At 65.4% G+C, this 224,830-nt stretch carries 197 protein-coding genes, 5 tRNA genes, 3 pseudogenes and 1 riboswitch (2 of these 206 only partly in view); of the genes and pseudogenes, 96 read left to right on the top strand and 109 right to left on the bottom strand.

The annotated features are described in order from the left end of the window. Window positions 1–107 carry the 5' end (the start) of a VOC family protein gene (locus ACQR0Z_RS18520; RefSeq protein ID WP_434919594.1) on the bottom strand. Its footprint begins 346 nt before the window's first position, so only the first 107 of its 453 coding nucleotides appear in the window; it begins with the start codon at window positions 105–107; its stop codon lies beyond the left edge, outside the window. Window positions 108–712: 605 nt separating this feature from the next. Between ACQR0Z_RS18520 and ACQR0Z_RS18515 the strand changes: the two genes are divergently transcribed. Continuing rightward, window positions 713–1,015: an HU family DNA-binding protein gene (locus tag ACQR0Z_RS18515; protein WP_006614754.1), complete on the top strand. Its 303-nt coding sequence runs from the start codon at window positions 713–715 to the stop codon at window positions 1,013–1,015. 464 nt (window positions 1,016–1,479) lie between these two features. Here ACQR0Z_RS18515 and ACQR0Z_RS18510 read toward each other — a convergent pair whose 3' ends face one another. After that, window positions 1,480–1,626, bottom strand: coding sequence for a hypothetical protein (locus ACQR0Z_RS18510; protein WP_434919593.1), 147 nt, complete (start codon window positions 1,624–1,626; stop codon window positions 1,480–1,482). A 126-nt stretch (window positions 1,627–1,752) separates the two neighbouring features. Between ACQR0Z_RS18510 and ACQR0Z_RS18505 the strand changes: the two genes are divergently transcribed. Continuing rightward, a complete protein-coding gene (locus ACQR0Z_RS18505) occupies window positions 1,753–2,037 on the top strand; it encodes a hypothetical protein (RefSeq protein WP_434919592.1) in 285 nt (94 codons plus the stop codon). Between the two features lie 77 nt (window positions 2,038–2,114). On the opposite strand, the gene ACQR0Z_RS18500 is transcribed toward ACQR0Z_RS18505, so the two are convergent. Further along, window positions 2,115–2,279 carry a hypothetical protein gene (locus tag ACQR0Z_RS18500; RefSeq protein WP_434860834.1) on the bottom strand — a complete coding sequence of 55 codons (165 nt, stop codon included), beginning with the start codon at window positions 2,277–2,279 and terminating at the stop codon, window positions 2,115–2,117. Window positions 2,280–2,611: 332 nt separating this feature from the next. Here ACQR0Z_RS18500 and ACQR0Z_RS18495 point away from each other — a divergent pair, with 332 nt between their 5' ends. From ACQR0Z_RS18495 to ACQR0Z_RS18485, 3 genes are all read left to right on the top strand, one after another. Next, window positions 2,612–3,373: an SIR2 family NAD-dependent protein deacylase gene (locus tag ACQR0Z_RS18495; RefSeq protein WP_434919591.1), complete on the top strand. Its 762-nt coding sequence runs from the start codon at window positions 2,612–2,614 to the stop codon at window positions 3,371–3,373. Between the two features lie 199 nt (window positions 3,374–3,572). Continuing rightward, the gene (locus tag ACQR0Z_RS18490; protein ID WP_434876031.1) at window positions 3,573–4,271 is read left to right on the top strand and encodes a cold-shock protein; all 699 of its coding nucleotides are present in this window, start codon (window positions 3,573–3,575) and stop codon (window positions 4,269–4,271) included. Window positions 4,272–4,412: 141 nt separating this feature from the next. Beyond that, window positions 4,413–4,489 (top strand) — tRNA-Pro (locus ACQR0Z_RS18485). 319 nt (window positions 4,490–4,808) lie between these two features. On the opposite strand, the gene ACQR0Z_RS18480 is transcribed toward ACQR0Z_RS18485, so the two are convergent. From ACQR0Z_RS18480 to ACQR0Z_RS18460, 5 genes are all read right to left on the bottom strand, one after another. Then, window positions 4,809–5,501: an ABC transporter ATP-binding protein gene (locus tag ACQR0Z_RS18480; protein ID WP_434860832.1), complete on the bottom strand. Its 693-nt coding sequence runs from the start codon at window positions 5,499–5,501 to the stop codon at window positions 4,809–4,811. Then, on the bottom strand, window positions 5,498–6,733 hold the full coding sequence (locus tag ACQR0Z_RS18475; RefSeq protein ID WP_434919590.1) for an ABC transporter permease: 1,236 nt from the start codon (window positions 6,731–6,733) through the stop codon (window positions 5,498–5,500). The genes ACQR0Z_RS18480 and ACQR0Z_RS18475 overlap by 4 nt, the downstream gene beginning before the upstream one ends. Next, on the bottom strand, window positions 6,730–7,845 hold the full coding sequence (locus tag ACQR0Z_RS18470; protein WP_434919589.1) for an efflux RND transporter periplasmic adaptor subunit: 1,116 nt from the start codon (window positions 7,843–7,845) through the stop codon (window positions 6,730–6,732). The genes ACQR0Z_RS18475 and ACQR0Z_RS18470 overlap by 4 nt, the downstream gene beginning before the upstream one ends. Before the next feature lie 33 nt (window positions 7,846–7,878). Continuing rightward, window positions 7,879–8,283 (bottom strand): translational machinery protein, encoded by a 405-nt coding sequence (locus tag ACQR0Z_RS18465; protein ID WP_434860829.1) that lies wholly within the window; start codon window positions 8,281–8,283, stop codon window positions 7,879–7,881. Window positions 8,284–8,422: 139 nt separating this feature from the next. Further along, window positions 8,423–9,592 carry an OpgC domain-containing protein gene (locus tag ACQR0Z_RS18460; protein ID WP_434860828.1) on the bottom strand — a complete coding sequence of 390 codons (1,170 nt, stop codon included), beginning with the start codon at window positions 9,590–9,592 and terminating at the stop codon, window positions 8,423–8,425. 224 nt (window positions 9,593–9,816) lie between these two features. On the opposite strand from ACQR0Z_RS18460, the gene ACQR0Z_RS18455 reads away from it, so the two are divergent. Beyond that, the gene (locus tag ACQR0Z_RS18455) at window positions 9,817–10,122 is read left to right on the top strand and encodes an ETC complex I subunit (protein WP_434860827.1); all 306 of its coding nucleotides are present in this window, start codon (window positions 9,817–9,819) and stop codon (window positions 10,120–10,122) included. A 30-nt stretch (window positions 10,123–10,152) separates the two neighbouring features. On the opposite strand, the gene ACQR0Z_RS18450 is transcribed toward ACQR0Z_RS18455, so the two are convergent. Further along, a complete protein-coding gene (locus ACQR0Z_RS18450) occupies window positions 10,153–10,641 on the bottom strand; it encodes an Lrp/AsnC family transcriptional regulator (protein WP_434919588.1) in 489 nt (162 codons plus the stop codon). Window positions 10,642–10,645: 4 nt separating this feature from the next. Then, window positions 10,646–11,290: a TetR/AcrR family transcriptional regulator gene (locus ACQR0Z_RS18445; protein WP_434919587.1), complete on the bottom strand. Its 645-nt coding sequence runs from the start codon at window positions 11,288–11,290 to the stop codon at window positions 10,646–10,648. 327 nt (window positions 11,291–11,617) lie between these two features. Between ACQR0Z_RS18445 and ACQR0Z_RS18440 the strand changes: the two genes are divergently transcribed. Genes ACQR0Z_RS18440 through ACQR0Z_RS18430 form a run of 3 tightly spaced genes read left to right on the top strand, consistent with a single transcriptional unit; the run spans window position 11,618 to window position 16,166 of the window. Further along, entirely contained in the window at window positions 11,618–13,225 is a 1,608-nt protein-coding gene (locus ACQR0Z_RS18440) for a carboxyl transferase domain-containing protein (RefSeq protein ID WP_434919586.1), read from the top strand. A 2-nt stretch (window positions 13,226–13,227) separates the two neighbouring features. Further along, the gene (locus ACQR0Z_RS18435; RefSeq protein ID WP_434919585.1) at window positions 13,228–15,231 is read left to right on the top strand and encodes an acetyl/propionyl/methylcrotonyl-CoA carboxylase subunit alpha; all 2,004 of its coding nucleotides are present in this window, start codon (window positions 13,228–13,230) and stop codon (window positions 15,229–15,231) included. Between the two features lie 23 nt (window positions 15,232–15,254). Further along, complete coding sequence (locus ACQR0Z_RS18430; protein WP_434860822.1) at window positions 15,255–16,166, top strand: hydroxymethylglutaryl-CoA lyase; 912 nt, start codon at window positions 15,255–15,257, stop codon at window positions 16,164–16,166. A gap of 44 nt (window positions 16,167–16,210) precedes the next feature. Here ACQR0Z_RS18430 and ACQR0Z_RS18425 read toward each other — a convergent pair whose 3' ends face one another. The 3 genes from ACQR0Z_RS18425 to ACQR0Z_RS18415 are packed head-to-tail and all read right to left on the bottom strand — an operon-like array spanning window position 16,211 to window position 19,137. After that, complete coding sequence (locus tag ACQR0Z_RS18425; protein ID WP_434919584.1) at window positions 16,211–17,569, bottom strand: TRAP transporter large permease; 1,359 nt, start codon at window positions 17,567–17,569, stop codon at window positions 16,211–16,213. Then, complete coding sequence (locus ACQR0Z_RS18420) at window positions 17,566–18,111, bottom strand: TRAP transporter small permease (protein ID WP_434860820.1); 546 nt, start codon at window positions 18,109–18,111, stop codon at window positions 17,566–17,568. The genes ACQR0Z_RS18425 and ACQR0Z_RS18420 overlap by 4 nt, the downstream gene beginning before the upstream one ends. Before the next feature lie 3 nt (window positions 18,112–18,114). Then, window positions 18,115–19,137: a TRAP transporter substrate-binding protein gene (locus ACQR0Z_RS18415; protein WP_434860819.1), complete on the bottom strand. Its 1,023-nt coding sequence runs from the start codon at window positions 19,135–19,137 to the stop codon at window positions 18,115–18,117. A 377-nt stretch (window positions 19,138–19,514) separates the two neighbouring features. Here ACQR0Z_RS18415 and ACQR0Z_RS18410 point away from each other — a divergent pair, with 377 nt between their 5' ends. Next, a complete protein-coding gene (locus tag ACQR0Z_RS18410; protein ID WP_434860818.1) occupies window positions 19,515–19,754 on the top strand; it encodes a pentapeptide MXKDX repeat protein in 240 nt (79 codons plus the stop codon). Window positions 19,755–19,874: 120 nt separating this feature from the next. On the opposite strand, the gene ACQR0Z_RS18405 is transcribed toward ACQR0Z_RS18410, so the two are convergent. Beyond that, window positions 19,875–20,228, bottom strand: coding sequence for a DUF6481 family protein (locus tag ACQR0Z_RS18405; protein WP_434860817.1), 354 nt, complete (start codon window positions 20,226–20,228; stop codon window positions 19,875–19,877). A 311-nt stretch (window positions 20,229–20,539) separates the two neighbouring features. Here ACQR0Z_RS18405 and ACQR0Z_RS18400 point away from each other — a divergent pair, with 311 nt between their 5' ends. From ACQR0Z_RS18400 to ACQR0Z_RS18380, 5 genes are all read left to right on the top strand, one after another. Next, window positions 20,540–20,788 (top strand): hypothetical protein, encoded by a 249-nt coding sequence (locus ACQR0Z_RS18400; RefSeq protein ID WP_434860816.1) that lies wholly within the window; start codon window positions 20,540–20,542, stop codon window positions 20,786–20,788. A 7-nt stretch (window positions 20,789–20,795) separates the two neighbouring features. After that, on the top strand, window positions 20,796–20,972 hold the full coding sequence (locus ACQR0Z_RS18395) for a hypothetical protein (protein WP_434860815.1): 177 nt from the start codon (window positions 20,796–20,798) through the stop codon (window positions 20,970–20,972). A gap of 492 nt (window positions 20,973–21,464) precedes the next feature. Next, a complete protein-coding gene (locus tag ACQR0Z_RS18390; RefSeq protein ID WP_434919805.1) occupies window positions 21,465–22,190 on the top strand; it encodes a hypothetical protein in 726 nt (241 codons plus the stop codon). 107 nt (window positions 22,191–22,297) lie between these two features. Continuing rightward, window positions 22,298–22,684, top strand: coding sequence for an NUDIX hydrolase (locus ACQR0Z_RS18385; RefSeq protein ID WP_434875971.1), 387 nt, complete (start codon window positions 22,298–22,300; stop codon window positions 22,682–22,684). Between the two features lie 48 nt (window positions 22,685–22,732). Further along, a complete protein-coding gene (locus ACQR0Z_RS18380; RefSeq protein ID WP_434860812.1) occupies window positions 22,733–22,927 on the top strand; it encodes a hypothetical protein in 195 nt (64 codons plus the stop codon). Window positions 22,928–22,944: 17 nt separating this feature from the next. On the opposite strand, the gene ACQR0Z_RS18375 is transcribed toward ACQR0Z_RS18380, so the two are convergent. Next, window positions 22,945–23,367: a group II truncated hemoglobin gene (locus ACQR0Z_RS18375; protein WP_434919583.1), complete on the bottom strand. Its 423-nt coding sequence runs from the start codon at window positions 23,365–23,367 to the stop codon at window positions 22,945–22,947. 155 nt (window positions 23,368–23,522) lie between these two features. Next, entirely contained in the window at window positions 23,523–23,936 is a 414-nt protein-coding gene (locus ACQR0Z_RS18370) for a response regulator (protein ID WP_434860810.1), read from the bottom strand. A 244-nt stretch (window positions 23,937–24,180) separates the two neighbouring features. Next, a riboswitch (cobalamin riboswitch) is annotated at window positions 24,181–24,371 on the top strand. Window positions 24,372–24,475: 104 nt separating this feature from the next. Here ACQR0Z_RS18370 and ACQR0Z_RS18365 point away from each other — a divergent pair. Beyond that, window positions 24,476–26,746, top strand: a complete 2,271-nt coding sequence (locus tag ACQR0Z_RS18365; RefSeq protein ID WP_434919582.1) for a TonB-dependent receptor — start codon at window positions 24,476–24,478, stop codon at window positions 26,744–26,746. A gap of 40 nt (window positions 26,747–26,786) precedes the next feature. Here ACQR0Z_RS18365 and ACQR0Z_RS18360 read toward each other — a convergent pair whose 3' ends face one another. Next, window positions 26,787–27,167, bottom strand: a complete 381-nt coding sequence (locus ACQR0Z_RS18360) for a hypothetical protein (RefSeq protein ID WP_434860911.1) — start codon at window positions 27,165–27,167, stop codon at window positions 26,787–26,789. A 360-nt stretch (window positions 27,168–27,527) separates the two neighbouring features. Between ACQR0Z_RS18360 and ACQR0Z_RS18355 the strand changes: the two are divergent. Then, window positions 27,528–28,517, top strand: a pseudogene (locus ACQR0Z_RS18355) (acyltransferase family protein); the annotation flags it as partial. A gap of 168 nt (window positions 28,518–28,685) precedes the next feature. Next, the gene (locus ACQR0Z_RS18350; protein ID WP_434919804.1) at window positions 28,686–29,534 is read left to right on the top strand and encodes an SGNH hydrolase domain-containing protein; all 849 of its coding nucleotides are present in this window, start codon (window positions 28,686–28,688) and stop codon (window positions 29,532–29,534) included. A 13-nt stretch (window positions 29,535–29,547) separates the two neighbouring features. Here ACQR0Z_RS18350 and ACQR0Z_RS18345 read toward each other — a convergent pair whose 3' ends face one another. Next, window positions 29,548–31,014: a helix-turn-helix domain-containing protein gene (locus ACQR0Z_RS18345; protein WP_434919581.1), complete on the bottom strand. Its 1,467-nt coding sequence runs from the start codon at window positions 31,012–31,014 to the stop codon at window positions 29,548–29,550. 146 nt (window positions 31,015–31,160) lie between these two features. On the opposite strand from ACQR0Z_RS18345, the gene ACQR0Z_RS18340 reads away from it, so the two are divergent. Further along, window positions 31,161–32,798 (top strand): isocitrate lyase, encoded by a 1,638-nt coding sequence (locus ACQR0Z_RS18340; protein ID WP_434919580.1) that lies wholly within the window; start codon window positions 31,161–31,163, stop codon window positions 32,796–32,798. 310 nt (window positions 32,799–33,108) lie between these two features. Here ACQR0Z_RS18340 and ACQR0Z_RS18335 read toward each other — a convergent pair whose 3' ends face one another. Next, on the bottom strand, window positions 33,109–33,738 hold the full coding sequence (locus ACQR0Z_RS18335) for a LysE family translocator (protein ID WP_434919579.1): 630 nt from the start codon (window positions 33,736–33,738) through the stop codon (window positions 33,109–33,111). A gap of 1,128 nt (window positions 33,739–34,866) precedes the next feature. On the opposite strand from ACQR0Z_RS18335, the gene ACQR0Z_RS18330 reads away from it, so the two are divergent. Further along, on the top strand, window positions 34,867–35,427 hold the full coding sequence (locus ACQR0Z_RS18330) for a hypothetical protein (RefSeq protein WP_434919578.1): 561 nt from the start codon (window positions 34,867–34,869) through the stop codon (window positions 35,425–35,427). A 176-nt stretch (window positions 35,428–35,603) separates the two neighbouring features. Here the strand turns inward: ACQR0Z_RS18330 and ACQR0Z_RS18325 are convergent, their stop codons facing one another. The 7 genes and pseudogenes from ACQR0Z_RS18325 to ACQR0Z_RS18295 form a co-directional block, all read right to left on the bottom strand. Continuing rightward, a complete protein-coding gene (locus tag ACQR0Z_RS18325; protein WP_434919577.1) occupies window positions 35,604–36,338 on the bottom strand; it encodes a DUF4145 domain-containing protein in 735 nt (244 codons plus the stop codon). 54 nt (window positions 36,339–36,392) lie between these two features. Further along, window positions 36,393–36,953 (bottom strand): SOS response-associated peptidase family protein, encoded by a 561-nt coding sequence (locus tag ACQR0Z_RS18320; RefSeq protein ID WP_434919576.1) that lies wholly within the window; start codon window positions 36,951–36,953, stop codon window positions 36,393–36,395. A 16-nt stretch (window positions 36,954–36,969) separates the two neighbouring features. After that, entirely contained in the window at window positions 36,970–37,554 is a 585-nt protein-coding gene (locus ACQR0Z_RS18315) for a hypothetical protein (protein ID WP_434919575.1), read from the bottom strand. A gap of 67 nt (window positions 37,555–37,621) precedes the next feature. Then, on the bottom strand, window positions 37,622–38,167 hold the full coding sequence (locus ACQR0Z_RS18310) for a hypothetical protein (RefSeq protein WP_434919574.1): 546 nt from the start codon (window positions 38,165–38,167) through the stop codon (window positions 37,622–37,624). Window positions 38,168–38,242: 75 nt separating this feature from the next. Continuing rightward, window positions 38,243–38,637, bottom strand: a pseudogene (locus ACQR0Z_RS18305) (hypothetical protein). Window positions 38,638–39,276: 639 nt separating this feature from the next. Next, window positions 39,277–39,825: a metallophosphoesterase gene (locus tag ACQR0Z_RS18300; protein WP_434919573.1), complete on the bottom strand. Its 549-nt coding sequence runs from the start codon at window positions 39,823–39,825 to the stop codon at window positions 39,277–39,279. A gap of 44 nt (window positions 39,826–39,869) precedes the next feature. Further along, window positions 39,870–39,945, bottom strand: a tRNA-Lys gene (locus ACQR0Z_RS18295). A 414-nt stretch (window positions 39,946–40,359) separates the two neighbouring features. Here ACQR0Z_RS18295 and ACQR0Z_RS18290 point away from each other — a divergent pair. Continuing rightward, window positions 40,360–41,463, top strand: a complete 1,104-nt coding sequence (locus ACQR0Z_RS18290; protein WP_434919572.1) for an acyltransferase family protein — start codon at window positions 40,360–40,362, stop codon at window positions 41,461–41,463. A 30-nt stretch (window positions 41,464–41,493) separates the two neighbouring features. Here ACQR0Z_RS18290 and ACQR0Z_RS18285 read toward each other — a convergent pair whose 3' ends face one another. Both ACQR0Z_RS18285 and ACQR0Z_RS18280 read right to left on the bottom strand, forming a co-directional pair. Then, window positions 41,494–44,196, bottom strand: a complete 2,703-nt coding sequence (locus ACQR0Z_RS18285; RefSeq protein WP_434919571.1) for a glycosyltransferase — start codon at window positions 44,194–44,196, stop codon at window positions 41,494–41,496. Window positions 44,197–44,535: 339 nt separating this feature from the next. Then, window positions 44,536–45,105, bottom strand: a complete 570-nt coding sequence (locus tag ACQR0Z_RS18280) for a beta-1-3, beta-1-6-glucan biosynthesis protein (RefSeq protein WP_434860798.1) — start codon at window positions 45,103–45,105, stop codon at window positions 44,536–44,538. A gap of 421 nt (window positions 45,106–45,526) precedes the next feature. On the opposite strand from ACQR0Z_RS18280, the gene ACQR0Z_RS18275 reads away from it, so the two are divergent. After that, window positions 45,527–47,101, top strand: a complete 1,575-nt coding sequence (locus tag ACQR0Z_RS18275; RefSeq protein WP_434860797.1) for a beta-(1-6) glucans synthase — start codon at window positions 45,527–45,529, stop codon at window positions 47,099–47,101. Here ACQR0Z_RS18275 and ACQR0Z_RS18270 read toward each other — a convergent pair. Together ACQR0Z_RS18270 and ACQR0Z_RS18265 are read right to left on the bottom strand one after the other, a co-directional pair. After that, the gene (locus ACQR0Z_RS18270; RefSeq protein ID WP_434860796.1) at window positions 47,061–47,441 is read right to left on the bottom strand and encodes a hypothetical protein; all 381 of its coding nucleotides are present in this window, start codon (window positions 47,439–47,441) and stop codon (window positions 47,061–47,063) included. The genes ACQR0Z_RS18275 and ACQR0Z_RS18270 overlap by 41 nt on opposite strands. A 109-nt stretch (window positions 47,442–47,550) precedes the next feature. Beyond that, window positions 47,551–48,846 carry a hypothetical protein gene (locus tag ACQR0Z_RS18265; protein WP_434919570.1) on the bottom strand — a complete coding sequence of 432 codons (1,296 nt, stop codon included), beginning with the start codon at window positions 48,844–48,846 and terminating at the stop codon, window positions 47,551–47,553. 164 nt (window positions 48,847–49,010) lie between these two features. Here ACQR0Z_RS18265 and glmU point away from each other — a divergent pair, with 164 nt between their 5' ends. Next, window positions 49,011–50,357: a bifunctional UDP-N-acetylglucosamine diphosphorylase/glucosamine-1-phosphate N-acetyltransferase GlmU gene (gene glmU, locus ACQR0Z_RS18260; protein ID WP_434919569.1), complete on the top strand. Its 1,347-nt coding sequence runs from the start codon at window positions 49,011–49,013 to the stop codon at window positions 50,355–50,357. 9 nt (window positions 50,358–50,366) lie between these two features. Here the strand turns inward: glmU and ACQR0Z_RS18255 are convergent, their stop codons facing one another. Then, window positions 50,367–50,591: a hypothetical protein gene (locus ACQR0Z_RS18255; protein WP_434860793.1), complete on the bottom strand. Its 225-nt coding sequence runs from the start codon at window positions 50,589–50,591 to the stop codon at window positions 50,367–50,369. A 231-nt stretch (window positions 50,592–50,822) separates the two neighbouring features. Between ACQR0Z_RS18255 and glmS the strand changes: the two genes are divergently transcribed. The 3 genes from glmS to ACQR0Z_RS18240 all read left to right on the top strand — a co-directional run bounded on the left by glmS (window position 50,823) and on the right by ACQR0Z_RS18240 (window position 54,674). Further along, entirely contained in the window at window positions 50,823–52,649 is a 1,827-nt protein-coding gene (gene glmS / locus ACQR0Z_RS18250; RefSeq protein ID WP_434860792.1) for a glutamine--fructose-6-phosphate transaminase (isomerizing), read from the top strand. Between the two features lie 418 nt (window positions 52,650–53,067). After that, window positions 53,068–53,682, top strand: a complete 615-nt coding sequence (locus ACQR0Z_RS18245) for a LysE family translocator (protein WP_434860791.1) — start codon at window positions 53,068–53,070, stop codon at window positions 53,680–53,682. 194 nt (window positions 53,683–53,876) lie between these two features. After that, entirely contained in the window at window positions 53,877–54,674 is a 798-nt protein-coding gene (locus tag ACQR0Z_RS18240; protein WP_434919568.1) for a DUF502 domain-containing protein, read from the top strand. A 213-nt stretch (window positions 54,675–54,887) separates the two neighbouring features. Here ACQR0Z_RS18240 and ACQR0Z_RS18235 read toward each other — a convergent pair whose 3' ends face one another. Further along, a complete protein-coding gene (locus tag ACQR0Z_RS18235; RefSeq protein WP_434860789.1) occupies window positions 54,888–55,262 on the bottom strand; it encodes a VOC family protein in 375 nt (124 codons plus the stop codon). A gap of 261 nt (window positions 55,263–55,523) precedes the next feature. Here ACQR0Z_RS18235 and ACQR0Z_RS18230 point away from each other — a divergent pair, with 261 nt between their 5' ends. Further along, window positions 55,524–57,404, top strand: coding sequence for an autotransporter domain-containing protein (locus ACQR0Z_RS18230; RefSeq protein ID WP_434919567.1), 1,881 nt, complete (start codon window positions 55,524–55,526; stop codon window positions 57,402–57,404). A gap of 157 nt (window positions 57,405–57,561) precedes the next feature. After that, window positions 57,562–58,413 carry a DUF1932 domain-containing protein gene (locus ACQR0Z_RS18225; RefSeq protein ID WP_434919566.1) on the top strand — a complete coding sequence of 284 codons (852 nt, stop codon included), beginning with the start codon at window positions 57,562–57,564 and terminating at the stop codon, window positions 58,411–58,413. Window positions 58,414–58,613: 200 nt separating this feature from the next. Here ACQR0Z_RS18225 and recG read toward each other — a convergent pair whose 3' ends face one another. Further along, complete coding sequence (gene recG / locus ACQR0Z_RS18220; protein WP_434919565.1) at window positions 58,614–60,716, bottom strand: ATP-dependent DNA helicase RecG; 2,103 nt, start codon at window positions 60,714–60,716, stop codon at window positions 58,614–58,616. A 196-nt stretch (window positions 60,717–60,912) separates the two neighbouring features. Between recG and ACQR0Z_RS18215 the strand changes: the two genes are divergently transcribed. From ACQR0Z_RS18215 to ACQR0Z_RS18205, 3 genes are all read left to right on the top strand, one after another. Then, window positions 60,913–61,200, top strand: coding sequence for a succinate dehydrogenase assembly factor 2 (locus ACQR0Z_RS18215; RefSeq protein ID WP_434919564.1), 288 nt, complete (start codon window positions 60,913–60,915; stop codon window positions 61,198–61,200). Then, a complete protein-coding gene (gene mfd / locus ACQR0Z_RS18210) occupies window positions 61,200–64,715 on the top strand; it encodes a transcription-repair coupling factor (protein ID WP_434919563.1) in 3,516 nt (1,171 codons plus the stop codon). Before ACQR0Z_RS18215 ends, mfd begins: the two co-directional genes overlap by 1 nt. Window positions 64,716–65,279: 564 nt before the next feature. Next, window positions 65,280–65,963, top strand: coding sequence for a hypothetical protein (locus tag ACQR0Z_RS18205; protein WP_434919562.1), 684 nt, complete (start codon window positions 65,280–65,282; stop codon window positions 65,961–65,963). Between the two features lie 310 nt (window positions 65,964–66,273). Here ACQR0Z_RS18205 and ACQR0Z_RS18200 read toward each other — a convergent pair whose 3' ends face one another. The 3 genes from ACQR0Z_RS18200 to ACQR0Z_RS18190 form a co-directional block, all read right to left on the bottom strand. Beyond that, complete coding sequence (locus ACQR0Z_RS18200) at window positions 66,274–67,506, bottom strand: GGDEF domain-containing protein (RefSeq protein WP_434919803.1); 1,233 nt, start codon at window positions 67,504–67,506, stop codon at window positions 66,274–66,276. Between the two features lie 113 nt (window positions 67,507–67,619). Next, window positions 67,620–69,128 (bottom strand): AMP-binding protein, encoded by a 1,509-nt coding sequence (locus ACQR0Z_RS18195; RefSeq protein WP_434919561.1) that lies wholly within the window; start codon window positions 69,126–69,128, stop codon window positions 67,620–67,622. Between the two features lie 49 nt (window positions 69,129–69,177). Then, window positions 69,178–71,004: an extracellular solute-binding protein gene (locus ACQR0Z_RS18190; protein WP_434919802.1), complete on the bottom strand. Its 1,827-nt coding sequence runs from the start codon at window positions 71,002–71,004 to the stop codon at window positions 69,178–69,180. 260 nt (window positions 71,005–71,264) lie between these two features. On the opposite strand from ACQR0Z_RS18190, the gene ACQR0Z_RS18185 reads away from it, so the two are divergent. Continuing rightward, window positions 71,265–72,056, top strand: a complete 792-nt coding sequence (locus tag ACQR0Z_RS18185) for an invasion associated locus B family protein (protein WP_434875995.1) — start codon at window positions 71,265–71,267, stop codon at window positions 72,054–72,056. Between the two features lie 120 nt (window positions 72,057–72,176). On the opposite strand, the gene hspQ is transcribed toward ACQR0Z_RS18185, so the two are convergent. Further along, entirely contained in the window at window positions 72,177–72,509 is a 333-nt protein-coding gene (gene hspQ, locus ACQR0Z_RS18180) for a heat shock protein HspQ (protein ID WP_434860780.1), read from the bottom strand. A gap of 131 nt (window positions 72,510–72,640) precedes the next feature. On the opposite strand from hspQ, the gene ACQR0Z_RS18175 reads away from it, so the two are divergent. Beyond that, entirely contained in the window at window positions 72,641–73,594 is a 954-nt protein-coding gene (locus ACQR0Z_RS18175) for an AEC family transporter (RefSeq protein WP_434875996.1), read from the top strand. A 6-nt stretch (window positions 73,595–73,600) separates the two neighbouring features. On the opposite strand, the gene ACQR0Z_RS18170 is transcribed toward ACQR0Z_RS18175, so the two are convergent. Further along, window positions 73,601–74,800, bottom strand: a complete 1,200-nt coding sequence (locus ACQR0Z_RS18170; RefSeq protein WP_434919560.1) for a UbiH/UbiF family hydroxylase — start codon at window positions 74,798–74,800, stop codon at window positions 73,601–73,603. A gap of 119 nt (window positions 74,801–74,919) precedes the next feature. On the opposite strand from ACQR0Z_RS18170, the gene pcsA reads away from it, so the two are divergent. The 3 genes from pcsA (at window position 74,920) to ACQR0Z_RS18155 (ending at window position 77,523) form a co-directional block, all read left to right on the top strand. Beyond that, window positions 74,920–75,654 carry a phosphatidylcholine synthase gene (gene pcsA, locus ACQR0Z_RS18165; RefSeq protein WP_434919559.1) on the top strand — a complete coding sequence of 245 codons (735 nt, stop codon included), beginning with the start codon at window positions 74,920–74,922 and terminating at the stop codon, window positions 75,652–75,654. After that, window positions 75,651–76,379 (top strand): TerC family protein, encoded by a 729-nt coding sequence (locus ACQR0Z_RS18160; protein ID WP_434860776.1) that lies wholly within the window; start codon window positions 75,651–75,653, stop codon window positions 76,377–76,379. The genes pcsA and ACQR0Z_RS18160 overlap by 4 nt, the downstream gene beginning before the upstream one ends. Before the next feature lie 169 nt (window positions 76,380–76,548). Next, entirely contained in the window at window positions 76,549–77,523 is a 975-nt protein-coding gene (locus ACQR0Z_RS18155; protein ID WP_434919558.1) for a quinone oxidoreductase family protein, read from the top strand. Window positions 77,524–77,544: 21 nt separating this feature from the next. Here the strand turns inward: ACQR0Z_RS18155 and ACQR0Z_RS18150 are convergent, their stop codons facing one another. Both ACQR0Z_RS18150 and ACQR0Z_RS18145 read right to left on the bottom strand, forming a co-directional pair. Continuing rightward, entirely contained in the window at window positions 77,545–78,297 is a 753-nt protein-coding gene (locus ACQR0Z_RS18150; RefSeq protein WP_434919557.1) for a YkgJ family cysteine cluster protein, read from the bottom strand. 124 nt (window positions 78,298–78,421) lie between these two features. Beyond that, window positions 78,422–78,703 (bottom strand): hypothetical protein, encoded by a 282-nt coding sequence (locus tag ACQR0Z_RS18145; protein WP_434860773.1) that lies wholly within the window; start codon window positions 78,701–78,703, stop codon window positions 78,422–78,424. A 251-nt stretch (window positions 78,704–78,954) separates the two neighbouring features. Here ACQR0Z_RS18145 and ACQR0Z_RS18140 point away from each other — a divergent pair, with 251 nt between their 5' ends. After that, window positions 78,955–79,941, top strand: coding sequence for an LLM class flavin-dependent oxidoreductase (locus tag ACQR0Z_RS18140; RefSeq protein WP_434919556.1), 987 nt, complete (start codon window positions 78,955–78,957; stop codon window positions 79,939–79,941). Between the two features lie 29 nt (window positions 79,942–79,970). Here ACQR0Z_RS18140 and ACQR0Z_RS18135 read toward each other — a convergent pair whose 3' ends face one another. After that, on the bottom strand, window positions 79,971–81,167 hold the full coding sequence (locus ACQR0Z_RS18135; protein WP_434919555.1) for an acetylornithine transaminase: 1,197 nt from the start codon (window positions 81,165–81,167) through the stop codon (window positions 79,971–79,973). Window positions 81,168–81,515: 348 nt separating this feature from the next. Next, the gene (locus ACQR0Z_RS18130) at window positions 81,516–81,929 is read right to left on the bottom strand and encodes a hypothetical protein (RefSeq protein ID WP_434860770.1); all 414 of its coding nucleotides are present in this window, start codon (window positions 81,927–81,929) and stop codon (window positions 81,516–81,518) included. 154 nt (window positions 81,930–82,083) lie between these two features. On the opposite strand from ACQR0Z_RS18130, the gene ACQR0Z_RS18125 reads away from it, so the two are divergent. The 9 genes and pseudogenes from ACQR0Z_RS18125 (at window position 82,084) to ACQR0Z_RS18085 (ending at window position 91,652) form a co-directional block, all read left to right on the top strand. Further along, a complete protein-coding gene (locus ACQR0Z_RS18125) occupies window positions 82,084–82,962 on the top strand; it encodes a helix-turn-helix domain-containing protein (protein WP_434919554.1) in 879 nt (292 codons plus the stop codon). Between the two features lie 170 nt (window positions 82,963–83,132). Then, the gene (locus ACQR0Z_RS18120) at window positions 83,133–84,254 is read left to right on the top strand and encodes a DUF2336 domain-containing protein (protein WP_434919553.1); all 1,122 of its coding nucleotides are present in this window, start codon (window positions 83,133–83,135) and stop codon (window positions 84,252–84,254) included. A gap of 187 nt (window positions 84,255–84,441) precedes the next feature. After that, window positions 84,442–85,611, top strand: coding sequence for a radical SAM protein (locus ACQR0Z_RS18115; RefSeq protein WP_434919552.1), 1,170 nt, complete (start codon window positions 84,442–84,444; stop codon window positions 85,609–85,611). Between the two features lie 40 nt (window positions 85,612–85,651). After that, a complete protein-coding gene (locus ACQR0Z_RS18110) occupies window positions 85,652–86,575 on the top strand; it encodes a hypothetical protein (protein ID WP_434919551.1) in 924 nt (307 codons plus the stop codon). A gap of 137 nt (window positions 86,576–86,712) precedes the next feature. Then, window positions 86,713–86,949 (top strand): hypothetical protein, encoded by a 237-nt coding sequence (locus ACQR0Z_RS18105; protein WP_434860765.1) that lies wholly within the window; start codon window positions 86,713–86,715, stop codon window positions 86,947–86,949. A 128-nt stretch (window positions 86,950–87,077) separates the two neighbouring features. Continuing rightward, a pseudogene (locus tag ACQR0Z_RS18100) lies at window positions 87,078–87,551 on the top strand (radical SAM protein); the annotation flags it as partial. Window positions 87,552–87,906: 355 nt separating this feature from the next. Then, window positions 87,907–90,087: a RiPP maturation radical SAM C-methyltransferase gene (locus tag ACQR0Z_RS18095; protein WP_434919550.1), complete on the top strand. Its 2,181-nt coding sequence runs from the start codon at window positions 87,907–87,909 to the stop codon at window positions 90,085–90,087. A 34-nt stretch (window positions 90,088–90,121) separates the two neighbouring features. Beyond that, window positions 90,122–90,970 (top strand): aKG-HExxH-type peptide beta-hydroxylase, encoded by an 849-nt coding sequence (locus ACQR0Z_RS18090; RefSeq protein ID WP_434919549.1) that lies wholly within the window; start codon window positions 90,122–90,124, stop codon window positions 90,968–90,970. Between the two features lie 64 nt (window positions 90,971–91,034). Continuing rightward, window positions 91,035–91,652 (top strand): hypothetical protein, encoded by a 618-nt coding sequence (locus ACQR0Z_RS18085; protein WP_434919548.1) that lies wholly within the window; start codon window positions 91,035–91,037, stop codon window positions 91,650–91,652. Between the two features lie 9 nt (window positions 91,653–91,661). On the opposite strand, the gene rimO is transcribed toward ACQR0Z_RS18085, so the two are convergent. After that, window positions 91,662–92,987 (bottom strand): 30S ribosomal protein S12 methylthiotransferase RimO, encoded by a 1,326-nt coding sequence (gene rimO, locus ACQR0Z_RS18080; protein ID WP_434876009.1) that lies wholly within the window; start codon window positions 92,985–92,987, stop codon window positions 91,662–91,664. A 112-nt stretch (window positions 92,988–93,099) separates the two neighbouring features. Between rimO and ACQR0Z_RS18075 the strand changes: the two genes are divergently transcribed. From ACQR0Z_RS18075 to ACQR0Z_RS18055, 5 genes are all read left to right on the top strand, one after another. Next, window positions 93,100–93,690 (top strand): ANTAR domain-containing response regulator, encoded by a 591-nt coding sequence (locus tag ACQR0Z_RS18075; protein ID WP_008965342.1) that lies wholly within the window; start codon window positions 93,100–93,102, stop codon window positions 93,688–93,690. Continuing rightward, on the top strand, window positions 93,687–94,841 hold the full coding sequence (locus ACQR0Z_RS18070) for a CmpA/NrtA family ABC transporter substrate-binding protein (protein WP_434919547.1): 1,155 nt from the start codon (window positions 93,687–93,689) through the stop codon (window positions 94,839–94,841). Before ACQR0Z_RS18075 ends, ACQR0Z_RS18070 begins: the two co-directional genes overlap by 4 nt. 343 nt (window positions 94,842–95,184) lie before the next feature. Continuing rightward, a complete protein-coding gene (locus tag ACQR0Z_RS18065) occupies window positions 95,185–96,978 on the top strand; it encodes a NirA family protein (protein ID WP_434919546.1) in 1,794 nt (597 codons plus the stop codon). Then, complete coding sequence (locus ACQR0Z_RS18060; protein ID WP_434919545.1) at window positions 96,975–98,576, top strand: sulfite reductase subunit alpha; 1,602 nt, start codon at window positions 96,975–96,977, stop codon at window positions 98,574–98,576. Before ACQR0Z_RS18065 ends, ACQR0Z_RS18060 begins: the two co-directional genes overlap by 4 nt. Before the next feature lie 173 nt (window positions 98,577–98,749). Further along, window positions 98,750–98,899 carry a hypothetical protein gene (locus ACQR0Z_RS18055; protein ID WP_434860757.1) on the top strand — a complete coding sequence of 50 codons (150 nt, stop codon included), beginning with the start codon at window positions 98,750–98,752 and terminating at the stop codon, window positions 98,897–98,899. 14 nt (window positions 98,900–98,913) lie between these two features. On the opposite strand, the gene ACQR0Z_RS18050 is transcribed toward ACQR0Z_RS18055, so the two are convergent. From ACQR0Z_RS18050 to pxpB, 3 genes are read right to left on the bottom strand one after another with little or no spacing between them, the layout of a single operon-like run. Continuing rightward, the gene (locus ACQR0Z_RS18050) at window positions 98,914–99,687 is read right to left on the bottom strand and encodes a LamB/YcsF family protein (RefSeq protein ID WP_434919544.1); all 774 of its coding nucleotides are present in this window, start codon (window positions 99,685–99,687) and stop codon (window positions 98,914–98,916) included. Window positions 99,688–99,724: 37 nt separating this feature from the next. Further along, window positions 99,725–100,759: a biotin-dependent carboxyltransferase family protein gene (locus ACQR0Z_RS18045; protein ID WP_434919543.1), complete on the bottom strand. Its 1,035-nt coding sequence runs from the start codon at window positions 100,757–100,759 to the stop codon at window positions 99,725–99,727. Then, window positions 100,756–101,487, bottom strand: coding sequence for a 5-oxoprolinase subunit PxpB (gene pxpB / locus ACQR0Z_RS18040; RefSeq protein WP_434919542.1), 732 nt, complete (start codon window positions 101,485–101,487; stop codon window positions 100,756–100,758). The genes ACQR0Z_RS18045 and pxpB overlap by 4 nt, the downstream gene beginning before the upstream one ends. 248 nt (window positions 101,488–101,735) lie before the next feature. Between pxpB and ACQR0Z_RS18035 the strand changes: the two genes are divergently transcribed. After that, complete coding sequence (locus ACQR0Z_RS18035; protein ID WP_006613956.1) at window positions 101,736–102,434, top strand: ribonuclease activity regulator RraA; 699 nt, start codon at window positions 101,736–101,738, stop codon at window positions 102,432–102,434. A 27-nt stretch (window positions 102,435–102,461) separates the two neighbouring features. Continuing rightward, window positions 102,462–102,866 carry a (R)-mandelonitrile lyase gene (locus tag ACQR0Z_RS18030; protein ID WP_006613955.1) on the top strand — a complete coding sequence of 135 codons (405 nt, stop codon included), beginning with the start codon at window positions 102,462–102,464 and terminating at the stop codon, window positions 102,864–102,866. 68 nt (window positions 102,867–102,934) lie between these two features. Here ACQR0Z_RS18030 and ACQR0Z_RS18025 read toward each other — a convergent pair whose 3' ends face one another. Further along, on the bottom strand, window positions 102,935–103,807 hold the full coding sequence (locus ACQR0Z_RS18025) for a DUF2147 domain-containing protein (RefSeq protein WP_434919541.1): 873 nt from the start codon (window positions 103,805–103,807) through the stop codon (window positions 102,935–102,937). A 91-nt stretch (window positions 103,808–103,898) separates the two neighbouring features. Further along, window positions 103,899–104,375 carry an Lrp/AsnC family transcriptional regulator gene (locus ACQR0Z_RS18020; protein ID WP_434860752.1) on the bottom strand — a complete coding sequence of 159 codons (477 nt, stop codon included), beginning with the start codon at window positions 104,373–104,375 and terminating at the stop codon, window positions 103,899–103,901. Between the two features lie 147 nt (window positions 104,376–104,522). On the opposite strand from ACQR0Z_RS18020, the gene ACQR0Z_RS18015 reads away from it, so the two are divergent. Next, window positions 104,523–105,542 carry a 1-aminocyclopropane-1-carboxylate deaminase gene (locus tag ACQR0Z_RS18015; RefSeq protein ID WP_434860751.1) on the top strand — a complete coding sequence of 340 codons (1,020 nt, stop codon included), beginning with the start codon at window positions 104,523–104,525 and terminating at the stop codon, window positions 105,540–105,542. 1,309 nt (window positions 105,543–106,851) lie between these two features. On the opposite strand, the gene ACQR0Z_RS18010 is transcribed toward ACQR0Z_RS18015, so the two are convergent. The 9 genes from ACQR0Z_RS18010 to ACQR0Z_RS17970 form a co-directional block, all read right to left on the bottom strand. After that, on the bottom strand, window positions 106,852–107,643 hold the full coding sequence (locus tag ACQR0Z_RS18010; RefSeq protein WP_434919540.1) for an autotransporter outer membrane beta-barrel domain-containing protein: 792 nt from the start codon (window positions 107,641–107,643) through the stop codon (window positions 106,852–106,854). Further along, on the bottom strand, window positions 107,604–109,241 hold the full coding sequence (locus ACQR0Z_RS18005; RefSeq protein ID WP_434919539.1) for a beta strand repeat-containing protein: 1,638 nt from the start codon (window positions 109,239–109,241) through the stop codon (window positions 107,604–107,606). Before ACQR0Z_RS18005 ends, ACQR0Z_RS18010 begins: the two co-directional genes overlap by 40 nt. Window positions 109,242–109,468: 227 nt before the next feature. Then, complete coding sequence (locus ACQR0Z_RS18000; protein WP_434919538.1) at window positions 109,469–110,260, bottom strand: transporter substrate-binding domain-containing protein; 792 nt, start codon at window positions 110,258–110,260, stop codon at window positions 109,469–109,471. Window positions 110,261–110,410: 150 nt separating this feature from the next. Then, window positions 110,411–110,803: a hypothetical protein gene (locus tag ACQR0Z_RS17995; RefSeq protein WP_434880100.1), complete on the bottom strand. Its 393-nt coding sequence runs from the start codon at window positions 110,801–110,803 to the stop codon at window positions 110,411–110,413. A 203-nt stretch (window positions 110,804–111,006) separates the two neighbouring features. Beyond that, window positions 111,007–112,005 carry a hydroxyacid dehydrogenase gene (locus ACQR0Z_RS17990; RefSeq protein WP_434919537.1) on the bottom strand — a complete coding sequence of 333 codons (999 nt, stop codon included), beginning with the start codon at window positions 112,003–112,005 and terminating at the stop codon, window positions 111,007–111,009. Between the two features lie 28 nt (window positions 112,006–112,033). After that, window positions 112,034–113,134, bottom strand: coding sequence for an ABC transporter ATP-binding protein (locus tag ACQR0Z_RS17985; protein ID WP_434858797.1), 1,101 nt, complete (start codon window positions 113,132–113,134; stop codon window positions 112,034–112,036). Between the two features lie 19 nt (window positions 113,135–113,153). After that, complete coding sequence (locus ACQR0Z_RS17980) at window positions 113,154–114,065, bottom strand: carbohydrate ABC transporter permease (protein ID WP_434880102.1); 912 nt, start codon at window positions 114,063–114,065, stop codon at window positions 113,154–113,156. Beyond that, on the bottom strand, window positions 114,065–115,003 hold the full coding sequence (locus tag ACQR0Z_RS17975; RefSeq protein ID WP_434919536.1) for a carbohydrate ABC transporter permease: 939 nt from the start codon (window positions 115,001–115,003) through the stop codon (window positions 114,065–114,067). Before ACQR0Z_RS17975 ends, ACQR0Z_RS17980 begins: the two co-directional genes overlap by 1 nt. A 116-nt stretch (window positions 115,004–115,119) precedes the next feature. Next, window positions 115,120–116,460, bottom strand: coding sequence for an ABC transporter substrate-binding protein (locus tag ACQR0Z_RS17970; RefSeq protein ID WP_434880103.1), 1,341 nt, complete (start codon window positions 116,458–116,460; stop codon window positions 115,120–115,122). A 451-nt stretch (window positions 116,461–116,911) separates the two neighbouring features. On the opposite strand from ACQR0Z_RS17970, the gene ACQR0Z_RS17965 reads away from it, so the two are divergent. Continuing rightward, on the top strand, window positions 116,912–117,583 hold the full coding sequence (locus tag ACQR0Z_RS17965) for a Spy/CpxP family protein refolding chaperone (RefSeq protein ID WP_434919801.1): 672 nt from the start codon (window positions 116,912–116,914) through the stop codon (window positions 117,581–117,583). Between the two features lie 18 nt (window positions 117,584–117,601). Here ACQR0Z_RS17965 and ACQR0Z_RS17960 read toward each other — a convergent pair whose 3' ends face one another. Then, the gene (locus tag ACQR0Z_RS17960) at window positions 117,602–118,228 is read right to left on the bottom strand and encodes a TetR/AcrR family transcriptional regulator (protein WP_434919535.1); all 627 of its coding nucleotides are present in this window, start codon (window positions 118,226–118,228) and stop codon (window positions 117,602–117,604) included. An 82-nt stretch (window positions 118,229–118,310) separates the two neighbouring features. Here ACQR0Z_RS17960 and ACQR0Z_RS17955 point away from each other — a divergent pair, with 82 nt between their 5' ends. Further along, window positions 118,311–119,039: an NIPSNAP family protein gene (locus tag ACQR0Z_RS17955; RefSeq protein WP_434919534.1), complete on the top strand. Its 729-nt coding sequence runs from the start codon at window positions 118,311–118,313 to the stop codon at window positions 119,037–119,039. Window positions 119,040–119,188: 149 nt separating this feature from the next. On the opposite strand, the gene ACQR0Z_RS17950 is transcribed toward ACQR0Z_RS17955, so the two are convergent. Continuing rightward, window positions 119,189–119,278, bottom strand: a tRNA-Ser gene (locus ACQR0Z_RS17950). 982 nt (window positions 119,279–120,260) lie between these two features. Here ACQR0Z_RS17950 and ACQR0Z_RS17945 point away from each other — a divergent pair. Further along, a complete protein-coding gene (locus tag ACQR0Z_RS17945) occupies window positions 120,261–121,181 on the top strand; it encodes a septal ring lytic transglycosylase RlpA family protein (RefSeq protein ID WP_434919533.1) in 921 nt (306 codons plus the stop codon). A gap of 75 nt (window positions 121,182–121,256) precedes the next feature. Here ACQR0Z_RS17945 and ACQR0Z_RS17940 read toward each other — a convergent pair whose 3' ends face one another. Beyond that, complete coding sequence (locus tag ACQR0Z_RS17940; RefSeq protein ID WP_434919532.1) at window positions 121,257–125,666, bottom strand: putative Ig domain-containing protein; 4,410 nt, start codon at window positions 125,664–125,666, stop codon at window positions 121,257–121,259. Window positions 125,667–126,174: 508 nt separating this feature from the next. Here ACQR0Z_RS17940 and ACQR0Z_RS17935 point away from each other — a divergent pair. The 4 genes from ACQR0Z_RS17935 to ACQR0Z_RS17920 all read left to right on the top strand — a co-directional run bounded on the left by ACQR0Z_RS17935 (window position 126,175) and on the right by ACQR0Z_RS17920 (window position 128,506). Further along, window positions 126,175–126,717 (top strand): phage tail protein, encoded by a 543-nt coding sequence (locus ACQR0Z_RS17935; RefSeq protein ID WP_434919531.1) that lies wholly within the window; start codon window positions 126,175–126,177, stop codon window positions 126,715–126,717. Between the two features lie 136 nt (window positions 126,718–126,853). After that, window positions 126,854–127,384, top strand: a complete 531-nt coding sequence (locus ACQR0Z_RS17930) for a phage tail protein (protein WP_434919530.1) — start codon at window positions 126,854–126,856, stop codon at window positions 127,382–127,384. A gap of 48 nt (window positions 127,385–127,432) precedes the next feature. Then, window positions 127,433–127,981, top strand: a complete 549-nt coding sequence (locus ACQR0Z_RS17925) for a phage tail protein (RefSeq protein WP_434919529.1) — start codon at window positions 127,433–127,435, stop codon at window positions 127,979–127,981. A gap of 6 nt (window positions 127,982–127,987) precedes the next feature. Beyond that, a complete protein-coding gene (locus tag ACQR0Z_RS17920) occupies window positions 127,988–128,506 on the top strand; it encodes a GNAT family N-acetyltransferase (protein WP_434919528.1) in 519 nt (172 codons plus the stop codon). On the opposite strand, the gene ACQR0Z_RS17915 is transcribed toward ACQR0Z_RS17920, so the two are convergent. Further along, on the bottom strand, window positions 128,503–129,456 hold the full coding sequence (locus ACQR0Z_RS17915; protein WP_434919527.1) for an alpha/beta fold hydrolase: 954 nt from the start codon (window positions 129,454–129,456) through the stop codon (window positions 128,503–128,505). The two genes, ACQR0Z_RS17920 and ACQR0Z_RS17915, sit on opposite strands and share 4 nt — an antisense overlap. Window positions 129,457–129,717: 261 nt before the next feature. Between ACQR0Z_RS17915 and ACQR0Z_RS17910 the strand changes: the two genes are divergently transcribed. The 7 genes from ACQR0Z_RS17910 to ACQR0Z_RS17880 all read left to right on the top strand — a co-directional run bounded on the left by ACQR0Z_RS17910 (window position 129,718) and on the right by ACQR0Z_RS17880 (window position 137,217). Further along, complete coding sequence (locus ACQR0Z_RS17910; RefSeq protein WP_434919800.1) at window positions 129,718–130,872, top strand: D-alanyl-D-alanine carboxypeptidase family protein; 1,155 nt, start codon at window positions 129,718–129,720, stop codon at window positions 130,870–130,872. 4 nt (window positions 130,873–130,876) lie between these two features. After that, entirely contained in the window at window positions 130,877–131,557 is a 681-nt protein-coding gene (gene tmk / locus ACQR0Z_RS17905; protein WP_434919526.1) for a dTMP kinase, read from the top strand. Then, window positions 131,554–132,594, top strand: a complete 1,041-nt coding sequence (locus ACQR0Z_RS17900) for a DNA polymerase III subunit delta' (RefSeq protein WP_434919525.1) — start codon at window positions 131,554–131,556, stop codon at window positions 132,592–132,594. The genes tmk and ACQR0Z_RS17900 overlap by 4 nt, the downstream gene beginning before the upstream one ends. 69 nt (window positions 132,595–132,663) lie before the next feature. After that, a complete protein-coding gene (gene metG, locus ACQR0Z_RS17895) occupies window positions 132,664–134,838 on the top strand; it encodes a methionine--tRNA ligase (protein ID WP_434919524.1) in 2,175 nt (724 codons plus the stop codon). Beyond that, on the top strand, window positions 134,838–135,629 hold the full coding sequence (locus ACQR0Z_RS17890; protein WP_434919523.1) for a TatD family hydrolase: 792 nt from the start codon (window positions 134,838–134,840) through the stop codon (window positions 135,627–135,629). The genes metG and ACQR0Z_RS17890 overlap by 1 nt, the downstream gene beginning before the upstream one ends. Beyond that, window positions 135,626–136,426, top strand: coding sequence for an MBL fold metallo-hydrolase (locus ACQR0Z_RS17885; RefSeq protein WP_434919522.1), 801 nt, complete (start codon window positions 135,626–135,628; stop codon window positions 136,424–136,426). The genes ACQR0Z_RS17890 and ACQR0Z_RS17885 overlap by 4 nt, the downstream gene beginning before the upstream one ends. 161 nt (window positions 136,427–136,587) lie before the next feature. Beyond that, window positions 136,588–137,217, top strand: a complete 630-nt coding sequence (locus tag ACQR0Z_RS17880; RefSeq protein ID WP_434919521.1) for an antibiotic biosynthesis monooxygenase family protein — start codon at window positions 136,588–136,590, stop codon at window positions 137,215–137,217. 205 nt (window positions 137,218–137,422) lie between these two features. Here the strand turns inward: ACQR0Z_RS17880 and ACQR0Z_RS17875 are convergent, their stop codons facing one another. Genes ACQR0Z_RS17875 through ACQR0Z_RS17865 form a run of 3 tightly spaced genes read right to left on the bottom strand, consistent with a single transcriptional unit; the run spans window position 137,423 to window position 142,048 of the window. After that, the gene (locus ACQR0Z_RS17875; protein WP_434919520.1) at window positions 137,423–139,066 is read right to left on the bottom strand and encodes an acyl-CoA synthetase; all 1,644 of its coding nucleotides are present in this window, start codon (window positions 139,064–139,066) and stop codon (window positions 137,423–137,425) included. A gap of 28 nt (window positions 139,067–139,094) precedes the next feature. Continuing rightward, the gene (locus ACQR0Z_RS17870; protein WP_434877465.1) at window positions 139,095–140,993 is read right to left on the bottom strand and encodes a TRAP transporter large permease; all 1,899 of its coding nucleotides are present in this window, start codon (window positions 140,991–140,993) and stop codon (window positions 139,095–139,097) included. Window positions 140,994–141,028: 35 nt separating this feature from the next. Continuing rightward, window positions 141,029–142,048 (bottom strand): TRAP transporter substrate-binding protein, encoded by a 1,020-nt coding sequence (locus ACQR0Z_RS17865; protein WP_434877464.1) that lies wholly within the window; start codon window positions 142,046–142,048, stop codon window positions 141,029–141,031. A gap of 485 nt (window positions 142,049–142,533) precedes the next feature. Between ACQR0Z_RS17865 and ACQR0Z_RS17860 the strand changes: the two genes are divergently transcribed. Then, on the top strand, window positions 142,534–143,355 hold the full coding sequence (locus tag ACQR0Z_RS17860) for a hypothetical protein (RefSeq protein WP_434919519.1): 822 nt from the start codon (window positions 142,534–142,536) through the stop codon (window positions 143,353–143,355). A 42-nt stretch (window positions 143,356–143,397) separates the two neighbouring features. Here the strand turns inward: ACQR0Z_RS17860 and ACQR0Z_RS17855 are convergent, their stop codons facing one another. From ACQR0Z_RS17855 to ACQR0Z_RS17840, 4 genes are all read right to left on the bottom strand, one after another. Next, window positions 143,398–144,867, bottom strand: a complete 1,470-nt coding sequence (locus tag ACQR0Z_RS17855) for an ATP-binding cassette domain-containing protein (protein ID WP_434919518.1) — start codon at window positions 144,865–144,867, stop codon at window positions 143,398–143,400. Then, entirely contained in the window at window positions 144,864–145,793 is a 930-nt protein-coding gene (locus tag ACQR0Z_RS17850) for a branched-chain amino acid ABC transporter permease (RefSeq protein ID WP_434919517.1), read from the bottom strand. The genes ACQR0Z_RS17855 and ACQR0Z_RS17850 overlap by 4 nt, the downstream gene beginning before the upstream one ends. A 2-nt stretch (window positions 145,794–145,795) precedes the next feature. Further along, window positions 145,796–146,671 (bottom strand): branched-chain amino acid ABC transporter permease, encoded by an 876-nt coding sequence (locus ACQR0Z_RS17845; RefSeq protein WP_434877460.1) that lies wholly within the window; start codon window positions 146,669–146,671, stop codon window positions 145,796–145,798. 74 nt (window positions 146,672–146,745) lie between these two features. Then, window positions 146,746–147,978, bottom strand: coding sequence for an ABC transporter substrate-binding protein (locus tag ACQR0Z_RS17840; protein WP_434919516.1), 1,233 nt, complete (start codon window positions 147,976–147,978; stop codon window positions 146,746–146,748). Between the two features lie 618 nt (window positions 147,979–148,596). Here ACQR0Z_RS17840 and ACQR0Z_RS17835 point away from each other — a divergent pair. Further along, entirely contained in the window at window positions 148,597–149,418 is an 822-nt protein-coding gene (locus tag ACQR0Z_RS17835) for a hypothetical protein (protein ID WP_434919799.1), read from the top strand. Between the two features lie 53 nt (window positions 149,419–149,471). Here ACQR0Z_RS17835 and ACQR0Z_RS17830 read toward each other — a convergent pair whose 3' ends face one another. The 8 genes from ACQR0Z_RS17830 to ACQR0Z_RS17795 form a co-directional block, all read right to left on the bottom strand. After that, entirely contained in the window at window positions 149,472–150,413 is a 942-nt protein-coding gene (locus tag ACQR0Z_RS17830) for a hypothetical protein (RefSeq protein WP_434919515.1), read from the bottom strand. Window positions 150,414–150,610: 197 nt separating this feature from the next. After that, complete coding sequence (locus tag ACQR0Z_RS17825) at window positions 150,611–151,594, bottom strand: ABC transporter substrate-binding protein (protein ID WP_434919514.1); 984 nt, start codon at window positions 151,592–151,594, stop codon at window positions 150,611–150,613. Between the two features lie 58 nt (window positions 151,595–151,652). Further along, entirely contained in the window at window positions 151,653–152,609 is a 957-nt protein-coding gene (locus ACQR0Z_RS17820; protein WP_434919513.1) for an ABC transporter substrate-binding protein, read from the bottom strand. A gap of 17 nt (window positions 152,610–152,626) precedes the next feature. Next, on the bottom strand, window positions 152,627–153,883 hold the full coding sequence (locus ACQR0Z_RS17815; protein ID WP_434877455.1) for an adenylate/guanylate cyclase domain-containing protein: 1,257 nt from the start codon (window positions 153,881–153,883) through the stop codon (window positions 152,627–152,629). After that, window positions 153,880–154,269, bottom strand: a complete 390-nt coding sequence (locus ACQR0Z_RS17810) for a response regulator (RefSeq protein WP_434919512.1) — start codon at window positions 154,267–154,269, stop codon at window positions 153,880–153,882. Before ACQR0Z_RS17810 ends, ACQR0Z_RS17815 begins: the two co-directional genes overlap by 4 nt. After that, complete coding sequence (locus ACQR0Z_RS17805) at window positions 154,266–156,305, bottom strand: sensor histidine kinase (protein ID WP_434919511.1); 2,040 nt, start codon at window positions 156,303–156,305, stop codon at window positions 154,266–154,268. Before ACQR0Z_RS17805 ends, ACQR0Z_RS17810 begins: the two co-directional genes overlap by 4 nt. 245 nt (window positions 156,306–156,550) lie before the next feature. Beyond that, on the bottom strand, window positions 156,551–158,011 hold the full coding sequence (locus ACQR0Z_RS17800; RefSeq protein WP_434919510.1) for a GH1 family beta-glucosidase: 1,461 nt from the start codon (window positions 158,009–158,011) through the stop codon (window positions 156,551–156,553). A gap of 9 nt (window positions 158,012–158,020) precedes the next feature. Then, window positions 158,021–158,233, bottom strand: a complete 213-nt coding sequence (locus ACQR0Z_RS17795; protein WP_434859256.1) for a hypothetical protein — start codon at window positions 158,231–158,233, stop codon at window positions 158,021–158,023. Here ACQR0Z_RS17795 and nthA point away from each other — a divergent pair. From nthA to ACQR0Z_RS17775, 4 genes are all read left to right on the top strand, one after another. Then, complete coding sequence (gene nthA, locus ACQR0Z_RS17790; RefSeq protein WP_434919509.1) at window positions 158,204–158,839, top strand: nitrile hydratase subunit alpha; 636 nt, start codon at window positions 158,204–158,206, stop codon at window positions 158,837–158,839. The two genes, ACQR0Z_RS17795 and nthA, sit on opposite strands and share 30 nt — an antisense overlap. Next, a complete protein-coding gene (gene nthB / locus ACQR0Z_RS17785; RefSeq protein WP_434919508.1) occupies window positions 158,839–159,498 on the top strand; it encodes a nitrile hydratase subunit beta in 660 nt (219 codons plus the stop codon). The genes nthA and nthB overlap by 1 nt, the downstream gene beginning before the upstream one ends. Further along, window positions 159,495–159,884, top strand: coding sequence for a nitrile hydratase accessory protein (locus tag ACQR0Z_RS17780; RefSeq protein ID WP_434858837.1), 390 nt, complete (start codon window positions 159,495–159,497; stop codon window positions 159,882–159,884). The genes nthB and ACQR0Z_RS17780 overlap by 4 nt, the downstream gene beginning before the upstream one ends. A 180-nt stretch (window positions 159,885–160,064) precedes the next feature. Further along, on the top strand, window positions 160,065–160,853 hold the full coding sequence (locus ACQR0Z_RS17775) for a hypothetical protein (RefSeq protein WP_434919507.1): 789 nt from the start codon (window positions 160,065–160,067) through the stop codon (window positions 160,851–160,853). A 48-nt stretch (window positions 160,854–160,901) separates the two neighbouring features. Here the strand turns inward: ACQR0Z_RS17775 and queC are convergent, their stop codons facing one another. Further along, window positions 160,902–161,633, bottom strand: coding sequence for a 7-cyano-7-deazaguanine synthase QueC (queC, locus tag ACQR0Z_RS17770; protein ID WP_434919506.1), 732 nt, complete (start codon window positions 161,631–161,633; stop codon window positions 160,902–160,904). A gap of 148 nt (window positions 161,634–161,781) precedes the next feature. Between queC and mazG the strand changes: the two genes are divergently transcribed. Then, a complete protein-coding gene (gene mazG, locus ACQR0Z_RS17765) occupies window positions 161,782–162,600 on the top strand; it encodes a nucleoside triphosphate pyrophosphohydrolase (RefSeq protein ID WP_434877448.1) in 819 nt (272 codons plus the stop codon). 24 nt (window positions 162,601–162,624) lie between these two features. On the opposite strand, the gene ACQR0Z_RS17760 is transcribed toward mazG, so the two are convergent. Beyond that, a complete protein-coding gene (locus tag ACQR0Z_RS17760) occupies window positions 162,625–163,527 on the bottom strand; it encodes a LysR family transcriptional regulator (protein WP_434919505.1) in 903 nt (300 codons plus the stop codon). 126 nt (window positions 163,528–163,653) lie between these two features. Here ACQR0Z_RS17760 and ACQR0Z_RS17755 point away from each other — a divergent pair, with 126 nt between their 5' ends. The 3 genes from ACQR0Z_RS17755 to ACQR0Z_RS17745 are packed head-to-tail and all read left to right on the top strand — an operon-like array spanning window position 163,654 to window position 168,486. Then, window positions 163,654–165,027: an MFS transporter gene (locus ACQR0Z_RS17755; protein ID WP_434858842.1), complete on the top strand. Its 1,374-nt coding sequence runs from the start codon at window positions 163,654–163,656 to the stop codon at window positions 165,025–165,027. Between the two features lie 23 nt (window positions 165,028–165,050). After that, the gene (locus tag ACQR0Z_RS17750) at window positions 165,051–166,736 is read left to right on the top strand and encodes an FAD-dependent oxidoreductase (RefSeq protein ID WP_434919504.1); all 1,686 of its coding nucleotides are present in this window, start codon (window positions 165,051–165,053) and stop codon (window positions 166,734–166,736) included. Beyond that, window positions 166,714–168,486 carry a thiamine pyrophosphate-requiring protein gene (locus ACQR0Z_RS17745; RefSeq protein ID WP_434919503.1) on the top strand — a complete coding sequence of 591 codons (1,773 nt, stop codon included), beginning with the start codon at window positions 166,714–166,716 and terminating at the stop codon, window positions 168,484–168,486. Before ACQR0Z_RS17750 ends, ACQR0Z_RS17745 begins: the two co-directional genes overlap by 23 nt. Before the next feature lie 7 nt (window positions 168,487–168,493). Here ACQR0Z_RS17745 and hflX read toward each other — a convergent pair whose 3' ends face one another. The 7 genes from hflX to dusB all read right to left on the bottom strand — a co-directional run bounded on the left by hflX (window position 168,494) and on the right by dusB (window position 177,916). Next, window positions 168,494–169,870: a GTPase HflX gene (gene hflX, locus ACQR0Z_RS17740; protein WP_434877443.1), complete on the bottom strand. Its 1,377-nt coding sequence runs from the start codon at window positions 169,868–169,870 to the stop codon at window positions 168,494–168,496. A 27-nt stretch (window positions 169,871–169,897) separates the two neighbouring features. Next, window positions 169,898–170,146: an RNA chaperone Hfq gene (gene hfq, locus ACQR0Z_RS17735; RefSeq protein ID WP_006613906.1), complete on the bottom strand. Its 249-nt coding sequence runs from the start codon at window positions 170,144–170,146 to the stop codon at window positions 169,898–169,900. Window positions 170,147–170,416: 270 nt separating this feature from the next. After that, window positions 170,417–171,787 (bottom strand): sigma-54-dependent transcriptional regulator, encoded by a 1,371-nt coding sequence (locus ACQR0Z_RS17730; RefSeq protein WP_434858846.1) that lies wholly within the window; start codon window positions 171,785–171,787, stop codon window positions 170,417–170,419. Window positions 171,788–171,804: 17 nt separating this feature from the next. Continuing rightward, window positions 171,805–174,147 carry an ATP-binding protein gene (locus tag ACQR0Z_RS17725; protein WP_434919502.1) on the bottom strand — a complete coding sequence of 781 codons (2,343 nt, stop codon included), beginning with the start codon at window positions 174,145–174,147 and terminating at the stop codon, window positions 171,805–171,807. A gap of 179 nt (window positions 174,148–174,326) precedes the next feature. Further along, on the bottom strand, window positions 174,327–175,769 hold the full coding sequence (ntrC, locus tag ACQR0Z_RS17720; protein ID WP_434858848.1) for a nitrogen regulation protein NR(I): 1,443 nt from the start codon (window positions 175,767–175,769) through the stop codon (window positions 174,327–174,329). A gap of 9 nt (window positions 175,770–175,778) precedes the next feature. After that, complete coding sequence (locus tag ACQR0Z_RS17715; protein ID WP_434858849.1) at window positions 175,779–176,966, bottom strand: two-component system sensor histidine kinase NtrB; 1,188 nt, start codon at window positions 176,964–176,966, stop codon at window positions 175,779–175,781. Then, window positions 176,963–177,916: a tRNA dihydrouridine synthase DusB gene (dusB, locus tag ACQR0Z_RS17710; RefSeq protein ID WP_434919798.1), complete on the bottom strand. Its 954-nt coding sequence runs from the start codon at window positions 177,914–177,916 to the stop codon at window positions 176,963–176,965. Before dusB ends, ACQR0Z_RS17715 begins: the two co-directional genes overlap by 4 nt. Window positions 177,917–178,383: 467 nt before the next feature. Here dusB and ACQR0Z_RS17705 point away from each other — a divergent pair, with 467 nt between their 5' ends. Both ACQR0Z_RS17705 and ACQR0Z_RS17700 read left to right on the top strand, forming a co-directional pair. Then, a complete protein-coding gene (locus tag ACQR0Z_RS17705; protein ID WP_434919501.1) occupies window positions 178,384–179,565 on the top strand; it encodes a bifunctional 2-C-methyl-D-erythritol 4-phosphate cytidylyltransferase/2-C-methyl-D-erythritol 2,4-cyclodiphosphate synthase in 1,182 nt (393 codons plus the stop codon). A 367-nt stretch (window positions 179,566–179,932) separates the two neighbouring features. After that, the gene (locus tag ACQR0Z_RS17700) at window positions 179,933–180,547 is read left to right on the top strand and encodes a CinA family protein (protein ID WP_315799941.1); all 615 of its coding nucleotides are present in this window, start codon (window positions 179,933–179,935) and stop codon (window positions 180,545–180,547) included. Window positions 180,548–180,577: 30 nt separating this feature from the next. On the opposite strand, the gene ACQR0Z_RS17695 is transcribed toward ACQR0Z_RS17700, so the two are convergent. Then, the gene (locus ACQR0Z_RS17695; protein WP_434919500.1) at window positions 180,578–180,805 is read right to left on the bottom strand and encodes a hypothetical protein; all 228 of its coding nucleotides are present in this window, start codon (window positions 180,803–180,805) and stop codon (window positions 180,578–180,580) included. Window positions 180,806–181,154: 349 nt separating this feature from the next. Further along, window positions 181,155–181,502 (bottom strand): DUF1127 domain-containing protein, encoded by a 348-nt coding sequence (locus tag ACQR0Z_RS17690; protein WP_434858853.1) that lies wholly within the window; start codon window positions 181,500–181,502, stop codon window positions 181,155–181,157. A gap of 219 nt (window positions 181,503–181,721) precedes the next feature. On the opposite strand from ACQR0Z_RS17690, the gene ACQR0Z_RS17685 reads away from it, so the two are divergent. Further along, window positions 181,722–182,042: a hypothetical protein gene (locus tag ACQR0Z_RS17685; RefSeq protein ID WP_434858854.1), complete on the top strand. Its 321-nt coding sequence runs from the start codon at window positions 181,722–181,724 to the stop codon at window positions 182,040–182,042. Window positions 182,043–182,082: 40 nt separating this feature from the next. Here ACQR0Z_RS17685 and ACQR0Z_RS17680 read toward each other — a convergent pair whose 3' ends face one another. Then, window positions 182,083–182,640, bottom strand: coding sequence for an HD domain-containing protein (locus ACQR0Z_RS17680; protein ID WP_434919499.1), 558 nt, complete (start codon window positions 182,638–182,640; stop codon window positions 182,083–182,085). Window positions 182,641–183,470: 830 nt separating this feature from the next. Between ACQR0Z_RS17680 and ACQR0Z_RS17675 the strand changes: the two genes are divergently transcribed. Then, complete coding sequence (locus ACQR0Z_RS17675; RefSeq protein ID WP_434919498.1) at window positions 183,471–184,733, top strand: methyl-accepting chemotaxis protein; 1,263 nt, start codon at window positions 183,471–183,473, stop codon at window positions 184,731–184,733. Window positions 184,734–185,104: 371 nt separating this feature from the next. On the opposite strand, the gene ACQR0Z_RS17670 is transcribed toward ACQR0Z_RS17675, so the two are convergent. Continuing rightward, window positions 185,105–185,578, bottom strand: coding sequence for a type II toxin-antitoxin system RatA family toxin (locus ACQR0Z_RS17670; protein ID WP_434919497.1), 474 nt, complete (start codon window positions 185,576–185,578; stop codon window positions 185,105–185,107). 10 nt (window positions 185,579–185,588) lie between these two features. Beyond that, entirely contained in the window at window positions 185,589–186,548 is a 960-nt protein-coding gene (gene lipA / locus ACQR0Z_RS17665; protein ID WP_434919496.1) for a lipoyl synthase, read from the bottom strand. A gap of 135 nt (window positions 186,549–186,683) precedes the next feature. Here lipA and ACQR0Z_RS17660 point away from each other — a divergent pair, with 135 nt between their 5' ends. Beyond that, on the top strand, window positions 186,684–187,322 hold the full coding sequence (locus tag ACQR0Z_RS17660) for a DNA-3-methyladenine glycosylase (RefSeq protein ID WP_434919495.1): 639 nt from the start codon (window positions 186,684–186,686) through the stop codon (window positions 187,320–187,322). 80 nt (window positions 187,323–187,402) lie between these two features. Here the strand turns inward: ACQR0Z_RS17660 and ACQR0Z_RS17655 are convergent, their stop codons facing one another. The 5 genes from ACQR0Z_RS17655 to ACQR0Z_RS17635 form a co-directional block, all read right to left on the bottom strand. Next, window positions 187,403–190,267 carry a valine--tRNA ligase gene (locus ACQR0Z_RS17655; protein WP_434919494.1) on the bottom strand — a complete coding sequence of 955 codons (2,865 nt, stop codon included), beginning with the start codon at window positions 190,265–190,267 and terminating at the stop codon, window positions 187,403–187,405. Between the two features lie 309 nt (window positions 190,268–190,576). Next, on the bottom strand, window positions 190,577–191,320 hold the full coding sequence (locus ACQR0Z_RS17650; protein ID WP_434859243.1) for a PopZ family protein: 744 nt from the start codon (window positions 191,318–191,320) through the stop codon (window positions 190,577–190,579). A 378-nt stretch (window positions 191,321–191,698) separates the two neighbouring features. Continuing rightward, complete coding sequence (locus tag ACQR0Z_RS17645; protein ID WP_434858861.1) at window positions 191,699–193,084, bottom strand: TolC family outer membrane protein; 1,386 nt, start codon at window positions 193,082–193,084, stop codon at window positions 191,699–191,701. 282 nt (window positions 193,085–193,366) lie between these two features. Beyond that, complete coding sequence (locus tag ACQR0Z_RS17640) at window positions 193,367–194,032, bottom strand: protein-L-isoaspartate O-methyltransferase family protein (protein ID WP_434919493.1); 666 nt, start codon at window positions 194,030–194,032, stop codon at window positions 193,367–193,369. 147 nt (window positions 194,033–194,179) lie between these two features. Then, window positions 194,180–194,365, bottom strand: coding sequence for a hypothetical protein (locus ACQR0Z_RS17635; protein WP_434858863.1), 186 nt, complete (start codon window positions 194,363–194,365; stop codon window positions 194,180–194,182). Window positions 194,366–194,623: 258 nt separating this feature from the next. Between ACQR0Z_RS17635 and ACQR0Z_RS17630 the strand changes: the two genes are divergently transcribed. The 6 genes from ACQR0Z_RS17630 to ACQR0Z_RS17605 all read left to right on the top strand — a co-directional run bounded on the left by ACQR0Z_RS17630 (window position 194,624) and on the right by ACQR0Z_RS17605 (window position 197,877). Continuing rightward, window positions 194,624–194,698, top strand: a tRNA-Asn gene (locus ACQR0Z_RS17630). A 186-nt stretch (window positions 194,699–194,884) separates the two neighbouring features. Continuing rightward, on the top strand, window positions 194,885–195,388 hold the full coding sequence (locus ACQR0Z_RS17625) for an NUDIX domain-containing protein (protein WP_434858864.1): 504 nt from the start codon (window positions 194,885–194,887) through the stop codon (window positions 195,386–195,388). Between the two features lie 16 nt (window positions 195,389–195,404). Next, on the top strand, window positions 195,405–196,250 hold the full coding sequence (locus tag ACQR0Z_RS17620) for a GRP family sugar transporter (RefSeq protein ID WP_434858865.1): 846 nt from the start codon (window positions 195,405–195,407) through the stop codon (window positions 196,248–196,250). A gap of 219 nt (window positions 196,251–196,469) precedes the next feature. Continuing rightward, on the top strand, window positions 196,470–196,916 hold the full coding sequence (locus tag ACQR0Z_RS17615) for a response regulator (RefSeq protein WP_434919492.1): 447 nt from the start codon (window positions 196,470–196,472) through the stop codon (window positions 196,914–196,916). After that, window positions 196,913–197,338: a response regulator gene (locus ACQR0Z_RS17610; RefSeq protein WP_434858867.1), complete on the top strand. Its 426-nt coding sequence runs from the start codon at window positions 196,913–196,915 to the stop codon at window positions 197,336–197,338. The genes ACQR0Z_RS17615 and ACQR0Z_RS17610 overlap by 4 nt, the downstream gene beginning before the upstream one ends. A gap of 359 nt (window positions 197,339–197,697) precedes the next feature. Then, entirely contained in the window at window positions 197,698–197,877 is a 180-nt protein-coding gene (locus tag ACQR0Z_RS17605; RefSeq protein WP_434877429.1) for a hypothetical protein, read from the top strand. Between the two features lie 113 nt (window positions 197,878–197,990). On the opposite strand, the gene ACQR0Z_RS17600 is transcribed toward ACQR0Z_RS17605, so the two are convergent. Beyond that, entirely contained in the window at window positions 197,991–199,733 is a 1,743-nt protein-coding gene (locus ACQR0Z_RS17600; RefSeq protein ID WP_434919491.1) for a methanol/ethanol family PQQ-dependent dehydrogenase, read from the bottom strand. A 105-nt stretch (window positions 199,734–199,838) separates the two neighbouring features. Then, a complete protein-coding gene (locus tag ACQR0Z_RS17595) occupies window positions 199,839–200,414 on the bottom strand; it encodes a ubiquinol-cytochrome c reductase iron-sulfur subunit (protein WP_434877427.1) in 576 nt (191 codons plus the stop codon). Between the two features lie 524 nt (window positions 200,415–200,938). Here ACQR0Z_RS17595 and ACQR0Z_RS17590 point away from each other — a divergent pair. Further along, window positions 200,939–201,012: transfer RNA gene (locus tag ACQR0Z_RS17590), tRNA-Cys, on the top strand. Between the two features lie 49 nt (window positions 201,013–201,061). Here ACQR0Z_RS17590 and ACQR0Z_RS17585 read toward each other — a convergent pair. The 6 genes from ACQR0Z_RS17585 to ACQR0Z_RS17560 are packed head-to-tail and all read right to left on the bottom strand — an operon-like array spanning window position 201,062 to window position 211,247. After that, window positions 201,062–201,235 (bottom strand): hypothetical protein, encoded by a 174-nt coding sequence (locus tag ACQR0Z_RS17585; protein ID WP_434877336.1) that lies wholly within the window; start codon window positions 201,233–201,235, stop codon window positions 201,062–201,064. 49 nt (window positions 201,236–201,284) lie between these two features. Next, a complete protein-coding gene (locus tag ACQR0Z_RS17580; protein ID WP_434919490.1) occupies window positions 201,285–202,028 on the bottom strand; it encodes a tRNA-uridine aminocarboxypropyltransferase in 744 nt (247 codons plus the stop codon). 39 nt (window positions 202,029–202,067) lie between these two features. Beyond that, window positions 202,068–205,172: an efflux RND transporter permease subunit gene (locus tag ACQR0Z_RS17575; protein ID WP_434919489.1), complete on the bottom strand. Its 3,105-nt coding sequence runs from the start codon at window positions 205,170–205,172 to the stop codon at window positions 202,068–202,070. Beyond that, a complete protein-coding gene (locus ACQR0Z_RS17570) occupies window positions 205,172–208,300 on the bottom strand; it encodes an efflux RND transporter permease subunit (RefSeq protein ID WP_434919488.1) in 3,129 nt (1,042 codons plus the stop codon). Before ACQR0Z_RS17570 ends, ACQR0Z_RS17575 begins: the two co-directional genes overlap by 1 nt. A gap of 30 nt (window positions 208,301–208,330) precedes the next feature. Then, window positions 208,331–209,734 (bottom strand): efflux RND transporter periplasmic adaptor subunit, encoded by a 1,404-nt coding sequence (locus ACQR0Z_RS17565; RefSeq protein ID WP_434919487.1) that lies wholly within the window; start codon window positions 209,732–209,734, stop codon window positions 208,331–208,333. Beyond that, on the bottom strand, window positions 209,724–211,247 hold the full coding sequence (locus tag ACQR0Z_RS17560; protein ID WP_434919486.1) for an efflux transporter outer membrane subunit: 1,524 nt from the start codon (window positions 211,245–211,247) through the stop codon (window positions 209,724–209,726). Before ACQR0Z_RS17560 ends, ACQR0Z_RS17565 begins: the two co-directional genes overlap by 11 nt. A gap of 301 nt (window positions 211,248–211,548) precedes the next feature. Between ACQR0Z_RS17560 and ACQR0Z_RS17555 the strand changes: the two genes are divergently transcribed. The 4 genes from ACQR0Z_RS17555 (at window position 211,549) to ACQR0Z_RS17540 (ending at window position 216,179) form a co-directional block, all read left to right on the top strand. Then, the gene (locus tag ACQR0Z_RS17555) at window positions 211,549–212,862 is read left to right on the top strand and encodes an NAD(P)/FAD-dependent oxidoreductase (protein ID WP_434919485.1); all 1,314 of its coding nucleotides are present in this window, start codon (window positions 211,549–211,551) and stop codon (window positions 212,860–212,862) included. A gap of 7 nt (window positions 212,863–212,869) precedes the next feature. Then, window positions 212,870–213,715: a DUF1365 domain-containing protein gene (locus ACQR0Z_RS17550; RefSeq protein ID WP_434919484.1), complete on the top strand. Its 846-nt coding sequence runs from the start codon at window positions 212,870–212,872 to the stop codon at window positions 213,713–213,715. Between the two features lie 104 nt (window positions 213,716–213,819). Continuing rightward, a complete protein-coding gene (locus ACQR0Z_RS17545) occupies window positions 213,820–215,049 on the top strand; it encodes a class I SAM-dependent methyltransferase (protein WP_434858879.1) in 1,230 nt (409 codons plus the stop codon). Between the two features lie 95 nt (window positions 215,050–215,144). Further along, entirely contained in the window at window positions 215,145–216,179 is a 1,035-nt protein-coding gene (locus tag ACQR0Z_RS17540) for a cysteine synthase A (RefSeq protein ID WP_434919483.1), read from the top strand. A gap of 72 nt (window positions 216,180–216,251) precedes the next feature. On the opposite strand, the gene ACQR0Z_RS17535 is transcribed toward ACQR0Z_RS17540, so the two are convergent. The 4 genes from ACQR0Z_RS17535 to ACQR0Z_RS17520 are packed head-to-tail and all read right to left on the bottom strand — an operon-like array spanning window position 216,252 to window position 220,849. Next, window positions 216,252–216,995: an amino acid ABC transporter ATP-binding protein gene (locus ACQR0Z_RS17535; protein WP_434858881.1), complete on the bottom strand. Its 744-nt coding sequence runs from the start codon at window positions 216,993–216,995 to the stop codon at window positions 216,252–216,254. 25 nt (window positions 216,996–217,020) lie between these two features. Then, window positions 217,021–218,541, bottom strand: coding sequence for an amino acid ABC transporter permease (locus ACQR0Z_RS17530; protein ID WP_434919482.1), 1,521 nt, complete (start codon window positions 218,539–218,541; stop codon window positions 217,021–217,023). Between the two features lie 49 nt (window positions 218,542–218,590). Continuing rightward, window positions 218,591–219,796: an amino acid ABC transporter permease gene (locus ACQR0Z_RS17525; RefSeq protein ID WP_434858883.1), complete on the bottom strand. Its 1,206-nt coding sequence runs from the start codon at window positions 219,794–219,796 to the stop codon at window positions 218,591–218,593. A gap of 36 nt (window positions 219,797–219,832) precedes the next feature. Continuing rightward, on the bottom strand, window positions 219,833–220,849 hold the full coding sequence (locus ACQR0Z_RS17520) for an amino acid ABC transporter substrate-binding protein (protein ID WP_434858884.1): 1,017 nt from the start codon (window positions 220,847–220,849) through the stop codon (window positions 219,833–219,835). Between the two features lie 315 nt (window positions 220,850–221,164). Between ACQR0Z_RS17520 and metC the strand changes: the two genes are divergently transcribed. Beyond that, complete coding sequence (metC, locus tag ACQR0Z_RS17515) at window positions 221,165–222,358, top strand: cystathionine beta-lyase (RefSeq protein ID WP_434858885.1); 1,194 nt, start codon at window positions 221,165–221,167, stop codon at window positions 222,356–222,358. A 123-nt stretch (window positions 222,359–222,481) separates the two neighbouring features. Next, on the top strand, window positions 222,482–224,179 hold the full coding sequence (locus tag ACQR0Z_RS17510; protein ID WP_434919481.1) for a Na/Pi cotransporter family protein: 1,698 nt from the start codon (window positions 222,482–222,484) through the stop codon (window positions 224,177–224,179). A gap of 266 nt (window positions 224,180–224,445) precedes the next feature. On the opposite strand, the gene ACQR0Z_RS17505 is transcribed toward ACQR0Z_RS17510, so the two are convergent. Both ACQR0Z_RS17505 and ACQR0Z_RS17500 read right to left on the bottom strand, forming a co-directional pair. Beyond that, entirely contained in the window at window positions 224,446–224,784 is a 339-nt protein-coding gene (locus tag ACQR0Z_RS17505) for a lipid-A-disaccharide synthase N-terminal domain-containing protein (protein WP_035645206.1), read from the bottom strand. Beyond that, a protein-coding gene (locus tag ACQR0Z_RS17500; protein ID WP_434919480.1) for a glycosyltransferase family 2 protein crosses the window boundary here: on the bottom strand, window positions 224,784–224,830 show its final stretch. 691 nt of this gene lie beyond the right edge of the window; only the last 47 of its 738 coding nucleotides appear in the window; its start codon lies off the right edge, out of view; the stop codon is at window positions 224,784–224,786. Before ACQR0Z_RS17500 ends, ACQR0Z_RS17505 begins: the two co-directional genes overlap by 1 nt.

The following is a 224,830-nucleotide window of genomic DNA, read 5'->3' as shown; positions in this document are numbered from 1 at the left end:
TTCTCGTTGTCGATCCGCCGCACCTCCTTGAGGCCGAGTGCGTCGGAATAGAATTTGAGCGCGGCGTCGAGATTACGCACGCGCAGCATGGTGTGGAGATAACGCATCGTTCTTGTCTCCCTGAACTCGAGGCGGATGTTCGACGGCCGCCATTCGACGCCGATCCATAGCAGCATTCGGCTCTCGCGCGCATCCCGGCCCGTGCTGCGACCGCGCGATCTCGCGCGGAATTGTGGTTCGCACGGGGAGCGTGTCCTGTCGTTCTCGACAGCGCGCCGCAGGCCTTCCGGGGGCGCGCGAATCGCTATTTTGGCAGTGATTCGCGACCTGCGTGAACGGACGCGATGCGGTCTTGCGCGGGATTTTCAGCGCTTTTCGGCTGTGATGTGCGGCCAAAATCACGCAGCCATGTCGAAAATGCCTAGAAATATAGGGGAAAATGAATCGCATGCTCCATTCGATCGGCATCGCAGCTTGACTTCTCCGCGCTCCGTTGGAATTTTGGCGCCACTGTAGGTGCTTCGGGGCCCCTTGAAATGCAGGAGAATCCCGAAAAATCGCGGGGTGTCACACCACCAGACGACTGAAGTCCCGGCTGTGCAATGCAGCCAGAAAGCCCCGACCAGTCTGCGCAGCAATGCGCTGATAGCCGCGCAGTCGTCACGTCATTCATCCGTACCAATCACATCGGTACCAATCACAAGGAGATACGATGGCTACCCAACTGTCCAAGTCGCAGCTCATCGAGAAGATCGCGACGACCACCGAGCTGTCCAAGCGTGACGTCAAGAACGTCATGGAGACGCTGACCGATGTCGGCCACAAGGAGCTGAAGAAGAACGGCGTGTTCCTGGTGCCGGGCTTCGCCAAGTTCGTCGTCGTCAAGAAGCCGGCCGTGAAGGCGCGCAAGGGCACCAACCCCTTCACCGGCGAAGAGATGATGTTCAAGGCCAAGCCGGCTCGCAAGATCGTGCGCGCCCGCCCGGTCAAGGCGGCCAAGGACGCCGTCGCCTGATCAGACCATCACGGTCGATCGATCAAAGGCCCCCTGGAAAGGGGGCCTTTTTGTTGGGGCTGTCTTGTTTGGATCTGTCGTGTTGCGGGAGATGACGGCCCGTCGCGGCTGCGGTGGGTGACGTTGCCATCTGAACGCTGCCGTTTGAACGACAGCAGCGCCAGCACGACGGAATATGCTCGTCGCGTGGCGCCACCCTCGAAGACTGGGCCCTGAAATCCCCAGTACTCATCTGTCTCGATGGACCGGCCGAAGGTTCAAGGGTTTTTACGGGGGAGAATGAAGGGCCGCAGGCGCATCCGTTCGAGGGCATCACGAACCGCGCGAGCGATCCACAGGGCTTGAGGAAAAATCCCGCAATATGGCGCAGCAAGCCGTTGATTCCGCAGCCTCGCGGACTGCATCCGGGACTGTGGATATGCTGCGGATGGGCTGTGGACGATATTGTGTGAGATCTCGTGCGTTCAACGGCAACCGCCGAGCCGAGGAGGCTCGCCGGCACGGAGACCCGGCGCTCCTTGCGCGTCGTCTGACCCATGGTGCAGCGAGGCGATCGCAACGAAGCCGCCATAGCCGAGAATGTTGAAGAAGAGTTCCAGCCAGGAAGCCATCACGCGTCACCTCAGCAGACTCAACGTATGGCGGCCGCCGTGGTTCCGTCGAACGCGGCGCCGGCTCAGCCTGCAACCAATTCCTCCTCGTCTGCGTTGTTTGGACGCATGGAATTGGAGGACAACATGAGAAGAACATTGGCTGTACTGGCTGCCGCAGGCGCAGTCGCCGCCACCACGCTGGCTGCACCCGCGCCGGCGCAGGCGCGCGGTATCGGGCCAGGCCTCGCATTCGGCCTCGCGGCCGGCGCGCTGACGGCTGGCGCCATCGCCTCGTCGCATCCTTACTACTACAGTCCGGGATACGGCTATTACGACTATGGCCCGCGCTACGTCTACGGCCCCGGTCCCTACGCCTATTATGGCGGGCCGTATTATCGTCGCCACCACCACTGGCGCCATCACTGGTAAGCGCAAGCGCCAGCGGTAAGACCAAGAGCCCGGAAGGCATTGCCTCCGGGCTCTGCTGTGCGTGCACGGAGGATGCGCTACTCGGCAGCTTCGCCGCGTTGCGCCTTCTTCCAGGTCTGGCTCGCATAGGCTTCGCGCTCGCGTGCGAACTTCTCTTGTGTCGACTTGAACCGCGCAACGCGCGCGGCGATGTCGGCGCGCTCCTGGGAGCGCCGGTCGTCCTGTTTCTCGTTGTGTCTCACGGCTTCTCTCTGTTCCGGGTGCCATCCGGCGAGCCTCGCCCTGAGACGCGTGACAAACTTCCTGGCGAATCGCTGCCACGATGTGGGTGCCTGATTGAGGCGTGATTGCGGTGAAGGCCCCGCGGCTCGCGCGATGGGTTGGGGAGAGTGGCGCCGTCCGGCCCGCTTTGCCTCTCCCGGTAGAACGCTGGCTGCCGACTCGCATCGCGTGTTGGCGGGCAACAAAACTCAAGTGGGGGAGGCGCATCGGACGCATGCCAAGACCCTGCGGCGCCTGCCGTGCTATGACACGGCCACGATGATGCGAGGTCGGATGGTTCGAGACGGGCGCAATGATGGCATCTGATCTGCACGATGGCGTGAATCGCCTGGGGGACCTGATCGCCGCGGCGCGGGTGATCGTGCCGTTCACCGGCGCGGGCATCTCGACCGAATGCGGTATTCCGGACTTTCGTTCTCCGGGCGGCCTATGGACCCGCAACCGGCCGATCGATTTCAGCGAGTTCGTCGCCAGCCAGGATGCGCGGGACGAAGCCTGGCGCCGGCGCTTTGCCATGCAGGACACCTTCGCCGCTGCGCGACCCGGCCGCGGTCACCTGGCGCTGGCGTCGCTCTACCGGGCGGGAAAAATTCCCGCCGTGATCACGCAGAACATCGACAACCTGCATCAGGACTCCGGCTTCGCCGCCGACCATGTCGTCGAGTTGCACGGCAACACCACTTATGCGCGCTGCATCGGATGTGGGCAGCGCTACGAGCTCGGCTGGGTTCGCGAGCGCTTCGATGCCGATGGTGCGGCGCCGGATTGTCCGGCCTGCGCTCAGCCGGTGAAGACAGCGACGGTGTCGTTCGGTCAGTCCATGCCCGAAGCCGAGATGCAGCGGGCCAGCGAACTCGCGCAGCACTGCGATCTGTTCATCGCGATCGGGTCGTCGCTGGTTGTATGGCCCGCAGCGGGCTTTCCATTGATGGCAAAACAGGCGGGTGCACGCCTCGTGATCATCAACCGGGAACCGACCGATCAGGACGACGTTGCCGACCTCGTCATTCGCCAAGACATCGGTGAAGTACTCGGGCCCTTTGTCCGTAATTGAACGGAAATTGATGCATTTTTGTCGGCAAGTCTGTTCATATGCCTCACTGTAACCGATTTTTATCTATGCGCGGCACGAGGGAATGTTATCTTCGATTCGAGAGATTCGCGTGACTCGTCGAGGGTATAGGTGATGAGCGCGCGCATAAGACGCCGTTGCAGGGGTGGCGGCTCACAATTCATCTGTGAGGTCCGGGGTTATGGGGTCGGACGGATTTGAGTCCAAGAAGCTTGGAGTACCGGTTGTTGGTGTATCGACACCAAGCCGGCTCGGGGCAGACTATCAAGGCGGCGTCGCGCGAGACTCGGCGCTTCGAGACGCAGGGCTTCGAGACTCGGGGCTTCGAGATTCGGCGATCGACGCGCTGACCGGTCTCGGCGAGAACCTCGTCGAGATCAGCGGCGTCATCAAATGGTTCGACGCCTCGAAGGGATACGGCTTCATCGTTCCCGACAATGGTTGGCCGGACGTGCTGCTGCACGTCACGGTGCTCAGGCGCGACGGCTATCAGACTGCCTATGAGGGCGCTCGCCTGGTGGTGGAATGTGTCCAGCGCGCCAAGGGCTACCAGGCCTTCCGCATCGTCTCGATGGACGAGTCGACGGCGATCCATCCGGCGCAGATGCTGCCGCCGCGCACGCATGTCACGGTGACGCCGACCAGCGGGCTGGAGCGGGCCCAGGTCAAGTGGTTCAACCGCCTGCGTGGTTTTGGCTTCGTCACCTGCGGCGAGGGCACGCCGGATATCTTCGTGCACATGGAGACGCTGCGCCGCTTCGGCATGACCGAGCTGCGTCCGGGGCAGTGGGTGCTGGTCCGCTATGGGCCGGGCTCCAAGGGCATGATGGCCGCGGAGATCCATCCGGAAACGGGCTCCCCGGCACTGTCGTCGCACTGACCGGCGCGAAATAGACCCATTCGGCGGCCTCGGAGGATCCCTCTGGGGCCGTTTTCGTAGGGCCTGCCTTCAGGTCGGAGCGTTCCGGCGGTCTTGCTGCGGACGCCGCGACCGTGTAGTGACGTGGCCTTCCCAGGAGATCGGGGTATAGCGCAGCCTGGTAGCGCGGCAGTTTTGGGTACTGCAGGTCGTTGGTTCGAATCCAGCTGCCCCGACCATTTCCACGGCGGCGACCGCCGTATCCGCGCTCGGACGCGCGCAAGACTTGCGACACTCGAACAACCGGCACCCGGACACATGACGCGCGATGGCTTCGGCGCGGCGCCGACCTGCGTGGGCTCGGCCATGCCCGTGGTCCGCCACATAAAAATTCGGATGCTCCCGCAGCGGCAAGACCCGGGAGCATCCGAAGTGTGCGGCTGAATCCGGGGAAGGAACATCCGCTGGCCGTCACATCATCCGAATCCGGATCGCCGGTCTTTGCGCTAAATCAAATCGCGGGCAGGGGCGCGCCGCCGCTGCGGACACGGCTGCGGATCACCGCGCCAACTCGTCTTGCGCCAGCCGTCCGTCAATGATGTGGACGCGCCTTTGCATCTGCGCGGCCAGATGCAGGTCGTGCGTGACCGCGACCACGGTCTTGCCTCTGACCGTCACGAGGTCGCGCAGAATGCCGAACACTTGCGCGGTCGAGGCGGTGTCGAGACTGCCGGTCGGTTCGTCGGCGAGGATCACCGGCGGATCGTTGGCAAGCGCGCGCGCCACCGCCACGCGCTGGCGCTGACCGCCCGACAATTTGTCCGGCGTCTTGCGCAGATGATCGGCGAGACCGAGCGACGCCAGCAGCTCCTCGGCCCGCGTCGTGATGGCGCGCGGCGACAGCCGCCCGAGCGCGCGCATCGGCAGCGCGACGTTCTCGGTGATCGAGAACTCCGGCAACAGGAAATGAAACTGGAAGACGAAGCCGAGACGCGACAGCCGGACCTCGGCGCGCTCGTCCTCGCTCATGGCCGTCGTCGAGCGGCCGTCGATCAGCACGTCGCCACGGCTCGGCAGGTCGAGCAGCCCAAGCAGATAGAGCAGGGAGGATTTGCCCGAGCCCGACGGGCCGGTGATGGCGATGAACTCGCGCGCGTGGATCGCGAGATCGATGTCGGCGACCAGCGTGACCGGGACCTCGCCGGGCAGCACCTTCGTGACATCGCGCGCCTCGATCAGCGGCGCGCTCATGTCGCGCCCCGGATGATGTCGACCGGATGCAGCCGCGCCGCCGCACGCGCCGGGAAGTAGCCCGCGACGGCGCTCGAGACCAGCGCGACCGCGCCCGCGAGCAGATAGTGCTTGAACGAATACAGCACCGGCAGATGGTTGTAGTCGGAAAACGGCGTCTTGAACTCGAGCGAGGCAAGTCCGCGCGTCAGCAGATAGCCGAGAACCCAGCCGAGCGCGGCGCCGGTCACGCCGATGAACAAGGCCTCGATGATGAAGATGCCGCGCACCGTGCGATCGCGGAAGCCGAGCGACTTGAGGATGGCGATGTCGCGCGTCTTCTCATGGGTGATCGTCGAGATGATGTTGTAGGTGCCGAAGCTCGCGACCAGCAGGATGGCGCCGACGATGGTGTACATCAGCACGTTGCGCAGCGTGATCGCCGCCAGCAGGTCCTCCTGGGCCTCCTGCCAGGAGATCGCCTTGTAGCCGGTCTGGTCGCCGATCCGTTCGCTGATTAGACGCGCCTGCATCGGATCGTTGGTGCGGACGCGGATCTCGTTGATCACGCCGGTCTGGCGTTCCAGGATCTGCGCGGTCCGCAACAGCACGTAGCCCGTGGTCTCGTCGGTGACGCGAAAGCCGGAATGGAAGGTGCCGACGACCGTGGCGTTCATGCTCGTGCCCTGGGCCGAGGCGAGCGTGATGTTGGAATTCACGCGGGCGCCGATCTTGGCGGCGAGACGGTCTCCGAGCAGGATGGCATGCGAGGAGCGATATAGCGAATTCAGGGTGCCCTGCCGCATATGGCTTGGCAGCGTCGACACGTCGCCCTCGGTGCGCGGGTCGATGCCGATGATCGAGGCGGTCAGGTTGCGTCCGGCGAAGCGCAGCACCGCCTTGGACTGAACCGAGGGCGTCAGTGCGCCCGGCACCCAGTTCCGCAGCGACGCCATGGTCGCCATTGGGTTCTTGATGCCGGGGCGGCGGATGTTGGGCGTCAGCCCATGGAATTCCGCGGCAGCATAGACTTGGTCCGCAGGCTGTCGGCTCGGCTGGCGCAGTTCGTCGGTGATGGAGATGTGGGGCAGCGCGTCGACCAGAGTCCGGATGAAGTCGTCCTGCGAGCCCTCCATCATCGCGGCCATCATGACCGAGAAGGCCACGCCGGTCATGACGCCGGCGATCGCGACCAGCGTCTGGCGGGCGCGATGGCGGACGTGAGTCCAGGCAATGGTCAGAACGAGAGTCACGGTCCGGAGGTCTCAGGCTCGATCGCGCGAACCCGTTCGCCATCCCTGATATCGGCGGTCGCAGGCGAGGCGACGAGTTCGCCTTCTTGCGCGCCGTCGAGCACCTCGACCGCGGCGGAGCCTCGGATGCCGAGGCGGACCTTGCGCCGATGCACGCGCCCGCCCTCGATCACGAGCAGGGTGTTGTTGACGACGGCATTGGCCGGCGCCAGCACCGCATCGGCCTTTTCGCGGCTGACGATGTTGGCCTCGACGCTCATGCCGACGCGCAGCGGCGTGTCGTCCGGAAGGCCGATGCGCACGCGAAAGGTCTTCGCGATCGGGTCACCGGCCGGCGTGATCTGCTTCACCGTGCCCGGCAGCGCCTGGTTGCCGAACGCGTCCGTCCGAAGCAGCGCCGTCTGTCCGACCTTGACGCGGGGAATGTCCTCCTCGTTGACGTCGGCGACCACCCAGAGCGGCCTTTCCAGCCCGACGCGGTAGAGGATGGTGCCGGGGTCGACCATGTCGCCGACCTCGCCGTCTTCCTTGAGCACGACGCCGTCCATCGGCGCGACCAGCTTGTAGTAGTCGAGCCGCTGGGTCTGGGCCGCGATCTGGGCGCGGACGCGGGCCAGGTCGCTTTCGGAGCGCTGATAGGCCTGCGAGGTGGCGGCGCCGCGGGCCAGCAACTGCGTCTGCCGCTCGAATTCGTGGCGCTGGAAATCTTCCTGCGCCCGCAGATCGTTCAGCGTCGCCTGGGCTTCCTTGTCGTCGAGCCGCGCCAGCAGGTCGCCGGCCTTGACCGGCTTGCCCTCGCAGCGGCAGCGCTCGACGATGCGGCCGCGGACCAGCGGCGTGGTGCGCGACCACGTCTCCGGCTCGACCGCTCCGGTCGCATAGACGATCTCGGCTGCCGTGCCGCGGGCGATCCTGGCGGTCATGACGGCGGGGCCACGCAGCCACCACGCCGTGATGCCTGCGCCGGCGCCGAGAAGGACGACCAGCAAGAGCAGGGTCGACCAGGAAAAACGACGCCGGCCGCGATCGGCGGCCGGCGTCGCAGGATTGCGATCAGCAGGAGTGCGATCAGGCGTCGTGGGCTTCAAATCGTCCGGTGTGAGCATGTCCATGATCGACCGGACCTTGCGGCCAGACTGCCGCTGTCAGCCCGCGGTGCCCGTCGCCACCCGAGGCGGCGCCATCTTGAAGTGCTGCTTGGCGTAGGCGACGATCTGCCGGTCCGTCGGATGGTCGGCGGCCTCGACGGCCACGATGCGCTTGCCGACGGCAGGATGCTTCTCGTGCAGGTATTTGGCAAGCTCGGTCTTGGCGCTGGCCGGGCCGATGATCAGGATCTCGCCGGCGTCATTGAGCGCGTGAGCGATCTCCTCGAGAAAATGCTTGTCCGGCGCGGCGTGGCCGCTGCCGATCGCATTCGCCTTGTGGTGCAGATGCTTGGTCTGCAGATGCGGATGCAGCGTCACCTCGTCGGAGCCGGTGAGGCCGATATGAAACAGCTTGGCCTCGCTGTGATCGAGCCACACGACGGCGTGGAAATGGGTCGACATGATCTGGTCCTTGTCAGCAAACGTGCCAGCGGGATCGCCGCCTGGCGGCCTGCGCGCTTGCGACAAGCGCGCGCCGCGGTGGCGGCATCTCGTATGCTGCGGACCTTAGCGGGCCCGAGACGGGGACCCTTGATGCAGGTCAACGGGGCGGAGGCCCGTCGGCCGCGGCCGGTTTTGGCGGCGCCGGTTTCAGCGGCTTGTCCTGCCGCTTCGACCAGGAGATGTAATAGGCCACCGTGGTCATGATCGCGATGCCGGCGACGCTGACCAGGATCTGCGCCAGCAGCGAGCCCGAGCTCAGCATCAGCATGAAATGGCCGATGAAGGACAGGAAGACGCCGACGCAGAACACGGCAAGCGATTGCTGGCCGCAGACCACGAGCGGATCGAACGCCTTCCACTCAAGTCCCTTCCACTCCTTCGGCACGAAGCGGATGACCATGATCACGATCACCACGAAGTGCAGGAAGCGGTAGGGCGCCAGATTGGTCTTGTCGTTCGGATTGAACGCCGCATACAGCCAGTGCGGAAACATCGCACCGAAGTCCGGGAAACGGCCGGCCATGGTCATGATCAGGGCGAGCAGCAGGTAGCCGAGGCAGAAATAGAGAGTGGCCGGGGCCATGATGATGCCCATCGAGCGGCGGGCGCCGCCGAGCGCGCACCAGGAGCCGAACACGAACAGGACCTGCCAGCAATACGGATTGAAGTACCAGCTGCCGGCCGGATAGGCGGCGAAATTCCAGCCCATGTAGCGCGCCACGAGCCAGAGCACGATCGAGGCGATCATCGTCAGGTCGGGCTGGCGCAGCATCAGCCACAGCACCGGTGGGAAGAAGCCCATCAGCACGATGTAGAGCGGCAGCACGTCGAGATTGACCGGCTTGAACTTCAGGATGAGACCCTGCGCCAACGTGTCGCTGGCATGGTCGACGAGACCGGCGACGTTGAACTCGTCGATGATCTCGGACACCCCGAACCGTGTCGCCAGATAGCTGATGGCAACGATATAAATGACGAACAGGACGATGTGGGCGACGTAGAGCTGCCACACCCGCTTGAACAGCCGGGTGGCACCGACGATGAAGCCGCGGTCGATCATCATCCGGGCATAGACGAACGAGGCGGTATAGCCGGAGATGAAGACGAACAGGTCGGCGGCGTCGCTGAAGCCGTAATTGCGGGTGGTGATCCAGTTCACCACATTGTCGGGGATATGGTCGAGGAAGATCGCCCAGTTGGCGATTCCGCGAAACAGGTCGAGCCGAAGGTCGCGCCCTCTCTCGGGCAGCGTGGCATTGATTTTCATGGCCGCTTCAACGCACTGTTTTGAAAGGAAAACGTCCGGGGAGCAGGGAGGCGCCGTGACAGCCGAGCGAGATTGTCACGGGACGGCAGAATGACTATACGGAGCACGATAAACGGTCACGTCCTGGATGGGAATCACCGTTCCGTGCTGAACATTGCCTGTACCCCATCCCGGCCGTCTCCGCCAAACGCATGACGACCGCCGCTCGAGAGGCTCTGCCAGCCATGACCGCACGTATTTTCAAGCCCGCCAAGAACGCGATGCAATCGGGCAAGGCCAAGACCCGGGACTGGCAGCTGGATTACGAGCCGGAGCAGCCCCGTTCGGTGGAGCCGCTGATGGGCTGGACGTCCTCGTCCGACATGAAGCAGCAGGTCACCCTGCGCTTCGACAGCAAGGACGAGGCGATCGCCTATTGCGAGCGCAAGGGCATCCCGTACCAGGTGATCGAGCCGAAGGAGCCGGTGAAGCGCCAGATCGCCTATGCCGACAACTTCTCGTTCCGCCGCGGCGAGCCTTGGACGCATTGATCCGGCGCGATCGGCGACAGCGTTCTTGCCCTATTCGGGTGCGCCATCGGCGCCGGGAATCGGCAGCGGTCCGTCCTTGAACTGACCGAGCGATGGCAGGCTTCTGATCGTGCGGACGCCGGGCAGAGCGGCAAACTGCCGGAGTTGCCGGCTCATGCCCTCGACGCCGGTCGAGACGCATTTCAGCAGGAAGTCCGCATCCCCCGATAGCCGCCAGCATTGCTGGACCCAGGGCAGCGGCACGATCGCCGCCTCGAACGCCCCCAGCGCCGCCTGGTTCTGGCTGTCGAGCTGGATGGTGACGAACGACACCACTTCATAGCCCAGCGCCCGTTCGTCGATCGTGGCGCGGATCGCCGTGATGACGCCGCTGCCGCGCAGCGCGCGGACGCGACGCAGGCAGTTCGGATGCGAGATGCCGACGCGGTCCGCGAGCTCGTTGATGCGGATGCGACCGTCGAGCTGGAGCTCGGCAAGGATCCTGCGGTCGATCGCGTCGAGGTCAGGGCGCTCTGCCATCGCCTTATGCCTGTTCGACCCTTCTACCGTCGTCGCGGCTCGGCCCGGATGCCGCGCTCGATGGCATCACGCCCGAGAGCACAAGCTTCTCGTGAGCCGCGATGATCGCGTCCCTGGTCAGCCGGCCGCCCGGACGATACCAGCTGCACAGCCCGGTCAGCAGCGCGATGATGGCAAAGGTGGCGACCTGGATGTCCACGACGTCGAACACGCCTTCCGAAACGCCATCACTGAGGATGTCGGCGAGCCGCCGCTCGTAGGCGCCGCGCAACGCCACCACCGCTTCATAGTTGCGCGGTTCGAGGCTGCGCAGCTCCGAATTGGCGATGAAGACCTCGCGCTTGCGGGTCATGTGATAGCTGACATGGAAGGCGACGAACGCCCTGAGGCGTTCGACGGCGCCCTGCTTGTCCCTGAGCGCCAGCTCCAGCTCGCTTAGGAGGTCGTTGATGTGGTCCTGGATCAGCTGCGACAGCAGCTCCTGCTTGGTGCTGATGTGATTGTAGAGCGAGCCGGGCTGGATGCCGACCTCGGCCGCGAGCTGGCGCAGGCTCATCGCCTCGTAGCCGTGCTCGAAGATCAGCCGCAGGCCGGCCTTGCGGATCGCCTCCATGGTCGTCGGACCGTGTGACCCGATCGTGCGCGCCATCTCATCCTCGCGAGACCCGCTCAGCGCCGCGCCCCAAGGATCGAAGCCGCGCGGCAACAGTGGTCAGTGTGAAAACACGTGTCGTCTCAAAGAGCTGCTGCTCAGATCGAACGCTACAACAATCCGCTTGAGAACTCGATATAAAAACGTATGATCGTTTAATTCGAGAACGACGGACGGCCTGAAACGGCCGCGAGAGGGCGAGGGAGGACAGCATGTGGGCAGAGGTGATAAACCGTTGGTTGTGGCGAATCTCCTGATCACACGCAATCTGACGCGTGCTCCCGCGCGGCTTTCCCTCCAAGCTGAGACACGAAGACGCCGATCATGACGCTTCATTCCACGATCGATCCCTCGTCAGCGGATTTTGCGCGCAATGCCGAGGCCATGCGCGCGCTCGTTGCGGATCTGCGCGGCAAGCTCGCGCAGGTCGCCGATGGCGGCGGCGAGGCCTCGCGCAAGCGGCACCTCGCGCGCGGAAAGATGCTGGCGCGCCAGCGCGTCGACCTGCTGCTCGATCCCGGCACGGCGTTCCTGGAGCTGTCGCCGCTCGCGGCCCACGGGCTCTATGGCGGTGACGTTCACTCCGCGAGCATCGTGACCGGCATCGGCCGCATCGCGGGCCGCGAATGCGTCGTCGTCGCGAATGACGCGACGATCAAGGGCGGCACCTACTATCCGATGACGGTGAAGAAGCATCTGCGTGCGCAGGACATCGCGCGGCAGAACAATCTACCCTGCGTCTACATGGTCGATTCCGGCGGCGCCTTCCTGCCGCTGCAGGACGAGATCTTTCCGGATGAGCGGCATTTCGGCCGCATCTTCTTCAACCAGGCGCAGATGTCGGCGCAAGGTATTCCGCAACTCGCGATCGTGATGGGCTCGTGCACGGCCGGCGGCGCCTATGTGCCGGCGATGTCGGACGAGAGCATCATCGTGCGCAATCAGGGCACGATCTTCCTCGGCGGCCCGCCGCTGGTGAAGGCTGCGACCGGCGAGGTCGTCAGCGCCGAGGAGCTCGGCGGCGCCGATGTGCATTCGCGGCAGTCGGGCGTCACCGATCACTATGCGCAGAACGATGCGCATGCGATCGGCATCGCACGCCGCATCGTCGGCACGTTGAAGCCGCCGGGCGCGCGCACCGTTCTGAACATGCGGGAGGTGTGTGAGCCGCGCTATCAGGCGGAGGAGATCTACGGCGTGGTGCCCGCCGACGGCCGCAAGCCGTTCGACGTCCGCGACATCATCGCCCGCGTGGTGGACGGCTCGGAATTCGACGAATTCAAGAAGCTCTACGGCCAGACCTTGGTGTGCGGCTTCGCCCACATCTTCGGCTATCCCGTCGGCATCATCGCCAACAACGGCATTCTGTTCAGCGAGAGCTCGCTGAAGGGCGCGCACTTCATCGAGCTGTGCTGCCAGCGCAACATCCCGCTGGTGTTCCTGCAGAACATCACCGGCTTCATGGTCGGCAAGAAGTACGAGGCCGGCGGCATCGCCCGCGATGGCGCGAAGCTGGTGACGGCGGTCGCGACCGCCTCGGTGCCGAAGTTCACGGTCGTGATCGGCGGCTCCTATGGCGCCGGCAATTATGGCATGTGCGGCCGCGCGTACTCCCCACGCTTCCTCTGGATGTGGCCGAACGCGCGCATCTCGGTGATGGGCGGCGAGCAGGCGGCCATGGTGCTGAGCCAGGTCCGCCGCGACGGCATCGAAGCCAAGGGCGAGAGCTGGCCCGTGGAAGAGGAAGAGAAATTCCGCGCGCCCATCCGTGCGCAATACGAGGCGCAGGGCAATCCGTATTACGCGACCGCGCGGCTGTGGGACGATGGCGTGATCGACCCCGCCGATACCCGGCTCGTGCTCGGGCTCGGATTGTCAGCTGCCGCCAATGCCCCGGTCGAGCCGACCAAGTTCGGCCTGTTCAGGATGTGATCATGGCTCGTCCCGGATTGTATCGTCGTTTCCGCAAGCTCCTGATCGCCAATCGCGGCGAGATCGCCGTGCGCGTCATCCGCACGGCGCGCGCGATGGGATTGAAGACCGTCGCGGTCTATTCCGAAGCCGATCGCAACGCACTGCATGTCGCGCTCGCCGACGAGGCCGTGCTGCTCGGGCCGGCCCGCGCCCGCGACTCCTATCTCAACATCGAGCGGCTGATCGAGGCCGCCAAGGCGACCGGCGCCGAAGCGGTCCATCCCGGCTATGGCTTCCTGTCGGAGAGCGCCGAGTTCGCGCAGGCCTGTCTCGACGCGGGGCTCGTTTTCGTCGGCCCGACCGCGGCGATGATCACCGCGATGGGCTCGAAGTCCGGCTCGAAATTCCTGATGGAGCAGGCCGGCGTGCCGCTGGTGCCCGGCTATCACGGCGAGGCGCAGGACGAGGGCACGCTCGCCCATGAGGCCGCGCGGATCGGCTATCCCGTGCTGATCAAGGCCTCCGCAGGTGGCGGTGGCCGCGGCATGCGCGTGGTGAATGCAGCCGGCGATCTCGCTGACGCCGTCACGAGCGCCAAACGCGAGGCCAAGGCGGCCTTCAGCGACGATCGTGTCTTGATCGAGAAGTTCGTCCAGAATCCGCGGCATATCGAGGTGCAGATCGTCGGCGACAGCCACGGCAACCTGGTCTCGCTGTTCGAACGCGAATGCACGCTGCAGCGCCGCCATCAGAAGGTGATCGAGGAGGCGCCGTCGCCGACGCTGTCACCTGCGCAGCGCGAGACGGTCTGTGCGGCGGCGCGCCGCGCAGCGGGCGCGGTGAACTATGTCGGCGCCGGCACCATCGAGTTCGTCTCCGACGGCCGCGATGTGTTTTTCATCGAGATGAACACGCGGCTTCAGGTCGAGCATCCCGTCACCGAGCTGATCACCGGCGTCGATCTCGTCGAATGGCAGCTCCGCGTCGCCTTCGGCGAAGCGCTGCCGCTGACGCAGGACCAGATCAAGCTCAACGGCCACGCCATCGAGGCGCGCGTCTACGCGGAAAATCCCGCCAAGAATTTCATGCCCTCGGTCGGGGCCATCAAGACCTGGCGGGTGCCAGCAGAGACCGGCGGCCTGCGCATCGATGCCGGCTATCGCGAGGGCGATGCCGTGTCGCCGTATTACGACGCAATGCTCGCCAAGATGATCGCCTGGGCACCGACGCGTGAGGTCGCGATCGAGCGGCTCAACCGCGGCCTCGAAGACACGGATGTCCGCGGCATCGTCAGCAACATCCCGTTCCTGTCGGCACTGCTGACCCATCCAGATGTCCAGGCGAATGCGATCGACACCGGCTTCATCGAGCGCCATCTGGCGCAATTGACAGAGTCAGGGGCCAATGCCGGTGATGTCGAACTCTGTGCAGCGGTCGCGGCCATTCTGATCGACGAGCAGGCCGCGGCAGCGAAGGAGCAGGGCTCGCCGTGGCGGTCCTCCGGCTGGATGCCGGTCGGCCTGCGCCAGCGCGTGTTCTCGTTCCGCCAGGCAGGCAATGATCCGCAGACGGTGACTTTGGCCTATGGTCCGGGCGTGCAGACCCTGTCGATTGACGGCCGGGTGACATCGTTCTCAGCCGTTCCGACCGAAGATGGTGGCTTCGACCTTGTGCGCGACGGGGTCAAATCCCATGTCGTGGCCGTGATCGAGGGGCATGAACTCTATCTGCGTACCCGCAACGGTCGCTTTGAACTGCACTGGGTCGATCCGTTCGGCGGCGACGACGAGGAGCAGGGCGGCGAGGACAAGATCGTCGCGCCCTTGCCCGGCACCGTGGTGGCGTTGCTGGCGCAGGAGGGGGCGGTCCTCGAGAAGGGCGCGGCGATCCTGACGCTCGAAGTGATGAAGATGGAGCAGACCCTGCGCGCGCCGTTCGCGGGCGTGCTCAATGCGATCAAGTGCAAGGTCGGCGACATCGTGCAGGAAGGCGTCGAACTGGCGGAAGTGGAGCCTTCCGCCTGATCCTCCAACTCGAAGAGGTCAGCATGAGCGAGAGCGTGCGCATCATCGAAATGGGCCCGCGCGACGGCCTGCAGAACGAGAAGACCTCCGTCAGCGTCGCCGACCGCATCGCCTTCGTCCGTGCGCTAGTCGATGCCGGCCTGACCACGGTCGAGGTGGGCGCCTTCGTCTCACCCAAGGCGATCCCGCAGATGGTCGGCTCCGATGAGGTCATGCGCAGCGTCGCCGCGCTGCCCGGCGAATTCCACGTGCTCGTGCCCAACGTGAAGGGCTACGAGGCCGCGCATGCGGCGGGAGCGAAGGTGATCTCGGTGTTCACGGCCGCGTCCGAGAGCTTCTCGCGCGCCAACATCAATTGCTCGATCGGTGAGTCGCTTGAGCGCTTCAAGCCTGTCATCGCGCACGCCAAGACCGACGGCATCAAGGTGCGCGGCTATGTCTCCTGCGTGCTCGGCTGTCCCTATGAGGGCGAGATCAAGCCGCAGGCGGTGGCCGACGTCGCCAAGGCGCTGTGGGATCTCGGCTGCTACGAGGTCTCGCTCGGTGACACCATTGGCGTCGGCACGCCGCTTAAGGCCAAGCAGATGCTGCGCGCGGTCTGTGACGACGTGCCCGTCTCGCATCTGGCGATGCACTTCCATGACACCTATGGCCAGGCACTGGCCAATCTCTATGCCGGCATGGAGGAGGGCGTGCGCGTGATCGATGCCGCCGCAGGCGGCCTCGGCGGCTGCCCATTCGCGCCGGGCGCGACCGGCAATGTCGCGACCGAGGACGTCGTCTACATGCTCGAAGGCATGGGCATCCGCACCGGTGTGGATATGGCGAAGCTGCTGGCGGCCACCAACGAGATGAGCCGGCTGCTCGGCCGTCCGCCGGTCAGCCGCGTGGCCGCCGCACTGAATGCGAAAGCGAGGCGGGCGGGTAGCGAATAGGGCAAGCCCGGATCGCTACTCCTCAGTTGCCATTCTCAGCCGCGTCAGCGGCTGAGATCCGGGCCCATCACAAGGTCCGGCAGCGCCGTCGAGATCTGCGGCACGAAGCAGAGCAGCACGACCGCGGCCATCATCAGCAGCACGAAGGGCAGGGTGCCCCAGATCACCTCGCGCAGCGGAATGTCCGGCGCGACGTTCCTGATGACGAAGATGTTCAATCCCACCGGCGGGTGGATCAGGCCCATCTCCATCACGATCGTCATGACCACGCCGAACCAGATGATATCGAAATTCGCCGCGCGCAGCGGCGGCAGGATGATCGGCGCGGTCATCAGGATGATCGAGACCGGCGGCAGGAAGAAGCCGAGCACGATCACCATCAGCAGGATCGCGAACAAGAGCTCCCAGCGCGGCAGGTGCAGCGAGACGATGTACTCCGCCACCGACTGTGAGATGTGCAAATAGCTCATTACGTAGGAGTACAGCAGCGACATGCCGATGATCAGCATCAGCATGGTCGATTCCCGCAAGGTCGCCTTCATGATCGGCGCGAGATCGCTCGGGGTCCAGACCCGGTAGATGATCGCGATCAGCACCAGCGCCAGGATGCCGCCGAGACCCGCCGTTTCCGACGGCGTGGCCAGCCCGCCATAGAGCGCGACCATGACGCCGGTCAGCAGCAGCACGAACGGGATCACGCGCGGCAGCACCGAGAAGCGCTGCGCCATCGTGTACTCGTCCTTGACCAGAATATCCGACCAGGCGCCCGACTTCTCATAGACGACTTTCGCGCGCGCATATTCCTGCCGGAAGCGCACGACGGCATAGAGGCCGAACAGCGTGACCAGCAGCAGTCCCGGACCGATGCCGGCCAGGAACAGCCGCCCCAGCGATTTCTCCGCGGCGATCGCGAACAGGATCATCGTGATCGAGGGCGGCAGCAGGATTCCAAGCGTGCCGCCGGCCGCGATGATGCCGGCCGCGAAGCCGCCGGAATAGCCGCGCTTGCGCATCTCGGGGATGCCGGCCGAGCCGATCGCCGAGCAGGTCGCCGGCGACGATCCGGCCATCGCCGCGAATAGCGCGCAGGCGAAGACGTTGGCGACGCCGAGGCCGCCGGGCACGCGATGCAGCCAGGCATGCAGCGCCGAGTAGAGATCCTGGCCGGCGCGGGACCGGCCGATCGCGGCACCCTTGAGGATGAACAGCGGGATCGACAGCAACGTGATCGACGCCATTTCCTCATAGACGTTCTGCGTCACCGTATCGAGTGACGCCGTCGGCATGTAGATCGCCATGAACACGACGGCCACGGCACCAAGCGCGAACGCGATGGGCATGCCTGCGAACATCGCAAACAAAGTGGAGAGGCCGTAGGCGACCCCGATTCCAAACACGCTCATCGACGGGCTCCGGTCAGCGGGGCCACGATCTGCAGCAGCATCTGTACGCAGAGCAACGACATTCCGGCGGCCATCAAGGCGTAGGGAATGGCCAGCGGCGGCGACCACATTGAATTGGAGACCTGGCCATCCACCCATGCTTCATGCGTCAGGGTCCAGGACTTCCAAGTGAAGAAGGCACAAAACAGGAAGCTCGCGACATCGACCAGCCAGAGCCGGATCTTGTTGGCGAGCGGCGACATCAGGCCGACGAAGGCCTCGATGCTGACATGGCCACGATGCTCCTGCACATAGGCCGCGGTCATGAAGGTGGCGCCGACCAGCAGGAAGACGGCTGCCTCGTCCTGCCAGTAGTTGGCGGCCTTGAACAGCGCGCGGCCGGCGACGCTGTAGCTGAGGATCACGCAGGCCGCGACGAGGGCGAACGCGGCCAGCACGACGATGATGCGGTTGAGCAGCGAGACGAGACGTTGAATTGGCGCCAGCGGACCGCTGGCGCCAATGACTGTCGTGGTCTCGGTATCGGAGACGGGCGCGTGCATCACTCAGGCCGCGACGTCGGAGGCGAGCTTGAGGAGCTTGGCGCAGTTGGCGGACTTGTTGCCGTAGTCCTTCCAGGCGGTATCGCGCGCGATGTCACGCCACTTGGTGACGATCTCCGCGTCGAGCTCGGCGACCTTGGCGCCAGCCTTTTCGTAGACCTTCGCCACCTCGATGTCGTCCTCCTGCGCGCCCTTGCGCCCGAACGCTTCCATCTCGGCGCCGACGGTCAGCAGAATGTCCTGCTGGTTCTTCGGCAGCTTGTCGAACGAGGCCTTGGACATCATCAGCGGTTCGAGCATGAACCAATACGAGGCCTTGGCGCCTGAGGTGAGCGCCTTGGAGACCTCTTCCAGGCGGAACGAGATCAGGCTGGTCGAGGAGGTAATACCGGCATCGCAGGCGCCGGTCTGCATCGCCGTGTAGATTTCGTTGGAGGGAACCGAGAGCACCGAGGCACCGGCGCTCTGCAGCACCATGTCCATCTCGCGCGAGCCGCCGCGCACCTTCATGCCCTTCGCATCTTCGGGCGTGAGCAGCGGACGCGAGCGGCTGGCAACGCCGCCGGCCTGCCAGACCCAGGTCAGCAGGATGATGCCCTTGTCGGCGAGGAAGTCGCTCAGCGCCTTGCCGACCGGCTCGTTCTTCCAGCGCATGCCCTGGTCGTAAGTGGTCACCAGACCCGGCATCAGCGCGATGTTGGTCTCGGGGACCTCGCCGCCGGCGTAGGGCATCGGATACAGGCTGATGTCGAGCGCGCCCTTCCGCATGGCCGAGAACTGCGCGACCGTCTTGATCAACGAGGAGTTCGGATAGATCTCGGTCGCGATCTCGCCGCCCGAACGCTTGGCGACTTCCTCGGAAAACACGCGGCAGAGCCGGTCGCGGAAGTCACCCTTGTCGATGGTACCGCCGGGAAACTGGTGGGAGATCTTCAGCGTCGTTGCTGCATGAGCCGTACCGGTTCCGAAACGCAGAATCGCGGGCGCAGCAAGCGCAGATGCAAGGACGTGACGGCGTGAGAGCATGAGATTTCCCCTGGACAACTGGTGGTTGGGTTCCCGACCCGATACGTCAGCGTGCATAAGCCGCCGACGCTGCCGGATTCTCCTCTAGCCGAACAATCGCGTTCGTTCGAGGCCAAATGCATGGGAGGCGACATATTGCTGCGGCGCAATGCCCACCTGTGAATCCCCGTGCGCGAGATCTACTAACATTCGCTCGACGGGCGAAATTGTGTCGGTCGGTTCCGAACGCGGCAAGTTCGAGTCAAAATTGATCGAACAAAAATTCTTCGCGCCCCGCGTAACAAGCGCTGTGACCACAACGTCGATGTCAGGGAGCGGCGCATCCGCCGCCGTCGACCCGCATCTCAAGTCGACCCCGACCTCAAGGAGAGATCATCATGACCAATCGCAGCCGCTTCATCCTGGGCGTTTCCGCCGCCGCTCTCGCCTTCAACATGGCTCTCGCGCCGGTTGCCTTTGCCGAGGACAAGATGAGCAAGGATGACGCGATGAAGAAGGGAGCGATGTCCCACGACAGCATGAAGAAGGATTCGATGTCCAAGGACTCGATGAAGAAGGACGATGCGATGTCGAAGGACAGCATGAAGAAGGACGACGGCATGATGAAGAAGAACTAAGCCGCCGATCGCGTGCGATGGGATGGCGCGCGCCTCCCATCGCCGAACCTGTCGGGCAGCGCCTGGCGATGCCGCGCGCATGACGCGCCAAGCCTGGCGCGTCGCACTAGTCGTACAGTCTTACTTTTTCTTGCCGCGAGCCTTGCGCGCGGCATAGCGCGCATCGCGCTTCGCCTTCTGCTCGGCTTCGAGCTCCGCTGCGCGGGCGGCAGCTTCTTCTGCCTCGCGCGCGAGGCGTTCAGCCTCGGCCGCCTTGGCCTCTTCTTCCAGGCGCTTCTGCTCGGCCTTCGCGGCCTCGCGCTCAAGGCGCAACTGCTCGCGACGTGCCGCTGCGGCCTCTCGCTCCTGCCGGCGCTTCACGACTTCGGGATCGTCGGGTCCCGGCTGTGATTTGAACTTCTGTAAAATGCTCTGGCGTGCCTGCTGCGCGGCCTTCTGCCGATCGGCAAATCCAGGTTCCTTGAATCCTCTCATGGAGACGTCGTCACTTCGCTACTGGTGTGGTTCGGTGAGGGGCTGCCTGCGCCGCCAAGCAGTTCTTCCACGGTGACGTGAACATGAGCGAAGGCTGACGCGAGGGTGTGTGTATAGGATCGCATATGTCGATGACAAATGCTTTATCACCATCCTCCCCCAACCGCGGGGCTGAGCGCTTGCATGGCGCGCACCGATCGCTATGTAAGCCTCCCCCGTGACGCTGACGAGGTCAGCCGGATGTGAATTGCTTCACGCCTCGCGGGCCCTGCCGTACCGCCAGGGTGCGACATCCGATGGAGTTTACCGGCATGACCTCTGTGTTTTGGGGGCGCAGGCGCCTTGCGCTCGCCCTGGCGCTGGCGGCCCTCGTGACCAGCGCTTGCGTGATGAGCGCTGTGCTCGCCAGGACGACGCCGGTTTCGGCCGGCGTGCTCGGCTCCGAATGGCAATGTGGGCAGTTTCTCGGCGTGACCAGCTGCACGCGGAGCGAGCCGATCTCGCCCGCGTCGCGCCACCAGCAGCCTCATGAGGAGGCGGCCGGCCTCCGCTCGGCCTAGGCGCAAGATGGGAACGCCGGATCAGGGGCACGGGCGCGGAGCGGCGATTGCGGCGCTCGTGTTCGCGGCGATCATGGTCGGTTTCGGCCTGTGGCTGGCCCGCCAACTGACCTCGGCCAGCCGGATGCAGGACTGCCTGATGTCCGGACGCACCAACTGCGCCGTCATCGCTCCGGAGCGCTGAGCTGAGATCGGCGGGGCCGCTGTCCGTGCCCGCAGATGGAGTGCGCCGCTTTTCATCATTTGGCGACGAATCAGCGCGCTTTTCCGCTATTGGGGAGCTGTCTGACGCTTGGTCGCAAAAATGTCGCGATTCTTCCGGTTTCTCGCAAGGAGTGTGGCGCGGCAGGATGAGATCCGATCCGCGCGTCCGGCGTGTCCGAGGCGTCCGAAGCCGGAGCGCAATGCCCGTGCGATCGAGGGGTGATTGAAGATGTCATTGTTCAACCAGACCACGCCTCGGCTGCCGGCATTGGCGGCCCTCGCGGTGATCGCATTGCCCGCGCAGGTGTGGGCCCAGACCCAGGACCAGGGCGGTCCGGGGGCCGGACCCTCGCCGCAGGGGCGTCCGCCCGCGGTCCTTCGTCAGGGACCCGCTCAGGGCGGGCCGCCGGGAGGCCAGCCACATGTCCAAGGCCCGCGGCAGGGCGGAGGAGGGCCGGCGCAGGGAGCTCCGATCGCTGCGGCGCCTCCGGTCAGCCAGCCGGGCGGGCCTCAGCCGCGAACTGCCGGCACACCCCAGGTCCGTCCGCCCGCGCCCGTAGCGCAGCAGGGCCGTCCGCCGGGCGTTGGTCCGGGGGCCGGTCCGGCTTATGCCGGGCAAGGATACGGCCCGGCGCACAATCCTGGGCCTCGTCCCGCGGCTGCCGGACGAACGCCCGACGCGCGCTATGCCCGCGGCGCGGTCGCGGTGCGCGACTATGGCGGACAACCTTATCGCGGGCGGGTCGGCTGGGAAGGCGGCCGCTGGCGCCACGAAGTGCACAACGGCCGACCCGGCTGGTGGTGGGACGTGGGTGGCGTCTGGTATTACTATCCTGAGCCGATGGAAGGGCCTCCCACCTATGTGTCGGAGGACTATGCCGATGACGTGGTCTACGCCCCGGCGGCGGCCTACCAGGCCCCGCCGCCCGCGGTCGTCTATGAAGCCGCGCCGCCGCCCTCCGATCCGGACCCCGGCGCGAGTGCGCTCGGCGGTGCGATCATCGGCGGCGTGCTCGGCGGCCTGCTGACCGGGAAGGCGGGCGGCGCGGCTGCCGGTGCCGTGCTCGGCGGCGCCACCGGCGCGATCGCCGGCGCGACCGCAGCGGCACGGCCGGGCTACTATCTGTCCCAGGGCAATTGCTACTATCGCTATCCGTCGGGCGAGTACGTGGCGGTCGATCCGCGCTCTTGCTACTGATTTGAACGGACGCTGCAGCCCCCTTCCGCAAAGGTCCGGTGGAGGGCCTCGCAACGAATCCTGTAGGATCTGCCTGAAAGCGGACGCGAGGTGAAAGTTTCCGGGCCATGGCGAAAGCGTCCAAGCTCGTTGCCGCCAAGGGCGGAAAGGTTCTGCTGGTCCGGCGTCGCATTGATGGACGCTGGATGTTTCCGGGCGGCCGCAAGCGGGCGCGGGAGACGGCGAAGGATTGCCTCAAGCGGGAGATCAAGGAGGAGCTTCCGAAGCTCAAGCTGGGACGGCTGCGGCTTTGGAAGGAAGTCACGGTCAAGAACAAGCGCTCAGGGCGCAAGATGAGCGATGCGATCTTCATCGCCAAGTACGCCAAGGGCCGGCTCGAGATTGGCGACAAGAAGGAAATCGACCGCGCCGTCTGGCAGAAGCCTTATGGCCTGAGCCTCACGCCGACATCGCGCTACATCCGGGACCGGCTGTTTCCGCGAAAATCCGACTGAGCCGCCGGTACGAGGGGAACGGCTTCGCTCTTCGGGCGTTGACTGTCCATGACTTACGACAGCACAGACAGAACACCTCGCGTGCTCACGCCGGAAGAGCGTCGGGCGCGTGATGCCTCGCGCCGGGCGGATGCTGAGCAAGCCATGCGCGAACACGAGGCCGCTCAGCGGGCCTTTTATGCCAATCGCGAGCGGCTACGGGCCGAACGCTTGGCCCGCGAGGCTGCCAGCAAGCCGGGCTGATCCAAATCGTAGCCGACTCAGTTCGGCTTGCGGCTCTTGAAGGCGTTAGCCATCCGCAGGAATGCCTGATCCAGCAACGCGTACATGTCGCCCGTGATGTCGCAATCGAACATCGCGCGGCGCATGCACGTCATCCACTCGTCACGTTCAGCGTCGCCAATCGGATAAGGGCGGTGGGCTGACATGATGCAGCGATGCTCTGGCCGCTCGAAATAAAGCGCAGGGCCTCCGAGCCAGCCGCTCAAGAACTCGAACAGCAACTGCTTGATGGGCGCGAGATCCCTGTCGTGCATGGCACGGATCCGGCTCGCTCCAGGCTCTTCATCCATGATCGTGTAGAAGCGTTCGGCCAGACGCCGCACGCCGGCTTCGCCGCCGACCAGTTCATAGGGCGTCGCTTCGGCCACGACTGCTTCGCTGCTGGGATTTGCTGCCGTCATTTTCCCTCGTTCCGCTTCCCAGTGCAGCCAACAAGCGGCGAGGGTATGGCGCCTTGATCTGCGTCAAGCGAAAATGCGGGGAGCACACGGCTCTTGCAGATGCGGTGGAGCGAGCGGGGATGGGCGGCGCGGGACTTGGCGCGCCGATCTCGACGTCAGCGGATGTTGGCTTTGACCAGCCGTTGCCGGTCGGTGTCCGCCGCAATCTGGCGCAAGGTCTGCCGCAACAAGGCCAGGTCGACCGGCTTGGAGAAGGGCGGATAGACGTTGAGCCCAAGAATCTTGCCAGCGCGCACGGTGACGTCGCGGGTCTTGTCGTCGGAGCCGCTGATGATCAGGACCGGCGTGCGCGATTTCATGTCCGACAGCAGTTGCAGGACTTCCGTGCCCGAGCGTTCGCCAAGGTTCAGATCGAGGGTAATGCACTCGAAGTTGCGCCGGCGCAGCACGTTGATGGCGCCGTCCACCGAATTCACGCCGGTCGTCGCAAAGCCCGCCTGGACAGCGATCTTGCGCAGGATCGACAGGTGAACGTCGGCATCTTCGATCACGAGAAGTTCGTTCAGCATGGTCCCCGCACGGTTCTGTGTCGGCTCTTGATGGGCATCTGGAGTTTAAAAGTCGGTTTCTGAGTTCCACGTAAATTTTCGTTTCCGTAGAATCACGGAAATATTTCGCGGCAATATCGGCTACCGGCTGGACTTTTCCACACCGGCGCGCCGCAGGCACGCTGCCTGCCCCAGACCTCGTCCGGATCGCCAAGACAAGACGGTGTTCTCAGAACTCGTGGCATTGACAGTCGGGTTTGCTCGCACCTACGGTCGTGCCGACGGTTCCTTTCGAGGATTAAACGGGAACGCGGTGAGGGGAGACCCGAGGCCGCGGCTGCCCCCGCAACTGTAAGCGGCGAGCCTTCGCCATCAGCCACTGGATCTCGGTCCGGGAAGGCGGCGATCAGGCGCTGACCCGCGAGCCAGGAGACCTGCCGTCAGTCGTGGTCACACGTGAGCACATCGGGCGGGGTGTCCTGATGGAAGCCGTTCTGCCGCCTTCCGGCGGGGGAATTCTTTTGCTCGCGGTGACGTGCCACGTTGTCGCGAGTCCATTGATGACCTCCGCTCTGTCCGTTGCGTCGAAGCGACGCTTTCTCCTTCTGTCGTCCGTTGCCATCCTCTCCCTGTCGTGGCCGTCCGCCGGCTGGTCACAGGCTGCCAAACCGGAGCGCATGCTCGATCCTGTCGTGGTCGACCCGCCCACGGCGTCGCGCGTCGGCCGACCCCTTTCGGCCGAGGTGAAGCGCACCGCGGTCCGGCGCGCTCGAGGTCCTGCGCGCCCGCCGACGGAGGTCGCGGCAGCGCCACCCGCCAATCCCGGCTTCGCGGCTCCGACATTGAACCTGACAGAGGCGACATCCACCGGAAGCCGCCTCGGCCTGACGCGTCTGCAGACGCCGGCGAGCGTCGACGTGATCTCGGCCGAGACGATCGCCGAGCGCGGCCAGCAGAATGTGATCGATGCGGTGACGCAGAACGCCGTGGGCTTCACTGCGAGCCCGGCGCCGGGCAATGGCGGGCTGTCCTTCAACACCCGCGGCTTCACCGGCAACGGCTCGGTGATGACGCTCTATGACGGCACGCGCCTCTATGTCGGCTCGGGCACGCTGACCTTCCCCTTCGACAGTTGGTCGGCCGAGCGTATCGAGGTGCTGCGCGGCCCAGCCTCGGTGATGTACGGCGAAGGCGCGATCGGCGGCGCGGTCAACGTCGTCTCGAAGCTGCCGCTGTGGGTTCAGCGCAACCAGGCGGAGGTTTCGCTCGACAGCAACATGACGCGCCGGATCGCCGTCGACAGCGGCGGACCGGTGAGCAGGGACGTGGCCTATCGCATCACCGCGACCGGCAACCTGTCGGACGGCTGGGTCGACCGTGACCGGACGTCGAACGTCGCGCTGCATGCGGCGGTTCAGGTCAGGCAGAACGAGGACGTCACCTGGACGATCTCGACCGACTATGGCGATCGCAGCCCGTCGCGCTATTTCGGCACGCCGCTGGTCAACGGGCGCATCCTGGAGACGCTGCGCTTCAAGAACTACAATGTGGGCGACAGCGGCATTCGCTATCAGGACAGCTGGAATCAGGTGAAGACGGAGTGGCAGGTCGCCGACGGTATTTCCGTTCGCAACACGCTATATTATCTGAACAGCCAGCGGCACTGGAAGGACGTGGAGAGCTACGCCTACAACGCCGCCACCGGACGCATCGACCGCAGCAGCTACATCGAGATCTTCCACGACCAGCAGCAGGTCGGCGATCGCTTCGATGCGACGTTCCGCGGCCATGTGTTCGGCATGGCCAACGAATTCGTGGCCGGGTTCGATGTCAACAACATCAGCTTTACCCACACCAACAACTCGCCCTATGGCGGCACGTCCTCGGTCGCGCTCTACGAGTTCGATCCAGGCGTGTTCGCGAGCCCCAATCGCACCGTGCCGGGATTCGGCAGCACGACCAACCAATATGGCCTGTTTGCCGAGAACCGCCTGTCGGTGACCGACCAGCTATCGCTGATCGGCGGCATCCGTCAGGACGAGCCGACGATCGCGCGCACCGACTACGTCGCGCCGGGCAACAGCTACGAGAAATCCTATCACGCCACGAGCTGGCGCGTCGGCGCCGTCTACACGCCGATCAAGGATCTGGCCTTCTATGGCCAGTACGCCGTGGCGGTCGATCCGGTCGGCAATCTGATCACGATGTCGGCGGCCAACCGCAGTTTCGCGCTGTCGAGCGGCAAGCAGGTCGAGGTCGGCGTCAAGCAGTCGTTCTGGGGCGGGCGGGGGGAGTGGACCTTGGCGGCCTATGAGATCGTGAAGAACAATCTGTTGGCGCGCGATCCCGCCAATCCCGCCGTCACGGTCCAGGTCGGCCAGCAATCGTCGCGCGGCGTGGAGGCTGCGGTCGGCCTCGCGCTCGACCATGGCTGGCGGGTCGATGCCAGCACCGCGCTGTTGCGCGCCAGATATGACGACTTCGTCCAGTCGGTCGGCGGCGTCGCCGTCAACTATGCCGGCAACGTCCCGGTCAATGTGCCGCAGACGGTCTCCAACATCTGGGCGACCTGGGCGTTTGCGCCGAACTGGTCGGCCAATGCCGGCGTCCAGGTCGTGGGCAGGACCTTCGCCGACAATGCCAACACGCTGGCGCGGCCGGCCTACGGCGTCGTCAATGCCGGCGTGCAATGGAAGCCGGATGCGAACACCACGGTGTCGTTCCGCGTCTTCAATCTGTTCGACGCGATCTATGCGACGTCGGGCGGCACGACGCAGTGGCTGCTCGGCCCGCCGCGCACGGCGCAGCTCGCGGTCAACGTCAAGTTCTGACCATGCGCCGCCGGATCGACATCGTCTCGGTCCCGCGGCGTCAGAGCCGATGGCGGCTCGCCATCGATCCGGAGGGGCTCTGCAGGCCGTTGAGGGCGACCGGCTGCATCCCCGACGGGCGCGACTGGCGCCAGTGATAGACGTGCCGCACGATCCCGGCGACCAGCAGCGGCAGGATGGCGGCGACCGCCATCAGCGGCGACAGCGGCTTCGGTGAAATCATTTCCAGCGCCATCTCCGACACCATCCACAGCGTGGCGATCACCAGGGCGCAATCGAGCGGAGGGATGCGCAGCCAGTACAGAAACCCGACGATGACCACCGCGGGCGCGATCGCCGGGCCGATCATGTAGAAGGTCAGCTCCGGCGGCGTCAGCGCGTCAAGAAGCATCGATGCCAGCAGCCAGAGGCTGAAGAACATCACCGCGCCGTCGACGTATCTCATGGAACACCTCCGCCGCGACATTTTGGCGCAATCTTTGTCCGGTTTGTGGCCCCTGCGCAAGGGTGGGCTGCCCTGACGGCGAATTTGTTCCCTTGGCACTGTCGCCGAGCCGACGAGGACGGGGCGCTCGCCCGCCGACACGGAGAGCGCCCGCGCAGCTGCATCACGGCCGCGGTCCGGCCCTTGTCCTGTCTCCCATGGGCCACATTGCACATTACAATACATTGCTAACGATATCTGACCGTTGCTGTCTGCGTCTGAGCGTGTCACATCCCGTAAATCTACGGGAATTGCGGAGCTGGCGACCCGGCCGGCGAACAAGGAACGGCCGGGGGCATGGACCTGCGATTCCGAGCGGACATCGATTACCTCCGGGCCGTCGCCGTTCTCCTGGTGATCGGATTCCACTACGGCATCCCCGGCTTCCAGGGCGGTTTCGTCGGCGTCGACATCTTCTTCGTCATCTCCGGCTACCTGATCACCCGGCTGATCTGGGCGGGGATCCATCGCGGCGATTTCTCGTTTTGGACGTTCTACGACCGCCGCGCCCGCCGCCTGCTGCCCGCGCTCTACGTGATGGTGCTGGGCACCGGGATCGGGGCCTAGTTCCTGGCCCCGCCGGACGAGTACCGCATGTTCTTCGGCAGCGCGGTCTCGACCTTGCTGTTCTCCTCGAACATCTTCTTCTGGTTCCAGGCGAACTATTTCGATCTGCCATCGGTCGGCAAGGTGCTGATCCACACCTGGTCGCTGTCGGTCGAAGAGCAGTTCTACTTCCTGTTCCCGCTGCTCACGGTCGTCTGGAGCAGACGCTTTCGCGATCCGTCCGCGCGCGTCTCGCTCGGCCTGCTGCTCGCCGGCACGGTGGGGCTGTGCATCGCCAACGAACTCCTGATCAAGAATTCCGCCTCGGCGGCGTTCTACCTGTCGGCGCTGCGCGGCTGGGAATTCCTGATCGGGGGGCTGGCCCATCTGCTCGATCGCTTTGCGCCGGCCGACATCCGCGCGCGTTGGACGATGGCGTTGAGCGGGGTGCTGCTGATGCTGGTGCCAGCCGTGACGTTCACGGAAGCCACCAGATTCCCCGGGCTGCATGCCCTGCCGCCGTGTCTCGGGGCAGCGCTCTTCATGATGGCCTTCAGCCGCGATGAGGGGCAGCCGATCTGGCTGCCATTCCGGCGCACCGGACTCTTCCTCGGCAAGATCTCCTATTCGCTCTACCTCTGGCATTGGCCGGTGTTCGTGCTGGGCACGGCGGCAATGCCGATCACCTGGGCGGGTCCGGTCGCGACCGCGGCGCTGCTCGCAGGCTCGTTCCTTCTTGCCTATGCCTCCTATCGCCTCGTCGAGCAGCCGGTGCGCACCCGGCCGGTGTGGCACGGAGCAAGGACGTCGGGCCTGATCGCGACAGCCGCGACGCTGCTGCTGGCGATCGGGATCGTCGGTGTGCTGCAGAACGGCTTTCCCGCGCGCTTTCCGCAGGCGGCGCAGCGCATGCTGCGTTTCAACGTCGGCGTCATGGCGCCGTTCTACGGCGAATCCACCTGCTTCCTGCAGCCGCATCATCCGTTCGCGAGCTATCGCCGCGACGTGTGCCTGACGCCTGTCGGCGATCGGCCGAACGTCCTGCTGTTCGGCGACAGCACCGCCGCGCACTATGCCTGGGCCCTGCGCAAGCATCTCGGGTCGAAGGTCAACCTTCTGCAACTGACGTCCGGAGCCTGCGCGCCATTCGTCGATCTGCACCAGCGCCAATCCAAGAATTGCGACGAGGTCAACGCGACATTGCGCGACGTGCTGCGCGAAGGCCGCATCGCCGCGGTCATCCTGTCCGGCAGCTGGCGCTCGTATCTCGAACTCTACGCGGTTCAGCCCGAGCGGGATGGCGCGGGGCGAAGCCGCAAATTCGACGGATATCTGTCCGCGACCTTGTCGGCCGCCGAAGCCGCGCGCGTCCCGGTGCTGCTGCTGGGGCAATCGCTCGAGTTTGCCCTGCCGCTGGCCGCCAATCTGGTGCGCTATGAGATGACCCATCTTCCCACGAAGGGAACGCTGGAGGTCAGGCCCGATAGTTTCACCGCCGATGCACATCTGAAGCGGCTTGCCGCCCAGCAACGCAATGTCAGCTTCATCTCGGTTCTCGACTCCGTGTGCGGCGACCGGCCGTGCCCGCTGAAGGTCGATGACGAAACGACCATCGTGTGGGACACGCTGCATCTGACGCCGGAGGGCTCGCTCTACGTGATGCAGCGGCTGGCGCCGGTACTGGATGCCTTCATCGATGGGCTTCAGCCGACGCCCCAGCGCGTCAGCGGCAACCCGCCGGCGTCGCTGGATCGCTGAGGCCCCGGTCATCTCAATCCGCCGAGAAGCCGAACGGCACCGACGACGTCCTGAAATCGTCCGGCAGGATCTCGCGGCCGATCGGCGGCGCCGAGCGGGCCGCGCATTTCGGCCGGTGACAGACCCGGCAGGCGGTGCCGATCGGGGTCGGCGCGCTGGCATCGGGGCCATGGCCGCCGCGGGTGTAGATCAGTTGCCCCGCATGCTCGGCGGCGCAGCCGACCGCGATGGCGCGCTCGACGCGGACCGCGCCATAGGAGCCGCCGCCGGCGGTCACGGTGCGGGCGATCGAGAAGAAGCGGCGGCCATCGGGCAGCTCCAGCCATTGCGTCACGATCTGGCGCGGCGTCTTGAAGATGCCGTGCACCGACCACAGCGGGCAGGCGCCGCCGTGGCGCGCGAACGGAAAGCCGGCGCCGTCGAGCAGCTTCGAGACATTGCCGGCGGGATCGATGCGGATCAGGAAGAACGGAATCTTCTCGGCGCCCGGTTTCTGCAAGGTCGTGACGCGATGCGCTGTCTGTTCGAAGCTGGTGCCGAACTGCCGCGCCAGGGCTTCGAAATCGTAGGCCCTGGTATCGACCGCTTTGGCGAAGATCGAGTAGGGCATGATGATCGCCGCCGCGGCATAGGCCGCGAGCGCGCGGCGCGCCAAGAGCTCGGCGGTCTTGCTGGCGAACTTGCCGTCCTCCAGTGCTGCACCAATCTCGTTGTCCAGCTCGAGATAAGCGAGTTGCCGCGCCAGTTCGAACTTCAGGCTCGCGCTGTCGAGCGAATCCTCGATCAGCAACTGCCGCCGGTGCAGGTCGAGCCGCCGGAGCGAGCCGAGCATCACGTTCGGCGGCATGTAGCGGACTTGCAGTTTGTGCTTCTCGCGAAAGCGCTCGATGAAGCCCGCGGGGCTCGCCGAGACCTGCGGGGATCCGGTGGCCGAGCCCTGAAAGACCGCCTGCGCCAGCCGCTCGGCGGCGTCGTCGAGCCCCGCGAAATAATTGCGGCGGGCGGCGAGGAAGCGCCGGACATCGGCGACGGGATCGTTGGCGTCAAAGCCTTCCGGCAGCGGCCCGCCGCCGGAGATCGAAGGCGCGCGCTCAGCCAGCGCCAGTTGCTCCTCGCGATAGGCGGTGTAGAGCCGCAGGAAGGCTTCGGCCATGCCGGGATAGCTGACGGCGAGGTCGGAGATTTCCAGCGCGGGGATGTCGATGTCCGAGAACATCGGGTCCTTCAGCACCGATTGCATCCGCGCCGTATGGTCTGCGCCGCCGTCGCCGGCCAAATCGGCCAGGTCGATCTTGTAGGTCCGGGCCAGCCGCAGCAGCATGTCGGCCGTGACCGGCCTCTGATTGCGCTCCAGGAGTGCCACGTAAGGCGCTGATATTTCGAGGTCCGCGGCCATGTCGGCCTGGGTCAGGCCGAGCTCGCGCCGGAGCCGGCGCAGGCGCGGGCCCATGAAGATCGAGCGCGCCGTGGCGGTACTCATGGCCGGTCATCTCCCCTCTGTAAGCTCCTTACAGCTATACACGAGAGATTTGTAAAGTGTGACAAGTTTTCCGCGCAATGTCTGGTCCGCTGTCGCAGCGCGCTTACAACAGGTCCCAGGTTGTCCTTAACCAAGGGATCACGGACATGAACTTCCAACCGCGTGGACTGAACGACCAGGCTCTCCAAGGCTCCTCGTCCTACCAGGCCGAGGTCGAGGCGGCGCGTGCGCTGCTTGAGGCCAACCCGACCTGGAATGGTGTCACCGCCGAGGCCGTGGCGCGCATGCGCCTGCAGAACCGCTTCAGGACCGGTCTCGACGTCGCCCGCTACACCGCGTCCGTGATGCGCGCCGACATGGCCGCCTACGACAATGATAGCACCAAGTACACGCAGTCGCTGGGCTGCTGGCACGGCTTCATCGCGCAGCAGAAGCTGATCTCGATCAAGAAGCATTTCGGCCGCACCGACCGCCGCTACCTCTATCTCTCCGGCTGGATGATCGCGGCGCTGCGCTCCGAGTTCGGCCCGCTGCCGGACCAGTCGATGCACGAGAAGACCTCGGTCCCCGCGCTGATCGAGGAGCTCTACACCTTCCTGCGCCAGGCCGACTCGCGCGAGCTCAACGATCTCTTCCGCACGCTGGACGCGGCCCGCAAGGCCGGCGACAAGGCGAAGGAGACCGAGATCATCGCCAAGATCGACGGCTTCCAGACCCACGTTGTCCCGGTCATCGCCGACATCGACGCCGGCTTCGGCAATGCCGAGGCGACCTATCTGCTCGCCAAGAAGATGATCGAGGCGGGCGCCTGCGCGCTGCAGATCGAGAACCAAGTCTCGGACGAGAAGCAGTGCGGCCACCAGGACGGCAAGGTCACCGTGCCGCATGACGTCTTCCTGGCCAAGATCCGCGCCTGCCGCCACGCCTTCCTGGAACTCGGCGTCGAGGACGGCATCGTCGTCACCCGAACCGACTCGCTCGGCGCCGGCCTGACACAGCAGATCGCGTTCTCCAGCCAGCCGGGCGATCTCGGCGACCAGTACAACAGCTTCCTCGACTGCGAGGAGGTGACGCCGGAGACCGCGCGCAGCGGCGACGTCATCATCAACCAGAACGGCAAGATGATGCGCCCGAAGCGGCTGCCCTCGAACCTCTACCAGTTCCGTCCCGGCACCGGCGAGGACCGTTGCGTGCTCGACTGCATCACCTCGCTGCAGAACGGCGCCGACCTCTTGTGGATCGAGACCGAGAAGCCGCATATCGAGCAGATCGCCAAGATGGTCGACCGCATCCGCAAGGTGATCCCGAACGCCAAGCTCGCCTACAACAACTCGCCGTCGTTCAACTGGACCCTCAACTTCCGTTGGCAGGTCTATGACGCGATGAAGGAGGCGGGCCAGGACGTCAGCAAGTACAACCGCGCCGAGCTGATGAAGGCGGAGTACGACGACACCCCGCTGGCGAAGGAAGCCGACGAGCGCATCCGCACCTTCCAGGCGGATTCGGCCAAGCGCGCCGGCATCTTCCACCACCTGATCACCTTGCCGACCTACCACACGGCCGCGCTGTCGACCGACAACCTCGCGAAGGAATACTTCGGCGAGCAGGGCATGCTGGGCTACGTCAAGAACGTCCAGCGCGCCGAGATCCGCCAGGGCATCGCCTGCGTCAAGCACCAGAACATGGCCGGCTCCGACATCGGCGACGACCACAAGGAGTACTTCGCCGGCGAGAAGGCCCTGAAGGCCGGCGGCGCGCACAACACGATGAATCAGTTCGGCTGAGCTCTGCCGGGTGAACCGCTGAACTGATGAGACCCGTCTGGAGCGGCAACGCTCCAGGCGGGTTTTGCTGTTGCGCGGAATTTCCAGGGCGCGCTTCGAATCCCTATCGACGAACACACTGCTCATCACCAAGGTGCTCCGGCTTCCGATCTCAACCCTCATGGTGAGGAGCGCCGCCCTTGCGGCGCGTCTCGAACCATGAGGCCACAGTCGGGCCTCGCCCTTCGAGACGCCCGCCTGCGGCGGGCTCCTCAGGGTGAGGAGAGAAGGCCGTGTCCGGGTCGCCATCTTCCTCCTCGGCTGGACCTTCTCACCGCTCACTCAGCGCCAGCCGAGCCCCGAGCAACGCAAAGCCACCGGCGAACGCCCGGCGCAGCCATGTCATCACCCGGGGCCGGGAGACGACGCGATCGCGCACCGCGGCCGCGAACAGGCCGTAGACCACGAACACCGCAAAGGTCATCGCCATGAACGTGGCCGACAGCTCCAGCATGGCGGCGAGCGGATGCGCCTCGTCGGCGGCTATGAACTGCGGCAGGAAGGCGAGGAAGAAGATCGACAGTTTGGGATTGAGGATGTTGATCAGGAAGCCGGTCAGCACCACCCGCACGGCCGAGCGCGCATCCGCATCCTGCTTGTCATCATCCTTGGCCTCCACCGACAGCGCGCCGCGCTCGCCGAGCGTCTGCCAGGCCATGTACAGGAGATACGCCACGCCGCAGTATTTCAGCGCTGCAAAGGCCAGCGCGCTGGTGTGCAGCACCGCTGCGAGGCCGACGGTCGCAGCCAGCATCGCCGGGATGATGCCGAGTGTGCAGCCGAACGCGGCCGCGATGCTCAGCCGCGAGCCCCGCGTCAGCGCCACCGCGAGCGTATAGAGCACGCCGGTGCCGGGCGAGGCGACGACGATCAGCGACGTCAGTAGGAAGGCAGTGGACATCGGCGGCTCCCGGGTTCGCGGCCGCGAGCGCGGCCGGCGTGTTTCAAAAAACAATCCCCAACATTCCACGCCGCACCGTCGGACGATAGCGGGCCGCGCTTCACGTGACGGCGAGCCACCAAGGCGTGGCGCAAGCGCCGACGTCGCGGCGCGGGAGGGACATCAGGGCAGGGGACGTGTTCGACCGTCATCGCGGCGCGGTCGCGCCCGATTTTGTCCGGTCGTCTCGCCCTCGAAATACAGAGGGCGCGGGGAATGCCGGGCTGCTGGCCGCAACCCATGGCCCGCCTGCAGAAAAAAGCAGGCGGCAGTCACCACAGGTTCAGCCGACATCCGGCATTCCCCGCGCGGTGGTCTTAACATTTATACGCGATCTCCCCGGTGTCCGGCTTGATAGCCACGGTCGCCCCGAGGGGTCATCATCCCCCGGAGCTTAGCGCCAGCTTCGGGGCGCCAGGACCACGCGATTTCATGTCCGCGACCGGCTGTTCGTCCGCACGCATAAGCGCGCTGCAGCCAGCTCGCGGCCACCGCTCCCCGCACCCAACGTCCGTGACGATCGCGATCCGCCCCTCTCGAGGAGCACGGGATGCGCACAGTCAATCATGGAATTCGGAAAAATGGAAGAAGAATATTTTTGAGCTAGCGACTGGACAGGGGTGATCGTGTTGAGCGCATTGCCGAAATAAATTTCTCGGCGCATGCGTTCCGGTGCTGCCGCGGAGACCTTTGCCGGGCTCGCTCAGGGCCGCCACGTCGGAGGCTGCAGCTGGCTTGGCCGCAAGCACTCGGCCTCGGGTCGTCCGCGCGATCGGCAATCCTCATATTTGGCTGACAGGAGCAGGACCATCAGGGCGGCGATCAGCGCCATGCATGCGAGTGCAAGACGAGTGTCCGCCTTCATCGATGATCCTCTGAGCAGTTCGGCCCGCGCACTCAACTATCACAAGGGTCCGAAGCGCCGCCAGAACAGCTTCGACGCTGAGGCGGGACGGTTGCGACTGTGTCCTGCCCGCAACGTCATCGGTTTTTGATAGTCGCTCCATTCCCCCGGAGGTTGCGGCTATTGTTCCCCCAATCGGCCCCTGCTACCGCTGCAAAGACAGGTGGGGTACTGTGGGGGCTGAAATGAACGGTTTGCGTCGGATGGCCAGCGGGCTGGCCATCATGGGAGCGGCGTGTCTTGGCGGCTGTGCTGCGCCGCTCGCGGTCAACAACGTGACCGACATCAGGTCGACCACGGGCAGCCGAGGGATCGACGTCTACGAACAGAAGCGTCGGACCGACCCGAGCGCGCCCGACTTCGCCGGTGACCAGCTCGTGGAAGTGCGGACGTTCCACAATCCCCAACAGAGCGGCGAGGTCGAGATGGCCGGGGCCTCCTGCTCACTGGAAGCCTCCGGCTTCACCGCCACCATGACGAGCCCCGCCAAGGTGCGCGTGCCGCTCTATCGCGGCCAGTCGAGCACGCTCGCCGTGACCTGCCAGAAGCCCGGCTATCAGAAGCGAATGATCACCGTCGCGCCCTACGACGCGACACGCCAGGCGCGCCTGGCCAGCGGCGCCAACGGCGGCATCCTCGGCGCGGTCATCGTCGCCGGCATCGACGCCGCCGCCGACAACACGAAGAACGACTGGCGTTATCCGGTGGCGAAGGTGGTGCTGGAGGCCGATGCCGCCGGGAGGTGAGGGGCGGATAGCGGACGTTCAATTAGTGCACTGTCACCGCAATCCCTGCAATCGCGTCGCTCGGTTGCTCAAGTCGTCGCTGCTAGCTTGCGGTTCGGCAGTTTCGAGTAGAACAGCCTAACCGCGGCAGCTCTCAAGGTATACCCAAGTAAGGCGGTTCTTGACTGCTTCTCGGTCTATTTGGCCGGAGGCTTTCCGCTGGATGCCAGCTTCGCATTCAAGGCCGCTTTCTTGGCTTGGGCGACCGCTGGTCCCACATAAAAATGCTGAAACAACTCCTCGATAGTCTCTAAGCACCATTCAGCCTCTTCGGGCTCAACCGCAATGACTTCGAGCGTGGCTCGATCTTCGCTTGGGTGAGCGGCGAAATTTCCAAAATGCCGGATCGTGTCGATGGTAGTACGGAGCCTGATCGGAAGGGCGCGCCGAGGATCGCTCTCGGCGAGTAACAAGTCGATCTCATGCGCCAAATCTCTGGCTTTGTAGCCATGGTCGCGCAGCATATGCTGCAAGCAACGCCGCGACAGTGCCGCAGAAGCCTTTGGGCTGATGGCGAGTACGTTGCAGGCTTCTATGTAATCTTGAGCGATTTTTTGGGGGACTTCATTTGGAACAGGTCCGCGGTTCGCCCCAGCGGGAAAAACTTGCCAAAAGGCGCCTGCCACCAACAGTTGATAGGGAGCGGTGCCCAGCTCAATCGTAAGTCGACCGCAGTCCTGTCCAGGGCATATTGCCGTCCGATAGAGCCATCTGTTGCTTCCCAACACCAGCTCTTGACCACCTCGCACGACTGCGCGGGTGTCCCAATTGTCATGGAAATGTATGCCGCAATGTGGACAGATCATTTTTTCGCCCCCTCGTAAGAATTGCGGTAGCTCGCTCCAATGACCGATTGCTTTGGCGGTCGGCAAGCAGTTTGCGGTTGGCAGTTTCCAACTACATCTGTCCTGTGCCTAGCGCAGGGATCATTGAGCCGGGTCTTCTTTATCGATACCGTGCGTGGTGATCTTCAGGGCGTCATCGGACAATCGATGCTGCAGGGCCTTGGCTTCGTCCCATGGTGCCCGCAGCCAGACGTCGCGCTCCTCGACCGTTGTCAGGATAGTGCCCCGATCACCCTTAAACTCGGTCCATATGCCCGCAAAGCAGGTCAGGGGCCGATCGTCGGACGGGGCGAACCAGACCACGTCCTTCTTTTTGGTCTCTGGGTTTGGCTCCGGGGCGTATTCGGCGAAGCTGTTGAAGGGGACTAAGCAGCGGTTCTCTGGCTTTAGCCAGCCTCGCCAGTGCGGCGAGGCCGTGTTGCGGATGTTTGTCACGGGCGGGCCGCCGGTTCGTGGCGGCGGCGGCATGCCCCAGCGCATCAACGCCATCTCGCGCTCGTCGTCGTTGCCGCGAATAACTGGAGCTGGATAGTCCGGGAACACGCCGGGCATCGGAGGCAGGTTACCTTCGTATTGACGAACGACGCGGAACAATTCGGCAATGGCGGCTTGGTTGGTGGTTATCGAATAGAGGTTGCACATGGGGTCCATTTGGCAGCTAGAGCATCATGTTCAAATGCTCCATGGGCAGAGCGCCCCGAATGAGTGTCTCTACTGGACATTTGAGATTGAGAATTTCTCGTGCTTCGTGCGCTCCCCACACGATGACATATATCCCAGGCACTTTTGTGAGGTCGAGATCGCCCGGAACGCGCCATTCTCGCTCGTGTGTCCAATCAACGTGAGGCGGCTCAAACTTGACCTGCCTCCACTTCTGTTCTGAAGGTATCCAGCTCGCCTCATTATCTGGCAAGTAGATCACTGGTCGGCCGCCCGCACCGAAAACTGCCTGCTTGCTCAAAGCCACCCCATAAAAGCGATAACGTTCTTTGCCTCCGGCCGTTTGCGAAGCAAATTTGTCCATCGATGCTAAAGGAATTTCGGACAAACAGACAACAGGCTTCGAGCCTTTCACAAATCCAAGACCACCTCGGACTGTTCCGGAGATTAGTATTTCCTTCAGGACATCGAAGGCGGTAGCAACTATGTTCTGGCAAAATGTCGCCTTGTTAAGCTCTTTCCGCTCTCGGGTAAGATGTACTAATGAATTGGCGAAGTCGGTGCGCCGGACTAAATCAGCCATTTCGCCCCCCCCCCTCGAATGCCGCAATATCCGCGGTAAGAATCGCTGCCCTTCCAGTCGCCGTTTCTCAAAAGAAACCGATCTTCCGAGGATTATCGAAGTCCGACGCCACCATTGGGCTCTTGTTCAAATCTGCCTTGAGTCGTTCAAAGAGATTTTCGGACAATGGGTCAAGGATCAGCGGATCGAACCCTATGTCAAACTCTTTCTTGGAACTCTGCTCCGTTACGAAGAAGCGTGAACCGTCAAACCGGCTTCGATATAGCAACCAGAATGCCTCCTTTGGATATGTCCTAGGAGCATGTTCCAAGAATACGCGCAGGCCGAAATAGAAGAAGCCGTCTTCGTGAAATTCAACGTCAGCATACACGTCGTCATGAGCTTCAAGATTGAAAAAGAGCTTCTCGTTGTTCCATGTCGCATGGGTAGGTGACACGTACCTGTGTCGTTGGCCTGAATTGGGAGTGGGATCACCGAAGTATTCCGGACAGCCCAGAAAGTGCTGAATGTGCTTTGCTATACGAAACGGCAGGGTTTGATGTGCACGGTATTGCTCAACCCAAGTTTTACGCCATGGGTTGAACAGTTTTGTGAGTTCGTCAAAACGGCTCATATTGAAATACCTCGAAAAAACGTGTGCTTGTTGTTCATGGGTATGCTTGCTAAATAATCATCGTCACCCCGGCCGCTAGATAGAAGCAGGGTGCGTCGCGGAAATCTTTGTCTCACGCACCGCCACCAGCGCGCTCCGCTTGTAAGGGGAGCCCCGCAGCCGCGAGCAGTCTTTGCAGTGCATGTAGCGCTCCAGCTCGTGAACAGGCATTGTCTTGGGGACGGACAACATCGAGCGCCACGGTCTGGCTGGTGTCGCAGCCGAGGCACCGGACCTCAAGATGGCCGAACCCCGCGTTTAAGGCATCGCCGAGCGTCGGCGATGGCTGCGCTGGTCCCTTGAAGCCAAGCATGCGCTTGTTCCAGGCGTCGCAGGCGAGGCGGTCGGCTTCCCTGCGGGCACGCGCGGCGCGTTTTCGCTGCAATGCGGACGTCGGTGCCGTACAGCCGGTCCCGCGACTTTGTGCTCATGGTGCATGATTCCGCGAAATGCGGGCTGCGGAAAGCCGCTAGGTCTTGCGGTGGAAAACCGCCGAGCCACAACGGCGCCAATCTAGCTTGATCTCGCGTTGAAGTTGCGATTTAATTCCTTCACGAGGTAGGGTAGTTTGACCCCCGCCGGCGAGGATACCTAGGGACTGGCAAGGCTTAGGGAGGTCCGTTGGCGCGATGCGTATAAGCTGTCCAAAATGCTCGGTTACCGTTTCCGACAAAGCCGGAGGGGGATGGACTCTCATCGGCGGGCCATGCGTCACCCTCGCCGGTACCCGGTGGGCAGTCGATCATGACGTACGCTTCTGCCCGACCTTGTCCGACGCCATGCCACAAGACGTGATGTGGTTGGCTCCCGGCGACCGCGAAGCCGTTGAGCTCGAAATCGAGCGGGTTAGGAAGGATCGGTCGAGCGAGTCCGGAACGCCCTGAGGACCGCGATCGGTGAGGCAATCTTAGACAGCAGCTGCGCGGTGGGGCTCTCTGCCCAAGCTGTGCGCAGACCATAATGTTTGACGGTCGGAGCGCTGATGACGAAACCGTCGCTTGATCCAGATGTCGTATGACAGTGCAAAAAAACTGGTTGCACTAGAACGCACGAGACGCTGCCGGTCTCTATCAAGCTTGATGATCCGGCTCCCGTCGCCTCGCCAAGGTCGCCAGCCGTGCCCTGATCTCCTCGGTCGACACTGGCGTGAAATCCCAGCAATCGACGCCGACGTCGCAGCATTGGCTGTCGCCGGGGAGGCGGCCGTGGCTGTGGCCGTAGAGGTGGAGGGCGCCGTGGTGGGATTTTGACCACACCCGCAGGCCGTAGTGGCAGAGCGTCAGGTGAGTGCCGTCGGGCAGCGTGATGTTGCGCAGGCTCTCGATGCTGGCCCAGAGATGCCGGGCGGCCTTGACGCGTTTGGGATTGTCGTGATTGCCGAGCGTCAGGTGCATCTGGCCGTTGAGCCGGCGGAGGTAAGGCTCGTGGTCGGCGAAGGCGAAGTCGCCGAGATCGTGGACGATGTCGCCCGGCCTCACCACCTTGTTGTGGCGCTCGATCATGATCTCGTCCATCTCGGCGACGGAGGAGAACGGGCGCTTGGCCAGCTCGATGATACGGGCGTGACCGAAATGGCGGTCAGCCGTGAAGAAGATGTTGATGGTCGGTCGTCTCCGCATTCCTCCGCGTCGGGCGGGGGATCGTGGTGGGGATAAGGAAAGGGTGGTGAGCGCGCCGGGACTCGAACCCGGGACCCCATGATTAAAAGTCACGTGCTCTACCGGCTGAGCTACGCGCTCGCTTCCCGTGGAAGCGGTGTGACGGCTTGAACCGTCACTGTCCGGATCGTCGGCAGGTGTCCATCAGAACGCTGGAGGCGTCGCCGTGGTTCACTGCGGGTTTCGGGAACGGAGTGGTCAAACCCCGGCCGTGGGCCGCGTCCTGTCGTGGGCGCTGTGTAGGGGGTGGGTGCGGTCGGGTCAATAGGCGCGCGCGGCGACCCACAGACCGGGGGCGGGATCGATCGGGGCTGTGCAGGCGGGGTGCCGGGCGGCGGCGGTGTGGCCGCAGGGTGACAGGCGGACCCAAACAGGGGCTGGCGGCCGCGAAACGCTTCGATTGGCGGCCGTTCTCCCGTTAGCGTTTGTTTCCGATTGTGACTGTGCATGGCCCGTCCTGGCGCCCGCCGCCCGGCCATCGCTCGAGGAAACGACATGATCCAGCCCCATCGCGAATTTTGGCCTGTGCTCGGGGGCTTGCGATTCCTGCTGGCGATGTGGGTGCTGTTCGACCACACCTACAATTTCGGGCCCGCCGAGCGCGCCATTCCGGTCCTGACCCGGAGCGGCCTGATGGCGGTGATGTGCTTCTTCGTCATCTCCGGCTTCAGCATCCACCATTCGATCGCGATGCGGCCCGAGGGCTATCTCCGCCGGCGGCTGTTGCGGATCCTGCCGCTGAACGCGCTCGCGGTCGGCATCGGCTGGTTCGGCTGGTCGGTGCTCGGCCTGTCCGGCGGCTACGGCACGCCGCCGGTGCCGCCGAGCGTCTGGCAATTCATCGGCTGCCTGTTGCTGCTGGAGGCGTTCCTGCCGATCATGATCGGGTTTCTCTATCCGGCATGGTCGCTGTCGATCGAGGCGGTGTACTACCTGCTGGCGCCGCTGTTCCGGAAGCTGGAGGGGCGGCCGCACGTGCCGGCGCTGATGATCGCATCCAGCGTGCTGTTCGTGGCTTGGCCGCTGTTCCGCAACGAATATGTCGCCGGCGGCAGCTCCTATTGGCTGACCGGCATCGTGATGCTCTGGGCGTGGCTGGCGGGCTGGATCGCCTATGCGCATCCCGGCCATCGGCGCTATCTGGTCTGGCTCGGCCTCGCCGGGCTCGCCTCGATCGCGACGCAGGCCCGGTTCTTCGACGTCACCAATGTCAGCTCGGCGGCCGTCAATGCCGTCGCCTGGATCGGCACCTTGATGCTGGTGTTTTATCGTATCGGCAAGGTCGGCGGCCGGGTCGCGGCAATGTTCGACTATCTCGGCGAGATCAGCTTCCCGCTGTACATCCTGCATTACCCCGTGCTGTTCGTGGTCAGCAGTTCGCTGTTCAAGGCGTATCCGGACCTGAACTCCGGCGTGGTCCACGTCGTGATCTCCCTCACGGCGGCCGTGCTGGCCTATCACCTCGTGGACAAGCCGCTGCGCAAGCCCGGCGCGGGCATGGGCCAGGCGATCCGCGCCTGGGCCGGCCGGCGTAGGACGACGGACAGCGGGCGCGGCGAGCTGGCCGAGGCCGCGCCACGGCTCGGCGCGAGCTCCTGATCGCGCCTTTCGGCGGACGCCTCGCGCGCCTCAGACCTTCTCCGGCACCTTGGTGGCCGCCGCGCTCAGCGGAGCCGGCTGCATCGGCTGCAGCATCCCCGGGCCCGCCAGCTCCGGCACCCAGACCGGGCGCAGGCCGATCAGCTCGGCGGTGCGGACCCTGGTGTAGCGCCAGAACTCGAAGGAGTTGATGCGCGACATCTCCAGCACGGCGATGGCGACCGCCGAGAGGAACGGCAGGCTTTCCAGGATCAGGACGGCGGCGAAGATGTAGAGCTCGGTGATCGCCAGGTAATTGGTGGTGATCAGGATCGCGGCGCCGATCAGGAGCAGGGCGCCGATCACGGCCTCCCAGAACGCCTGGAATTCGATCGACATCCTGGAGAGACCGCCCTTGGACGTGCGGGCGAAGGCCAGGTGCTCGGTGATCAGGCCCTGCGCCACGGCGCGGCTGACCGTCCATTGCACCGACATCGCGGCGATCATCGCGCCCAGCATCTGCCACGGCCGCACCGCGACGCGCAGCCGGTACAGGATCAGGAAGTGCGCGAGCGAGACCACGAAGGCGGCGATGATCGGGATGGTCAGGATCCTGTCGGGAATGGCGATGCCGGCGAAGGCCACGATCGGCACCCAGATCAGGTTGAGGATCGCCACGACCACGCCGAGGCTCTCGGCACCGAGCCAGTTGAGCCAGCCGAGCGAGAACTCGCGCTTCTGGTCCGCGGTCAGCCGGCTCTTGCCGGGCAGGAAGCGGCGCCAGTGCTTCTTGACGATCTGGAAGCCGCCATAGGCCCAGCGATGGCGCTGTTTCTTGAAGGCTTCGTAGGTGTCGGGCAGCAGGCCCGAGCCGTAGCGGGTGGCGGTGTAGTGCGTCTTCCAGCCGAGCTCCTGGATGGCCAGCCCGAGATCGGTGTCCTCGCAGATCGTGTCGCTCGACCAGCCGCCGGCCATGTCCATCGCGGCACGGCGGATCAGACACATCGTGCCGTGCACGATGATCGCGTTCTCCTCGTTGCGCTGGACCATGCCGATGTCGAAGAACCCCGCATATTCGCCGTTCATGATGTAGTGCATCAGCGACAGGTCCTCGTCGCGATGCTCCTGCGGCGCCTGCACCAGGCCAACGGCGGGATCGGCGAAGGCCGGCACGAGGTCGGACAGCCAGTCCGGCGTCACCACGTAATCGGCGTCGATGATGCCGATGATCTCGGCATCGGCCGCGGTGCGCTCCATCGCGATGCGCAAGGCGCCTGCCTTGAAGCCCTTGACCTTCTCGGCGTTGATGAACTTGAAGCGCTCGCCGAGCATGCGGCAGTGATCCTGGATCGGCTGCCAGAACGCAGGGTCAGGCGTGTTGTTGATGATGCAGACCACCTCGTAGTTCGGGTAGTCGAGGCGCGCGAGCGCATCCAGCGTCTGCTTCATCATGTCGACCGGCTCGAAATAGGCCGGGACGTGGATCGAGACCTTCGGGCAATAGCCCTCCGGCATCGCGGCGCGCTCGCGCGCGACCTTGTCGCGGGTGAGCAGCCGGCGCGGCGCGCGGCCGAAGGCGATCGCAGCGATCTCCTCGATGCGGGCCATCGCGATCAGGATCAACGGCACCAGCAGGATCAGGCCGAGAGTCAGCGCGAAGGTCGAGCCCCAGACAAAATAATGCGTGTTCCAATAGGCGAAGACGTTGGAGACCCAGGCGCCGACGCCATGCGCCGTGATCGCCAGCACCATCGCCTGCATCATTGTCGGCTGGCGCAGCCGCACGATCGGCAGCGACAGCAGCACGCCGACGAGCAGCGCGATGGCCGCGAGCTTCCAATAGTCCGGGTTCACGATCGGGCCGGTCCAGGAGAACTTGGCCTCGCGCGAGGCGGTGAGCAGGCCCCAATAGGGACCGACGCCGCCCTCGAAATATTTCCAGGGCACGTCGATGCTCTCGACGATGTTGTAGTCCATGCCGATGGCTTCGGCGCGGGCGACGAAGTTCCGCAGCACCCAGGCCTGCTGGAACGGGCCGGGATCGGAGATGCCGCGATTGTAGCCCTGGCTGGGCCAGCCGAACTCGGCGATCACGACGCGCTTGCCGGGGAACTTGTCGCGCAGAACCTGGTAGCGGTCGACCGCCTGGTCGACGGCCTGGGTGCTGTTGAAGAATTCCCAATAGGGCAGCACGTGCGCGGCGATGTAGTCGACGTTGGAGGCGAGCTGCGGGTAATCGCGCCACAGGTTCCAGATCTCGCCGGTGGTGACCGGAACGGTGACCGACTTCTTGACCCGCTTGATGTAGTCGATCAGCTCGTCCGGCTTGAGCTCGCCGCGGTACAGCGTCTCGTTGCCGACGACGATGCCGATGACGTTGCTGTTGCGGCGGGCGAGCTTGATCGCGGTCGCGACCTCGTTCTCGTTGCGGATCGTGTCCTTGTCGAGCCAGACGCCGAGCGTGACTTTCAGTCCGGCCTCGGCCGCCAGCGGCGGCACCTGCTCGAGGCCGCCGGTGGACGAATAGAGCCGGATCGCGCGCGTCATCGTCGCGAGCTTCTTCATATCGGCCCGGATGCGCTCCGGCGAGGCGACGGTGTCGACGTCGGGATGCGCAGTGCCTTCGTGCGGATCGTAGGAGACGCTCGGCAGCATGCCGGTGAAATCCGGCGCGCTCTGCTTGGTTTGCAGGACGCCCCACAGCGCGGCATGGGCTGCGGTGACGAACAGGATGACGGCTGCGATCAAGCGCATCTGGCGGGACACCGTGGCGGGCGGGAGAGAGAGGAGCGGCTGTTCCGGCGCGGGAAACGCGCGGCGAACACCGGCAGTGCGCCCGTCCTGCGTGCTGCCCAGGCACGTCAGGCGAAGCGCGGCTTCGATCAGACACCGGCAGGTCCGTCATTGGCCTTGCCGGTGGTCACATTAAGGCGGGTTCATCACTGAACGAGCGCTGAACCGCCTGACAGATCGACGCCGAACCGCCTGCGACACGATAACGCTGCAGCGCGAATAGACAACTGCGGCGGGGCCGCGATTCGTCCGCAACGCCCCCTGCCGGCGCAAGGCCGGGCAGGGGCGCCTGAGGCAGGCTTACTGCTTGGCCGGCTGCGGCGAGGGCGCGGCTTGCGGCGCGGCCGGCTGGGCCGCCTGCGGCGAGCCGGCGGGCGCCGGGGTCGCGGCGGGCGCGGGCGCGGCTGCGACCTGCGGCTTGGCTTCCGGGTTCACCCAGCAGGTGTGCACATGGTTGTTCAGCGAGTTCGGTACCTTGTCGTCGATCTGGCCGACGAAGCGCGTCAGGCAGCGGAACGACGCCTGGATGTGGCCGCCGGGGCAGCCGAAGCGGTCATAGAGGTCGAGGTGGCGGAAGGCGGTATCGAGGTCGTCGCGGTACATCAGCTGCACCACGCGCCGGCCGAGCCAGACGCATTCCGGATTGCCGGCCGGTCCGCCGCTCAGCGCCTGCGCGGCCTCGTTGAATTCATCGGCCTTGCGCTGGTTTTCCTTGAGATCGGCCGGGCTAGATGCCTGCGGCTTTTGGTCCTGGGGGTGATCGTTGCCGCTCTGGGCGAAGGCGCCGGGGACGCCGACCAGGACCGCGAGGCCCACGGCCGCAACCAGGCGCGAAACCGAAAACTTGGACTGGAGCACGCGTCGACCCATAAATTCCCCGATTGTTGCCTTCATGCCGTCCCCTGGGGGACGCAGTATTGATGCCGATCAAATCGGCCCCGATTGCGGCGGGAGGTTGATTCCGTCCGTCGCATGCCGTTCCTAAAATGACGTTCCTAACGGGCGCATGAACGGCACCTCAGAACTTCGAGCGCGACGGGCAGATCAACCGGGGATTCCCAATGACCGGAATCTCGGATTTTGTCCAGCAACGCGCCAACTTTCTCGCCGCATCGTAAAGGCCTGATTGGAGACGGGGAGGGCGCCACGTCAGCCTCCGCGGATCGCCTAGCCCATCGCCTGTTCGATCGCCTACTTGGCAGATCGCCGCCGACCGGGTAATCGACACCACCTGCCTGGAGACACGGAACTGAAATCCCTTCCTACGCCGCTGGCGCTTCTGCTCGTATCCTTGGGTGTCATCGCCGCGGCCTGGTGGTGGCTGGCCAAGCCCATCACGCTCGCCCGCGCGCCGATCGAGCTCGATTCGAAGGTGCAGTGCGTCTCCTACGCGCCGTTCCGCGGCCAGCAGAGCCCGCTCGATCCGACCACGCATATCGATGCCGAGCAGATCGAGCAGGATCTGGTGCAACTCGCCAAGATATCGGAATGCGTGCGCACCTATTCGATCGAGAACGGCCTCGACCAGGTGCCGGCGATCGCCTCCCGCGTCGGCATCAAGGTCATCCAGGGCATCTGGCTCGGCTCGAACAAGCTGAAGAACCAGCAGCAGATCGGCATCGCCGTCGACCTGATCAAGCGCTATCCGAAGGTCATCACCGGCGTGGTCGTCGGCAACGAAGTGCTGTTGCGCGGCGAGATGACGACCGCCGACCTCGCCGCGACCATCCGCAGCGTCAAGGCGCAGGTCCAGGTTCCCGTGACCTATGCCGACGTCTGGGAGTTCTGGCTGCGCAACCGCGAGCTCTACGACATCGTCGACTTCGTCACCGTGCACATCCTGCCCTATTGGGAGGACATCCCGGTGCGCGCCAAATTCGCCGCCTCCCATGTCGACACCATCCGCCAGCAGGTCGGCGTGGCGTTTCCCGGCAAGGAGATCCTGATTGGCGAGACCGGCTGGCCGAGCGAGGGCCGCATGCGCGAGGGCGCGCTGCCGTCGCGCGCGAACCAGGCGCGGGTGGTGTCGGAGATCCTGTCGCTGGCCAAGCGCGAGAATTTCCGCGTCAACCTGATCGAGGCCTATGACCAGCCGTGGAAGCGCAAGCTCGAGGGCACGGTGGGCGGCTATTGGGGCCTGATCAGCGACGATACGCGCGCGCTGAAATATCCGCCGGGCGAGCCCGTCAGCAACTATCCGCTGTGGAAGATGCAGATGGGCGCCGGCATGATCCTGTCCTTCATCGTCTTCCTCGCCGGCTGGCTGACGGTGCGCCGCCGGCCCTGGCCGCCGCACATCTCGGCCTGGATCGGGGTCGGAATTTCCGCGACCACCGGCGGCGTGCTGCTCGGCATGGCGGCCGACAAGATGTTCTATGAGAGCCTCGGGATCGGCGGCTGGCTGCAATGGGGCGCGCTGCTCGCGGCCGGCGTGCTGGCGCCGATCCTGGCGGCCAACGCCATCATGGCCGGCCGGCCGCTGCCAACCTTCCTCGACCTGCTCGGGCCGAATGACGGCCGCAAGCAGCTCAAGCTGACCTATGCGTTGGGGCTGGTGCTGGTGGTGACCGTGCTGATCGCGGCCGAGACCGCGCTCGGCTTCGTCTTCGATCCGCGCTACCGCGACTTCCCGTTCGCCAGCCTCACCATGGCCGTGGTGCCGTTCGCGATGCTGCTCGGCAACCGGCCGGCGGACGGCCCGCGGCCGATCGCGGAAGCGAGCTTCGCCGGCCTGCTGGCGATCTCCTCGGTCTATGTGATCTACAACGAGGGCCGCGACAATTGGCAGGCGCTGTGGACCTGCGCGATGTACCTGACCTTGGCGTTTACGCTGTGGCGGGCGCGGGCCGTGCAAAGCCGAGGATGAGCAGGCCGATCGCCAGGCCCGACAGCACGATGTTGTAGAGCACGATGCCAAGGCCGGCGGCGATGAGCCCGCCGGTCAGCAGCACGATCGACGGCCGCATCACGTGCAGCACCGCGATCACGAGAGCGGTGGCGCCGAACACCGAATTCTTGAACAGCGTGGTCGCGACCGCCCGGCTCTTGCAGGCGAGCGTCTGCATCCCTGCGTCGCAGGCAAGCGCAACGCTCGACAGCTCGATCGCGAGATAGCGCAAATAGAGGGCATAGCCGACGGTGACGAAGCCGACGATCAGGAGCCATTGCACCTGATAGGGCGAGAGGCGGAACGGGGTCTTTTTCATGCGCGGGACTATGCTGCGGAACGAAGCTATCGACAAGCCGCAAAGCCGGTTCGCGGACTGCTTTCACAGTCCGCTGCAACCGTCTTCGGAACCTCGATGATTTGAGCTTTCAGGAGCGGCGGAAGAACGACGACAGCGTCGAGGGCTGCTCGGGCTTCGGGGCTTCAGCCGGCGGCGGCGGAGGGGCCGCGGCAGGCGCCGGCGGCTCCTCGCGCTTGCCATGGCGCTGCTGGGCCTGCGGCGAGGGCGGGCGCCGGCGCTGCTGGTATGACTTCTGGGAGGCGGCCGCGGGGGTCGCCGGCTTGGCCGGCTCGGCCGCTTCGGGCTCGTCCCGGATGGCCAGGCGCTGGCCGTCATAGACGGTAGTCTCGCAAGGGCGCTGGCTCTCGGCAAGAGCGGCGCAGATCTTGGCTGCGCCCGCCGCATCGCCCAGGGGACCAGCCCCGAGCCGCAGCTGCATGCCCGGACCACTGCGGCCTTCCTTCAGGATGACGATGGGCCGGAGCGCGGCGAGATCGGCGTTGGTCTTGACGAGGTCCCGCCACAGCGCGCGCAGGCCCGCAAGCGAGTTGGCGCCGCCGAGATCGACCGCGAACTCGGTCTTTTCGACGGCGGTCACGGGGGTCTCGGCCGCATCGCTGCTTTTCGCGCTGGCAGTGTCCGCCGGCTCCGCCTTCGCGAGCTTGTCCGGTTCGGCCGGCTTGCCGGGCGCAGGTGCGACCGTCGCTGCCGAAGGCACGGGCGAAGCGGGAGCGGGCGTGGCGGCGGACGTCGGCTTTGCCGGTTCCCGGCTGGTCCGGTCGGCGCTCGCCATCGCCGATGGCGTGGCCGGCTGGCTCAGCCCGGCGGCTCCGCCTGGGATGGGCATGAACGGCGAGGCATTGGCAAAGGCCGGCAATGGAGCCGGTGCATTGGAACCGGGCGCCGGAGCGGGCGCCGGCTGCGTCTCCACGGTCGCGATCTGGGGGGCAGGCGCAGGCTTGCTCGCGGCAGGCGGCGGTGCGCTCGCCTGGGCGCTCTGCTTGGCGAGCGCTCCGGTGACGGAGTCCAGTCCCTGCTCGAGCACGGTGACACGCGCGTAAAGGCGGTCGCGGTCGCTGTTCAGCGTCTCGATGGCCGCGCCGAGCTGGCGGGCCTCGCCCTGCGTCTCGCGGGCCAAGGACTGCAGCAGTTGCGCCTGGCGCGACAGCTCGGCCGCGGAAATACGGTCGTGCCGCCATCCCTGTGCGGCCTGGCTGGCGAACACGGCCAAGCCGACGGCACCGACCGCGCCCGCACCCCACCAGCCGAGCCGCCACATCGCGCGGCGGTCGAAGTCGTTTTCATCCGCAAACAGTCCGGACAGCGATCCGCCCGTCTTCTCAGCTCCATGCGCGACGACTGATTTGTGGGAGTCCTTAGCCATGAACCTGCCTTAATCGAATCACGAAGCGGACATTAACAGGAAAACCCGCATAGGTTTCAGCCGGTGCGGTTTGCCGCTGGCGGAAAACGCTTTATGACAGCGGCCGAAGACACCGGCCCAGGACTTCGACCCATGTGCCGCTCAGCTATCTCCCGGGGTGTTTGATGACCGCTCGTTCCAGTCTGACCATCGTGCTCGCGGCGGGAGAGGGCACGCGGATGCGCACGAGCGTTCCAAAGGTGCTGCATCCCGTCGCCGGCGAATCATTGCTCGCCCATGTCCTGGCGGCCACACCGTCAGGAGAGGGCGCCCGCGTCGCCGTCGTCGTGGGGCCTGATCACGCTGCGGTCGAAAAGGAAGCACGGCGGCTGCGCTTTGATGCCGACATCTTCGTCCAGCGTGAGCGGCTCGGCACGGCGCATGCGGTGCTGGCTGCCCGGGACGCGATCGCACGGGGCGCCGACGATCTGCTGGTCGCGTTCGGCGACACGCCGCTGATCACGGCCGGGACGTTCGCCCGGCTGCGGGCGCCGCTCGCGCACGGCGCGGCGCTCGCCGTGCTCGGCTTCCGCGCGGCCGATCCGACCGGCTATGGACGGCTGCTGATGGATGGGGCGAAGCTGGTCGCGATTCGCGAGCAGGCTGACGCAAGCGAGGCCGAGCGCGCGATCACGCTATGCAATGCCGGCGTGATGGCGATGGACGGCCGTCGGGCGCTGGCCATTCTCGACAAGATCGGCAACGCCAACAGCAAGGGCGAATATTATCTCGTCGACGCCGTCGCGATTGCGCGCGAGCAGGGCCTCGACGCTGTCGTGATCGAGACCTCGGAGGATGAGGTGCGCGGCATCAACACCAAGGCGCAGCTCGCGCAGGCCGAGGCCGTGATGCAGACCCGGCTGCGCCGCGCGGCGATGGACGCCGGCGTGACCTTGATCGCGCCCGAGACCGTTTATCTGTCCGCCGACACGACGTTCGGCCGGGACGTGACGATCGAACCGTTCGTCGTGATCGGGCCGGGCGTGTCGATCGGCGACGGCGCCGTCGTGCATTCCTTTTCCCACATCGTGCAGTCGACGCTCGGCCGCAACACGCTGCTCGGCCCGTTCGCGCGGCTGCGGCCGGGCACCTCGCTCGGCGACGGCGCGAAGATCGGCAATTTCGTCGAGGCCAAGGCCGCGGTGCTCGAGCCCGGCGTAAAGGTGAACCACCTGTCCTATATCGGCGACGCGCATGTCGGCGCCAACTCCAACATCGGCGCGGGCACCATCACCTGCAATTATGATGGCTTCAACAAGCACAAGACCCGGATCGGCGAGGGCGCCTTCATCGGCACCAACACATCGCTGGTGGCGCCGATCAGCATTGGCGCGCGCGCCTATATCGGTTCGGGCTCGGTGATCACGCGCGACGTGCCGGATGATGCGCTGGCGCTGGAGCGCAGCCCGCAGACCACGAAGGAAGGCGCGGCCGCGCGTTTCCGGAGCGCGAAGTCGCGCTCCAAGAAATGAGATTCGCCGTCAGTCCTTTTCGTCGAGGAACTCGGCGAACATCTCGCGCGTCAGCCGCCAGCCACGGCGGGTGGCGTGCTTGATCGGCTCATTGGTGTGATGCCTGATCGGCATCGGCTTGAGCTCATGCCCCATGGTCGGCGGCGGCCAGTGAGCCAGATGGCTTCCGGACGGGTGCGACAGGCTGAGCGAGGTGGTCCCCTTGGGATCAGTTGGGCGGCGGTTGTAGGTCATGGCGTCCTCTCCGACACGACAGTGTCGCCGTGGAAGCGTTGATCGGGCGTTAAGCCAGCGTTCAGCTACGCCTCCGCATCGAACCGGAGTTGCGCATTGGCCGGCGCGGTTAAGGCTTCCACTTAACCCTGTCGCAATCCGCAATAATTATTGAATCCTGAAAGCGCGCGGTTTTCGTTAAGACAATGCCACGCATTTGAATCTCTCTCGACGATTTGGGGACTAACGCGGATGTGCGGAATCATCGGGATCCTGGGACGCGGGCCGGTCGCCGAGCATCTCGTCGATTCCCTCAAGCGCCTCGAATATCGCGGTTATGATTCAGCCGGTGTCGCGACGCTCGAAGGCGATCATCTGGAGCGGCGGCGCGCCGAGGGCAAGCTCAAGAATCTCGAGAAGCGGCTGGAGCGAGAGCCGCTGAAAGGCCATGCCGGAATCGGTCATACGCGCTGGGCGACGCACGGCAAGCCGACCGAGAGCAACGCGCATCCGCACGCGACCGCCAGTGTCGCAGTCGTGCACAATGGCATCATCGAGAACTTCCGCGAACTGCGCGCCGAGTTGGAAAAGCAGGGCGCCGCGTTCGAGTCCGAGACCGACACCGAGACGGTCGTCCACCTCGTGAACTCCTATCTCTCGAAGGGGCAATCGCCGCAGCAGGCGGTGGCTGCGTCACTGCCGCAGTTGAAGGGCGCGTTCGCGCTGGCCTTCCTGTTCAAGGGCCATGGCAATCTGCTGATCGGCGCCCGCAAGGGCTCGCCGCTGGCGCTCGGCTATGGCGACGGCGAGATGTTTCTTGGCTCGGACGCGATCGCGCTGGCGCCGTTCACCGACACGATCAGCTATCTCGACGATGGCGACTGGGTCGAGATCACCCGCGAGTCCGGCATCATTCATGATGCCTCGGGCGCGGTGGTGAAGCGCGACGTGCTGAAGTCGGGCGCGTCGTCGTTCCTGGTCGACAAGGCGAACTACCGCCACTTCATGGCCAAGGAGATCCACGAGCAGCCGGAGGTCGTCGGCCACACGCTTGCGCGCTACGTCGACATGGGCACCGAGCGCGTGATGTTGCCGGCGCGGCTGCCGTTCGACTTCAAGGACATTCAGCGCATCTCGATCACGGCCTGCGGCACCGCGAGCTATGCCGGCTTCGTCGCCAAATACTGGTTCGAGCGCTTCGCGCGCGTGCCGGTCGAGCTCGATGTCGCCTCTGAGTTCCGCTATCGCGAGGCGCCGCTGCGCAAGGGCGATCTCGCGATCTTCATCTCGCAGTCGGGCGAGACCGCCGATACGCTGGCTGCGCTGCGCTACGCGAAGTCGCAGGGAGTGCATACGCTGTCGGTCGTCAACGTGCCGACCTCGACGATCGCGCGCGAGAGCGAGATCGTGATGCCGACGCTCGCAGGTCCCGAGATCGGCGTCGCCTCGACCAAGGCTTTCACCTGCCAGTTGATGGTGCTCGCGGCGCTTGCGATTGCCGCCGGCCGCGGCCGTGGCGAGTTGTCGGAGGCCGACGAGACCAAGCTGGTGCATGGCCTCGTCGAGGTGCCGCGCCTGATCGCGGCGGCGCTGACGACCGAGCACCAGATCGAGAAGCTGGCGCGCGAGATCGCCAAGTCGAAGGACGTGCTCTATCTCGGCCGCGGCACGTCGTATCCTCTCGCGCTCGAAGGTGCGCTGAAGCTCAAGGAGATCTCCTACATCCATGCCGAGGGCTATGCCGCCGGCGAGCTCAAGCACGGCCCGATCGCGCTGATCGACGAGACCATGCCGGTCGTCGTCATCGCGCCGTACGACAAGGTGTTCGAGAAGACCGTGTCGAACATGCAGGAGGTCGCCGCCCGCGGCGGCAACATCATCCTGATGACCGACGCCAAGGGCGCGGAAGAGGCGACCGTGGAGTCGCTGGTGACGATCACCATGCCCGACATGGCCGCGACCTTCACACCGATCGTCTACGCCATTCCGGTGCAGCTTCTGGCCTACCATACGGCCGTGGTGATGGGCACCGACGTCGACCAGCCGCGCAATCTGGCGAAGTCGGTGACGGTGGAGTAGGGCACCGCTTGCGGCTGGTTTCAGGACGATGCTCTCGCATCGCCTTGAAGCCGGAGGCGTTAGTTGCGACGCGGCCTCCGCACATTCAGTGTCATCCCGGCGAACGCCGGGATCCATAACCACCGCGCTTCATGGTTGGCTGCGCTGTCAGCTGCAGCCTGCCCCAAACCGCATCCTGGGAGTATGGGTCCCGGATCGGCGCCCGCCAACGCTGTTGCGTTGTCGGGCTTGTCCGGGACGAGACCAGTTTTTATTCGAGCTCACCGGTTATCGAGGCGCGAGCGCGCGATCGTTTTTTGGATTGCGCAGCAGTCGCAGCAAACTCCGTCGCTTGCCATCTGATTGACAATCCGACATCAGCGTGTGCCGGATGACTCCGGCGGCGGGTCGCTCGGCCCAGTCCATCACGGGAAACACGATGGCTCTCGACACCTGGCTCTTGTTCCTGCTCACGAGCATCGGCATTTCGCTGACACCCGGGCCGAACGGCCTGCTCGCGCTGACGCACGGTGCGCTGCACGGCGGGCGCCGGACGCTGTTCACGATCACCGGCGGCCTGATCGGTTTCGTCCTCATCATGGCGCTGTGCATGTTCGGCATCGGCGCGCTCGTGCAATCCTCGATCACCTGGCTGGTCATCCTCAAATGGGTCGGCGGGCTCTATCTCGCCTGGCTCGGCATCAGACTGTGGCGCTCGCCGCCGGTGGCAGTCGACCTCGGCCGCGAGAAGGTGACCGCCACCGGGCCTTCGCTGTTTCGCGCGGGCTTCCTCACCGCCGCGACGAACCCGAAATGCCTGCTGTTCTTCAGCGCGCTGCTGCCGCAATTCATCGATCCCGCCCGCAGCCTCGGCCTGCAATTCGCGATCGTGGCCGTGACCTATACGATCACCGAGTTCATCACCGAGGTCGCCATCGCCAGCGCGGCCGCCCGCGTCAGGCCGTGGCTCGCGCGGGTCGGCCGGCGGTTCAATCAGGTCTGCGGCGGTATCTTCGTCGCCGTCGGTCTCGCCCTGCCGCTGCGCAGCGCCTGAGTGCGGATGCTGGAGGGATTTGAGGGGGCTGTCGAGAACATGCTGCAAGCACGCGGGCCACTGGCGGCCTTGGGGCAGGGGTGGGCGGGTCACACGCCGGCGCCAAAGCGTGCGGTGTGTCGGAAAGAGGGCCTTGGTCCTTCAAAAATCTGCTAAGACACCCACCTGAGATCTGATCCGACCCGGAAGTCCGCATGAGTTCCCGCGACGACCTGCCGCCAAAGCCTGATTCCCTGACCGAAGTCCCCCCGGAAAGCCACCACGGGTTGATGTTTCGGTTCCGAAACTATTTCCTGACCGGCCTCGTCGTCGCCGGGCCCGTCGCCATCACCCTCTACATCACCTGGTGGTTCGTGACCTGGGTGGACGGGCTGGTGCGCCCGTTCGTTCCGCTCGCCTACCGGCCGGAGACCTACCTGCCGTTCGGCGTGCCCGGGTCCGGGCTGATCGTCGCCGTGATCGGCCTGACGCTGCTGGGCTTCCTCACCGCGAACCTGATCGGCCGCACGCTGGTCGATCTCGGCGAGCGGCTGCTGGGACGGATTCCTGCGGTGCGCGCCGTCTATCGCGGCCTCAAGCAGGTGTTCGAGACGCTGTTCTCGGGCAAGGGCTCAAGCCTGCGCCGCGTCGGTCTCGTCGAGTTCCCGTCGCCCGGCATGTGGTCGATCGTGCTGATCTCGCAGCCGCCGAGCGAGGAGGTCGCGAACCGGCTACCTGGCGACGAGGAGCAGATCTCCGTGTTCCTGCCCTGCGCGCCGAACCCGACCACCGGTTTCTTCTTCTATCTGCCGAAGAGCAAGATCATCGAAGTCGACATGAGCGCCGAGGATGCGGCGACCTTGATCATGTCCTGCGGCGTGGTGCAGCCGGGATCTGATCAGCAGAAGAAGGTCGCCGCGCTCGCGAGCACGGCGAACGCCGCGCGCCTCGCTAACACGGCGGCCCAACAGCCATCGCCGAAGCTGGAGCCGGAGCCGGCCAAGGTCGACTAAACGAGCGTTTTTCGAAGCCCTTGCACGGTGATCACGTTACCCCGGCCGTCATCGTCCGCGAAAGCGGACGATCCAGTACGCCGTGACACCTCAGCGAATCTCTTCCGCCACGGTACTGGATGCCCCGCTTTCGCGGAGCATGACAGCGGTGGTGATGGCGCGAACTCTAAACAACCTGTTTCAAGGAAGCGTTCGTCTGGACCGTCGCATGCTTCAGCCCGCATCCTGCGGAACGAACACGCGCAGGCGATGCCCGTCCGGATCGAGCGCGACGAAGGTCGTGCCGAAATCCATCCGCGTCGGCTCTTGAATGATCGGCAGGCCGCGAGCCTTCCAGTCCCGGTGCAGGCCTTCGACCTCGGCGACATCGCCGACAGCGAACGCGACCTCGCCACATCCCGGTCCGCCAGCGGCCGCCGGCTCGACCGTGTGCCGTGACCACAAGCCCAGCATCACACCCTCGCGCAGCGGCAGCATCGCAAAGGTCGGCGACTGCTCCAGCACGGGCCGGTCGAGCAGGCCCGAATAGAACGCCGCGCTGTTCGGCGGGTTGTCGACATAGAGGATCAGGAAGTTGAAGTCGGGCATGGGTTAGTCTCCGCTGTCGGCGCCGAGGTCGGCGTCCCGGCCCCGGACATAGCGCGGCCTCCTGCCCAATTTTGTCAGCAGTGTTTTGTGACGTGCGGCCAGCTAGCAGTCGTGCGGAGAGCGGTATTTTGCGCCGCATGATGATGCCGCGAAGGCACAGCCTTTCGCCGTCCGCGGCCCTACAACCTAGGGTCGGTGGTGTCCTAATCCGCCGCCATGGAAACATCAAACAAACAAAAGTAAGGCGTAGGGAGTCGCGTGATGAGGCGTATGAGTCAGGCGTCGTTGGTGGGGGCGATCGTGCTGTCGGGGGCGTGGCTGCAACAGACGGAACCGGCATCGGCCCAAACAACCTACACGCGCATTCAAGCTTTCGGTGACAGCTACGCCGACACGGGCAATCTCTGGACCTTCACCGGCGGTCTCGGCAAGCTGCCGCTGTATCCGACGGGCCGCTTCAGCGGCGGCACCAATTTCGTCGATACCACCTCGGCGCTGCTCGGCATTCCGCAGCTCAACTACGCGATCGGCGGCGCGACCAGCGGCACCACCAATGTCGCCGGTCCCGGCATTCCCGGCTTTGTCCAGGAGTGGAGCGGGTTGACCGGCTTCTCCGGCAGGATCTCGTCGACCGACCTCGTCGAGATCTCGATCGGCGGCAATGATGCGCGGGCCTATTATCGCGCGGGCGGCTCGTTCGCCGGCGCGCCGGTCGCGGCTGCCGTGACCGCGCAGCAGGCGATGACCGGCATCAACGCACTGGTCGGCGCCGGCGCGCGCAGCATCGTGTTCACGGCCGGCGATGTCAGCACGCTGCCGGAAGCCGTCGGCAACGCCAATGCCCCGACCGGCAAGCTCTACAGCACGACCTACAATGCACTGATGCAGGCCTCGCTCGCGGGCGTCGCGCGCTCCGGCGTGCGCGTCGAATATGTCGACACTAGCCTGATCGGCTCGCTGATCCAGGCCAATCCGTCTCGCTACGGCTTCAGCAATGTCGGCGCCTGTCCGGTCGCCTGCATCGGCAATCCTGCGCTGCAGAACCAGTATCTGTTCTATGTCGACGGCGTGCACCTGACCTCGCACGGCTTCGAGGTGCTGGGCCAGTACATCGTCAACCGCCTCAACGCGCCGCTGACCTTCGCCCCGCAAGGGGACGTGGCGTCGATCACCGCGATGGGCTTTGCCTCGACCCTGTTCGGCAAGCTCGATCAGTTCCGCGAGACCGCGGGCTTTTCGCCGTCGACGATGAATTCCTATGCGGCTGTCACCAAGGCGCCCTCTGTGAAAGCGCCGCCGCTCGCGGCGGTCAATCCGTGGTCGTTCTACATGCAGGGAAATGGCGGGATCAGCGACAGGCAGGGCAACGTCGCCGCGAACGGCTTCAATCTCGACAGCGTCGGCGGCACCATCGGAGTCGAATATCGCCTGTCGGCGAACGCGATGCTCGGCACCGCGTTCGACTATTCCAACCCGAAGGCGCGGCTGTTCGGCAATGCCGGCACGACGGATGCGAACTCCTATCAGTTCGGATTCTACGGCGCCTGGGCCAGCAGCAACCTGTTTGCCCAGGGCCTCGCCACGATCGGCCATCAGGATTATCGCAACACGCGGCCGGGTGTCGTCGACACCATCACCTCGAATCCCGGCGGCACGACCTTCGTCGTCGCCGGCAAGGCTGGTTATCTGTTTGACGCCGGCACCGCGAAGCTCGGTCCGATCGGCGGCCTGACCTATGCGCGGGCCAAGGTCGACGGCTTCACCGAGGCCGGCGATCCCGCGCTGACGCTGAGCGTCGGTTCGCAGACGGCGGAGACCCTGGTCGGCAGCGTCGGCGTGCAGTTGCGGACGCCGTTCCAACTGCAGGGCGCGACGATCAATCCGTATCTCAACCTGACGCTCGATGACGACATCATCGGCAATGGCCGCCTGATCCAGTACAGCGCGACCTCGGCGCCGGTCATCGTCAACAACTGGAATGTGCCGAGCGCGACCTCGCATAACGTCTATGGCCGAGTGAGCGCCGGAATCGTGGCGCCGTTCTGGAGCAACGTGGCGCTGACGGCGAACGTGTCACGGACCATCGGCCGCACCGGCGGCGACGATTTCTTCGGCAGCGGCGGCTTGAAGATCTCGTTCTGAGCTCGGTCGGAGCAGCAGGCGCTGGGGGGGCGCGACTGCCGCTACGGCCAGGGTGAGGGGCAGTCCGGAAGGGCTGCCCCTCCGTTTTCGCGTGTTCCGTTTCGTCATCGAAGCCGGATAGTGTTTCGGGAGCATCGTCGGAATCGGAGTTGTTCTCATGCCCCCCAGCATTGCCGTGATCGCGCCCGGCGCCATGGGCAGCGCCATCGCCGCTCGCCTCGCCGAGCATGGCTGCAAGATCCTGACCTCGCTGGAGGGCCGTAGCGCCGCGACGCAGGCGCGGGCGGCGGCTTCCGGAATGAGCGGCGCCAGCGAGGCCGAGATCGCTGCGGCCGACATCATCCTGTCGATCGTGCCGCCGGGCGAAGCCGTGGCGCTCGCCGAGCAGCTTGCCACCGCCATCAATCGGAGTGCAAAGAAGCCCGTCATCGTCGACTGCAACGCCGTCAACGTCGAGACCATCCGAAGGATCGAGGACATCGTACTGTCCGCGGGCGCCCGCCTGGTCGACGCCGCCATCATCGGACTGCCGCCGAAGCCGGGCACGAAGGGCCCTGCGTTCTATGTTAGCGGTGAGACGGCGGCCGATGTCGCCGTGCTCGGGCAGCTCGGGCTGGACTTGCGCATGATCGAGGGGCCGATCGGTGCGGCGTCGGCGCTGAAGATGTCCTATGCGGGCATCAACAAGGGCCTGACGGGATTGGGGGCCGCCATGGTGCTGGCCGCCACGCGCGCCGGCGCTGCGGATGCGCTGCGCGACGAGCTCGCGCTCAGCCTGCCGCACGTCCAGGCGCGGCTCGGCAGCGCGCTGCCGGACATGTTGCCGAAGGCCTATCGCTGGGTCGCCGAGATGCGCGAGATCGCAGGCTTTCTCGGCGATGATCATCCGGCCGCGCTGATCTACGAGGGCTTTGCCCGGCTGTTCGAGCACATCGCGGCGGACGTGCAGGGCGAGGGGACGGAGGCGGCGCGGCTCGTGGCGTTTGCGGAGAGCTGCAAGGGGAAGTGAGCCTTCATCTCACTTCGTCGTACCGGGCAAGCTGCGATGCGCAAAGCGCGTCGCGGCGCCGACCCGGTACCCATACTCCGCGGCGGCTGTGAGGCGCGAAAAAGCCAATGGCCCGCCTGCCTCAAACTGCTGCCTGGGGGTATGGGTCCCGGCTCGGAGGCCGGGACGACAGCGGAGTTCGTTGAGGCCCTTTCGGCCAATCACCCCGCCGTCAGCAGCGGGATCGCTTCGTCGCGTTCGTAGAGATAGAGCAGACAGCGCAGCGCCTCGCTGCGCGGGCCCTTCAGCTTGGGATCCTCTTTGAGGATCCGCAGCGCCTCGTCGCGGGCCTGGGTGATCAGCTGCGCGTGCACCTCGGGCCGCGCGATGCGATAGCCGGGCAGGCCGCTCTGGCGGATGCCGAGCACGTCGCCTTCGCCGCGCAGCTTCAAATCTTCCTCGGCGATGCGGAAGCCGTCGGTGGTCTCGCGGATGACCGCGAGCCGGGCCTTCGACATCTGGCCGAGCGGCTCGTGATACAGCAGGATGCAGGTCGAGGCCTCCGAGCCGCGGCCGATGCGGCCGCGCAGCTGGTGCAATTGGGCGAGGCCGAAGCGCTCGGCATTCTCGATCACCATGATGGTCGCGGCGGGCACGTCGACGCCGACCTCGACGACCGTCGTGGCTACGAGCAGCCGCAGCTCATGGCCTGCGAAGCGGCCCATGACGTCGTCCTTCTCGCTGCCCTTCATCTTGCCGTGGACCAGGCCGACGCGCTCGCCGAAGCGCTCGCGCAGGCTCTCGTAGCGGTCGGTGGCGTTGGTCAGATGATCGATGCCCTCGGCCTCGGATTCCTCGACCAGCGGGCAGATCCAGTACACCAGCTTGCCAGCGTCGAGCGCGCGGCCGACGGCGTCAATCACCTCGGTACGGCGAGTGTCGGCCACGGCGCGGGTGTCGATCGGCTGCCGGCCGGCCGGCTTCTCGCGCAGCTCCGAGATGTCCATGTCACCGAAGTAGGTGAGCACAAGCGTGCGCGGGATCGGCGTCGCCGACAGCACGAGCACGTCGACCGCCTCGCCTTTGGAGGTCAGCGCCAAGCGCTCGCGGACGCCGAAGCGGTGCTGCTCGTCGACGATGGCAAGCGCGAGCGATCTGAAGACGACGTCATCCTGGATCAGCGCGTGGGTGCCGACGAGCAGGTCGATCTCGCCGGCCTCGAGCCGGGCGAGAATGTCGCGGCGCTCCTTGCCTTTCTCGCGGCCCGTGAGAATGGCGACGTTCATGCCGGCGCGCTCGGCGAGCGGCGCGATGGTCTTGGCGTGCTGCCGCGCCAGGATCTCGGTCGGCGCCATCAGCGCGGCCTGCTTGCCGGCCTCGGCCACCGCGGCCGCGGCGAGCAGCGCGACCACGGTCTTGCCGGAGCCGACATCGCCCTGCAGCAGGCGGAGCATGCGCACCGGCTTTTCGAGATCGGCCGCGATCGCCTCGATCGCCTGGGCCTGCGAATTGGTCAGCGCATAGGGCAGGGCGTCGATGATCCTGCGGCGCAGCCGGCCGTCGCCGGCATGACGGTTGCCGGCAGGGCGGCGCAGCTGCGCCCGCACCAGCGCCAGCGCCAATTGCCCGGCGAGCAATTCGTCAAAGGCAAGCCGTGACCAGAACGGATTTTCGGGGAGGATATCCGTCAGCTCCTGCGGCACATGCACCCGCGTCAGCGCCTCCCGCAACGGCGGGAAGTTGCAGCGGCTCAGCACCTCCGGGCTGATCCATTCCGGCAGCTCCGGCAGCTTGGTCAGAGCCGCCGCGATCGCCCGCCGCAGCGAGCCGAGCGCGAGGCCTTCGGTCAGCGGATAGACCGGGTCGATTCCTGACAGTTTGGCAAACGCAGCTTCATCCAGAATGGGGTGGGGATGCACGATCTGCGGCACGCCGTCATACATCTGCACGGTGCCGGAGACGTAGCGCTTGGCGCCGACGGGCAGGATCTTCTCGATGTAGTCGCCCTTGGGCCGAAAAAAGGTCAGCACGACATCGCCGGTCTCGTCGCTGGCGTACACCAGATAGGGCGCGCGGGCGTTACGCGACGGACGATGGCGATCGACCGTCAGCTCCAGGGTCACGACCGTGCCGACCTCGACGTCGCGGACCTTGGGCCGGTTGCGGCGGTCGATCACGCTGGCCGGCAGATGCAGCAGCAGGTCGACCAGCCGCGGCGTCTCGCTGCAGCTCAGCAGATAGCGCAGCAGCTTGTCCTGCTTCGGCCCGACTCCCGACAGGGTCGTGACCGGCGCAAACAGCGGGTTGAGGATGGCAGGGCGCATGGACCGAACACTTAATTCGCTTTGCAGGCCGGAATAGCCGTGATCGCCACAACATCCACCTCTTTTTTCCCGGTTTCAGGCGGCCAGGCATGCCGGTTCTGCACCCCGGGAGGGCTGACAGGGGCGCCCCGCGCCGCTATATGAACCGCGCCCGGCACCGTCCGGGCTTTTGGCGTTGTCCTGCAGGAAGATCGCGATGACCGGAACGACCCGTTCGAGCCAAGGCCTAGACGACCGCCGCAAGCGGCTGCTGTTCCGCTGCTGGCATCGCGGCACCCGTGAGATGGACCTGATTCTCGGCCGCTTCGCCGACGCCGAGATCGGGACGCTTTCCGAGAGCGAGCTCGACCAGCTCGAGCAGCTCCTGGAGGTCTCCGACCCCGATTTCTACGCCGCGATCACCGGCGCCCGGCCGTTGCCGCCCGAGCAGACGCCGGCGCTGTTCGAACGTATCAAGGCGTTCCGCGCGGTGGACGCCGATTGATGAAGAGTCCGGTCAAGTCGCCCGCCGAGCATCTCGCCCCGGGGCGCGCGCTCACGCTCGCCAATGTCGCCGAGGGCGCCGAGGGGCTCGTCGTCTCTGACCTCGCGCGTGCGATCGCCGCCAGGCCGAAGCCGCCGGCGGTCAGCCTCGCCGTGGTCTGCCGCGACGGCAACCGGATGCAGCAGCTGGCGCGGGCGCTCGACTTCTTCGCGCCTGATCTGCCCGTCATGCAGTTCCCGGCGTGGGACTGCCAGCCCTATGACCGGGTCTCGCCGCATGGCGGCATCCTGGCCCAGCGCGTCACGACCCTGGCGCGGCTGTCGCGCCTCGCCGGCAGCGACAAGCCGCTGATCGTGCTGACCACGGTCAACGCCATCGTCCAGCGCGTGCCGTCGCGCGACACCATGGCGGGGCAGGCGCTGTCGGTGGCGCCAGGCCACGTCGTGCCGATGGATTCGGTGGTCGCGTGGCTGGAGCACAACGGCTACGTCCGGGCCTCGACTGTCCGCGAGAGCGGCGAATATGCTGTGCGCGGCGGCATCCTCGACCTCTTCCCCGCCGGCCTCGACCAGCCGGTGCGCTTCGACTATTTCGGCGACAGCCTGGAGTCGATCCGCACGTTCGATGCGGAGACGCAGCGCACGCTTCTCGACATGCGCTCGCTCGATCTCGTGCCGGTCTCCGAATTCCAGCTCGTCACCGACACCATCCGCCGCTTCCGCATGGGCTATGTCGCCGAGTTCGGCGCGCCCGACCGCGACGATGCGCTGTATGAGGCCGTCAGCGAAGGCCGCCGCTATCCCGGCATGGAGCACTGGCTGCCGCTGTTCCACGACAAGATGGAGACCCTGTTCGACTATCTGCCGAACACGCCGATCGTGATCGAGCCGCAGGGCGAGGACGCGGCGCGGGAGCGCTTCAAGCAGATCATCGACTATTACGACGCTCGCCGCGAGGCGATGGAGCATCCCGGCGGCGGTGCGATCTACAAGCCGCTGACGGTCGACCGGCTGTATCTGACGTCCACGGAGTGGGTCGAGCGGCTCGCCGCTGTTCCGCTCGCGAAGGTGACGCCGTTCGCCGTGCCCGAGGGCGCCGGCGTCGTCGACATCGGCGCGCGGGCCGGCCGCAACTTCGCGCCGGAGCGCAACGACGCCGCCGTCAACGTGTTCGAGGCCGTGGTGGCGCATGTCCAGGCGCTGCAGTCGGTGCGCAAGAAGGTCGTGATCGCGCTGTGGAGCGAAGGCTCGCGCGACCGCATGGCCTCGATGTTGAAGGACCACAAGCTGATCCACGTCACCAGCGTCAACACCTGGCGCATGGTGCAGGCGACGCCGCGCAACGAGACCATGCTTGCGGTGCTGGGCCTGGAGACCGGGTTCGAGACCGATCAGATCGCGGTCATCTCCGAGCAGGACATCCTCGGTGACCGCCTGGTGCGGCCGCGCCGCGCCAGCCGCAAGCTCGACAATTTCATCTCGGAGGTCACGAGCCTCGCCATCGGCGACATCGTCGTGCACGTCGACCACGGCATCGGCCGTTTCGTCGGCCTGCAGACGCTCGAAGTCGCAGGCGCGCCGCATGATTGTCTCGAGCTGCGCTATGCCGGCGAGACCAAGCTGTATCTGCCGGTCGAGAACATCGAGCTGCTGTCGCGCTACGGCTCCGACCAGACCAATGTCGAGCTCGACAAGCTCGGCGGCTCGGGCTGGCAGACGCGCAAGGCCAAGCTGAAGAACCGCATCCGCGAGATGGCCGGCGAGCTGATCAAGATCGCCGCCGAACGCATGCTGCACGAGGCGCCGAAGATGCCGGTGCAGGCCGGCCTCTATGACGAGTTCTGCGCCCGCTTTCCCTATGACGAGACCGAGGATCAGCTCGCCGCGATCCAGGCGACGCTCGGCGATCTCGAAGCGGGACGGCCGATGGATCGCCTCGTCTGCGGCGACGTCGGCTTCGGCAAGACCGAGGTGGCGCTGCGCGCGGCCTTCGCCGTCGCGCTCGACGGCAAGCAGGTCGCCGTGGTCGTGCCGACCACGCTGCTCGCGCGCCAGCACGCGAAGACGTTCACCGAGCGCTTCAAGGGCTTTCCGGTCAACGTCGCCCAGGCCTCGCGGCTCGTCTCAACCAAGGAGCTCAACCAGGTCAAGAAGGGCCTCACCGACGGCTCGGTCGACATCGTCGTCGGCACCCATGCGCTGCTCGGCAAGACCGTCAAGTTCCGCGACCTCGGCCTCGTCATCGTCGACGAGGAGCAGCATTTTGGCGTCAGCCACAAGGAGCGGTTGAAGCAACTGCGCGCCGAGGTCCACGTGCTGACCCTGTCGGCGACTCCGATCCCGCGCACCTTGCAATTGGCGCTGACCGGCGTGCGCGAGCTGTCGATCATCGCCTCGCCGCCGGTCGATCGTCTCGCCGTGCGCACCTTCGTCGCCCCGCATGATCCCGTGATGATCCGCGAGGCGCTGCTGCGCGAGCGTTATCGCGGCGGCCAGGCGTTCTACGTCGTGCCGCGCATCGACGATCTCGCCGAGGTCAAGGAATTCCTCGACAAGACCGTGCCGGAGATGAAGGTCGCGGTCGCGCACGGCCAGATGGCGCCGACCGTGATCGAGGACATCATCTCGGCATTCTACGACGGCAAGTTCGATATCCTGCTGTCGACCACGATCGTCGAATCCGGCCTCGACATTCCCCGTGCCAACACGCTGATCGTGCACCGCGCCGACATGTTCGGCCTCGCCCAGCTCTATCAGCTACGCGGCCGCGTCGGCCGCTCCAAGCTGCGCGCCTATGCGCTGTTCACCTTGCCGTCGACCCACAAGGTCAGCGCGCAGGCCGAGAAGCGGCTCGGCGTGCTGCAGTCGCTGGAGACGCTCGGCGCCGGCTTCCAGCTCGCCAGCCACGATCTCGACATCCGCGGCGCCGGTAACCTTTTGGGCGACGAGCAGTCCGGCCACATCAAGGAGGTCGGCTTCGAGCTCTATCAGTCGATGCTGGAGGAGGCGATCGAGAACCTCAAGGCCGGCATCACCGAGCCGACCGTCGACCGCTGGTCGCCGCAGATCACGATCGGCATGCCCGTGCTGATCCCCGAGGACTACGTCTCCGATCTCTCGGTGCGGCTGTCGCTCTACCGCCGCCTCGCCGATCTCGAGACCGACGAGGAGATCGAGAATTTCGCCGCCGAGCTGCGCGACCGCTTCGGCAAGCTGCCGGACGAGACGCGCTATCTGTTCAAGGTCGCCGCGATCAAGAACTACTGCCGCAGGGCCAATGTCGAGAAGGTCGACGCCGGCCCGAAGGGCGCCGTCATCGCCTTCCGCGACAACAGCTTTGCCTATCCCGACCGCCTCGTCGCCTTCATCAAGCGCCACGGCCAGGCCGCCAAGGTGCGCCCCGACATGAAGGTGGTGTTCCTGCAGGTGTGGGAGACGCCGGAGGAGCGGCTGGCCGGAACGACGGACATTCTCAAGGAGCTGGCGGAACTCGCGGAGAAGAAGAAGGCGGCGTGAATCGCCACCGGCTTTGTGTCACCGAAGTTGCCAGCCGAAATGCAAGGCGAGGCTGGCGATCAGAAACACGGACACGATCGCCACGACGCTGACCCAATCAGTCTCCTCGCAGGATTGCCGGTTCTGCATGACGCATGCTCCGCTTCGTTGGATGCCTCGAGCGATCGTCGATTGCAGCAGACGAGTTGGGCAAATGCGCGATCTCAACATGCACGTATTGGGCTGAGATCGTGATCAGGGAAAACGGTCCGTAGGATGGGCAAAGCGGCCGCCGTAAGGCGGCAGCGTGCCCACCGTTGTGCGGCGTGCGGTGCCGGAAGATGGTGGGCACGGCGCCATCTCATAGCTCGCAAGTGGCGAGACCGTGCATGCGCCTTTGCCCACCCGGACCGCCCTCGGGACGAAGAGCGCGCACGTGAATGCGCGAGAACTCATGACGGCCACTTTACGCCGTCCGAGAGACGCGAGCTGATAGCATGGGCTGCAATTCGGTCCCGTCGCTCGACAGTTCCACAGGACTTCGCCTATCTTTCGCGCAAGGACTCCTCATATCCGGGCAATGCGATGCTGTCTCTCGTCAAAGAACTCATGGCTTTCCTTGCGGCCACGGTTGAGCAGCGTGGACTCGCAGTCACGGGAACGGTCGTAGAAGGCAGAACGACGCGCCGCCTCATCGTGGAGCTTTGCCGTGGCTCCGAGATCAGTCTCGAGGCGGAGTTCGGCTTTCACATCCAGCGAAGCGGCGAGCTGGTCGTGACATGGACAACGCGCTTTCGCTGGCCAAAGGCCGAGGAGATGCTACGCGACCTCCGGCCGCCATCGCCCTATGGTCCCGACGTGCCCGAGATCCGCAAGGCGCAGACCCAGCTTTATCCCATCGCTTCACTCTGCGGCGTCAATGATCACAAATCAGACCATGTCAGGTTTTACCCCCCGGAGCCCGACGCCGTCCGTCGTCATGTCGCAAGCGTCGTCAACACCCTGCTGCAAAAGGTCGTTCCGGACTTTCACCCATATTGCGACGTCGATGTCTTCAGCAAAGCTGCGATGAAGCCCATGGCGGAGTCGCGGCTCGAGATGGCCGAGACGGCTGTCGCGGCCAGTCTGGTTGCGGCCGGGAAGCGCAGGGAGTTCGAATCCTGGCGAGAGGCGTGCAGAAATGGTTTCGTCGGTGGAGGTCGGCTTCGGCTCGCCGTCGATTATCGGGAGCGATACATGCTGGCTGTGGAGAGCCGGTTGCCTGATTGAGGAAGATGGTTTGGCTTTGTTGTGAGTCCGTAGGATGGGCAAAGCGGCCGCCGTCAGGCGGCAGCGTGCCCACTGTCGTGCGGCATGGCGCGTCGTGAGATGGTGGGCACGGCGCTATCTGATAGCTCGTCTGTGGCGAGACCGTGCATGCGCCTTTGCCCACCCTACGGTCCAGCATCATTGGGTAGACGCGAGCTGATAACTCCAAGCGTCATTGCGAGCGCAGCGAAGCAATCCAGAGTCCCGTTGACGCCCCTGGATTGCTTCGCTGCGCTCGCAATGACGTGGGGCTAGGAGCGGCGCCTCAAACCTACGACGCCGCGCGTTGGGCCTCGCCGTAGACGCGGGCCAGCAGCGTCCGCGCGGTGTCGTTCGGCTGCAGCGCTGCGACGGTGATCGATGGCTCCGAGCGCGTGTCGCGCTTGCCGTGCGAAGTGTGGCGCATCACGCTGGAGAGGCGGCGGGCGATGGCATGGGCGGAGCGCAGGTCGGTCTCGGCGAACACGACGACGACGGAGCCGTTGTCCTCGTGGGTGCCGAAATCCATCCGGCGCATCAGTCGGCTGATGATGCGGGCGCCGTCATATTGCGCGCGCGGGTTGACCGGGTCGAAGGCGAAGCGGGCGACGGCCAGGCTGCCGCCGCTCTTCTGGGTCTGGCTGACGGCGGTGGCGAAATCGCGCGCGAAGGCGTTGCGGGTGAGAAGGCCCGTTTGCGGATCGAGCATGCCGCCGGCTTCGATCGCGCGCAGGGTGCGATTGAGGCGGCTCTCGAAGGCATGCTGGCGGATCAGCGGCAGCGCATGCGCCGCGATGCGCTGTGGATCGCCGGCGATGATCTCGAGATTGGCGAGCTCCTGGAACGGCGCCGGCTGGTTGGCGGTGACGACGACGCCGAGATTGCGGAAGCGGGTGTCCTCGGCGAGCACCGCGAGGAAGGCATCGACCACCCGCGGCGAAAACCCTTCGCCGAGCACGATGCCGTCGATGTCGCGGCTCGACAGATGCTTGGCGGCGGCCTCGATGCTGAGCGCGCCGACCACGGCCATGCGCTCGCCGAGCGCGACGGACAATCCGGGCATCGAGGCGCCGCGGCCGAGCAGCAGCACGGTCGCGTCATTGAGCGGATCGGTGTCGGGCAGCACAGCGTCCGGCGACTTCTTCTCGTCGAGCCGGCGCAGCACCATCGTGTGCAGCGTGCGGATGCGCAGCGCCGCGCGCAGCCGCGCCAGCAGCCGCTCGTGATTGTCGCTGCCGTGCAGAGGAATCGCGTTGTCGGGCAGCACGGTATCGCCAGGATCGATCGCGATCATCGGAATATAGGGTCCTCGCGCACTGACATGGCGCGACAGCGCTGCGATGTCGGCCTCGTCGGCACCGTCGATGACAGCAAGCACGGCCGCGGGTTGCATCCGGGCGATCGCGCCGGACGCATCGCCCCAGCGGGCTTCGGCGGTGGGGAGAATTTGCGCTGCCGCGAGTGCCGCCGTCAGCGAAGGCCGCGTGGACTGGGAGACGATGAGAAGCAGGCCTTGTTGGGACATCAAGGAGAACTCAGGATACGCGGACGATACGTCGCGATCCTAGGTATCTCCCGTTAACGCGGCGTCAATCCTGTTCCAGAGACGCCGGTTCCGCATTTGCCCGGACGGCAGTTTCAGCCGCCCGAGCTGGCTCGGTCGCGGAAGGCCTCGACCATCAGCGGGTTGAGTCCGAGCTCGGCCAGGGCTTCGCGGGCGCGGGCATTGTCCATCGCACGCCCTGCGAGGCGGTGGCCGCTGAGCCGGTCGGGCAGGGCGGTCAGCAGCGCGCCCTGGCCAAGGCGGCGCGACCATTCGTGCAGGTCCTGCGCGAGGAAGCGGTAGCCGCCGACAGCCATCACGCCGGCCGGCGGCGCGGTGATCGAGATCGTGTCATGGGCGCGATCGAGCCGGACGGCATATTCGGTGTCGACGAAATCGCGCGGCGGCGCCGGCATCAGCGAGTCGCTCGGCGGGGGCGGCGGCGCATAGGCGGCAACCACGACCATCGGTCCGCGCAGGCCCAGCGTGCCCTTGGGCGTGACCAGGATCTCGCCGGCGATCGACGATCCCGCCTGTTCGCGCGGAGCCCCTTGGCGTCCCGGCTTCACCGGCCCCGGGCTGCCATCGGCCGACGTGCGCCGAATTGCGAACAGGCCGGCTTCGCCGAACAGATAGACATCGGTCATTTCGATGTCGCGCGTCTTCCACGACGGGCTCGACGCCACCTGCTCCGGCGCGCGCCACATGCCGAGCACGTAGCGCAGATTGGGCAGCCGGACGGCAAGTTCGCCCTCGTCGAGCCGCAGGGCGAGCTGGGCGGGAACGATCAGCGTGTCGCAGCCGAGCTGCTGGAGCTGCTGCTCCATCGCCTCGGAATCGAACGGGTGATGCAGCGCGAGGCTGCCGCCGGACAGCAACCACGTGACGACGGAGGCGGCGAGGCCGGCAAAGGATGACGGCAGGAACGCCGACATCATGTTCACGCCCTGCGGCAGATCGCTCTCGAGCGAAACCGCGAGACCGCCGGCGATGAGGCTGAGATGGGTCCGTGGCACGGCGCGGAAGCCGTCCGGGGTGACATCGAAGGAGACGATCGCGGCCTTGCGGCCATCCGGCATCAGTCCGCGCGTCGACCGCGACGGTTTGGCGATCGACTGGTCGAGCGAGTACATGCCCTCCGGCAGGTCGTTGCCGAAACCGCAGACATGGCGGATAGAGAAGGCTTCGGCCGCAGCGTTCATCGCCAGGTCGGCATGGACGACGCCGTCGATCTTGGCCATCGTCACGATCGCCCGGGCACTGGTGCGGTTCAGCGCCGCCACCAGCTCCGACTGCCGCCACAACAGCGGAAACACGGCCACCACCAGACCGGCGCGATGCGCGGCCAGAACCGTGAGCACGAACTCGATGGTGTTGGGCAGTTGAACCGCGATGACCGAATGCGCGGGCAGGCCGGCGTCGATGAAATGCGCCGCGAGCGCCGAGATGACGCGATCGGCTTCCGCATAGCTCAGGCGCATCGGAGGCCGGCCGGTGACGCGCTGCTTGTTGATCGGATCGATCAACGCCACCGCATCCGGCTTGCGCGCCAGGATGCGTTGAAACAACGCGTCGAGCGTCGGCGACGTATTGGCCTGATTCACCTGTTGCCCCGTACTTTCACGGACCCGGCCGACCAACTGCCCCGGTTGGTCATTTGGTTGCCGGCTCCGGCCGCTGCCACCAGCTCTCCGGGAGCGCTCCCGTCAAGGCTGTCCTCTTGGGCCGTTCTATACGATTCCACCGAGCGATCCATTCCTCGGCGGCATTGAGCACTGGAATAGCGTAGAACCCCGCCATCAGGGTACGGTCCAACGCGCGAACCGTCGAGATAAATTCGGGCCTGTCGCGGGCCCGCAACAGCGCCGCGATCATCGCGTCGATCGCCGGGTCCTTGGCGCCCATGTAGTTCCGTGTTCCGGTCCGGTCGGCGGCCTCGCTGCCCCAGTAGAACGCCTGCTCATTGCCGGGCGACAGCGACTGGTCCCAGCGGTTCTGGATCATGTCGAACTCGAAGCTCAGGCGGCGCTGGTCGAATTGCACGGGATCGACGACCCGGATCGAAGCCGCGATGCCGGCGCGCTTGAGGCTGCCGGCATAGGCGAGCGCGATGCGTTCCTGGTCGCGGGTCGTCACCAGGATCTCGAAGGCGAGCGGCGCGCGCGTCGTCCGGTGCCGCAACACCGTGCCGTCGAGGCCGTAGCCGGCCTCAGCCAGCAGATCGAGCGCCGCCTTCAGCGTCGCGCGGTCGCGCCCCGAGCCGTCGGTGACCGGCAGGCGATAGCTGCCGTCCATGATGTCGGCCGGGATTTGCGCGGCGAAGGGCTTGAGAAGCTCGCGCTCGGCGGCTTCGGCGGGGCGGCCATAGGCCGATAGCTCGGAGCCTGCGAAATAGCCGCCGCTGCGGCGGTACAGGCCGAAGAAGTAGTTGCGATTGATCCACTCGAAGTCGAACAGCAAGGTCAAGGCCCGGCGGACCCTGACATCGGCGAACACCGGCCGGCGCGTGTTGAACACCAGGAACTGCGAGGGCTGCGGCGTGCCGGAGGTGATGCTGTCGCGGATGACCTCGCCGTTGCGCGCCGCCGGGAAATCGTAGCCGTCGTGCCAGCGCAACGGCTCGGTCTCGATGCGAAAGTCGTAGAGCCCGCGCTTGAAGGCTTCGAATTGGCCGTTCGATTCGCGGTAATAATCGAGCCGGACCTCGTCGAAGTTCCACAAGCCGCGATTGACCGGCAGATCGCGACCCCAATAGTCCGGATCGCGGGTCAGGGTGACGCTCGATCCCGGCTGCACTGCCGTGACGCGATAGGGGCCGGACCCGATCGGCGGCGCCATCGTCGTCTCCTCGAAGCTCGCGACGTCGGTGGCGTGCTTCGGCAGGATCGGCATCAGCCCCAGGATCAGCGGCAGTTCGCGATCTTCGCTGCCGCCGAAGTCGAACCGGATCGTCAGCGGATCGAGCACATCCGCCCGCGCCACCTTGGAATAGAACTGCCGGTGGTTGGGACGGCCGTGATCGCGCAGCAGCGCGAAGGAGAACGCGACATCCTCGGCGGTCACCGGCCGGCCATCGGAGAAGCGGGCGCGGGGGTCGATGCGGAAGGTGATGAACGTCCTGCGCTCGTCGGTTTCGACGCTCCTGGCCAGCAGGCCATAGAGCGTGAACGCCTCGTCATTGCCGCGCGTCAGCAGGCTCTCGACCACATGGGACCGAATTTGCTGCACTGCAATGCCGCGCACGATGAACGGGTTCAGGCTATCGAACGTGCCGAGCAGCCCCCACACCAGGCGGCCGCCCTTCGGCGCATCCGGGTTCGCATAGGGCATGTGATCGAAGCCGGCCGGCAGGGCCGGGTCGCCGTGCATGGCGATCGCCGCAGTTTCGGCCGCGTTTGCCTTGGAAGTGTAGATCGGCGGCAACAGCGCCAGGATCAGCGCGCTTGTGCACGCAGCCACGCTCAACCTGCGCTGCAGCATCAGGACGAAGGCGCAAGCATTTGATTCGGAACAGCTCACGAGGGGCTTTTACCACAGCCTCGCCAGCGCTAGACCGCAGCCGCGACACGGTCTCGCGGCATTGATTCTTCCGCATACCGCGTTAAGAAGGCGGGCGATTGAGTTACGGCGGCAACGCCTGTCACTTAACCGCCTCATTTCCTGAGGAGACAGCCGCTTCGACGGCTTGGTTGGCGCCTTTGGCGGTCTCGGGCGCTGCCGTTCAGAAAGGGTTTTCCGCAATGAATTTCCGTGACTTGGCCTCGTCGGTTGGGCCGCGTGGGCGGCTCGTCGCCCTGCTGGCGGTCACCGCGCTGGCCGTTTCGTTCGCCTCCGAGGCGCAGTCGCAGGCCCAGCCGCCCGCCGCGCCCAAGGCGAAAGCTCCGGCTGCCGCTCCCAAGGCTCCCGCTCCGGCCGCGCAGGCTCCTGCCGGCGCGCCTCCGGCGGCGGGCCAGCAGCAGGCCCAGCAGCAGCAGGAGATGCCGCAGCTGATCTACGCGCCCTGGACCAAGTTCTGCCTGAAGGGCCAGGACGCCAACGCCAAGCAGGTCTGCTTCATCGGCAAGGACGGCCGCATCGAGTCCGGTCAGCCGGTGGTTGCTGCCGTGATCATCGAGCCGGAAGGTGAGCCGAAGAAGATCCTGCGCGTGACCCTGCCGCTCGGCATGCAGCTGCAGCCCGGCACCCGCATCGTGATCGACAACAATCAGTTCATGGAAGGCAAGTACGTCATCTGCTTCCAGAACGGCTGCATGTCGGACTACGAAGCGACGCCTGATTTCGTGAACAGCCTGAAGAAGGGCCAGACCCTGTACGTGCAGGCGATCAACTCGAACGGCACCGCGCTGACGTTGCCGCTGCCGCTGCAGGAAGGCAACAGCAGCTTCGCCAAGGCCTATGACGGCCCGCCGACCGATCCGAAGCAGTTCGAAGAGACGCAGAAGAAGCTGCAGGAAGAGCTGCAGAAGCGCGCCGAGGAGCAGCGCAAGAAGCTCGAGCAGACGCAAGGCTCTCAGCCGCAGGCGAAGCAGTAAGCGCTGCCGCGACACTCCATCAAATCAAAAGGCGCTCCGGTCGGAGCGCCTTTTTTGTTGATGCCAGCGAATGTGCGTCGAGGGCAGGGCAGGCAGGTCAAGCTCGACCGCGGACCGTCCTCAGTTCAGCAGGGGATTGCGAGGACGATAGCCGCCCGCTTTGTCCTTGACGAAGATCTCGGCCACCTGGGAATGCCGGATCGGTTCGCCGGACTCGTCGGGGACGAGGTTCTGCTCGGACACGTAGGCGACGTATTCGGATTCGGCGTTCTCGGCGAGCAGATGGTAGAACGGCTGGTCCTTATGCGGCCGGACCTCTTCGGGGATCGACAGCCACCACTCCTCGGTGTTGTTGAACTCGGGGTCGATGTCGAAGATCACGCCCCGGAACGAGAACACTCGGTGCCGGACGATCTGGCCGATCTGAAACTTGGCAGTTCGCGCTTTGATCATTCTAGTCGAATAGACCAGGACGGGGAGCGATGCTAGTGCCCGATACGCGGATTTAATCTAGAGATTGCCGATTCGCGTCGTGAGCTGACGCCCCCGCATTCCAGGCCCTGGCGGGCCGCCCCCCGAGCGCCATGTTCGACATTCTCAATCTGGCCCTGCCGTATTTCGGCGTCGTTTTCATAGGCTTCGCCTGCGGTAAATGGCGGAGGCTGCCGGAATCCGGGCTCGCCTGGATGAACTTCTTCCTGCTCTACGTGTCGCTGCCGGCGCTGATGTTCAACCTCATCGCGCGGACCCCGTTTGCCGAGCTGAGCAACCCGCCATTCCTGGTTGCAACCACGCTCGCGACGATGCTGACCTTTGCGCTGGCGCTGCTGCTCGGGAAGGTCATCGGCCGGCTGTCGCTCCGCGAAGCGACCATGGCCGGTCTCGCCGGCGGCTATGGCAATATCGGCTATATGGGCCCGGGTCTGGCGCTGTCCGTGCTCGGGGCCAAGGCGGCGGCGCCGACCGCTCTGATCTTCTGTTGCGACAGCATCTTCCTGTTCACGATCGTGCCGCTGCTGGTGGAACTGACCGAACGGGACCATGCCTCGGTCGGGCATGCCCTGCGCACCGTGCTGCTGCAGATCCTGCAGAACCCGCTGATCATGGCGACCGCCGCGGGCATCGTTGCGGCGGCGCTTCAAATCCATCCGCCGACCGTGCTCGATCGCACGCTGCAGTTCCTGCAGAATGCCGCGGCGCCGACCGCGCTGTTCGCGCTGGGTGTCACCGTGGCGCTGCGGCCGTTCGAGCGGCTGCCCTGGGAAGTGCCGGTCCTCACGGTGGTGAAGCTCGTGATCCACCCGCTGATCTCGTTCGGCCTGATGCTGCTGTTCGGGCCGTTCGCGCAGCCATGGGCCGCGACCGCGGTGCTGATGGCCGCGCTGCCGCCGGCGCTCAATGTATTCGTCATCGCGCGCCAGAACGACAGCTGGATCGAGCCGGCCTCGTCGGCGGTGCTGATCGGCACCTTCGCCTCGGTGGTGACGCTGACCAGCGTGATGTGGCTGATCCAGAGCGGCCGGCTGGTGTTTCCCTGATCGGGCTCAGCCGGCGCGGCGCGAGCTGCGCCAGGAGGGCGCGAGCCCTTCGCGCATCGCCAGCCGCCGCAGCGGGCCGATGCCCCCCATCAGGTGCATGCCGACCGCGCGCAGCGACTGCATCGGCAGGAGATCGCTGAGCAAAGAGCGGTTGGCCATGTCGATCGCGAAGGTGCGGCTCAGGATGTCGGCGCGTCGGGCCGAGCCATAGCGTGAGATCACCTGGGGCGCGCCGAGATCCTCGCCGGCCGCCTTGGCCTTGCTGACGACGTCGGCGATGTCGATGCCGTCGCGCAGCCCGAGATTGAGGCCCTGCGCGCCGATCGGCGGCACCACATGGGCGGCCTCGCCGATCAGGGCAATGCGGTTCTGCGCGTAGCGCTGTGGCCGCTCGATCGCGAGCGGAAACAGGTGTCGGCCGGGCTCGACATGCACGCGGCCGAAGATCGAGTGCGACTGACGCTCCGCAGCCGCCGAGAGCGCGTCATCGTCGAGGGCATGGAGCCGCTCGGCCTCCTTGGGCACGGCGACCCAGACCACGCTGCAGCGGTCGCCGGGCAGGGGGACGAACACGCAAGGTCCCTGCGGCGTATGGAATTCGGTCGAGACGTTGTGGTGCGGTCGCGCATGGGTGATGTTGAAGGTCAGCGCCGACTGTTGCAGCGTGCGGCGGCTCACGCCGATGCCGGCCGCCTCGCGGCACAGCGAATGGCGGCCATCGGCGCCGACCACGAGCTGCGCAGTCAGCGCATGGCCCGACGCCGTCGTGACGGTCACGGCTTCGGCGTCGCTGCGGACGCTGTCGGCATCTTCGGCGATCCGCACGAGGCCTTCGATCTCGCCGGCGCGCTGCTCGAGCGCCTCGACCAGGACGGCATTGGCGATGTTGTAGCCGAACAATTCGAGCCCGATCTCATCGGCGACGAAGCGCACTTCCGGCGCGCGGATCAACCGGCCGGTATCATCCACCAGCCGCATCGTCCTCAAGCCGGCGGCGCGGTCCCGGCACGCGTTCCAGACACCAATATCGTCCAGAAAATCGACGGAGCCGCCGAGCAAGGCCGTGGTGCGATTGTCGGCATAGGGCGCCTTGCGGGCCACCAGCGCCGTGCGCGCGCCGGCCTGCGCGAGGGCGATGGCCGCCGCAAGCCCGGCCGGGCCGCCGCCGACCACGATGACATCGAAGCTTCCGTCTGTGCTGCTCATGATGGAACATTTGACGTTCCCACCGCGCTTTTTCAAGAGTGATGCGGCCGGCCTGCGCGGCGCATCGCCGCAAGCGACGATATGCAATTCGCTCCGATTCCTGGTAGCACTGACGCAGCATGGATCAGTTGAAGCCCCACAGCGCTGCGAGCGCCACGCCGTTGCATCGGGCCGCCGCGTTATCGGTGCACGTCTTCACGGCGCTCGGCGCCGGCGTGGCGCTGCTCGCGATGTTGGAGGCTGTGCGCGAGCATTGGACCGCGATGTTCTGGTGGCTCGGCGTGGCGCTGATCATCGACGGCGTCGACGGTCCGCTGGCCCGCTGGCTCGATGTGGTGAATGTCCAGCCGGACTGGTCGGGCGACGTGCTCGATCTCGTGGTGGACTTCACCACCTATGTCTTCGTGCCGGCCTATGCGATCACGGCGAGCGGCATGCTGTTGCCGCTGGCGGCCCCGGTCATCGGGGTCGGCGTCGCCGTCAGCGGCGCGCTGTATTTCGCCGACCGCCGCATGAAGAGCGCCGACAATCATTTCCGCGGCTTTCCGGGTCTGTGGAACATCGCCGCGTTCTATTTGTTCCTGCTGCATCCGACGCCGCTGCTCGCCACGCTCGGTCTCGCGCTCCTCATCGCGCTGACCTTCGCGCCGTTCCACGTCATCCATCCCGTCCGCGTGCGCCGGCTGCGCTGGCTGACGCTGCCGCTGGTGGTGCTGTGGGGCGTGCTGGTGATCGATGCGTTGAGCAAGAATTTCGCCGCGGGTCCGATCGTCACGACGCTGTTGTGCGCGATCGGCCTCTATATCGTCGCGAGTGACTCCGCGATCCGTCTGTTGAGATCCTTGAAAGCATGATCGACCTTCTGACCAGTCCCGAAGCCTGGGCCGCGTTGCTCACGCTGACCGCGCTCGAAATCGTTCTCGGCATCGACAACGTCATCTTCCTGTCGGTGATCACCGCGCGCATCCCCGAGCCGCAGTCGACGCGCGCCCGCCAGATCGGGCTCGCGCTGGCGCTGATCTTCCGCATCATGCTGCTCAGCGTGCTGGTCTGGCTGATCGGGCTGACGCAGCCGGTGTTCACGATCGGCGGCCTCGGCTTTTCCTGGCGCGACATCATCCTGATCGCGGGCGGTCTGTTCCTGATCGCCAAGGCGACGCATGAGATCCACGCCGAGGTGGAGGCCCGCGAGGGCGATGGGCCGCATGCAGGCGACGGCCGCAGCAGCTTCTTCTGGGTGATCGTGCAGATCATCGTCATTGACCTCGTGTTCTCGCTGGACTCGATCATCACCGCGATCGGCATGGCCCAGGACTTGGAAATCATGATCGCCGCGGTCATCATCGCGGTCATCATCATGTACGTGTCCTCTGGACCCGTCTCACGCTTCGTGGCCAACCACCCGACCACCAAGATGCTGGCGCTTGCCTTCCTGGTGCTGATCGGCGTCGCGCTGGTCGCCGACGGCTTCGAGTTCCATATCCCGCGCGGCTACATCTACTTCGCCATCGCCTTCGCGCTCGCGGTGGAGGCCTTCAACGTGATGGCCTCGCGCAACCGCAGGAAGCGCGAGGCCTGACGACGGCCGAGTTGACAAGCCCGTCCTGATCGCCTTCGCTTTTCCGGCGGCCGCGAGCCGGCGCGTTCGACGCCGCCGGATGTTCGATGAGAATCAGGTAATTGTCCGAGGTTGCTGGACCGGATTGTCAGATCCGGCCATGCGAGGTTCTGCAAAGGAGGGTAGCCCGATGGCCAAGGCGGTGCGCGTGCACAAGGTGGGGGGCCCCGAGGCGCTCGTCTATGAGCCGGTCGAACTGGCCGCGCCCGGTCCCGGCGAGGTCCGCATCCGCCAGCATGCGATCGGCCTGAACTTCATCGACGTCTACTATCGCACCGGCCTGTACAAGGCGCCGGGCCTGCCGTTCGTCGCTGGCAACGAGGCGGCCGGCGAGGTAATCGCGGTCGGACCGGGCGTGACGCACTTCCATCCCGGCGACCGCGTCGCCTATTACGAGAACCTCGGCGGCTACGCCACCGAGCGCAACATCGGATGGCAACGCCTGGTCAAGCTGCCCGACCACATCACCTATGAGCAGGGCGCGGTGCTGATGCTCAAGGGACTGACGGTGTGGTACCTGCTGCACAAGACCTTCAAGGTCGAACCGCATCACCGCGTGCTGATTCACGCCGCCGCCGGCGGCATCGGCCTGCTGGCCTGCCAATGGGCCCGCGCGCTCGGCGCCCATGTCATCGGCACCGTCGGCTCCAAGGCCAAGGCGGATCTCGCGCTCGCCAATGGCTGCGATCACGTCATCCTCTACAACGAGGAGGACTTCGTCGCGCGGGTGAAGCAGATCAGCCGCGGCGAAGGCTGCGACGTCGTCTATGACGGCGTCGGCAAGTCGACCTTTCCGGGCTCGCTGTCCTGCCTCAAGCCGCGCGGCCTGTTCGTCAGCTTCGGCAATGCCTCCGGACCGGTGCCGCCGTTCTCGATCGCCGAGCTGAACAGCCATGGCTCGCTGTTCGCGACCCGGCCGAAGCTGAACGATTACATCGGCAAGCGCTCGGAGCTGCTGGAGGGCGCCGACACGCTGTTCTCGGCTGTGATCAGCGGCAAGCTGCACGTGCCGATCAATCACGCCTATGCGCTGAAGGATGCCGCGCGAGCCCACACTGACCTCGAGAGCCGCGCCACCACCGGCGCGTCGATCCTGAAGCCGTGACGGGCTGAACGCGATGTCGTCCTAAACGTCGTCGCGGACTGCAGCGTCCTGAGCGGAGGCCCGGCTCCACAGCACCGCGTTGCTAGGCGCGGCATATGGCGGGCCGATCCGCGCCGGCGCCAGGCTGTCCTGCCCGTTTCGCCACGCGGTCTCCCGATCGGGATCCGCGAGCGCCAAGGCGAGTCCCTGGTTCAGCTCGTAAAGGTCGGAGGCAAGTCCGGTACCGTCGAGCGCGGCCCTCAGCGCATCCTGCACCAGGCTGCGCAGCGCGACATGCGGGCCAGAGACCGGGACGTCGACATCGCGCCCGGCCATGGCTTGGGCGCAGGCGCGCCGGTCGAACGAGGCGTGGCCGCGGCAGGCCAGCGGGCGTACGGCATGGATGATGCAGCCGCCGCGCACGACGAACGGGCAGGGCTGGCGCAGCCGCATGCGCTCGGCTTCGTCCAATCCGCGTGTTGCGCGGTTGGCGAGCTTGACGCGGCGCGACAGCGAGCCGAGCGCCGTCCCCGGCATCCGCGCATCGATCTGGCGGATATAGCGCGCCAGCAGGAAGATCTCGGGCGCCGTCGCCGTCACGCGCAGCGCACAGCACGACGGGCAGCCCTTGGCACAGGCGAGCGCCGGCAGATGCGCCGTCTGGGCATCGATGTTGGCTTCGAACAGATCGAATGCGCGGTCGGCGAGCGCATCCGCCAGATGGGGCGATGCGTAGGTCGCGGCGACAATGCCGCTGAACACCTGCTGGATGTCCCTGAAGATCTCCTCGCTCATGCGCGTGCTCCGTCAGACATGACCATGGAACGCCAGCGACCGCGGCGCACCCGGCGCACCGCGGTCGACAGGACTGACGCAGAAGAGGACGCCAACTGCCTCAGCCGAACAGCATCGGCCGGACTCAGGCCGCGACATCCTTGAGGATCGCCTCGAAGCAGGGGCGGGGAATGCGGAAGAAGCCGCGGCCGCCGGCAAACGTTTGATAGTGCGGACGGGCCACGTCGAGCAGCCGCTCGTACCATTGGTTGGCGGTGAGGCCGGCGGGTTTCTCGCCGATCATGTTGATGTCGGAGTTCGGGAAGAAGCGGACGTGGATCAGGACTTCTTCGGTCGCGGCAGCGGGGGCGATGTGGCTGCGGATGTCCTCGACGGGCTGCACCCGCGCCAGATTGTCTCTCGCCATTCTTGCATCTCCTTCTGTTCCGACATCGTTGTCGGTGGAATGATCATCAGCTTGGTTCCGGCAAGCCTCGTTCCTGACGAGCTGATCACATCCCGTACGACGCTGTATCCATGCGGATACACCGTCATGCATCGGACCGCAGGTGTTTGGCCCCGCCAAGATCGGTTTTCAGGGGGCGCGCTGTCTTTGATTTAGGTCAACCGCGGACGGGTTCTGGAAATTCGTGCGCGATGCCGGTACAGCTTGGCATCATGACGTCCCATCTTCGCATCGGCATCTTCTGCCCCTACGACAATCACGGTCTCAGTCATGCCGCGGCCATTCAGGCCGAGACCGATCTGGTGCTCAAGGCCGAGGCCCTCGGCTTCGACGAGGCCTGGATTTCCGAGCATCATTTCGATGCCGGCAGCTCGAGCCCTTCGCTATTCGCGCTGCTCGGCTATCTCGCCGCTCGCACGACCCGCATTCGCCTGGGCACCGCTGCCGTGCTGCTGCCGTTTAGGCCGCCGGTCGAGGTCGCCGAGGATATCGCAACGATCGACATCCTGAGCGGTGGCCGCCTCGACTTCGGCGTCGCGCGCGGCGGACCGTTTCCCGAGCAGAACCGGAATTTCGGCATATCACCGGACGAGACCCGGCCGCGCATGCTCGAGGCGCTGCACCTGATCCAGCAGCTTCTGGCCGAGAAGGAAGTGTCCCATCACGGCCGCTACTTCCACGTCGATCGCCTGCGGCTCACGCCGCGGCCGCTGCAAGATCCCGTTCCGACCTGGATCGCGTCGGCCAGCGAGGCTGCGCTCGATGATGCCGCGGCGCATGGCCACGGCCTGATGGCCGGCCTCACCTCGACACTCGATGACGTCAGGCAGATGCTGCGCAGCTACCGGGAGCGCAATGCGGCCGCCGATCCGCGGCTGGTGGTCTCGCGCTTCTATTGCAGCGCGCCGACACGCGACGAGGCGATTGCCGAAGCCGCGCCGTTCCTGCAGCAGTTCTTCGATCGCCGGCGGCAATTGTCCGCGGGCCTCGGCGCCCTGGTGCCGCCGACGAATATCGAAGGCTTCCTCGCGCGTTCGCTGATCGGCAGCCATGACGAGGTCCGGGCCAAGCTCGCCGACCTCGCCGTAGCCGGACCACGCAGTGTGCTGCTGGTCCCGACCAGCACGGAAGCCGCTCGGCGTTGTGACCTGCTCGAAACGTTCCGGGCCCACATCGTGGAAGGCCGGCCGAGCGACTGATCCCCAGGCCGGCCTTTGCGTTCGAGCCTTCAGGCCACGCAGCGCGCGGCGCCGGCCTTGGTCAGAATGCCATCCAGCACCTCGATCATCCCCGTGATCTCGTCACGGGTAACGTTCAGCGCCGGCATGAAGCGCAGCGTGTCAGGACGCGGTGCGTTCAGCAGCAGACCAAGCTCGAAGGCATGCGCGACCAGCGAGGGCGCGATCGGCCTGACGACATCGAGCGCCAGCAACAGGCCGCGGCCGCGGACGTCACCGAGGCCATGCCGCGCCGAGATGCGCTGCAGTTCGCTTTCGAGATAGAGGCCGTTGTCGGCGACAGACTTGAGAAACTCCGGTTTCTCGATCACGTCCAGGACGGCGAGACCCGCGGCACACATCAGGGGATTGCCGTTGAAGGTGCCGCCCTGGTCGCCATGCTCGAAGCACGACGCTTCGTTGGTCGCGAGCAGGGCGGCCAGCGGGACGCCGCCGCCGATGCCCTTGCCCAACGTCATGACGTCCGGAAGGACGTCGGCATGCTCATAGCCAAACAGCTTTCCGGTCCGGCCCATGCCGGTCTGGATCTCGTCGACGATCAGCAGCAGGCCGTGCCTTGTCGTCAGCGTCTGCAACTGCTGCAGAAACTTCGGGGTTGCCGGCCACACGCCCGCTTCGCCCTGGATCGGCTCCAGCATGATCGCGACGGTCTTGTCGGAGATCAGCGCCTCCACCGACGCGATGTCGTCGAGCCGCGCCTTGGGAAAACCCGGCACCTTCGGCTCGAACAACGGCTCGAACGCCTTCTTGCCGGACGCCGACATCGTCGCCAGCGTGCGGCCATGGAAGCCGCCCTCGAAGGTGATGATCTCATAGGCGCCATTCTTGTGTCGCGTACCGTATCTGCGCGCCAGCTTGATGGCGCCCTCGTTGGCCTCCGCACCGGAGTTGGTGAAGAACACCTGGTCGAAGCAGGAGCGCTCGGTGAGCGCCTTTGCCAATTGCAGGCTCGTATCGTTGTAATAGGCCGGGCTCGGCGTGATCAGCCGCGCCGCCTGGTCGGCGAGCGCCTTGGCAAGCTCGGGCGGCGCATGGCCGAGCGCGTTCACCGCCCAGCCCTGAATGAAGTCGAGATAGCGCTTGCCGCTGTCGTCCCACAGCCAGGAGCCCTTGCCCTGCACGAAGACGGTGCGCGGACGCGCCGTGATCTCCATCAGAGCGTCATACGGATGCGGGGCGGTCAGCATGTGCAGTCTCCTATGTCAGGGGGAAAACGACGGGCCAAAAGCGAGAAGGCCGCTCCTTGCGGGAGCGGCCTTCTCGAAAACCTTGATGCTGATGAGTTTGACTGATCAGCAACGTCTTCGGACACGGCGCGCCCCGGCATCGTCACGGCGGTGACGACGGCAAACGGCGGCGCGGCGGTTGGTCCGGTTGAAGATCATGCGGCGGGCCATACAGGCAAAGCGGGACGAGTGTCAAGAGGAGGGGACGCCGCCTGCGGCAAGCATGTGCCGCGCGCGGCTGCGGCTTGAGGGCTCCGACAGAGGAGGATAGGGCCACCCCATGTCATTGGGAGCGGGCGGTCTGGACGCCTAGATCAGCCGGTTGCCGGTCTTCAGCAGCCGGAGGAAGTAGACGATGAACAGGGCGCAGAAGATCATGTCCCCGACGACCACGATCAGGGCATGCGCGTTGGCGAGCCCGGCGAGATAGAATTTCAGCATCTGGATGGCGAAGCCGACCTTGCCGATGCCACCGACAATGGCGATGCCCGTGTGCCGCAGCGGATCGAACGCCACGATGAGATAGCCGAAGAAGTAGGTGAAGGTCGTCCCGGCGGAGCCCTGAAACACCGACAACAGGACGGGATCATCCGCGCTGCGGCCAAACAGGCGGAGGAACGTTTCGCCCGTGTTGAAATAGCCGAGCACGCCGCCACACAAATTCCAGATCGCGGCCGCGACAAACATGGCGCGGAAAAGTCGGAGCTCGCTGGTCGTCATCATTTTCACCTCTCGGGATGCGGCACTGGCGCCGTTGTCGCGCAAGGGTTCCGAGGCGTATAGAACCGAAGCGACATGGTTCGGCTGTTTCGCATCTTCACCGCCGTCCAGAGGCAGGGCTGACCTTGATCATTGCATCGTCCCTCGGGACAACCGCATGAAGCAGGATACGTCACTCAACGAGGGCTGCGTGCTGCTGCTGCCGCGTCCGTCGCTGGCGGGCTGCATCTTCTGCGCGACGGTGTACGACACGCGCCACCTGACACTTCGCGCGGACGAGCGCGCCAACTACTTTCCGGCGAATCCCTATTGCGGAATCAATCTGTTCTTCGAAGGCCGCAGCCTGCTCTTCGATGGTCTGGAGATGGAGCACGGTCGTGCCGCGCCGACGCCGTTGCCGCCCGCCGTGTTCAGCGGACCGCAGGGGCAGCCGCGCGTGAGCCTCGATCAGGGGCCCGTCCACGTTCTTTGGATCGGCCTCTATCCCGATGCACTCCAGGCGATGGGCGGGCCACAGCCGGCGGCCTATTTCGACAAGAGCGTGGACTTGGCCGCGGCCTTGGCGCCGCCCCTGGAGGGCCTGTTCATCGATGCGTTGAAGCTCGGCAGCGCGGCGGCCGCGTTCGAGCAGATCCAGAATGCCCTCGATCCGATGTGGCAGGCCGGACGCCCGCAGGCCACGCTGGCCTCGAGACGCATCACGGATTGGACGCGCCATCTCGCGATGCGTGCCGCGACGACCGGAGCGGGACGCAGCATCCGACAGGCCGAGCGGCGGTTCAAGACCTGGTCGGGCCAGACGCAACGTGAGCTGGCCACCCTCGCGCGCAGCGAGGAGATCTTTCGCCAGATGATGACGCGCATTGGCATTGAGCACGAGGATTGGGCGCGTCTGGCCTACGACGCCGGTTACGCGGATCAATCCCACCTCGTACGGCAAACGAAGCAGGCGACCGGATTCAGCCCGGCGGATCTCCGCAGGCGGATCCGAACCGAACGTCCTTTCTGGGTCTACCGCCTGATGGGCGATCTGTGATGCGGCGTCACGGAGGGCGGCTTGTGGCCTCGTCTCTCGGGGAGGCCGCCGCCGACGCGCTCCCGTCCGTCGTCCCGGCACAGAACTCTTTCGTTCAAATTTTACCAAAAGTTTAGCGGCAACATTTACCGTGCGAGCGAGCTTGAAATTGCAAGCGCTCAGGACGAGCGATGTCGAATCCCCATCTCACCATCGCCGACGAGGTTCAGGCGGCGATTGCCGCCGGCTCGGCCGAACGCTGCTCCGGCGTCGCCGAGCGGGTCGCATCCCTGTTCATTGCGTCGGCCAACAGCCTGGATGTCGAGCAATATGCCCTGTTCGCCGATGTCTTCGAGCGTCTCGTCAATACGATCGAGTTGCGCGCGCTGGCTGATGTCGGCGCCCGGATCGCGCTCGCGGAACTGAGCGCCCAGCTGGCGCCTGTCCCGCAGACGCCGGTGGCGGTCATCCGGCGTCTGGCCAATCACGATGACATCGCCGTGGCCGGACCGGTGCTGTCGGAATCGCCGCGGCTCAGCACCGAGGATCTCATCGACATCGCCAATACGAGGGGTGAGCAGCACCTGATCGCGGTCGCCGGTCGCTGGTGGCTGCAAGAGGTGGTGACCGACGCGCTGCTGGTCCGTCGTTTCCCGAGCGTCAGTCGCAAGCTGATGAAAAATCCAGGCGCCCGGATTTCCGCGGCGGGCTTTTCGATCATCCTGTCTCAGGCGCTCGGCGATCCCGAATTGGCCATTGCGACCGGCATTCGCGCCGATCTGCCGTCGCCGTTGCGCCGCACGCTGCTGCAAGGCGCGACCGAGGCGGTGAAGGCGAGGCTGTTGGCCTCGGCGCCGCCGCATCTCTACGAGGAAATCCGCAGCGCGATTGCAGCCGCAACGGCGGACGCCGAGCGGGGCATGTCACGGGGGCGCGACTTCGGCGGCGCCAAGGCCTCGGTTGCGCAACTGAAGCAGACCGGTAAGCTCAACGAGGCCATGCTGCTCGATTTCGCCCGCCAGCGCCGCTACGCGGAGACCACCGCGGCCATCGCGGAGCTCGCGAAATGCAATATCGAGCTGGTGAGGCCGTTGATGCAGAGCCTGCGCAGCGACGGCATTCTCGTGCCCTGCAAGGTCGCGGGCCTGAGCTGGAGCACGGTGGCCGCGATCCTCGACAGTCGCTTCGTGTCGGGCGCGACCAAGCCTGAGGAACTGATCAAGCTCCAGACCAAATACCTCGAACTGAAGCAGGATGAGGCGCTTCGCCTGCTGAATCTCTGGTCGCTCCGAGCCACAGGCTCTTCGCACTGAGCAGGGCTTGAGGCTGGAGCTCTGGGCCGCGGAAGGCGCTGCAGCGTTTGCTGCAGTGCACTAAGCCGTTCCTGCCGCTTCAGTCCATCGATGCGCCAACAGCTTTCTAAATCACAGGTTGTATTGTAGTCTGGATCACCTGCGGGAGCTGCGCCTGTCAGAAATGACTCCCGCCGAGGAGATCCGCATGGGTGTCGAGCTTCGTCCGCTGGGCGTGACCTGCAACATCATGTGTCAGTATTGCTACCAGAATCCGATCCGCGACAGCGGAAGCCTTCGTCAGCGCTACGACATGGATGCAATGCTCGCCGCGCTCGCCGAGGACGATGAGCCGTTCACACTGTTCGGTGGAGAGCCGCTGCTCATGCCCCTACCGGATCTCGAAAGGCTTTGGGCGTTCGGATTGGCGCGCTTCGGCCGAAACCGGGTCCAGACCAACGGCACGCTCATCTCCGAGCGCCATATGGACCTGTTCGCCACCTATGCGGTTCATGTCGGCATTTCGATCGATGGTCCGGAGGCACTGAATGACGCGCGCTGGGCGGGGTCCATCGACAGGACACGGGAGCAAACCAGGAATGTCGACCGCGCGATTGCCGGTCTGTGCGAGCGGGGTCTGCATCCCAGCCTGATCATCACGATGCATCGGGGCAACGGTCTGCCGCAGCATTGGCCCTTGATGGACGACTGGCTGTTGCAGATGCAGGCAAGGGGCGTGGAAAAAGTCCGGTTGCATGCGCTCGAGGTCGATTCCGACGCCGTGCAGTCACATTGGGCCATGACCGATGCCGAGACGATCGCGGCCTTTCAGCACTTCTATCATTTCGAGCGCGAGCAGCTCACCTCGATGCATTTCGACATCTTCGATGAGATGCGGGCACTGCTGCGCGGGATGGACGACCAGACCGGCTGTGTCTGGCACGGCTGCGATCCGTATACGACCGGCGCGGTGCACGGCATCGAGGGATTTGGTGAACGCAGCAATTGCGGCCGTACCAACAAGCGCGGCATCGACTTCATCAAATCCGACGATCCGGGTCACGAACGCAGCATCGCCTTGTGGTTCACGCCGCAGGCGGCCGGCGGCTGCCGCGACTGCCGCTTCTTCGCGATGTGCAAGGGCCAGTGTCCGGGCACTTCGATCGACGGCGACTGGCGCAATCGCAGCGCGCAATGCGCGCTATGGACCGCGCTGTTCGTGCAGATCGAGGAGGAGCTGCTTGCCGCCGGAGAGACGCCATTGTCCCGGGATCCCCGCCGAGCCGAGATCGAGCACAAGCTGATCCAATCAATGATCGACGACCGGCGAGTCCCGCTGCTGACGGACATCGTTAACGATCTCGACGGGCGCATGTAGGCGTTGAACGCAACGAGGTCGACAACAAGGAAGCTGGTGCATGTCCGAGCGCGCTCCAATCCGGCCTCCACGACGGCGCCCGTTCGTTCGAATCGGCTGGGTTTCGGAAGCCGCGAGACGAGCGTGGGAGCCGCGCTTCGAACTGATCAGGACCGAATGGAGAGTGTTGCGCTGGCATGCGGTGGCCGCCGGCTTGAACAGGGCCGCGATGGGCACGCTGAGCCCCGAAGCGATCGACGAGATGGCGCTCGCGGTCGAACGCATGGGGCTCGTGATGGTGCCCGTCCGGCTGGCGGTCGAGACAGCTCCGAACGTATCGTCCTCGCAGCGGCGGCCGGGACTGCCTATCGAAGTCACCGTCGCCGTTGTTCGCGGCAGCGACAGGGATGAGTTCGAAGCGGACTGGCAGCGCGACCCCGAGCGCACATTGCTGGACTGGGCAGGGTGCCCCCATTGCTGTGCCGAAGCGACGCGTCGCCGCGAACGACGAAAGCTGGATCCGGTCTGGGCGAGTGCGATGCTGACGCGAACCAAAGCGCCATCACGCCATCGGCGGATCGAGCTGCCGTCGCGGCCAGAGACCAACATCCTCTGGCGGTCCGTCGGTCTCGGCATTGTCCCGCATTGGCCTTGCAGGCTCGACTGCCAGGCAAGCTCCGCGTTGGCAACGGACATGCTTGCACTCGGTCGCGCTCACTGCGCACAGGCGACGGAGTGGCTGCTCGATGCTCTGACCTGGCCGGTCGAATGGTCGATGATGCACGGCATCGCCGAACTGCACACTCCGGTGTGCAGGGTTACGACATCGACATCCGACAGCAACGCTCGACGTGAAATACGCTATCACGGCGTGACCTGGCCCGATGAAGGCGCGAGCAGCTTGCGCTTTCCATATCGGGCGCCGTCGCGCGAACGCTGGACGGGATCGAAGAGTTTTCGCGGCGGAATGATCCCGACCGAATAGACAGCCTTGCTTCCTCATTGCGCGCGAAGATACAATCTCCGCGAGTTGTGATGTGTTTTGTGCCGCAATGGTGTATATGGTTCGGGTTGCGTTGATTGACCACTTTCATTCCCAAGAGCGATTATCAGGAGACTCAGATGTCATACATGGACAAGAAGATTCAAATCACTGCGGACCTTGCCAAGGTGAAAGCGGCGGCAGCCCAGCTGAAGAGCCAGGCCAACGCCGCGGACGAACTCCAGAAGGATCCGCAAGGCTATCTCGCCCAGGTCGGCATCGAAATCGACTCCAACACGGCCGATCTCATCAAGGACCGTCTGTCCGGCCAGAAGGCGACCGCCGCTCCTGCCTCGGTCATTCACATCGACGTCTGACTGCTGCGCGATTCTGCAGGACAATCGTCCGGCCGGACAATGCCCATTGTCCGGCCGGAACGAGCCGCAGGTCCAATCCGCGCCGGCGTCGTGCCGGAATCACTCATGGCTTCCGGGAGCAGCTGGACATGCATGTGCGTGACCGGGCGACGAGACCGACTGAGCTTGTATTGAACGTGAGCTACAGATGTCCGCTGAAGTGCAGCCATTGCTGCTTCTCGTCGGACATGAGCCATGTCGACGTTCTGCCGCAGGACATCATGCTCGCTGCGATCGATGACGCCGCCGTCGCCCACCAGATGACGCGGATCAATCTGGTCGGCGGCGATCCATTCCTTCAGCCCGAGCTGATCCGCGCGGCGGCAACACGCGCCAAGTCGCTCGGCCTTTCCGCTTCAGCGACCACGAGCGCGTACTGGGCGACGTCGCAAGCGAAAGCGGATCGCATTCTGAGTCCCCTGGTCGACGCGGGACTCGAGCGGATCATCATATCGTTCGACGACATGCATGCCGAATTCCTCGACGGTCGGAATATCGTCCACGCCTACCGAGCCGCCCGTTCCCTCGGATTGGACGTGCTGATTGCCGTGGTGACAGCCCCGGACAGTACGATCGACCGACAGCGGATTTTCGATCTTCTCGGCGTCGAGCCCCATGAGGATCCGCGGCTGTCGGTCTATGAGACGGCCATCAATTCCACCGGACGTGCCGTCAACGATGTCAGCGCGCCCGACCTTGAGGCGAGGCGGCATTCCTCCCGGGTCTATCGCGGACCCTGTCCTTCAGTCCTCCGGCACTTCTCCGTGGCGCCGAGCGGTAGTGTGCTGCCATGTTGCGGCGTGCTGCCGTTTCATGCCGCAATGAGCGTAGGTGATCTGAACGAGACGTCGATGTCCGCTGCAATATCCCGCGCCTATGTGGACCCGGTGTGGAAGTGGATCGCCTTCGAAGGTCCGGTTGCTCTGCTCTGCGAGATCACCGCAGAAACCGATCGCCCCTTCAAGGCGGACGACTTCGACGGCATCTGCAGCGCGTGCGACCAGCTTTTTTCAAGCCCCGAGCTCCTACGGCTGCTCGATCGTCATCTGCCGCGGAAGTTGCCCGCCTTGGCGCTTCTCGAGCACGTCTTCGAGGCCGTGGGCGCGTTTCATTCGGTTCCTCCGGCGTCGTCCGACGTGTCTGTCGGAGTCTGAGATTCAAGTTTTGAGAGCCATTGCCATGACCATCTCGGTTGCGCTGGTTGCAGCGCCGTTTCTAGCCCTGACGAGGCCCGCGCTCGGGATCAGCACGCTCCAGGCGGCGCTCGAGACCCGTGGAGTGGGCGCACGGCAGTATTATCTCGGCTTCGCGTTTGCCGAGTTGATCGGTGCCGAGACGTTTCAGTTCATTGCAGAGCAGGTTCAGACCAGCCTGCTGATCGGTGAATGGGTCTTCGCAGGAACCTTTGACAACCAGCCCGATCCGATCGCCGAAGCGCGGCACCGGCAGCGCATGGAGGTCGCTTGCGGTCCGCATTGGGCTGACGTCGTCGCGGCGCGTGATGCCGCTGAAACGTTCGTCGACCAGTCGGCTCGCCGTCTGATTGCAGACGGCGCCCGCATCATCGGCTTCTCGTCGACATTCCAGCAGAACTGCGCATCGCTCGGAATCGCTCATCGTATCAAGCAGCTCGCGCCGGACAGGATCATATGCTTCGGCGGCGCCAACTGCGAGGGCCCGATGGGGGAGGCGCTCCTCGATCGCTTCTCGCAAATCGACTACGTGTTTCGTGGCGAGTCGGACCGGACCTTTCCAGCGTTCGTCGAGCGTTTCCTCGCAGGCACGCTGCCCTACAGCGAAAGCACCGACGTTCTGGGCCGCGTCGGCACGACGGGGAGGTTGGTCGAGCCCCCGCTGGAGGATCTGGATGAACTTCCCGTTCCCGATTTCAGTGACTATTTCGGAGAGCTGAGGACGGCGTCGTTCTTCAGGGAGCTGCTTCCCGCTCTGCCGTTCGAGAGCTCGCGCGGCTGCTGGTGGGGCATGAAGCACCATTGCACCTTCTGCGGCCTCAACGGCGCGACAATGGCGTTTCGGACCAAGTCGGCCGAGCGCGTGCTGGCGGAGCTGGCGACCCTCTCGGTACGCTGGGGCATCAAGCGTTTCGAGGCGACGGACAACATTCTCAACCTGAAGCATGTCGACGCCGTGTTCGGTCAGCTTGCCAAGACCGCGCCGTCGTCCTACCGGATTCTCTACGAGATCAAGTCGAACATGCGTCCCGAGCAGTTGCGTACGCTTGCGCGCGGCGGCGTGACGTGGGTTCAGCCCGGCATCGAGCATCTCGATAACGATGTCCTGCGCCTGATGGACAAGGGCGTGACCGGGTTGCAGAACGTGCGTGTTCTGCGGAGCTGTGCGGAAATCGGACTACGGCCGATCTGGAACGTGCTGTGCGGATTCCCCGGAGAACGGCCAGCAGCCTACGCCAAGATTGCAGGATGGCTCGCACTGCTGGAGCATCTGCAACCGCCGACCGGGCATTGCCGGATCCGGCTCGACCGCTTCAGTCCCTATTTCGACCGTGCGGCCGAGCTCGGCTTCGAGAATGTCGCTCCCGCGCTGGCTTACCGGTCGGTCTATGGCCAGCCGGACGATGTGCTGAAGCGGCTGGCCTACTTCTTCGACGGTACGGCGGCCAACACGGCGTCGGATGAGGATCTTGCGCCGCTCGGGGCCGCGATCAAGCGCTGGCGCGCCGCTCATGTCGATGGCACCGCCATGCCGATGCTGGCGATCGTCGGGCTCGGCCCATTTTCGGTCCTCAAGGACACGCGCCGGATCGCGACGGAAACCTGGCGCATCATCGATCCGATCGAGATGGCCGTGCTGGATGCATTTCGAGAACCGGTGCGCATCGACACCACCTTGAGACGGCTGGTCGACCCGCAGACGCCCGCGGCAGAGGTGGAGCAGCGCTACGCCGATCTGGTCGCCAGCGGATGTATCCTGGAAGATGCGGACTGTGCGCTGACTTTGGTCACGAGTACTGATTCCCTCGTCATCGACGACGAATGCCGGAGGGATTTTCCAGGCGGCTGGCTTCGCCCGATTGCCGGAAGCGGCTCCGGCGCGTCGTTCAATCAGATTCAATTCTGAACGAGGAGCCGCCACGAAGATGCGGGGGACCACGATGATCGATTGGTCGAGGGCGGCGGCGCCGCAGGATGATCTGTACGATGCCTTGCTGGCCTGTCATCTTGCCAGCACGACCACCAACGCGCACCGGCCGGAGCCGTTCGTGCATAGGGTCGCCGGCAACGCGCCGCATATCTTCGATGGCGCCGTTGCGGTTCGCTACGTCCAGGCAACCGCGCCCGGCGCGCCGGTCTTCAGCAATGGCCCGCTGGAGCATGCCAACATCCATGCCGCCGTCGATTACGTGAGGCGCTGGCCCGTCGCCTTCGAGCAGATGCGCATGCTGATCGACACGTTCCATCCGCTGGCTCGCCCGGATGTCGCCGAGAGCGAATATCGTGAGGGTTATGGATCCTACAGCGGTTCGACCGACGACCGGCTGGGCACGCTGTTCGCCACCGTCTTCGATCCGATCGGCCTGGCCCAGGCGTTCGTCCATGAGATGGGACACAACAAGCTTCGCGCCCTCGGCGTCAATCTCGAATCGGCCGATCGCCTGATCCTCAATCCGCCGGACGAATTGTACGTCAGCCCCGTCATCAAGGATCGTTTGCGACCGATGACGGCGGTGCTGCATGCGGAATACTCGTTCGCCTACATCACTGCGCTCGACATCGTGCTGATCGAGACCGAGCCCGAGGGGGAGCGGCGCCAGCTGTTGTTTCGGCTGCTGGCACGCAATCTCGCACGCATCGACGAAGGCATCGAGGAAATCAGACGACACATTCGTGTCGATCCTCAGGGCGAGGCGTTCGTCGCCGGTCTTTATGCCTGGATCGAGGAGTTGATCGGACGAGGCCGGCATTTGCTCGAGGCCAGGACTATTCCGGCGGACGTCCACTGACCGGCGTCTGGCCGCGATCGTCTCGGTTTGCTCTTTGTCCTCTTACGATTCGCCGGAGGCTTCGTTGGAATGGTCGACATGGCGAGCGCTGATGTCCGGCGAGCGGCCTGCGCCAGCTTGGCTTGCAGCCGACAACGGGTTCACGTCGGTGCTCGGAATGAGAGAGGCTCACGCGCGCATCGCAGCCGCTGTAAGGCTGGTCACGAATGGGCAACGCTACAACGTCATCGATCTCGGATGCGGGAACGGCGCCCTGCTGGCCGCAATCTGTGAGGGAATTCCTGCTCTGCAGCCGTTTGGCATCGAACGAGATCCCCAAAAGCTCGTACATGCACAGGCATTGTTCGGTCCGGCCGTTGCGCGCTGGCTGAGCTGCGACATGTTCTCTGACGTGCTGCCCGACTTGTTCTCTGACTCGTTGTCTGACTTGGCGCGGTTCGAGACAGCGGCCGAGCGGAGCGTTGCCTTGATCATGCCCGGCCGGTTGCTCGAGGCGCGTGCAGAGAGGGCCGCTGTCCTTCGCCTTTGGCTTCGCGACCACGCGGACATCATCCTCTGCTACGCCTATCCGGATTGGATGGCGCGTTGTGGCGGTCTCGACGAACTCGGCAGACAGGCGGGATTTGCTGCGTTGCAGAGCATCAGAGACGACCCGACGATCGCGGTCGGCCGCCTTGCCTGAGTGAGGTCGCTAGAACCCGGCCACCGAGCCGTGCAGGTCGTATTCGTCGGCGCGCTCGATCTTTGCGGTGACGATCTCACCGACCCGCAGCGGCCGCCGGCTGGAGACGTAGACGGCGCCGTCGATCTCCGGCGCGTCCGCCTTGGAGCGCCCCTTGGCCACGGTCGGGCCGACCTCATCGATGATGACCTGCTGGCGCGTGCCGACCTTGCGCTTGAGGCGGCGCGCCGAGATTTTCTGCTGGCGCGCCATCAGCGCGTTCCAGCGTTCCTGCTTGATCTCGTCCGGCACCTGGCCGGGCAGGGCATTGGAGGTCGCGCCGGCCACCGGCTCATATTTGAAGCAGCCGAGCCGGTCGATTTCCGCCTCATCCAGCCAGTCCAGCAGGTAGGCGAAATCCTCGTCGGTCTCGCCGGGAAAGCCGACGATGAAGGTCGAACGTAGCGCCAGATCCGGGCATACCGCCCGCCAGCCCTTGATGCGGTCGAGCGTCTTGTCCTGCGCCGCCGGCCGCCGCATCGCCTTCAGCACGTTCGGGCTGGCGTGCTGGAACGGGATGTCGAGGTAAGGCAGCACCTTGCCCTCGGCCATGAGACCGATCACCTCGTCGACGTGCGGGTAGGGGTAGACATAGTGCAACCGGACCCAGGCGCCGAGTTCGCCGAGCTCGCGGGCGAGATCGAGGAAGCGGGCGCGGACGCTGCGGTCCTTCCAGGGGCTTTCGGCGTATTTGATGTCCAGCCCGTAGGCGGACGTATCCTGGGAAATGACCAGCAGCTCCTTGACGCCTGCCGCAACCAGACGTTCGGCCTCGCGCAGCACATCGGCCGCCGGCCGCGACACCAGATCGCCACGCAGCTTCGGGATGATGCAAAAGCTGCACCTGTTATTGCAGCCTTCGGAAATCTTCAGATAGGCGTAGTGCCGGGGCGTCAGCTTGATGCCCTGGGGGGGAACGAGATCCAGATGCGGATTGTGCACCGGCGGCGAAGCGCGATGAACGGCGTCCAGGACGCTTTCGTATTGCTGCGGACCGCTGATCGACAGCACGCCCGGATAGGCCTGCTCGATCTGTTCCGGTTCGGCGCCCATGCAGCCGGTGACGATCACCTTGCCGTTCTCGGCCATCGCCGAGCCGATCGCCGACAGCGATTCCTGCTTGGCGCTGTCGAGGAAGCCGCAGGTGTTGACGATGACGAGGTCGGCGCCGTCGTGCTTGCGGGCGAGTTCGTAGCCCTCGGCGCGCAGCCGCGTGATGATGCGCTCGGAATCAACCAGCGCCTTGGGGCACCCGAGCGAAACAAAGCTGATCTTGGGTGCGGAACCCTGCTGCATCTTGGAACTGCCTGATGGGATACGCGTCAGCTAGTCCGAATTACTCAGAAAGACAAGGCTTTGAGCCGGTCGCGTCCATGCTATGGATGGTGGCCGGACACCCTGGTGAACGATGAGCGCCGAGCAATCCCCGAAAATCGTGATCGTTGACGAGAGCCCGATCCGCGCCGCCATCCTGGAGGAGGGCCTGCGCGAGGCGGGATTTACCGGCGTGGTGCATGTCAGCGAGATGCAGGGCCTGCTGGCGCGGATCTATGCCCTGGACCCGGATGTGATCGTCATCGACCTGGAGAACCCGAGCCGCGACGTGCTGGAGCAGATGTTCCAGGTGAGCAGGGCGGTCCGGCGGCCGATCGCGATGTTCGTCGACCAGAGCGATGCCGCCTCGATCCAGGCCTCGGTGGAGGCGGGCGTATCGGCCTATATCGTCGACGGCCTGAAGAAGGAGCGGATCAAGCCGATCCTCGACCTCTGCATCTCTCGCTTCAATGCCTTCTCCAAGCTGCAGGACGAGCTGGAGCGCACCAAGTCGGCGCTCGAGGATCGCAAGGTGATCGACCGCGCCAAGGGCATCCTGATGAAGATGAAGGGCTTCACCGAAGAGGAAGCCTACGTTCTGTTGCGCTCCACGGCGATGCGCGAGAAGAAGAAGATCGGCGAGATCGCGCAGTCGATCCTCACCGCCTCGGAGATGCTGAAATGACCGGCTCGCTTCGCATTGGCTTCATTCCGCTGGTCGATGCCGCCGCGCTGATCGTCGCCGTCGACAAGGGCTTCACGGCCGCCGAGGGGCTCGACGTCACGCTGGTGCGCGAGGTCTCCTGGTCCAACGTGCGCGACAAGCTCAATATCGGCCTGTTCGATGCCGCGCATCTGCTGGCGCCGGTCGCGATCGCCTCCAGCCTCGGTATTGGCCATGTGAAGGTGCCGATCGTCGCCCCCTTCAATCTCGGCGTAAACGGCAACGCGATCACCGTGACGCCGGCGCTGCATGCCGAGCTGATGGCGCATCTCGACGGCGATCGGTTCGATCCGATGGCGACCGCGCTGGCGCTGGCGCGTGTGGTCGCTGCGCGCCGCAAGGCCGGCGCCGAGCCGCTGACCTTCGGCATGACCTTTCCGTTCTCGACCCACAACTACCAGCTCCGGTTCTGGATGGCCGCCGGCGGCGTCGATCCCGACGAGGACGTCCGGCTGGTGGTGCTGCCGCCGCCCTATATGGTCGAGAGCATCGCCAATGGTCACGTCGACGCCTTCTGCGTCGGTGCGCCCTGGAATTCGATCGCGGTCGATCTCGGCATCGGCCACATCCTGCACTTCGTCTCGGACGTGCTGGTACGCGCGGCCGAGAAGGTGCTGGCCGTCAGGCAGAGCTGGGCAGACAAGAACCCGGATGCATTGGCCGCCCTGGTCCGGGCCTGCGCCTGCGCCGCTGATTTCATCGAACAGAACCATGAGGATGCGGCGCGGATCCTGGCCCAGCCCGAGCGGATCGGTGTCGATGCCGAGGTGATCAAGCGCACGCTCGACGGCCGGCTGAAGATTTCGCCGGACGGCACCTTCCGCGAAAGCCCGCGCTACCTGCTGGTCGGCCGCGAGGGCGCTGCGCGACCGGAGAAGATCCAGGCCGCCTGGCTGTACGCCCAGATGGTCCGCTGGGGGCAGACGCCGCTCAGCAGCGACGCTTTGAGCACCGCGATGGGCGTGTTCCGGCCTGACATCTACGACGCCGCACTCGGCACGCAGGGGAAGGCCCAGGATGCCGCGATCGGCGCCTTCGCGGGGCCGCCCTTCGCGGCCGACGATGTCCCAGGCCATCTAAAAGCCTTCAAGATCGGCCGCTGGACGGCCTGATCACTCGTCGGAACAGAAATCAGGCAAATGGCTTCGCCGATCAAAATTTGGGCGAAGTGCTCGCATTTGAGGGCTTGAGGCGCCGATCGCGGGGTCGGCGATTCGAGCAGCCCTCTGATTTCACTCGTATTTCCTAGGCTTCGCGGCTGGCACGCAACTTGAATATTGCAGTGCAGTCAGCCGCCGCAGATGCCGCTGGCTGCAATCCGTGTCGGATTTCCGCAGCAACGAAGCTGGTCGGATCGCTCTCCTGAAAGATGCCAACGCTGGCGGTTCGGGCGACGTGATCCTCATCCCATCCCCGAACGCCAATCGCCTGGCTGCTGGAGCTTCGTCCGCCATCATGAAAATCGAGCCGTTGTCTGTCGACTTCAACGACGAGCAGAAGCGCTATCTCGAGGGCTTGGCCGCCGGCCTCAAGGTGACCCTCGCCGGCCGTAACCCGGCGACCACGACGGCAGCCGCAACCGAGCCGGCAGGTCCCGACGCCATCCACATCAAGGCACAGGACAAGGTCCTCGCGTCGGGCCGCAAGCTCGCCGACCAGGAGAAGGTCAAGCGCGAGCTGCATCCGTTCGATGCCTATGAGCGCCTGAAGCAGCAGACCCGCAGCAATGCCGCGCCGTCCGCGGCCGACAATTTCCGCTGGCGCTATTTCGGCCTGTTCCACGTCGCGCCGGCGCAGGATTCCTACATGTGCCGGCTGCGCATCCCGAACGGCATCATGAAGCATTGGCAGCTCGCAGGGCTCGCCGATCTCGCTGATCATCTGTGCGGCCCCTACAGCCACGTCACGACCCGCGCCAATCTGCAGCTGCGCGAGATCCCGCCCAAGCACGCGGTGATGCTGCTCGAAGGACTCTCGGATCTCGGCTTCACCGCGCGCGGCTCGGGCGCCGACAACATCCGCAACGTCACGGGCACGCCGACCGCAGGCATCGACCCGCAGGAGCTCCTGGACACGCGTCCCTATGCGCGCGAGTGGCACTTCCACATCCTCAATGATCGCTCGCTGTACGGCCTGCCGCGCAAATTCAACGTCGCCTTTGACGGCGCCGGCCGCATCGCCGCGCTCGAAGACACCAACGACATCGCGTTCTCCGCGGTCGAGGTGAAGGACGGTTTCGGCGTCGCACCAGGCGTGTGGTTCAGGCTCGGCCTCGGCGGCATCACCGGGCACAAGGATTTCGCCAAGCCGACCGGCATCATCGTCGAGCCGGAACGCGCGACCGAAGTCGCCGATGCCATCGTGCGGCTGTTCATCGAGACCGGCGACCGCACCAATCGCCTGAAGGCGCGGCTCAAATACGTGCTCGACAGCATGGGCCACGACAAGTTCATGGAGGCTGTCGAGGCGAAGCTCGGCCGCAGGCTCGCGCGCGTGCCGGACGAAGCGCTCGCACCGCGTCCCGAGCCGGACCGCATGGCGCATATCGGTGTCCACCCGCAGAAGCAGCCCGGACTGAACTGGATTGGCGTCGTGCTGCCGCTCGGCAAGCTGACCACCGATCAGATGCGGGCGCTCGCCAAGATCTCGGCCGATCTCGGTGACGGCGAGATCAGGCTGACGGTGTGGCAGAACCTGCTGATCCCCGGCGTCCGCGACGAGAACGTGGCTCTGGCCTGCGCCGCGATCGCGCAGATCGGACTCGCGACGACAGCCTCGCATATTCGCGCCGGACTGATCGCCTGCACCGGCAACGCCGGCTGCAAATTCGCGGCGGCCAACACCAAGAAGCATGCGGCGGAGATCGGCGACTGGTGCGAGAGCAGGGTGGAGATGGACACTCCGCTGAACATCCATCTCACCGGCTGTCATCACTCCTGCGCCCAGCACTACATTAGCGACATCGGCATGATCGCGGCCAAGGTGCCGGTCGGCGATGGCGACGACACCGTCGAGGGCTATCATCTGTTCGCGGGCGGCGGCTTCGGCTCGCAGGCCGATATCGGCCGCGAGGTGTATCGCGATCTCAAGGCCGTGGACGCGCCTGCAACGATCGAGAAGCTGCTCAAGGCCTATCTCGTCCATCGCGCTTCTCCTGACGAGACATTCCTCTCGTTCGCCCGCCGCCATGATGGCGAAGCCTTGCGCCAGCTCGCTGAGGCGCAGAACTCGTCCGAGGTGTCAGCATGAACCAGATCACGCCCATGCCGAAGATCGAAATCATTCCGGCAAGCGCGCCGTTCTCCGAAGCGCAGCGCTCCTGGCTCAACGGCTTCCTCGCCGGCGCGCTCGGCCTGGACAGCTCGACGCCGCTCTCGCCGGCGCAGAACGGCGCCGTGCTCGCACCGGGCGATGGTGACGACGGCGAGGCGCCGTGGCACGACCAGACCATGCCGATCGCCGATCGCATGAAGCTGGCCGAGGGCCGCCCGTTGCGGCGGCGGATGATGGCGGCGATGGCGCAGCAAGATTGCGGCCAGTGCGGCTACAACTGCAGCGACTATTCGGATGCGATCGCGGATCGCAGCGAGGCGCGCCTCAATCTGTGCGTCCCCGGCGGCAAGGAAACCGCGCGGATGCTGAAGGCGCTGTATGAGGAGATCGACAAGGCGCCGGCGACCGCCAAGCCGGCCGCCGCGGCAACGCCCGCCACCGTCTCCGTCGTTGTCAGCGAGCCGGGCCGCTCGCGCGACAATCCGGTCGAGGCGACGTTCCTGTCGCGGCGCCTGCTCAACAAGCCGGGCTCGGAGAAAGAGACGTGGCACATCGAGTTCGATCTCGCCGAGGCCGGGCTCGACTATGTCGTCGGCGATTCCTTCGGCATCTTCGCCAAAAACGATCTCGGCCTCGTCGACCAGATCATCGCGCTGCTCGGTGCCTCGCACATGACCGAGGTGAACGGCAAGCCGCTGCGGCAGTGCCTGCTCGAGGACGTCTCGCTCTCTCCCGCGCCGGACTCTCTGTTCGAGCTGATCTCCTTCATCACCGGCGGCGCGACGCGCGAGAAGGCGCGCCAGCTGGCGCAGGGAGAGGATCCCGATGGCGATGCGGCGACGCTCGACGTCATGGCGGTGCTGCAGAAGTTCTCCGTCGTCCGGCCGCATCCCGAAGCCTTCGTCGAAGCGCTGGAGTCGTTGCAGCCGCGGCTGTATTCGATTTCCTCGTCGCACAACGCGACGCCGGGAAAACTCTCGCTGACCGTTGACTGCGTCCGCTATGTCATCGGCAAGCGCAAGCGGCTCGGCCTCGCCTCGACCTTCCTCGCCGAGCGTATCAATCCCGGCGACAAGCTCCGCGTCTACGTGCAGAAGGCGCATGGCTTCGCGCTGCCGGCCGACCCGAAGACGCCGATCATCATGGTCGGCCCGGGCACCGGCATCGCGCCGTTCCGCGCCTTCCTGCATGATCGCAGAGCGACGGGCGCGCCGGGCAAGAACTGGCTGTTCTTCGGCCACCAGCGCAGCGACTGTGACTTCTTCTACGCCGACGAACTCAACGCAATGAAGACCGCCGGGCTGCTGACGCGATTGTCGCTGGCGTGGTCGCGCGACGGCGACAAGAAGTTCTACGTCCAGGACCGGATGCGCGAGGTCGGCCGCGAGGTCTGGACCTGGCTCACTGAGGGCGCGCATCTCTACATCTGCGGCGATGCCAAGCGCATGGCCAAGGACGTCGAGCGCGCGCTTGTCGATATCGTCGCCCAGTTCGGCGCCCGCTCGACTGACGAGGCTGTCAGCTTCGTGGCGGATCTCAAGAAGAAGGGGCGGTTCCAGCTCGACGTTTATTAACGAGCCGGAACCGCTGGAACCCAGCGGATAAAATTCTCGGCCGGAACTCTGGCCGAGAATGTTTTGGTTCCCTGCGGACCCAAAACAGGGGGCTTGTCGTTATTTGCCCGGTTGCCTTGCGCCCGATCCCGAGAACGCTTTTCTCTCGTGGTCGGAACTTCAGGAGACCGGCCATGCAGACGATCACGACGACCCTGCGCCAGACGCCCCAGGTCCGCGCGATGCGCGAGCGGGGCACGACCGCAGCTCTTGTGGCGCTCTACGGCGCGCTGGCGCTCATCGCGGCGATCACCTTCGGAACGCCCTTCACCCATCCCTTCTGATCAAACTCCTTCGTTCACGGCGCCGTCTTGAACGGCGCCACCTTGATGCCGGCCGCGTCGAGCGCCTTGCGCACCTCGCGGGCGATCTCGACGGCGCCAGCAGTGTCACCGTGAATGCAGACGGTGTCGGTGCGCATCTTCATCACCTTGCCCGTCACCGAGACGACGGCACCGTCCTGCACCATGCGCACGACACGATCGGCAATCTCTCTGGGATCGTGCAACACCGCGCCGGGCTTGCTGCGAGAGACGAGCAAGCCGTTATCGTCGTAGGCGCGGTCGGCGAACACCTCATGCGCCATCGACAGGTTCGCTTTCTCTCCCGCCGTCACCAGCTTCGAGTTGGCGAGCACGACGAAGATCAGGCTCGGATCGACCGCCTTGATCGCCTTGGCGACCGCGTTGGCCGTCATGTCATCCTCGCAGGCGACGTTGGACAGCGCGCCATGCGCCTTCACATGCGTGACCTTGTGGCCGCCCGCGGTCGCGATCGCCTGCAGCGCGCCGATCTGATAGGCGACCAGGTTCTCGATCTCCGATGATTTCAGGCCCGGCACCGGGCGCCGGCCAAAACCATGCAGATCGCGATAACCCGGATGCGCGCCGACGCTGACGCCCTTGGCCTTCGCCATCTCGACCGTCCTGCGCATAATGTCGGCATCGCCGGCGTGAAAGCCGCAGGCGACGTTGACCGAGGTCGCGAGCTCGATCATCGCGGCGTCATTGCCCATCTCCCACGGGCCAAAGCTTTCTCCGAGGTCGCAGTTCAAATCGACGGTGCTGGTCATGTGATGGGTCCGCTCGTTGATGAGATGGCGATTCCATTTAGTCGGGTGCCGCTCCGGGCCAGGTGCCGACATCGGTCGCGCTGACGGCATGCCCGGCCACGTTCGCCGTGAGCAGGGCATCCACGTTGAACTCGCTGCTCACGAGCTCTGTGACGCGACCAGGCAGGCTGCGCAGCAGATCCTTGTAGCGGCGCAGCTCCGCCTGCGCCTCGGCCATGCTGACGGCCTTGAAGCGAAACGGCGTGCCGGCCGGCGTCTGCGCCAGACGAGCATAGTCAGCGGTGATGACGGTCGCGATCTTCGGGTAACCGCCGCTGGTGCCGCGGTCCGACATCAGAACGATCGGCGAGCCGTTGCCGGGAACCTGGATGCTGCCCTCGACGGTGCCGTCGGAGACGATGTTGTGGCCGTGCAGATGGCGGATCACGGGGCCCTCGAGCCGATAGCCCATGCGGTCACTGGTCGCGGACACTTTCCAGTCGCTGTCGAGGAACAGCGCCTTCATCTCGTCGCTGAACTCGTCGTCCTGCGGACCCATCACCACGCGGATCGCGCCGCTCGTCTTCGGCAGCTCGATCTGCATCTCCGGCGCCTGGCTCGCCGGTGTGACCTCGAACTCATCGCCCGACTGCAGCGGGCGCGGGTAGGGGCTGCCCAATCCCGCACGTGCATTGACCGAGAGGCTGTTGAACATCGGCTCGCCGGCAATGCCGCCCGCTATCGCGAGATAGCTGAACGAACCGCCGCGAGCGAAGCCGAGCGTGAGCTTCTCGCCCTCATTCAGCGTCACCGACGTATTCATCTCGACTGGGCGCTTGGCAACGTCAGCAGGGCGCGGCGCGCCGGACAGCGCCACGCGCACCGGGCCGCCCTTTGCGGTGAACGTCGCACCGAACGGACCGATCTCGATCGCCGCTGCCATGAGGTCATTGCCGACGAGGCTGTTTGCCGCCGCGAGCGAGAGCTTGTCCATCGCTCCCGACGGTGTCAGCCCATAGCGCTGCGCGCCAAAGCGTCCGCCATCCTGGACCGAGCTCGCCGGACTGATCTGCGCGACGACGAGCGTGCTCATGCGGCGATCCGTTCGGCGATGAACTCGCCGCCCTCGGCGGCGCGCTCCTGCTCGGCAAAGGTCTTCTCATCCACGGCGGCGAAGCGGACCTCATCGCCGGGCTCGAGCAGGAAGGTCGGCTCGCGATGCAGCTGGAACGTCCGTATCGCCGTGCGGCCGATCAGGTGCCAGCCGCAGGGGCCGGCGAGGCATTGGATGCCGGTCTGGATGCCGCCGATCGCAACGATGCCGGCGGGCGTCGCGATCCGCGGATTTTGCCGGCGCGGCATCTGCAGCGCGGGATCGAGTCCCGAGAGATAGGACCAGCCCGGCGTGAAGCCGATCATCGCGACGCGATAGGTGCCGGCGACATGCCTGGCGATGACGTCGTCTTGCGTCAGGTTCAGCGCCTTGGCGACATCCTCGAGATCGATGCCGTTCTCGCCGCCATAGCACACGGGCACACGCCAGCGCCTGATGTCGGTCTCCGGCGCAAGCGAGCCGGCCGACAGCGCCAGCAGCCTAGCGCCGAGCGTGTCGTGGTCGATCACGCCGGGATCGTAATGCACCAGCAGCGAGCGATAGGTCGGCACCGTCTCGGTGATACCTGCGATTCCAGCCGCCGCCAGCGCATGATCGAGCGCGAGCACGCGGCGGTTGGCGGTCTCGTCGATGGTCCGGCTGAACTCGACGGTGACGGCGCTGTCGCCACTGGGGAGCAGGCGAGGGGGTGGAAAAGGATCGGCCATGAGTCCGCAATGATCCGCGTTCGTGATCCCTGATCTAGCTCGTTTCATTTGCGAGTGGAATTGGGTCCATGACGAAAACTCTCGAAAATTCAATAAATTAATCGGATGCCATGTGATAAGGAGACTTTATCGGGCCGCTGCAGGGCCCGCATGCGCTGGACGCACCGAGCATGCCCTTGACGGCGCGACCGTCGCTCGCAAGATGCGCCAGCTTTTTCCGCCAGCCCTGTTGGAGCACCAGTCTCACGATGTCCCTCACCCCCGAAGCCATCGCCACCCTCTCTCAAGTCACCACCGCGACCATCACCACGGTCCTGCTGAAGAAGGGGTTGCGCAATGTCTGGCTGCGCGGTGCCAAGCCGCTGCGCCCGGGACAGAAGCGGCTGGTCGGTCCCGCCTTCACCCTGCGCTTCGTGCCGGCGCGCGAGGATCTGGCGACGCCGGAGTCGTGGTCTTCGCCGATCTCGACCCGCACCGCGATCGAGGCCATGCCCGAGGGCTGCATCGCCGTGGTCGATGCGATGGGCGTCAAGGACGCCGGCATCTTCGGCGACATCCTCTGCGCGCGCATGGTGAAGCGCGGCGTCACCGCGCTCATCACCGACGGCGTGGTGCGTGACCTCGAAGGCGTGATGGGCACCGGCCTTCCGGTGTGGTGCGACGGCTATGCCGCGCCGCCGTCGGTCGCCGGCCTGACCTTCGTCGGCTGGGGCGAGGCGATCGGCTGCGGCGGCGTCGCGGTATTTCCGAACGACGTCATCGTCGCCGACCAGGACGGCGCGGTGCTGATCCCGCAGGCGATGCTCGACCACGTGCTGGCCGAAGGCCCCGAGCAGGAGCGCATGGAAGCCTGGATCGTCGACGAGGTGAACAAGGGCGCGGTGCTGCCGGGCCTGTACCCGATGAACGCCGAGACCAAGGCGCGCTACGCCGCGTCGAAGAAGTAAGCTCGAACCGCCGCAGAAAGGCACATCATGGATTTCCACCCCGCAGGCTCGCGCGCGACGCGCAAGGCGCCGGCCGAGTACTTCACCGGCAACGTGCTGCAGGATCCGCTGATCATGGCGCCGGCGCCCGCGCGGCTCAACGCCTCCCGCGTCTCGTTCGCGCCGGGCGCGCGCACCGCCTGGCACACGCATCCGCTCGGCCAGACACTCTATGTCATTTCGGGTATCGGCCGCATCCAGGCGAAGGGCGGGCCGGTGCGCGAGATCCGGCCCGGGGACGTGATCTTCATCCCGCCGGGCGAGAAGCACTGGCACGGCGCCTCGCCGGACAATGAGATGACGCACATCGCCATGCAGGAGGCGCTCGACGGCGTCTACTCGAACTGGATGGAGCACGTCACCGACGAGGAATACGCGACGCCGGTCGGCTGATGCGGGACTAACAAGATGTCGAGCGCGCGGTCGAAAGGCCGCGCGCTTTCGTTTTGACGGCGCCGTTCTCAGTTCACCCGTGTCCAGGTCTGGCCGCCGCAGAACATGCCGCCGAAGGCGCAGCCCTGCACGCGCAGACTGTCCGGGCCTTTCAGGTTGATCGTGGAATCGTAGGTGCTGCCGCTGTTCGGATCGTAGATGCGGCCGCTCCACTTCTTGTCCTGCGCCTTGTCGCTCGGCCGCATGTTGATCAGGATCTGCTCGCCATTCTGATTGGTCTTGGCGTTGACGGCGTAGCCGCAGAGATTGGTCCCGCACGGCTCGATGCGGATCTTGCCTTCCTTCTCCTCGGTCAGCCAGATGCCGACCGGAGAATTCGGATCGCGCACGGCCGCCGGTGCAGCGGCAGCAGGCGGGACCGCGGCGGTGGTGACCGCCGCAGGGGCCTGCGCCGGCTTGGCCGGTGGCTGCAAGGCTGCGGGAGCGGTTGGCGCAGCAGGCGGTGTCACAGCCGCCGGCGGCGTGACCGTTGCCGGGGCTGAGGGCGCCTGTGCCGGAGGCACCGGAGCAGGCGGCGCGGCGGCCTGGACTGGCGCAGGCGCCGCCGGTGGGGCTGCGGCCGTCGGCGCCGGGGCAGGCGGAACAGGAGCGGGGGCTGGTGTTGCCGGAGCGGCCTGCGTAGGCGCAGCCGGCGTGACCGCCGCCTCGGCAGGTGCGGAAGCCGGCTTGTCCGAACCCGGCTGCGGCTTGGCCGTCGAATCCTGCTCGCGCTTGCCGCGCTTGGCCTTCTTCTGCTCGGTGTTGTCGTAGACACCGGGGATCTGCACGGTGCCGCGGTCGGGATCGATGCGGATGGTCTTGCCGCCATATTCGATCACGTACTGCGCCTGGGCGGCACTGCTGGCCAGAACCACGGCAGCAACGGCCAACAGCCTCTTCATCAGGATCTCCGCGATGTCGGTTGCTGAGGTGAGCGAGCTCACGCGCAATTAAGTCGCCGATGCGGCAAGCCCGGTTCAATGCCAGCCCCGCTCAGAAATCCAGCGGCGCATTGTCGACGACCTCCTTCATCACGAAGAAGGTGCGCGTCTGGCGCACGCCCGGCAGCGAGATCAACTGGTCGCCGTGCATGCGGTTGAAGTCGTTCATGTCGCGGACGCGGATCTTTAGGAAGTAGTCGAAATCGCCGGCGACGAGATGGCAGTCGAGCACGAATTTCAGCTTGCGGATCGCCGCCTCGAAGGTGCGGAAACTCTCCGGCGTCGAGCGGTCGAGCACCACGCCGACCAGCACCAGCGCGCTGCGCTCGACCTTTTCGGGCGCGATCTGCGCGCGCACGCTTCTGATGTAGCCGTCCTCGAACAGGCGCTGGGTGCGGCGATGGCATGTCGCCGGGCTGACATGGACGGCCCCGGCCAGCTCGGCGTTGCTCATTCGTCCGTCCTTCTGCAGCAGCTGCAGGATTCGGCGGTCGACGCGGTCGATATCTTGGTCGGAAGATTCTTTCATTAGATAGCCAGTAAGTGAGAGAATTGGCCGACATATCGGCTCTGAGCGAACGTAAGCACGAAAACCCAAGCCGATAAAGAGAGCACCTTTCTCGCGCTTTTTCGTATGTTCCCGGCCGACCCAATCCACCATCCACGGAGAGATCCCGTGCTTCGGCTCGACAAGTTCAAGAAGTATCCGCTCACCTTCGGCACCACCCCGATCGAGCATCTGCCGCGCCTGACGGCCGCCCTTGGCGGCAAGGTGCAGATCTACGCCAAGCGCGACGACTGCAACTCGGGCCTTGCGATGGGCGGCAACAAGCTGCGCAAACTCGAATACATCGTGCCCGACGCGATCGAGTCGAACGCCGACACGCTGGTGTCGATCGGCGGCGTGCAGTCCAACCACACCCGCATGGTCGCGGCGACCGCCGCCAAGATCGGTATGAAGTGCGTCGTGGTGCAGGAGAGCTGGGTGCCGCACGAGGACGCCGTCTATGACCGCGTCGGCAACATCCTGATGACCCGCCTGATGGGCGCCGATAGCCGCATCGTCGAGGACGGCTTTGACATCGGCATCCGCAAGAGCTGGGAGAACGCGATCCAGTCGGTGAAGGATGCCGGCGGCAAGCCCTACGGCATTCCGGCCGGCGCCTCCGTGCACAAGTTCGGCGGCCTCGGCTATGTCGGCTTCGCCGAAGAGGTGAGGGCGCAGGAAGCCGAGATGGGCATCAAGTTCGACTACATCATCGTCTGCGTCGTCACCGGCTCGACCCAGGCCGGCATGATCGTCGGCTTCGCCGCCGACGGCCGCGCCGACCGCGTCATCGGCATCGACGCCTCCGGCACGCCGGAGCAGACCCGCAACCAGGTGCGGCAGATCGTCGACAACACCGCGGAGCTGGTCGAGCTCGGCCGCAAGGTGCGCGAGGACGAGATCGTCATCATCAACGACTACGCCTATCCGGCCTATGGCGTGCCGAGCGCCGAGACCAACGAGGCCATCCGCCTCGCCGCCCGCACCGAGGCGATGATCACCGACCCGGTGTACGAGGGCAAGTCGATGCAGGGCATGATCGACCTCGTCAAGAAGGGCTACTTCCCGGAAGGCTCCAAGGTGCTCTACGCCCATCTCGGCGGCGCTCCGGCGATCAACGGCTACAGCTACACCTATCGCAACGGCTGAGGGCGGCCGCGGCTTGATCGCCGCCTCGCGGGCCAGCCGAGGTGCTACCACAAACACAACTGTCGTCCCGGCCTCCGAGCCGGGACCCATAACCAACGACTGTCGTGTTATCGTCCACTGCATCTGCGCGCCTGCCACACGCGACCGCCTGTGAGTCTGTGTCCCGGCTCGGAGGCCGGGACGACACCGAATGTGTGGCACGAGCGATCCACACACGACGCCGTCATTCCGGGGCGCGCGAAAGCGCGAGCCCGGAATCCATAACCACGAGCGGTCGTGTCGGCCACGCCGGCCGCTCCATCTCGCTCGAACAACATCGTCACAGAGTATGGATTCCGGGCTCGCGCTGCGCGCGCCCCGGAATGACGGCGAGTGTGCTGAACGAGCCATCCAAACATGATCCCGCGTTCTCGCGACGCATGACGTCCGAGTGATCCGTCAGTCGAACCCTCTTGAACGGAAGAGGGCGCAGGGAATGCCGGGCGCTGGCCGCAACCCATGGCCCGCCTGCACAAGAATAAGCAGGCGGCAGTCACCACAGGTTCAGCCGAACTCCGGCATTCCCTGCGCGATGGTCTTAACACTTATACGCAGTCTCCCTGGTGCGCCGGGCTTGTTGGCCACCGTCGCCCGAGGGATCATCATCACCCCCGGACTTGACGCCAGCGTCGCGGCGCCAGGACCACACGACTTCACGTCCGCAATCCGCCGTTCGTCCGCGTGCACGCACGCTTCCGGCATCTTGCGGCCATCGCCTCCCCACCTCGCGTGTCGTGACGATCGCGCGCAACGCCCCTCTCGTTGAGGCGGGATGCGTGCAGTGAACCATATATTTCGGAAAAACGCAAGTTGATATTTGAGCGAATGACTGGACAGGGGTCTTCGCGTTGAATTCACAGGACAACATCGCCTTCTGGCGCAGGTCGGCAAAACACGTGCAACGTCGAACGCCGGCTCTCATGAACAGCGGAGTTCGCGGACCCCCACCCCCGACCCCTCCCCGCAAGGGGCCCCGCAAGGGGGAGGGGAGTGCACCGTCTTTGCGGTGAGAGCGGGGGACATCATGAGCGGCGCCGAACTACACGTTGCCGCGACAGTCGCCCTCAATGTCCGCAGTGCGATCGGGTGCAGCACGAATCCATCAGGGTCAGGCCGAGCTTTTCGCCCAGGCGGCGGTGAGCTCCCCTCCCCCTTGCGGGGAGGGGTCGGCGGTGGGGGTCAGGGCGCTGAAGCTTGTGAAGTTCTCGAGCATGTCTCGCGAGATCATCCGACCGCGCGAGGTGTGACGCCGCCAGGATGCCGTCGCGCCTCAGAACGAAACGCGCAGCCCCGCGCGGCCGCTGACGACGTTCGAGCGGTCCGACAACGCCAGATATTCGGCGGCCGAGAACAGGGTTACGTTGCGGCTCTGCCATTCCAGGCCGAGGCCGCCGAAGCCGCCCCAGACGTTGGACTGGCCTGGGATCGCGAAGGGGATGGCTTGGCCGAGCAGGGACGCGTTGACCGTGTTGCTGCCGACCTTATGGGTGCCGAGCAGGCCTGCGGTGATGCTGGTCGAGAGCACGTCGGTCGGCGCGAATACGACGCTGCGGGTCAGCTTCATCTCGCCGCGCTCCTCGAGCAGGCTCACGGTCTGGCCGTTCACCGTCAGCGGCGCGGTGGTGCCGGTCTCGGTGTAGCCGGCATAGGAGCCGTAGAGATAGCGCAGCCGGAACGACGGCGTCAGCGTGTAGGTGGCGCCGCCGAGGCTGCCGAGCCCCCAGCGGTGGCCGAACGTTGCCTCCGGGCTGACATACCAGCCGTTGAAGTTGGCGGCCGCCGTCTCCAGCCCGCCGGCGACGAGGTTGTTGTTGATGGTCCGGCTCGCCGTGTTGCGTGAGCCGCCCGCCTGCACGGCCGCATTCAGGAACGAGGCGCCGAGGTCGTAGCGCGCATAGGCGCCACCGAACACGAGATCGGCGTTGGTGGTGCCGAAGTTGAAATCGGCCGAGCTGCGGGTCTGGCCGCCGCCCAGGAAGGCGCCAAGCCGCAAGCCGGAACCGGCCTGCCAGTCGCCACCGATCATGCCGCCATAGAACAGGTTGGTCGTGCGCGGCAGCACGCCTGCTGCTGGATGCGCTGGCCGCCGAAGCCGCGGCCCCAGATAGCGCTGCCGTCGCCGTAGACCACGGTTGGATTCTTGTAAGCCATGCCGGGGCTGGCATAGGCCGACAGGCCCGGCATCGCAGCGAAGGCGTCGTCGATGCGGGAGGAGGCGTCGGGGGCGGCGAACGCAAGCGGCGCGCCACCCGTTGCGCGGCTTCCGGTGAAGACCGGCACAGCGTCAGAGACGCCGCGGCTGAAGTCGTTCAAGGTGCGTCCCGTGGACGCAAACGAGGTTGGATCGATCGCGACGGCCCGGTTGCCGGAGACCACGAAGGGCGTGGTGCCGGTCACGGTCGCCCCGGCCAGCGTGTCGAAGGTGAGGTTGTGGTTGCCACCGCGGAAATTGACGGTGTCGCCGCCGCCGCCGAGGTTGATCGCCCCGATGATGCGCGAGCCGCGCAGAACGGTGAGGGTGTCGGCGCCGCCGGCAAACTGCAGCGCGGCCAGGCTGCCGGAGATCTCGCCGGAGTTGGTGACATTGGCCGTGCCGCTGGCCTGGATGCCAAAGCCCTGGCTACCCTGTGGAGTGACGCCGATGATAGTACCGGAGTTGACGATGGCGGCATTGTTGCCGGCGGAAATACCGATGCCGCTGCCCGCCCCGCCGGCGACCGCCGTGATTGTGCCGGAATTGGTCACCGTGGCGTTGCCGCCGGTAAGGAGGCCAATGGCCTGCTGGTCGCTGCTGACGACAATGCTGCCAGAGTTGGCGAGGGTGGCGTCCTGCCCGGACTGGATGCCGAAGCCGGAAGTCCCCCCGGTCACGGCGATGATGCCGGAGTTCGTCACATTCGCCGCGCCACCAATCGCCACCACACCACTGGCCTGGCCGGCGGCGCCGACCATGGCCGTCAGGGTGCCGGAATTCGCGATCCGCAGATCGCCGAGATCGGACAGCACACCGAAGGCCTGGCTGCCGTCGCCGCCGCTGCTCGCGAGGCGGCTCGAATTGCTGACGTCAACGTTGTTGACGCCGCGGACCGCGATGGCAGAGCCGTTCTGGCCGGTGCTACTGCTCAGCAGCGAGCCCGAGTTGACGAGGCGTACGTCCCGACCACCTAATACGCCGTAGCTGGAGCCGTTTTCGCCCGAACTGCCCGAGATCGTGCCGGAGTTCGTCACATTGGCGTTCCCGAAAGCGATGATGGCGAAACCCAGTCCGTTGGCGCCTGTGATGCCGGCGATCGTGCCCGAGTTGGCGACGAAGCCGTCATTGCCAGCATTGATGCCGTAGCCCAGCGTGCCGCCGGGCGTCGAGATCCCGGTGATGGCGCCAGCATTGACCACCGTGGCGTTCGCACCTGTGGTCACTCCCTGTGCTTGCTGGCCGGAGCCGGAAATAGTCCCGAAATTGGTTACATTGGCAGTCTGGGCACTCAGGCCGAAGCCGGCTGCGGCGCTGCCGGAGATGCTGGCTCCGCCACTATTGGTGACCGTCGCCGTCGCGTTATCCTGCAGCCCGGTGGCGCTTCCAGTCAGGGCAAGCGAATTGGTGCAGGTCTGATTGGTGCCGGTGGACTGGCATTGCTGCGCCAGCGCTGCGTGAGACGTCATCAGCAGCCCTCCCGCGAGCAAACAGCCCCAAGCACCCGAGTTCAGTCCCATCTCGCCCAGCGACTCCTCAGTCGTGCTGAGGAAGATGGGACACAGTTAGGGTTAACAGGTCGCTAGCGAGCTCCGAGATGTAGGACGCTTGGATGTATCTGGATACGTCTTTCCGATCTCATGCACATGAGCGTGGTCCGCGCCCGACCGACGATCAGTCTCAGCCCGGAGTCCGGTCAGTCGAACCAAGCCTTGTAGACAGCCTGATAGCTGCCGTTTTCCATCGAGATGTGCAGCCACTGGTCGACGAACGCCTTCAGTGCGACGTCGCGCTGCAGCCAGTAGGCCTTCTCGGAAAAGTCGAACGGCTTGTCGGGGTGGACGGCGCAGAGCACGCCGGGGTGCAGCTTCTGCTGGTAGCGGGTCTCCGAGGCATCGGTCATCATCAAATCGGCGTCGCCCTTGGCGATCTCCTCAAAGATGGTGGTGTTGTCGTTGTGGACGCGGATGTCGGCGGCCTTGATGTTGGCGCGGGCAAAGCGCTCGTTCGTGCCGCCGGGATTGACGACCACCCGGGTGCCCGGCTTGTCGATGTCGGCGAGCGTCTGGAATTTCGAGGTGTCGCTGCAACGGGCGATCGGAGTCTTGCCCTCGCGCATGATCGGGGTGGTGAAGTAGCCCTTCTTCTGGCGGTCGAGCGTGATCGAAACGCCGCCCATCGCGACGTCGAACTTGTCGGCCTCGAAATCCTTCATCAGTTGCGGCCAGCTGGTGGGCACGAATTCCACCTTGACCCCGAGCGCCTTGCCAAGCGCCTCAGCCATGTCGACGTCGAAGCCGGAAAACTTGCCGGTGGCCTTGTCGAGATAGGTGAAGGGCTTGTAGTCGCCGGTCATGCCGACCCGGAGCGCGCCGCGCTGGAGGATCTCGTCGAGGCGGGAGGGCTGGTCGGCAGCCGCCGCGCCACAGAGCCCAAAGACCATTGCAACAGCGGTGAGCGCGGCAAGCGCGCGATTCAAAAGTCCCATCTCGAACGACCTCGCTTGAACAGACTGGATCAGTCTTAGCCGAGGTCGGCGCGCGGGACGAGAGGCTGTCGCGGGGCGTCGCTGGGAGAAACCGGCCCTTTCATCAGGTCAGGAGAGAGGAGCGAGCCAAGCCGTCACGCCCGCCGCGGACTATCTCCGGGCCGGACCCTTGCCGATCATCTCGCTCTTCAGCAGCTCGAAGCGCTCGACGGCTTCGTGGGCGCGGGTATCGACCATCTTGATGGCGGCCTCGGCCGACATCGGTCCGCTGCTCACGGCGATCGACGTCGGGCCGACGGTCTCGTCGACATAGTAGCCATCCTCGCCGCGGCGCGCGGTCCAGCGGAAGCGGATCGCGGAGATGGGGCCGGGGCCGACCTTGGTGTAGCCGTCGGCCTGATCGAACGGTACGACGGTCGCCACGTTCTTCTTCGCGCTACCGCCCGCGGCAGGTGCAGCCGCTCGCTCGTCGCCCTTTACGGACTCCGGCTTGTCGAGGATGCTCGCTATCGTTGCGAGGGCGTGCTCGGTGGCCACACTCATGATCGCCTCTATTCCTACCGGCGCGCGAAAAGACCCGCGTCGACAGTCACAGTTGTAGCCAAATCTCGGCGAGATGCAACAATACGTTAAAAGTTTGACAACAACGCGGTGGAGAAACAACTCCACAGGTCAGTCACGGGAACCCGACACCTGCGCGCGAGGACGCGCAGGCGTGGTCTCGTGCGCGACGCGCGCAGCCGTGCCTACAGCACGTCCTGATTGATCACGTTCTGCCGGATCGGATCGCCGTCGAGGACGCTCAGGATATTGCGCGCGGTCTGCTCGCTCATGCGATCGACGGCCTCGCGGGTGACGCCGGCGACGTGGGGCGCCATGATCACGTTGGGCAGCGCATGCAGCGCGTGGCCGACCGGCGGCGGCTCCTGCTCGAACACGTCGAGGCCGGCGCCCGCGAGACGGCCGGAAGAGAGCGCGTCGTACAGCGCGGCTTCGTCGACGAGGCCGCCGCGCGCGGTATTGATCAGGTACGACGTCGGCTTCATCAGCTTGAGGCGCGCGGCGTTGAACAGGCCGATGGTCTCCGGCGTCTTCGGGCAGTGGATGCTGACGAAATCGGCACGCGGCAGCGCGGCGTCGAGATCGGCGACCGGCTCACAGCCGGCGGCGGTGATCTCGGCGGCCGGCTTGTAGGGGTCGTACACCAGCACCTGCATCTCCATCGCCAGGCAGCGCTTGGCGGTGCGGGTCCCGATGCGGCCGAAGCCGATGATCAGCACAGTCTTACCGTAGAGGTCGAACGGCAGCACGCCGAGGCGGGAGCCCCAGGTGCCGTCCTTCACCATCGCATGCATCTCGCTGGCGCGCTTGGCGAGCGTCAGCATCATGAACAGCGCCTGCTCGGCGACCGAGGGCGAGTTCGCAGTGCCCGCCACCATCAGCGGCACCTTGTGTCGCGAGAGGGCCGGGACGTCGACCGCATCGAAGCCGACGCCGATGCGCGTCACCACCTTCATGTCGCCGGCGGCAACGAGTTCCGGCTCGCCGAAGCGGGTCGCGCCGAGCGCGACACCGTGCACCGGCGCGTGGGACTTCAACAGGTCGGAAAAATCCGCCGCCGAGATCATGTTGGGGAATTCGATCATCTCGACGTCGTCGCGCGCCGCGAGCAGCGCGCGCCCCTTGGTCGAGAAGGATTCCGTGACGAGGATCTTGTTCTTGTTGGTTGCCGTCCTGGTGGTCATGTCCTGCCCTTGAAGCTTCTTATGCTCGTCAGATGACGAGTCCTGAAGCCTCGTTTAGCAGGTGCATGTTGTTGAGGTCCATTGCCATACGCAGGGGGCTGCCATCCCGCGCGCCGGCATTGGGGCTGACCCGTCCGCACACCGGCGTTTCGTTGAGGGCGAAGTAGACCAGCGTCTCCATGCCCATCGGCTCGGTGACGTCGAGCATCGCCTCGAACGGCTCGAGACCGGGCTCGGCATGCGGCCGGGTCTCGGTAATGTGCTCCGGCCGGATGCCGAGCAGCAGCCGGTCATTCCGCGACACGGATTGATAGCGCGCCGCGCGCGCCGGCGGCAGCGGGAAGCTGATGCGGTCGGTGAGGCGGATGTGCAACTGGCCGTTGGCCTCTTCCAGACGGCACGGCACGAAGTTCATCGCCGGCGAGCCGATGAAGCCGGCGACGAAGCGCGTCGCCGGGTTGTGATAGAGCTCGGTCGGCGTGCCGATTTGCTCGATGCGGCCCTTGTTCATGACGACCACGCGATCCGCCAGGGTCATCGCCTCGACCTGGTCGTGGGTGACGTAGACCGTCGTGGTGCGCACCTTCTGGTGGACCTTCTTGATCTCGATGCGCATCTGCACGCGCAGCTTGGCGTCGAGGTTGGACAGCGGCTCGTCGAACAGGAACACTTTTGGATTGCGCACGATGGCGCGGCCCATCGCGACGCGCTGGCGCTGGCCGCCGGAGAGCTGCTTCGGCTTGCGGTCGACGAGGTCGGCGATATCAAGCATGCGCGCGGCCTCCGCGACGCGGCTCTTGATCTCCGCCTTGGGATAATGCTTCAGCCGCAACCCGAACGACATGTTCTCGGCGACCGTCATGTGCGGGTAGAGCGCGTAGTTCTGGAACACCATCGCGATGTCGCGGTCCTTCGGCGGGACGTCGTTGACGACGTCGCCGCCGATCGAGATGTCGCCATCGGAGATGTCCTCCAGTCCCGCAATCATCCGCAATGTCGTCGACTTGCCGCAGCCGCTTGGTCCGACCAGCACGACGAACTCATGGTCGGCGATATCCAGATCAATGCCGCGGACCGCCTCGACCTCGTCGTAACGCTTCACGACCTTGCGCAAGCTCACTTCAGCCATATCAGATCAACCCCCGTCATCAGCCTTTGGTCGCGCCGGCGGTGAGGCCGGCGATGTAATAGTCCATCAGGAACGCGTAGATGATCAGCGGCGGCGCTGCCCCGAGCAGCGCGCCGGTCATGATCTGCCCCCAGTTGAAGACGTCACCCTTGATCAGGGTAGTGACGATGCCGACCGGCAGCACCAGCTGGTCGGCCGAGGTCGTGAACACCAGCGGATACAGGAACTGCGCCCAGGAGACGGTGAAGGCGAAGATCGTCGCGGCGATCAGGCCGGGCAGGGCGACCGGGATGAAGATCCGCGTCAAGGTCTGCAGCCAGGAGGCGCCATCGATGATCGCAGCTTCATCCAGCTCCTTCGGGATCGAGGCGAAATAGCCGATCATGATCCAGGTGCAGAACGGCACCGTCAGGGTCGGATAGATGAACAGCAGCACGTACCAGCGATTGATGAGCTGGATGCCGGTGACGTCGCCGATCAGCGCGAACATCTTGAACAGCGGGATGAAGAGCAGGCTGTCCGGGATCAGGTAGGTCAGGAACACGCCGGTGGCGAGCGTCGCCGAGCCCCAGAACTTCATCCGCGACAGCGCAAACGCCGCGGGAATGCTGATCAGCATGGTGATGATCACGACGATGATCGAGACCATCGCCGAGTTGAAGAAGAACCGCAGGAACTGGTTCGAGGTCAAGAGCCCGATGTAATTCTCCAGCGTCGGATGGAACACCCACCACGGATTGGTCGCGGCCGAGATCTCGGCGCTGCCCTTCAGCGAGGTGATCAGCATGTAGAGCGGCGGCACCAGCGAGAAGATCGCAAACAGCGTCAGGAAAAAATACGACCAGCGGAGCGCCCAGGCGCGGTCGCGGCTCATCGAGCCGTACTTCACATTGCGGGTCGGGCCGGCCTTGTCGACGGTCATCGTGCTCATCAGGATTCGTTCCCCCGCTTGTTGACGTCGCGCAGGATGAAGATCGCCGCGACCGCCAGGATCGGCACCATGAACAGCGAGACGCTGGCGCCGAGCGGGATGTCGCTGCCCTCGATGCCGACGCGGAACGCCCAGGTCGCGAAGATGTGCGTCTTGTCGAGCGGGCCGCCGGCGGTGAGGATGCGGACGATGTCGAAGTTGGCGAAGGTGACGATCAGCGAGAACAGTGTGGTGATGGCGATGATGTTGCGCATCATCGGCAGGGTCACATACCAGATCCGCTGCCACCAATTGGCGCCGTCGATCGCGGCGGCCTCGTAGAGCTGGTCGGGGACGGATTTCAGCGCCGCCAGGTACATGATCATGAAGAACGGCGCGCCGTACCAGACATTGACCAGGATCACCGAGAAGCGCGCCCAGGCGGCATCTCCGGTCCACGGGATCGGGCCGATGCCGAAGAACGCCAGCGTGTAGTTGAAGGCGCTGTAGGACGGGTCGAACAGCCACAGCCAGGCGAGCGTGCTCATGGCCGGCGGGATCACCCAGGGCACCAGCAGCATGCCGCGCCATTTGCGCTGGCCCTTGGCCGGGATGTTGTGGACGAAATGCGCGACGATGAAGCCGATCAGCGCCTTGAACACCACCGCGGTGATCGCGAAGATGCAAGACTGCTTGACGACCAGCCAGAACGTGTCGCGCTTGAACAGGAACTCGAAATTGCCGAAGCCGACGAAGCGCTGCATCGACTTGTTCAAGGTCGCCAGATGCACCGAATAGATCGCGGGATAAACGACCAAGAGCGCAATCAGCAGGATCAGCGGCAGCGTCAGCAGGAAGGCTGTGGTCGATTTTCGCTTCAGCGCATTGCGCAGGCCTCTGCGGCTGTCGGCCCTGCGGGGGCGGGCAATGGACTCTTCGCCGATGGCGGCATCAACCATGAGAGCAGGCTCCTCGTGGCGCGTCCGGCCGCGGGCCGGGCTTCACAGGCGGGCTGAAAGACGGTGCTGGGAGTGGCGGCCCGCGCGCGGCGGGCCGCCGTGATGCAGGAGCGCACTCAGCTGCGCATGAAGCCTTCGCACTCGCCCTCGGCCCAGGCGAGGGTGGTTTCCATCTTCTCGCCCTGGGCGTAGCGCAGGCACATCTTGGTCATGGTCGCCTGGGCGTAGATCTGCTGCGCGATCTTGGGTGGAGCAGGGGAGGCCGCGATCGACAGGGTCTGGTGATTGTAGGGGTTGGGGTAGTGATAGAGCGTCCCCTTCGGCGGACCCTGCTCCTGCCAGATCTTCAGCGTCGTCAGCTTCTCATAGGCCGGCAGATCGTAGCCGCCGCTCGCCTCCACCATCTTCTCGATCGATGACGGCTTCGACAGGTGCACGATCAGGCTCTTGGCCGCCTCCTTGTTCTTGGAGAACGACCAGATGCTCCAGAAGTACGGCAGGAACGGCGCAAAGCGGCCCTTCGGTCCGGCCGGGAAGCCGTGCGTCCAGCACTGCTCGGCGATCTGCGGCGCGTCGCGCTTGGCCACCGCCCAGGCGCTCGGCGGGTTCATGATCATCGCGCCCTTGCCGGAGACCAGCCATTTGTTGTTGGAGGCGTCGTCCCACGAGGCCACATCCGGCGGCAGCGCCGCGATCAGCCGCTTGTAGAATTCGAGCGCCTGGCGCACGGCGTCGGTCTTCACCGTGACATCGCCCTTGGCGTTTACCAGCTCGGCTCCGAACGCCTGGAAGAACGCGCCGGCGGAATCGACGCTGTCGGTGGTTTCGCCAAGGCCGATGCCGAAGGGAACGCCGGCCTTCTGGCAGGCTTCCGCCGCTTTCAGGAAGGTCTCCGTGTTCCAGCTATCGGCCTTCGGCGCGCTGCCGGCCGGATACAGCTCCTGCACGTCGATGCCGGCATGCTTCTTCATCAGGTCGATTCGGGTGCAGGGGCCCTTGATCTGGCTGCCGACGCAGGCCGGCACCGCCAGCCATTTGCCGCCGGACTGGCCGAGATATTTGACGGTGCCGTTGACCTCGCCGTTCTCCTTGATGATCGGCCCCATGATGTCGTTGACGGGCTCGAGCAGCTCGGCATGGGCGTGCGGCCACCAGGTCGGCATCGCGATCAGGTCGTGGCCCGACTTCGCCGCGGCTTCGGCGGCGATGGTCAGCTCGATCTTCTTGCCCTGGCTGGTGATGTAGTCGATCGAGACCTCGACCTTTTCCTTTGCGGCCCACTCATTGACCAGGTCGGTGGAGGCCTGGTTGGCGCCGGGCACCCAGTGATCCCAGAACCCCATCGAGAGCTTGCCGGCGGCATAGGCGCCGCGCACATAGGGTGCGGCAATCATGACCGCCGAGGTGGCAGCGGTCGCAGCAACGAATTGTCGGCGGTTCAGCTTCCTCCGTGACATGGCGTTCCCTCCCTGGTGAGCCAAGCGTTGTTAGGTGCGAATCCGTTTTGTTAGTTATTGCGTCGCGTCATGCGCGCGTGGATTTCGCTTGAATGCAATCAGAGCAGAATTGCGCGTGGCTGTCGAGAAATCAGGTGAGGCGGAACTTAGAACTCCTGGCGTGCATAGGAGGGCAATGTTGTTTGCTCTGCAGCGATGAGGCGCTGCAATGCGAGGCCGCCGTGCCGATGCGTGAACGCGGCGGTCGCCGCGTCGGGCTGATCGGCGGATCTGCCGGGGCAGATGGACTTGCGCGTTGCGGCGACGCTAGAATTCCGCCGACTCGGAAGACATGCTGATGATTTCGACAGCCACCTCTTGGTGTGTCGGCAGGGAGCGGAAGACGATGACGACCAGCCGATGGAGACAAACGGTGCGCCGCAATCTTTGCGCCGCAGCAGCGTTGCTGCTGATGCTGAGCGTCATGTCGGTGCCGCGTCAGGTTGACGCGCAGGGACTGTTCAAGGGAGTCGAGCAGGGCGCCCGCGAAGGCAACAAGGCGGCAGGCCCGGTGGGTGGCGTGCTCGGCGGTGCGATTGGCGGCGTGGTCGGCGTCGTCACGGGCGTCACCGGCGCGTTCACCGGAAACACCGGCCAGCCGAGCGCACAGCCGGCGCCGCCGCCGCCGGACGCCCCGAAGGCGAAGGACGCCAAGGGGGCGAGCAAGGCCAAGGCCACCAAGGTCGCGAAGGCCACGCCGATGCTGACCCAGCCGGGCGTGCCTCAGCTCACCGCCGAGCAGATCGTCGCCAACAGCGACGCCAATGTCGAGCGCCTGAAGACCGGCCTCAATCTGACCGAAGAACAGGCGAAGAATTGGGGGCCGTTCGCGAACGCGATGCACGCGCTCGGCCGCAACGGCGCCGACCGCTTGAACCTGCGCATCGCCCGCGCCAAGCGCGATCCGCCCGACGACATCATCGAGCAGATGCGCAACGAGGCGCAGTTCCTGGTCGACCGCGCCGCCGACCAGCGCGCCGTCTCCGACGCGGCGGAGCCGCTGTTCACCAGTCTCGACGACAAGCAGAAGCAGATCTTCATCAACGAGATGGTGCGGCTCAGTCGCGAGCGCGGGCTCGATTAGTTCGGGCGATGACGCGCGTCAGCCTGCCGACGTTGCGCCGCGATACTTGGCGGCGAGAAGCGCCGCCAGCTCGGCCCGGGCATCAGCGAGCGGGATCGCGTCCTGCCGCGCCTTGGCCATCGCCATCGCGCCGGAATAGGCGGCGATGACCAGCGTCGCGAGGCTGTCCGGATGTAGGTCGCGGGCGCGGCCGGCGAGCACGTCGGCATAGAACTTCGCCCGCAGCGCCTGATGCCATTGCGCGAAGATCGCGCCGAGCGCTGCGCGCATGTCGGCATCATGCGCCGAGATCTCCATCGCCATGTTGTTCAATGGGCAGCCAGACACGGCGCCCTTGGCCGTCAACTCCCCGATGATCGCGGCAAAGATCGCGTCGATCGCGGATGGCGCATCGGTATGGGCGTCCAGAGGGGCGATCCATGTCTGCATCACCGCCTGCGTCACGCGGTCCTGGATCACCGCGAGCCCGAGCGCGCGCTTGGCGGGGAAATGATGCGCCATGGCGCCGCCCGACACCGCGGCCTTCTCCCGGATCTCGAGCATCCCCGTGGCGAGATAGCCGTGGCGGGTGAAAGCCTCATAGGCGCTGTCGACGATGCGCCTGCGCACGCCTTCGGGATCGTTGGTTCGCTTCGCTGCCGTCATCGGGGTCAGGATAGCGGGTTGACAAAACAGGTCAATCATCCTGTAGTGAAAAACAGGACAATCGACCTGTCGGAGGATGTTGATGAACCCGCACGCGATCTTCGAACTGCGTCGCTACCGCTTGCGCCCCGGGGGCAGGACCGCGCTCACGGAGCTGTTCGACGCCGCCTTCGTCGAGCCGCAGGAGGCGCTGGGAATGCGGATCGAGGGCGAGTTCTGGGATCGTGACGATCCCGATGCTTTCGTCTGGGTGCGCTCCTTCGCAGATTGGGATTCGAGAGCGCGTGCGCTGCAGGCGTTCTACGGCGGGCCGGTCTGGGCTGCGCATGGCGCTGCGGCCAATGCGACGATGCTCAACTCCGACAACGTGCTGCTGCTGAAGCCGGCCGGCGCCTTGGCGCCGTTCGCGCACAGCCTGCCGCGCGCCGAGGAAAAGGCACGGTCGCAGGCGACAGGACTCGTGGTCGCGAGCGTCTGTTCGCTCGCCCCCGGCAAGGAGGCCGGCTTCGCCGAACTGTTCTCCGAGCGCGCCTGTCCGATCCTGCGCCAGGCTGGCGCCCGGATCGATGCCATGTTCGTCAGCGAACGCGGCGCGAACAATTTCCCACGGCTGCCGGTGCGCGAGGGCGAGACCGTGTTCGTCTGGTTCGAATGCCACGCGGACGAAGCGAGCCAGACTCGCCATCGCGAGCAGCTCGCGCGCATCACCGAGTGGACCGACGATGTGCAGCCACGTCTCGACCGGCAGTGCTGGCGGCCGATCAAGGTGTCCTACCTGACGCCGACGTCACGATCGCTCTGCGCCTGGTGATCCGACCGGGATGCGCGCTTGGCCACTGTCTCAACGGCTCCCGCCGAGGCAGCCGCACTTGCGCGGCCGATCGTGCGCCGCCGTCCAGCGGCGTCGCTTCGGGAGTGACGCTGGGTCGGAGATTTCGAGATCGCGCAGGCTGGAGATGATGGCGGAAGGGGTGGGATTCGAACCCACGGTACCCTTGCGGGCACGCCGGTTTTCAAGACCGGTGCCTTAAACCACTCGGCCACCCTTCCGTAGCAGGAATTTCAATCGCTTATCGAATGGGGGGGCTGAACGCAAGGCGAACCAGCGGAGGTCTCGGGCAAATCTCGGTCGGATATTGCCGAGACCGGCGAGGTCCTCAGCGATCCCGTCGATCCGTTCGCCAAGCTTGGCCCTGATTCGCTGCGATGTGTCGGCGGAGCCTGAGACCCGCGGGTTCAAAACCGTCGCCAAAGATTGTCCCGCGCAGGGGCGGTCATCGCAGCGCGAAGGCGATCAGGCTGGAATGGAGCAATGCGGCGCTCGATAGCGCCAGGGCGAGGAACGCGCCCGACAGCACGTCGCGATGGACAAAATGTCTAGGGACGAAAGCTCGATGTCGCATGGGCCACCTCGCGTGGGTGGACGTCGTGAACGGCCTCGAGCCGTTCTTCAAACCGATCTTCCGCGGGAAAATCTCGTCGTCTGGCCTGCTGGTCAGAACCGAGGCTTCAGATCCGTTCTGAAGCGTCATGGCCGGAGGCCGACGAAAGTCGACCGGGTGGTCGACTGTCCGACATCGTCCGGAAATCAGGCCCGCGAACGGACGCCTTCGAACGCGTGAGCGAGGAAGATCCCGGCGCCAACCAAGCCCATCACTGCCGTCATTGCTTCGATCATAGCGAACACACCCTGTTGTCGCCCCCGTGTGAAGCAAACGACGTGCAGCCCTGCACAGTCAAAATGATTCAGGTGGAGGTAAATCAGAACTCACCCGGGTGAGCTTTTCCAGCAACATATGTGACCCAAAAGGTGCACTCGCAACACGCCGACGGCGGAGAACTGCACGCTTGGGCAGTCACTGCACGCGCGCAACAACCGCTGGAAAGCTCCGGTTAACCACGGCGCGGGCGACCCCATTTCCGCCGTGTTCGGGTTGCGTTAGTCTTGTGCATTGAGTTGCGGGGGATGCGACTCGGGAAGAGCAGGCTGGCGCGGGCAGGGCGGCGGCCGCTGAAGTGGTATTTGGGGTCGATGGGGATTGGTCAAACAGATCCGGTCGGGAAAGCGGCGCGTGCTGCTGTCGCTGTCCTTGCCTGCCTGACGGTCGCGAATTGCGCTTCGTCGAACAAGTTCGCCAGCAAGGTCGATCCGAAATACGGCGTGTCGTCGAGCCCGCGGGTCGTCGGCTTCGGCGAGCCGGTGCCGAAGGGCGGCGGAGTGTACCGAATCGGCAAGCCCTATACGGTCGCCGGCAAGACCTACGTCCCGGAAGAGGACGCCAATTATCGCGCCGAGGGCATGGCCTCCTGGTACGGCGACGACTTCCACGGCCGGCTGACCGCCAATGGCGAGGTGTTCGACATGACGTCGCTGACGGCGGCGCATCCGACCCTGCCGATGCCGAGCTATGCGCGCGTCACCAATCTTGCCAACGGCAAATCGCTGATCGTGCGAGTCAACGATCGCGGCCCGTACCATGCCAACCGCCTGATCGACGTCTCCAACAAGGCCGCCGATCTCCTGGAATTCAAGGGCAACGGCGTCGCCCGCGTCCGCGTCGAATATGTCGGCCGCGCGCCGCTCGAAGGCTCCGACGACACCCAGTTGATGGCGACCCTGCGCACCGGCATCCCGGCGCCTGCGCCGTCGCTGGTGCGCGTCGCCTCGGCCAAGCCGTTCGTGCCCGAGATGGGCGCGAGCCGTCCGATCCGCGGCGAGGTCCCGCTGCCGGAGGGGCGGCCCTATACGCTCGGCAACACCTCGGCCGACATGGCCTCGATCGGTGCGGCCTCGGAGTTGTCGGCGTCGAGCCGGACGCGCGGACGCAGCCTCGATAATCCGCGCGCGGTGTCCTACGACCAGAGTGGCCGCTACGTCTCGCAGGGAGAGACGACAGCCAATGACGGCGCCGCTGAAGCCCGCGACATCATGAGCGGCCGCGGGCTGTACTGAGCTCGCCGCCCATCGAGCCGGACGCCGTCAACCGCCCCGCTTGGGGCGGTTTTGATTCCAGCAGCCGCCGTCGTCTTACCGGGCGCTGAACGGCACCCGCGCCTTGGCCGAGAAGGTCCAGACGCGGGTGTTGCCACCGATGCCGCCATACTCGGCGCCGAGACCCAGGCCGGCGCCACCGGCTGTCTCGATGCCGAGGCCGCCGGTGAAGCGCGCCGACCAGCCCTGCAGCAGCGGCGTCGATGCCAATGCGCCGGCGACGAGAGCGTTGGCGTCCTCCTTGTTGAAGTAATAGTCGCCATACATGCCGAGGAAGGGCGTCAGCAGCAGGCCGCTATCGAGCCAGGCGACGGGATAGGCGGCACGCAGACCGCTGGAGGCGCGGCCGCTGGCGAAGTCGTAGGAGCCCTGCCGTGTACCCAACGAGTCGGTGTAGGCGTTCTGATGCTCCCACAGCGCGTAGACCTTGGTCGACGGCTCCAGCACCACGCCCGCCAATTTGTAGTTGCCGGTCAGGCCGGAGGACAGCATCCAGCGCTGGCCGGTGAAGTTGCCCTGCGCCGTTCCCGCACTGCCATTATAGCCGATGCCGGAATAAGCGACCGCGGCATCGAAACGCAGGGTCGGCACGATCTTCCAGCCGAGATAGGCGCCAGTGGTCCAGCCGTCACCCTTCAGCTTTCCGTTGATGTCCTGCTGGGTGTAGCTGAACGTTTCGTAGCCGCCGAGCACGCCGACCAGGACGCTCGGCGTGGCGCGATAGGTCAGCCCCATCGTGGCGTTGAGCTGCTGGCCATAGAGCGAGGCTTGGCTCGACTGGGTGACGCCGAATGTGCTGGTCGTGCCGAAGCGATCGACGCCGGTGCCGCGCACGTCGGCCCATAGCAGCCACTCCTTCTGCTCATGCCATTTCGGCGCGGCCTGCTTCTTGTCGCCGCGGTCGATGGCGGCGAAGGCATCGTCGACTCGGTTGCGATTGACGGCGCGTCCGCGCTGCGGCGCCCCCGGCGGCACGGAGGAATAGGCGTCGGTGCCGCTGCCGGCCCGGTCGGACACGGCAGGCCGTTCATCCTGATCGCGCGGATCAGCCGAGAAGTTGAAGCGCATGCGCGTGCTGCCCGGTGTCAGGAACTGGCCGCCGCCGTCGCTGAAGCCGTCGGCGATGGCATCATCGATCGCGCCGGAGATCGCCTGTCCCGAATTCTGCGCCACCATTTTGGAGACGGTCTGCTGCAGCGAGCGCAGCCGCACGCTGTCGACCGGCACGTTGACGGTCTGGGCGAGGCCGGACGACGTGCTCGCCAAGAAGAGCGCGCTGCCGCCATAGGTGGCGGTGATGGTATGGCTGCCGACCGAAAGCGTCGTGGTCGTCAGAGTCGCCGCGCCGCTGGCGAGCGTGGCGGTGCCGATCGGCGAGCCGTTGTCGTTGAAGGTCACCGTGCCGGCCGGCGTGCCGCCGCCGTTTTGCGGAGCCACTGTCGCGGTGAAGGTCACCGCCTGGCCGAACTGACTGGGGTTCTGTGACGAGGTCAGCGTCACCTGGGTGCTGAGCTGACCGACCGAGAGGCTGAACGTCGCGCTGGCGGTCGCGCTGACGCTGTCGGTCACCGTCACCGTATAGGTGGCCGCTGCGGTCGTGGCGGTCGGCGTGCCGCTGATCTGGCCGTTCGACGTATTGAAGCTGAGCCCGGTCGGCAGGCCGGGAGACACCGCATAGGTCAGCGCGCCGGTGCCGCCGGAGCCGGTGATCGGCGCAAACGGCGTCACCGCCTGATTGATCGGCAGCGTGGTGGAGGGCACGGCCGTCGTCGCCGCGACCGGACCGTTGACGGTCAGGCTGAAGGTCGAACTCGCGGTCGCGCTGTTGGTGTCGGTCACGGTGACCGTGAAGGTCGTCGCCGGGGTGGGCACGGTCGGCGTGCCGCTGATCTGGCCGTTCGACGTGTTGAAGCTGAGGCCGGTCGGCAAAGTGGGAGACACCGCATAGGTCAGCGCCCCCGTGCCGCCCGATCCGGTGACCGGCGTGAACGGTGTGGCCGGCTGATTATACGGCAGCGTGGTGGACGGCACGGCGGTGGTGGCTGCGACAGAGCCGCTGACCGTCAGGCTGAAGGTGTTGGTCGCGGTCGCGTTGGCGGCATCGGTCACGGTCACCGTGTAGGTGGTGGCGCCGCTGGCGGTCGTCGGCGTGCCGCTGATGCTGCCGGTCGAACTGTTGATCGCGAGACCCGCAGGCAGCGAAGGCGATACGCTGTAGGTGTACGGCGTCGTGCCGCCGCCGCCGGTCACCGGCGTGAACGCGGTGACCGCATGGTTCGCGGTCACGACCTTCGACGCGATCGCCTGCGTGGCCGTCACGGCGCTATTCACCGTGAGGCTGAACGTGTTGCTGGCGGTGGCGCTGTTCGCGTCGGTGACCGTGACCGTGTAGGTTGTCGCGCCGCTGGTCACCGTCGGTGTGCCCGTGATGGCGCCGGAACTCGTGCTGAGCGCGAGGCCTGTGGGTAGGGACGGCGAGATGCTGTAGGTGTAGGACGGCGTGCCGCCCAATGCGGTGACCGGCGTGAACGATGTCACAGCCGCATTCTGTGTGACCGCCTTGGAGGCGATCGCCTGCGTGGCGCTCAACGGGCCGTTGACCGTCAGCTGGAAGGTGTTGCTGGCCGTGCCGTTGTTGGCATCCGTCACCGTCACCGTGTAGGTCGTGGTGCTGCTGACGGCGGTCGGCGTGCCGCTGACCTGGCCGGTGGACGTGTTGAAGCTGAGGCCGGCAGGCAGGGTCGGCGATATTCCGTAAGACAGGGGTGACGTGCCGCCGCCGCCGGTGATCGGGGTGAACGACGTGATCGCCGTATTGACGGTGACGGTGGCGGCGGAGATTGATTGCGTCGCCGTGACGGCGCTGTTGACCGTCAGGCTGAACGTGTTGCTCGCGGTGGCGTTGTTGGCGTCGGTGACGGTGATCGTATAGGTGCTCGCGCCGCTGGTCACCGTCGGCGTGCCCGTGATCGCGCCGGTGCTGGTGCTGAGCGCGAGGCCCGCGGGCAGCGATGGCGAGACGCTGTAGGTCAGCGACGGCGTGCCGCCGCTGCCGGTGACCGGCGTGAACGAGGTCGCCGCCGCGTTCCGCGTCAGCGTCTTCGAGGCGACCGACTGCGTGGCCGTGACCGCGCCGTTGACGGCGAGCGTGAACGTGTTCGAGGCCGTCGCGGAGTTGGCGTCCGTGACGGTAATCGTATAGGTCTGCGACCCGCTCACGGCCGTCGGCGTGCCGGTGATCGCGCCGGTCGAACCGCTGAGCGTCAGGCCCGAGGGAAGGGACGGCGAGACGCTATAGGTATAGGATGGCGTGCCGCCGCCGCCTGTGACCGGCGTAAAAGATGTCGCCGCCGCATTCTGCGTCAGTGTCTTCGACGCGACCGACTGGGTGGCCGTGACCGCGCCGTTGACCGTCAGACTGAAGGTGTTGCTGGCGGTGGCGCTGTTGGCGTCCGTCACCGTGACCGTGTAAGTGGTCGCGCCGCTGGTCACTGTGGGCGTGCCGGTGATGGCGCCGGACGACGTGTTGAACGACAGGCCGGCGGGGAGCGACGGCGATACCCCATAGGTGAGAGGCGCCGCACCGCCTGAACCGGTGACGGGTGTGAACGACGTGGCCGCGGTGTTCTGTGTCAATGTCTTCGAGGCGATCGATTGCGTTGCCGTCGGGCCAACCACGCTCAAAGGCGTAGGAGTGGTCGCCGTACTGCCCGAGACGGAGCCCGGTCCGGTCGCCGATACGATACCCGTCGTGTAGGAATACGAGCCGGGCGTCGGCGACGACACGGTCAGCGTCACGGTACAGCTTGTGCTGGCGTTCACCGTGGCGCCACTCAGGCTGAGGCTGCTGCCCGCGAGCGTCGCCGTGCCGCCGCTGCAGCTCGTCGCTGCACCGGAACCTGACAGGCCCGCAGGCAGCGCACTCGCAGCCACCGCGACGCCGGTCAGGGCAAAGCCGGAATTGGGGTTGTTGATCGTCAATGTAAGCGTCGCGCTCGACCCCGACGGTATCGATGTCGGCGAGAACGCTGCCGAGATGGTCGGCGCAACGATGTTGGCCGGGAGATTGGTGATGTTGACCGTGAAAGGGGTTGTGGCGTTGCCGTAGATATTGCTGTTCGTGTCAGAACCGGGTGCGTAGTACATCGTGAATGAGTCGGCGCCGCCGGTCTCACCCACAGCGAGCGACGTGATCGTCACCTTGTAGTCGACGACGTAGCCCGAGATCCCGTTGATGCCGGTTGGGCCGACGATCACTTGATAGGTGGCTTTCGAAGTGGAGAACGTCCCCGCGTCGCCGTTGCCCGAGGTTCCACCCGATCCCGAAACCGGGTAATTGTTACCAATGTCGGCGCCGTTCTGCTGATACAAGCCGCTCTTGATGGCAGCGCAGTTGCCGGCCACGGAGAAGGTGACGCCCGACCCGTTGGCCACCTGGCCATTCATGTCCACGCTCGAGCTGGGCGTGCACGACTGTGCCTGCGCCGCGCTCGGCAGGAGCGATGCTGCCGCCGCGAGCACGATGATGGCGGTCAGAGCGTATGAGGATAATCTCGACAAGCGCTGCAAGTGCGCGTGCACCCGCTGAAGAACGCGGTCCCCGAGTCTGGCTGCCAGTTCCACAATGCCCCCTCACGGCATCTCGTGATTCGAGAGCGCCGCACCCAAAAAACTTGATTCCAAATTAAGATATCGAAGGTTTGAACTTGGAGGTCGGCGTTCTCGCGGGCAAGTCATTTCAGCGCGCACGGATTGCGTTTCTCTCCCAAGTTGCATGACTGCCACAATCTCGTCTGCCGGAATCGCTGCCTTGACCAGACAGCTGCTCTCGACCTACAATCTGTGCTTGAGTTCCTGATTTTCACAGTCAAAGATAATGCTTCTTGGTTCGGCGTGCTGCTGACCGCGGCTTGATCGACCCAATTAAGAACAATTCGTTTTTGGGAGATAACGCATGCCATTGCAGCCAATCCTCGGGCAGATCATGCCCTTTGCTGGAGCCCAGCCGCCCAGGGGATGGGCGTTCTGCAACGGCGCGTTGCTGGCCATTCAAACCAACCAAGCCCTGTTTTCGCTGCTCGGAACGTATTACGGCGGCAACGGCGTCACGACGTTTGCGCTGCCCGACCTCCGCGGCCGGGCCATTCTCGGATCGACGGGAAGCGCGGGGCAGTATCCGGCGGGAATGATGAGCGGCTCGGAGACGGTGACTCTGATCCTTTCGCAGCTGCCGTCTCACAATCATCTGCTTTCGGCGAGGACCGACACCGGATCTGGGCGAGGGGCGAGCCCGTTGAACAATCTGTTCGCCACCAACACGCTGCCGACCGACAATCCAGGGTTGATCTTCACCTCAACGGGGGCAGGCGAGGTGCCGCTGGCGCCCGACACCAACATCGGCTTGTCCGGAGGCGGCCAAGCCCACAATAACATGCAGCCTTACTTGGCGATCAGCTATCTGATCGCGCTCAACGGCGTCTATCCCTCGCGGAACTGAGCGTTACGCTGGCCGCTCTCGGCTGTCTCGATCTGGTGTCTCGTCCTTTGCGTCGAGTCACCCATTTCTCAACGAATGAAGTTCGTGCTCGAGCCGCGAAGCCAGGCCCGCGCTCGCCAAATGAAAGGAGTTCGGGATGTCTGACCCCTTTATCGCCGAGATCAGGCTATTTGCATTTCCACGCGTTCCCGATGGCTGGCTGTTGTGCGACGGAAAGTCTCTGCCGATCTCGGAATACGAGACCCTGTATACGGTCATTGGCACCACGTATGGCGGCGATGGCGTCCAGACCTTCAATACGCCTGATTTGCGCGGCCGCGTTCCGATCGGACAAGGCACGGGGACCGGCTTGCAGACCTACGTGATCGGCCAGGCCGCGGGAGAAGACGAGCACAGTCTGAACAGCAACGAGATTCCGTCTCACAGCCATTCGCTACTGGCGTCAACGCAGGCTGCAAGCACGGCAACACCTGGCCCATCGGTCATTCTCGGGACGGCGTCCGCCGACAATCTCTATGCGCCGGCCGCCAACGCGGCGCCCTACACGACCATGTCGACCCAAGCCGTCGCGACCGCGGGGCAGGGCCTTGGCCACAACAACCTGATGCCGACCGTCGTTGGCAACTACTGCATCTGCTACGCGGGCGTTTTTCCGTCTCCCGGTTGAGCGGCTGCGCTTCGATCGACGTGATGGCGCATTCCAAGGAGACACAGCTTGTCAGATCCCTTTATCGGCGAAATCCAGGCCTTTCCTTTCACTTTCGCGGCCGACGGCTTCAACAATGCCTGGCTGCCTTGTTTCGGTCAGTTGGTCCCGATCCAGCGTTTTTCGCCGCTATTCGCGCTGATCGGCACCTACTATGGCGGCAACGGCACCAGCAATTTCCAACTGCCCAACCTGAGCGGCAGCATCACCAACGGCCAGGGTGACGGACCCGGCCTGCAGCCGCGCGTGATCGGCCAGACGATGGGCAGCAGCACCGTGAGCCTCACGACCGCCGAATTGGCGGGGCACACCCACGTGCTCCAGCTTGGCAACAAGGCTGCGGAGGGTGGCGCACTCGGCCCCGGCACCGGCAACGCCATCGCGGCCATCGATCCCGCATTCAACGGTTTCCTGCCGCCGCCCGCTCAGGCCACGCTCTCACCGCAGGCGATGACATTCACCGGGCAGAACATCCCGCACGACAACATGCAGCCGACCCAGGCGCTGATCTGGTGCATCGCCTATGCCGGCGTCTTCCCGTCGTTCAACAACTCCTGACCGAGCGTGACGACGATCGGAAGCGAGATCGTCTCGCAGGATGCCCGTTTGCGGCTCAGGCTTGCCGAAGCCGATGACGAGCCGTTCCTGCGCGACCTGTTCAAATCCGTCAAAGGCGCGCAGCTTTCCGCAGCGAATCTGCCGGAAGCAATGCTCGATCTCGTGGTGGCGCAACAATATCGCGCGCAGGTCGCGGGCCATGCGGCGCAGTGTCCGGCAGCGCAATCGCTGATCATCCTGCGCGACGGATCGCCGGTCGGGCGGCTGCTGCTCGATCGCGTAGCGTCGCGATGGCACGTGGTCGATCTCGCACTGCTGCCGGGCACGCGCAACGCAGGCGTCGGGCGCGAGATCATGCAGGCCGTCGCCGCGGCAGCCCAGCAGCAGGGCGCCGAGGTGCTCTCGCTCGCGGTCGCCACCACGAACGACGATGCGATGCGGTTCTATGCCCGACTGGGCTTCTGCGACATCGCGGATGCGGCCACGGCCTCGCATCGCCGGATGGAACTTGCGCTCGCGCGCTAGCGAACCGGAGCGACCTCGCGCAGGAACGCGATCAGCGCCGCGTTCACCTCGTCGGCTCGTTCCTGCTGGATCCAGTGGCCGGCGCCGTCGATGATCAGCTTGCGCCGGAGATCCGGCAGCATGCGCTCCATGTCCTGGACACGCTTGGCGCCGATGATGCCCTTGATCACCGCATCGTCGCTGCCGGCGATGAACAATGACGGCTGGCGGATCATCGCATCCTGCCACGGCGCGGTGAGCTCCCAGTTTCGATCGATGTTGCGGTACCAGTTGAGGCCGCCGCGGAAGCCGGAGGCGCGGTAGGCCGCGATGAACTCGGCGAGGTCGGCCGCGCTCAGCCACGCCGGCAGCGGCCGATCGGGATCTGCATCGCCAAGAAAGCCCTTGTCTGACGCGACGAACAGCGACTGCGGATCGGAAAAGCCGCGCGCCAGCATCGTGCGCATCGTCAGCGCGACGTCCCGCTCGAACTCTGCCTCGGCGACACCGGGCGTCTGAAAATACTGCCAGTAGAAGTTCTCGATGCCGCCGGCCCTGAGCGTGTCGAGCGGCCGGCCGCGGCCCCGTAAGGGCGGCGGCACGCTCAGGCCGGCCACGGCAGTGAACAGGTCCGGACGAAACATCGCGGCGTGCCATGCCACCGGCGCGCCCCAGTCATGGCCGATGATAACGGCCCTGTCTGCGCCGAGCGCCGAGACCAGCGCGACCATGTCGCCGACATTGTCGAAGATGGAGTAGGCGGCGATATCGCGAGGCGCCTGCGAGCGGCCGAAGCCGCGCATGTCGGGCGCCGCGACCCGATAGCCGGCCTCGGCCAGCGCGGGGATCTGATGCCGCCACGAATAGGACAGCTCGGGCCAGCCATGGCAGAGCAGGACGAGCGGACCTTCGCCCTGTTCGCGCACGAACAGCTCGATTCCGTTGGCCTTCACGATCCGCCCCTGTGACACCGCGTCCTCCCTGTCGATTGTTCGTGCTTGGTCCAACGGTATCGCATCGCGCGCAGGGCGGTGCAAATCGCGGGACAGCCGCTGCGGCGGTGGACTGCCGAGTTGTTTGCGCAACGCCCAGATGCTAGATTCCGAGCGCGCTCCAGAGCTTAGCCGATGAATCTCATGCTTTTACCGTTCCGCCGCGCCGGCACCACGTCCGGGCGGACGACGCGTGCCCTCATCGCCGTGGCGGCCGCGCTGGCCGTCGGCTGGAGCGGGATGCTCTATGCCGCGAACCAGAGCGTCCAGGGCGCGAAGAAAGACGATGGCGGCTTTGACGGCGACGCGCCGACAGCGATCCTGGTCGAGGCCAACAGCGGCAGCGTGCTGTTCGAGAAGAACGCCGACGAGCTGCGCGCGCCCTCCAGCATGATGAAGCTGATGACCGCCGAGGTGGTCTTCAACGCCGTCAAGGACGGCACGATCAAGCTCAACGACGAATACCGGATCAGCGAGAATGCCTGGCGCAAGGGCGGCGCGCCGTCGGGCACCTCGACGATGTTCGCGGCCCTCAACAGCAAAGTGTCGGTCAGCGATCTCCTGCATGGCGCGATCATTCAGAGCGGCAACGATGCCTGCATCGCGCTAGCAGAAGGCATGGCCGGCAACGAGAAGATCTTTGCCGCCGACTACATGACCAAGCGCGCCCGCGAGCTTGGCCTGACGAAATCGACCTTCGCCAACTCCAACGGGCTGCCCGATCCCGGCAACAAGATGACCGTGCGCGAACTGTCGATGCTCGCCCGCCACATCATCCTGGATTTCCCCGAGTTCTATAAGATCTTCGGCGAGAAGGAATTCACCTGGAACAAGATCCGCCAGCAGAACCGAAATCCACTGCTCAATGCGATGGAAGGCGCCGACGGGCTGAAGACCGGCTACACCAAGGAGGGGGGCTACGGCATGGTCGGCTCGGCCGTGCAGAACGGCACGCGGCTGATCGTCGTGGTCAACGGCCTGGAGGATCCCGAGGATCGCGCCACCGAGGCCAAGAAGATGCTGGAATGGGGGTTTCGCAACTTCGAGACCCGCACCCTGTTCGCCGCCGACCAGACGCTCGGCTACGCCAAAGTTTTTGGCGGCGAGAGCCGTTCGGTGAAGCTGTCGAGCCCGGTGCCGGTCAAGGTGATGGTGCAGAAGAACGGTGGCGAGAAGCTGCTCGCGCGCATCATCTATAGCGGCCCGTTGAAGGCGCCGGTCGAGTCCGGGCAGAAGGTCGGGGTTGTCAGGGTGTGGCGCGGCCCCAATATCGCCATGGAGGCCCCCGTCTATGCTGCGGAGGCGGTGGGCAGGGGGTCCACGATGCGGCGCGCGATCGACGGGGCGAGCGAGCTCGTGATCGGAATGTTCCGCGCCGGGGCCGAGAAGCTCTAGAGACATGGCGGATGCAGCTTTGAAACGTGGTCCGGGCCGCGGCCGATTCGTCACCTTCGAGGGCGGCGAGGGCGCCGGAAAATCCACGCAGATCAAGATGTTGGCGGACCGTCTGGAGAAAGAGGGTGTGCGCGTCGTCTTGACCCGCGAGCCCGGCGGCTCGCCCGGGGCCGAGATCATGCGCCACCTCGTGCTGTCCGGCATGGGCAAGCTGCTTGGCGCGGAGGCGGAGACGCTGCTGTTCGCCGCGGCGCGCGACGATCACGTGCGCAACGTGATTCTGCCGGCGCTCAACCAGGGCAGCTGGGTGCTGTGCGACCGCTTTTTCGATTCGACCCGGGCCTATCAGGGCAGCCAAGGCAAGGTCGCGCCCGACGTGCTCAATGCGATGCAGCGGGTCACGATCGGCGACCTCAAGCCGGACCTGACGCTGATCCTCGACGTTCCCGTCGAGGTCGGGCTGCAACGCGCCTCCGCGCGGCGCGGCAGCGGCACGCCGGACCGGTTCGAGGGCGAGGACCTCAAGTTCCACAAGGGCTTGCGCGACGCCTTTCACAAGATCGCCGCCGCTGAGCCGCGGCGCTGCGTGCTGATCGATGCCACCGCGAATGCCGAGACGGTGGCGCACATCGTCTGGGGCGCGGTGCGCGAGCGGCTGTTCACGGCCGTGGCGGCGGCATCATGAGCGCGCGCAAGGTCGAGCCGGAGATCACAGTCCGGCATCCGCGCGAGACCACGGCGCTGTTCGGGCACCGCGAGGCGGAGGCGGCGCTGCTGGCCGCCTATCGCAGCGGGCGCATGGCGCATGCCTGGCTGATCGGCGGGCCGCAGGGGATCGGCAAGGCGACCCTGGCCTATCGCATGGCCCGGTTCGTGCTGACCCATCGCGATCCCATGGCGTCCGAGGTGCGCGCCGCCGAATCGCTCCACGTCGATGCTGACGACCACGTCGCCCGCCTGATCGCCTCCGAGGCTCATGGCGGGCTGCTGACGCTGGAGCGTTCGGCCAACGACAAGGGCGTGCTGCGCACGGTCATCACGGTCGACGAGACCCGCGAGACGATCTCGTTCTTCGGCTCGACGGCGGCCGTCGAAGGCTGGCGGGTGTGCATCGTCGACACCGTCGACGAGCTCAATCCGAACGCGGCGAACGCGCTGCTCAAGATCCTCGAGGAGCCGCCGCAGCAATCGCTGTTCCTGCTCGTCAGCCACGCGCCGGCCCGGGTGCTCGCGACCATCAAATCGCGCTGCCGCCGGCTTTCGCTGCGGGCGCTGTCGACCGAGGACGTCATCAGCGCCGCGGCCGAGGCGACCGGCATGGACGGCGGCGATCCGGCGCTGCGCGAGGCCGCCAAGGCCTCCGAAGGCAGCGTCTCCAGGACCCTGATGCTGATGGGCGGCGACGGGCTGCAGCTGCAGACCCGCACCGCCGCGCTGCTCGCAAGCCTGCCGCGAATCGACGCTGGCGAGCTGCATGCCCTCGGCGACGCGCTCGGCACCAGCGACCGCGTCGCGCTGGCGAGCTTCCTCGACAGCATCGAACGCTGGGTGGCGGAACGGCTGCGGGCGCAAGATCCCAACGCGGAACTGCCGCGCCTTGCACGGCTGGCGGAGGTATGGGAAAAGATCGTCCGCGCCGCGCGCGACACCGAATCCTATAATCTGGAGCGAAAACCGCTGGTTTTCTCGGTGTTCGGGATGCTCGCCGAAGCCACGCGGTAACGCGCCGACCATCATCCCGGGATCATCAGGATCAATCCGTCCATCGACGGCGTCAAAGAGGAATCTGCCGTGGCCAAGGCCAGCAAGACAACCGTGAAGAAGGGCAAGCCGGCGACCAAGGGCGCCGCGACGAAGGCTGCCGCCAAGAAGACCGTCAAGAAGGCTGCGAAGTCGCCCGCGAAGGCCAAGGCCGGCGCGAAAGCGAAGGCAGCCAAGGGCAATGACAGCAAGGACAAGGCGAACAAGGCTAAGGCCGCCAAGGTCGCAGCTGCCAAAGCCAAGGCACCGAAATCCAAGGTACCAGCTTCCAAGGCACCAGCTTCCAAGGCCGCGACGTCAAAGGCATCCAAGGGCGCCGCGAAGAAGGACGTGAAGGCTCCTGCCAAGAAGGCCGCGGCCAAGCCTGCGGCACCGGCCAAGAAGACCGTGACCAAAGCCGCCGCCACCAAGCCCACGCCCTCAAAGAAGCCCGCTGTGACGAAGGCCGCGCCTGCTCCGAAGCCGGTCGCGCCAGCGGCCACCGAGAGCCCGAAGCCGCCGCGCGCGGCAAGGCCGAAGGCGCCGCGCAAGCGAGAGGTCGAGGCCGTCGCGGCTCCAGAGATCGAGATCGCCGAGGCGGAAGTGGCTGAGGTCGAGATCGTCGATATCGAGGTCACCGAGACCGAGGAAGCCGCCGAGCCCGTCACCGCCGCGCCGGCCGACGCCAACACCTTCTACGTCACCACGGCGATCGCCTATCCCAATGGCAGCCCGCATATCGGCCACGCCTATGAGGCGATCGCGACCGACGCCATCGCGCGCTTTGCGCGGCTCGACGGCAAGGACGTGTTCTTCCTGACCGGCACCGACGAGCACGGCCTGAAGATGGTGCAGACCGCGCAGAACGAGGGCCTGACGCCGTCCGAGCTCGCCACCCGCAATGCCGGCCGTTTCCGCGAGATGGACGAGCGGCTGAACGTCTCGTTCGACCGCTTCATCCGCACCACCGAGCCCGCCCACCATAAGTCGGTGCAGGCGATCTGGACGCGCATGCTCGAGAACGGCGACATCTACGCCGACACCTATTCGGGCTGGTACTCGGTCCGCGACGAGGCGTACTACGCCGAGGAAGAAACCGTGGTCGGCGAGGATAATGTCCGTCGCGGCCCGCAGGGCACGCCGGTCGAGTGGGTGGAGGAGAAGAGCTACTTCTTCCGCCTCTCCGCCTATCAGGACAAGCTCTTGGCGCTGTATGAGAGCCAGCCCGATTTCATCGGACCTGACGCGCGGCGCAACGAGATCACGAGCTTCGTCCGGGGCGGGCTGAAGGACCTCTCGATCTCGCGCACGACCTTCGACTGGGGCGTCCGCGTGCCCCACGACGACGAGCACGTGATGTATGTCTGGGTCGACGCGCTGACCAACTACATCACCGGCGTCGGCTTCCCCGACGAGAAAGACAAGAACTGGAAGTACTGGCCGGCCGACGTGCACGTCATCGGCAAGGACATCATCCGCTTCCATGCGGTGTACTGGCCGGCGTTCCTGATGTCCGCCGGCGTGCCCGTGCCGAAGCGGGTCTATGCGCACGGCTTCCTGTTCAACAGGGGCGAGAAGATGTCGAAGTCGGTCGGCAACGTTGTCGATCCGTTCAACCTCGCCGACCAGTATGGCGTCGACCAGCTGCGCTATTTCTTCCTGCGCGAGGTGCCGTTCGGCCAGGACGGCAACTACAATCACGAGGCGATCGTCGCACGCATCAACGCCGATCTCGCCAACGACCTCGGCAATCTGGCGCAGCGCTCGCTGTCGATGATCACGAAGCAATTGGGCGGCGTACTGCCCGAGCCTGGCGAGTTCTCGGCCAACGACCAGGCGATCCTGGCCGAGGCCGATGCGATGATCGGCGCGGCGCGGAAGGCGATGGCGACGCAGCAGATCCATCAGTGGCTCAATGCCGTGTGGTCGGTCGTGGCCGAGGCCAACCGCTATTTCGCGGGCGAGGCGCCGTGGGCGCTGGCGAAGACCGATCCGAAGCGCCAGCACACCGTGCTCTATGTCACCGCCGAGGTGATCCGGCAGGTCGCGATCCTGACCCAGCCGGTGATGCCCGCGGCGTCGGCGAAGCTGCTCGACAGCCTCGGCATCCCCGAGGGTGAGCGCAGCTTCGCGCGGCTTGGTGGCGAGGTGCGCATCGCGCCCGGCACGCAATTGCCGGCGCCGCAGGCGGTGTTCCCGCGCTACATCGAGCCGACGGCGGCGTGATGCTGGTCGATAGTCACTGCCATCTTGATTTTCCGGATTTCGCCGAGGATCTGGATGGCATCGTCACGCGTGCCGCCGCCGCCGGCGTCGGCCGCCTGGTCACGATCTCGACACGGGTGCGCAGGCTCCCCGAGCTGCTCGCGATCGCCGAGCGGTTCGACAACGTGTTCTGCTCTGTCGGCACCCATCCTCACAATGCGGATGAGGAGGACGGCATCTCGGCCGAGGAGCTGATCGCGCTGACCAGGCATCCGAAGGTCGTCGCGCTCGGCGAGGCAGGGCTGGATAATTTCTACGACCACGGCTCCAAGGACGCCCAGGAGCGCGGGTTCCGGGCGCACATCGCGGCCGCCCGCGAGACGGGCCTGCCGCTGGTGATCCATACCCGCGAGGCCGACGAGCAGTGCAGCCGCATCCTCGACGAGGAGATGGCGCGCGGACCTTTCACGGCCGTGCTGCATTGCTACACCGGCGGACGCGAGCTGGCGATGAAGGCGATCGATCTCGGACTGCACATCTCGTTCACGGGCATCGTAACGTTCAAGAAGTCGGACACGCTGCGCGCGCTTGCCGCCGAGGTGCCGGCCGACCGCATCATGGTCGAGACCGACGCGCCGTATCTGGCGCCCGGAAAATTCCGCGGCAAGCGCAACGAGCCGGCCTATGTGGTCGAGACCGCCAAGGTGCTGGCGGAAACCCGCGGCGTGTCGTTCGAGGAGTTCTCGCGCCAGACCTCGGACACGTTCTTCAAGCTGTTCTCCAAGGTGCCGCGACCGCAGGAGCTCTCATGACCCTGACGCTCACCATCCTCGGCTGCGGCTCCTCGGCCGGCGTGCCGCGTCCGGCACTGGGATGGGGCGCCTGCGATCCCAACAACCCAAGGAACCGCCGCCGCCGCTGCTCGCTGCTGGCGGAGCGCCGCGGCGCGCATGGGGTAACGCGGGTGGTGATCGACACCTCGCCGGATCTGCGCGAGCAGCTGATCGACACCCATGTCGATCACATCGACGCGGTGTTCCTGACGCATGAGCATGCCGACCAGACCCATGGCATCGACGATCTGCGCTCGGTGGTGCTGCATCAGCGCCGCCGCATCCCGGTCTACCTGAACCAGTCGACCGCCAAGGACATCATGCATCGGTTCTCGTATTGCTTCATCTCGCCACCGGGCAGCGACTATCCGCCGATCCTCACCCAGCATTCGATCGAGGCCGGCGAGACCCAGGCCGTGGAAGGGAAGGGCGGTGAGCTCAGGCTGACGGCGTTCCTGGTCCAGCACGGCAACATCCCCGCGCTCGGCTACCGAATCGGCGACGCCGCTTATACCCCGGACCTCAACGACATTCCCGAGGAGAGCTGGGGCGCGCTCGAGGATCTCGACCTCTGGATCGTCGACGGTCTGCGGCCGGCGTCGCATCCCAGCCATTTCTCGGTCAATGACGCGCTCGCCTGGATCGAGCGCTTCAAGCCGAGGCGCGCCGTCATCACCAACATGACCGCCGACCTCGACTACGAGGTGCTGCGCCAGAGCCTGCCGGCCGGCGTGGTGCCGGCGTATGACGGCATGCGGCTGGAACTGACGGCGTAGGCCTCCTCGGCCACCACGGCCGTCATTGCGAGGAGCCGGAGGCGACGAAGCAATCCAGAGCCGTTGCGGGACTCTGGATTGCTTCGCTTCGCTCGCGATGACGGTTTTGGCCAGCCACGAGGTTTCAAGCTCGGCCAATACCAGGGACATGGAGGCGCTACATGCTGTCGCTGTTCTTCGAGGTCGAGGTCAAGCCCGGCCATCTCGACCAGTATCTGCAGCTCGCAGCCGCGCTGCGGCCGGAGCTCGACGCACTTGGCGGCTGCCTGTTCCTCGACCGTTTCAAGAGCCTGTCGCGCGCCAACCTGATCCTGTCCTACCAGATCTGGCAGGACGAGGGCGCGATGACCGCCTGGCGCGTCCACGCCCATCACCACGACATCCAGACGCTCGGCCGCGACAAGGTGTTTTCCGACTACCGCCTGCGCGTCGCGGAGCTGGTCCATGAGGTGAGGCCGGGGCAGGCGGCGTGGGTGCCGGAGCGGCGAGGGACGTACAACGATCCGAAGCGGCGTGCACCGACCTATGTGCTGGTGTTGGAGACCGCAGAGCCGAAGCTGAATGCCGCAACGGAGCTACCGGTCGAGAGCTTTTCCAGCGTGTATCGCGAAGGTCGCTTCGCGCATTTGATCGAGCTGCCGGATGAGCCCACCGGCTTCGCGCTGAGCACGCAGCTGCTTGCCGAACCCGGCGCCGACAACATTCGGATCGTTGAAGTCAGCAGAGACTACGGCATGTACGACCGTCGCGAAGCGCCGCAATACTATCCGGAGAAGAGCAGGGAGAGTTAGTTGCCGTCATTGCGAGCGCAGCGAAGCAATCCAGGAGCTCAGCAAGGACTCTGGATTGCTTCGCTGCGCTCGCAATGACGACTGGGCTGATATCCAGGCTACGACGCGAAGTGCGTAGGGCGGATTAGCGGAGCGTAATCCGCCATGGCCGCAGACAACGAAGGCGGCGGGTTACGCCTGCGGCTAACCCGCCCTACTCATGTGGCTACGCCGAAATCGCCTTCGCCGAATTCACCTCGTTGCGCAGCAGGAACTTCTGGATCTTGCCCGTCGACGTCTTCGGGATCGGCCCGAACACCACGACCTTGGGCGTCTTGAAGCCCGACATGTGGCTGCGGCAATAGGCGATGATTTCGGCTTCCGTGGCCTGCGCGCCATCCTTGAGCTCGACGAAGGCGCAGGGCACCTCGCCCCACTTCGGATCGGGCTTGGCGACGACGGCGGCGAACAGCACGGCGGGGTGCTTGTAGAGGATGTCCTCGACCTCGACGGACGAGATGTTCTCGCCGCCGGAGATGATGATGTCTTTGGAGCGGTCCTTGATGATGACATAGCCGTGCTCGTCGAGCACACCGAGATCGCCGGTGTGAAACCAGCCGCCGGCAAACGCGTCGGTCGTCGCCTTCTCGTTCTTCAGATAGCCTTTCATGACGATGTTGCCGCGGAACATGACCTCGCCGATGGTCTCGCCGTCGCGCGGCACCTCCTGCATCGTCTCCGGATTGAGCACGGTGACGGCTTCCTGGAGGGGATAGGGCACGCCCTGACGGCGCTTCAGCCGCGCGCGTTCAGGCGCCGGCAAATCGTCCCAGCCGGGCTGCTCGGCGCAGACGGAGGCGGGGCCGTAGACCTCGGTGAGGCCGTAGACATGGGTCAGCTTGATGCCGATGCTCTCGGCGCCCTCGAGCACCGCGACCGGCGGCGCGGCGCCGGCGATCAGGCCGACCACCGGCTTCTCGCGCTTGCCTTTGGGCGCATCCGGCGCATTGATCAGCACGTTGTAGACGATCGGCGCGCCGCACATATGGGTGACGCCGTGGGTCTTGATCAGCTCGAAGATCTTGGTCGGCTCGACCTTGCGCAGGCAGACATTGACGCCGGCCGCGGCCGCCATGGTCCAGGGGAAGCACCAGCCGTTGCAGTGGAACATCGGCAGGGTCCAGAGATAGACCGGATGCTGGCCGAGCCCGCCGGCGAGGATGTTGCTGACGGCGTTGAGATAGGCGCCGCGGTGATGGGTCACGACACCCTTGGGATTGCCTGTGGTACCCGACGTATAGCTCATTGCGATCGCGTCCCACTCGTCGGCGGGACGGCGCGGCTCGAAAGTGGGATCGCCTGAGGCGACCGCAGCCTCGTACTCGATCTCGCCGATGCGGCTGCCGCCAGCGTAGGACGCGTCATCGACGTCGATCACGAACGGCTTCGCGCCGCTCATCAGCTTCAGCGCCTCGCTGATCACGCCGGAGAATTCCGGATCGACCAGGATGATCTTGGCCTGGCCGTGATCGAGCTGGAACGCGATCGACGGCGCATCGAGGCGGATGTTGAGCGTGTTGAGCACCGCGCCGGTCATCGGCACGGCGAAATGCGCCTCGTTCATTGCCGGGATGTTCGGCAGCATCGCCGCCACGGTGTCGCCGATGCCGATGCCGCGGCCGGCGAGATAGGACGCGAAGCGGCGGCAGCGCTCATAGGTCTGGCGCCAGGTGAAGCTGCGGCCCTCATAGACCGTGCTGACATGGTCCGGGTAGACGGCCGCGCTGCGCGCCAGGAAGCTGAGCGGGGTCAGGGGGACGTAATTGGCCGCGTTCTTGTCGAGACCGAGCTGATACTGGTTCGTGCTCATCACCACCCTCCCTTGTCGTCTGAAGAGTTTACAGGAACCCGATCGAAATCCACGGAAAAATCGCAACGATGATCAGGCCGATGAGAAGCGCCAGCATGTAGCCCCAGATCGGCCGGATACCTTCGGCGGGATCGACCCGGCCGATCGCGCAGGCGGCGTAATATCCAACCCCGAACGGCGGCGCGAACAGGCCAATTCCCATCGCCAGGATGACCACCATGGCATAATGTACCTCGTGCACGCCGACGGCGCGCGCGATCGGAAACAGCAGCGGCCCGAACAACACGATCGCCGGGATGCCCTCGAGCACGCTGCCAAGGATGGTGAAGGCCACGATCGAGACCGCGATGAATGTGGCCGGGCCACCCGGCAAGCCGGTCATGGCGGCGGCCAGCGAGCGCGAGAAGCCGGATTGTGTCAGGCCCCAGGCCATGCCGGTGGCGGTGCCGATGATCAGCAGGATGGCACCGGACAGCGCCGCCGTCTCGATCAGCATCGGCATCAGCCGGCGCCAGTCGAAGCGGCGATAGACCAGCAGGCCCGCCAGCACGCCATAGACGATGCCGATGGTCGAGACCTCCGTCGCCGTCGCGATGCCCTCGACGACGGCGGCACGGATCACGAAGGGCAGGGCCAGGGCAGGGACCGACACGATGAAGGCCTTGCCGATCTCGGCGCCGGTGGCGCGGCGGACGCCGCTCATGTCCTCGTTGCGGTAGCGCCACCACACCAGCGCGCACAGCGTGAACGCCAGCACCACGCCCGGCAGCAGGCCGCCGGTGAACAGCGCCGCGATCGAGACGCCGGTGACGGAGCCGATGGTGATCAGCACCAAGCTCGGCGGAATCGTCTCGGTCTGCGCGCCCGTGGCGGCGAGCAGGGCGACGAGATCGCCCGGCTTGGCGCCGCGCGCCTTCATCTCCGGAAACAGCACCGGCGCGACCGCGGCCATGTCGGCCGCCTTGGCGCCGGAGATGCCGGAGACGAGATACATTGCGCCGACCAGCACGTAATGCAGCCCGCCGCGCACATGGCCGAGCAGGCTCGCCAGGAACGCCACCATCGCGCGCGCCATGCCGGTCATCTCGATCAGGAGGCCGAGGAACACGAACAGCGGCACCGAGAGCAGGATGAGATGGCTCATGCCCTCGTCCATGCGCCCAACCAGCACCATCAACGGCGTGCGCGTCGTCAGCGCGAGATAGCCGAAGATCGCGAGCCCGAACGCGAACGCGATCGGCACGCCGGCAAAAACGCAAAAGCCGACCACGCCGACAAAGAAGATCACGAGATTGATGTTGCCGAGCGGCTTCAGCACCGGCTGCGCCAGCCAAAACAGCGTCAGGATCGCCGCGATCGATATGACGGCCAGCAGCATCGTCCGGACGTTGGCGGTGCGCGCGAGCCGGATCAGCGCAAACAGCGCCATCAGGGCGATGCCGACCGGCAGCGCCGCGGCGCGGCAGATATTGGAGATCTGCAGCGCCGGCGTCGTGATGTAGCTTTCCTCGTAGGCGTATTCCCAGGCCGGCCAGGCAATCATCACCAGGAACGCCAGCGCGGCGGACGTTGCGATGAGATCGAGATAGGCGCGCAAGCGCGGGCTTGCGCGCGCCACCAGCGCGGTCATGCGCATGTGCTCGCCGCGGCGGAACGCCACCGCGGCGCCGAGCATCGCGAGCCACAGGAACAGGATCGACGCCAGTTCGTCCGACCAGATCAGCGGCTGGTGCACGACGTAGCGTGCCACCACGCCCGCGAACAGGATGACGATCTCGGCCACGACGAGCAGCGCAGCCGGGATCTCGACCAGGAGGCCGAGCAGGGCCTCCAGGCGGTCGAGCCAGGACCAGCGGCGAGGGGTCTCGATGACTACCTCGCCGATCGCAATTTCCGTAAACTCGGCATTGATCTCGGCCTGCGCCATGACGTCACCCGAACGCGCCTACGACGCCCCTGCACTTACGACAGCTTGCCGACGGCCTTTTCCAGCAGGCCCCAGGCCTCGTCGCCATACTTGCCCTTCCACTCGGCGTAGAAGCCGGCGGTGCGCAGCTTGTCGCGGAACGGCGCCACGTTGGGCTGATTGAACGTCAGGCCCTTGGTCGCGAGATCCTGCTGCAGGCCCGCATTGAGCTTGGCGACATCCTCGCGCTCCTTCACGGCGGCGGCGTTGATGTGCTTGGCGACGATGGCGCGCATGTCGGCCGGCACGGCCTCCCAGGCGCGCCTGTTGGCCAGGAACCAGAAGCCGTCCCACATGTGGTTGGTCAGCGAGCAGTATTTCTGCACCTCGTAGAGCTTCGCCGTCGAGATGATCGCCAGCGGGTTTTCCTGGCCCTCGACGACCTTGGTTTGCAGCGCCGAATAGACCTCGCTGAAATTGATCGAGGCGGGCGCCGCGTCGAACGCCTTGAACATCGAGGTCCACAGCGGCGACACCGGCACGCGGATCTTGAAGCCCTTGAGATCATCAGGGCCGTTGATCGGCTTGGTCGACGACGTCGTCTGGCGGAAGCCGTTGTCCCAGATCTTGTCCATGACCATCAGGCCGGCCTTGTTGATCTGGCCGCGCACATAAGCGCCGAGATCGCCGTCCATGGCCTTCCAGACCGTGTCGTAATCCGGGAATGCGAAGCCGATGCCGTTGATCGACGCCGCCGGCACCAAGGTCGCCAGGATCAGGCCCGACAGCGTGAAGAACTCGACGCCGCCGGAGCGGATCTGGCTCAGCATGTCCGTATCCGAGCCGAGCTGGTTATTCGGGAAGATCTGCAGGTCGAACTTGCCGTTGGTCTCGGCCTTGATCGCCGCTGCCATTTCCTTGGCGCGGACGTTCAGCGGATGCGTGTCGGGCAGGTTGTTGGCGTATTTGTAGGTGAACTCGGCGCTCTGCGCGCGCGCGACATGCGGGGCCGCCATTCCACCCAGGACGGCCGAAGCCGCAGTGGCCTTCAACAGCGCGCGTCGTGACAGGCTCATTCTCGTTTCTCCCTGAAGAATTCTTCTTGTTGCATCGTTGCGCCGGATGACATCGCGGACGAATCCGGCGACATCGACAGACGTCCGTCTGCGCTTATTGCAGCGATGAGCCGCAGCAGCAATATCGGCGTTCGCAGACATCGCCTGGAACGGCGTCCCAGCGCCTTGGCGGCACCATTGGGGAGAGATGGACGAGCGCCCAAAAAGCACCAGCTATTGCGGCCAGTTCGAGGTTTTGGCGGCAAGTCCATGATATCGCTCGACATATAAATATTCCATAATATACCTTATGCGAATTGGCTATGGAGCGTAGCCGGACGATGTCACGCCGGTCATTCGCCATTGTGTCGGCCAACTCCTCGCTCGTCCGCTGTGCGAAATCGCCCCTCACTCGCCACTGCCCCGTCTTGGTTTAGTCAAAGCCCAGGGCTCAATGCCGTGCCGAGGATTGGGCACGGGGCGTATCGCGAATGGGACCCGAGGACATGCCAGTTCAAACGACGCCGAAGGAAGTTGATCCGGGTGATGTCGCGCCGTTGCCCGAGACTGAAATCTGCGAGGAGATCTACCAGCGCGTCCTGGCCGAGGTGCGCGCTCGCATCGATGAGCGGATCGCCTCGATCGAAGCCCAGGCGGCGTCGGAGGCCCCTGAGGAAGCGGCCGAGGACGTCGATCCGGGCGAAGGTCCTCCAGCGGCTAAGCGCCGGCCCTTGCTGCGCGCCGTAGTCACGCTGGCCGCATCGGCCGGGCTGGTCGGCGCCGTCGTGACCCTGGCGCGCGATCATACCGAGACGATCACCTCAGTCACCGATCGCATCGAGGCCGCGATCCAGTCCATCCGCCGGGACGGCATCCCCAAGCAGGGTTCGGGAGAGCCGGCGGAGACCGCCATGAGCGGCAAAGCCACGGAAGAAACACAGATGGCCCCTGCCTCGCCTGCGCCCATACCTCTTCCGGAGACCTCGTCCTCACCGGAGCCGGCGCGTCCGGGCGACCCATCCTCGGCGATGGCGGAAGCATCGCCCGAGCGCGACATGCCGCCGGCCGAGAGTCGCGAACTTGCACCGCTCGTCGAAAAGATCGCACACGATGTCGCCGAGCTCCAGGCCGGCCTGCAGGATCTCAAGGCCAGCCAGCAGCAGGCCAGCCGCGACCAAACCAAGGCGATCGAGCAGTTGCAGGCGAGCCAGGAGCAGCTCGCGCGCGCCGTGCGCGCGGCGAAGACCGAGCTGCCAGCGGGCGTCACAGCCGTACGCATTACCCCGCGGCCGCCGCAAGGTCCGGCGCGACCGCCGCGTTTCCCCTGACGAGATGCGGGTAGGGCGCACCCCTGCTCCCTGCCCCTGCTCTCACAGATAGTTCGCCGCGGCCTCCGCCTCGAAGCGATCGGGCGGGCCCTCCCAGACGATCTTGGCGTGATCGAGCACATAGACGCGGTCGGCATGCGGGAGCGCGAAGGTGACGTTCTGCTCGCCGAGCAGCACCGTGATCTTGGTGGTCTCGCGCAGGCGATCGAGCGCCTTCGACAAGGTCTCCAGGATCACCGGCGCAAGCCCGAGCGTCGGCTCGTCGAGGATCAGCAGCTTCGGCTTCATCATCAGCGCGCGTGCGATCGCCAGCATCTGCTGCTCGCCGCCCGACAGCGTGCGCGCGAGCTGCGGCTGCCGCGATTTCAGGATCGGAAACAGCCCGAACAGCCATTCGAGCCGCTCGCTGCGCTCGGCGTCCGACAGCGCGTTGCCGCCGAGCTCGAGGTTCTCGCGCACCGTCATGTCGCCGAACAATTCGCGCGTCTCCGGGCACTGCACGATGCCGTCGCGCGCGATCTGCGCCGCCGTGCCGCCGGCGAGATTGCGGCCTGCCCATGTCACCGCGCCGGAATACGGCACGAGGCCTGAGATCGCGTTGAACAACGTCGTCTTGCCGGCGCCGTTGAGCCCGACGACCGACACGAACTCGCCTTCGTGGACATGCAGCGAGACGTCCTGCAGCGCCTGCGCCTTGCCGTAGAGCACGCCGACCTTGTCGACCTGCAGCGCCGGCGTGACGTCTTTGAAGCTGGCCTCCGACCGCGCGGTCGAGACCAGCGCGCCGCCGAGATAGACGCGGCGCACCGTCTCGTCCTGCATCACCTCGGTCGCCCTGCCCTCGGCGATCTTCTCGCCGAGATACATCGCGAGCACGCGATCGACCAGCGCCGACACGCTCTTGACGTTGTGATCGACCAGCAGCACGGCGCGGCCGTCGTCGCGGAATTCCCTGATCAGGTTGGAGAAGTCGGCGACCTCCGAGGCTGTCAGTCCGGCAAACGGCTCGTCGACCAGCACCAGCTTCGGGCTGCGCGCCACGGCTTTCGCCAGCTCGAGCCGGCGCAGATCGGCAAACGCCAGCGTCGGCGGCCTGCGGTCGATGACGCCGCCAAGGCCGACGCGCTCGGCGATGGCGCGCGCGCGGGCATCGACATCCTTGTCGGCGAACAGCCGCGTCAGCTTGTCCGGCAAGAGCGCGACCTTGATGTTCTCCAGCACGGTCTGGCGCGCCAGGGGCCGCGAATGCTGGAACACCAGGCCGACGCCCATCCGCGCGATGCGGTGCGACGGCAGGCCGGCCAGCTCGACGCCGTCGAGCTTGACCGAGCCCGCGGTCGGACGCTCGACGCCCATCACGCTCTTCATTGCCGTCGACTTGCCGGAACCGTTCGGTCCGATCAGGCCGAGGATCTCGCCGGCGTGAATCGAGAAGCTCAGATTCTTGACGGCGACGAGGCCGCCGAAGCGCTTGGTGAGGCCGTTGACCTCCAGCATCGGAGCTTGTGTCATGCTTTGGCCCCTCCCCTGATGATGCCGAGGAAGCCGTCGGGGAAGAACAGGATCACCACCAGCGCAATCACCGAGACGATCAAGGTGGCGAGCTCGCCGAGCGGCCGCAGCAGCTCGCCCATGCCGATCAGGAAGATCGCGCCGATCGCAGCACCGATCACTGTGCGCCTTCCGCCGAGCACGGCGGCGATGATGATCTGCACGCCGACGCCGACATCGACGAAGGTCGAGACCGACGCCGTGCCCATGTAGAACACCATCAGCGCGCCGGCGAGGCCGGAAAAGAACGCGCTGACCACGAAGGCGGCGAGCTTGTGCTTGGTGACGTTAAAGCCGAGCGCGCCGGCCTGGATCTTGTCCTGGCCGCTCGCCTGCAGGATCAGCCCGATGGCGCTGCGTGACAGGCCGAACAGGATGGCGCCTGAGACCAGCATGAAGCCGAGCGCGATCCAGTAATTGGTCTTGGCATCGATCGAGATGACGTCGGGTACGGCGAGGCCGATCTCGCCGCCGGTCAGCCCGGCCGCCACGACGATGAAGTTCTGCAGCATCAGCACGGCCACCAGCGTGGTCAGGCCGAAATACGGCCCGCTGACGCGTAGCGCCGGCAGCGCCAGGATCACGCCGCCGACCACCGCGGCCAGCGCGCCGGCGGCGATGCAGATCCAGATCGACAGGCCCGGCGAGTAATGCGCGTCGAGAATTCCGGCCGTATAGGCGCCGACGCCGATCAGGAAGGTCGGGCCGAAATTGACCTCGCCGGCGAAGCCGAACAGCAGGTCCCAGGACATCGCGAACACGGCCGTGTAGTACGCGACCGTCAGCAATCCCAGCACATAGCCGGAGACGTAGGTCGGCAGCACCAGAGCGACGACCACGGTGAGCGCGCCGATCCAGAACAGCCGCGAGGAGACGAATGCCGGCATGCTCACCTCCGTCCGAACAGCCCTTGCGGGCGCAGATACATGACGATGACGAGCAGCAAGAGCGCCGGAATCGTCCGGTAGGCCGGCGAGATCAGATAGGCCGTTCCGGTCTCGAGATAGCCGACCACGTAGGCCGCGATGAGCGAGCCCGAGACGCTGCCGAGCCCGCCGAGGACGACGATCGAGAACGCGCTCGCCGTCAGTGGTCCGACGCTGTAGGAGCTGACGCCTAAGAACATGCCGAGCAGGATGCCGGCGACCCCTGCCAGCAGGCCGTAGATCGCCCAGACCGTCAGATAGATCGACGACAGCTCGATGCCGAGCAAGGTGACGCCGCGCGGGTTCATCGACGCCGCCATGACCGACTTGCCGCGCCGGGTGCGATTGACCAGCAGCCACAGCAGCCCGATCGCCACCCAGCAGATCACGGCGGTGAAGTATTCGTTGCGCGGCGTCCGCACGCCGAACACCGTGACGACGCCCTCGACGATCGGCAGCACGGTCTTGGCGTTGTTGGTGAAGAAATACGCGATCGCTTCCTGGATGATGATGCCCCAGAGCAAGGTCGCCGTCAGGATGAAGATCTCCTTCTCCGATTCAGCGATCGCCTTGGAACGCTGGATCGGCCGGACGGCGATGAAGTAGGTGGCGAAAGCCAGGATGAGGCCGGCGAGGATGCCGATGAGCGCTCCTGCATAAGGGCCCGTGCCGAGTTCGCCGGCGGCGGCCCATGCCGCCACCGCTGCACCGACCATGATGGCGCCGTGGGAGAGGTTGAGCACGCCGGAGACGCCGAAAATCAGCGTGAATCCGGTCGCGCCAAGCGCATAGAGAGCGCTGATGGCGAAGCCATCAATCAAGATCTGCCAGAAAAGCATTGAGAATGAATCCGAGCGTCGAACTGAGGCACCATGAAAATGGGCCGCCCCTCCCGGAGCGGCCCTGTGATGCGTCAGTTGCTGGCCGCCTTGAGCTTGATGAAGGACGGCCAGGTCACGGTGCCCGCGGCGAGCTCCTTGGGCCAGACATTGACCTGCTTGCCGCCCTGCCATTGCAGCATCAGTCCGGTGATGTAGCCCTTGCCGGTGCGCAGCGCATGCGGGTTTGGATCGCCCTTCGGCTTGAACGCCACGCGGCCGATCGTGCCGACATAGTCGGTCGCCTCCATTGCCTCGACCATCTTGTCCGGATCGGTGCCCCCGGCGCGATGGATCGCATCCGCGATCATGTAGACGTCGTCATACGAGGTGTAGCCGGCATAGGACGGGATGTTGCCGAACTTCTTCTGATAGGCATCGACGAAAGGCAGCGTCTTCGGCGTCACCGCAACGCCCGGGCCCGACACCGCGTTGAACATCACGCCCTCGACGGCGCCGTTGGTGTCCTTCCAGAACGTCGAGTTGGTCGCCTGCGAGGAGATGCCGAACATCGGGATCGGCACCTGCTGGCTCTTCCACTGCACTGTGGGTTGGGTGCCGACATGGGAGATGCCGGTGATCATCACGTCTGGCTTCAGGGCTTCGATCTTGTTGAAGATCGGGGTGAAGTCGGTGGTGTCGGGCGACATGCGAATGTGGTCGACGACCTTGACGCCGATCTCGGGCAGACACTTCTCGTAACCGGCATCGAGCGGGGTCGTCCACGCCGCGTCCTCGCTCATGATCACGGCGGTCTTCATCTTGTAGGGCTCGACGAGAAGGTCCTTGGCTGCGTCGCAGACGAGTCCGGCCAGCGACGTCGAGGTCAGATAGCCGTGAAAGGTGTATTTGTTCTGGTCGTAGTTCTTGGCGATATTCTGCGTGATGACGTCGGACGCCGCGCCGGGGGTGATCATCAGCGTCTTGAGGCGCCCTGCCCACGGCTCCAGCGCGAGCACCACCTCGGAGATGTAGCTGGCAATGACCGCGTTGACCTTGTCCTCGCTGACCGCGCGCTGGAACGCGCGGACCGATTCCGCCGAAGACGAGTGATTGTCATAGACGACGATCTCGATCTTCCGCCCGTCGACGCCGCCCTTGGCGTTGATCTCTTCGGCCGCCAGCTGCGCTGCAGGAGCAATCGATGAACCGGCGACGGCCTGCGCTTCGGCGATGACGCCGATCTTGATGGGATCAGCGGCGAGAGCGGCCGACGACACGAGCGCAGTTGCGCAACTCGCAAGCAAGAATGACTTGAGCGAAATCATATAACCTCCCGAATCCTTATGCCTCTGACGGGCAGCCGCGACTTTGGTCTCCCACATGCCAGCGAGCAAGCAGCACACGTTAGGTTTGTTCTGCGTTCAGCGCATTGTGATTGCGCGCACATTGCAGAGCTTGCACCATCGCAACGCAGCACGGTGCGCTCGCTTCCCGGGCACAGCTGATGAGTTTTGGAATTGGAACTAATTTCCGGCCGGCGCACATTTGCTGGAACTACTTGTGAGTTGGGAACAGTTCACTTGAGTGACAGAATCGGACTTGAGCATTTCTGAAAAATGGCAATTCATCGGGGCGCGATGGGGTGAGATGCGTTTTTTGACGCAGCACTCCTGCGGAGATTGCGCAGGATGCCGCGCGCGGAATTGCAATCACTCCGGCCTCATCGGCAACCCGAGGTCGAGCGGTTAAATAATACCGAGAAGATCGATCTGCCCCTTCGATGTGCGGTGGCATGCTCTGCAACGAAGCGTGATTCTCCGAAAAGGCCCCCTCCTCGTCACGACGCTGTCTTGCTTTCGGCCAAAGCGGCGGGTCGAGTCACGTTTGAAAATTCAAAGACAAAACAGCGTCGGCGGTGGGCGTACAGGGTTTGGGGATCTCCAATGCAATCCACACAGAATGTGCAACAGATTGATCCGAACGAGATCGGAATCGCCCCAGAGAGACCCGAGAAGACGAGCTACGATCAACTGTATCGGCGCGTGCTCCGCGAGGTGCTGACGCGCATCGATACGCGGCTGGCGGCAATCGAGAAGCCTGGCGTGGCCGCAGATGCCGCGGCGGCAGTGAGCACGAGCGATGCGCAGCTCGCGACGGGCAGCCGCTGGTCGCGCATCAAGGCGCCGCTCGGCAAGCTGCGCGGGCGCAATGCCGTGGGCCTCGCCCTGCTCGTCGTGCTGGTCGGCGGCTCGGTCGCTTGGTCGCAACGCGAAGCCGGCACGGCGCTGATGGATCGCTGGATGCCCGGCTCGAACAGCGAAGCTTCCCAGGACGAGGCGTCCGCGCAGCAGGGCAACGAGGACGCGATGATGTCGAATGCCTCGCTGCACGGCAGCGATGAAGGCGCGGCGCGCGAGCCGGGCACGCTGATGCAGCGCATGGCCCGCGACATTGCCGAACTGCAGCAGGGCATCGAGCAGATCAAGTCGACGCAGGATCAGGCGAGTCGCGACCATACGCGCGCGATCGAGCAACTGCAGGCCGGCCAGGATCAGCTGATGCGCCTGGTGTCGCGAATGTCGAACCAGGCGGCACAGGCGCGCGGGGCGGCGGCGCCGCCTGCCCCGCCGCAACAGATCGTCGTGACGCCTCAGCCCCAACGCACGACCACCGGAATGGCCCGGCCGCCACAGCAGCAGGGTTCGGCCTTCGGCACGTTCCTGACCCGCAACACCTCCGGCATTCAGCCGCCGATGCCGCGCTGAGCGGTGCGATCGGCAGCGGACGATAGCCGCTGCCGATGCTCTCGATCAGGGCGTCATGAGCAGCGATGCACGCGGCCGTCGTAGCCGCGATATGTGCCGTTCTCGGCGTCATAGGTGCGGAAGCTCTTGCAATTGCGGCCGCTCCGCGCGTGGCGCTTCATTTCGCTCTTCGCCTTGGCGCGGTGCTTATGCTTGGCAGGCTTGTCGTCGTCATGCGCATGCCGGTGATGGCGGTGCGCTTCGGCCTTATCTGATGCGCCAGCCGAGTCCTGCTTGATGTCGGCCTTTGCGGGCGCGGCTGGCGGGGTCACCGCAGCAGCGGGCACGGAGACCGGCGGCTCGGCCTTCTTGGCCTCGGCCGGCGCAGCCACAGCCGGCTTGCCGGTTTCGGCGGCCTTGTCGTCAGACTTCGCCTCGGCCTTTTCAGGCGCAGCCGCGTCCTTGGCGGCGGCGGGCGCCGGATCAGCTGGCTTCGCCTCGGTCACGGCCGGCTTCTGAGCCGCATCCGTTTCGGGCTTCGGCTCGGCCTTGAGCTCAGGCTTGGCCTCCGCCTTGGACTCGGCGGCGTTCGTCTCGGCCTTGGGCTCAACCTTGGGCTCCGACTTCGCCTCCTCCTTGGGTTCTGCCGGCTTGGCCTCAGCGGCGCTGTCGGTCGGCGCCGGCTTCTCGGCCGCAGCCTTGTCCGCCGGTGCGACCGGCACGGGCTTGGCTGCCTCGGCGGCGGCAGCAGGCTCGGCTGGCTTGTCCGTCGTCTTTTCCGGCTCCACGGCCGCGGCGGGCTTCTCGGCCGCCTGCTCTGCCGGCTTGGCCTCGGTGGCCGCAGGCTTCTGCTCGGATTCAGCGGGCTTGTCGGCAGCGGCGGATGCAGGCTGCTCGGTGGCCGGCTTGGCCGCATCGCTTTGCGCGCTCGCAGAGCTCCCGATCGCGCTGAGGACACAGAACAGGGCGCCAGCGCACAGACGGCCGACAGGCGAACGAACGACAGATACTGACATGGACAACAGTCTCACTTGTGGATCACGCAGCCATCGGTTTACGTCAATTCGGCTGTCCTTTCGCCTTCAAATCTTCACGCGCGCAAAATCGTCGCAGGTGGTGTGCTTTCCGCGCCAGTGTTGCGCGGTTGAAGCGGGAGCCAAGGGGTGGGACCAGGTGCGCGGCCCACGCCGCGCTGTCGTCGCGTCCCGCTGGACTAGATAACCTTGTTGGCAGCAACCAGCAGACTGTCGGGAATCGCCAGCCCAAGGTCGTCCGCAGTTTTGGAGTTGAGCCAAAGCTCGATCTCGGTGGGTTGCTCGACCGGCAGTTCGGCCGGCTCGGCGCCTTCCAGAATTCGCTTCACATAGTAGCCGACTCTGCTGAGAAGCTTCTCGAACGGCGGCCCGTAGGCGAGCAGGCATCCGAGACCGACCATCGGCGGAAAGGTCGACAGCACCGGGATGCGCTGCGACTTGGCAAAGGCGACGACCCGGTCGCTGAGGTCGATATTCGCGGCATCGGAGAGAAGATGAATGACATCCGGCTTGGCTGCGGCCAAGGCCGCAAACGCCGTGTCAATGTCTGCCGGCAGGCTGAGAGGCACGCCATGGACTGACATCCCGAAGGCGGCGGCACGGGTGCGAAATCCGTCGAGCATCAGGGCATTCGACGGATTGGCCGGATTGGCGATGATGCCGAGGGTTTTCGCGCGGGGCACCAGCGTGCGTTGATACTCCAGCATCTTGGGCGTCAGGTCTTCGACCAGGGTTGAGACGCCTGTCGTATGCCCTCCAGGGCGAGCGAGGCTTGCGATCAGCCGCGCTCCCACGGGATCGTTGATCGCCACCATGACGATCGGCCGCGGCGGCGACAGGCTCTGCGCGGCCCTGACGGCGGCAATCGTGTTGGGAAGCACCAGCTTCACCCCAGTCTGCGCCAGTTCGGCGGCGAGCGTCGGAAAACGCGCGTAGTCGCCGTTGGCAAAGCGCTTCTCGAACTGATAGTCGCGGCCCTCGTTCAGGCCCGCGCTCCGCAAGCTGGCGCGGATCTGATCGATGAAGCTGCTGGAGACCAGCGAGCCATCCGCGCCGGCGAACAGCAGGCCGATGCGCGCTGGTGCCGCCTGCGCAAGCGCGGGGAGCGGCCACGCGAGCGCCGTGCTGCCCAGTCCGGCGATCAGGTCTCGACGTCGCATCATGGCTCTCCGTGCATCCGGGCTGGGATTGGTCCTGGCATTTGGTTGAACGGTCTTGGGGTCATTCGACGATCTCATCGGCCCGCGCGATCAGGCTGGGCGGCAGCGAGACGCCGAGCAACCGCGCGGTTTGGAGATTGACCACAAGCAAGAACTTGGTCGCGAACTCGACGGGGAGATCGGCCGGCCGCCGGCCCTTGATGATCTTGTCGACGAAGCCGGCCGACTGCCGGTAGACGGCGCCGATGTCCACCCCATAGGCGATCAGCGCGCCGACCCTGCCGAACTCCGCATTCGCGACCACCAGCGGCAGTCGCGCCTCGATGGCCGCCTGCGTCGATCTCTCACGGGGAAGGCTCGGCTGGACCATCACAGCCTCGGCACCGCTCGCGACGACATCGCCGAAGGCTCGCTGCAGGTCCTGTCCGCCGCGTGCCAGGACCAGCTTCGGCTCCAGCGCGAGCGCGCGCGCCGCGGCGATCACGGATTCGGCAAAGGGAGCGTGGAATGGATCGAGCTCGTTGCCGATCACCCCCACCCGCTGGATGGTCGGCAGCGCTTCCTTCATCAGGCTGAGCGCCTTGGCCGCGAGTTCCGCCGTTGCCGTCGTGACGCCGGTCAGGTTTCCGCCGGGACGAGCGAGGCTCGCGACCAGTCCGGTCGCAACCGGATCGGCGGCGGGGCACATGATGATCGGCAGCGCTGTCGTTGCTTCCTTCGCGGCAAGCACCGCCGGCGTCTGGAAGCCGACGATCACATCGACCCTCAGATCGACGAGCTCGCGCGCGTCGACCTTCAATCTCTCGAGCGAGCCGCCGGCATCGCGCAGCTCCAGATGGATGCTCTGCCCCTCGATATAGCCGAGCTCACGCAGACCTTCGCGAAGCTGCTCCAGGAACAGGACAGGGCTCGGTTCGCCGAGCATCAGCACGCCGACGCGTGGCGGCCGCTGCTCGGCACGGATGCGGATAGGCAAGAGAGCTGCGGCGAGAATGGCGAGGAAATGTCGTCTGGACACGTTGCTCATGCTGCGCCCTAGCCCAGCTCCATGCGAACGCCCTTGCCGCCGTTCAGCAGCCGCTTGAGATGAAAGCCCGCGAGCGGATCATCGGCGTTGGTGCCGACCAAAGCCGCAAAGGCCGCCATCGCCGTCGCGTCCCCGGCTTCCAGCTTGGCGAAGGCCTCGCGATAGCGTTCGGTCAAGGGGGCGGAGAAAACCTCGGGCCGCAGCGGCTCATAGGCGCGGAGCGGCTCTCTGCGGCCGCGCAGCACGAGATCGCCCACCGGCCGCCCCTGGAACGCTGACGTCGCATCCGCCGCCGCCGCGCTGACGCAGATGCGCGTTCCAAAATGTTTGTTGACGCTCTCCAGCCGGGCGGCCGTGTTGATGGTGTCGCCATAGGCGGTGTAGTCGAAGAAGCGCTGGCCGCCGAAATTCCCGACCAGCGCCGGGCCTGCGTGGACGCCGATGCGCGTGGTCCCGAACGCGATCCCCTTCGCGCTCCAGCGCTCGCGGAACTGCTCCGCCCAGGTGTCGAGATCGAGCGCGCACGCGATGGCGCGGGCCGCGTAGTCCGGCTGCTCGCCGGGCGCATTGAACAGCACCTGGATGGCATCGCCGATGACCTTCGCGACCGTGCCGTCATGCGCGAAGATCACCTCGGTCATCCCTCCGACATACGCGTTAAGAAGCTCGCCCAGCATCTCCGGCGAAGCCGTCTCGACGAGGCTGGTGAAGCCGGTGATGTCGGTGAAGATCGTGGCGACGTCCCGCCACTGCACGCCCATTCCGTCCGCGCCGGCCTCGTGGGCGGCGGCCAGCCGTTTGGCAATCTCCGGCGAGAAGTAGCGCGACAGCGATGCGTGCGCGCGCTCGGCTTCGGCCTGCCGGCGACGGGCGTCACGCAAGGTCTCCACGTGCCTGAAGGTCTTCGCGATCGTCGTTTCCAGATCAGCGAAATCGATCGGCTTGGTCAGGAAATCGAACGCGCCGCGGTTCATCGCGGTGCGGATGTTGCTCATGTCGCCATAGGCGGACACGATGATGGTCGACTTCTTGTCCTCCGCCTCCTGCAGCTTCTGCAGCAGCGACAGTCCGTCCATGCGCGGCATGTTGATGTCGGAGACGATCAGATCGATCTGGGGATGCAGCTCCACGGTCTGCAGCGCTTCGATGCCGTCGCGGGCGAACATGAAGGTGACCGTGCCTTCGCGGATCTGCCTGCGAAATTTCTGCCGGACCAGAGCCTCGAGATCCGGCTCGTCATCGACGAACAGAACCGTCGTGCTCATGCGGTTTGTCCCAATCGCGCGTCGATCTCGCGCCGGAGCACGGCGAAGTCGATCGGCTTGGTCAGCAGCCCCTCGGCCCCGTGTTCGAGCGCCCTCTTCCTTGTGTCGACGTCGCCATAGGCCGTGATCATGATGACCGGCACGTCGGGCCGACGCGCGCGGACCACGGGCAGCATGTCGAGCCCGCTCATGCCGGGCATGTTGATGTCGGAGAGGATCAGCACCAGGCTGGCATCGCGCAACTCGTCGGCCCTTTGCAGCGCTGCGGCCGCAGAGGCTGCAAACTCCATCTGAAAACGTCCTGACCGGAGGTCGCGCCTGAACTGCTGACGGAACAGCGGCTCGACGTCCGGCTCGTCGTCGACGACGAGAATGTAAACGCTCACGTCTTAGCTCCAATGGTATCGTGCGCCGGGAGAGTGCGGGACAGCGTGATGATGAATTCCGTGAACTCGCCCGGTCGCGTATCGACGTCGATCTGCCCACCATGCTGCTTGACGATGATGTCGTGGCTCATCGACAGACCGAGCCCGGTGCCTTCGCCGGCCGGCTTGGTCGTGAAAAATGGATTGAAGATCTTGTCGAGAACGTCCCGGGGGATACCCGTGCCGTTGTCGCGAATGCGAATCTGGACCGTCGACCCCTGGTTGATCGTCATCGCCGTGAGCATCGGCGCGAAGGCCTCGCCTTCGGACTGCTTGCGTTTGACGGCCGCATAAAAGCCATTGGAGATCAGATTGAGGAAGACGCGGGTGATCTCCTGCGGATAGCAGCCGACGATTCCCGCAGCCGGGTCGAAGTCGCGCTTGATATCGATGTTGAAGGCCGGATTTTCCGCGCGCGCGCCGTGGTAGGCGAGACTGAGACTCTCGTCGAGGATCGCATTGATCTCGGCGGGCCGATGCTCCCCGGCACCCTGCCGCGAATGCAGCAGCATGTTCTTCACGATCGAATCCGCGCGGCCGCCATGCTGCACCACCTTCGCCAGATTGCCCTTGAGCATCTCGGTGAGCTCGGCGACCTCGTCCCTGGTCTTTTGATCCAGTTCAGCGGATTGCAGAATGTCGTTCAGCTCGTCGATGAGTTCGGCCGAGAGCGACGAGAAGTTGTTGATGAAGTTCAGCGGATTCTTGATCTCGTGCGCGATGCCGGCGGTGAGCTGACCGAGCGAGGCGAGCTTTTCGCTTTGCACCAGCCGGTCCTGGGCGGCGCGGAGCTCATCGAGCGAGCGCGACAATTCGTTGGTGCGCTGCTCGACCTTGCGCTCGAGATCGGCGTAGGACTCCTGCAGCTTTGCGCCCATGTCGTTGAACTGGTGCGCGAGCCCCTCGAGTTCGTCACCGGTCCTGATCGAGATCTGCTGCGAGAAGTCGCCGCTGCCGATCCTGGCCGCGCCCGCGCCGAGAACCCTGATCGGCCCGACCATGCGCCGCGCCAGGAATATTCCGGCCAGCACCGCGAACACGGAGGCGGTCAGCAGCACCAGCGCAAGGCGCTTGAGCGCTGCATAGAGCGATGCGTAGGCTTCCTCGACCGGCAGCTCGACGAACATGGTCCAGCGCAGCGGCGCGATCGGCGCGGACGCCGTGAGCACCCGCTGTCCCTGGATGTTCGGCTCGTCCTGCAACTCGTCGCCAACCATGCCGCCGCTCAAGGCCGCGCGCACCTGCGGCAGCCCCGACATGTCCGTGTTGCGCAGAACGAGGCTGATATCAGGGTGCGCGATGAGCCGTCCCTGCGAGCTGACCACATAGGCCTGGCCGTGCTCGCCGACCCTGATCTGCGAGACCACGTCCCAGATCAGCTTGAGATTGACTTCGGCAATCGTGACCCCGGAATCCTTGCGGGTCCCAGCGAGCGCGAGCGTCATATAGGGTTCGGACTCGCGGCGGAAATAGACCGGACCGTAGTAAACCTTGTTGGCGACGGCCTCGGTGAACCTCGGATCCTTCGAGAAGTCCTGCCCGCTTTCGAGGACGTCCATCGCGAGCCGTGAAATGCGCAGCCGCTCGCGTCCCGTCGAATCGACCTGAGCGATCTCGGTGATAGCAGGCACCTGCCGCAGCAGCCGCAGGGCATCGAACCGCCGCTGCTCGGTCGAGCTAGTCGACCATGGCAACTGGACGGTCCAGCCGAGCTGGCTCTCGATCTCCTTGATGAACTGGCTGATCTTGGCGGCGGCCGCTTCGGCCTGCTCGTGCTGAATGCGGATCAGCGCCGCCTTGTGCTCCCGGTAATAGAGGATCACCTCGAAGAGGCCGTTGGAGAGCAACGCCACGGCCACGACGCCGACAAACAGCGCGACGTATTTGATGAACAGCCGGCTGCGTATCGTCCAGCCCGTCTCGGGCTTCGCCGCTGGCTCGGCGAGCGCGCCGAGCTCCCGGCGCCGCGACGGATCCGACTCCAGCGAGATCGTCATTGCTCGGTCATTGTCACTACAAGACGAGCCCAATGACTGCCGGCAACCATTGATAGTTGGTTGCTCATGACCGATCGCGGCACTGCTGTCTTTCCATCACATCTGCGCTGGAATCCTAGCATGCTCCGCCGCAGCGTTCACCCGGGATCCGCGCAATTTTTTGGTCTGCAGCAGCGAGGATGCTGCCGGCCCAGGAGCGCGGCCGGCAGCGACACTGGTATTTTGATGCCGAAACTGCCTGTCGCTCAGGCGCTCACGGCATTGCGCGTGATGACATGGCGATAATAGGACGCGCTCAGCTTGGGCGTTCGCACCTGCGTGTCGAAATCGACGTAATAGACGCCGAAGCGCTGCTTGTAGCCGAACACCCACTCGAAATTGTCCAGCAGGCTCCAGAGGAAATAGCCCTTCACGGGGACCCCCTCCGACGTCGCACGCTGCAACTGGGCCAGGTAGTTGCGCAGATACATGACCCTGTCGAGATCGTGGACCTTGCCGTCCGCCGTCATCCTGTCGTCCGACGAGGTGCCGTTCTCGGTGATGTAGATGGTCTTCAAATTCCAGATCTTCGCCGCGAGCTTCGGCACCCAATAGGCGGTCTCCGGGCCGACCAGCAGCCAGGGCGAGCTCATATGCGGGAACGACGCCGGCATCGGCAGCACGTCGAAGCCCGGCGCGCGCTCGGAGGCGACGACATAGGCCTGTGGCGCGTAGATGTTGAGGCCGACGAAATCGACCGGCGATGAGATGATCTTCAGCTCGTCGGCGGTGAATGTCGGCGCGTCCTTGCCCGACCAGGCCAGGAAGCCATCGGTGTAGCGGCCCTCGAGGATCACGTTGAGGAAGCCGGCGTTCATCTCGCGCGTCGCGATCTCCGCGGCGCGGATGTTCTCCGCGGTATCGATCGCCGGCAAACACGCTGTGATGTTTTCGGCCATGCCGACCTGCGTGCCGGCGCGGCCGCCGGCGCGGATCGCCTGCACGGCGAGACCATGGGCCAGCGCCACGTGATGCCGCGCCTGGTTGACCTCCTGCGGCGGCAGCTTCAGCCCGGGCGCGTCGATGCCGAGGCCGTAACCGAAGGGAATGAAGCGCCCGCATTCGTTGATCGTGAAGATGGTCTTGACGCGGTCGCTGAGATGCTGCGCCACGTAGCCGGCGTAGTGCGCAAAGGCCTTCGCCGTCTCCGCCGAGCGCCAGCCGCCGACGCTGTCCTGCAGCGCCTGCGGCAGGTCCCAGTGATACAGCGTCGCGTAGGGCGTGATGCCGTTCGCCAGCAGTTCGTCGACGAGGCGCTGATAGAAGTCGAGGCCCTTAGGGTTGGGCTTCGTCCCGCCATCGGGAAACAGCCGCGGCCATGCGATGGAGAAGCGATAGGCGCGGCAGCCGAGCTCCTTGATGAGCCGCACGTCCTCCTTGTAGCGGTTGTAATGGTCGCAGGCGACGTCACCGGTGCTGCCGTCCTCGATGTTGCCCGGCCGATGCGTGAACACGTCCCAGATCGACGCGCCGCGGCCGTCTGCATTGGCGCCGCCCTCGATCTGGTACGATGAGGTCGCCGTGCCCCAGACGAAATCCGCCGGAAACCGGCGTCCCATGTCCTCCTTCACGGCGCCCTCCTCCGCCTGCGCCGGGCCGCCGGCCGCCCCCAGGGCAGCCAGTCCGGCCAGCTTTGCAAGATCACGGCGAGAGACGTCATTCGGCATTGATGAACCTCAATTCTCCGGCGCTTGAGCCGCCGACGGGCGGACGAAAACCCTAGGAACCACATCCTGCGGCGGATTTGAACCTGCGGAACCCGCCGAAAAGAAGTTGCAGCGCAGCGCGCCGCGCGCGACCGTCAGATTTCCAACGACCGCTGGCTCGACACTGCCCGGCGATCCCCGTATTTTCGCGTCATGAGCGATCACCATCACCATCACGACCATTCGCATGATCACTCGGATTTGTCCGAGACCGAGCTGCGCGTCCGCGCCCTCGAGAGCATCCTGACCGAGAAGGGGTATGTCGATCCGGCCGCGCTCGACGTGCTGATCGAGACCTATGAAAGCAAGGTCGGGCCTCGCAACGGCGCGCAGGTCGTCGCACGCGCCTGGAGCGATCCGGCGTATCGCGCGCGCCTGCTGGCCGATGCCACGCCGGCGATCGGCGAGCTCGGCTATGCCGGCCGGCAGGGCGAGCACATCGTGGCCGTCGAGAACACGCCCGAGCTGCACAACATGGTCGTGTGCACCTTGTGCTCCTGCTATCCCTGGCCGGTGCTCGGCCTGCCGCCGGTCTGGTACAAGTCCGCGCCCTATCGCGCCAAGGCGGTCAGGGATCCGCGCGGCGTGCTGAAGGATTTCGGCTTCGAGCTGCCGCCGTCGACCAAGATTCGCGTCTGGGATTCGACCGCCGAGGTGCGCTATTTCGTGCTGCCGATGCGTCCGGCCGGCACCGATCATTGGAGTGAAGAGCAGCTCGCCGAGCTCGTCACCCGAGACAGCATGATCGGCACCGGCCTGCCGAAGCAACCGCACGAGGCTGGACGCTGATGGATGGCGCGCATGACATGGGCGGCGTCGCAGGATTCGGTCCGGTGCGTCCGGAGCCGGACGAACCGGTGTTTCACGCCGAATGGGAGCGCCGCGCTTTTGCGCTGACGCTCGCGATGGCGACGCCCGGCGGCTGGAACATCGACATGTCGCGCTTCGCGCGCGAGAACCGCGCGCCGGATGATTACCTCGGCAAGAGCTACTATCAGATCTGGCTCGCGGGCATCGAGCGGCTGATGCAGGAGCGGCATCTCGTCGACGCCGACGAGATCGCCGCCGGCCGCGCGCTGCATCCGGCGCAGCCCGTCGCTAGGATTCTCACCGCCGACGCCGTCGGCCCGACCCTGCTGCGCGGGGGACCGACGGAGCGCCAGGCGACCAAGCCCGCGCTCTTCACCGTCGGCGATCGCGTTCGCGCCAAGGATATCCATCCGGGGACGCATACGCGGCTGCCGCGCTACGTCCGCGGCCACATTGGCCGCATCGATGCGGTCAGGGGCATGCACGTGTTTCCGGACAGCAACGCGCATGGCAAGGGCGAAGACCCGCAATGGCTCTACACGGTGTCGTTCAACGGCGCCGAGCTCTGGACCGATGCGCCGGATCCGCTGCTGGAGGTGACCGTCGACGCCTTCGAGCCCTATCTGGAGCGCGCATGACGACGCCCGATCGCGAGGCGGCGCTCGCCGCTGTGCGCGCCCTGCCCGACCTTCCGATCGACCGTGACGGGCCGGTGTTTCGCGAGCCGTGGGAGGCCCACGCCTTTGCCATGGCGGTGACGCTGCATGCGCGAGGCCTCTTCACCTGGGTCGAATGGGCAGCCGCGCTGGCCGAGGAGATTGCGCGTGCGCAGAGCGCCGGGGATGCCGATTGCGGCGACACCTACTACCGGCACTGGCTGGCGACGCTCGAGCGGCTGGTCGCGGAGAAGGGACTGGCCTCTCCCGAGACGCTGACGCGCTATCGCGACGCCTGGGACCACGCCGCCGATCGCACCCCGCACGGCAAGCCGATCGAGCTCAGGCCCGAGGATTTCGCCGCGTGAGTCATCGCACGGCCGATGCTTAATGATCGGTGAGCAGAATGCCCGGCCTTTGACGGTCTCGCCTTAACGGCCGGGTATTCATGCCCGGAAGAGCCGTATTCGTTCGAAATTGAACGTTCATCACTGTGTCCGTAGCGTCCCGCGCATCTTCTTGAATGAAGTTGAGGGGGACGTCGAGAAATGCCCGCGCCAGAGTTCGCCACCATCGTCGACACGCTCGCCGGCGTGCGTCATGACTACCATGAGAAGCTCAAGTCGATTCCGCAATACGAAGCGTTGTTATTGATCCAGAGCTCAACCGAGAAGGCCGCCGGCGTCCTGCATGGCACCGAGGCCGGCTTGATCGCCACCGACGTGATCGACTCGCTGCAATATGCGCGCAATCGCTTCGAGCAGCACATGACCTCGATCCCGGAGTACCGCGTGCTGGCCGCGCTCGACCGGCTGATCAAGGAGGTCTCGCAGCACCTCGGCCTCGCGTCGCAGGACGAGGCGCCGGCTGATGAGCCCGCGGCAGCGGCAAGTCCGGAAGCAGCTAGTCCCGAGCCGGCTGCCGAGGCCGTCGCCGCAGCGGAGATGGCAGAGACGGAAGCACCTGCCGAGGAAGCTGCGCCAGCCGAGGCCGAACCGGACGTGGTCGCCCAGGAAGAGGCCGAAGAGGAAGCGGCCGCCACCGAGACCGCTGAAGCCGAGGCGCCGGCGCTTCGCGTCGTCGATGCGCCGGTGGCCTCGCCTTCGATCGTGCCGGCCAGCCATGACGCGGATGCCGTGCATGAGGATGACATCGTCGTGCTGAACGCCCCCGCCTGGGAGAAGAGCGGCAAGGACGCCAAGGACGACATCACCGCGCGTCTCGCCGCGCAGGCGGCCGCCGCTGCGGCCCATGAAGGCGAGGATGATCACGACGTCGCCGACGCCGATCTCGTCGTCGTCAGCAAGCGTGAGCCGTCGGATCACGAAGCCGCCTGAGCTTACTTGCAATACCCATTCGCGGGGCCTTCAGGCCCCGCTTTCGTATCAGGACGCGACACCCGCGATGAACTCGCGCCAGCCCTTGGCGCGTAGCTCGCAGGCGGGGCACTGGCCGCAGCCATGTCCCCATTCGTGGCGCTCGCCGCGATCGCCGAGATAGCAGGTGTGCGACTGGTCGCGGATCAGATCGACGAGGCCGTTGCCGCCGAGATCGTGCGCCAATCGCCACGTGGCGGCTTTTGACAGCCACATCAGCGGCGTGTGGAGTTCGAAGGCGCTTGCCATGCCGAGGCTCAGCGCCGTCTGTAGCGACCTGATGGTCTCGTCGCGACAATCCGGATAACCCGAATAATCCGTCTCGCACATGCCGCCGACGATGTGACGGATGCCGCGCCGATAGGCGAGCGCCGCTGCGAAGGTCAGGAACACCAGGTTGCGGCCGGGCACGAAGGTGTTCGGCAGGCCGTCTTCGCCCATCTCGATCGCGACGTCGCGCGTCAGCGCGGTTTCGGAGATCGAGGCCAGCGTCGGGATGTCCAGCGTGTGGCTGTCGCCGAGCTTGCCGGCCCAGTCGGGCCGCAGCCGCGCGATCCCCTCGACCAGCCGATCGCGGCAGGCCAACTCGATGGCATGACGCTGGCCGTAGGCGAACCCGATCGTCTCGACGCGCGCGAAGCGGTCGAGCGCCCAGGCCAGGCAGGTGGTGGAATCCTGCCCGCCGGAGAACAGCACCAGGGCCGTCATGTCCTGCTCGCGCGTCGCGTTCTGGTCACTCATGCTGGTCACTCATGGCCTTCCGCTTAGCATCATCGCAGGACCGGGCCAACCCGCTGCCGCGGCCCGCGCCATCAACCGGTTTTTGCTGGGACCGGTGCGCCGCTTGGGGCATACAGGACGGATCGAACGATGCTGTCAGGATTTGCCCATGCTTCCTTCCCGCGACATCTCACGCCTGATCGAGATCATGGCGGCCTTGCGCACACCGGTCACCGGCTGTCCGTGGGATGTCGAGCAGACCTTCGAGACCATCGCCCCCTACACGATCGAGGAAGCCTATGAGGTGGCGGACGCGATCACGCGTGCGGATCTCGATGATCTGCGCGAGGAGCTCGGCGATCTCCTGTTGCAGGTGGTCTATCACGCGCGGATCGCCGAGGAGCAAGGCGCGTTCGCGTTCGGCGATGTCGTCGAGGGCATCACGAAGAAGATGATCCGCCGCCATCCGCATGTCTTCCCGGACAAGGACGGCAACGTCACCAAGCCGACCAAGGGCACCTGGGATCGCATCAAGGCCGAGGAGAAGGCCGAGCGCGCCGCCCGCCGGCCGCCCGAGGAGCAGGCCGGCAAGTCGTCGCTGCTGTCGGGCGTCAAGGCCGGACAGCCGGCGCTGGTGCGCGCGATGGAGCTGCAGCGAAAAGCGGCGACCGTCGGCTTCGACTGGAACGACCCGCGCGCGGTGCTGCAGAAGATCCGCGAGGAGGCCGACGAGATCGAAGCCGCCCTCGACAAGAAGGACGCGACCGAGCTCTCCGCCGAGACCGGCGACCTGCTGTTCGCGCTCGTCAACCTCGCCCGCCACGCCGATGTCGATCCCGAGACCGCGCTGCGCGGCACCAATGCCAAGTTCGAGCGCCGCTTCGCTTATATCGAGCGCACGCTCGCGCAGAAGGGACGGACGCTCGAAGAAGCTTCGCTCGACGAGATGGACGAGCTGTGGAACGAGGCGAAACGGCTGGAGACATAGCGCGCGATCGCCGAAGGTGCCTGATCAAGCGCCCTTGGCCGACAGCACGCGCTTGGTGACTTCGATGAAGCGCTGGGCCGCCGGTGACAGGCCGAAATCGGCCCGGCTCAGCAGGGATACGTGACGATGGATCGTCGGCTGTGACAGCGGCACGGCGGCAAGCGTCGGAAACTGCCCCTGCGGCAGCATGTGTCCGGGCAGAATGCTGACCCCTGCCCCCTCGGCGGTGAGCGAGAGCGCGGTTGTGATCAGCGAGACCTCCAGCACCGGCTTGAGGGCTCGCCCGCTCTGCGCCAGCGCCTCGTCGATCTGACGGCGAATCCGCGTACCCCGGCGCATCGTGATCAGGTCGGAGCTCATGATGCCGTCCCAGGTCAGACGGCGGCTCTTTTCGAAGCGGCCGTCCTTGATCCCGATCGCCGAAAGCGGACTCTGCATCAGCGGCTCGATCCGCACCTCCGCAATGCCCTCGTCCTCGACGCTGCCGAGGCCGAACTCCGCATCCCCCGCCATCACGACCGCGATCAGCTCATCCGGCGCGACATCGCGCAGATCGATGCTGACGTCGGGATGCCGCGATCGAAACGCGGCGAATACCCGCGGCAACAGCGCCGATGCCACCCCGGCCGAAACCGCGATGGAGATGCGGCCGGACTTGATCTCGGCGAGGTCGCGCATGCGCTGTGATAGCCCCTGCGCGCCGGCGATGATGCGCTCCGCGGCCGTGATCGCCTCGCGGCAAGCCGCGGTCGGGTGCAGGGCGCGCGTCGTCCGGTCGAACAGCCTGAGTTGAAAGTGATCCTCGATCTGCCGGATCAGCAGGCTGATGGCCGATTGCGTGACCCGCAGCTCGGCCGCCGCCTTGGTGATGCTGCCGAGCCGATACACCAGGACCAGGGCCTCCAACTGGCGCAGTGTCGGTCCCATTAGCTTTCCTCATGAATGAATGAGAATTTTGTGGCTAATCGAAAGAGTTTGATCATGCAACATATTTGCAAACAGCCGGCGCCACCGAGGGCGCGAGGTAACAACAAGCTCACTGGGGAGGGACAATTGTCGCAAGCGATCAATCTCACACGCTACGTCGACGAACGACCGTTGTCGGGATTCCAGGTCCGGGTGATCTGCCTGTGCGCGCTCGTCGTCGGGCTCGACGGCTTCGACGCCCAGGCGCTCGGCTTCGTGGCGCCCGCCCTCAGCAAGGATCTGCACCTCGCGCCGGGAGCCTTGGGCCCCGTGTTCGGCGCCTCGCTGTTCGGCGTGATGGTCGGCTCGCTGGTGTTCGGCGCGCTCGCCGACTATCTCGGACGCAAATGGCTGGTTGTGGCCGGCGTCCTCGTGTTTGCGCTGGGATCGCTGGCGACGACCCAGGCTGGAAGCGTATCCGACCTCGTGCTCATTCGCTTCGTCACCGGCATCGGCCTCGGCGGCGTGCTGCCCAACACGATCGCGCTGACCGGCGAATACGCGCCGCAGCGCCGCCGCACCCTACTGATCATGCTGATGTTCATGACGGTGTCGCTGGGCTCGGCGATCGGCGGCGCGGTCGCGGCCAAGCTGATCACCGCCTATGGCTGGCAGGTCATCTTCCTCATCGGCGGCGTCCTGCCGCTGCTGCTTTGCCCGGTTCTGATCGTCTGGCTTCCGGAATCGCTGTCACTGCTCGCGCTCGATCCGAGCAAGAGCAACCGGGTCCGCGCGCTGCTGGCGCGCATCGATCGATCCGCACGGCTTCCGGCCGATGCGCGCTTCACGATCGTGGAGGAGAGCGGCAAGGGCTTCCTGCTGCCGCAGCTCTTCACCAACCGGCGCCTGCTGCCGACCCTGCTGCTGTGGGTCATGTTCTTCATGAACATGATGGACATCTACTTCCTCAACAGCTGGCTGCCGACGCTTACGCATGGCGTCGGGCTCGACGTCCAGGCGGCGATCGCCGTCGGCGTGGCGTTCCAGCTCGGCGGCATGCTCGGCACGATCGGCCTCGGGCTGCTGATCGAGCGGTTCGGCTTCGACCGCGTGCTGTTCGTGACCTACGTCGCCGGCTTTCTGTCGATCATCACCATCGGCGTCGCCGGCGCCGCGCTGCCGATCCTGGTGCCTGCGGTCTTCATTGCCGGCGTCGCCGTGATTGGCGGACAGATCGGCTGCAACGCCTACGCGGCGCGGATCTATCCGACCTACATCCGCGGCACCGGCATCGGCTGGGCGCTCGGCATCGGCCGGTTCGGCTCGATCCTCGGCGTCACCATCGGCGGCCTGATGCTGGCGGCCAAATGGGACGTCGCCTCGCTGTTCCAGGCCAGCGCGGTGCCGCAACTGTTCTCGGCGCTCGTGATCCTGGGACTGGCGCTCCTCAGCATGCGCGGCAGCCTCCCGACCTCCGACGAACCCCAGCGCGAGGCGCTCTCGGCGCCGGAGCGCGCCTAGATCACACGCAAAGAAAGCATGACATGAAGATGATTCAGACCCAGGTGCTCATCGTGGGCGCGGGCCCGGTCGGACTGACCGCGGCCATGGATCTTGCCTCCCGCGGCATCGACGTCGTGGTCGCCGAGATCCGGCGCGCCGGCGAGCCGCCGAACGTCAAATGCAACCACGTCTCGGCGCGCTCCATGGAGGTGTTTCGCCGCCTCGGCATCGTCCGGCAGGTGCGCGACGGCGGCCTGCCCGCTGATTTTCCCAATGATTGTGCCTACCGCACCGCCGTGGTCGGGCGCGAGCTGACGCGCATCCCGATCCCCTCCCGCCAGGACCGCTACACCGCGACGGGAGGGCCAGACACCGATTGGCCGACGCCGGAGCCGCCGCACCGCATCAACCAGATCTATCTCGAGCCCATCCTGTTCGCCTGCGCCGAGGCGCAGCCTCGCATCAAGATCCTCAACCGCGTTCAGCTCGATCGGTTCGAACAGGACGACAACGGCGTCGTCGCCCACGCCCGTGATCTCGACTCCGAGCAGGACATCACGATTTCAGCCGACTACCTGATCGGCTGCGACGGCGGCCGCTCCACCGTGCGCCGGCTGATCGGCTCCCGCCTTGGTGGGACCGACGTCGTGCAGCGGGTGCAGTCGACCTACATCCATGCGCCCGCGCTGAAGGATCTCATCACCCAGAAGCCGGCCTGGATGACGATGTCGCTCAACCCCAGGCGCTGCGGCACCACCGTGGCGATCGACGGCCGTGACACCTGGCTGATCCACAACCATCTCGCGGCCGAGGAGATCGAGTTCGACAGCGTCGATCGCGATTGGGCGCTGCGCACCATCCTCGGCGTCGACGATCGCTTCCAGTACGAGATCATCAGCAAGGAGGATTGGATCGGCCGTCGCCTGGTCGCCGATCGCTTCCGCGATCGCCGCGCCTTCATCTGCGGCGATGCCGCGCATCTGTGGATTCCCTATGCGGGCTACGGCATGAACGCCGGGATCGCCGACGCCGTCGATCTGTGCTGGATGCTGGCCGGCGTCATCCAGGGCTGGGCCGCCCCTGCCCTGCTCGACGCCTATGAAGCCGAGCGCCAGCCGATCACCGAGCAGGTGTCGCATTTCGCCATGAACCACGCGCTTGCCGTGATGAGCCAGCGGCGCTCGGTCCCTCCCGAAGTGGAAATGGATGGCCCCGCCGGCGATGCCGCGCGCAGCAAGGTCGGCCAGGCCGCCTATGACCTCAACGTGCAGCAATATTGCTGCGCCGGCCTGAACTTCGGCTACTACTACGATCGGTCGCCGGCCATCGCCTATGATGGCGAGACGCCGCCGCCCTACGGCATGGGCCACTTCACCGCCTCCACGGTGCCGGGCGCACGCGCGCCCCATGTCTGGCTCGCGGATGGACGGTCGCTGCTGGATGCCCTCGGCCCGGCCTATACGCTGGTCCGGTTCGATCCGGCAGTCGATGCCACGGCGATCGTGGAGGCCGCAGCCCGTCAGGGCGTCCCCTTGGTGCTCGTGGACGTCGACCGCGCCAAGGCCGGCTATCAGTTCGCGGAACACCTGCTGCTGCTCCGGCCGGATTCGCACATTGCCTGGCGCGGCATGGCCGCACCGCGCGATCCCGGACAGCTGTTCGACCGCCTGCGTGGCAACGCAATCCAGCCTGAGGCCATGCACCGTGACGCTGCCGTCGTCGCCTGATCCGCGCCCCCGCGCCGCTGCCCGCCATAGCACGGCGCATTATTTCCTCGAGGCGCTGGTCGAGCTCGGCATCGACTACATCTTCGCCAATCTCGGCACGGACCATGTGTCGCTGATCGAGGAGATCGCACGCTGGGACGCCGAGGGGCGATGCCACCCCGAGGTGATCCTATGCCCCCACGAGGTGGTCGCGGTGCATATGGCGATGGGCTATGCGGCCATGACAGGCCGCGGCCAGGCCGTTTTCGTCCACGTCGATGCCGGCACCGCCAACGCCTGCATGGGCATCCAGAATGCCTTTCGCTACCGGCTGCCGGTCCTGCTGGTCGCCGGGCGCGCGCCTTTCGCCGTCCATGGCGAGCTGCCGGGAGGCCGCGATACGTACGTCCACTTCGTCCAGGACAGTTTCGATCAGGCCAGCATCGTCAGGCCCTACGTCAAATGGGACTACACGCTGCCCTCGGGGGTGGTCGTGAAGGAAGCGCTGGCGCGCGCGGCCGCCGTGATGCACAGCGATCCGCCTGGTCCGGTCTACATGATGCTGCCGCGCGAGATTCTCGCCGAGCTGTGGGACGACGACGCCATGCCCACCTACCCGCCTGCGCGCTTTGGCAGCGTCATGGCGGGAGGGATCGAGCCGGAGCTCGCCTGGGCGATTGCGGACGCGCTGATGCAAGCGGACAACCCGATCGTGCTGACCGCCTATCTCGGACGCAATGCCGAGGCCGTTGCCATGCTCGAGCGGCTGGCGCTCGTGTGCGGAATTCGCGTTGCCGAGTTCAATCCCGTCACCATGAACATCTGCCAGGACTCGCCCTGCTTCGCCGGCTCCGATCCCGGCGCGCTCGTCGCCAACGCCGACCTCGGTCTCCTGATCGACATCGACGTCCCGTTCATTCCGCAGACTCTCAAAGCAGCGGACCGGCTGCGATGGATCCAGATCGACGTCGATGCGCTCAAGGCCGACATTCCGATGTGGGGGTTCGCGACCGACCTTCGCGTTCAGGGCGACTCGGCCGTCATTCTGCGCCAGGTGCTGGAGATCGTCGTCGCCCGCAGCAACGAGACCTATCTGAAGAAGGTCCGTGATCGGATCGCAAGCTGGAGGCCGGCCCGCGAGGCCACGGAGGCCAGGCGGAGCTCTGCGGCTGCCCAGAAGGGCTCACGCGGCGCCATCAACCCGGCCTATCTGTTTGCCCGGCTGCAGGCGCTGCTGTCGGAAGACGACATCGTGCTCAACGAGGCGGTCCGCAACGCTCCGGTCCTGCAGCAGCAGCTCCGCCGCACCAGGCCGATGACCTATGTGGGTCTGGCCGGCGGCGGGCTCGGCTTCAGCGGCGGCATGGCGCTGGGGCTCAAGCTCGCCAATCCCGAGACGCGCGTCGTGCAGGTGATCGGCGACGGCGCCTATCACTTCGCGGCGCCGGACTCGGTCTATGCCGTCTCGCAGCAGTATCAGCTGCCGATCTTCACCGTGATTCTCGATAACACGGGATGGCAGGCCGTGAAGGCCTCGGTCCAGCGTGTCTATCCCGACGGCGCCGCGCAGCAGAGCGACTCGTTCCTGTCGCGACTTTCGACGGGGCGCCAGGACGAACAGCGGCGTCTCGCCGACATCGCCTGCGCGTTCGGAGCCCATGGCGAGCGGACTGACGATCCCGACGCGCTCGATGCAGCCATCGAGCGCTGCCTTGCAGCCGTCGACGGCGGCCGCGCCGCAGTTCTGCATGTTGCAGTCACGCCGCTTTAGCCGCCGCTCACGCGACCCGGGGCACGCCGTGATAACGCTCGACGACGATGTCGCGCTTGGTGGCGTCGACACGCACCGTCATATCGTAGTGCCCCTCGTGCAGTTCCTTGGCGAGCACTTCGGCATTGCGGTGCAGCCAGCTGATGCCGGCACCGTCGGCCGCATCGATCGTGAGATCGAGCGTGGTGCGCGCGGCCGCGAGGCGATCTTCGATCGCCTGCAGCAACACGTCGACGCCCTCGCCCGTTGCGGCGGAGACCATGAGGCACGGCCGCTCCGGCGGTCGGCGCGCGGCGATGTTGGCGAGATTCTCGCGCGCGGCCTCATCCAGACGATCGATCTTGTTCCAGACCTCGATGAGGCCGTCGGTCGCTTGGGGATCGATGCCGAGCTGGCTCAGCACCAGCTCGACGTCATGCTGCTGCGCCTCGGCATCCTCATGCGACATGTCGCGCACATGCAGGATGACATCCGCCTCCAGCACCTCTTCCAGCGTCGCGCGAAAGGCGGCGACGAGTTGGGTCGGTAGGTTGGAGATGAAGCCCACGGTGTCGGACAGCATCGCCTTGCCGCCATGCGGCAAAGTGATCGCGCGCAGGGTCGGATCCAGCGTCGCGAACAGCATGTCCGCGGCCTGGACGTCGGCGCGCGTGAGCCGATTGAACAGCGTCGACTTGCCGGCATTGGTATAGCCGACCAGCGCGACCACGCGATACGGCACGCGCTGGCGTCCGGCGCGATGCAGCCGCCGCGTCGCCTGCACCTTCTTCAGCTCGTTCTCGAGCCGGGTGATGCGATCGCCGATCAGTCGGCGGTCGGCCTCGATCTGGGTCTCGCCGGGGCCGCCCATGAAGCCGAAGCCGCCGCGCTGGCGCTCGAGATGGGTCCAGGACCGCACCAGGCGGCTGCGTTGATAGTTGAGATGCGCGAGTTCGACCTGCAGCGCGCCTTCCTTGGTCTTGGCGCGGCGGCCGAAGATTTCGAGAATGAGACCGGTGCGGTCGAGCACCTTGGTGTTCCAGGCCTTCTCCAGATTGCGCTGCTGGATCGGCGACAGCGCGCAGTCCATCACGACCAGCTCGGCGCCCTGCCCGGCGATGACGCCGGCGATCTCGTCGACCTTGCCCTTGCCGAGATAGGTCGCGGGACGGATCTGCCCGATCGGCGCGAGAATCGATTCGGCGACCACGAGATCGATGGCGCGCGCGAGACCGGCGGCCTCGTCGATCCGCGCCTCGAAATCTCGCATGTCGGCGTGCGCGGACTGCGCGTCATCGCCGCGGCGCGCCCGCAAATAGGGGCCGACCACGATGACCAGCCCCGTTGTCTTGACGTCATCCGGCCTCGAAAGGCCGATGAACCCTTGGCGATCCCTGGGTTCCAATCAGGTCACTCTCACGTCAGGTCACTCTCACGCAGACGCGTCCTCGCCGCCTTCGAACAGCTGAATCGGGGCGCCCGGCATGATCGTCGAGATCGCATGCTTGTAGACGAGCTGCGAGTGACCATCGCGCCGGAGCAGCAGGCAGAAATTGTCGAACCAGGTGACAATCCCCTGCAGTTTCACGCCATTGACCAGGAAGATCGTGAGCGGCGTCTTGGTTTTGCGGACATGGTTGAGAAAGGTGTCTTGTAGGTTTTGTGCGCGGTCGGCCGCCATTGTTGTTATCTCGCAGTCTTGTGCTTTTTCTTATTGAACCTTCGATGACCCGATCGCAGGCCCCGGATTCATCGATGGTCCCATGGTCCATTGAGATCCCCCTCGAGGGACCACGGGATGCCGGATTAGAAGACAGGCGAGCATATTAGGCAAGCCGCTTGCAAGGAAGCGGGTTCCAAAAGACCCGGATTCGCCCGTAAAATTCCGGAACTGGACGGATTTTCCAGTGTAAATTCGTCCAGTCGGCAAAGTTGGCCGGGTTGAGAGGCGCTAGCCCACCCCCAGTGCCTTCAGCTTGCGATGCAGGGCGGACCGTTCCATCCCGACGAACTCGGCGGTGCGCGAGATGTTGCCGGAGAAACGGCTGATCTGGGCGATCAGATAATCGCGCTCGAACACCTCGCGGGCCTCGCGCAGCGGCAGGCCCATGATGTGCTCGCCATTGTTGCTGGTCGGCATCGCCGGCACCATCGAGCCGACGTCAGGCGGCAGCATATCCGCGGTGATGATCACCTCCGGCCCGCCGGCCGCGAGAATCATCACGCGCTCGACATTGTTGCGGAGCTGGCGGACGTTGCCCGGCCACACATGCGACTGCAGCACGGCCATCGCGTCCTGACCGATCTGCCGCTTCGGCAGGCCGGTCGTGACGGAGATCTGGTCCATGAAATAGTCGATCAGCTCGGGAATGTCCTCACGCCGCTCGGACAGCGGCGGCACGCGAATCGGCACCACCGAGAGGCGATGATAGAGATCCTCGCGGAAGCGGCCCGCCGCGATCTCCTCCTCCAGATTGCGCGCGGTCGAGGAAATGATGCGGACGTCGACATGCACCTTGGTGGTGCCGCCGGCGCGCTGGAAGGTCTGGTCGACCAGCACGCGAAGGATCTTGTTCTGCGTCTCGCGCGGCATGTCGGCGATCTCGTCGACGAACAGCGTGCCGCCATGCGCCTCCTCGAGCGCACCGGTCTTGCGCGACTGCTCGCCGTTGGACTGCTCGATGCCGAACAGCTCCTCCTCCATCCGCTCCGGCGTGATCGCGGCGGCGTTGATGACGACGAACGGCCCCTCCGCGCGCGGCGACTGCGCGTGCAGCGTGCGCGCGGCGAGCTCCTTGCCCGAGCCCGGCGGACCGACGATCAGGATGCGGCTGTTGGCCTTGGCGGCGCGCTCGATAGTCTGGCGCAACTGATTCATCGACGGCGAGCGGCCGGTCATCGTGCTCGCGGTCGGCGCCAATTGCTTCAGCTCGCGCACCTCGCGCTTCAGGCGCGAGTTCTCCAGCGCGCGCGTCGCGACGAGAATCAGCCGGTCCGACTTGAACGGCTTCTCGATGAAGTCATAGGCGCCGCGCTTGATCGCGGCGACCGCGGTCTCGATGTTGCCGTGGCCGGAGATCATCACGACCGGCAGATCGGGATGGTCCTTCTTGATCTGCTCCAGCAGCTGCAGGCCGTCGAGCTTGGAGCCCTGCAGCCAGATGTCCAGGAACACCAGGTTCGGACGCCGGCTCGTGATCTCCGCGAGCGCCGAATCGCTGTCGCGCGCGGTTCGCGTCGTGAAGCCCTCGTCATCCAGGATGCCGGCAACCAGCTCCCGGATATCGGCTTCATCGTCGACAATCAGAATATCACTCGCCATGGGTCACGCCTGTCTCGTCAGCTGCCGGTTGCGGCTTGGATCTTTGGTTCATCATTGGTCGTTTGGACCGGGTCTGCGGTTTCGCCGCTGCCGGTCTTCTGCGCATTGTTTGTGGCCGCCGCCTGCTCCTTGGCATCCGTCTTCGCGGCCTGGCCGGAGACGGCGAAGCGCAGTCGCATCCAGGCGCCGCGCTGGCCGGAACGGAAGTCGGACGCGTCCTTCAGCTCGAGCTTGCCGCCATGGTCTTCCAGCACGCGGCCGACGATCGCGAGCCCGAGCCCTGTGCCCTTGGCGCGCGTCGTGACGTAGGGCTCGAGCAGGCGCTGCCGCGCCACCTTCGGCAGGCCGATGCCGTTGTCGATCACGTCGATCAGCACGTCCTCGCCCTCGCGCGAGGCGACGACGTCGATGCGGCCCTTGCCGAGTTCCGCCTCGGGCACCACCTCGATCGCCTCGGTCGCGTTCTTGATGATGTTGGTCAGCGCCTGCGAGATCAGCCGGCGGTCGAACTGCGCGCGCAGCGGGTCCTGCTTGATCTCGGTCTCGATGTCGATCTCGGGATGCGCGACCTTCATCAGGAACACGGCCTGGCGCACGGTGTCGGCCACGTCCTCGCCTTCCATCACGGGCTTGGGCATCCGCGCGAACCGCGAGAACTCGTCGACCATTCGCCTGATGTCGTCGACCTGCCGCACGATCGTCTCGGTACATTGCTCAAATACGGCCTTGTCCTCGGTGATGACCTTGCCGAATTTGCGGCGAATCCGTTCTGCGGAAAGCTGAATTGGCGTCAGCGGATTCTTGATCTCGTGTGCGATGCGGCGCGCGACGTCGCCCCAGGCAGAGGTGCGCTGCGCGGAGACCAGTTCGGTGATGTCATCGAGCGTGATGATGTAGCTGTCGCGCGCCTGGTTGGTCTGCTCGGCCGTGACGCGCACCGACAGATTGCGCTCGTGACCGTCGCGCTGGATCGTGATCTGTCCCTGCACAAGGCGCTGCTTGCCCTCGCGCGCGGTCTTCATCATGTCGTCGAGCTCGGGCAGCACGTCGGAGAGCGGATGATCGAGCACCTCCTGCTCGGCATGGCCGATCAGCTTCTCGGCGGAGCGGTTGAGGATGCCGACGCTGCCGGACGCATCAACGCCGATGATGCCCGCCGAGGCCGAGGACAGCACGGCCTCGATGAAGCGGCGGCGGCTGTCGATCAGGTCGCTGGCGCTCACCAGCTCGTCGCGCTGCGTGCGCAGCTCCTGCGTCATCTTGTTGAAGGTCTGGCCGAGCTGGGCGAGATCGCCCTCCGAGCGATGCACCGGCACCTGGACGTTGAGATCGCCGGTCGAGACGGTGTGGGCGGCATTCATCAATTGACGGATCGGCGCCACCAGCCAGTTGGCGAAGTTCAGCCCGATCAGCACCGAGGCCATCAGGATCGTCAGCGCGATCACCGCGAACATCAGGGCGAAGGCGATCTGGATGCCGAAGCGCCGCGCCTCGACCTGGGCATATTCGGCGACCGACAGCTCGGTCTGCTTGAGCTGGTCGACGACCTGCGGATCGAGCGGACGGGCGACGTAGAGGAACGTGTCGTTGAAGGCGCGCAGCCGGATCACGGCGGCGACGTAGTTCGACTCCGGCAGGACCGCGATCTCCGGCTCCTGCTCGCCGACATTGTTGAGGAACTCCGGCGCCGGCGGCGAATAGGCGAGCTGCACGCCGCCGGTCTCCGCCCACACGATCGGGTTGGTGTTCTTGTCGATGATCATCGCGCCCGGCAGGTTGCGGGAGGCGGCGCTGGCGGTCAGCAGCTCGCGGAAGCTGGCGCGGTCCTGATCGAACAGCGGCCGTGCCCGCGCGATGTCGGTGGCCATGCCGATGATGTCGCCGCGGATGAACTGGGCGTGCTCCTGCATGTAGGCGCGCGCGATGGTCAGCGAGTTCTGGATCGCGACCTTGGCGGGCCCGGAGAACAGCCGGTCGAGACCGCGGTCGATGGTGACGTTGGCGGCGACCGCGACCAGCACCGCCGGTAGCACCGCGATCACCGAGAACAGGCTGACGATCTGGACATGCAGCCGCGCCGCCGCCCGGCCGCGCCGGCGGGCCTGCACGACCTGCCAGACCTCGCGGATGATGATCCCGACCAGGATTAGGATCGTTCCGGCGTCGATCAAATAGAAGGTCTTGACCACCTCGGTGGTCGGCTCGACCGGGGTCAGCCCGACCAGCACGATGAAGGTCAGGAAGGCCGACAGCAGCGCGAGCGCCACCGCCACCGGCGCCAGCCAGGTGCGCCAGGTCCAGCGTCGGCCATCGGCGGACGCGGAATCGAAGGGGGTGGCCGAGGTTTCTGCGCTGGTCATTCCGGCAAGGGTGGTGAGGATGAACGCGGCACGTCCGGGGAATCGGACTGATGCATTCCTACCACGCTGTTGCCAAATTGCGACAAATCCACGGCGCGGAAGTCCGTCGCGGGTTTGTCTACAATAATTCTCAGCTGGGGCGGGTTTGCGCCCGCCTCGGGAGTATCAAATCACCGTCATCAGCCGCCGCTGCGGTAAACCTGGATGTCCAGGTCGCGAATCTTCTTGCGCAGCGTGTTGCGGTTGAGGCCGAGCAGGTCGGCGGCGCGGATCTGGTTGCCGCGGGTGGCGGCGAGCGCGGCCGTCAGCAGCGGGATCTCGATCTCCTTGAGGATGCGGTGATACAGGCCCGGCGGCGGCACGCCGTTCGGGAAACCCTGGAAGTGCGAGGATAGATAGGCCTCGACGGCGCCGCCGAGATTGTCGATCGAGGTCGGCGCGTTGGAGCCGGTGGTGACCGCCGGCGGCGCCAGCTCGCCGTCGATCACCGAGGCGGTGATGACGTCCTGCGGGTACAGCGCGGCGAGGCGGCGGGCGAGGTTTTCCAGCTCGCGGACGTTGCCCGGCCAGCGGTGCTGCTTGAGCCGCTCCAGCGCGGCAGCGTCGAGCTTCTTCGGCGGCAGCCCGTCCTTCTCGGCCAGCGCGAAGAAGTGCCGCACCAGGTCCGGCAGGTCCTCGATGCGCTCGCGGAGCGGCGGCAGCCGCAGCGGCACGACGTTGAGGCGGAAGAACAGGTCCTCGCGGAACAGCCCCTGCTGGATCAGGATGCGCAGGTCCTTGTTCGAGGCCGCGACGATGCGGACGTCGGTCTTGATCGGGGTACGGCCGCCCACGGTGGTGTATTCGCCCTGCTGCAGCACGCGCAAAAGCCGCGTCTGCGCCTCCATGGGCATGTCGCCGATCTCGTCGAGGAACAAGGTGCCGCCCTCGGCCTGCTCGAAACGGCCGGAGGCGCGGGTGTTGGCGCCGGTGAAGGCGCCGCGCTCATGGCCGAACAGTTCCGATTCGATCAGGTCGCGCGGGATCGCCGCCATGTTGACGGCGACGAACGGGCCGTTGCGGCGCTTGCCGTAGTCATGCAGCGCGCGCGCCACCAGCTCCTTGCCGGTGCCGCTCTCGCCGGAGATCATCACCGTGAGGTCGGTCTGCATCAGACGCGCGAGCACGCGGTAGATCTCCTGCATCGCCGGCGAGCGGCCGACCAGCGGGATCGATTCGAACTCGTTGTCGTCGGGCTGGCTCGCCGCCCGCTCCTTCGGCTCGGCGAGCGCGCGGCCGACGATCGCGATCAGCTCCTTCAGGTCGAACGGCTTCGGCAGATACTCATAGGCGCCGCGCTCCGAGGCCCGGATCGCGGTCATGAACGTGTTCTGCGCGCTCATGACGATCACGGGGAGGTTCGGCCGCATCTTCTTGATCCGCGGCAAGAGGTCGAACGCGTTCTCGTCGGGCATCACCACGTCGGTGATGACGAGATCGCCCTCGCCCTGGCTCACCCAGCGCCACAGCGTGGCGGCATTGCCGGTCAGCCGCACCTCGTAGCCGGCGCGTGAGAGCGCCTGGTTCAGGACCGTGCGGATGGCCGTATCGTCGTCGGCAACGAGAATGCTACCTGCAGGCATGGGTGGTCCTCAATTTGATCCCTGAGAGGCATGCAACGACGTCCCCGAAACGTCGTCGCCAATGCTGTTTTTTGGGCCGTGGTCTTGTTGTTTGGTTGCGCTGTACATCGGCATCAGCACCCGGAAGGTCGTCTTGCGCGGCTGCGATTCGCACTCGATGATCCCGCCGTGGTCGCCGATGATCTTCGCGACCAATGCAAGACCGAGGCCGCTTCCGGTCGGCTTGGTGGTCACGAACGGATCGAACAGATTGGGCATCAGGTCCTCGGGCACGCCGGGGCCGTTGTCCTTGACGCAGAACTCCAGCGGCAGCGACACCCGCGACTTCTTGCCGGGCACCGACAGCCGCACGCCCGGACGGAAGGCGGTGGTGAGCTGGATCTCGGCGTCCGAGCCGAGGTCGACGACCGCTTCCGCGGCATTCTTGACCAGGTTCAGGAACACCTGGATCAGCTGGTCCTGGTTGGCCAGCACCGGGGGCAGCGACGGATCGTAGTCCTCGATGAAGCGGATGTTGCGCGCGAAGCCCGACTGCGCCAGCCGCTTCACATGATCGAGCACGGAGTGGATGTTGACGGGCCCGCGCGCCACCGGCCGGTCGTCGCCGAACACCTCCATGCGGTCGACCAGGGTGACGATACGGTCGGCCTCGTCGCAGATCAGCCGCGTCAGCATGCGGTCCTCGGAGGAGGCCTGCTGCTCCAGCAGCTGTGCAGCGCCGCGGATGCCCGACAGCGGGTTCTTGATCTCATGCGCCAGCATCGCGGCCAGCGCGATCACCGAGCGCGCGGCGCTGCGATGGGTGAGCTGGCGGTCCATCTTGTCGGCGATGGTGCGCTCCTGCAGCATCACCACGATGTGCCCTGCCCGCTCCGGCAAGGGGGCCACATGAAGATCGACGAGCCGGTCGGCGCCGGTGCGCGGCGTGCCGAGGTCGACCTTGTACTCGTTGACCGGCGCGTTGGTGGTGCGCACCTGGTCGATCAGCGCCAGCAGCGGCGAGCCGAACGGCACCAGCTTCTTCAGCGACTGCCGCTGCAGAAACTGCGTCGAGGAATCGAAGAACGATTCCGCCGCCATGTTGGCGTCCATGATCATGCCGTCCGGGCCGATGACCAGGACCGGATTCGGCAGGGCGTTGAGGATGGCATCGCCATCCGACGGAAGGCGCTTGCGCTGTTCTGCGGCTGAGCTCATGCGGCTGCACTCCAGGCAAAATCGTCAAAGGCCTCGCGCAGCGCCCGGTGCACCTGGGACGGCTGCTCCGATGTCAGGATACGCTCGCGCCACGCCTTCAGTTTTTCGGCCGGCGCCTGGGCATGCTCGGCGGCGACGTCGAGCCCCCAGCTGAGATGCTTGCGGGCGTGGCGCAGGCCGACCCGCTCGCCATAGTGGCGGCAGATTTCGTCATAGAGCGCCGTGAGCAGATCGAGCTGCCGGGCGAGCTCCGGCGCGCCCTCCTCGGCCCCGCCGTCGAGCCTGCGACCGATCTGGCCGGGCAGCCAGGGCTGCCCCTGCGCGCCGCGACCGATCATGACCGCATCGGCGCCGGAGGCGTCCAGCGCCTCGCGGGCGTCCTCATAGCTCGTGATGTCGCCATTGACGAGGACCGGCAGGTCGACGGCCTGCTTCACCGCGCGCACCGCGCTCCAGTCGGCCTCGCCCTTGTAGAACTGCTGCCGCGTCCGCCCATGCACGGTGATCAGCTGCACGCCGGCGGCCTCGGCGCGGCGTGCCAACTCCGGCGCGTTCAGGCTGCGCTCGTCCCAGCCGAGCCGCATCTTCAGGGTCACGGGCACGTCGACGGACTCGACGGTCGCCTCGATCAGGGTCAGCGCATGATCGAGGTCGCGCATCAAGGCGGAGCCGGACTGGCCGCCGGTGACGTGGCGCGCCGGACAGCCCATGTTGATGTCGATGATGTCGGCGCCGCCATCAGCCGCGACCTTGGCGCCCTCGGCCATCCAGTGCGCCTCGCAGCCCGCGAGCTGCACCACATGCGGGCCGATTCCGCTGGCCTCGCAGCGCAGCCGCGATATCCACCGTCCGCGCACCAGATCGTCGCTCGCGGTCATCTCGGAGACCACCAGGCCTGCGCCGAGCTCGGCCGCGACTCGACGGAACGGCGCGTCGGTGATGCCCGACATCGGCGCGAGGACAGCCCGGTTGGCGAGCAAAACGTCGCCTATCTTCAACTGTTTGGCAGGTGTATTGGCCGGACCGGTCACGAACGACTCTTAAAGCTCATGCGACGCATCATTGCGTCTGCCCTGCACTCTCAAGCACAATTCTTGGGCAGTCAAGCGTCATGCCTACACTTTAGCCAAGACCATCCACATTTCAAGTGCAGTGCAGCAAAATATGCTTGTTCGGCAGTCATGGTAAACCCGTGAGCTGCCGGGTTTTTGCATGGCTTCGTGCAGATGCGCGAAAGACCGGGCCAGGCCCGGACCAAATCTGCCCGTCGAGGTGATGTTGCACCCTTCACCTTAACTGGAGTCGCCGCCGCGCCTCATGCAATGTGTGATCCTGCTCGCTTAACATCCTCTGCGGATGTAAGAAGCCGCGACCATTCACCGCTCCCTCATCTCATCAGCATCGATACCCTGTTCCCATGACGACTTCTCAGCGGACTGCAGCCATTCTCGTCGCGGCCGGCCGTGGCCTGCGCGCCGGCGCCGGCGGTCCGAAGCAATACCGCAGCATTGGCGGCCGCACCGTCATCCATCGCGCGCTCGCAGCTTTCGCCGAGCATCCCGAGGTCGCGGTGGTGCAGCCGGTGGTGAATCCCGATGACATCGACGTCTTCAATGCGGCCGTGTCAGGCCTGCGCCACGAAGCGCCTGCGCATGGCGGCGCCACGCGTCAGGCCTCGGTGCTCGCAGGTCTCGAGGCGCTGGTGCCGCACAAGCCGGAGATCGTGCTGATCCACGACGCCGCCCGTCCCTTCGTGACACCGGCCGTGATCTCGCGGGCGATCGTCGCTGCGAACAAGACCGGCGCCGCGATCCCCGTCGTGCCCGTCACCGATACGATCAAGGAAGTCGGTGCCGCCGGCGACATCACCGCGACGCCGGAGCGCGCGAAACTGCGCATCGCGCAGACGCCGCAGACCTTCAAGTTCGAAACGATTTTGGAGGCGCATCGCCGCGCGGCGCGCGACGGCCTGACCGAGTTCACAGATGATGCGGCGATTGCCGAATGGGCGGGATTGACCGTCGCGACCTTTGAGGGCGATGTTGCCAACATGAAGCTCACCACCCCGGAAGATTTCGTGCGCGAGGAAGCGCGCCTCGCAGCATCGCTCGGCGACATCAGGACCGGCACCGGCTACGACGTCCACGCCTTCGGCGAAGGCGACCATGTCTGGCTGTGCGGCCTGCGTGTGCCGCATAGCAAGGGCTTCCTGGCCCACTCCGACGGCGACGTCGGCCTGCACGCTCTGGTTGACGCGATTTTAGGCGCCCTGGCCGACGGCGACATCGGCTCGCACTTCCCGCCCTCCGACATGAAGTGGAAGGGCGCCTCCTCCGACCAATTCCTGAAATACGCCATCGAGCGCGTCACCGCCCGCGGCGGCCGCATCGCCAATCTCGAGGTCACGATGATCTGCGAGCGCCCGAAGATCGGACCTTTGCGCGACCAGATGCGCGCCCGCATCGCCGAGATCTCCGGCATCGACATCTCGCGCATCGCCGTGAAAGCCACCACCAGCGAACGCCTCGGCTTCACCGGCCGCGAGGAAGGCATCGCGGCCACGGCCAGCGCGACGATCCGGCTGCCGTGGGGTGTGTAGCGAGTAGGACTGGATCGATCCGACCAGGTGACGGAGACCTCCGCTCCTGACATCGAGGTACGAGATTGATCCAATCCGAGCTTGAGTCGAGCTATCACCGCGACCACGGTGCGCTCCCTCGCCCCGTTCTTACGGGGAGAGGGTTGGGGTGAGGGGCAGCCGCACGGGCGGTGCGTGCGGACAGCCCCCCTTACCCGGATCGTATCTGACGATGCGATCCGATCTCGCCCGCCCGAGCGAAGCCTCGCTTCGCCCTGGCGAAGCGAGGTGAAACCGAGCCCATGGAAGCGTCTCGAAATCCATCGGGGCACTCTCTCTTCGGCGCGGTGTTGTTGGGGTAGCTATCGCTGCGAGGACGACCGGGGACATGGCGAGCGAACGTCAAATCGGCTCCACCAGTGCGCTGGCCCGCTCGCTGCTCGACCTCTGCCGGTCGCGCAAGCTGATGATCGCGACCGCCGAATCCTGCACCGGCGGCCTGGTCGCCGCCGCGCTCACCGAGATCCCCGGCTCCTCCGATGTCATCGATCGCGGCTTCGTCACCTATTCCAATGAAGCCAAGCGCGCGATGCTCGGCGTCGAGGCCTCCACATTGCAGACCTTCGGCGCCGTCTCCAAGGAGACCGCGATCCAGATGGCCGTCGGCGCCCTCGAGCGCGCCGACGTCGACCTCGCCGTCGCGATCACCGGCATCGCCGGCCCCGGCGGCGCCACCCCCGGCAAGCCGGTCGGCCTCGTCCACTTCGCCGTCGCCGCCCGCGACGGCCGCATCACCCACCGCGAGCACCGCTTCGGCGCCATCGGCCGCAGCACGGTGCGGACGCGATCGGTGATCGAGGCGTTGCGAATGCTGATGGAGCTGGCGAGGCCGCAGGTGCCGGCCAAGCCGAAGCGCGCCGCGGCGACCCGGCTGCGCCCGCGCGTGGCACGGGCACCAAGGCTGCATCCGGTGAAGCGGCCGCCGAGACGGCCGCGGACGTAGTGGCCGTTGAAGGTTCAGTGAAGCGAAGCTTCAGAGACCGTGCTTCGCCCAGATCGAGCTGATCTCATGATCGGTCGCGAACTCGCGTTGATCCGCTTCGCGAAGAGAGCCTTCAAACGAAGCAAAGTCTGCGGGGGTCAACTCCACACGAGCATCGTCGTGCCCGGTCAGGCGCAACAGCACACGCGCCAATTCGTCCTGCTCTTCGGCCGGAAGCTGGCGTGCCACATCGAAAGCTTTCTCAAGCAGAGTAGTCATGTTGGAAATCTGGACCGGCAAGCAATAGGTGGAAGTCCTCCGCCGCTCGCGAGTGGCGGGCTGGCTATACTTTGCCCCGCCGTAGACCAATCATCAACGACCCGCGTTTGCCTGCTCATGAGGGTGAGGCGACGCTGTCGCCTCACCCTCGGTCGTCATCCCCGCGAAAGCGGGGATCCATAACCACAGGATCCAGTGTGGCGGCACGTCCGTGGCTCAGATCTCGTTTGACCAGATCTGCTGCGGAGTATGGATCCCGGGTCGGCGCCTTCACGGCGCTATGCGCCGTGAAGGCTTGCCCGGGATGACAGCGGTGGGTGGGCCGGCCCCTCCGTTTCAGCTGAAGTCTTCACGCACGCCAGAACGGTCGCCGGCACAACCGCCGCGCTTCGTCGCGCGTGAGGCCGTAGTCCTCCAGCACTTCGTCGGCGAGCCAGGGCAGTTCCCTGGCGAAGCAGCGGCGCTCGCGCCAGCGTGCCCACCAGAGCCGGAGCAGCGATTTTGGCTCGGGCTCAGCGCCGCCGGGGTCGGCCACGGGATGCGGCAAGTAGTAGACGTTGGCTCCCGGCTTTGGCGAAGCAGGACGTCGCGCGGAGCGACCGCGACAGTGCTCGAAGATCCGCGGCGCATGCGCGACACCACGCAATCCGCGCGTCCCGATAGCGCTGAGGCTCGGATCGTCGGTCGTGCTCGGCATGACGGGCTCCCCTCGAAACGAAGACCTGCCGGCAACAAAAAAACCGCCAGGTCTCTGGCGGCTGTTCGGATCAAAGACTGCAATTCATCAGATTGCGCGTGATCCTCCCGCCGCCCGTGAGTGACGGTGCGTCCAACGACCGAAACGATGGGAGGCGACGGTGATCATGATCGGCTGTATAGCTGATCGATCTGAAGTTGTCATCCTCGGAGACAGCGAATGGGCATCATCGTCTGCCCGACACATGGGCGCGCCGTCCTCGCCGAGACTTGCGAGCACATCGCGCAACAGGTCGCGCAAGGACGAACGCCGGACGGTCATCGCCTCCCGATCCCGGGACACCTGTTCGTCTGCGACGCCTGCTTCGATCAACTCGGCTTGGCCGGGCTTGCCGCACCGACAGAGTTGCCAGAAGCGTCGATCGACGTCGATGAGAATGGACTTTGGCCGCTATTCGATGCCGCCCACGATCGTCTGGAGCGCAAGGCCGTGTTCTGCCTCTCGTGCCTGCGTGCGCTCGGTGCCAAGCTATGTTCATGATCCGCTCGCACGGAGCGACCGGACCGCGCATGCGCGTCAGCTAGGACGGAAACGTGCCCACCGTCCGCGCAAGCTGCCGCGCCAACGGCCCCGGCAACGCCTGATCGAAGATGCTGCTCAGCGTGCGGTAGTACCAGATCGTCCCGTCCTTGCCGCCGGTGAAACGTTGCCAGACGGCGTCACCGACCTCGTCGAGGTCGCGCGTGATCGCCTCGGCATTGTCGACCTTGTCGGCGAGCGACACGAGGAGCGATGACACCGGCTTGTGTGGCAGCTTCGCGAGATAGGCTTCCTTGCGGGGACGCCATTCCGGCTTCGGCTCGACCCAGGAATCCGTGCAGTCGGCGACGATCTCGGCGACGCCATCACCGAACCGCCGGCGGATCTCGTCCAGAGTCGGCTGGCCGCCCTGGTCTTCGGCGGCGTCGTGCAGCAGGCCGGCGATCGCCTGCACCTCGGTGCCGCCTGCCGACAGCACCCGGCTGGAGACGCTCAGCAGATGTGCGATGTAGGGCACGTTGCTGCCCTTGCGGAATTGGCTGCGATGCAGCTGCGCTGCATAGACCAGCGCGTCGTCGTAGATGGTCGAGAGTGACATCGGTTTGCTTTCTTCTCCAGGTGATCGCGGATCATCGCCGCAGACGTGAGACGCAGCCGGTCGCGCCGGGGGACATCGCGCGCCAGCATAGCCCACCCGTCGGGCAAATCAGCTGGGCTGCAAGCCAGTATCGGCTGCCTTGCGCTCTCTCGAGCCTGCTGATCGCGAAGCCGGAGCCGTGCGCCCCGCGACGAATTTCTCCAGCGCTTTCAACGCTCGACTCACTGTCCAGTCCTGACCGCAAAAATATTCCTATTTCGCCTTTCCAGAATTCATGCTTCTTATGCCTCATCCCGCCTCGACACGAGGGGCGTATCGCGATCGTCACGACACGCGAGGTGGGGAGGCGATGGCCGCTGGTGAGCCGCAGCGCGTTTTCGGACGTGCCGACGAACGGCTCCTGGCGGACGTGAAGTCGCAGCGTCCTGACACCCCGATGCTGGTGTCACGCCGGCGGTGATGATCCGCCGGTCACGGGGGCAAGACAGCCGGTCCCCGGGGAGACTGCGTATAAGCGTGAAGACCATCGCGCAGGGAATGCCGGATGTCGGCTGAACCTGTGGTGACTGCCGCCTGCTTTTTTGTTGCAGGCGGGCCATGGGTTGCGGCCAGCGCCCGGCATTCCCTGCGCCCTCGTGATCTCGGAGGGCCATCGATCTCCAACGCCTCGGGCGCGCCTGCGCCGCGAGAGGCGCCCTGCTGCGTCGCGTCAGCCGCAGTTCGCAGGAGGATCGAAAGATTACGGGTGTCGGCCAGCGGCCGAAGGTTTTGGTTAATTTTGCCCTGCTAGCTCTGGTGCATTCTTCTCTGACAGTGGATTCGGGACCCCCATGGCTTTCTTCTCCGGCAAGTCGGCTGATCGCGTGCACAACCTCCTGATGGCCGAGCTGTTCGAACGCCATCGCGACGCCATACTGGTGATGTCCGAGGGCAAGATCATCGCCTGCAACGAGAGCGCGGTCCGTTTCGGCGGCTTCCGCAGCAAGCAGGACCTGCTGTCGCGTTCCCCGGCGGCGATGGCCCCGGAAGTCCAGCCCAGCGGCAAGAAATCCGCCGACGTCGTGCGCGAGATGGATGCGAAGGCCAAGCGCGAGGGACACGCCAGCTTCGAATGGACCACCAAGCGTGCCGACGGCAGCCCTGCCCTGGTCCAGATCACCTTGGTGCCGGCCCAGATCGAGGGCAAGACCTACGTCTTCAGCTTCCGCCGCGATCTCTCCGACCTCGTCGCCGCGCGCGAGGAGAAGAAGCGCGCGCTGGAGAAGCTCGCCAAGGATTTCGAGACCACGGTCGGCGGGATCGCCAATGCCATCTCCGGCGCCTCGCGCGAGGTGGAAGCGACGGCGGGGTCGCTGACCGCGACCGCCGATCAGGCCGCCCAGCGCGTGGCGCTGGTGGCCTCGGCGTCGAGCTCGGCCTCGTCGAACGTGCAGTCGGTGGCCGGCGCGACCGAGGAGCTGTCGAGCTCGGTCAGCGAGATCAATCGCCAGGTCGCAACCTCCTCGACCATCGCGGCCGAAGCGGTCGAGGCGTCCTCGCGCACCAACGATCTCGTCAACAGCCTGGCGGACGCCGCTGCCAAGATCGGCGCCGTCACCGACATGATTAACGCGATCGCGAGCCAGACCAATCTCCTCGCCTTGAACGCGACGATCGAGGCGGCGCGCGCCGGTGATGCCGGCCGCGGTTTTGCCGTAGTCGCCTCCGAGGTGAAGAGCCTGTCGAGCCAGACCGCGAAGGCGACCGACGAGATCTCGGCGCATATCAGCGCGATGCAGCGCGCCACCAGCGATACGGTGGCGGCGATCCAGGGCATCGGCGGCACCATCGGCCAGATCAGCGAGATCGCCAAGACGATCGCAACCGCGGTCGATCAGCAGGGTCACGCCACGCAGGAGATCGCCCGCTCGGTGAGCCAGGCCGCCAGCGGCACCCGCGAGGTCGCCACCAATATCGGCTCGGTCAGCCAGACGGTCGAATCCGCCGGCGGCGCCGCGCGGCAGATGCTGGGGGCTGCGGGGCAGCTCGCCAAGCATGCCGACGAGCTGCGCGGCAAGGTGAAGGACTTTTTGACCGCCGTGCAGGCGGCATAGGGCAAGATCGCAGGCTGACAGGTCCGCGATCAGACCGGCTCCGCGACGATGTCGCGGAGCAGTTGTTTGAAACGTGGATAGGATTTTGAAGCTGAGTCGAGCTGGCGACGGCTTCGCGGCCGCAGCTTGCTGTGAGTTGGCAAGCTACCAGCCCCCACCCTCCGCTGTCATCCCGGGCAAGCCTCAGCGGCGCAAAGCGCCGCGGAGGCGCCGACCCGGGATCCATACGCCGCAGCAGATGTGGTGAGACGAGGTCGGAGTTGCCTGCCTGCCGCCACAAACCATCCTGTGGTTATGGATCCCCGCTTTCGCGGGGATGACGGCGGAGAGTGTGGTGCCGACTGAGGCCGATCATCGATAGCAGCAAGACCTTACGTCGGCGACACCGCCGGCTTGCGCCCATAGATCGCGTCCGCCCGCTTCTCGAACGCCGCTGACATCCGCGCGAAGATCGTGTCGAACATCGAGCCCATCAGCATCGCCAGCATGCGGCTCTTGAACTCGTAGGCGATGAAGAACGTCACCTCGCAGACGCCCTGCTCGCGCGGTTCGAAGCTCCAGCGGTTTTCCAGGCTGGAGAACGGCCCGCTGACATATTCGACCAGGATGTTGCGCTTGGCGCGATCCAGCGTGACGCGGCTGGTGAAGGTCTCCTTCACCAGCTTGAACGACACCGTCATGTCGGCGACGACGACCTCGGTGCCGTCAGGCTTCGCATTGCGCTGGCGCACCACCAGCTTCTCGCACAGCGGCACGAATTCGGGATAGCGCTCGACATCGGCGACGAGGTCGAACATCTGGTCGGCCGTGTGCGCGACACGGCGCTTGTTGGAAAATCTCGGCATCTCGTCTCGATCAGCGCGCGAGCGCGTCGCGCGCGGCCTTCAGCTTGGCAAAATCCTCGCCGGCGTGGTGGGAGGAGCGTGTCAGCGGGCTGGCCGACACCATCAGGAAGCCCTTGGTGTAGGCGACGGTCTCGTAGTTGGAGAACTCCTCCGGCGTGACGTAGCTCATCACGGCGTGATGTTTCTTGGTCGGCTGCAGATACTGCCCAATGGTGAGGAAATCGACCTCGGCCGAACGCAGATCGTCCATCACCTGCAGCACCTCGTGGCGCTGCTCGCCGAGGCCGACCATGATGCCGGACTTGGTGAAGATGGCGGGGTCGATCTCCTTGACCCGCTGCAGCAGCCGGATCGAGTGGAAGTAGCGTGCGCCCGGGCGGACCGAGAGATAGCGCGACGGCACGGTCTCGAGATTGTGGTTGAAGACATCGGGCTTGGCGGCGACGACCTGCTCCAGCGCGCCGTCCTTGCGCAGGAAGTCGGGCGTCAGGACCTCGATCGTGGTGGTCGGGCACTTCGCGCGGATGGCACGGATGGTCGCCGCGATATGGGCGGCGCCGCCATCGGCGAGATCGTCGCGGTCGACCGAGGTGACGACGACATGGGTCAGCCCGAGCTTGAAGGTGGCCTCGGCGACATGCTCGGGCTCACCGGCGTCGAGTGCGGCGGGCATGCCGGTCTTGACGTTGCAGAAGGCGCAGGCCCGCGTGCAGGTGTCGCCCATGATCATGAAGGTCGCGTGCTTCTTGTCCCAGCACTCGCCGATGTTCGGGCAGCCGGCCTCCTCGCACACGGTGACGAGGCCGTTCTCGTGGACGATGTTGCGGGTGTCGGCGTAGCCGCGGGTGGTCGGCGCCTTGACTCGGATCCAGCTGGGCTTGGCCGGCGAGACCGAGTCCGGCCGGTTCACCTTCTCCGGGTGACGGGGGCGCAGCGGCGTGTTCGCGTTGATGTCGACGATGGTGACCATGGGGACCTAGCAAAGCTCTGTTGCGCCCTAGCTATTCCGTGCCGGGCTGCGCCGCAACCGGCTGGCCGAGGATACCAGGGCATGGCAGATATGGGCAGCGCGGAACCGCGCGGATCGCGGCGGAATTCTTCAAGAATGGCGCAAAAACCGGCAAGAACCTCCGGAGTTTCCCGGCCCTCGCGCGCAGCGGCAGGCAAGCGGCTGACGCGGGCGTTCTTCGCCCGCGACGTGCTTGAAGTGGCGCCTGGCCTGATCGGGGCGACGTTCCTGGTCGATGGCGTCGGCGGCGTGATCGTCGAGGTCGAGGCCTATCACCACACCGACCCGGCGGCGCATTCGTTCCGCGGCCCGACACCGCGCAACCAGGTGATGTTCGGCCCGCCCGGCTTTGCCTATGTCTACCGCTCCTACGGCATCCATTGGTGCGTGAACTTCGTCTGCGAGCCCGAGGGCTCGGCCAGCGCGGTCTTGATCCGGGCGATCGAGCCGACGCTCGGCATCGACGAGATGCAGCGGCGGCGCGGGCTGGAGGACGTGCGGATGCTGTGCTCGGGGCCGGGCAAGCTCACGGAAGCGATGGGCTTGACGATCGCGCACAACGCCCTGCCCCTCGATGCTCCCCCGATCGAGCTGTTCGCGCGCCCGGATGATGTCGAGGTCGTCACCGGCGTCCGCATCGGCATCACCAAGGCTGTCGAGAAGCCCTGGCGCTTCGGCCTGAAGGGCTCGCGGTTTGTCAGCAAGCCGTTTCCGCCGTCATCGCGAGGAGCGTAAGCGACGAAGCGATCCAGGGGCTGCGCGTGGGACCCTGGATTGCTTCGCTGCGCTCGCAATGACGCGGAGGGCGCTTCGCGTCAGACTCCCTGCAGCCGCGACAGCGCCTCCTGGAACTTGGCCTTGCGGGCGAGCGCCGCCTCGCGCTTCTCCTTCTCCTCCTCGACGAGCTCCTCGGGCGCGTTGGCGACGAACTTCTCATTGCCGAGCTTCTTGTCGACGCGCTCGATGTCGGCCTCGGCCTTGGCAATTTCTTTCCCAAGGCGGGTGCGCTCGGCGGCGAGATCGACGACGCCCTTGAGCGGCAGCGCGGCCACCTCGCCGCGGACGACGAGCTGGGCGGAGCCTTCGGGCGCGGTGTCCGCGAAGGAGATGTCCGACAGCCGCGCGAGGCGCTTGATCACCTCGCTCCAGCGCGGCGCGCGGTCACGGGTCTCCGCGGAGGCACCGACGAGGGCGAGCGGCATCAGGGTCGCCGGCGGGATGTTCATCTCGGCGCGGACCGAGCGGATCGCGGTGACGAGATCGACCACCCAACCGATCTCGGCCTCGGCCGCCTCGTCCTTGAAGCTGGCGGCGTCGAACGAGACCAGCACCGGCGGCACCAGCGGATCGCCGAAGCTCGCGGCCGACAACGCCGCGATCTCGGCGACCGTCGGCGTATCGACACGATGAGGCCAGGGCGCCAGCGTCAGCAGGCTCTCACGCTTCGCCGTCGACTCCCACAGCGCCTCGGTGATGAAGGGCATGAACGGATGCAATAGCTTGAGGATCTCATCGCGCGCCCAGGCGACCATCGCCTTGGTCTCGTCCTTAGCGGGCATCTCTTCGCCGAGCAAGGTCGGCTTGGAGAGCTCGACATACCAGTCGCAATAGACGTCCCAGACAAAGCGGTAGATCGCGTTGGCCGCGTCGTTGAAGCGATAGGCCTCCAGCGCCTCGGTGACCTCGCGGGTGGCGGCGGCCGCCTCATGGGCGATCCAACGGTTCAGCGTCTCCTTGGCGGAGGCCGGATCGAAGCCCTCGGGCACGGTGCAGCCGTTCATCTCGGCGAAGCGGCTGGCGTTCCAGAGCTTGTTGGCAAACTTGCGGTAGCCCTCGACGCGCTGCGTCGACAGCTTGATGTCGCGGCCTTGGGCAGCCATCGCAGCCAAGGTGAAGCGCAGCGCGTCGGCGCCGTGCTCGTCGATCAGCGCCAGGGGATCGATGACGTTGCCCTTCGACTTCGACATCTTGGCGCCCTTCTCGTCGCGGACGAGCGCGTGGATGTAGACGGTCGAGAACGGCACCTCCTTCATGAAATGGAGGCCCATCATCATCATCCGGGCGACCCAGAAGAAGATAATGTCGAAGCCGGTGACCAGCACGTTGGTCGGGTAGTAGCGCTTCACCTCCGGCGTATCGTCGGGCCAGCCGAGCGTCGAGAACGGCCACAGTGCCGAGGAGAACCAGGTGTCGAGCACGTCCTCGTCACGCGTGATGAAGCCCTCGCGCTTGTTGCGGTCGAGCGCCATCTCACGGCCCTGCTCCGCCGTGATGACCTCCTGCTCGACATAGTAGCCGATGGCGTGACCGACCGCCTCCTCCTCGGTCTCGGCAACGAACACCTTGCCGTCGGGTCCGTACCAGGCCGGGATCTGATGGCCCCACCACAGCTGGCGCGAGATGCACCAGGGCTGGATGTTTTCCATCCACTCGAAGTAGGTCTTCTCCCAGTTGCGCGGCACGAACGTCGTCGCGCCCGAGCGCACGGCCGCGATCGCCGGCTGCGCCAGGGTCTTGGCGTCGACGTACCACTGGTCGGTCAGATACGGCTCGATCACGACGCCGGAGCGGTCGCCATGCGGCACCATGTGCGTGTTGGGCTCGATGCGCTCGAGGAAGCCGAAGGCTTCCAGCCGCTCCAGGATCTTCTTGCGCGCGGCGAAGCGCTCGATGCCGTGGAACTCCTTCGCAAACTCCTCGGAGCCCTCCGGCAGGCCGCGCAGATAGTCCTCGTTGTCGACCAGCGCGATACAGCCCTCGCGGTCGAGGATGCTGATCTGCGGCAAGCCATGGCGGCGGCCGACCTCGAAGTCGTTGAAGTCGTGCGCCGGCGTGATCTTGACCGCGCCGGTGCCCTTCTCCGGATCGGAATAGGTATCGGCCACGATCGGAATCTCGCGCCCGACCAGCGGCAGGATGACGCGCTTGCCGACGAGATGCTGGTAGCGCTCGTCATCGGGATGCACGGCGACCGCGCTGTCGCCGAGCATGGTCTCGGGACGCGTGGTGGCGACGACGATGAAGCTCGCGGGATCCTCGGGACTGAAGGTCTTGCCCTCGATCGGATAGCGCAGGTACCAGAGGTTGCCCTTGACCTCGATCTGCTGGACCTCGAGGTCCGAGATCGCCGTCAAAAGCTTGGGGTCCCAGTTGACCAGCCGCTTGTCCTTGTAGATCAGGCCGGCGCGGTGCAGCTCGACGAACACCTTCACGACGGCCTTGGAAAGGCCCTCGTCCATGGTGAAGCGCTCGCGGCCCCAGTCGCAGGACGCGCCGAGGCGCTTGAGCTGGTTGATGATGGTGCCGCCACTCTCGTCCTTCCATTGCCAGACGCGCTCGAGAAACTTCTCGCGACCCATCTCGCGGCGGCCCGGCTGCTGGCGCTCCATCAGCTGGCGCTCGACCACCATCTGGGTGGCGATGCCGGCATGGTCGGTGCCCGGCTGCCACAGCACGTCGCGGCCGCGCATGCGCTCGAACCGGCACAGTATGTCCTGCAGCGTGTTGTTGAGGGCGTGCCCCATGTGCAGCGAGCCGGTGACGTTCGGCGGCGGGATGACGATGGTGAAGGGATCGGCGTCGCGGCGGTCGGGGCGGCCGGCGGAGAACGCGCGCGCATCCTCCCAGACCAGGGACATGCGGCCTTCGAGGTCGGCGGGCTGGTAATTCTTATCGATCATGACGTTTCCCAGCTGGCGCGCGGCCGGCTGTCCAATTCGGAAGGTGGCGGAACTTGTCCCGGTCTGCGGTCGCGACCTGAAAAAGCTCGCGCAAGCTGTTGGTGCTTGGGCTCTTTTCGGACTGATGTCCGGCCGCGGATCGCGCTCTCAAGAGAGCGTTTCCCCGATCCGTCGGGCAGCATCAGCTTGTCATGGCTAGAAAGCCGCCGCCGCTCGCCAAGTCAACAGCGTCGGCAAACATTGAGGTCAGCGGGTCCCGGCGGCAACTCACGGCGGCCCTCGAACCGGGACGCCGACGTCCGCAAGATGTCAGCGGCCGCGCGACACGCGCTCGATCTCCGCCTTGACGATCCGCTCGACCAGCGCCGGCAGATTGTCATCCAGCCAGGATTTGAGCATCGGCCGCAGCATCTCCTTGACGAGATCCTCCAGCGTCCGGGCATTGTTGCTCAGCACGGTGTTGGCCAGCGCATTGAACGCAGATTCCACGGCATTCACCGTCTGCGGCGCCAGGATCGGCTGCTTCGGCGCCACCGGCTCAAAGGCGGAGTCGAAGCTTGCAGCCTTCTTGTTCACCCGTCCGGCCTCGATGAATTCGATGTCGTCCTGCGGCTCCACCTTCTTGAATGAAGCCGCGGCGGGGGCTGGGGCGGGTGCTGGAGCAGGTGTCGGTGGGGCCACGGCCATGTCGTCCGTCAACTCGAGTACTTCTGGTTCCGGCTCGGGCTCCGGCTCTGGCGCCCGAGCTTCTACGGCCGGAGTCGTTTCATCCAAACCCGCCAGCAATGCGTCAATGTCGTCCTGGCTGTTGCTGGCAGCTGCAGCTGGTGGCGGCGCAGGCGCCGGCTTCGCCGGCGCGATCTTCGACGGCGGAATGTCGTTCATGACCGGCTTCGGCGCGGCAGCAGCCGCCGGCTTCTCGGCCTTGACCGGCTCCGGCGCGGCAGCCTTCTCGGCCGCCGCCGGCTTGCCCTCGTCATCGGCAATGATACGCCGGATCGACGCCAGAATCTCCTCCATGGAGGGTTCTTGGACCTTCGCAGGCTGCGTCATTTCCGACTCCAAATCAGCGACGCTGCCGCACGAACCGGCGCAGCGCAAAAGTCTCGGGCGCCGGATCCAAGTGGCGTGAACTTCTCAACGGACATGCCGACTTGTCTCCAGACGAGGCCAGATCGATGCAAAACAACAGAACGATACTGTCCATGTCGACGTCTATTCTTGGAAGAACATCCGACGTAGTCCGAATCGTTCGGCGGCCATTTTGAGGCTATGTCATGGCAACAAATGAATGCAAGCAACGCCCGCCGCGAACCGGTGGAGCACGGAGCTCGCCGGTGAAGCGTCGCCCATTCATCACAACCTGAACATGTGCCATAAAAAAATCCCCCGGCCAAGGACCGGGGGATGCGTCTCGACGTTAAGAATGAACTAACGACCATCCGGCGTCCGGACACCCGCCCAGTTGTCGCGGACCTGCTGGTAGTGGACGGAGGGGTCATAAGTCGACGTTGGCAGGTTCAGCACCTGCGGGGACAGTCGCCCGACGGTCTGAAGTACCGAGTAGGATGCGACCACGCGATCGTGCTGTGCGTTCACCAGCGAGTTTCGCGCATTGACCAGTGCCTGCTGAGCGTTGAGGACATCCAGCGTAGTCCGCTGACCCGCCTTGGCCTCCTCGCGCACGCCGTTCAAGGCGATCTCGGAGGCCGCCACCTGGGCCTGCGCCGACTGAACCTGAGCCTTGCCCGCGAGCAGCTTGCCCCAGGCAGATACCACGTCGGAGCGAGCCTGATCACGCGTCTGCTCCAGGACCAGACGCTGCTGCGCCAACGACTCCTTGGACTGCCGGATCAGCGAATATTCAGCCCCACCGTTGTAGATCGGGACGGTCAGCGACGCGATAGCCGACGCGCTGAACCCTTTATAGGATTGCAGGCTCGCCTCATAACCCTGCTGGGCCTGAGCCTGGACGTTGACGGTCGGCAGCAGCGCACCTTCCTTGATCTTCGTGTCAAGATACTGGACGTCGATGCCGTACATCGCCGAGGTCACGCTCGGGTTTTCCGTCAGGGCCGTTTCGACCGACTGCTGCAGGGACGGCGGCAAGTAACGATCGACAGGAGCGCCCGGCGCCAAGTTCTGGGGATCGTTTCCAATGATTCGGCGGAAGTTCGAGCGGGTCGCGGTGAGTTGGGCCTCTGCCGTGAGCTGCTGCGTGCGGCCGGCGGCGAGCTGAGCCTCGGATTGCGCGACGTCGGTGCGGGTGACTTCGCCGACATTGAACCGATCGCGGGTCTGCTTGAGCGTCTGCTCCAGCACCCGCGTGTTGCTGCGCTGGACCTCGACGATCGCCGCATCGCGCAGATAGTCCATGTAGATCGTCGCCGCCTGCAGCAGCACCTGCTGTTCCAGAACGCGCAGAGCCTCGCGTTGCGCCGACACGCTCGCCTCGGCCTTGCGGACGCCGTTTCCCGTCTGATTGCCGTTATAGAGGTTCTGGTTGACGGTCAGACCGACGCTGCGGGGCCTCTGTACGCCGTTAACGGCCGTCGTCCCCGGCGCCGCCTGCAAGTCCGTGTACTGAATACCCGCCGTCGCAGTCAGGTTGACCTTCGGCCGATACCCAGACAGCGCTTGCGGCACGCTTTCGTCGACCGCACGAACCTGGGCCCGCGACGCGTTCAGTTGCGGGTTGTTCTGATAGGCGCGCACCAGCGCAGCCTCGATCGTGTCGGCCAGCGCAGGCGTCGGGCCTACACAAGCCATCACGAGAACCGCAGCCGCCGCTGCGGTGACGACCTTCACCCCAAACATCCCTGTTCCATTCATTTTGTTACCGGCTCGAACGCCAGAGCCGGGCCGTAACCTGTTAATGAGACTCCCGCGCACCTCGCACCTTATTCCCCATGCAAGCGCAACGGAACCACCCTAGCCTGGAACTGATGCTGAAAACTGTCAACGTGCAGCATCCGGGCCACACTTCTGATTTAAAACAGAATTTTGCCGGACCGAGGCCGCCGGAACGACTCGGAGCGTCCGCACTCCGCCAGCGGCGTGCAGCGAAGTCCAGCAGCTCTCGACAGATTCGTCCGATGCTTAGAACACGAATTCGGGCAGCCGTTCGAGACCGGGAATGACCGGGGCCGCGGCGTCGAACAGCACCCTGCTGCCGATGTCACCATGCGATCGCGTAAAGATCATGGCGCGCGCTGGCGTCGTCTTGGCGAACACACCGAGCAGCCGGCCGCCTTCCTTGAGCTGCCGGCAAAGACCGTCCACCGCCACCTCTGTGGCCCCATTCAGCAGGATCACGTCGAATCTGGCATCGGCCGGGTCGCCCTGCCCGGCAGGCGCGACGCGAATCGTGACCGGGCAACCGTCGACGCCGGCCAGCAGCTGCTTGGCCCGACCTTCGAGTGCCGGATCAACCTCCGTCGCCGTGACGCTCCCAGCAAGCTTCGCGGCCAGAGCCGCCAGATAGCCGGTCGCACAGCCGACGACGAGCACGCTGTCGGTCGGCTTGATCTCGGCCGCCTGCAGCAGCTTCCCAATCAACATCGGCTTGATGAGAAAGCGTTTGGCAGCCCCCGGCTCGGACACGTCGAGGTCCTGATCCAGATAGGCCAGCGCCTGACGATCGGCCGGAACGTAGGCTTCTCGCGGCACGGTCAGCAACGCATCGAGCACGCGGTGATCGGTCACGTCGTTGGTCCGAACCTGACCATCGACCATTTTCTGGCGCGCCGTCGCGAATGAAGACATGAGCAGACCTGCAAGCAAAAGGAATGAACCGCGAAGCGGTCTGCGCGATCTTTTGGTACAAGGCTCCCGAAAAGGCAACACAGGGGTTCACAGGGGGCCCCCCTGCCCGCCGAATGCGCACGCGATCGCCGGCGGCCGGGCGACCGACTATTCGATCACGACCGCCAGGCGCCCGATCAGTTGCACGATCTCGTCCAGCTGATGGGAATCACCGCCGGTGACCGCCGCCGCCAGCCGCGTCAGGCACTCGTCGTCGCTGAGACGCTCCACCTGGTCGGGAATCAGCGAAGGTGCTGAGACCGCTTGGGTGAACTGGATGATGGTGTTGGGCATACGCGACACTCCATGACTGCGGGCACAGGGTGGTTCCTTCCAACTATCGGTGGCGGTTTACTCCCCTCCAAGTGAAATTCCTGTCATCCATCTGTGGGCGGATCGTGCCCACCGATCGGTCAGAGCCAAGATAACTCTCTGTTTTGCCGCAGCTTTGTCATCCGACGCGCAATCGTCGCAAAGATGCGATTTCGTCCTATGCAAGGCCAAAAGGCTTTGTTATACGCAGCGCCGTTCGCGGAGCTTTGCTTCGCTTGTTCCTCGGTAGCTCAGCGGTAGAGCATTCGACTGTTAATCGAATGGTCGCTGGTTCGAATCCAGCCCGGGGAGCCATTCTGGCGGTGCCGAATGGCTCTACTTCCCCCCTCCTCCCTCCATCTTCTTTTTCAATCCGCTGGTTTTCTGAACGCGGCGGACTGCGATGACGTGCGAGTCGTCCGGCAGGGCCAGCCCGGGTCGCCTTGACGCCACATCGGCGGTCGGGCAAGCGAGGGTCCTTTCCCGCAAAAGACGGCCCAAATGCCCATTTCCGATCATCTCAAGGCCGTCCGGAGCAAGATCGGCCACGATCTCCTGGCCACGACAGCGGTTTCGATCTCGGTGTTCGATGACGCCGGCCGCATTCTGCTGGGCCACGACGCCGAAACCGGCCTCTGGACCCTGCCGGGCGGAGCGATCGATCCGAATGAGCACCCGGCCGATGCGGCGATTCGCGAATGCTTCGAAGAGACGGGTCTGCTGGTCCGGCCGCAACGCCTGCTCGGCGTGTTCGGCGGCCCTGAATTCCTGATTCGCTATCCGAACGGCGATCTCACCTACTACACAGTCGTCGCCTTCGAGGCCGTGATCGTCGGCGGCGAGCTCACGCCTGATGGTGAAGAAATCGCAAGTCTGCGATTCGCCGATCGCAACGAGTGGACGCAGCTTCCGATCTCTCCATCGAGCCGCATCATCTCGCGGCAGGCGCTCGATCGCTCGCCCGTCCCCTATTTCGCCGCTCCGACCTGGCGGCCCGAAAGCTAGGTCCGGGACAGAGCCGTTGGATCCCGTCGCTGCGCTGCTGATGCTGCTGGCTGGCCTGCTCCACGCCGGCTGGCATGCCATCGTCAAGACCGGCAGCGGCCTCGCCATTCTGGCAGGCATGGGACTGGTGAGCAGCGTGGTCACGCTGCCCTTCCTGTTTTTCGTCCCGTTTCCGGCGGCGGCGACCTGGCCGATCCTCGCAGCTTCGCTCGCCCTTCACGCCGGCTACAAGGCGAGCCTCGCGACAGCCTACCGCTCTGGCGATCTGGGACGCGCCTATCCAATTGCGCGCGGTACCGTTCCGTTGTTTGCCACGCTGTTCGCCTCTCTCGCGCTTCAGCAAATGCCGTCGGCTGGTCAATTGGCCGGAATTGCCGTGATCGTCATTGGCATCATCGGCCTGGCGCTCGACCGGCGCCACGGCCCGATCGATCGTCGCCCGTTCGCGGCAGCGACCTGTGCCGCTGCGCTGGTGGCGGCTTATTCGGTGATCGATGCCTGGGGCACGAGACAGGCCGCAGGTTGGGCGTCGTTTACGGCCTGGCTGATCGTGCTCGACAGCATGGCTTTCTTCATTGTCGCTGCGATGTTCCAAGGTCGGACCATCGTCGTCGCGATGCGTGATGCCTTCATGCCGGTGGTGATCGCCGGACTTCTCGGGCTCACCTCGTTTGCCGTGTTCCTATGGGCACTGAGCCGCAATCCAATTGCGAGCGTCGTGGCGTTCCGCGAGTGCAGCGTGGTGTTCGCAACATTGATTGCGGTGCTCGTCTTGAAAGAACGGGCAACGCCGCGACGCCTCTGCTGCGCCGCGCTCGTCGCGGCCGGGCTCGTGATCATCGCGCTGCTCAAGCCGACCTGACACTGTTCGTTGCCCCAACTGTTCGCTGTGCACACGACGGTTCCATGTTCACATCGTGTTGCACAAAACAGCGGGATTCTTGCCACGGCGATCCGTAAAACTCCTGGTTGCAAATCGGAGGCAACTAATTCAGTGTTAACTACTTTGTCATTTTTGAGTCCGAGATATTTGTTCTCGTAGCGTGCGAGTCCTTCAGTCCAGCTGATACTGAGGTGGCCCATGCCTACCGTACTAATTATTGATGATGATTACGCAACGCGTGCGGCGCTGGAGACATTGCTGAAGAAGAAGAAATTCTGCGTTTTTCTCGCGCCGGACGGACCGACCGGAATTCGATTGATAGGCAGTGTTTCGTTCGATGCAGTGGTGATCGACATGTTCATGCCCGGAATGGATGGAATTGCAACGATCCGCGAGCTGATCAAGATCGATCCGACCGTGCCGTTCATCGCGATCTCAGGCTACGCATTCACCGACAGGAAACAAGGCGCTCCCGATTTCCTCGGCATGGCCATCAGGCTCGGAGCGACGGCTGCGCTGCAGAAGCCGTTTGACATTCTCGACCTGCTCGACTCCATCGATCGCGCGATCGAGGTGCGTCAGAAATTGTTGGCCGACGCTCCGCAACCACTCTCGGCAGACACATCGGTCAGGAGGGCTTCATGACGAACATCCTGGTCGTCGACGACGAAGTCGGCGTCGTCTGCGTCCTCCAACATCTTCTCGTTCGCGAGGGATACGCCGTGACCGCGATGACCGATGGCCGGCAGGCAATCGACGCGGTCACACGCGACGATTTCGCGGCTGCCCTGATCGATCTCAACCTCGCCGATATGGACGGCGGCGATGTGATCCGGGCGGCTCGCGCCGCCAGACCGAACATGCCCATCGTGATGATGTCGGGCATGGTGCTGGAATCCGGATGTGGAGCATCCGATGTCTTCGGGCTCTCCGCCATAGCGAGCGGCCTTCACCGTCTGCCGAAGCCGTTCAAGCCGAAAGACCTGTCGCAATTGATGCGGGACATTCTCGGTTACGAGACGGGACCGGCCGCTGAGGCAGCGAACCCGAGACAGCAGGTCGCTTGACGCGGCGACGCCGCACGCACGACGCGAGCAGCAGGTTCAGAAGCAGGTTGAGCGTCGAACGTGGCGCGGCCCTGTCGCATGCGGCAATTCGCCGTCCGTAGCGTGCGCTCATGTGTCACCCTCCTCATATCCAGACACCGGCCCAGCCGATGCAACGAGGCAAGCTTGGGACAACAAAGTTCCGGGAGATGTGACGTCGTTCACACCGGAGCGTCGCGGATCGAGGTACCGTCTCAGGAACGAAAGAGACTGGTAACCAATTGGGTCGTTCATCCGTGATGATTCAAATTTGAGCGATCCGCTCAAACCGGACAAAATGGAGTTTTGCGATCGTGGCTCGCAGTTGACGCGAGGGTGCGATGAGCGAAGCCGAATACGAGTTGTTGATGGATGTAGTGAGAACGGCTATTGCGCCTGAGCCCGAGACAGATTCCATGACCCGCTTGTTTTCGTTTCCGTATCCCCCCAAGGCCGCCAACGACAATCATGGCGCCTGGCCGCTGATCCCGTTTCCGGACGGCTGGAGCGCGGCCTGCTGATTCGCGTCCGCGCGTGGTGACCGGACGTGCAGCGATCACGCGGTGACGTCTACACATCTCAGCCCCGGTGACATGGCGGCGACATCCGCTCGCCGCCATGTCGCTTGAGTCGCCTATTTCTTGAGGGCGAAGACCCAGACTACGCCGCCTTGCGGCACGTTGTCCTCCAGACCGGTATTGCCCTTGGCCAGCGCATCCTGGATGCGCTGTGCGTCGACGCCCCAGCCCGATTGCACCGCAATGTACTGCGTGCCGTCGACCTCATAGGCGACCGGCATGCCCATGATTCCGGAGTTCGTCTTCTGCTCCCACAGCAGTTCGCCGGTCTTGGCATGGAAGGCGCGGAACATCCGGTCGTTGGTGCCGCCGACCAGAACGAGATCACCCGCGGTCGCGGTGACCGAGCCGAACAAGTGAGATTTCGGGAAGTTGTGCGACCAGACCTTCTTGCCACTCGCCGGATCCCACGCCTGAAGCTCGCCGAAATGGTCGGCACCGGGCCGCACCGTCAGCCCGATGTCCTCGGCCTTGGTGCCGAGCCAGAGCTGCCCTGGAACGAGCGGCAGCTTTTCGCCGGTGAAGCCGCCACAGAAGTTCTCGTTCGCCGGCACATAGACGAACCGAGTCTTCTGGCTGTAGGCAGCTGATGGCCAGTCCTTGCCTCCCCACAACGACGGACAGAAGTCGACCCGCTTGCCGAGCGTCGGCTTATGCGCGGGATCGACGATCGGCCGTCCTGTTTCCGGCTCGATGCCTTTCCACACATCGGTGTGCACGAAGGTCCAGCCGTTGACGTAGTTGATGCGCTCCGGCGTACGCTCGAGCACCCAGAAGATTGCATCGCGGCCGGGATGGATCAGGCTCTTGAAGCTGCGGCCGTCGCGCTGCAGGTCGACCAGCATCGGCGCGTCGACCTCGTCCCAGTCCCATGAGTCGTTCTGGTGATACTGGAAGTGCGTCTTGATCTTGCCTGTCGCCGGATCCAGCGCAATCACCGAGCTGGTGTAGAGATTGTCGCCGGGATGCAGATTGCCGGGCCACGGCGCGGCATTGCCGACGCCCCAATAGACCGTCTTGGTATCCTTGTCGTAGGTGCCGGTCATCCAGGCCGAGCCGCCGCCGTTCTTCCAGTCGTCGCCGCTCCAGGTGTCGTGTCCCGGTTCGCCCTCGCCGGGGATCGTGAAGGTGCGCCACAGTTCCTTGCCGTCCTCGGCATCATAAGCGGCGACATAGCCGCGCACGCCGAACTCGCCGCCGGAGCCGCCGACCATCACCTTGCCGTCCACGATGAGCGGCATCAGCGTGAGATACTGCCCTTTCTTGTAGTCCTGGACCTTCTTGTCCCACAGCACCTTGCCGGTCTTGGCGTCGAGCGCAACGAGATGATCGTCGGTCGTTGCGAGATAGAGCTTGTCCTGCCACAGCCCGACGCCGCGATTGGTCGGATGCAACTGGAACAGATCATCGGGGAGCTCGCGCTTGTAGCGCCAGTACTGATCACCGGTCTTGGCGTTGAGCGCGATCACCTGCCCCATTGGCGTGGTGATGAACATCACGCCATTGTTGACCAGCGGCGGCGCCTCGTGGCCCTCGATCACGCCGGTGGCGAAAGTCCAGACCGGCACCATGCCCTTGACGTTAGTGGTGTTGATCTGATCGAGCGGGCTGTAGCCCTGGCCGTCATAGGTGCGGCGGTAGAGCATCCAGTTGCCGGGCTCGGGATTCTCGAGCCGCGCGGGCGTGACCGGACTGTAGGACTCGATGGGACCGGCAACTGCGGCAGGCGCCGCGAGACAGGTGAATGCGACGGCGCTCGATAGGAGCCATTGCTTGATCGTCGTGGACGTGATGGACATGGACAAACCTCCCCTGCTTCGTTGTTCGCTTCTTTGCCCGTCGTGATGATGTTCACGAGGATGCGGTCGTGACGATGCGAGTTCCGATAGGCACACGAGATCTCATCAGCCCTGCTGGCCACCTACCTTTCCGATGAAGGGGGCGGCAACGACCAGCATGCCATCCTTGATGACGAGCGGCAGCGCAGCCAATCGCCGTGGCGCGGGGCCGAACACGACCTGCGCGCCTCGCCGCGGGTCGTATTCGGAGTTGTGGCACATGCATTTGAAGACGTCGTCGGCGCCCTCAGAGGCCTTGATCCAGGCCGTCACCGGACATCCGGCGTGCGAGCAGATCGCCGAATAGGCCACGATCCCCTCGGCCGCACGCGAGCGCGTGTCGTCGTCGAGCTCGCCCGGATCGAGCCTGATGACCAAGATCTCATTCAGACGAGACCCATCGCGAACGACCGCATTCGCCGCATCCTTGGGCCAGGCGTGAACCGGTGGACCTCCGGATTTCAAATCATCAGGCGTGATCGTCTGACCTTCGCGGGTTCCTTCCGAGAACACGAGCACGTCGCCTTTTTGCGGCCGCTTCTCCTTGCGAGGATCGTCGTCATCGGCCGCGGCACGCGCGACGGATGCGCAAGCGGCAAGCGTGCCGAGAACCACCGAACGGCGCGTCGGGTGATCGTCCATCGTTGCTCTTTGCGTGAGATGTGGTGTGAGTTCAGGAAGTGCTGCTCTTCAGCCCGTCTCCCGCAGCGCACCCTGACATAGAATAATTAGAACAACACAACCTGACCAAATCAAGGCGCGCTGCGCGATTTCGCCGCGATCTTTCCAACAATCGTCGCTGCTGCGCGTCATTGCGGATGCAGCAGTCGGGCTGCACAAGGCCACTTATCGCCTGTGTTCTCTAGGGCCGTCGTCGAAGCTCTCGTGGTCGCTCGATGAGGGTGTCAGCCGTTGCGCCAGCGGCGTGATGACGGAGCGAGGCTCGGCACTCGGCGGCACGGATGTTCGGGCTGAGAAGTGCATGGGCCATGTGAACATCACAACGGCCAGCTGCGCAGCCAGATCACAACCCGACGCGGATGGATATCCGGTCGCGGCACGAATCCAGCCGCCCGAGCGCTGTCACGTTGACAGGAGACCTTCCACAGGCGGAAGGTTTAGCGCTTGCATCAACACCTGGGATTGCCTAGAGAATTCAGCCATGAGGCCATGTGGCGGAGTGGTTACGCAGCGGTCTGCAAAACCGTTTACACCAGTTCAATTCTGGTCGTGGCCTCCACTCAATCAAATCAAGCGGTTAGACCATCCGTGACGCCGGGGCGCCGGCGTTACACGGGCAGGTCGTCGATGCCGCCGGGATAGGCGGCCTGGGTTCGCGGCCAAGCCACCACCTCCCCGCGCCCGCCTGCCGACACATTGGCCCGATCAGCGCTTGACCGCCCGGCCAAGCGCGGCGCGTAATCCCGGAACTGCACCACATTGGTCTTTTCCGCTTCCTGCATGGCTCTCATCCTTTTCCATGCTGCAATGCAAGAAGCGTACCCCCGGTTCCTAAAGCCGGCGTTTACGGCGGCGCCAATCCGGCTTGCCACGGGGCTTGGGTCGCGGCGTCAGCTCCGGATGGGCCTTTTCCACCTCCTGATACCGCTTCAGCATGCGCTCGAAGCTCGCTTCGAGGGTCGCCGCGATCTCAGGGCGCCGTTCCAGGGCCGCCATCAGCAGGCCAGCCGCCTCGATCGTCGATAGCCCGTCGCTGCGCGGCTCGCGCCGCAGGTGCCCATAGCGCGAGGGACGGCGCGGGCCGAGGATCACGCGCTGGCACTTCAGCATCCAGGGATTGCGCCACCACAGCGCCTTGGCCTGGCTCCAGGTGCCGTCGAGCAGGATGACGCCCTCGATGGATTTGAGGATGCCGCGCTGGTTCTCGGCGACCTCGCCCTTGCGGGTCAGCGCGACGACCTCGCTCTCGGGATCGAGCTCGGCCGCCTTGGCCGACCCGAGATAGAGGATAGCCCAGCGAGCGGGATCATCGATGGGCCGGCCCAGCGCCTTGGCGAGGCTCGGCCAGGACAGTCCGACCTTCACCACGGCATTCTCGAAGTGCTGCGCGGCGAGCCGAGCCGTGCCGAGCGCGCGGTCCTGCTCCTGCGGATGCTGCAGGATCAGGAGCCCGAGCCGGCTCTCCAGCGGCGTGACGCTGTCGCAGATGCACAGCGGCAGCGGCTTCTGGCAATGCGGGCAATCGGGCGGCGGCTCGGCGGCGAGCGGCGGGTGGTCGTGGGGCTGGTCGGACATGGCGCGCCTATACGCGCCCATGGCGACCACCACAACGGCTCATTCGGCGGGAGCGGCCAACGGCTCCGGCGCGGAGCGGCGGCGCAGGCGGTCGATCAGCAGGTAGATGACCGGCGTCGTGTAGAGCGTCAGGATCTGTGACACCAGGAGTCCGCCGATGATGGTGATGCCGAGCGGCCGGCGCAGCTCGGTGCCGGGACCGGTCGCGACCACCAGCGGCAGGCCGGCGAACAGCGCCGCCAAGGTGGTCATCAGGATCGGGCGGAAGCGCACCCGGCAGGCCTCGAAGATCGCATCCGCCGAGGACATACCATGCTGGCGCTCGGCCTCGAGCGCGAAGTCGACCAGCATGATGCCGTTCTTCTTGACGATGCCGATCAGGAGGATGATGCCGACGAAGGCGATCACGGTCAGCGGCGTATTGGTGACCTGCAACGCCAAGAGCGCGCCGAGCCCCGCGGACGGCAAGGTCGAGATGATGGTCAGCGGATGCGCCAGGCTCTCATAGAGCACGCCGAGCACGATATACATCGCGGCCAGCGCGAACAGGATCAGCAGCGGCTGGCGGCCGCTGCCTTTGTTGAAGTCGCCGGCATTGCCGTCGAAGCCGCCGCGGATGCCCTCGGGCATGTGCAACTCGTCGACCGCGCGCTGGACATTGGCGGTCGCGGCCTCCAGGGGCACGTCCGGCAGCAGGTTGAACGAGACGGTGGTCGACGGGAATGATTGCGAGTGGAAGACCGCGAGCGGCGACAGGCCGCGCTCGGCCTTGACCAGCGCCGACAACGGGACCTGCGCGTCCCCTGCCCCCGCGACATAGATGCGATCGAGATTTGACGGATCGGTCTGGAATTTCGGATCGATCTCCAGCACCACCATGTACTGGTTGCGCTGGCTGTAGATGATCGAGATCTGGCGCTGCGCGAACGCGTTGTTGAGTGCGTTGTCGATGTCCTGGACGCGGACGCCGAGGCTCGACGCCTTCTGCCGGTCGATCTTGAGCGCAAGCTGCAGCCCGCCGGGATCGCGGTCGCTGGAAATGTCGGTGATGCCCTCCACCGTCTCCAGCCGCTTGGCGACGATGGGCGCCCATTTCTGCAGGAGATCGAGGTCGGGGCTGCTCAGCGTATACTGATAGTCGGAATCGCTCTGCCGGCCGCCGGTGCGCACGTCCTGCGCGGCGAACATGAACAGCCGAATGCCGGGCACCATGGCAAGGCTGCGGCGCAGCCGGTTGATCACGAGCTCCGTGGAGACGCCGTCGCGCTCCGCGGGCGGCTTGAGGTTGATGAACATCGTGCCGCGGTTCGAGGTGGCGCCGCCCGGCCCGCCGCCGCCGCCGATAGTCGAGCCGAGCCCAGCCACGGCCGGATCGGCCATCACGATATCGGCGAGCCGCTGCTGCAGGCCGAGCATCGACTGGAACGAGATGTCCGCCGAGGCGCGCGTCGCGCCGATGATGAAGCCGGAATCGTCGGTCGGGAAATAGCCCTTGGGCACCTTGATGTAGAGCGTCACCGTCAGCGCGATCGTGGCGAAGAAGACGATCAGGGTCAGGAACGGGTAGAGCAGCACGCCGCGCAAGGTCCAGGCGTAGAAGCGCACCATGCCTGACAGCGTGCCCTCGATGATCCGGTCGAACCAGGTGGCGCGGTCGGACAGCGTCTCCTTGATGTAGTGCGCGCAGATCATCGGCGTCACCGTCAGCGACACCAGGGTCGACACCACGATGGCAAAGGTCAGCGTCAGCGAGAATTCGCGCAGCAGGCGGCCAACCACGCCGTCCATGAAGATCAGCGGCACGAAGGCCGCGATCAGCGACAGGCTGATCGACAGCACCGTGAAGCCGATTTGCCGGGCGCCATCGAGCGCGGCGCGCATCGGCGACAGGCCATGTTCGAGATTGCGGTACATGTTCTCGATCATCACGATGGCGTCGTCGACGACGAAGCCGACGGAGATCGCGAGCGCCATCAGCGAGAGATTGTCGATCGAGAAGCCGGCGAGCCACATCGCGGCACAGGTGCCGGCCAGCGCCAGCGGCACCGAGACGCCGGCCGCGACCGTCGGGACGAGACGGCGGAGGAACACGAACACGACGACCATCACCAGCACGGCGGTCGCCAGCAGGGTCCATTGCATGTCCTCGACCGAGGCGCGGATGGTGCCGGTGCGGTCGATGAGAGTCGAGATCTCGATGCCGGCCGGTATCCACTGCTTGAGCTCGGGGATCAGCGCCTTGACGCGGTCGACGGTCTCGATGACGTTGGCATCACCCTGCTTGGCGATCTGGATCAGCACCGCCGGCTGCTTGTTGAACCAGGCGATCGAGCGCACGTTGCGCACGGAGTCTTCGACATCGGCGACGTCGGACAGGCACACGAAGCTGCCATTGCTGCTCTTGATCAGGATGTCGCGGAATTCGGCCGCCGTGCGCATCTGCCGGTTGACCGCGATGGTCTCGCTCTGCCGCCCGCCCTCGAAGATGCCGACCGGGCCGATCGGATTGGCGTTGACGATGGCGGTCCTGACGTCGTCGGTCGCAATGCCGGCGTTCGCGAGCGACACCGGATTGAGCGCGATCCGAACCGCCGGCTGGTCGGCGCCGCTGACGGTGACGTTGCCGACACCTGGCACCTGGAACAGCCGCTGTGCCAGCACGGTGTCGGCGACGTCGTACATCGCGCTCGGCGTCATCGTCTTCGAGGTGAGCGCCAGCACGAACACGGGCGCGGCCGCCGTGTTCGCCTTGCGGAAGCGAGGCAGCGCCGGAAGATCGCTCGGGAGATCCGACAGCGAGGCGTTGATCGCCGCTTGCACGTCCCGCGCCGCCTTGTCGATGTCGCGGCCGATCGAGAACTGAATCTGGATGTTGGTGGTGCCGAGCGAGCTCGTCGAGGTGATCTGGTCGACGCCCGCGATCTCGCCGAGCCGTCGCTCCAACGGCGCTGCGACCGTCGCCGCCATGACCGATGGATCGGCGCCGGGCCGCGAGGCGCTGACGAAGATCGAGGGGAAATCCACATTCGGCACCGGCGCGACGGGCAGGAAGATGTAGGCGACGATCCCGATCAGGAACAGGCCGATCGAGAGCAGCGTGGTGCCGACCGGCCGGCGGATGAACGGCTCGGAAATCGAGGCCATCACTGGATGCCTTCGGTGGCGCCCGCGATCGGTGGCGACGGCAGGTCCGGCGCAGGCGGCAGCGCGCGCTCGAAGCGGCGGTTGATGCGGTCGAGCGCGAGATAGATCACCGGCGTCGTGTACAGCGTCAGCAGCTGGCTCAGCAGCAGGCCGCCGATGATGGAGATGCCGAGCGGGAAGCGCAGTTCCGAGCCGGTGCCGCTCTCGATCGCCAGCGGCAGCGCGCCGAACAGCGCGGCCAGCGTCGTCATCATGATCGGGCGGAAGCGCAGCAGGCAGGCCTGCACGATCGCGTCGGTCGGCGTGCGGTTCTCGTGCCGCTCGGCCTCCAGCGCGAAGTCGATCATCATGATCGCGTTCTTCTTGACGATGCCCATCAAGAGGATGATGCCGATCAGGCCGATGACCGACAGATCCTGTCCAAACAGCATCAGCGCCAGGATGGCGCCGACGCCGGCGGAAGGCAGCGTCGAGAGGATCGTAATCGGGTGGATGTAGCTCTCATAAAGCACGCCGAGCACGATATAGATCGTGATCACGGCGGCGAGCAGCAGCCAGGGTTGCCCGGCGAGCGACTTGGCAAACTCGGCGGCATCGCCCGAGTACACGCCGATGATGCTGCCGGGCATGCCGATACGGGTCTCGGTCGCATGCAGCGCGTCCACCGCCTCGCTCAGCGCGGCGCCGGGCGCGAGGTTGAAGCTGAGCGACACCGCCGGGAATTGCGCCTGGTGCGAGATCGCGAGCGGCGTCGTGGTGCGCTTGAGCGTCGCCACCGCCGACAGCGGCACCTGTCCCCCTGCTCCCGGCAGATAGAGCTTGGACAGGATCGAGGGATCGCGCTGATACATCGGCAGCGCCTCCAGCACCACGCGGTACTGGTTGGCCTGGCCGTAGATGGTGGAGATCTGGCGCTGCGCGAAGGCATCGTTGAGCGTGTCGGTCACGGCCTGCAGGCTGACACCGAGTTGGCCGGCACGCTGGCGGTCGATCGTCAGCTCGGCCCGCAGGCCGCCCTCCTGCGCCTCCGAGGAGACGTCACGGAACAGCGGATCGCGCCGCATCTCGGCAACGAGCTGCCGCGCCCATTTCGAGACCTCGGCGGCATCGGCGCCGGTCAGCGTGTACTGATATTGCGAGCGGCTCGCCTGCGTCGAGATCTGTACGTCCTGGACCGGCTGGAAGTACACGGTCATGCCGGGGACGCCGGAGATCTTCTGCTTCAGCCGTTCGATCACCTCGGCCACGCCGTCCTTGCGTTCGCCGAGCGGCTTCAAGGTCAGGACCAGCCGGCCGACATTGGTGGTCGGGTTGACCGAGCCGGCGCCGATCACCGAGACGACGCCGACTACGTCGGGATCGGCCTGGATCGCGGCAGAGATCTCGGACTGGCGCCGGCTCATCTCCGCGAACGACACGTCCGGCCCCGCCTCCGTCACGGCGGTGATCGAGCCGGTGTCCTGCATCGGCAGGAAGCCCTTCGGCGCGACGATGTAGAGCGCCAGGGTCGCCGCAAGCGTTGCGAAGGTCACCACCAGCGTTTCGGTCTGGCGGTCCAGCACCCACAGCAGGCTGCGGTGATAGACGGCGATGGTGCGGTCGATGAAGCGGCTGATGGCGTTCAGCCCCGGCAGCACCCATTCCTCGTTGGCGTGCTTGAGCAGCCGCGAGCACATCATCGGCGTCAGGGTCAGTGACACCACGGCGGATGTCACCACGGCGATCGTGAGCGTCAGTGCGAACTCGCGGAACATGCGGCCGACGAGCCCGGACATGAACAAAAGCGGGATGAACACCGCGATCAGCGACACCGTCAGCGAGATCACCGTGAACCCGATCTCGCGCGCGCCTGTTAGCGAGGCGCTCATCGCGCTCTCGCCATTCTCCATGTGGCGCACGATGTTCTCGATCATCACGATCGCATCGTCGACGACGAAGCCGGTGCCGATCGTCAGCGCCATCAGCGACAGGTTGTCGAGGCTGAAGCCGGCGAAATACATGATGCCGAAGCTCGTGATCAGCGACAGCGGCAGCGCAACGCCGGCAATGATCGTGGCGCGCATCGAGCGCAGGAACAGCAGCACCACCAGCGTCACGAGCACGACGCTCAGCACCAGGGTGAATTGCACGTCATGCACCGAGGCGCGGATCGTCACCGTGCGGTCGCTGACGATGGCGAGCTTGACGCCGGCAGGGATCGTCCGCTGCAGCTTGGGAATCTCGGCCCGGATCTGCCGGACGACCTCGATGACATTGGCGCCGGGCTGGCGCTGGATATCGAGGATCACGGCCGGCACGCCCTGGTACCATCCGCCGGTGCGATCGTTCTCCAGCCCATCGACGATGGTGGCGACGTCGCCGATCGTGACCGGCGAGCCGTTGCGATAGGCGATGATGATCGGCTTGTAGGCGTCGGCGGCGCCGATCTGGTCGTTGGCGGTGATCAGATAGGCCTGCTGCGCGCCGTCGAGCGAGCCCTTCGGCCCCGAGACGTTGGCGCCGGCGATCGCCGCGCGCAGATCTTCCATCGAGATGCCGTAGGCGGCGAGCCTCGCCAGATCGGCCTGCACGCGCACCGCCGGCTTCAATCCGCCGAGCACCGAGACCCGGCCCACACCGGACACCTGGCTCAGCCGCTGCGCCAGGATGGTGTCGGCCATGTCGCTCATCGCGCGCAGGGACACCGTGTCGGACGTCAGCGCCAGCGTCATGACAGGCGCGTCGGCCGGATTGACCTTGGCGTAGGTCGGCGGATAGGGCAACGTCTTCGGCAGCACGCCGGCGGCGGCGTTGATGGCGGCCTGCACGTCCTGCGTGGCGCCGTCGATGTCGCGTCCGAGATCGAACTGCAGCGAGATCTGGCTGACGCCGAACGAGCTCGTGGAGTTCATCACCGACAGCGACGGAATCTGACCGAGCTGCCGTTCCAGCGGCGCCGTGATCAGCGATGCGATCACGTCGGGGCTGGCGCCCGGCAACTGCGTTGTGACCTGCACCGTCGGGAAGTCGACCTGCGGCAACGCCGACACCGGCAATGCGAGATAGCCGAGCAGACCGCCGATCAGGAGCGCGACGCCGAGCAGCGACGTCGCGATCGGCCGGCGGATGAAGGGTTCGGAGACGCTCATCGCGACGACCCCGTCACTCTGTCGGACGCGTCATGGTTGCGGCCTCGCACCACGCCCCTGCTCGCCTGCTCCCTGCGGCGGCCCTCCCGCGTCGCTGTGGCCGTCGGCAGGCGGCCGGCGCCGGCGCTCGCCGTCTTTCGGCGCGCCCTCGGGCGGACCGCCGCCCTCCTTTGCCTGATCCTTCTGCTGGTCCTTGCCTTGCGGATTACGGCCGCGCTTGCGCGGCGCGAGATCGACCTGCGGCGCCTGGTCGGCACGGCCGACCACGACCTTGGCACCATCGGCGAGATTGGCGAAGCCGGTCGTGATCACGCGGTCCCCGGGGGTCAGGCCGCTGGCGACGACGGCTTCGCTCTCGTTCTGCTGCACCACCGTCACCGGATGCGCGGAAGCGATGTCACCCTCGCCGATGACATAGCTGAAGGTGCCCGCGGGCCCGCGCTGCACGGCCGAGGTCGGCACCGTCAGCGCCTGCGTCAGCGTCTCGACCTTGAGACGCACGTTGACGAATTGGCCGGGCCAGAGCTGGAACTTGGCGTTGGGGAATTCCGCTTTCAGCTTGAGCGTGCCGGTGGTCTGGTCGACCTGGTTGTCGATGCCGCGCAATGTGCCGGTGTCGATCACCGTCACGCCGTCATTGCCGAACACGTCGACGGCAAGCGGACCCTTGGCTGCGGCGGCATTGACGCGCATGATCTGCTGCTGCGGCAGGCTGAACTGCACCGCGATCGGCTGCAATTGGGTGATGACCACGAGGCCGGTCGTATCCGACGAGTGGATGATGTTGCCCTGGTCGACCTGGCGCAGGCCGGCCCGCCCCGCGATCGGCGCCACGATCTTGGTGTAGCTCAGGGTTGCCGCGGCATTGTCGATCGCGGCCTGGTCGGCCTTGATCAGCGCCTGCTGCTGCGCCACCACCGCGCGCTGGGTGTCGGCCTGCTGCTTGGAGCCGGCGCTGCTGGCCGCCAGCTGCTCATAGCGCGCGAGATCGAGCTTCTGGTTGGCGAGCTGCGCCTCGTCCTGCGCCTTCTTGGCGACCGCCTGGTCGTATTGCGCCTGATAGATCGCGGGATCGATCTCGGCGAGCACGTCGCCTTTCTTGACATCCTGGCCCTCGACGAAGTTGACCGCAATCAGCTTGCCGTCGACCTGCGAGCGCACGGTGACGGTGTTGAGCGCGCGGACCGAGCCGACGCCATCGAGATAGACGGGGACATCCTTGACGACCGGCGTCGCGGCCAGCACCGGCACCGGAAGGTCGGGCCTCGCGAAGCGATTATTGCCCTGTTGCTTCTGCTGCATCGCCGACCAGCCGATATAGCCGAGACCGCCCAGGATCAGCAGCGTGATCGTGATCGAGACCAGCCGCCGGCCCACGCCCGAGCGCACGCGTTTGACGGCCCCTGTGCCCTTCTCGTCCGGTTTAAAGAGCATCGGCCGACTTCTCCATGCGCGGCTCCCAGCCGCCGCCGAGCGCCTGGTACAGGCTCACGAACGCCTGCAGCCGCGCGAGCTGCGCCTGCCATAGCGTGTCCTCGGCCTGGAACAGCGTCAATTGGGTGTTCAAGACTGTCACGATGTCGGCAGTTCCTGCGCGCAGCTGCTGCTCGGACAGTTCGAACGCCCGGCGCGATGCGGCAACGACCTGCCGCTGCAGTTGCAGCCGAAGCGTGGTCTGCTTGATCGAGAACAGCGCGTTGTTGACGTCCGTGAACGCCTGGATGACGGTCTTGCGATAGGTCTGCAGCAGCTCGTCCTGGCGCGCCTTCGCATTCTCGAAATTGCCGAGGATGCGGCCGCCATCGAAGATCGGTTGGGTCAGGCTGCCCGCAAGGCTGAAGAACGCCGCGTGCGGCTGAAACAGCGAGACGAGCGCCGCGCTCTGGTAGCCGCCATTGCTGGTGAGCTGAATGCTGGGGAAGAACTGCGCCCGCGCGCTGCCGACATTTGCCGTCGCCGAGGCGAGCTGGGCTTCCTGCCTCCGGATATCCGGCCGCTGCGTCAGGAGCTCCGAGGGTAGCCCCGGTGTCACGCGCGGCGTTCGGATCTGGTCCAGCGACCCGCCCGAAATGCGAATGCCCTCGGGCGATCGTGCCACCAGCACGGCGAGCGCGTTGACGTTCTGATCGAGTGTCTGGCGCAGCGGCGGCACCGCCGCCTTCTGGTTGGCGAGCACGCTCTCCTGCTGAGCGACGTCGAGGTCGTTGCCGGTGCCGGCCTTCTGCCGCTCGCGGATGGCGTCGAGCACGCGCGTGGCGCTGGCGATGTTGCGCTCGGCGGTACGGATGCGATCCTGCGCGGCGAGCACCTGGAAATAGGCGTTGGCGACCGTGGCCAGCGTCGTCAACTGGGTGACGTCGCGATCGAAGCGGTTGGCCACCGCCGTCTCCTCGGCGGCCTGCAAGGCGTCGCGGTTCTGGCCGAAGAAGTCGAGCTGATAGCTCGCCGACAGCGACGCCTGGTAATTGACGACCTCGCGGCCGCCATTGGTGAGGCCGCTGGAGCTCGAGCCTGATGTCCGCGAATAGGTTTCCTGCCCGGTCGTGGACAGGCTCGGCAGCAGCGCCGCCCCGGCCTGACGGGCCAGCGCATCGGCCTGCCTGAATCTCGCCACGGCGGCAGCGATGTCGAGGTTGACGCTCTGCGCCTCCTCCATCAGCTGGGTCAGCTCGCGCGAGCCGAAGCCGCGCCACCAGTCCAGGGTCGGCGGCGCTGCCAGGTCGGCTCCGGAGGCCGACTTGTAGCGTTTGGGCAGATCGAGGGCGGGATCAGGGATATCCTGGGTCAGCAGGCAGCCCGCCGAGCTCGCGGCCAATCCGATGGCGGCGATCCAGCGGGCGAAATGCCGCAGGCCCGGCTGCGCATGGCGCAGCTGCTTTCCGACGACAATCCGCGTATCAACGGACGCGCGGCAAGGCTCGTCGACGGCGATCGGCACGATGGACACTGGCTTGATGCTTCCCTGTAGTCTTGGGAATCATTCTAGCCCCGGGCCGCGGCGCCGCACAGCCCTGCCCGCCCCGTATCCCCGTCCCGCAGCGGCCCCGAAGGTTTTCCGCGAATCGCGGAATCTCCCGTAATTCAGCGGGTTTTTGCACAAAATGGTCGCGTGCGCGCCCCATCAGCCTTACCAAGATTTCATCTGCCGCGTGCGATTAAGGGGGCGTGGTGTGACGGGGGCAACGCGTTCTGAAACCCTTTGACGGCGGCTCCGTAACTCGCACGTGAACTTGAGGGGGGAATAGTCTATGCGAGTTGCGGTGGTCGGAACGGGTATCGCGGGGAATGCCGCGGCCTGGGCCTTGGCGAAGCGTTACCCGATCACCGTGTATGAGCGCGATCTTCGCCCGGGAGGCCACAGCCACACGGTGACGATCGACTACGATGGCATCCCGGTTTCGGTCGACATCGGCTTCATCGTCTATAACGAGCTGAACTATCCCGAACTGACCGCGCTATTCGATCATCTGGGCGTGGAGACCGTCGAGAGCAGCATGAGCTTCGCCGTGACGGCGGATGCCGGCCGCTTCGAGTGGAAGGGCGGCGGCAACACCTGGTTCGATACGGCCAAGGGGCTGTTCGCACAGCCGAGCAACCTGCTGTCGACCTCCTATCTTTGGATGCTCAGGGACATTCTCACCTTCAACGAGCAGAGCACTGCCGACTTCAAGGCCGGCCGCCTCGAAGGCCTCACGCTCGGCGACTATTTCCGCCGCAACCATTTCGCGCCGCGGCTCCTGACCGACTATCTGGCTCCGATGGGAGCCGCGATCTGGTCGGCGCCTGCGTCCGAGATGCTGGAGTTTCCGGCCGAAAACTTCGTGGCCTTCTTCAGCAACCATCGCTTGTTGCAGTACGATCGTCCGGTCTGGCGCACGGTCAAGGGCGGCAGCCGGCGCTATGTCGAGAAGCTGATGGCGGGCTTCCGCAGCCATGTCAGGCTCGGCATCGCCGTGACCGGCATCGAGCGTACCGCGCATGGCGTCGTGGTCCATGACAGCACCGGGCACCACGACGCCTACGATCACGTCGTCATCGCCGCCCACAGCGACCAGGCGCTGTCGATGCTGTCGGATGCCGACGAGCAGGAACGCAGCGTGCTCGGGGCGATCAAATACTCGCCCAACACGATCTATCTTCATCGCGACCCCAGGCTGATGCCGAAGCGCCGCCGCGCCTGGGCGTCATGGAATTTCCTGCGCTGGCAGCGCGAAGGCGTGCCGATGAACGACGTCGCCGTGACCTATTGGATGAATAATCTGCAGGGCATCGACCACGACAAGCCGCTGTTCGTCAGCCTCAACCCGCCGTTCGCTCCGGCTCCAGAGTTGACCTTCGGCCGCTACGTCTGCGAGCATCCGCAATACACCGCCGCCGCCTTTGCGGCGCAGAAGCGTCTTCCGGCCATCCAGGGCCACCGCCATACCTGGTTCTGCGGGGCCTGGACGGGCTATGGTTTCCACGAGGACGGGCTACGCTCGGGCCTCGCGGTGGCGGAGGCGCTCGGCGCCGGCGTACCCTGGCGCGGGCTTCCCGCGGGGCTTGCCGAGGCTGCGGAATAGACACGGCATGGACACGGACCAATCCGGACAACGCGATCTGACGCCGGCAGCGGCGCTCTACGTCGGCGAGGTCATGCATGCCCGCATGCGGCCGACCACGCACCGTTTCCAGTATCGGGTGATGAGCCTGATGGTCGACCTCGGCCGGCTCGAGGAGGCGGACCGGCAATCTCCCCTGTTCGGCGTCAATCGCCGCGCGCTCTACAGCTTCCACGAGCGCGACCACGGCCCGCGTGACGGCTCGTCGCTGCTCGCCTACGCGCAAACCTGCGCAACGGCGCAAGGCGTTGATCTGACCGGCGGCCGTGTCCTGCTGCTATGTTATCCGCGGCTGCTCGGCTACGTCTTCAACCCGCTCTCGGTGTATTTCTGCTATCGCGGCGACGGCACGCTGGCGCTGATGATCTACGAGGTCCGCAACACATTCGGCGAGATGAAGCCCTATGTGCTGCCGGTCGGCGCGGGTGAGCTCACGGCGGCCGGGCTACGCCAAGAGCAGGACAAGACCTTCTACGTCTCGCCATTCATCGACATGGCGATGCGCTACCATTTCCGGGTGACGCCGCCCGGCGACATCGTCAAGTTGCGCATTCTCGAGACCGATAGCGACGGCCCCCTGCTCGCCGCCACCTTCTTCGGCCGCCGCCGAGAGCTGAACTCCCGCTCGCTGCTGACAGCCTTCGCCTCGCTGCCGCTGGTGACACTCAAGATCTTCGCGGCGATCCACTGGGAAGCACTGCGGCTCTGGGCCAAGGGCGTACGGCTCGTCCCGCGCGGTGAAATCCCTCCTCTCGCGGTCGCGGATAGCGGCTTGGCGAGAAACGACAGCCAAGCTTATATATCTCGGCGCTGACCGGAAACGGTGAGCTGCGCCCTGCTTTCACCTCCCAGCCAGCGCCGCTGCGGCCGCTGCACCGGAGAGGCGGAGGCGGAGCCGTTTGCGTGAATGGACCTGCCATGCCGGACGTCATCCCCGTCACCCCCGACAACATCAACAAGGTGCTTGCCGACCTGCCCCGCCTGCCGCGTCTCGCGCTGGGCTTCGGCTCGCGGCTCCGCAAGGGAACGCTCGACGTCACCCTGCCCGACGGCCGCGTTGTCCGGCTCGGCGGCGTCGAGCCGGGACCGGCGGCGGCGATGATCCTGGCCAATTACGGCTTTGCGGCTGGCATCATCAACGGCGGCGATATCGGCATCGCCGAGGCCTATCTCAACGGCGATTGGGACACGCCGGACCTGACGCAGTTTCTCTATCTGTTCTGCGTCAACCAGCATCTGCTGCAGTCGATGCTGGAGGACAAGCCGCTGATCAGGTTCGCGCAGCTGGTCCGGCACTGGTTCAACCGCAACACCCGGCGTCAGGCCAAGCGCAACATCTACGCGCATTACGACATCGGCAATTCGTTCTATTCGGCCTGGCTCGACCCGAGCATGACCTACTCCTCGGCGCTGTTCGAGGAGCACACCACCGACCTTACGGCCGCGCAGACCAACAAGTACAAGCGGCTCGCCGAGGCGATCGACCTGAAGCCCGGGCAGACGCTGCTGGAGATCGGCTGCGGCTGGGGCGGTTTTGCCGAATATGCCGCCAAGACGTTCGGCACTAAGGTCGTCGGGCTGACCATCAGCGAGCAGCAGCGCGATTTCGCGCAGCGCCGCATCCATGAGGCCGGGCTTGCCGAGAAGGTCGAGATCCGGCTGCAGGACTACCGCGACGAGCGCGACCGCTATGACCGCATCGCCTCGATCGAGATGATCGAGGCGGTCGGCGAGCAGTTCTGGCCGAAATATTTTTCGCAGTTGCGAGACCGGCTGCTGCCGGGCGGCCTCGCCGGTGTCCAGGCGATTACCATCCAGGACAGCCTGTTCCAGCACTACCGCCGCGAGGTCGACTTCATCCAGCGCTACGTCTTCCCCGGCGGCATGCTGCCGACGCCGCAGATCCTGAAGTCGTTCGGCGAACGGTTTGGCATGCCCGTCATCCGCGAGCGCATCTTCGGGCAAGATTATGCCAAGACGCTTGCGATCTGGCGAAGCAATTTCCGCAACGCCTGGCCGGACCTCACGCCCTCAGGCTTCGACGAGCGCTTCCGCCGGCTGTGGGAATACTACCTGTCCTACTGCGAAGCAGGTTTCCTGTCGGGGAACATCGATGTCCGGCAGGTCGTGTTCGCCAAGGCGCGTTAGAAGACGGTCGTCGAGGCCTTCGGCTTACGCCGCACTGGAGACTGGGCTAGTGTCTTCCTAGATGTGATCGAGGAAGCTGCCCAAGGTATCTGCAAATGGCCATAAGAAACGACGTCGTTGCCGCGGTCGGCAACACGCCCCTGATCAAGCTCAAGCGCGCCTCGGAGGCGACGGGCTGCACCATTCTCGGCAAGGCCGAGTTCATGAATCCCGGCCAGTCGGTGAAGGACCGCGCCGGCAAATGGATGATCCTGGAGGCCGAGAAGCGCGGCGATCTCAAGCCCGGCGGGCTCGTGGTGGAAGCCACCGCCGGCAACACCGGGATCGGTCTCGCCGTCGTCGCCAGCGCGCGCGGCTATCGCACCCTGATCGTGATCCCGGAGACGCAGAGCCAGGAAAAGAAGGACATGCTGCGGCTGTGCGGGGCCGACCTCGTCGAGGTGCCCGCGCTGCCGTTCAGCAATCCCAACAACTACCAGCATGTCGGCCGCCGCCTGGCCGACGAACTGCGCAAGACCGAACCCAACGGCGTGCTGTTCGCCGACCAGTGGAACAATCTCGACAATGCCAAGGCGCATTACGAGTCGACCGGCCCGGAGATCTGGGAGCAGACCGGAGGCAAGGTCGATGCGTTCATCTGCGCCGTCGGCACCGGCGGCACCATCGCCGGAACCAGCCGTTATCTAAAGGACAGGAACAAGAACATCGTGACCGCCTGCGCCGATCCGCACGGCTTTGCGATGTACAACTGGTTCAAGAACGGCGAGGTGAAGTCGACGCCCGGCGACTCCATCACCGAGGGCATCGGCATCGGCCGCGTCACGCCGGTCATCGAGACCGCCAAGGTCGACGACGCCTTCCTGGTCTCGGACGAAGACGCCGTCAATACGATCTACGATCTCGTGCAGCACGAGGGCCTGTGTCTGGGCGGCTCGACCGGCGTCAATGTTGCCGGCGCGGTGCAGCTCGCCCGGAAGCTCGGCCCCGGCCACACCATCGTGACCATCCTGTGCGACTCCGGGACACGCTATCAGTCGAAGCTGTACAATCCGGAGTTCATGCGTTCGAAAAACCTGCCGGTGCCGGCATGGCTGGAGCGGCGCAGCGGCATCAAGCCGCCGTTCGTGTGAGAGCGAGTAGCGAAGGATTGCGGCTCACGTCGAGGCTGACAACCCTATTCGCTACTCCCCATTCGCCCCTCATCAATGCCGCAGGATCTGGCTCAGGAACAGCTTGCTGCGCGCGTGCTGCGGATGGGCGAAGAATTCCTCGGGCGTGTTCGACTCGATGATCTGGCCGGCGTCCATGAACACGACGCGGTTGGCGACCTCGCGGGCGAAGCCCATCTCGTGGGTGACGACGAGCATGGTCATGCCCTCCTTGGCGAGGTCGACCATGGTGTCGAGCACCTCCTTGACCATCTCCGGATCGAGCGCCGAGGTCGGCTCGTCGAACAGCATGACCTTCGGGTTCATCGTCAGAGCACGGGCGATGGCCACGCGCTGCTGCTGACCGCCGGACATCTGCCCCGGATATTTGTGCGCCTGGTGCGGGATCTTGACACGCTCCAGGAACTTCATCGCGGTTTCCTCCGCTTCCTTCTGCGGGATGTTGCGCACCCAGATCGGCGCCAGGGTGCAGTTCTCCAACACGGTCAGATGCGGGAACAGGTTGAAGCTCTGGAACACCATGCCGACCTCGCGGCGCACCTCATCGACGCGCTTGAGGTTCGGACCGAGATCGATGCCGTCGACATTGATCTCGCCCTCCTGGAACTCCTCGAGCGCATTGATGCAGCGGATCAGCGTCGATTTTCCGGAGCCTGAGGGCCCGCAGATGACGATGCGCTCGCCCTTGGCGACCGACAGGTTGACGTCGCGCAGGACGTGGAACTCGCCGTACCATTTGTTGAGCGCGGCAATGCTGACGATGGAGTTTGCAGACATGGTTCGGTGACTCGCGATGTCTTGTTCAATTGCGCCGGTGCGCGTTGAGACGGCGCTCGACCAGCATGGAATAGCGTGACATGCCGAAGCAGAAGGCGAAGTAGATCAGCCCGGTGAAGGCGAAGCCGGTGAAGGCCGTGGTCGGCGTCGCCCAGACCGGATCGGCGAACGAGGCCTTGAGGCTGCCGAGCAGGTCGAACAGCGCAACGATCGAGACCAGCGAGGTGTCCTTGAACAGCGAGATGAAGCTGTTGACGATGCCGGGGATGACGTGGCGCAGCGCCTGCGGCAGCACGATGAAGCTCGTGGTCTTCCACCAGGACAGGCCGAGCGCGCTCGCCGCTTCGGCCTGGCCGCGCGGAATGGCCTGCAGACCGCCACGGATCACCTCGGCCATATAGGCGCCGGAGAACAGCGCGACACCGATCAGCGCGCGCACCAGGCCGTCGACGCGGACATTGCCGGGCAGGAACAGCGGCAGCATGTAGGTCGCGAAGAACAGCACCGTGATCAGCGGCACGCCGCGCACGAGCTCGATGAAGGCGATCGAGAAGATGCGGATCAGCGGAATGGTCGAGCGGCGCCCGAGCGCCAGCGCGATGCCGATCGGCATCGAGGCGACGATGCCGATCACCGACACGACCAGCGTCACCAGCATGCCGCCCCACAGCCGCGTGTCGACGATCGACAGGCCGCCGCGATCGAGGCCCATGACGGCAATGACGATGGCGATGCCGACGAAGGTCGCGGCGGTCGCGATCACGCTGCGCAGCGCCCTGCTGCCGCCGCCGACCACGAACACCAGCGCGGTGACCACGATGCCGGTGATCACGAGGTCGTTCCACACCGGCTGGTGCGATTGCTGCAGCTCATGGCGGACCCAGACCAGCGGCCAGATCACCCATGTCGCCAGCGTTCCGATCAGAACGACGAGCTTGCCGAGCAGCCACAGCAGCATGCCGACCACCGGCACGCTGTCGCCTGCACGGACCAGCGCGTTGCCCGCGGTATCGATGCTCTCCACGAACAGTTGCAGCGTGCTGGTCGTCCAGCTCACGCCGAAGCCCGACAGGCCGCCGCCATAGAGCAGGAAGAACGCCACGACCGGAAGCGCGAAGAAGAACAGGCCGGCGTTCAGCCCCTTGGCCGGCAGACGCGGAATCAGCAGCGGCACCAGCAGCAGTACCGCGAGCCCATAGGTCAGATTGACTCGCCAGCGCTCGGCGTCCGGGTAGAAGCCGTACATGAACTGGCCGAACTTCGCCGTGACGTACGGCCAGCAGGCGCCGACCACGCGACCGGCGTTCTCCGCGAGGCAGGCATCGCGGTCCTTGCCGACCCAGACCGCGTCCACCAGCATGAATTTCAAGGCCGGGATCACGGTGAACCAGATCAGCAGCGCGCTGACCAGGGTAAGCAGGATGTTGGTCGGCGAGTTCAGGAGCCGCGTGCGGACGAAGCCGACGAAGCCCGTGGTCTTCACCGGCGCCGGCCGTTCGCCGGCCATGTCCTGACGAATGAAGGTCGAAGCGGTGATGTCGGTCATGCGCCAAATCTCTTCATGCGCGAAATTGTCTTCATGCACCAAGCCTGCGTCATGCACCCAGTCTCTTGCCCAGCCGCCAGCTGTAGAAGCTCATCCCCGCGCTCGTGATCAGCGACAGCGCCAGATAGACGCCCATGGTGATGCCGATGATCTCGATGGCCTGTCCGGTCTGGCTCATCGTGGTGCCGGCGAACACCGAGACGAGATCGGGATAGCCGATGGCGACCGCGAGCGAGGAATTCTTGGTGAGGTTGAGATACTGGTTGGTCAGCGGCGGCAGGATCACGCGGAGCGCCTGTGGCACCACGATCAGGCGCAGCACGGTACCGCGGCTCAATCCGAGCGAGAGCCCCGCCTCCATCTGCCCCTTGTGCACCGACAGGATGCCGGCGCGGACGACCTCGGCGATGAACGAGGCCGTATACATCGTGAGCGCCAGGGTCAGGGCGACGAGCTCGGGAATGATGCGCGAGCCGCCGGCGAAGTTGAAGCCCTTCAGGACGGGGACCTCGAAGGCCACGGGCACGCCGAAGACGACGACCGCAATCAGCGGCAGGCCGATCAGCATGCCCAGCACATAGGGCCAGATCCGCATCGCATGGCCGCGCAGGAACAGCTCACGCCGCGCATAAAGCCGCAGACCGACAGAGGCGAGGATCGCGACCCCGAGCGCGATCAGGAACGGCATCAGGCCGGGTTCCTCGACCGGGCGCGGAACGATGAAGCCGCGATTGTTGAGGAAGAAGGTCGAGAACAGCGAGATGCTCTGGCGTGGCCCCGGCAGCGCTGCCAGCACCGCGAGGTACCAGAACAGGATCTGGAACAGCAGCGGCAGATTGCGGATCAGCTCGACATAGGCGCCCGAGACCCGCGACAGCAGCGCATTCGGCGACAACCGGCCGAGCGCCACCAGGAACCCGAGGATCGTCGACAGCACGATGCCGATGACGGACACCAGCAGCGTATTGAGGACGCCCACCATCAGCACCCGGCTGTAACTGTCCGAGCCGGTGTAGCTGATCAGGGCCTGGTTCACGTCGAACCCGGCCGTGTTGTTGAGGAACCCGAAGCCCGACGTGATGCGTTGGGCGGCGAGGTTGCTGCGAGCGTTGGCGACGATCTCGTAGCCAACCCACGCCAGGACTGCGACGAACAGGATCTGCAGGATGATGCCGTTCCATCCTGCCTTGCCCCCGAGCATGCGCTTCAACCGAAGCCCATATTGCGGAGGCGGTAGCCTCGCTTCGATACTCATTCGCCGCAGCCCCGATGCCCCGATATCGTCCAGCGATCAGCGGATCGGCGGCGCGTACTGCAGGCCGCCCTTGTTCCAGAGCTGGTTCAGACCGCGCGCGATCTGCAGCTTGGAGCCGGCGCCGACGTTGCGGTCATACATCTCGCCGTAATTGCCGACGGCCTTGACGATGCGCGAGAACCAGTCCTTGGTGAGACCGAGCTGCTCACCGAGATTGCCATCGGTGCCGAATGCGCGCTTGAACTCGGGCTTGTCGGACTTCGCCATCTCGTCGGCGTTGGCCTGGGTGACGCCCATCTCCTCGGCGGTGATCAGCCCGAACAGCGTCCACTTCACGATGTCGAACCACTGGTCGTCGCCGTGACGCACCATCGGGCCGAGCGGCTCCTTGGAGATCACCTCGGGCAGCACGACGTGGTCGGCCGGATTGGAGAGCTTCAGGCGCTCGGCATAGAGGCCGGAGACGTCGGTCGTGAACACGTCGCAACGGCCGGATTCATAGGCCTTCACCGTCTCGTCGGCGCCGGCGAACGCGATCACCTCGTACTTCATCTTGTTGGCCTTGAAGTAGTCGGCAAGGTTCTGCTCGGTGGTGGTGCCGGTCTGCACGCAGACCGAGGCGCTGTTCAGCTCGAGCGCGGAATTGACCTTCAGGGCCTTCTTCACCATGAAGCCCTGGCCGTCATAATAGGTGACGCCGGCGAAATTGGCGCCCAGCGAGGTGTCACGCGACAGGGTCCAGGTCGTGTTGCGCGACAGCACGTCCACCTCGCCCGACTGCAGAGCCGTGAAACGGTCCTTGGCGGACAGCGGTACGAACTTCACCTTGGTCGGGTCGTTGAAGATGGCAGCTGCAATGGCGCGGCAGACGTCGACGTCGAGCCCGGTCCAATTGCCCTTGTCGTCCGGGTTCGAGAAACCAGGCAGGCCCTGGCTGACGCCGCAGGCGACCATGCCGCGATCCTTGACGGTCTTGAGCGTATCGGCCTGGGCGCCGACGCTCGCCAGCATCGGGGCGAGAGCAAGAGTAAGAGCAACAGTGACGCGTTTCATAAATACAGCCTTTCGCGGTCGTCCTTCGGGAGCGTTGAAATCTCAGCGCGTGGCGGGACCCGACCTGAATCCGCTTTTGCAAACGCCATACCAACAATATGGCTGATGCCATGCACAGCTGAGCCGTGCATGCCAGATGAAGCGGAAATCGCGGCAAGCCCCTCAACGTGCAGCGATCGAATTGCGCCGGCATCACAGAACGACTGGCTGTCCGGGTCAAGGGGTTGACGGCCCTGTTCTGCATTCTGTTATTAACGACGCAATGCTGCCCGATTTGCCCTATGCTGGCAGGCTTTAGAGAGAAAAGACACACTGATGGCATCATCGAACGACCCCGCTGCGGCGGTGCGACAAAACGTCGAAACACGGCTGGTCACGGCGGGACGGGATACGAAGGCGCAGCACGGATTCGTGAATCCCCCGGTCGTTCATGGGTCGACCGTTCTGTATCCAACGGCCGAGGACCTGCACGCGCATCGCGGCGAGTTTCAGTATGGCCGCCACGGCACGCCGACCACAAAGGCGCTGCAGCAGGTGCTGATGGCGCTGGAAGGCCCGCAATGCGCCGGCGTGGGCATTGCGCCGTCGGGTCTCGGTGCCATCTCGACCACCCTGCTCTCGGTGCTCAAGGCCGGGGACCACGTGCTGGTCTGCGACAGCATCTACCGGCCGACGCGCAATTTCTGCAACGGCATGCTGGCGCGCTATGGCGTCGAGACGACCTATTTTGACCCATTGATCGGCACAGGAATTGAGCAACTGCTCAAACCGAATACACGCGCGGTGGTTGTTGAGGCGCCGGGCTCCCAATCCTTCGAAATGCCTGACATTCCCGCGATTGCAGCGGTCGCGCACGCGCATGGCGCGCTGGTCATCGACGACAACACCTGGGCCACGCCGCTCTATCACCGCTCGCTCGACCAGGGCGTCGACATCAGCATGCAGGCGGCGACCAAATATATCGGCGGCCATTCCGACATCATGTTCGGAACGATTTCGGCCAATGCGAAAGCGTGGCCGCTGATCTCCGAGGGCATCCGCCTGCTCGGCGTCTGCGCCGGGCCTGACGACGTGTTCCTGGCCCTGCGCGGCGTGCGAACGCTCGGCGTGCGGCTCGCGCAGCATCACCGGTCGGGCCTGGAGATGGCGCGCTGGCTCGCCGCCCGCCCCGAGGTGATCGACGTGCTGCATCCGGCGCTGGAGAGCCATCCGGGACATGCGATCTGGAAGCGCGACTTCACCGGCGCCTCCGGCCTGTTCAGCATCGTGCTGCAACCAAAGCCGCAGGCGGCCGTCGATGCGATGCTCGACACGCTGACCCTGTTCGGCATGGGGTATTCCTGGGGCGGCTTCGAGAGTCTCGCGATCCCGTTCGACTGTGCGAGCTACCGCACCGCCACGTCCTGGGCGCCGGGAGGCCCCACGTTGCGCCTGCACATCGGGCTGGAGAACGTCGAGGATCTCAAGGCGGACCTCGATCGCGGCTTCGCGGCCTTCAATGCGGCTTAACCGCATCGTCACCAGTCAACGGAACGCCCTGCGATCAGGCAGGCGCGGCCGACAAAATGACGTTGATCCGCTGCCGATTGGGCGTAGCCTCCGCGGCAGCGGATGCGGATACGATTGGACATCATGGTTCTGCTCGATCTGATGGGCGGTGTGGCGTTGCTGCTGTGGGGCCTTCACATGGTCCACAGCGGTATCCTGCGCGCATTCGGCCCGGATCTGCGGCTGCTGCTGTCGCGCGCGCTGCGCAACCGCTTCAGCGCCCTGCTCGCCGGATTGGGCCTCACTGCCCTGCTCCAGAGCAGCACCGCGACCGCGCTCATCACCACGTCGTTTGCGGCGGAGGGCCTGGTCGGCCTGATCCCCGCCATGGCGATCATGCTCGGCGCCAATATCGGCACGACGCTCATCGTGCAGGTGTTGTCGTTCAACGTGGCGGCCGTCGCGCCGATCCTGTTCGTGCTGGGACTGGTTGCGTTCCGCAGCGGGCCACGGTCGCGAATCAAGGATCTCGGCCGCGTCTCGATCGGCCTCGGGCTGATGCTGCTCTCGCTGCACATCCTGATCGATACGCTCGCGCCCGCCGAGGAAGCGCCGGCGATGCGCGTGTTCATGCAGGCGATCACGGCGGATGTCACGCTGTGCATCATTTTCGGCGCGGCCGTCACCTGGATCGTGCATTCCAGTGTCGCCAGCGTGCTCCTGGTGATGTCGCTGGCCTATGCGCATTTCATCACCGCCGAGGCGGCGCTGGCATTGGTGCTCGGGGCCAATCTCGGCAGCGCGGTCAATCCGGTGTTCGAGGGCGCGCGGCGCGACAATCCCGCGAGCTACCGCTTGCCGGTCGGCAATCTCCTCAATCGCATCATCGGCGTCGCGCTGATCGCGCCGTTCCTGCATCCGCTTGCGGCCCAGTTGCAGCAGGTGCAGCCCGACCTCTCGAAGCTGACCGCCCAGTTCCACATGGCCTTCAACCTCGGCACGGCCGTGGTGTTCATCGGCCTGCTCGGAGTCATGGAGAAGCTGCTCGTCAGGCTGTTCCCGGACCGTCCGGCCGAGGTCGACCCGGCCAAGCCGCGCTATCTCGACGAAACCGCGCTGGAAACCCCATCGCTGGCGCTGGCCGATGCCGCGCGTGAGGCGCTGCGCATGGGCGATCTCGTCGAGACCATGCTGCGCAACGTCATGACGGCCATGATGACCAATGATCGCGGCCTGGTCGATCAGGTGTCGCGCAACGACAACGTCGTCGACCGCCTCGACGAAGCCATCAAGCTCTACATCACCAAGCTGACGCGCGGCAGTCTCGACGAGCGCGAGGGCAAGCGGGCGATGGAGATCATCTCGCTTGCGATCAACCTCGAGCACATCGGCGACATCATCGACAAGAACCTGAGCGAACTCGCGACCAAGAAGATCAAGCGCCGGTTCCAGTTCTCGGTCGAGGGCGCCGAGGAGTTGCAGTCCTTCCACCGCCAGATCATGGAATCGCTGCGGATCGCCTTCGGCATCTTCATGTCGGGCGACGCGCAGCAGGCGCATCAGCTGCTGGATCAGAAGGCCGAGCTGCGCAACGCCGAGCTCGCCGCGACGGAGCGGCATTTGGAAAGGCTGCGTGAGGGCCGGTCGGAGACGCTGGAGACGACGTCACTGCATCTCGACGTGCTGCGCGACCTCCGCCGCATTCACTCGCATATCTGCTCGGTGGCGTATCCGGTCCTGGACGCGGCCGGCGAGGTTGCGACGCGCAGGAGTGAGGAGGCGGAGAGCGTGAGGACCGTCACTGCCCTGCCTGCATCGGGCGTTCAACCGCTGTCGCGCTGAGTCCCCCGCGCTCTGCCGATTGATGCAAGCTGTCTCGTCCCGTTGATCGTCATTCCGGAGCAATCGTCGAAGTGCAACCGCAACGCGGCTGCGCTTCGGCGATTGAACCCGGAATCCCGATGTTGTTGGAAATGAACGCAAGCCAATCTCGAGATTCCGGGTTCAAGGCCTGCGGCCTCGCCCCGGAATGACGGTGGGTGTGGTGTGCGATCGTAGTCCGCCTACCCGTAACCCTCAAACGGTCGTGACGCTGAGCGCCGCTCCGCTCAATTGCTCAGCGTCTGCGATTCCTTCTGGCGGTTCTTGAAGATCAGCATGACGTTACGGACGTAGATGACGTTCGACAACAGCTGGCCGAAGATGATGACCGGCTCGCGCTTCACGAGGCCGTAGATCAGCGTCATCAACCCGCCGCCGATCGAGAAGAACCAGAACGCCAGCGGCACGACGCTCTTGCCCGCGCGCTCGCTCGCGATCCACTGCACCAGGAAGCGCGCCGCAAAGGCGAGCTGCGCGGCAAGACCGAACACCAGCCAGAAATCGAACTTGGCGATGAAGATATCGTAGAGATAGTTGCTGAACGCCTGCCCGAACTGAATGAGCATCATTTCACCTCGATCGCGACAGGCGTCGGCTTCTTGCGGCGGATCA

It is taken from the genome of Bradyrhizobium sp. HKCCYLS3077 (assembly GCF_051167555.1).
Lineage (GTDB): Bacteria > Pseudomonadota > Alphaproteobacteria > Rhizobiales > Xanthobacteraceae > Bradyrhizobium.
The sequence above is the reverse complement of the archived record's forward strand: the minus strand, read 5'-3'. Positions and strand labels throughout refer to the sequence as shown.

Excerpts from the sequence above, each read along its gene's own strand:
- ACQR0Z_RS18270 (WP_434860796.1), bottom strand. The coding sequence starts at position 47,441 with ATGAAAAAGACCCCGTTCCGCCTCTCGCCCTATCAGGTGCAATGGCTC.
- ACQR0Z_RS18055 (WP_434860757.1), top strand. The coding sequence starts at position 98,750 with ATGCAGACGATCACGACGACCCTGCGCCAGACGCCCCAGGTCCGCGCG.
- ACQR0Z_RS17870 (WP_434877465.1), bottom strand. The coding sequence starts at position 140,993 with ATGGCGCAGGCCGAGATCAATGCCGAGTTTACGGAAATTGCGATCGGC.
- ACQR0Z_RS18465 (WP_434860829.1), bottom strand. The coding sequence starts at position 8,283 with ATGTCGACCCATTTCCACGCCGTCGTGTGGCTCGATCACAGCGAGGCC.
- ACQR0Z_RS18025 (WP_434919541.1), bottom strand. The coding sequence starts at position 103,807 with ATGAAGAGGCTGTTGGCCGTTGCTGCCGTGGTTCTGGCCAGCAGTGCC.
- ACQR0Z_RS18380 (WP_434860812.1), top strand. The coding sequence starts at position 22,733 with ATGACTTACGACAGCACAGACAGAACACCTCGCGTGCTCACGCCGGAA.
- ACQR0Z_RS17795 (WP_434859256.1), bottom strand. The coding sequence starts at position 158,233 with ATGGTCGTGATGGTGATGGTGATCGCTCATGACGCGAAAATACGGGGA.
- ACQR0Z_RS17945 (WP_434919533.1), top strand. The coding sequence starts at position 120,261 with ATGGGGATTGGTCAAACAGATCCGGTCGGGAAAGCGGCGCGTGCTGCT.
- ACQR0Z_RS17965 (WP_434919801.1), top strand. The coding sequence starts at position 116,912 with ATGCTGAGCGTCATGTCGGTGCCGCGTCAGGTTGACGCGCAGGGACTG.
- metC (WP_434858885.1), top strand. The coding sequence starts at position 221,165 with ATGGCATCATCGAACGACCCCGCTGCGGCGGTGCGACAAAACGTCGAA.
- ACQR0Z_RS18225 (WP_434919566.1), top strand. The coding sequence starts at position 57,562 with ATGCCCCCCAGCATTGCCGTGATCGCGCCCGGCGCCATGGGCAGCGCC.
- ntrC (WP_434858848.1), bottom strand. The coding sequence starts at position 175,769 with ATGCCTGCAGGTAGCATTCTCGTTGCCGACGACGATACGGCCATCCGC.
- ACQR0Z_RS17975 (WP_434919536.1), bottom strand. The coding sequence starts at position 115,003 with ATGGTTGATGCCGCCATCGGCGAAGAGTCCATTGCCCGCCCCCGCAGG.
- recG (WP_434919565.1), bottom strand. The coding sequence starts at position 60,716 with ATGCGCCCTGCCATCCTCAACCCGCTGTTTGCGCCGGTCACGACCCTG.
- ACQR0Z_RS18515 (WP_006614754.1), top strand. The coding sequence starts at position 713 with ATGGCTACCCAACTGTCCAAGTCGCAGCTCATCGAGAAGATCGCGACG.
- ACQR0Z_RS17640 (WP_434919493.1), bottom strand. The coding sequence starts at position 194,032 with ATGTCTTCATTCGCGACGGCGCGCCAGAAAATGGTCGATGGTCAGGTT.
- ACQR0Z_RS18050 (WP_434919544.1), bottom strand. The coding sequence starts at position 99,687 with ATGACCAGCACCGTCGATTTGAACTGCGACCTCGGAGAAAGCTTTGGC.
- ACQR0Z_RS17930 (WP_434919530.1), top strand. The coding sequence starts at position 126,854 with ATGTCTGACCCCTTTATCGCCGAGATCAGGCTATTTGCATTTCCACGC.
- ACQR0Z_RS18065 (WP_434919546.1), top strand. The coding sequence starts at position 95,185 with ATGAAAATCGAGCCGTTGTCTGTCGACTTCAACGACGAGCAGAAGCGC.
- ACQR0Z_RS18445 (WP_434919587.1), bottom strand. The coding sequence starts at position 11,290 with ATGGCGCGCACGATCGGGTCACACGGTCCGACGACCATGGAGGCGATC.
- ACQR0Z_RS18370 (WP_434860810.1), bottom strand. The coding sequence starts at position 23,936 with ATGCTGAACGAACTTCTCGTGATCGAAGATGCCGACGTTCACCTGTCG.
- ACQR0Z_RS18435 (WP_434919585.1), top strand. The coding sequence starts at position 13,228 with ATGGCTCGTCCCGGATTGTATCGTCGTTTCCGCAAGCTCCTGATCGCC.
- ACQR0Z_RS17850 (WP_434919517.1), bottom strand. The coding sequence starts at position 145,793 with ATGCCGGCATTCGTCTCCTCGCGGCTGTTCTGGATCGGCGCGCTCACC.
- ACQR0Z_RS18105 (WP_434860765.1), top strand. The coding sequence starts at position 86,713 with ATGTCATACATGGACAAGAAGATTCAAATCACTGCGGACCTTGCCAAG.
- ACQR0Z_RS18235 (WP_434860789.1), bottom strand. The coding sequence starts at position 55,262 with ATGCCCGACTTCAACTTCCTGATCCTCTATGTCGACAACCCGCCGAAC.
- pxpB (WP_434919542.1), bottom strand. The coding sequence starts at position 101,487 with ATGGCCGATCCTTTTCCACCCCCTCGCCTGCTCCCCAGTGGCGACAGC.
- ACQR0Z_RS18415 (WP_434860819.1), bottom strand. The coding sequence starts at position 19,137 with ATGCTCTCACGCCGTCACGTCCTTGCATCTGCGCTTGCTGCGCCCGCG.
- ACQR0Z_RS18285 (WP_434919571.1), bottom strand. The coding sequence starts at position 44,196 with ATGCGCTTGATCGCAGCCGTCATCCTGTTCGTCACCGCAGCCCATGCC.
- ACQR0Z_RS17935 (WP_434919531.1), top strand. The coding sequence starts at position 126,175 with ATGCCATTGCAGCCAATCCTCGGGCAGATCATGCCCTTTGCTGGAGCC.
- ACQR0Z_RS18400 (WP_434860816.1), top strand. The coding sequence starts at position 20,540 with ATGACCTCTGTGTTTTGGGGGCGCAGGCGCCTTGCGCTCGCCCTGGCG.
- ACQR0Z_RS17550 (WP_434919484.1), top strand. The coding sequence starts at position 212,870 with ATGGACACGGACCAATCCGGACAACGCGATCTGACGCCGGCAGCGGCG.
- ACQR0Z_RS18030 (WP_006613955.1), top strand. The coding sequence starts at position 102,462 with ATGGATTTCCACCCCGCAGGCTCGCGCGCGACGCGCAAGGCGCCGGCC.
- ACQR0Z_RS17955 (WP_434919534.1), top strand. The coding sequence starts at position 118,311 with ATGAACCCGCACGCGATCTTCGAACTGCGTCGCTACCGCTTGCGCCCC.
- ACQR0Z_RS18470 (WP_434919589.1), bottom strand. The coding sequence starts at position 7,845 with ATGGACATGCTCACACCGGACGATTTGAAGCCCACGACGCCTGATCGC.
- mfd (WP_434919563.1), top strand. The coding sequence starts at position 61,200 with ATGAAGAGTCCGGTCAAGTCGCCCGCCGAGCATCTCGCCCCGGGGCGC.
- ACQR0Z_RS17890 (WP_434919523.1), top strand. The coding sequence starts at position 134,838 with ATGCTGGTCGATAGTCACTGCCATCTTGATTTTCCGGATTTCGCCGAG.
- ACQR0Z_RS17960 (WP_434919535.1), bottom strand. The coding sequence starts at position 118,228 with ATGACGGCAGCGAAGCGAACCAACGATCCCGAAGGCGTGCGCAGGCGC.
- ACQR0Z_RS18240 (WP_434919568.1), top strand. The coding sequence starts at position 53,877 with ATGAGTTCCCGCGACGACCTGCCGCCAAAGCCTGATTCCCTGACCGAA.
- ACQR0Z_RS17510 (WP_434919481.1), top strand. The coding sequence starts at position 222,482 with ATGGTTCTGCTCGATCTGATGGGCGGTGTGGCGTTGCTGCTGTGGGGC.
- ACQR0Z_RS17940 (WP_434919532.1), bottom strand. The coding sequence starts at position 125,666 with ATGAATGGCCAGGTGGCCAACGGGTCGGGCGTCACCTTCTCCGTGGCC.
- ACQR0Z_RS17695 (WP_434919500.1), bottom strand. The coding sequence starts at position 180,805 with ATGACTACTCTGCTTGAGAAAGCTTTCGATGTGGCACGCCAGCTTCCG.
- ACQR0Z_RS18190 (WP_434919802.1), bottom strand. The coding sequence starts at position 71,004 with ATGCTGCAGCGCAGGTTGAGCGTGGCTGCGTGCACAAGCGCGCTGATC.
- ACQR0Z_RS18070 (WP_434919547.1), top strand. The coding sequence starts at position 93,687 with ATGACCGGCTCGCTTCGCATTGGCTTCATTCCGCTGGTCGATGCCGCC.
- ACQR0Z_RS17585 (WP_434877336.1), bottom strand. The coding sequence starts at position 201,235 with ATGCAGGAAGCGGAAAAGACCAATGTGGTGCAGTTCCGGGATTACGCG.
- ACQR0Z_RS18310 (WP_434919574.1), bottom strand. The coding sequence starts at position 38,167 with ATGAGCCGTTTTGACGAACTCACAAAACTGTTCAACCCATGGCGTAAA.
- ACQR0Z_RS17535 (WP_434858881.1), bottom strand. The coding sequence starts at position 216,995 with ATGTCTGCAAACTCCATCGTCAGCATTGCCGCGCTCAACAAATGGTAC.
- ACQR0Z_RS18450 (WP_434919588.1), bottom strand. The coding sequence starts at position 10,641 with ATGGCAGAGCGCCCTGACCTCGACGCGATCGACCGCAGGATCCTTGCC.
- ACQR0Z_RS18110 (WP_434919551.1), top strand. The coding sequence starts at position 85,652 with ATGTCCGAGCGCGCTCCAATCCGGCCTCCACGACGGCGCCCGTTCGTT.
- ACQR0Z_RS17635 (WP_434858863.1), bottom strand. The coding sequence starts at position 194,365 with ATGCCCAACACCATCATCCAGTTCACCCAAGCGGTCTCAGCACCTTCG.
- ACQR0Z_RS18150 (WP_434919557.1), bottom strand. The coding sequence starts at position 78,297 with ATGAGCGAGGAGATCTTCAGGGACATCCAGCAGGTGTTCAGCGGCATT.
- ACQR0Z_RS17555 (WP_434919485.1), top strand. The coding sequence starts at position 211,549 with ATGCGAGTTGCGGTGGTCGGAACGGGTATCGCGGGGAATGCCGCGGCC.
- ACQR0Z_RS18505 (WP_434919592.1), top strand. The coding sequence starts at position 1,753 with ATGAGAAGAACATTGGCTGTACTGGCTGCCGCAGGCGCAGTCGCCGCC.
- ACQR0Z_RS18205 (WP_434919562.1), top strand. The coding sequence starts at position 65,280 with ATGCTGTCTCTCGTCAAAGAACTCATGGCTTTCCTTGCGGCCACGGTT.
- rimO (WP_434876009.1), bottom strand. The coding sequence starts at position 92,987 with ATGCAGCAGGGTTCCGCACCCAAGATCAGCTTTGTTTCGCTCGGGTGC.
- ACQR0Z_RS17670 (WP_434919497.1), bottom strand. The coding sequence starts at position 185,578 with ATGCCGAGATTTTCCAACAAGCGCCGTGTCGCGCACACGGCCGACCAG.
- ACQR0Z_RS17860 (WP_434919519.1), top strand. The coding sequence starts at position 142,534 with ATGCCAGTTCAAACGACGCCGAAGGAAGTTGATCCGGGTGATGTCGCG.
- glmU (WP_434919569.1), top strand. The coding sequence starts at position 49,011 with ATGACCGCTCGTTCCAGTCTGACCATCGTGCTCGCGGCGGGAGAGGGC.
- ACQR0Z_RS18365 (WP_434919582.1), top strand. The coding sequence starts at position 24,476 with ATGACCTCCGCTCTGTCCGTTGCGTCGAAGCGACGCTTTCTCCTTCTG.
- ACQR0Z_RS17675 (WP_434919498.1), top strand. The coding sequence starts at position 183,471 with ATGGCTTTCTTCTCCGGCAAGTCGGCTGATCGCGTGCACAACCTCCTG.
- ACQR0Z_RS17605 (WP_434877429.1), top strand. The coding sequence starts at position 197,698 with ATGAGCGAAGCCGAATACGAGTTGTTGATGGATGTAGTGAGAACGGCT.
- ACQR0Z_RS18290 (WP_434919572.1), top strand. The coding sequence starts at position 40,360 with ATGATCCAGCCCCATCGCGAATTTTGGCCTGTGCTCGGGGGCTTGCGA.
- ACQR0Z_RS17980 (WP_434880102.1), bottom strand. The coding sequence starts at position 114,065 with ATGAGCACGATGACCGTCGACAAGGCCGGCCCGACCCGCAATGTGAAG.
- ACQR0Z_RS17700 (WP_315799941.1), top strand. The coding sequence starts at position 179,933 with ATGGCGAGCGAACGTCAAATCGGCTCCACCAGTGCGCTGGCCCGCTCG.
- ACQR0Z_RS17505 (WP_035645206.1), bottom strand. The coding sequence starts at position 224,784 with ATGCTCATTCAGTTCGGGCAGGCGTTCAGCAACTATCTCTACGATATC.
- ACQR0Z_RS17690 (WP_434858853.1), bottom strand. The coding sequence starts at position 181,502 with ATGCCGAGCACGACCGACGATCCGAGCCTCAGCGCTATCGGGACGCGC.
- ACQR0Z_RS17855 (WP_434919518.1), bottom strand. The coding sequence starts at position 144,867 with ATGACACAAGCTCCGATGCTGGAGGTCAACGGCCTCACCAAGCGCTTC.
- ACQR0Z_RS18315 (WP_434919575.1), bottom strand. The coding sequence starts at position 37,554 with ATGGCTGATTTAGTCCGGCGCACCGACTTCGCCAATTCATTAGTACAT.
- ACQR0Z_RS18120 (WP_434919553.1), top strand. The coding sequence starts at position 83,133 with ATGTCGAATCCCCATCTCACCATCGCCGACGAGGTTCAGGCGGCGATT.
- ACQR0Z_RS18255 (WP_434860793.1), bottom strand. The coding sequence starts at position 50,591 with ATGACCTACAACCGCCGCCCAACTGATCCCAAGGGGACCACCTCGCTC.
- ACQR0Z_RS17875 (WP_434919520.1), bottom strand. The coding sequence starts at position 139,066 with ATGAGCACGAACCAGTATCAGCTCGGTCTCGACAAGAACGCGGCCAAT.
- ACQR0Z_RS17730 (WP_434858846.1), bottom strand. The coding sequence starts at position 171,787 with ATGGCGAGTGATATTCTGATTGTCGACGATGAAGCCGATATCCGGGAG.
- ACQR0Z_RS17650 (WP_434859243.1), bottom strand. The coding sequence starts at position 191,320 with ATGACGCAGCCTGCGAAGGTCCAAGAACCCTCCATGGAGGAGATTCTG.
- nthA (WP_434919509.1), top strand. The coding sequence starts at position 158,204 with ATGAGCGATCACCATCACCATCACGACCATTCGCATGATCACTCGGAT.
- ACQR0Z_RS18160 (WP_434860776.1), top strand. The coding sequence starts at position 75,651 with ATGATCGACCTTCTGACCAGTCCCGAAGCCTGGGCCGCGTTGCTCACG.
- ACQR0Z_RS17815 (WP_434877455.1), bottom strand. The coding sequence starts at position 153,883 with ATGAGCACGACGGTTCTGTTCGTCGATGACGAGCCGGATCTCGAGGCT.
- ACQR0Z_RS17985 (WP_434858797.1), bottom strand. The coding sequence starts at position 113,134 with ATGGCTGAAGTGAGCTTGCGCAAGGTCGTGAAGCGTTACGACGAGGTC.
- ACQR0Z_RS17580 (WP_434919490.1), bottom strand. The coding sequence starts at position 202,028 with ATGTCCGACCAGCCCCACGACCACCCGCCGCTCGCCGCCGAGCCGCCG.
- ACQR0Z_RS18130 (WP_434860770.1), bottom strand. The coding sequence starts at position 81,929 with ATGATGACGACCAGCGAGCTCCGACTTTTCCGCGCCATGTTTGTCGCG.
- ACQR0Z_RS18395 (WP_434860815.1), top strand. The coding sequence starts at position 20,796 with ATGGGAACGCCGGATCAGGGGCACGGGCGCGGAGCGGCGATTGCGGCG.
- ACQR0Z_RS17995 (WP_434880100.1), bottom strand. The coding sequence starts at position 110,803 with ATGAGTGTGGCCACCGAGCACGCCCTCGCAACGATAGCGAGCATCCTC.
- ACQR0Z_RS17525 (WP_434858883.1), bottom strand. The coding sequence starts at position 219,796 with ATGAGTATCGAAGCGAGGCTACCGCCTCCGCAATATGGGCTTCGGTTG.
- ACQR0Z_RS18035 (WP_006613956.1), top strand. The coding sequence starts at position 101,736 with ATGTCCCTCACCCCCGAAGCCATCGCCACCCTCTCTCAAGTCACCACC.
- ACQR0Z_RS18420 (WP_434860820.1), bottom strand. The coding sequence starts at position 18,111 with ATGCACGCGCCCGTCTCCGATACCGAGACCACGACAGTCATTGGCGCC.
- ACQR0Z_RS17760 (WP_434919505.1), bottom strand. The coding sequence starts at position 163,527 with ATGGGACCGACACTGCGCCAGTTGGAGGCCCTGGTCCTGGTGTATCGG.
- ACQR0Z_RS18410 (WP_434860818.1), top strand. The coding sequence starts at position 19,515 with ATGACCAATCGCAGCCGCTTCATCCTGGGCGTTTCCGCCGCCGCTCTC.
- ACQR0Z_RS17540 (WP_434919483.1), top strand. The coding sequence starts at position 215,145 with ATGGCCATAAGAAACGACGTCGTTGCCGCGGTCGGCAACACGCCCCTG.
- ACQR0Z_RS17705 (WP_434919501.1), top strand. The coding sequence starts at position 178,384 with ATGACGACTTCTCAGCGGACTGCAGCCATTCTCGTCGCGGCCGGCCGT.
- queC (WP_434919506.1), bottom strand. The coding sequence starts at position 161,633 with ATGAGTGACCAGAACGCGACGCGCGAGCAGGACATGACGGCCCTGGTG.
- ACQR0Z_RS18200 (WP_434919803.1), bottom strand. The coding sequence starts at position 67,506 with ATGTCCCAACAAGGCCTGCTTCTCATCGTCTCCCAGTCCACGCGGCCT.
- ACQR0Z_RS17865 (WP_434877464.1), bottom strand. The coding sequence starts at position 142,048 with ATGAGCCTGTCACGACGCGCGCTGTTGAAGGCCACTGCGGCTTCGGCC.
- nthB (WP_434919508.1), top strand. The coding sequence starts at position 158,839 with ATGGATGGCGCGCATGACATGGGCGGCGTCGCAGGATTCGGTCCGGTG.
- ACQR0Z_RS17800 (WP_434919510.1), bottom strand. The coding sequence starts at position 158,011 with ATGCCGAATGACGTCTCTCGCCGTGATCTTGCAAAGCTGGCCGGACTG.
- ACQR0Z_RS18385 (WP_434875971.1), top strand. The coding sequence starts at position 22,298 with ATGGCGAAAGCGTCCAAGCTCGTTGCCGCCAAGGGCGGAAAGGTTCTG.
- ACQR0Z_RS17750 (WP_434919504.1), top strand. The coding sequence starts at position 165,051 with ATGAAGATGATTCAGACCCAGGTGCTCATCGTGGGCGCGGGCCCGGTC.
- ACQR0Z_RS18245 (WP_434860791.1), top strand. The coding sequence starts at position 53,068 with ATGGCTCTCGACACCTGGCTCTTGTTCCTGCTCACGAGCATCGGCATT.
- ACQR0Z_RS18335 (WP_434919579.1), bottom strand. The coding sequence starts at position 33,738 with ATGTCCACTGCCTTCCTACTGACGTCGCTGATCGTCGTCGCCTCGCCC.
- ACQR0Z_RS18045 (WP_434919543.1), bottom strand. The coding sequence starts at position 100,759 with ATGAGCACGCTCGTCGTCGCGCAGATCAGTCCGGCGAGCTCGGTCCAG.
- ACQR0Z_RS17725 (WP_434919502.1), bottom strand. The coding sequence starts at position 174,147 with ATGACCAGCGCAGAAACCTCGGCCACCCCCTTCGATTCCGCGTCCGCC.
- ACQR0Z_RS17780 (WP_434858837.1), top strand. The coding sequence starts at position 159,495 with ATGACGACGCCCGATCGCGAGGCGGCGCTCGCCGCTGTGCGCGCCCTG.
- ACQR0Z_RS17805 (WP_434919511.1), bottom strand. The coding sequence starts at position 156,305 with ATGACGATCTCGCTGGAGTCGGATCCGTCGCGGCGCCGGGAGCTCGGC.
- ACQR0Z_RS18230 (WP_434919567.1), top strand. The coding sequence starts at position 55,524 with ATGAGGCGTATGAGTCAGGCGTCGTTGGTGGGGGCGATCGTGCTGTCG.
- ACQR0Z_RS17625 (WP_434858864.1), top strand. The coding sequence starts at position 194,885 with ATGCCCATTTCCGATCATCTCAAGGCCGTCCGGAGCAAGATCGGCCAC.
- ACQR0Z_RS18145 (WP_434860773.1), bottom strand. The coding sequence starts at position 78,703 with ATGGCGAGAGACAATCTGGCGCGGGTGCAGCCCGTCGAGGACATCCGC.
- ACQR0Z_RS18140 (WP_434919556.1), top strand. The coding sequence starts at position 78,955 with ATGACGTCCCATCTTCGCATCGGCATCTTCTGCCCCTACGACAATCAC.
- ACQR0Z_RS17655 (WP_434919494.1), bottom strand. The coding sequence starts at position 190,267 with ATGATCGATAAGAATTACCAGCCCGCCGACCTCGAAGGCCGCATGTCC.
- ACQR0Z_RS17530 (WP_434919482.1), bottom strand. The coding sequence starts at position 218,541 with ATGACCGACATCACCGCTTCGACCTTCATTCGTCAGGACATGGCCGGC.
- ACQR0Z_RS17600 (WP_434919491.1), bottom strand. The coding sequence starts at position 199,733 with ATGTCCATCACGTCCACGACGATCAAGCAATGGCTCCTATCGAGCGCC.
- ACQR0Z_RS18170 (WP_434919560.1), bottom strand. The coding sequence starts at position 74,800 with ATGAGCAGCACAGACGGAAGCTTCGATGTCATCGTGGTCGGCGGCGGC.
- ACQR0Z_RS18125 (WP_434919554.1), top strand. The coding sequence starts at position 82,084 with ATGAAGCAGGATACGTCACTCAACGAGGGCTGCGTGCTGCTGCTGCCG.
- ACQR0Z_RS17880 (WP_434919521.1), top strand. The coding sequence starts at position 136,588 with ATGCTGTCGCTGTTCTTCGAGGTCGAGGTCAAGCCCGGCCATCTCGAC.
- ACQR0Z_RS18020 (WP_434860752.1), bottom strand. The coding sequence starts at position 104,375 with ATGAAAGAATCTTCCGACCAAGATATCGACCGCGTCGACCGCCGAATC.
- ACQR0Z_RS17840 (WP_434919516.1), bottom strand. The coding sequence starts at position 147,978 with ATGATTTCGCTCAAGTCATTCTTGCTTGCGAGTTGCGCAACTGCGCTC.
- ACQR0Z_RS18340 (WP_434919580.1), top strand. The coding sequence starts at position 31,161 with ATGAACTTCCAACCGCGTGGACTGAACGACCAGGCTCTCCAAGGCTCC.
- ACQR0Z_RS18440 (WP_434919586.1), top strand. The coding sequence starts at position 11,618 with ATGACGCTTCATTCCACGATCGATCCCTCGTCAGCGGATTTTGCGCGC.
- lipA (WP_434919496.1), bottom strand. The coding sequence starts at position 186,548 with ATGGTCACCATCGTCGACATCAACGCGAACACGCCGCTGCGCCCCCGT.
- ACQR0Z_RS18300 (WP_434919573.1), bottom strand. The coding sequence starts at position 39,825 with ATGCGGAGACGACCGACCATCAACATCTTCTTCACGGCTGACCGCCAT.
- ACQR0Z_RS17615 (WP_434919492.1), top strand. The coding sequence starts at position 196,470 with ATGCCTACCGTACTAATTATTGATGATGATTACGCAACGCGTGCGGCG.
- ACQR0Z_RS18375 (WP_434919583.1), bottom strand. The coding sequence starts at position 23,367 with ATGACGGCAGCAAATCCCAGCAGCGAAGCAGTCGTGGCCGAAGCGACG.
- ACQR0Z_RS18495 (WP_434919591.1), top strand. The coding sequence starts at position 2,612 with ATGATGGCATCTGATCTGCACGATGGCGTGAATCGCCTGGGGGACCTG.
- ACQR0Z_RS17685 (WP_434858854.1), top strand. The coding sequence starts at position 181,722 with ATGGGCATCATCGTCTGCCCGACACATGGGCGCGCCGTCCTCGCCGAG.
- mazG (WP_434877448.1), top strand. The coding sequence starts at position 161,782 with ATGCTTCCTTCCCGCGACATCTCACGCCTGATCGAGATCATGGCGGCC.
- ACQR0Z_RS18350 (WP_434919804.1), top strand. The coding sequence starts at position 28,686 with ATGCTGCGTTTCAACGTCGGCGTCATGGCGCCGTTCTACGGCGAATCC.
- ACQR0Z_RS18135 (WP_434919555.1), bottom strand. The coding sequence starts at position 81,167 with ATGCTGACCGCCCCGCATCCGTATGACGCTCTGATGGAGATCACGGCG.
- ACQR0Z_RS17645 (WP_434858861.1), bottom strand. The coding sequence starts at position 193,084 with ATGTTTGGGGTGAAGGTCGTCACCGCAGCGGCGGCTGCGGTTCTCGTG.
- ACQR0Z_RS18155 (WP_434919558.1), top strand. The coding sequence starts at position 76,549 with ATGGCCAAGGCGGTGCGCGTGCACAAGGTGGGGGGCCCCGAGGCGCTC.
- ACQR0Z_RS18090 (WP_434919549.1), top strand. The coding sequence starts at position 90,122 with ATGATCGATTGGTCGAGGGCGGCGGCGCCGCAGGATGATCTGTACGAT.
- ACQR0Z_RS17545 (WP_434858879.1), top strand. The coding sequence starts at position 213,820 with ATGCCGGACGTCATCCCCGTCACCCCCGACAACATCAACAAGGTGCTT.
- ACQR0Z_RS18075 (WP_008965342.1), top strand. The coding sequence starts at position 93,100 with ATGAGCGCCGAGCAATCCCCGAAAATCGTGATCGTTGACGAGAGCCCG.
- ACQR0Z_RS18460 (WP_434860828.1), bottom strand. The coding sequence starts at position 9,592 with ATGAAAATCAATGCCACGCTGCCCGAGAGAGGGCGCGACCTTCGGCTC.
- ACQR0Z_RS18330 (WP_434919578.1), top strand. The coding sequence starts at position 34,867 with ATGAACGGTTTGCGTCGGATGGCCAGCGGGCTGGCCATCATGGGAGCG.
- ACQR0Z_RS17520 (WP_434858884.1), bottom strand. The coding sequence starts at position 220,849 with ATGAAACGCGTCACTGTTGCTCTTACTCTTGCTCTCGCCCCGATGCTG.
- ACQR0Z_RS17595 (WP_434877427.1), bottom strand. The coding sequence starts at position 200,414 with ATGGACGATCACCCGACGCGCCGTTCGGTGGTTCTCGGCACGCTTGCC.
- ACQR0Z_RS17830 (WP_434919515.1), bottom strand. The coding sequence starts at position 150,413 with ATGTCAGTATCTGTCGTTCGTTCGCCTGTCGGCCGTCTGTGCGCTGGC.
- ACQR0Z_RS17660 (WP_434919495.1), top strand. The coding sequence starts at position 186,684 with ATGGCGCAAAAACCGGCAAGAACCTCCGGAGTTTCCCGGCCCTCGCGC.
- ACQR0Z_RS17565 (WP_434919487.1), bottom strand. The coding sequence starts at position 209,734 with ATGCTCTTTAAACCGGACGAGAAGGGCACAGGGGCCGTCAAACGCGTG.
- ACQR0Z_RS18060 (WP_434919545.1), top strand. The coding sequence starts at position 96,975 with ATGAACCAGATCACGCCCATGCCGAAGATCGAAATCATTCCGGCAAGC.
- ACQR0Z_RS18000 (WP_434919538.1), bottom strand. The coding sequence starts at position 110,260 with ATGGGACTTTTGAATCGCGCGCTTGCCGCGCTCACCGCTGTTGCAATG.
- pcsA (WP_434919559.1), top strand. The coding sequence starts at position 74,920 with ATGGATCAGTTGAAGCCCCACAGCGCTGCGAGCGCCACGCCGTTGCAT.
- ACQR0Z_RS18455 (WP_434860827.1), top strand. The coding sequence starts at position 9,817 with ATGACCGCACGTATTTTCAAGCCCGCCAAGAACGCGATGCAATCGGGC.
- ACQR0Z_RS17680 (WP_434919499.1), bottom strand. The coding sequence starts at position 182,640 with ATGTCACTCTCGACCATCTACGACGACGCGCTGGTCTATGCAGCGCAG.
- ACQR0Z_RS17570 (WP_434919488.1), bottom strand. The coding sequence starts at position 208,300 with ATGAGCGTCTCCGAACCCTTCATCCGCCGGCCGATCGCGACGTCGCTG.
- ACQR0Z_RS18360 (WP_434860911.1), bottom strand. The coding sequence starts at position 27,167 with ATGTTCTTCAGCCTCTGGCTGCTGGCATCGATGCTTCTTGACGCGCTG.
- ACQR0Z_RS17990 (WP_434919537.1), bottom strand. The coding sequence starts at position 112,005 with ATGACCACCAGGACGGCAACCAACAAGAACAAGATCCTCGTCACGGAA.
- ACQR0Z_RS17575 (WP_434919489.1), bottom strand. The coding sequence starts at position 205,172 with ATGGCCTCGATTTCCGAGCCGTTCATCCGCCGGCCGGTCGGCACCACG.
- ACQR0Z_RS18185 (WP_434875995.1), top strand. The coding sequence starts at position 71,265 with ATGAATTTCCGTGACTTGGCCTCGTCGGTTGGGCCGCGTGGGCGGCTC.
- ACQR0Z_RS18425 (WP_434919584.1), bottom strand. The coding sequence starts at position 17,569 with ATGAGCGTGTTTGGAATCGGGGTCGCCTACGGCCTCTCCACTTTGTTT.
- ACQR0Z_RS18510 (WP_434919593.1), bottom strand. The coding sequence starts at position 1,626 with ATGGCTTCCTGGCTGGAACTCTTCTTCAACATTCTCGGCTATGGCGGC.
- ACQR0Z_RS18005 (WP_434919539.1), bottom strand. The coding sequence starts at position 109,241 with ATGACGTCTCACGCAGCGCTGGCGCAGCAATGCCAGTCCACCGGCACC.
- ACQR0Z_RS17825 (WP_434919514.1), bottom strand. The coding sequence starts at position 151,594 with ATGATGCGACGTCGAGACCTGATCGCCGGACTGGGCAGCACGGCGCTC.
- ACQR0Z_RS17900 (WP_434919525.1), top strand. The coding sequence starts at position 131,554 with ATGAGCGCGCGCAAGGTCGAGCCGGAGATCACAGTCCGGCATCCGCGC.
- hspQ (WP_434860780.1), bottom strand. The coding sequence starts at position 72,509 with ATGATCAAAGCGCGAACTGCCAAGTTTCAGATCGGCCAGATCGTCCGG.
- ACQR0Z_RS17885 (WP_434919522.1), top strand. The coding sequence starts at position 135,626 with ATGACCCTGACGCTCACCATCCTCGGCTGCGGCTCCTCGGCCGGCGTG.
- ACQR0Z_RS18430 (WP_434860822.1), top strand. The coding sequence starts at position 15,255 with ATGAGCGAGAGCGTGCGCATCATCGAAATGGGCCCGCGCGACGGCCTG.
- ACQR0Z_RS18215 (WP_434919564.1), top strand. The coding sequence starts at position 60,913 with ATGACCGGAACGACCCGTTCGAGCCAAGGCCTAGACGACCGCCGCAAG.
- ACQR0Z_RS18320 (WP_434919576.1), bottom strand. The coding sequence starts at position 36,953 with ATGTGCAACCTCTATTCGATAACCACCAACCAAGCCGCCATTGCCGAA.
- ACQR0Z_RS17715 (WP_434858849.1), bottom strand. The coding sequence starts at position 176,966 with ATGAGCTCAGCCGCAGAACAGCGCAAGCGCCTTCCGTCGGATGGCGAT.
- ACQR0Z_RS17835 (WP_434919799.1), top strand. The coding sequence starts at position 148,597 with ATGCAATCCACACAGAATGTGCAACAGATTGATCCGAACGAGATCGGA.
- ACQR0Z_RS18115 (WP_434919552.1), top strand. The coding sequence starts at position 84,442 with ATGGGTGTCGAGCTTCGTCCGCTGGGCGTGACCTGCAACATCATGTGT.
- glmS (WP_434860792.1), top strand. The coding sequence starts at position 50,823 with ATGTGCGGAATCATCGGGATCCTGGGACGCGGGCCGGTCGCCGAGCAT.
- ACQR0Z_RS18480 (WP_434860832.1), bottom strand. The coding sequence starts at position 5,501 with ATGAGCGCGCCGCTGATCGAGGCGCGCGATGTCACGAAGGTGCTGCCC.
- tmk (WP_434919526.1), top strand. The coding sequence starts at position 130,877 with ATGGCGGATGCAGCTTTGAAACGTGGTCCGGGCCGCGGCCGATTCGTC.
- ACQR0Z_RS18175 (WP_434875996.1), top strand. The coding sequence starts at position 72,641 with ATGTTCGACATTCTCAATCTGGCCCTGCCGTATTTCGGCGTCGTTTTC.
- ACQR0Z_RS18280 (WP_434860798.1), bottom strand. The coding sequence starts at position 45,105 with ATGGGTCGACGCGTGCTCCAGTCCAAGTTTTCGGTTTCGCGCCTGGTT.
- ACQR0Z_RS17775 (WP_434919507.1), top strand. The coding sequence starts at position 160,065 with ATGCCCGCGCCAGAGTTCGCCACCATCGTCGACACGCTCGCCGGCGTG.
- ACQR0Z_RS17845 (WP_434877460.1), bottom strand. The coding sequence starts at position 146,671 with ATGCTTTTCTGGCAGATCTTGATTGATGGCTTCGCCATCAGCGCTCTC.
- hfq (WP_006613906.1), bottom strand. The coding sequence starts at position 170,146 with ATGGCGGCCGACCGCGCACAAAACCTACAAGACACCTTTCTCAACCAT.
- dusB (WP_434919798.1), bottom strand. The coding sequence starts at position 177,916 with ATGTCGGGCATCACCGACGCGCCGTTCCGTCGAGTCGCGGCCGAGCTC.
- ACQR0Z_RS18265 (WP_434919570.1), bottom strand. The coding sequence starts at position 48,846 with ATGGCTAAGGACTCCCACAAATCAGTCGTCGCGCATGGAGCTGAGAAG.
- ACQR0Z_RS18345 (WP_434919581.1), bottom strand. The coding sequence starts at position 31,014 with ATGAGTACCGCCACGGCGCGCTCGATCTTCATGGGCCCGCGCCTGCGC.
- ACQR0Z_RS17610 (WP_434858867.1), top strand. The coding sequence starts at position 196,913 with ATGACGAACATCCTGGTCGTCGACGACGAAGTCGGCGTCGTCTGCGTC.
- ACQR0Z_RS18405 (WP_434860817.1), bottom strand. The coding sequence starts at position 20,228 with ATGAGAGGATTCAAGGAACCTGGATTTGCCGATCGGCAGAAGGCCGCG.
- ACQR0Z_RS17970 (WP_434880103.1), bottom strand. The coding sequence starts at position 116,460 with ATGTCACGGAGGAAGCTGAACCGCCGACAATTCGTTGCTGCGACCGCT.
- ACQR0Z_RS17910 (WP_434919800.1), top strand. The coding sequence starts at position 129,718 with ATGCTCTATGCCGCGAACCAGAGCGTCCAGGGCGCGAAGAAAGACGAT.
- ACQR0Z_RS18490 (WP_434876031.1), top strand. The coding sequence starts at position 3,573 with ATGGGGTCGGACGGATTTGAGTCCAAGAAGCTTGGAGTACCGGTTGTT.